This is a genomic window from Caulobacter segnis, from assembly GCF_023935105.1.
Taxonomy (GTDB): domain Bacteria; phylum Pseudomonadota; class Alphaproteobacteria; order Caulobacterales; family Caulobacteraceae; genus Caulobacter; species Caulobacter segnis_B.
The window spans coordinates 2,008,090-2,234,082 of sequence record NZ_CP096040.1; the positions used below are offsets into that span (position 1 = coordinate 2,008,090).

Consider the following 225,993-nt stretch of genomic DNA (forward strand, 5'->3'; position numbering starts at 1 on the left):
GCTGGGCTGGCCGATGGCCACCGTGCGGGTGACGTCTGTGGTGCCGTCCAGATACTGGCCGCCGCTGTCGACCAGCAGCAGCGAACCCATGGCGGCGCGTTCGTTGCTGCGCTCGGTGGGACGGTAGTGGGGCAGGGCGCCGTGGCCGTTGGCCGCGCCGATGGTGTCGAAGCTGAGGTCCTTCAGGACACCCGTGGCCTCGCGGAAAGCCTCCAGCTTGGCGACGGCTTCCTTCTCGTCCGGCGGATTGACCTGACCCTCGGTGGCCAGCCAGTGCAGGAAGCGGGTCAGGGCCGCCCCGTCGCGGCGGTGCGCCTCGCGCGTGCCATCCAGCTCGATGTCGTTCTTGCAGGCGCGCGGCAGGGTGCAGGGGTCCATGGCCCGCACCACCTTGGCGCCGGCGGCGGCCAGCATGTCGAAGTACCAGGCCGAGGATTGGGTCGGGTCGACCACGACGCTCTTGCCCGACAGGTCGCCCAGCGCCTCGGCCAGCTTGTCCGGGGTTTCCAGGGAGACTTGGTTGCCCAGCCAGGCGGGAAGATCCGTCGTGACCTTGGCCGGTTCGATGAACAGGCGGGCCGTGCCGTCGGCGTTTAGGATGGCCTGCGACAGCGGCAGGGGCGAGCGGATCACGTCGCCGCCGCGGATGTTGAACAGCCAGGCGATCGAGGCCGGGGCGGTGATCACCGTGGCGTCCGCGCCGAACGCCGCGACCGAGGCGCCGACGCGCGCGCGCTTGGAGCTCGATTCCTCACCCGCGTATTCGACGTGGTGTGGGACGATCGGGGCCATGGGCTGGGCGGGGCGCGCCTCGCCCCAGGCCTGGTCGACCGGGTTGGCGGCCACGGGCTTGAGCACCGCGCCGGCGCGGTGAGCGGCGGCCTTCAGCCCGTCCAGGGCGGCGGGGCTGTGCAGGCGGGCGTCGTAGCCGATCACCGCGCCCTTTTCGGCGGTTTCCAAATAGGCAGGGACGCCGCCCTCGACGAGGTCGCGGATTTCGAACACCCCCTGGTCGACCTGCTCGCGGACCTGCAGCGTGTAGCGACCGTCGACGAACACGGCGGCGCGGTCCTTGAGGATCACGCCCGCGCCGGCCGAACCGGTGAAGCCGCTGGCCCAGGCCAGGCGGTCGTTGGCGGCGGGCAGGTACTCGTTCTGGTGCTCGTCCTCGTGCGGCACGAGGAAGCCGTCCAGGCCTTGCGCGGCCATGGCGGCGCGGATCAGCGGAACGTGCTTGGGCCCGAACGACGGGTCGGTGGATTCATCGAAGGTCTGGCGCATGAGGACCGATTTAGGCTCCCATGCGCCGCGATGGAAGGTGCGACGTGCCGCCTAAGGCCGTTGCAGGACCAGCGTCGCCCAGGCGTCGCGGTGGATGCGCGTGACGACCTTGAAGCCGCGCGACAGATAGGCGGCCTTGACCATGCGTTCCTGGGTGCGCAGCAGGCCCGACAGGATGACCGTACCGCCGGGGACCAGGGCGTGCTTGATGTCCTGGACCAGGCTGACCAGCGGCCGGGCCAGGATGTTGGCGAACACCAGGTCGTAGGGCGCGTTCTGGGCGACCAGCTTGTTGGACAGGCCCGAGGCGTGGACGAAGCGGGCGTTGGCCTTGTTGACCTGGGCGTTTTCCTTGGCGATCCGCACGGACGGCTTGTCGATGTCGGTGCCGACGGCCAGCTTCGTCCCGGTTCGGGCGGCGGCGATGGCCAGTAGGCCCGTGCCGGCGCCGACATCCAGAACCTTGTTGAACTTGCGGGCCTTCAGCAGGCGGTCATAGGCCTGGAGGCAGCCGACGGTGGTGCCATGGTGGCCCGTGCCGAACGCCGCGCCGGCCTCGATGCGCAGGTTGACGGTGCTGGCCGGCAGGCGGCCGCGATCATGCATGCCATAGACGAAGAAGCGGCCAGCGCGCACCGGCGGCAGGCCGGACAACGCCATGGCCAGCCAGTCGGCGTCGGCCAGGGTGTCGCGCGTGACCTTCAGGTCGTATTCGCCCAGCAGGCCCATCAGGCCGTCGTCTTCCGCCTGGGTGGTGGGGAAGGCGTCGATGCGCCAGACGTTCTTGTCCTCGTCCTCTTCCAGGATCGAGTAGGTCGCGCCTTCGAGGCCCGGATGGTTGTCGATGGCGTCGGCGGCGGTCTCGGCGTCGGCGCGCGCGCCGCGGGCGACGATCTGCTGGGGCGTATAGTCGGTCATGCCGCTCCGTTAGCGGCAAAGGGCCAAAAAAGCGAGCCTTCAGCGCGTGGTCATGCCGGTGGCCGCCGCGTCGGCCAGCACCGTCGGGATCGGTCGGGCGGGGCGATCCTCGGGCAGGGACACGTCGAGGATGTCGCCGCTCTGGGACGCCCAGTGCGGCGCGTCCGCCGGTGGGGGCGGCGTCGCCGGGCCATGGTCGCCGGGAACATAGGACGGCACGTCGGGCGCCGGTGGCGGCGCATAGTCGGGCTCATACGAGACCATCTGGACGGGCGGCGGTCGCGTCGCCTCCAGGAAGTCGGTGCCGACCACATAGTCTGGGACCTTGCCGGCCGGCCAGGCGATCGGCTCGACTTGGTCCTGCTGGGCGACGCGCGTCGGCTCCATCTCCGGATTGTACGGCTCGAGCTGCGGGCCCGGGCGCATGGCCAGCCCGGCCATCAGGCCCACGACGGCGCAAATCGGCGCGCCATAGGCCACGGGGCGGGTGACCGCGAAGGTCTTTAAGGTGCGCAGGAATTGTTCGAGCCGCTGGTCCATGTCGCCATAGCGCGCAAAGACGGCAATTGGTTCGACGGGCGCGAAACACCTCGCGAGACTCGCCCTGGCGGCTCTAGGTTGCCGCCATGAGCAAGCCTAAGCCGCTGCTGCGCGAGCGCCACGCGCATGAACATGCCCGCGTCACCTACGTGGAGCTGTTCTTCGACCTGGTCTTCGTGTTCGCGGTCACGCAGCTGTCGCACAGCCTGATCGCCCATCCGACCGGCCTTGGCCTATTGCATACGGGGCTGCTGCTGCTGGCCGTCTGGTGGGCCTGGGTGTTCACGGCGTGGTTCACCAACTGGATGGATCCCGAGCGAGCGCCCGTGCGGATCATGCTGTTCGTGATGATGGCCGCGGCCCTGGTGCTGGCCGCGGCGATCCCGGAGGCTTTCGGCGCGCGCGGTCTGGTATTCGCCTGCGCCTATGTCTTCATCCAAGTGGGCCGCAGCCTGTTCTTCTTGGTCGGCGTCTGGCGCGAGCCCGCTCACCGCCTGAACTTCTCGCGGATCGTGGCCTGGTTGAGCTTTGCGGCCGTGTTCTGGATCGCGGGCGCCTTCCAGCACGGCGAGGTGCGGCTGCTGGTCTGGGGCGTCGCCATGGCCATCGAGTACGCGTCCCCGGCGATGGGCTTCTGGACACCTGGCCTGGGCCGTTCGAACGCCGCCGACTGGAGCGTCGAGGGCGGCCACCTGGCCGAGCGCTGCGCGCTGTTCACGATCATCGCCCTGGGCGAGTCGATCATCGTCACCGGCGCGACTGTCGTGGGCCTGCCGTGGACCGCCGAGGTCATCGCCGCCTTCGCCAGTGCGCTCATCTGCAGCATCGCCATGTGGTGGATCTACTTCTCTTCCACCGCCGAGGCGGCCAGCGAGGCCATTGCTCGGTCCGACAATCCCGGCGCCATCGCCCGCGTGGCCTATACCTATAGTCACCTGTTGCCGGTGGCCGGGATCATCGTGGCCGCGGTCGGTGACGAGTGGGTGATCCACCATCCAGCGGGCCATACGGACTTCAAGACCGCCGCCGCCGTGATCGGCGGGCCGGCGCTGTTCCTGTTCGGCCTGCTGATCTTCAAGCTGGCGGTGTTCCGGCGCTGGTCGGTGACGCGGCTGGCCGGGCTGGCGTTCCTGGGCGCCCTGATCGCGGCAGCAGGACACGTCAGTCCGTTGACGCTGTCGGCGCTTTCAACCCTGGCGCTGGTGCTGGTCGGCGCGGCGGAGACCTGGAGGACGGAGCGGCGCGGCGCGTGAGAACCGCCTGAAGGGGATCTGGGGCCGAAAAACCTGAATTCAAGAATTGGCGATCGGCGAATTATGCGCAGGGTGTAGCGCCTTCGCAGGGGACTGGGATCCCCGCCACGCAAGGGCTATCGATCGATGACCGCCACGCCATTCGCCCCGTCGTTCTTCCATGGCGCCAAGGCCGACCTGAAGGAGGACGACCTGATCGGGCCCGGCTTCGCCTCCAACTATGGGCAGCGCAGGGAAGCCGCGTTCGTCTATCTGACCGCCACCCTGGACGCCGCCGTCTGGGGCGCGGAACTGGCGGTCGGGGAGGGACCCGGCCGGATCTATGTCGTCGAACCGACCGGGCCGCTGGAGGACGATCCGAACCTGACCGACCAGAAGTTCCCGGGCAATCCGACCCGCTCCTATCGCTCGCGCGCGCCGCTGCGGATCCTTGGCGAGGTGGTGCGCTGGCGGGGCCACACGGCCGAACAGCTCAAGGCCATGCGAGACGGCCTGGCCGAGCTGGAGCGGCGGGGCGTCGGGGCGATCGAGGACTGAGCTGGAGAAGGGGAGGTGCTTGAAAAGCGTCTCAGGCCTTCTCGACGAAGCTGTCGATGACCTTCTTGTCGCCGGCCTTGTCGAAGGCGACGGTCAGTTTGTTGCCTTCGATGCCGGTGACCTTGCCGTAGCCGAACTTGACGTGGAACACGCGGTCGCCGCGCGAATAGGCGCTGTTGGTCGGGGCCGAGACGGCGACCAGACGGCCTTCGCCCTCGATCGGGGCCGAGCGGGCGGCCGAGCCGCCGCGCACGCCCTGGGCGCCGCGCCACGAGGACCCGCGTTCGGAAAAGCCAGACGTGCGTTCCTGGGCCCGCTTCCAGCCGGGGCTGTCATAGCTGCTGCCGGCCTGGAAAGCCGACGTGCCCGGATCGTCCCAGCGCGAGGCGGCCGTCGACTGCATGCCGGGGCCGCCGCCGTAGTAGCCCGTCTCCGACGCCGCATCGACGTGCGCGATCGGCAGTTCGTCGACGAAGCGGCTGGGCAGCTGCGACGTCCATCGCCCGTACACTTGGCGGTTGGCCACGAAGCTGATGCGGGCCTCTTCCCGGGCGCGGGTGATGCCGACATAGGCCAGGCGGCGCTCTTCCTCGAGACCCTTCTCGCCCTTGTCGTCCATGCTGCGCTGGCTGGGGAACACGCCTTCCTCCCAGCCGGGCAGGAAGACCAGCGGAAACTCCAGGCCCTTGGCCGAGTGCAGGGTCATGATCCAGACGGCGTCGCCGGTGGCCTCGCGGTCCAGGTCCATGACCAGCGACACGTGCTCCAGATAGGCCTCCAACGTGTCGAAGGCGCCCATCGACTGGACCAGTTCCTTCAGGTTCTCCAGCCGCGTCTGGCTGGTCGGGCCTTTGTCCAGGCGCAGGGCGTCGGTATAGCCGCTCTCCTCCAGCACCGTCTCCAGCAGGCGCTGGTGATGCGTCGCGCCGATCAGCGAGCGCCAGCGGTCCAGGTCGCGGATGAAGTTGCTGAGCGCCGTCCGCGTGCGGGCTGGCAGGTCGTCGCTGCCGATGATCTGGCGCGCCGCCTCGACGGTCGAGATTCCGTTCAGCCGGGCGATCTGCAGCAGCTTCTGCACCGAGGTGTCGCCGATGCCGCGCTTGGGGGTGTTGACGATGCGTTCGAAGGCCAGGTCGTCGTCGGGCGACTGGATCAGGCGCAGATAGGCGTGGGCGTCTCGGATCTCGGCGCGCTCGAAGAAGCGCGGGCCGCCGACCACCTTGTAGGGGATCTGCAGCAGCACGAACCGTTCTTCGAAGGCCCGCATCTGGAAGCTGGCGCGGACCAGGATGGCCATCTGGCTGTACTTGCGGCCGGCCTTCTTGGCCCGCTCGATCTCGTCGGCGATCAGGCGGCTCTCGGCCTCGCCGTCCCAGACGCCCGAAACCTTGACCTTCTCGCCGCCCTTGGCCTCGGTCCACAGGGTCTTGCCCAAGCGTCCCTTGTTGGTGGTGATCAGGCCCGAGGCGGCGGCCAGGATATGCTCGGTCGAGCGGTAGTTGCGTTCCAGCCGCACGACCTTGGCGCCGGGGAAGTCGCGTTCGAAGCGCAGGATGTTGTCGACCTCGGCCCCGCGCCAGCCGTAGATCGACTGGTCGTCGTCGCCCACGCAGCAGACGTTCTGCCGGCCTTGGGCCAAGAGGCGCAGCCACAGGTACTGGGCGACGTTGGTGTCCTGGTACTCGTCGACCATCACGTATTTGAAGCGGCGCTGGAACTCGTCCAGCACGTCGGGATGGCCGGTGAACAGGCTGATGTTGTGCAGCAGCAGGTCGCCGAAGTCGCAGGCGTTCAGGATGCGCAGGCGCTCCTGGTACTGGCGATAGAGGCTGATCCCCTTGCCGTTGGCGAACTCTCCGGCCTCGCTGGCCGGGACGCGGTCGGGCGTCCAGCCGCGGTTCTTCCAGCCGTCGATGATCTGCGACAGGATCCGCGGGGTCCAGCGCTTGGCGTCGATGTTCTCGGCCTCGATCAGCTGCTTCAGCAGCCGCTCGTTATCGTCGGTGTCGATGATCGTATAGTTCGACTTCAGGCCCACAAGCTCGGCATGGCGGCGCAGGATCTGGGCGGCCACCGAGTGAAAGGTGCCCAGCCAGCGCAGGCCCTCGGCTTCCGGACCGATGATGTGGGTGATCCGCTCGCGCATCTCGCGCGCGGCCTTGTTGGTGAAGGTGACGGCCAGCAGCTCCCATGGCCGGGCGCGGCCCGTCGCCAGAATGTGGGCCAGGCGGGTGGTCAACACGCGCGTCTTGCCGGTGCCGGCCCCGGCCAGGACCAGAAGCGGCCCCTCGGTCGTCTCGACCGCCTCGCGCTGTTCGGGGTTCAGGCCGTCCAGATAGTCGGGCGCGCCCATCGGGCCAGCCGGCGGCCGGGCGCGGGCGAGGTCGGAGATGCGGGGAGAGGGGAGGTCGCCCGGAAAGGCCGAGTCGTCATCGGGATACATGGAACATATGTAGCACAAAGCGCGCCGGGCTTAAGCCCCAACCGGCCACAAGCGGAACCTCCAGCGTCGCGTACCGTTGATCCGCCAACAGCAACGAAGCCGCTCGAAAGCGAGCCGGACAACGCGGAGACTCTCATGGCCGAAGGAACCAGCAACAGCGGCGGGGGCAACAGTGGCTTGGCGTTCATCGTGGGCGGGCTCGTCGTCATAGTCGCCGTGCTCGCCTTCTTCATGATGTCCGGTGGGTTCACCCACAAGAAGCAGGTCGACGTGAACATCTCGGCCTCGGCCCCGAAGCTGCCGGACGCGCCGAAGCTGCCTGACGCGCCCAAGGCGCCGGGCGGCTAACCATGGCCAGAACCCTCGCTCACGGCGCCCGTCCCGCCGCGCGATATGACGCCGGCGGCGTCTGGGCGGCCGTGCTGGTCGTGGCGCTGCTCGCCGCGGCGGTGTGGGGCGCTTGGCGGCTGGGCGTGATGGCCGGCGACAAGGTCGATTTGCGCCGGAGCATCACCGACATCCCCCCGGCCCTGCGCAAGGCGCCCAATCCCCAGCCGATGCCGATCCCGACGCAGCGTCGGCCGGCGGTGGAAGCCCAGCAGCGATAGGAGCGGTCGTCAGCCCGCCGTCCGCGCCAGGGCGAACACCCGACAAGCCGAGGCCAACGGACGCTCCCCGCGCTCCAGGTCGATCCTCTGGATCAGGCCGGCGAGGCTGATCGCCTCGCCGGCAGCCGCGCGTTCCAGCACCGCCCAGAACTCCGGCTCCAGGGCCAGCGACGTCGCGTGGCCGGCCAGGTTGACCGACCGCTTCTTCAATCCGGCCATCTGGCCAGCCATTTGACGTCCATCTGGACTCAATCCTCGCGCTTGGCGCCGTCGAGGTCGCGCTTCAGCTTGTCGGCGCGCGCGGCCTCCAGGGTCTTCTCGACCTTGGAACGGCCGAACTTGGCGCGGTTCTCGGCGGTGCGGGCCTTGTCGTCGGCCTTGGCCTTGGCCTTGCGGGCCTGGTTCAGATTGACGATGTCGGCCATGGATCTAGGGCTTCTTCCTCGAGACGGGGCGGATGACCACGGTTTCCTGCAGCCGTAGCGCCTCGCCCTTCTTCAGGACCAGCGGCGCGCGGCCGGGGAAGACGCAGTTCTGCATCGAGCGGTCACTATACAGCATCCAGCGCGTGATCGTCTGGCCGTTCGCCTTGCAGGCCAGGCCGACCGTCCAGGCGGGCGAGGTCTCGCCGCCGGTCCAGGCGAAGCCCATCGACGATCCCGCCGTGATCGCTGCGCCGTTCGGCGTGATCGTCTTGCCGCCCGAGGAAAAGGTCAGGTGCTCGGGATCCACCAGACGGATCGAGAAGCCGCCGAAGCCCCGGTCGTCCTCGCTGCCGCCCAGCCCCAGGGCGTCGAGGCGCGAGGTGATCGTGGTGTCGAACTCCACCCGCCGCGCGCCGGCCTTTAGCGGCCGCACCGTCACCTTGGTGGTCTCTGTGGCGACATAGACCAGTTCGGGTCCGGAATTGACCATCCAGTCGACATCGACCGTCAGGGTCCCGCCGCCCTCGGCGTCGCCCAGGAAGCGCTTCTCGCGGACGAAATAGCTGAGGCCCTTCATGTACCAGCCGTCGGCGACGGTCTTGCCGCCCGACTGCACCTTCATCCACGCCCACCAGACGCCGCGCTGATGCGGGTGGTCGCCAGGCCGGTCCTCGGTCAGGGCCGTCCCGTCCGGGGCGTAGAGCGCCCCGACATAGTTGGCGCGCCCCGGTTCGGCCGCCGGGTCCAGCGGCTTGGTCCGATAGACCAGCACGGTCTTGCCGGCCTCGGTCAGGGTCACCGCGTCATCGGCGAAGACAGCGTCGACCCGCTTGCCGATTGCGGGATCGGCCAGGGCGGGCGAAGCCAGGACCAGCCCAACGGCCAGTGCCGGCCAGGCGCGGCGGAAGCTCATGCGTCATCCTTGGCGAGAGCCCGCGCCAGGGCCGGGCGGGTGTTGGCGCGCGCCAGCCAGTCGTCATAGACCGCGTGCGGCGGCATCATCTGGCGAGCGAATTGCAACAGGCTAATAAACAGGATGTCGGCGGCCGAGAAGGTGTCGCCCAGCAGCCAGGGCGTCTTCTCCAGCGTGGTGCGAAGACGGTCGTCCAACAGCTGGTAGGTCTTCTTGTCTTCTTCGTCCTGGCGCTGCTTCCATAGATTGACGACCGACGGCTCCAGGACGCCGGCATAGTAGGCGAGCCACGACAGATAGGGGCCGCGCAGAGGGTCGCCGACCACGGGTCCGATCACGGCGGCGGGAAACTTGTCCGTCAGATAGAGGGCGATGGCGGCGGATTCGGTGATCAGCACGCCGTCGTCCAGCAGGGCTGGCACCTGGCCGTGCGGATGCGGATTGGCAGGGTCCCGCGCGCCGGTGTTCCCGAAGCTGCGGTAGATGTCGACCGTCTTGATCTCATATTCCGCTCCCAGCTCCTCCAGCAGCCACAGAAAGCGGGTCGAACGCGAGCGGGGCGCGTGGAAAAGGGTCAGCATGTCAGTCTTCCGAAGGTTGTGAACATATCAAGAACAATGTTCTCACAAACGCAAGCCGAAACTTGGCAGCAAGCGCAGCCGTTTGTTGTCGCGAGGGACCGCCATGGTCCCGCTCTCACACTGGAGATGACGGATGATCGACCTCTCGCAGATCAAGGAACACCACGAAGTCGTCGGTTCGGACGGCGGCCATGTCGGCCGCGTCGACCACATCGCCGGCGGCGAGATCGAGCTGGCCAAGCTGGACCTGGGCTCTGGCTTCAAGCACCACCTGATCCCGCTGTCGTGGGTGGAGTACATCGACGACGACAAGGTCCACCTCAGCGTCACCAAGGACGACGCCAAGGCCCAGTGGCGCGAGAAGCACTGAGCCTATCGACCGGCGATTTCGAAGGCCTCCGTCCGCAAGGGCGGGGGCCTTCTTCGCGCGCGCTTGACCCCTCGCCAGAAGCAGCCGCCTATCCGCGCCATCAACGCGGAGGGGTCTTGCATGTACACGCTCTACGGTTCGCCCAGCACGGCCGGCACGGCCATCCACTGGATGCTCTTGGAGCTGGGCGTCCCCTTCGACCTGAAGCTGCTGGATTTCGACAAGGGCGAGCACAAGACGCCGGAATACCTGGCGCTGAACCCCGACGGCGTGGTGCCGACCCTGATCGTCGACGGCGCGCCGATCACCCAGATGGCCGGCATCGCCACGCTGCTGGCGGAGCGTCACCCCGAGGCGGGCTTCGCGCCGCCACTGGGATCGCCGGAGCGGGCCGACTATCTGAGCTGGACCCTCTGGCTGGCCAACAGCTTCCAGCCGCACTTCCGGGCCTGGTTCTATCCCCATGAACCGGCGGGCGGGCAGGCGCAGGACGCGGTGAAGCAGGCCGCCCGCGAGCGGATAGAGGCTGGGCTGGCGCGGCTGGACGCTCGCCTGGCGGATCGCGACTACCTCGTCGGTGACCGCTTCACGACGGTCGACCTGCTGGCGAGCATCCTGTGCCGCTGGAGCCGCAACATGCCGAGGCCCGCGACCGCTTGGCCGAACCTGAAACGCTATCTGGACCGCGTCCGTCAGCGGCCGGCGCTGCGCGAGGTCCATGCCCGCGAGGGGCTGACCGACTGGATCGACGGCTGAGATAACAAAAAAGGCCCGGGTCACCCCGGGCCTTTTCTATTCAGAGGCTTGAGGCCGCCTACTTCACGCTGGCGCAGAAGCGCTGGATGCGGGCGCAAGCGTCTTCCAGCACGTCGTTGCTGGTGGCGTAGCTGATGCGGAAGAACGGCGACAGGCCGAAGGCCGCGCCGTGCACCACCGCCACGCCCTCGGCTTCCAGCAGTTCGCCGGCGAAGTCCTCGTCGCTCTCGATGACCTTGCCCGAGGGCGCGGTCTTGCCGATCAGGCCGGCGCACGAGGGGTAGACGTAGAAGGCGCCTTCCGGGGTCGGGCAGTGCAGGCCGGTGGCCTGGTTCAGCATCGACACGACCAGGTCGCGGCGTTCCTGGAACAGCTTGGCGTTCGGCTTGATGAAGTCCTGCGTGCCGTTCAGCGCTTCCAGCGCGGCCCACTGCGAGATCGAGCAGGGGTTCGACGTCGTCTGGCTGATCATCTTGCCCATGGCCTTGATCAGCGCCTCGGGACCCGCGGCGTAGCCGATGCGCCAGCCGGTCATCGAATAGCCCTTCGAGACGCCGTTCATCGTCAGGGTGCGGTCGTAGAGCTTGGGCTCGACCTGGGCGATGGTGGTGAACTCGAAGTCGTCGAACACCAGGTGCTCGTACATGTCGTCGGTCAGCACCCAGACCTGCGGATGGCGCAGCAGCACGTCGGCCAGGGCCTGCAGTTCGGCGCGGGTATAGGCGCCGCCCGACGGGTTCGAGGGGCTGTTGATGATCAGCCACTTGGTCTTCGGCGTGATCGCCGCTTCCAGCGCTTCCGGGGTGATCTTGAAGCCGCTTTCGGCCGTGGTCTCGACCGAGACGGGCGTGCCGCCGGCCAGCAGGGTCATGTCGGGATACGACACCCAGTACGGCGCGGGGATGATCACTTCGTCGCCCGGGTTCAGGGTGGCGACCAGGGCGTTGTAGATCACCGGCTTGCCGCCCGGGGCGACGTGGACCTGGCTCGGCTTGTATTCCAGGCCGTTCTCGCGCTTGAACTTGGCGCAGATGGCCGCCTTCAGCTCGGGCATGCCGTCGGGATCGGTGTACTTGGTCTTGCCCGCCTTGATCGCCTCGATCGCGGCGTTCTTGATATTGTCCGGCGTGTCGAAGTCCGGTTCACCCGCGGAAAGGGCGATCACGTCACGACCGGCGGCTTTCAGCGCGCGCGCCTTGGCGCTGATGGCGATGGTGGCCGACGGTGCGATGCGCCGCAGGGCGGCGGACTCAAGCGACATCTTGCAGGACTCCCCTGTGTTGACTTGGTCCGACGAAGGGACCGTTTCAGGATTGCGGCGGTCTTTACGCCCCCGTTCGCCGCGGTGCAACGCGGCAGGGCGCGTTTCATCCAGGTTTTGGCGACGCTTGCGCAGCGCGGCGTTCTTGCGCTCGGCCAGGCTCCCGGATACCGCTACCAGTCGCGCTATCGATCACCGGCAAGGTGACGAGACTCGCGGGGAAACGTCGGGCCGTTCGAGCGGCCTGTGGGGGAGGAAAGCCATCGTGAAGACGAAGATTCTGTACATTGCCCTGGCCGTTCTGGCGCTGGCGGTGGGCGCGGCCTCGCCGGGGCTCGCGCGCCAGTCGGGCGGCGGCGACATCATGCAGAAGGCGATCAACAAGCCTTCGGCCAACTGGTCGGTCTATGGGACGGGGCAGAAGACGACGCCGATCAAGGACAAGACCGTCCAGGGCGGCGGCGCGGTCAAGGTCGAGGTGCAGGCGGCCAGCGACAAGCCGTGGAGCGTGGGCGCCGCCCAGCCGATCTCGGGCAAGGTCACCAAGGGCGACATGCTGATGGTGGCGTTCTGGGCCAAGGCCGAAAGCGTCGACGGCGGTCCCGCCACGGCCGACATTTCGGCCGTGCGCGTGCAGCAATCGGCCGAGCCCTACGACGCGGCGATCCAAGGCGGGGTCAAGGTGGGCGACGCGTGGAAGATGTACACCGTGCGCGGGCGGGCGGCGATCGACATCCCTGAAGGCGGCGGCAGCGTCGGACTGCACCTGGCGTCCGCCAAGCAGACGGTCCTGCTCGGCGCCCTGTTCGTGCTGGATTTCGGCCCGGACGGCGACGCGAACAAGCCGGCCAGCTAGCCGCGCGTTCTCAGCGCCGCCGCGAAGCTCGTCAGATGACGCGCGATCGCCTGGCGGGTGCGCTCGTCGGTCAAAGCGCCATTCTCGAACTTCGTGTGGGCCTGGCCGACCAGGATGTCCGACAGCGGGGCCAGGTCGCAGCCGGCGCGCTTGAGGTTCAGGCGCAGGGCGTCCTGGGCGCGCACCGTGCCGGTGAGTCCGGGGCTGGCGCCCAGGGCGCAGGCCAGCTTGCCGTCCAGGGGCGCTGGCTTGCCGCGCGAGGCCCAGTCGATGGCGTTCTTCAGCACCGCTGTCAGGCCGCCGTTGTATTCCGGGCAGGCGATCAGCAGCCCGTCGGCGGCGCGGACGGCGTCCTTCCATGCGGCGACGGGCGCGGGGTCGCCCTGGTCCTCGACGTCCTGGTTGAAGAACGGCAGGTCGCCCAGGCCGAAGACCTGGATTTCCATCTCCTCCGGCGCGAGCTGGCGCGCGGCATGGAGGAGGGCGGTGTTGTAGGATGCGGCCCGCAGGCTGCCCGAGACGGCGAGAATCTTCATCCGGCCTAGTTAGCCGGGGCGCGCCGGGATGTCTCGCCACTGGACGGCCGCCGGAAAAACGCCTTTATCTCCAGCAGGTGTCCGCCCGTCGTTTCAGCGGCGCCGCTTGACCCTGGCCGGCGCCTGCGCGAGGAGGGGCCGTGATCCGCCGTATCATCGACTTCGTCACCAACATGGACGCCCGCGCCTGGCGCACGGTGGCGGTCTCGTTCGTGCTGTTCGGTGGGGTGGGCGTGGTCTTCCTGTTCGGCGCGCAGCTCCTGGGCGTCAACGGCGAGACCGCGGTCGAGCACTGGCTGGGCGCGGCTAGCGGGCCCTGGGCCTTGCCGATGGCCGTGGCGGCCTTCGCGGTCATGGCCTTCCTGGGCGTGCCGCAGTTCGTGCTGATCGCCGCGGCGGTGGTGGCCTTTGGGCCTTGGACCGGTTTCGCCTACAGCTGGATCGGCACCCTGGTCTCGTCCCTGGTCGGCTTCTGGCTGGGGCGGACCTACGGCGCGCGGATCCTGCGCGACTTCGCCGGCGAGGGCGTCAACAAGTTCATGCGGATGATCGGCAAGAACGGCTTCATGGCCAGCCTGATCGTGCGCCTGGTGCCCTCGGCGCCGTTCATCGTGGTCAATATGGCCGCCGGGGTGACGCCGATGAAGCTGCGCGACTTCGCCGCCGGCACCGCCATCGGCATCGTGCCCAAGATCGCTCTGACCGCCTTCGCCGGCAACTCGATCGTCCAGGCCATGAAGGGCGGCGGCAAGCAGCACATCGTCATGATCGTCCTGGCCGTCGTCATCTGGCTGGCCATGGGCCTGGTCAGCCGCGCCTGGCTCAAGAAGCGCGAGGCGGCGGAAGAAGGGCAGAGCTAAAAGGCGCCCGGCGAGGCCACGTCCCGCGAACGGAATGTCGGCCTTTGGCCTGTCTGTCGACCGAGCTGTCGCAGGTAAAAAGCTGATCTTGGACGAATTTTGCGCGGCCTGCGGCGGATCGCGCCGTCGGCGCAAATTGCTTGCTCGATTCTGGGGCGCTGTGTAGAAAGTCGGTCATGACTGTCGCGCGCAACCTGCTTTCGCTTCGGCTTATCAGCCCCTGGGCGCTCTAGGGGCCGCGCATTGTCGTGGCCGGGCGCACAGGGGACCTTTGACCCGCAGCCCGCACGCCACACACCCCATTCGACGAGTAGCTCAATGACCTCCGTATCGACCAGCGCTTCCGACAAGCGCGACAACGTCGTCATTTTCGACACCACCATGCGTGACGGCGAGCAATCGCCCGGCGCGTCGATGTCGCTGGAAGAGAAGCTGGAACTGGCCAAGATCCTCGAGGAGATGGGGGTCGACATCATCGAGGCCGGCTTCCCGATCGCCTCGAACGGCGACTTCGAGGCCGTCCGCGAAGTGGCCAAGATCGTCAAGAACTCGACCATCGCCGGCCTGTGCCGCGCTCACCAAGTCGACATCGACCGCTGCGCCGAGGCCCTGAAGCCCACCCAGCGCGGCCGGATCCACGTGGTGATCGCCACCTCCGACCTGCACATGAAGCACAAGCTGCAGATGGAGCCGGACGCCGTCATCGACGTGATCGCCCGCTCGGTCAGCCACGCCCGCAACCTGCGCGACGACGTCGAGTGGTCGGCCGAGGACGCCACCCGCAGCGACCGCCAGTTCCTGCGCCGCGCGGTCGAGACCGCCATCAAGGCCGGCGCCACGACGATCAACCTGCCCGACACGGTGGGCTACACCTACCCGTCGGAATACGCCGACCTGTTCAACTGGATGGTCAACAATGTCGAGGGCGCCGACAAGGTGATCTTCTCGACCCACTGCCACAACGACCTGGGCCTGGCCGTGGCCAACAGCCTGGCCGGCGTGCAGGGCGGGGCCCGCCAGGTGGAATGCGCCATCAACGGCCTGGGCGAGCGCGCCGGCAACGCCGCGCTGGAAGAGATCGTCATGGCCCTGAAGGTGCGCGGCGACCGCCTGCCGTTCCGCACGGGCATCGACACGACGCACATCACCCGCGCCAGCCGCTACGTCTCGGCCATCACCGGCTTCCCGGTGCAGTACAACAAGGCCATCGTCGGCAAGAACGCCTTCGCGCACGAGAGCGGCATCCACCAGGACGGCATGCTCAAGAACCGCGAGACCTACGAGATCATGACGCCGGAGTCGGTGGGCCAGGCTCCCTCCAGCCTGGTCATGGGCAAGCACTCGGGCAGCCACGCCTTCCGCGCCAAGCTGAAGGACCTGGGCTACGAGCTGGGCGAGAACGCGCTGAAGGAAGCCTTCGGCCGCTTCAAGGACCTGGCCGACCGCAAGAAGCACGTCTACGACGACGACATCATCGCCCTGGTCGACGACGCCCTGGCGCGCGGCTCGGAGAAGATCCGCGTGGCGCACCTGCGCGTCGTGGCCGGCACCGACGGCCAGTCGGCCGAGCTGACCCTGGATGTCGACGGCGTCTCCAGCACCGCCGAGGCCACCGGCGACGGTCCCGTCGACGCGGTGTTCAACGCCATCCACAAGATCGTGCCGCACAGCGCCGCCCTGCGCCTCTTCCAGGTGCACGCGGTGACCGAGGGCACGGACGCCCAGGCTCAGGTCTCGGTGCGTCTGGAAGAGGACGGCCGCATCGCCACCGGCGCGGCCGCCGACACCGACACGCTCACCGCCTCGGCCAAGGCGTATGTCAACGCGCTCAACAACCTCTTCGCCCGCAAGGAGAAGAGCCGGCCCGAAGCGGCGATCGCCAGCGGCTTTTAAGCCGCCCGCCGCGAGCTGAAAGGCCGCGTCGCGAGGATCTCGGCCCCCAGGTGCGCCTGGGGCTGAACCTCCAGGCCCAATTCCCGCAGACTGTCGGCGAGCGCCCTGCGGGGCGTCTCGTCCAGCAGCGCGCCCGCGTCCACGACCAGCATCCCACCGGGGCGCAGCATGGTGTAGGTCGCGGCGATGACCGCGCGTGCGTCCGGCAGGGTCTGGCAGTCCAGCACCAGCAGCAGGTCGCTGCGCTCGTCGGCGGCCCCGCAGGTGGCCCGCCGAGCGGCCTCGACCCGCTGATAGCCGCGTCGCCACAACTGGCACATGGCCTCGCCAGCTCCCGGGCCGGCGACGGCCACGAAGCACAGCGGCGTGGCCTGGGCCAGCTCGAGCATGCGGTCCAGGGCGGGATTGATCCCTTCGGTCGGCACGCCCAGCAGGAACTGGGCGGCTTGCCTGAATGGGTGGGGCGACATGGTCGATTAGCCTTCTTCTGACGCGGCCCGCCACGCGGCGGGCCCGCGTCCATGCTTCTGCGCGCACGGCCCGCAAGGGCTCCATTCGGAAACAGGTCCTTCCGCGTAAGGGCCGCGTAAGGAACAACGTGATGTTCGGCGACAATGAATACGCCGCCCCGGCCGCCTGGGCGACGATCCAGGCGCGCACGGCCGCGCTGGGCTTCGACATGCCGTCCGAGGCCAATACCGGCGCGCTGCTGCGTCTCCTGGCCGCATCCAAGCCGGGCGGGCGGATGCTGGAACTCGGGACGGGCACGGGCCTGGCCACGGCTTGGCTGCTGGACGGCCTGGACGCCGCCGCCAGCCTGGTCAGCGTCGACGTCGACCCTGTCGTCCAGGATGTGGCGCGCGACGCCCTGAAGGATGATCGGTTGCGCTTCGTGCTGGCCGACGGCCTAGACTATGTGCTGGCTCAGCCGCCGGAGTCGTTCGACCTGATCTTCGCCGACGCCTGGCCTGGCAAGTACGAGGCTTTCGACCAGGCGCTGGCGCTGTTGAAGCGGGGAGGGCTGTACGTGATCGACGACATGCTGCCCCAGCCCAACTGGCCGGAAGAGCACCAGGCGCGCGTGGATGCGCTTGTCGACCGGCTGGAGGCTCATCCCGACCTGGCCGTGACGCGGCTGGCCTGGGCGTCCGGCCTGATCGTCGCGGCGAGGCGCTGAGTCATGATCTGGATCCCGATCACCATCGCCGCCTCGTTCGCCCAAGTGCTGCGCAACGCCGCCCAGCGCTCGGTCATGGGCGATACGGGGCCGTGGGGCGCGACCCTGGTGCGCTTCCTGTTCGGCCTGCCGTTCACCGTGGTCTTCGTGACGGCCGCCCTTCTGCTGACCCATGGCGAGCAGCCGCGTTTCGGCCTGGCCTTCCTGGCGCCGGCGCTGCTGGGCGGCGCCAGCCAGATCGCGGCCACGGCCGCCCTTCTGGTCGCCATGCGCCGGGCCGGCTTCGCGGTCGCCACGGCCGTGCAGCAGAGCTCGATCCCACTGGCCGCGATCTTGGGGCTGATCGCCTATGGGGAGACCCTGAGTCGGATCGGCTGGGCGGGGGTTGCTTTGACCAGCGTCGCCCTGCTGGTCGTCACCTGGCCGCGCGTCGGGGCGACGGGCGAGAAGCCGGTGAGCGGCGGGTTGTTCGCCCTGGCCTCGGGCTTGGCCTTCGGCTTCTGCCTGAACGCCTTCCGCCAGGCCGGTCACGCCTTGGAGCCGCGCCATCCGATCTTCGCCGCGGTGGTCACCCTGCTGATCGTCCAGGCCGCCCAGACCCTGGCCCTGACGCTCTATCTGGCCTTGAAGGATCGCCGGGCCCTGGTCGCCGTCGCCAAGGCCTGGCGCCCGTCGCTGGGCGCGGGCTTCTGGGGCGCGGCGGCCTCGGCCGGCTGGTTCGTGGCCCTGGCCCTGGCGCCGGCGGGGCAGGTGAGGGCGGTCGGTGTGATCGAGGCGCCGATCGCGGCCCTGGCCGGGCGTCGTCTGTTCGCGGAACGTCTGACCGTCGTGCAGATGGTCTTCGGCGCCGTCGCCGCGGTCGGGGTCGCCATGGCCGCGCTCGGCTAGATTTCGCCACTTTGGGATGCTTGGCCAACTTGACCGCAAAAGCCTGGGAAAAGCCCGCGAATAGACCTTGAAATCAACGCCTTCGCAGTGCAAACGGGCGGCGTCGGCGCGCCTATCGGCCGTTTCGACGACGGCGCGGCCAGGTGGCGGCGCACCCGTCGGGCGGCGAAGTGTGCGGACTGGGGCGAAATCCCCTAAATGCGGGAATCATGTTGTCCTCGCATTAACTGAAGTGGGAGCCATTTCTTCTCCGCCGACCCCGTCCCCGGGACGGAAAAGGCTCCGCTTCATCTGATCTGCTACTTCGACCTGCTCGTCTGTAACGCCCCTCCTACCCTTCAGTCAGGGCCTTCAATGTTCTCTTCCCTCTTCGGCGTGATCTCGAACGACATCGCCATCGATCTCGGAACGGCCAACACCCTCATCTATCAAAAGGGTAAGGGGATCGTGCTGAATGAGCCGTCGGTCGTGGCGTTGCGCAATGTGGGCGGTCGCAAGGTCGTCCACGCCGTGGGCATCGAGGCCAAGCAGATGCTGGGCCGCACCCCTGGCCACATGGAAGCCATCCGCCCGATGCGCGACGGGGTCATCGCCGACTTCGAAGTCGCCGAGGAGATGATCAAGTACTTCATTCGCAAGGTTCACAACCGCAAGGGCTTCGTGAATCCGAAGGTGATCGTGTGCGTGCCGTCGGGCGCCACCGCCGTGGAGCGCCGCGCCATCAACGACAGCTGCCTGAACGCCGGCGCCCGCCGCGTCGGCCTGATCGACGAGCCGATGGCGGCGGCGATCGGCGCCGGCCTGCCGATTCACGAACCGACCGGCTCGATGGTCGTCGACATCGGCGGCGGCACCACCGAGGTGGCCGTGCTGTCGCTGTCGGGCATCGTCTACAGCCGCTCGGTCCGCGTCGGCGGCGACAAGATGGACGAGGCGATCATCAGCTACATGCGTCGCCACCATAACCTGCTGATCGGCGAGACGACCGCCGAGCGCATCAAGAAGGAAATCGGCACCGCTCGCGCGCCGGCCGACGGCGAGGGTCTGTCGATCGACGTCAAGGGCCGCGACCTGATGCAGGGCGTGCCGCGCGAAGTTCGCATCTCGGAAAAGCAGGCCGCCGACGCCCTGGCCGAACCGGTCGGGCAGATCGTCGAGGCCGTCAAGGTGGCCCTGGAAGCCACCCCGCCGGAACTGGCCTCGGACATCGCCGACAAGGGTATCATGCTGACCGGCGGCGGCGCGCTGCTGCGCGGCCTGGACGCCGAGATTCGTGACCACACCGGCCTGCCGGTGACGGTGGCCGACGATCCGCTGTCGTGCGTGGCCCTGGGCTGCGGCAAGGTGCTGGAGCATCCGAAGTGGATGAAGGGCGTCCTGGAATCGACCCTGGCGTAAGCTGAGTTTTGCTCTAGAGGCGCCTCGGGGGGCGCCGGGAGACAGAGTACGTGCCCTTTCGCGAAGGTCCCCTCGGCGACCTGAAGGTGCCGCTTACCTGGACGGCGGCGGTGGCCCTGATCGTGGCGGCCGTCATCGCCGTCGCCTTCCTGCTGGCCGATCGCCGCGAGACTCTTCAGGATCAGGCCTATGGCGTGACCCGGCAGACCGTGGACGTAGTGGCCAAGCCGGTCAGCGGCGCCATCGCCGCGCCGGGACGCTGGACGGGCCTGGGGCTGGACTACGTCCGCAGCTACTTCTTCACGGCCAGCGAGAACCGCCGCCTGAAGACCGAACTGGCCGAGATGCGTCAGTGGCGCGACCGCGCCCTGGCCCTGCAAGACCAGAACGAGCGCTTCAAGTCGCTGATGGGTCTGCGCACCGATCCGCCGATCCCGATGGCCGCCGCCCGGGTGGTCAGCGACAGCCGGGGGCCCTTCGCCAACACCCGCCTGGCCGACGCCGGTTCCGAGCGTGGCATCCAGGTCGGCAATCCGGCGCTGAATGAGCGCGGCCTGGTCGGCCGGGTGGTCGGCGTCTCGCGCGGCGCCAGCCGAATCCTGCTGCTGACCGACATCGCCTCGCGCACGCCGGTGATGATCGACCGCACCAACGCCCGCGCCATCCTGACCGGCGACGGCGGCCCCAACCCCAAGCTCGAATACCTGCGCGGCGTCGATCCGATCCAGCAGGGCGACCGTGTCGTCACCTCCGGCGACGGCGGCGTGGTGCCGCGCGGCCTGCCGGTGGGCGCGGCGGTGAAGGGCCTGGACGGCCGCTGGCGGGTGGTGCTGTTCGCCGACCAGTCGTCGATCGACTATGTCCGCATCCTGCTGTTCAGGGACTTCGCCCAGCTGGCCGACGAGAAAGAGCTGCAAGCCAAGATCTTGCCGCCGGTGACGACCGAGGATCCGCAAACCTCGATCCTGTCGGCGCCGCCTCCGCCCGCCGCCCCCTCGACCTCGAACCCAACCCCAACGCCGCCTCCGGCCGCGGCGACCGCGCAACCCAAGCCGCCGGCGCCGAAGCCCGCCGCGCCCACGGCCACGCCGACGCCCGCGCCGGCGGGAGCGCCCCGATGAGCGTGGGCGGCGCGCGGCCTCTCAATCCTGGCCGCTGGCTGGGCGTGCCGATGTTTCTATGCGTGGTGGCGACGGTTCTGTTCGCCGCGCCGATCCGCGTCTGGGGTCTGCAGCTGCCCGAGCCGGCGTTCGCCATGGTTCCGGCCTTCGCCTGGGCCATGATCCGGCCGTCGATCCTGGCGCCGTTCGCGCTGCTGCTGCTGGGCCTGTTCCTCGATATCTTCTGGGGTGGGCCGACCGGCCTGTGGGGCCTGTCGCTGCTGGTCGCCTACGCCGTGGTGCTGATCCTGCGCAACGCCGTGACCGGCCAGAGCTATCCGATCATGTGGGTCTGGTTCGCCGGCGTCACAGGCGTCGCCATGGCGGCCGGCTTCCTGTTCACCATGCTCGACAGCCTGGCCATGCCCAGCCTGCTGGCGGTATTCTGGCAGTTCCTGGTCACCGCGTTGCTGTTCCCGTTCGCCCACCGTCTGGTCGACCGCTTCGAGGACGCCGACGTGCGGTTCCGGTGAGGCCATGAGCGAACCGTCCATCTTCTTTTTCGAGGTCAACGAGCGCCAGGGTGTCTTCCACCGGCGCGCGTTCCTGCTGGGCGGATTCACGGGCGCGGGCCTTCTGGCCCTGGGCGGGCGTCTGGCCCAGCTGCAGCTGGTCGAGGCCCAGCGCTATCAGAAGCTTTCGGCCGGCAACCAGTTCAACTACCGCCTCGTCCCGCCGCCGCGCGGCCTGATTCTGGATCGCAACGGCGTGTCTCTGGCGTCCAATCGGCCGAACTTCCGGCTGATGATCAACAAGGACAAGGGGCTGGACGCCGAGGCCGTCATGGACGACCTGGCCAAGCTGGTCCCGATCGACGGAACGCGCCGCGCCCGCGTGCTGAAGGAGCTGGACCGCGCCCCGCGCAAGGCCCCGGTCGTGGTCATGGAAGACCTGTCGTGGGAAGAGTTCTCGCGCGTGAACATCCGCGCGCCCGAGCTGCCCAACGTCACCGCCGACATGGGTGAGGTGCGGGTCTATCCGTTCGGCGGCGCTTTCGCCCATGTGATCGGCTATGTCGCCAAGGTCTCGGACCGCGACCTCGAGGCGGCCAAGGACGACGCGACCCAGGACCAGGAACTGCTGCACCATCCCGGCTTCCGGATCGGCAAGCAGGGTGTCGAGAAAGCCTTCGACAAGGATCTGCGCGGTCGCGCCGGCGCCACCAAGGCCGAGGTCGACGCCCAGGGGCGGGTCGTGCGGCTGGACCCGGCCGGCGACATCCCGCCAGCGCCAGGCAAGGAGATCCGCCTCACCCTGGACGCCGACATCCAGAACCGCGCCCTGGAGGTGATGGGCGACGAGAGCGGCGCGATCGTCGTCATGGACGTGCGTAACGGCGACCTCCTGGCCATGGTCTCGGCCCCCAGCTTCGACGCCAACCGGTTCGTCAAGGGACTTTCGGGCGCGGAGTACAAGGCGCTGGCCGAATACGAGCGCAAGCCGCTGCTCGACAAGTCGATGACGGGCCTGTTCCCGCCGGGCTCGACCTTCAAGCCGACCGTGGCCCTGGCCGCGCTGACGGCGGGGGTCGACCCCGAGCTGCGGATCAACTGCCCCGGCAGCTGGTACTATGGCGGCCGGGTCTGGCGGTGCTGGGAGAAGGGCGGCCATGGCCCCCAGAACATGCACGACGCCATCAAGAACTCTTGCGACGTCTACTTCTACCAGACCTCGCTCAAGGTCGGGCCCGACGCCATCGCCGTCGCGGCGCGGGCCATGGGCTTTGGCCAGCTGTTCGACATCGGCATCCCCGGCCAGAAGAAGGGCAACGTTCCCGACCGGGAGTGGAAGAAGCGGGCCTTCAAGAAGAATCCGGCCAACCAGATCTGGTTTCCCGGCGAGACCCCCAGCTACGGGATCGGGCAGGGGGCCTTGACGGTCAACGCCCTGCAGCTGGCGGTGATGACCTCGCGCCTGGCCAACAGCAAGAAGGCCCTGACCCCGCGCCTGATCAAGTCGGTCGGCGGGGTCGAGCAGCCCAGCGGCGCGGCCGTGCCCGACCTGCCCTTCTCGCAGGAACACCTGAACTATGTGCGCGGCGGCATGGCGGCCGTGGCCAACGACGTGCGCGGCACGGCCTATCGCCAGAGCCAGCTGGGCCTGGGCGACGTGCAGATGGCCGGCAAGACCGGCACGGCCCAGGTGCGCAGCTATGACGGCGTCGCCAACCGCAAGGGCGCCGGGACCATCTGGCGCCTCAAGGACCACAACCTGTTCGTGGCTTTCGCGCCTTACGATGACCCGCGCTACGCCGTGGCGGTCATCGTCGAGCACGGGGGCATGGGCGGCGCCACCGCCGGCGCCCCGCGCGCCCGCGAGGTGATGCGCGTGGCCTTGCTGAAGGATCCGGAGATCCGCGCCCGTATCGAACGCCCCGCGCCTCTGCCCGAGGCCGCGCCCGAGGACGTGATGGAAGGCGCCGCGCCCGAGGATCCCATCGAAACCCCCCAATCCGGCGCCGCGCCGACGGCCGCGCCCACCACTCCGCAGGGAGGTCCCCAATGACCCTGAGCGGCGGCCTGACCCGTCCGGGCGAACGCGATCGCCCGATCATCAAGTTCATGGAAATCGACTGGACCTTCTGTCTGGTCCTCGCCCTGATCGCCGGCACGGGCGCGCTGATGCTGTTCTCGATCGCCGGGGCGTCCTGGGAGCCCTGGGCCGACAAGCATCTGCTGCGCTTCGGCGTCTATTTCATCATCATGATCATCCTGGCGCTGTGCGACCTGCGCTGGTGGTTCAACGCGGCCTATCCGGTCTATGTGATCGGGGTGCTGCTGCTGATCGCCGTCGACCTGGTCGGCGACATCTCGCTGGGCGCGCAGCGCTGGCTGCAGATCGGACCGCTGCGCTTCCAGCCGTCCGAGGTGATGAAGATCGGTCTCGTACTGGCCCTGGCCCGCTTCTACCACGGTCTCTCGGCCGATCGGGCCAGGCTGTCGTGGTGGCTGCTGATCCCGGCGGCGATGATCGGCGTGCCGTTCCTGCTGGTGGCCAAGCAGCCCGACCTGGGCACGGCCATCCTGTTGGGCGCGACGGGCGCGGCGATCATGGTCCTGGCCGGGCTGTCGTGGAAGATCATCGCGGCCATGGGCGCGGCCGCCGCCGTGGCCATCCCGCCCTTCATCATGTTCGGGCTGCACGACTATCAGCGCAACCGGATCCTGACCTTCCTGAACCCCGAGCAGGATCCGTCCGGCGACGGCTATCACATCCTGCAGTCCAAGATCGCCCTGGGCTCGGGTGGCCTGCTGGGCAAGGGCTTCGGCCTGGGTTCGCAGAGCCAGCTGAACTTCCTGCCCGAGAAGCAGACCGACTTCATCTTCGCCACCCTGGCCGAGGAGTTCGGCTTCGTCGGCTGCTTCGGCGTGCTGTTCCTGTACGGCGCGGTGATCTTCATGGCCCTGCGCATCGCCTCGATCAGCCACAGCCACTTCGGACGCCTGTCGGCGGCGGGAGTGACGGCGACCTTCTCGCTGTACGTGCTGATCAACGGCGCCATGGTCATGGGCCTGGCCCCGGTGGTGGGCGTGCCCATGCCGATGCTGTCGTACGGCGGCACCGTCATGCTGACGGTGATGGTCGGCTTCGGCCTCGTGCAGTCCGTGCGCGTGCACCGCTACACCGAAGTGACCAGCGGCAAGGGCTCGCTGGTCTAGTTAGCGCACCAGCGCCGCCTCTGTCGCCCGGACCAGGCCGTCGATGACGCCCGGCTCGGTCGAGGCGTGGCCGGCGTCCCAGACGATGTCGAACCGGGCCTCGGGCCAGGCCTTGTGCAGCCGCCAGGCGCTGTCCAGCGGGGTGACCACGTCGAAGCGGCCCTGGACGATCCAGCCGGGAATGTGGCGGATCTTGTCGATGTTCTTCAGAATCCAGTCGTCCTGGTCGAAGAAGCCCTTGTTGGTGAAGAAGTGGCATTCGATCCGCGCGAAGGCGATCGCGAAGTCCTCTTCATTGAACTTGGGCGGACGCGCTTCGGGACCGCGCAGCGAGATGGTGTCGCCCTCCCACTGGCTCCAGGCGGCGGCGGCCTCCAGCTGCACACGGCGATCGGGCGAGATCAGGCGGCGGTGATAGGCGGCCATCAGGTCGCCGCGCTCGTCCTCCGGGATCGGAGCCAGGAACCGCTCCCAGGCGTCCGGGAACAGCATCGAGGCGCCTTCCTGGTAGAACCAGCGCAGCTCGCGTTCGGTGAGCAAGAAGATGCCGCGCAGGACCAGGCCGTCGACGCGGTCGGGGTGGGCGATGGCGTAGGCCAGGGCCAGGGTGGAGCCCCAAGAGCCGCCGAATACGGTCCATTTCTCGACGCCCAGGTGCTCGCGCAGGCGCTCGATGTCCGCGATCAGGCTCCAGGTGGTGTTGTCGTCGAGGCTGGCGTTCGGGCGTGAACGACCGCAGCCGCGCTGGTCGAACAGGGTCATGCGCCACTTGGCCGGGTCGAAGAACCGCCTCATAGTCGGATTGACCGCGCCGCCCGGACCGCCGTGCAGGATCACGCAGGGCTTGCCGCGCGGGTTGCCGCATTCCTCGTAATAGATCTCGTGCGGGCCGTCGGCCCGCATCCAGCCGAACGAGAACGGCTCGACCTCGCGGAAGAGGCCGCGACGACCGACGGAACTCATGGCGGCGGCGGAGGCGTTACGATCCATGGAGAAACCCTAACTTGGTTTGCATCCGCCTGTGAACGGAGGATCGAGCCGCTTCATGCCTTTCGTCCGGTTCTGTATGTTGCCGCCCATGACTCAGCTACCGCCCGAAGACTATTCCGACGACGAACTGCTCGCGATGCTCAATCCCGTGCAACTGGCCGAGCTGGACCGCCAGATCGGCGAGATGTTCGGGGCCGAGGGTGTCGACCGGGTCGAGGCCCTGTTCGCCATGGCCAACGTCTACAGCCTGCGCGCCGCGGCGCGCGACGAGGTCTCGGCCCTGGCCATGCTGCAGCTGGCCGCCGCCATGCGCCGCCGCGCCGACGCGATGCTGGCGTCGCGGAACTAGCCGCGCCTAGAGCGGGAACTTCCGGTCCAACCAGTCCAGGATCGCCGCGTTCACTTCGGCGGGCTTCTCCTGCTGGGTCCAATGGCCGCTGCCCTCGATCAGCACCTTTTCCAAGTCCTGGATCTGTTCGCCCATGCGATCGGCCATGGCCGGCGGCAGGACGACGTCCAGCTCGGCCATGATCATCAGGCACGGAACGCCGTCGATCCGCCGGGGCAGGGCCTCGGCCCTCTCCCAGTTGCGCGTGAAGTTGCGGTACCAGTTGATGCCGCCGGTGAAGCCGGTGCGCTGGAAGGCCTGGACGAAGACGTCTAGCTCCTGGGGCGACAGGAACTGGTGCTGGTCGCTCGCCGGGTCGTAGCTGGCCAGGGCGTCCTGCAGGGCCAGGTTCCGGCGCTCGGCCGGCCGCGTCTCGAACTCGCCCAGGGCGCCCTTGGGCAGGCGCATGAAGAAGCGGATGGTCTTCTCGGCGTCGGCGCCCAGCTGGGCGTCGGCGACGCCGGGCTTCTGGAAGTGGACGATGTACATGTCCTCGCCATAGGCGTTGCGGAACATCTCGATCGGGTCCAGCGGCAGGCGCGGCGTGAACGGGGTGTTGAGGCCGATCACACCGGCCACGCGATCCGGATGCAGCAGCGGCATGGCCCAGACGACGATGCCACCCCAGTCGTGGCCGACGAAGATCGCCTTCTCGACGCCCAGATGGTCCAGCAGGCCGACGAGATCGCCGGTCAGGTGGTCCATGTCGTAGGCTTCCACTGCCTCGGGGCCAGGCGTGAGGCCATAGCCGCGCTGGTCCGGCGCGATGACCCAGCGGCCAGCGGCGGCCAGGGCGGCGATCTGGTGGCGCCAGGAAAAGGCCAGTTCGGGGAAGCCGTGGCAGAAGACGATCGGCGTCCCCTGGCGCGGACCGGCCTCGTAGTAGGCCAGGCGGATCCCGTTGACGTCCGCGAACTGGGGCTCCGGCAGGGGCGGGGCCTTCGGATGCTGCGCCGTCATGACCTCGTCCTCCCGTCGTTTATATGATTGACGATAACCTGAAGCCCGCCCGCCGGGCGGGCAAGCGTCATTTGAGGTTTCCGTAGGGTCGAACGGGCGTAAAAGGCGCCATGACCGACGTCACCCCGCCGCCCGCCGCCGTTCCATGGCGTCTCGTTCTGCTCCTGGGCGCGTTGACGGCCTTCGCGCCGATGTCGATCGACATGTACCTGTCCAGCCTGCCGTCGATCGGCCGGACCCTGAACGCGGGCCCCGATCAGACCCAGGCGACCCTGGCGGCCTTCTTCGCCGGCATGGCGATCGGCCAGTTCGTCTATGGTCCGGCGTCGGACCGCTTCGGCCGGCGTGGGCCGCTGCTGATCGGCATCGGGGTTTTCTTCGCCGCCTCGGTGGTCTGCGCCCTGGCTCCGAACATCGAGACCCTGATCGCCGCGCGCTTCGTCCAGGCATTGGGCGGTTGCGCGGGACCGGTGATCGCCCGCGCCGTCGTCCGCGACCGCTTCAGCCATGCCGACACCGCCCGAGTGCTGTCGCTGATGACGTTGATCATGGGCCTGGCCCCCGTGCTGGCCCCGCAGCTGGGCGGCGTCGTGCAATTCTTCGCCGGCTGGCGGGGCGTGTTCTGGAGCCTGGTGATCTTCGGCGCGCTGATCGGCCTGTGGGTGGTCGTCAGCTTGGCGGAATCCCGCTCGCCCGAGACCGAGGCCCAGGCCCGGGGAGAAAACCCGTTGCGGGCCTATGTGGCCCTCTTCGGCATGCGCCGGCTGATGGGCTACGCGCTTGCCGGGGCGCTGAACGGGGCGGTGCTGTTCACCTACATCTCGGGCGCGCCGGACCTGGTGATGGGGACCTATGGCCACACGCCGCTGGTCTTCAACATCATCTTCGCCTTCAACGCCGTCGGCATCATCGGGGCCAGCCAGGTCAATCGCTGGCTGTTGCGCCGCGCGACGCCGGACCAGGTGCTGAGCAAGGCCAGCATCGCCTCGATCGTGGCGGCGTTCGTGCTGACCCTCGCGGCCTGGACGGGCTGGGGCGGCCAGTGGACGGTGCTGCCGTTGCTGTTCGCGGCGCTGTCGATCTACGGCCTGATGGGCGGCAACACCATGGCCGGCGCGCTCAGCGTCGATCCGCGCCGGGCCGGCTCGATCTCCGCGCTGATGGGCTCGGCCTCATTCGGGGCGGGAGCCCTGGCGTCCTGGGCCGGCGGCCTGCTGCACGACGGCACGCCCAAGCCGGTGGCCGGCGTGATGTTCGCCTGTCTGGTCGGATCGGCGCTGGCGATCTTCTTTCTGGCCCTGCCAGGCGCGAAGAAGGTCTCCGCCTAGGACTTTGGGGCCTCGTCGCGCCAGCTGAACCCACGCCAGGCCAGCACGGCCCAGCCGATCATGAAGGACAGCCCGCCGATCGGCGTGATCGCGCCCAGGATGCGCGGCCCGCCCAGGGCCATGGCGTAGAGCGAGCCGCTGAAGACCAGGGTCCCGAACAGGAAGAGCCCGGCGACCAGCCCCATGCCCTTGAGCCCGATCCGGTGCAGGGCGACCGCGCCAATCACGGCCAGGGCGTGGACCATCTGGTAATGCGAGCCCTTGGTCAGCCACTCGACCGGCTTGGGCTCGGTGACCCCGTGCGCGGCGAAGGCCCCGAAGCCCACGGCCAGCAGGCCGCTGATCGCCGCCAGGCCCGTCCAGATGCGGGGAGTCCAGGCCTTCATTCGCTTTACGTCCCGTCACCGTTGCAATCGCGAGTCATGACCCTAACGTCGCTGGTCTGGACGTAAAGCGACGCCGCTTCCTTACGCACGACGAGCGCCGCATGAGCCAGGGGAGGACGGCATGGCGCTCACCTGGGGCGACGATTACCCGATCCATCAGACGCCCGAGCCGGTGGCCTACGCCGGGACGGATCGGAACTTCTACGATCGCTATTTCTTCAACGGCTACGCGCCGCGCGGCCCAAATTGGGGAGACGGGAGCGACCTGTTCTTCGCCGCCGCCTTCGGGGTCTATCCTCACCTCAACATCGCCGACGCGGCCTTCTGCGTGATGCGGGACGGCAAGCAGGTGAACCTGCACGCCAGCCGATGGCTGAAGATGGAGCGGATGGACCTGACGGTCGGGCCGATCGCCATCGCGGTGGTCGAGCCCCTGCAACGCCTGAAGCTGACCGTGACCGCGCCCGAACAGGGGATTGCCGCCGAGATCGTCTTCGAGGGTCGGTCGTTCCCGATCGAGGAGCCGCGCTTCGTCCGTCGCAACGGGCCGCGCACCTTGCTGGACTACACCCGTCTGACCCAGAACGGCCGCTACAGCGGCTGGATCGAAGTCGATGGCGTGCGGACCAGCGTCGACGGCTTCGTCGGCACGCGCGACCGCTCTTGGGGCGTGCGGCCGGTCGGCGCGCGCGATCCGCAGGAGCTGGCCCCGCCCGCCTTGCCGCAGTTCTTCTGGCTGTGGGCCCCGTGCAATTTCGACGACGGCAGCCTGTTCTTCCACACCAACGACGACGAACTGGGCCGGGCCTGGAACCGTCGCGCACTGTGGCTGGCCGATGGCGGGCGAGAGGACGACTTCGGCGGCTTCGCCGAGGCCTCCTGCGCCATCCAGTGGAAGAGCGGTACGCGCCACGCGGTTGGCGCGACCCTCGACCTCGGCGCGGACGGATCGGTGACCATCGCGCCCAGGACCGAGTTCTTCATGCTGGGCCTGGGCTACAGCCACCCGGTCTGGGGTCATGGCCTGAACCACGGCGAACTGAAGGTCGAGCGCGAGGACTTCGTCACGGCCGACCTCGACCGCAAGATGCCGCACCTGCTGCACGTCCAGGCGATCAGCGACGTCACCTATGTCGACGGCGCGGGCCGGATGCGAAAGGGCAGGGGCGTCTTCGAGCAACTGGCCATCGGCCCACACGCGCCCTCCGGATTCGCCTCGATCCTGGACATGGCCCCTTGAGCGGGCTCGCCACGATGAGCCTGGCAGAGCGCCTGGAGGCCTATCTCACCCGCATCTGGAAACAGCCGGTGACGGTCGCCGACCTCTCGCGCATCCCCGGCGGGGCCAGCCGCGAGACCTATCGCTTCGTCGCCAACGTCGGGGGCGAGGCCAGGCCCCTTATCCTGCGCCGCGACCCGCCCGGCAGCCTGATCGAGACCGACCGCAGCCTGGAATACCTGGCCCTGGAGAGCTTCCACGCCCTGGTCCCCGCGCCGCGTCCGGTGGCCATGGACGCCGAAGGGGCCGAGCTGGAGCGGCCGTTCTTCATCATGGAGCGGGTCGAAGGCGGGGCGGTGGCCTCGCCGTTCACGGTCATGCCGTATGGCGAGCACGCGCGAACCGTCGGCGAGGCCTTCTTCGACATCCTGGGGCGGATCGCCGGTGCGGATCCCGCCGGCCTGCCGCTAGCCAAGGCGGCCGAGATCCCCGCGCCGAAGGACTGCTGGCGCATCGCGGTCGATCACTGGGCCGCCGTCATCGAGGCCGACGAGCAGCATCCGCAGCCGATCGTGCGCGCCGCCATCCGGGCCCTGCGCCACCGCCCGCCGCCGCCGCCTCGCGCGGTGCGGGTGGTGCATGGCGACTATCGCGGCGGCAACTTCCTGCATGCGCCGGACGGCGCGATCCTGGCGGTGCTGGACTGGGAGATGGTCCACCTGGGCGATCCGCTGGAGGACCTGGCCTGGGCCATTGATCCGCTGTGGAACCCCTTCGATGCGAAGACCGTCGCCGCGATGATCCCGCGCGACGAGGCCCTGGCGATCTGGTCGCGGGCCAGCGGCTTGGCGGTCGACGAGGACGCCCTGGCCTGGTGGTCGCTGTTCGCGGCGGTGAAGGGTCAGGCCATCTGGACCTCGGCGGCCAAGGAATATCGCGACGGCGGCTTCAAGGAGCCGATCCTGGCGGTCTCGGGCTGGTACACCGCCCGGCGGCACGACGAGATCCTGGCCGCCGCCCTGCTGCGCCTGGAGGACATATCATGACCCCAAGCCTGCCCGACATCCTGGTCGGCAACTTCATGTGCATGGCCGATCCCGGCCCGCCCGAGCAGCAGGGCGAGTTCATGGCCGGCAAGGTCGGGCTGGTGGCGCTGCTGTCGCTGCTGGCCGCCCAGGAGGCCGAGCACGGGGTGGCGGCGCGGGTCGAGGAGAACGCCCTGATCCGGGCGACGCTGGACGCAGCGGCCGCCGACTACGGGCTGGAGGTGGCCGATCTTCCATCGACGGGGGCGTTGACGATCGCGGCCCTGGACCTGGTCAACGCCGCCCTTCGTCGAGCCTTGATCGGGCTGCACGAGGCGGTCGAGGCGCGGGGCGACACGACGCGCCACCACGCGATCCTGCGGCTCTACGCGAAGATGGCCGACCTGCGCCGGCTGGAGTTGCCGCCCCTGCCGGCGCGCTAGGCGCGCCGGTTGATGCTCGAAGGCGGCGCGCTAGGCGCGCCGGTTGATGCTCGAAGGCGGCGCGCTAGGCGCGCCGGTTGATGCTCGAAGGCGGCGCGCTAGGCGCGCCGGTTGATGCTCGAAGGCGGCGCGCTAGGCGCGCCGGCTACTTGTGCTTGTTGTGCTTGGCGATCTCGTCCGGCTGGATATCCAGCGGGGCCGGGGCGGCGGCGTTGTAGGCGGCCGTCTGGTGCAGGTCCATCACCACGCTGCGATGGCCTTCCCAGATCATGTGCAGGGCGACGTAGAGCACGATCGCCAGGCCCACGAAGCCGATCCAGCGGTGCTTGTGCAGCAGGTTGGCGATGGCGCTGGCGGCCAGACCCATCAGGGCGATCGACAGCAGCAGGCCGAAGACCAGGATGCCCGGATGCTCGCGGGCGGCGCCGGCCACGGCCAGGACGTTGTCCAGCGACATCGAGACGTCGGCGATCAGCACCTGGATGAAGGCCGTCTTGAAGCTCTTGGGCTGGCGCGTCCGCGGCTCAGTCGTCGGATCGTCGTCGATCGTGGCCATGGCGTCGGCGTGGGCCGCCTGTTCACGCAGCTCGCGCCACATCTTCCAGCACACCCACAGCAGCAGGAAGCCGCCGGCCAGCAGCAAGCCGATGACGCCCAGCAGCCAGGTGGTGATCAGGGCGAAGCTGATGCGCAACACGACCGCCGCGCCCAGGCCGTACAGGATGACCTTCTTGCGGTCCTTGGCCGGCAGGCCGCCGGCGGCCAGTCCCACGGCGACGGCGTTGTCGCCCGCCAGGACCAGGTCGATCATCAGGACTTGCAGCAGGGCCGTCAGCGGACCTTGCAGGCCGGCGAAGTTGGCGGTCAGAGCGTCGAACATGGGTCCTCAATGCGGTGACGCGCGCGGCGATGCAAGGCGCAATAGGCGCGGGCGGGGCGCAAAGGCAAGAACGCTTCGCGCCCACGCGGGCGATCAAATCATGCGCGGAAGAGACCTCACGATCCCGAGCTTTCCCGAAGGCGAACCCGCGAGGCCTCGTACAGCGCGACCGCGGCGGCCGCCGAGACGTTCAGGCTCTCGAAGCCGCCCGGCATCGGGATCTTGCCCAGGGCGTCGCAGTGCTCGGCGACCAGGCGGCGGACGCCTTCGCCCTCCGAGCCCAGGACCAGCACGGTGGGCTGGTGGTCGAGGACCTCCTCGAGGCTCTGCTCGGCCTCGCCGGCCAGGGCCACGGCGCGCCAGCCCATGTCGGCCAGCTCCTCCAGCGCGCGGGACAGGTTGACCACGCGTGCGTGGGCGACCTTGTCGACCGCGCCGACGGCGGTCTTGGCCAGCACGCCCGACAGCACCGGCGCATGGCGATCCTGCAGGATGATCCCCTTGGCGCCGAACGCGGCGGCCGAGCGGAAGATGGCGCCGATGTTCTGCGGGTCGGTGATCTGGTCCAGCATCACCAGCAGACCTTCGGCCGGAGCGGCCAACTCGGCGATCGACAGCGCCTCGGGCTCGTCGATCTTCAGGGCCAGGCCCTGATGCACGGCGCCCTGCGGCAGCTGCTTGGCGATCTCCTGGCCTTCGATCACCTGCAGGCAGGTCAGTTTCTGAAGATCGGGGCTGAGTCGCTTGGCCCGGTCCGGGGTGGCCAGAAGGCGCTTCGGGGCCGGTCGATGCGGGTTGGAAAGGGCCGCCTCGACGGCGTGAATCCCCCAGATCCAGTCCTTTGCGTCGCCCTGGCCACGCGAAAAGTCGTTCTGTTTCCGGGGCTTGGAACGAAAATCGCGTCCTTGTGCAGAAGGGCGTTTCCGGTCGTTGCGTTCGGAATGAGAGGACACTATAAGACGCGCTCCGATTTGGGGCCCCAAGGGTTTCTCGGGCCGGCCGGCGCTGCTCTTAGCACCGTCCGTCACCGGCCAAAGAAGCTTTTGTTTCGGTTCGAAGTTCTACGGCTTGCCGTGGTTCGTCGAAACGGATAAAGGCCGCCGGCTTCGGAACTCCGTCGCGTGCTTGGGGGAATGTCCCGAGTGGCAAAGGGGGGGGACTGTAAATCCCCTGGCGTAAGCCTTCGTAGGTTCGAGTCCTACTTCCCCCACCATGCGCGCGACGAGTTCTGGAAACGGGCGCTCTTTAGACTGGACGGGCGCCCCAGAGCCGAAAGACCGGGAGCCGATCGCGACCCCGCTAGCCCACCAGGGTGATTGGGCGGGTATAGCACAATGGTAGTGCAGCAGCCTTCCAAGCTGAGGATGCGGGTTCGATTCCCGCTACCCGCTCCAGCTCCCTCCGAGTTACTTCCCAACAACAGCCGCCGGCGCGAAGGTAGAGACGATGGCCAAGGAAAAGTTCGAACGCACTAAGCCGCACTGCAACATCGGCACGATTGGTCACGTTGACCATGGCAAGACGACGCTGACGGCCGCGATCACGATCACGCTGGCGAAGTCGGGCGGCGCGACCGCCAAGAACTACGCCGACATCGACGCGGCGCCGGAAGAAAAGGCCCGCGGCATCACGATCAACACCGCGCACGTCGAGTATGAGACGGCCAACCGTCACTACGCGCACGTCGACTGCCCCGGCCACGCCGACTACGTGAAGAACATGATCACGGGCGCGGCCCAGATGGACGGCGCGATCCTGGTCGTGTCGGCCGCCGACGGCCCGATGCCGCAGACCCGCGAGCACATCCTGCTGGCCCGTCAGGTCGGCGTGCCGGCCCTGGTCGTGTTCATGAACAAGGTCGACATGGTTGACGACGAAGAGCTGCTGGAGCTCGTCGAAATGGAAGTGCGCGAGCTGCTGAGCAGCTACCAGTTCCCGGGCGACGACATCCCGATCACCAAGGGTTCGGCCCTGGCCGCGGTCGAAGGCCGTGACGCCAAGATCGGCGAAGAAGCGATCCTGGCCCTGATGGCCTCGGTGGACGAGTACATCCCGCAGCCGGAACGCCCGATCGACCTGCCGTTCCTGATGCCGGTCGAAGACGTGTTCTCGATCTCGGGCCGCGGCACCGTGGTCACGGGTCGCGTCGAGCGCGGCATCGTGAAGGTCGGCGAAGAAGTCGAGATCGTCGGCATCCGTCCGGTCCAGAAGACGACCTGCACGGGCGTCGAAATGTTCCGCAAGCTGCTGGACCAAGGTCAAGCCGGCGACAACGTGGGCGTGCTGCTGCGCGGCACCAAGCGTGAAGACGTCGAGCGCGGCCAAGTGCTGTGCAAGCCCGGTTCGATCACGCCGCACACCAAGTTCGTGGCCGAAGCCTACATCCTGACCAAGGAAGAAGGCGGCCGTCACACCCCGTTCTTCACCAACTACCGTCCGCAGTTCTACTTCCGCACGACGGACGTCACCGGGATCATCAAGCTGCGCGAAGGCGTGGAAATGATCATGCCGGGCGACAACGCCGAGCTGGACGTCGAGCTGATCACCCCGATCGCCATGGAAGAGAAGCTGCGCTTCGCCATCCGTGAAGGCGGCCGCACCGTCGGCGCCGGCGTCGTCGCGAAAATCGTCGAGTAATCTCGACGGTCTTCAGCGACAGCTGATCTAAGCGAAGGCCCCGGAGAGCGATCTCCGGGGCCTTTTGCTTTGCTGCGTGAGGTCACGGTTGGGTCGCGGACATCAAGGGCATGGGCGTTACAGCGTTTTAACTGGCTCCCTGACGCCATCCGCTCCAGATCTCTCTTCAGCTTCGAGGGATCCATGCGCATCGGAACAAGCCTCATCGCGCTGGCCCTTCTGGTGTCGAGCCTTCCAGCGTCAGCCCAGCAATCAGCCCGCGTCGAGGACCTCGCCTATGCCCATGCGCAGCGCTTGGTCGAGGTCGAGCCTGGCCGCCGCCTGAATCTCTATTGCATCGGCTCTGGCGCGCCGACCGTGATTTTCGAGGCTGGACTGGGTGACGACACCAGCACCTGGGGCTTGGTCCAACCGGCGATCGCCAAGCGCACGACGACCTGCTCCTACGATCGCGCCGGCATCGGCTTCAGCGACCCGGCGAGGCGGGCCAGCTCGGCCAGCAACATCGCCGACGACCTGCATCGGCTGCTGGCGAAGGCCGGACTGAAGGGGCCGTACGTTCTGGTCGGTCACTCGTACGGCGGGCTGACCAGCCAGCTCTACGCCAGCCGCTATCCCAAGGACGTCGCCGCGTTCGTCGGCGTGGATCCGGCCAACGAGCGCCAGATCGACGCCGCCCGGCAGGCCTTCCCGAAGTTCGAGACCGAGCTCCTGCAACCGGCGCTGGCTCGCAAGCGCGCCTGCGTCCTCAAGGTCGAACAAGGATTGGCGGACGCCGCTTGCATCGACAAGCCCGATCCCCGCATGGGCGAGGCGCTCAACGCCGTCCACGCCGAGCTCCATCGCAAGCCGGCCTACCAGCGGGCGGCGGCTTCCGAATTCGAGAGCATGCGCAGCGGACTTAGCGGCTCGCAACTGGCCGCCGAGATCGGCTCGTTCGGGTCCATGCCGCTGATCGTGCTGACGCGGCCGAAGGACACGGTCCCGTTGGGCGCGAACGAGACGGAGCAGACCCGCGCCATCCTCTGGGCCAATTGGACGACGATGCACGACGCCCTCGCCGCGCGTTCGACACGCGGCGAGAACCGCAACGTGCCGGCGACCGGCCACTACATCCAGCTCGATCAGCCGCAGGCCGTCATCGACGCGATCGATGATGTGCTGGATCGGCTGAAGAGCGATCCGAGCCGGTTGCGGAAATGAGCACTGCGCCCCGCCCGTCGGGTGAGAGAAAGAAAAGGCGGGCTCAACGCGGAGCCCGCCCATGCAGTTTGGCTGAAAATCCCAGTCCCTAGAACTTCGCCTTCACCGCCAGGAAGAACCGACGGCCGAGCACGTCGTAGGTCGACGGATCGGTGTTGGCCTGGACGTAGGAGTAGAAGTAGGGCGGCTGCTTGTTGGTCAGGTTGGTGACGCCGCCGCGGATCGAATAGGTGTCGGTGATCTTCCACGTCGCGTTCAGGTCGTAGTAGTTCACCGCGCCGATCTTCTCGCTGGCGTCGGACGCGTCGACCATGTCGCCGATGTAGCGCCAGCGGGCGCCGACCTCCACCGGACCGATCAGATAGCTGACCGAGGTGGCGTACTTCCATTCCGGGTGCGAGACCGCGGTCGAGCTGATCTGGGTGTTGCCGATCGTGCCCTTCAGCTCCGCGAACGCCTCGCCCGGCAGGCTCTGGACCTTGAAGCTGTCGAGATAGGACCCGATCACATTGACCTTGATCGCGCCGTAACGGTCGTCCAGTCCCACCGCGCCAAGGCCGAAGCCCCAGTCGACCTGGAAGTCCACGCCCGAGGTCTTGTACTCGGCCAGGTTCAGGTTGGTCAGGGTCAGGGTGTCGATCTCGCCGGTCGAGCTGCTGCGCACGAACAGGCTGCAATAGTAGTTCGAGGCCGAACCCGAGGGGTTGCCCTCGGCCGAGTAGCACTTGTCCAGGGCGGTGCTGGCGTCGATCGTGCCGATCGCGTCCTTCACGTCGATCGAGTAGTAGTCGACCGACATCGACAGGCGTTCTAGCAGCGGGTGGTTGAACCGAGGCGTCCAGACCAGGCCGGCGTTGAAGGTGTTGGCCTTCTCTTCCTTCAGGTCGGGGTTGCCGCCGGTCAGCGCGTTCACCTGGGTGTTGGCGTAGGTGTAGCTGTCGATGATCGCGGTCGGCACGCCCTGGGCCAGGCACAGCGCCCGGACCGTGGCGGCGTTGGAGCCCGCCCGGTAGGTGCTATCATAGGCGCAGGGGTCCTCGCTGATCGACGGATAGTCCTGGTTCTGCGGCGAGTAGAGTTCGCCGATCGACGGGGCGCGCACGGCGCGCTGGTATCCGCCGCGCAGGCGCAGGCCTTCGACCACTTCCCAATTGCCGTCCAGCTTGTAGGCGCTGACCTTGCCGACGGTGTTGTAGTCCGACAGGCGGTAGCCGGCGTCCAGGTTCAGGGCCTTGATGAACGGCAGGTCCTTGAGCACCGGAACCGCCAGCTCGCCGTACAGCTCCTTGACGTTGGTCGAGGCGTCGATGGCGTCCTGGGCGTTGAAGCCGACCACGTCGCCGGTCGACAGCAGGCTGTCGGGCTCGAACAGATAGGTGTCGCGCTTGTAGCTGGCGCCGAAGGCGCCGCGCACTTCACCGGCCGGGAGGTTGAACAAGCCGCCCTGGAAGTTGGCTTCGACCACCTGCTGTTCGGCCACCGTGCGGTTCTTGGTCTGGCGCGAGATATACGACAGGCACGAGGCCGAGATCGCCTGCAGGCCGAACGGGTCATAGCCGCCGTCGCACAGGCTGGCGCCGCCGTCGGCCGCGTTGAGCAGCGTCTGGACGGCCGAGTGGCTGACATTGCCCGACTGGGTCTCGTTCTGCTCCGAGCGGCCGTAGGACGCGTAGACGTCGTACGTCCAGTCCTTAAAGCCGGTGTCGCCGCGCACGCCGCCGGCGATCTGGAACACGTTGAACGTGGTCTCCGAGACGCGCGGGCCGACGTCTGTGAAGCGCTTGCGCAGCAGGAAGTTGGCGGTCGGGTCGGCGCGGCTGGCCAACAGCGCGGCCAGGTCGTCGGAGATGAACGGGTTGGTCACCGGCACGCTGAAGCCGGTGCTGCTGGCGGCCGGGGCGGGCGCCAGGACCGTGCGCGAGTCATAGTGGGTGAAGTTGAACGAGCCGTAGAACTGGGCGTGTTCGTTGATCTGGTAGTCGGTGGCGGCGTAGGCGGTGTAGCGCGTCAGCGGCAGTTGCAGCAGGTTCAGAGCGCCGGTGTTGTAGGTGCCATTGACCGGGATCGTCGAATAGTCGATCGCCGTCGAGCCCTTGTAGTTGACCCCGTTGTAGAACAGCGTCCCGTCGTTGTTGAAGCCGAGGTTGGCGCTGGCCTTCACCGAGCCGGCCGTATAGCCGTACTTGGCGAAGACGGCGTCGACGGCGCTCTGGCTGGGCAGGTTGGTCCCGGTGGCGTCGTAGCGGCCATAGGGCGTCGTCGAGGACGCGCCCGAGATCTTCGAGAAGTCGCGCGAGGCGTTGAAGACCTCGCCGCGCTCGGAATAGCCCAGCGACAGGACCGCGTGGCCGCGCCCTTCCGCGTAGTGGCCGCCGGCCGTGACCGACAGGGCCTTTTCGCGACCATCGCCTTCCTCGGTGACGCCGTACTGAGCGTCCATCTGCAGGCCGTTGAAGGTGTTGTTGAGCTTGAAGTTCACCACCCCGGCCATGGCGTCCGAACCGTAGGTCGCCGAGGCGCCGCCGGTGATCACCTCGATGTTCTGGATCAGGGCCGAGGGGATGATGTTGATGTCGACCGTGCCGTTCGCATTGGACGGCACCACCCGGTGGCCGTCCAGCAGCACCATCGTCCGGGCGGTCCCCATGCCGCGCAGGTCGATATTGGCCTGGCCGCCGTTCGACGGATTGTTCGACGTGCTGCTCACCGACGGCACGAATTGCGGCATCTGGTTAAGCAGGGTGTCGACCGTCACCGAGCCCAGCTTTTCGATGTCGTCCTTGCCGACCGTCACGATCGGGCTGTTCGAAGCATAGTCACGACGAACGATGCGCGAGCCGGTGACGACGATCTCTTCGACCGCGGCGGAGGTGTCTTTATCAGTATTGTCGGTCTGCGCCTGTGCAACCGGCGGCGCGGCGCTCAGCAAAAGAATGAGGGCGGACGCGCTCCCCAAATAATGGATCTTTGGCATATAGACATTCCCCTTGGTCGCCACCCGTCGAAAGGTGACGAAAATTCAGCGAAACCGTGTTCGCGATGGGCAATGGCTATGAAGCGACTGTGGCCCGTTTGTGGGCCTTTATTCCCTGAAGATCTGTCTTTGTCCGGCGCTTTGTCGCGGATTGCTATGCAGCGTTATAATCAGCTAGAATTTATGCGGGCGGGAAGTCTTTCGATAGTTTGGCGCAAAAGTGGGGAATTTCCTTTCGTGCAATCGGCGATTTTGGGAATTTTAATCGTGGCCTATCAGCCACGGTCTGTCGTCGAATTGTCGTGAGATGAGACCGCGCGAACGACCACGCTTCGAAGCGTGGTCGTGAGTCTCATCGGCCGCTTGTTGGCGGAGTCGTCTAGCCCTCGACGAACTTCGGGATTGGCCCGACCTGCGGGGTCTGGTCCGGCAGTTCCACGAACACCTCGTCGACGAAGCACCAGCCCCAGCCTTCCGGCGGGTCATAGCCCTCGATGATCGGGTGCTTGGTCGCGCGGAAGTGGGCAGTGGCGTGCCGGCTGGGACTGTCGTCGCAGCAGCCGACGTGGCCGCAGGTCCGGCACAGGCGCAGGTGGACCCACCAGCCGCCGGACTTCAGGCATTCCTCGCAGCCCTTCGTGCCGGGCGTGACCAGGCGGATGGCGTCTCCGTGCATGCAGGTCATGTCGGTTTCCTTCAGGCTTCGGCCAGATAGGCATGGATGGCGGCGACCGCCTGGGCGCCTTCGCCGATGGCGGCGCCGACGCGCTTGACCGAGCCGGCCCGGACGTCGCCGATCGCGTATACGCCCTTGCGGCTGGTCTGCAGTAGCGGGTGGCCGGGAGCCAGATCCGTCCCGGTGCGGACGAAGCCGTGATTGTCAAGCTCGACATGGCAGTGGGTCAGCCACGCGGTGTTGGGTGCGGCGCCGATGAACAGGAAGAGGTGGCTGATCGCCTGGGTGGTCTCAACGCCGTTCGGGCCGCGCCAACGGATGGCCGACAGCTGGCCGCTCTTGCCTTCGGCGTCCTCGCCCTCCAGGTCGACGACCTGGCTCTTCACCACCACCTCGATGTTCGGCGTGCTCTCGATGCGGTCGATCAGGTAGCGCGACATGGTCGCCGCCAAGCTTTCGCCGCGCACGATCATCCAGACCTTCTTGACCTGGCTGGCCAGGTAGACGGCCGCTTGGCCCGCCGAATTGCCGGCGCCGACGAGGGCGACTTCCTGGCCGGCGCACAGCTTGGCCTCCAGCGGCGAGGCCCAGTAGTGGACGCAGGCGCCTTCGAAGCGGTCCAGGTTCTCGACCTCCAGCCGGCGATAGCGGGCGCCGCTGGCGATGACCACCGTCTTGGCCTGGGCCGTCTCGCCGCTGGCGAGGGCCAGGCGATAGCGATGCTTGCCGTCGTCCTCGCAGACCAGCGAGGCGACCTCGTCGGGAATGGCCAGCTCGGCCCCGAACTTCTGGGCCTGGCCGTAGGCGCGGCCCATCAGGGCCATGCCGGTGATCCCGGTCGGAAAGCCCAGATAGTTCTCGATCCGCGCCGAGGCGCCGGCCTGGCCGCCGAAGGCGCGCGTGTCCAGCACCAACACCGACAGGCCCTCGGACGCGGCGTAGACGGCGGTGGACAGGCCCGCCGGGCCCGCGCCGACGACGGCGACGTCATAGATGCGGTCGGAGTCGATCGGGCCGACCAGGCCGATGCAGCGGCCCAACTGATGATTGGTCGGCTGGCGCAGGATCTGGCCGTTCGGGCACAGCACGATCGGCAACTCGCTCTCGTCGACCTCGAAGCGCTGGATCAGCACCTTGGCGCAGTCCATCTGGTCGGGATCCAGCTGCTGGAAGGGGTGGCCGTTGCGAGCCAGGAAGCCGGACAGGCGGATGACCTCGGCGTCCGCCTCGCGCCCGACGATGATCGGACCGCCGGCGCCGGTCTCGATCAGGCTGACCCGGCGCAGAATCAGGGCGCGCATGATCCGCTCGCCGAGCTCGGCCTCGGCGACCAGCACGGCGCGCAGGCGCTCGGGAGCGATTAGCAGGGCCTCGACGGCGGTGATGGCGGTGACGTCGACCAGCGACGGGCGGCCCGACAGCTGGGCGATCTCGCCGATGAACTGGCCGGCGGCGTGCTCCACGATCGGCTGGCGATCGTCGTGAGCGTCGCGGCGGCTGATCGCCACCCGGCCGGCCAGGACCACGAACAGGCCGGGCGAGGGGACGCCGGCCGTGGCCAGGGCCGCGCCGGCCTCGGCGTGGATGACCTGGCCAAAGCGGCGCAGGCGGTCGATCTCGGCCGGTTCCAGCCGGGGAAACATCTGGGCGCGTCGGGTGTCGAAGGTTGTGCCTGCCATGACCGGAGATTGCGCCAGGATCGCGCGGCGGTCACCCGTTGAACGATGACGGTTTTGAACATTCCTGTCGTTACGTCACCGGCTGTACCGCTCGGCGCCTCGGGAGTAGGCTTCCGGCCATGTCGCGTTCCCCCTCAGAAAGACGTTCGGCCGTGCAATGGCGCGCCGGGCGCGCCCCGGAGACCCTCGCCCGCGACCTGCCGCGCGAGATCGCCGTGGGCCTGTCGTTCGACGGCCGTCCGCACACGGTGCTGATGGCCACGCCTCGGGATCTGGAGGAACTGGCCCTGGGCTTTGTGGTCACCGAGGCGGTGGCCCGGGCGTCCGACGTCCTCGAGATCACGACGAAGGAAGAAGAGCAGGGAATCCTGGTCGACGTCCGCCTCGCGCCAGGCGTGGTCGGCAAGAAGGCCCGACCGCGCAATCTGGAAGGCCGCTCCAGCTGCGGGCTGTGCGGCGTGCAGCGCCTGGCCGACGCGGTGCGGCCGCTGCCGGTGCTGGGCCAGGGCGTCCGGATCCGACACCAGGCGATCCCGCGCGCCCTCGCGGCGCTGGAGCAAGAACAGAGCCTGGGCCGCCTGACTCGCGCCACCCACGCCGCCGCCTTCTTCGACGCGGACGGGGCGCTGGTTCTGGTCCGCGAGGACGTCGGCCGCCACAACGCGCTGGACAAGCTGGCCGGCGCCATGGCCCGCGAGGGGCATGACGCGGCGGCCGGCTTCGTCGTGGTCACCAGCCGCTGCTCGTTCGAGATGGTCGAGAAGGCGGCGCGGATGGGCTGCCCGATCCTGGTCGCGGTCTCGGCCCCGACCGAGCTGGCCATCGCCAAGGCCGAAGAGGCCAACCTGACCCTGGTGGCCCTGGCCCGCGCCGATGGTCACGCGGTGTTCGCCGGCGGCGAGCGCCTTGTCGAATCTGAGCTGGAGCCGGCCTGATGTCCGATCCGAAGGTCCCGGGCGTCCGCCCGTATCACCAGCCGGCCGGTGGCTGGGGCGCGCTGAAGGCGGTGGCCGGCGCGCTGGTCGACCAGGAGACGGTTGTCGAAGGCGGCAAGACCCTGATGCGGGCCAATCAGCCCGAGGGCTTCGACTGCCCCGGCTGCGCCTGGCCCGATCCCAAGCACACCAGCTCGTTCGAGTTCTGCGAGAACGGCGCCAAGGCGGTGGCCTGGGAGGCGACGTCCAAGCGCGCCACGCCACAGGTCTTCGCCGAGCACACGGTCAGCGAACTGCTGACCTGGACCGACCACCAGATCGAGGACCTGGGCCGGTTGACCGAGCCGATGGCCTACGATCCGGCCGACGATCGCTACAAGCCGATCACCTGGGACGAGGCCTTCGCCCGGACGGCGGCGGGGCTTAAGGCCCTGAAGGATCCGAACGAGGCCGAGTTCTACGCCTCGGGCCGGGCCAGCAACGAGGCGGCCTTCCTCTACCAGCTGATGGCGCGGCGGTTCGGGACCAACAATTTCCCCGACTGCTCGAACATGTGCCACGAGCCGACCAGCGTCGGCCTGCCGGACTCGATCGGCCTGGGCAAAGGCTCGGTGACGCTGGAGGACTTCGACCACGCCGACCTGATCATGTGCTTCGGCCACAACCCAGGCACCAACCACCCGCGGATGATGGCCACCCTGCGCGAGGCCAGCCGGCGCGGGGCGACGATCCTGGCTTTCAACCCGCTGAAGGAGCGGGCGCTGGAGAAGTTCGCCTCGCCGCAGGATCCGGTCGAGATGGCGACCCTGTCCTCGACCCCGATCGCCTCGGCCTATTTCCAGGTGAAGATCGGCGGCGACGCCCTGCTGGTGCAGGGCATGATGAAGGCGCTGCTGGCCATGGAGACGCGCGACGGCGGCGTCCTGGATCACGACTTCATCTTGGAGCACACCGCCGGTTTCGAAGCGGTCGTCGCCAGCGTCGAGGCGCTGGACTGGGCGACGATCGAGGCTGGCAGCGGCCTGTCGCGCGCGCGGATCGAGGAGGCGGCGGCGGTCTATGCCAAGGCCAAGGCGGCGATCCTTTGCTACGGCATGGGCCTAACCCAGCACCGCGACAGCTCGGGCGCGGTGCAGCAGCTGGTCAACCTGCTGCTGCTGAAGGGCAATATCGGTCGGCCGGGGGCGGGGATCTGTCCGTTGCGGGGCCACTCCAACGTCCAGGGCAACCGCACGGTCGGTATCTGGGAGAAGCCGTCGACGGTGATGCTGGACTCGCTGCGGGACGTCTTCGGCTTCGAACCGCCGCGCCAGCATGGCCATACCGTGGTGGAGGCCATCGAGGCCATCGAGCGGGGTGATAGCAAGGTCTTCGTCGGCCTGGGCGGCAACTTCGCCGTGGCCGCGCCCGATCCGGTGCGGACCTTCGCGGCGATGCGCAAGCTGGACCTGGCCGTCCACGTCGCCACCAAGCCCAACCGCACGCACCTGCTGGTCGGCAAACACGCGATCCTTCTCCCGTGCCTGGGTCGCACCGAGATGGACGTGCGGGCCGGCGTGCGCCAGTCGGTGACGGTCGAGGACTCGATGTCTATGGTCCACGCCTCGCGGGGGCTGAACCCGCCGGCGTCCGAGCACCTGATGTCCGAGCCGGCCATCGTGGCGGGGATCGCGGCGGCGACGTTCGGCCAGGATCCGTTGGTCGACTGGCCGGGACTGGCCGACGACTACGACGCCATCCGCGACTTGATCGCCCGCGTCTTTCCCGGCGCGTTCGACGACTACAACGACAAGGTCCGTGTCCCCGGCGGCTTCCGCTTGCCGGTGGGGCCGACGAACCGGGTGTGGAAGACGGCGACGGGCAAGGCCAACTTCATCGTCCACGACCCCAAGGGCGGCGATCCGCGCCGGGGCGATCCGGACGTGATGATCCTGACCACCCTGCGCAGCCACGATCAGTACAACACCACGATCTACGGCAACGACGACCGCTATCGCGGCGTGTTCGGCCGGCGCGACGTGATCTTCGCCAATCCCGACGACCTGGCGCGGATGGGCCTGGCGCAAGGCGACCTGGTGGACCTGGGCGCGGCGTTCGACGAGACGGGCGAGCGGGTGGTGCGGGCGTTCACGGTGGTGGCCCGCGATATCCCGCCGGGCTGCCTGGCCGCCTATTATCCCGAGACCAATGTTGTGATCTCGCTGGACGACCATGACCAGCGTTCGGGCACGCCGGCCTACAAGTCGGCGCCGGTCCGGCTCCGCAAGCACCAGGCGCGCTGGCCGAACGGGGCGGCGGCCGCGACCGCCGTTCCATGACTTCGGGGTCATGACCTCGAATTAAGTCGAACCGGTGACGAACCGTCGCTAGCTTCCCCTTATCGAATTTCAACGCATCCGAGGGGACTGATCGATGCGCGCTCTGACCACCCTGGCCGTTCTGGCCGCCGCCGTTTCCGCCGCTGGCGTCGCTCAGGCCGCGCCTTCCGTGAAGATCAAGGACGCGGTCGCCCGCGTCGTGGTGATCCCCGAGAACCGCTCAGACGTGAAGGTCGAGGTCCTGACCACCAACGCCAGCCTGCCGCTGGATATCCGCAAGCAGGGTGACGAGACGGTCATCGACGGCGACCTGCGCATGAACAGGATCAACGGCTGCAACAACCGAAACGGCAAGATCTCGGTTCGGGTGCGCGGCGCGGGCGAGGTGTCCTACGACAACTTCCCGCAGATCGCGGTGCGCGTGCCCATGGACGCCAAGGTCAAGGCCGGCGGCGCGGTGTTCGGCGACATCGGCCGCTCCGGCAATGTCGACCTGGCCAACGCCGGCTGCGGCGACTGGACCGTGGCCAACACCAAGGGCGAGCTGAAGATCGGCCTGGCCGGCTCGGGCGACGTCAAGGCGGGCTCTGCCGCCTCGGCCGAGATCAGCCTGGCGGGCTCGGGCGACGTTCGCACCCAGGCCATCGACGGCGACCTCGAGGTCAATATCGCTGGCGCCGGTGACGTCACGGTCGCCAGCATCGCCGGCAAGCTGGAGGGCAACATCGCCGGCTCGGGCAACATCACCGTCGCCGGCGGTCGCAGCCGCGCGGTCGAGGTGAACGTGATGGGCTCGGGCGATGTGACCTTCAACGGCGAGGCCGGCTCGGTCGACGTCTCGGTGGCCGGCTCGGGCGACATCCGCATCGCCAAGGTCACAGGCCCGGTGAAGAAGCGGGTGGCCGGCTCGGGCGACGTGATCATCGGCCAGTAAGCGGCCTTTCTCTCACTCTATATATAGAGCGAAGGCCCCGGGATCGCTCCCGGGGCCTTCTTCATGCACGACGTGCGGTGTCCTTAGCGGACGCCGAAGCCGAACAGGTCGCTGGCCGTGGCCAGGTCGGCGCCGGCGCGGTCGCGGTCCTTCAGGCTGCCGCCGAAGGTGTAGCGGACGCCGACCCGGACGGCGTCCGAGTTCAGCTTGGCCAGGTCCTTCGATTCCGCGTGGGTGTACTTGGCGAACGTCGACCAGCCGCTGTTGGCGAACTTGTATTCGCCGCCGGCGTTCACGTCCCACAGGTCGGCGTTGACGTTGGTGTCGATGCGCGACCAGCCCGCGCCGGCGTTCAGGCGGAAGTTATCCGACACGAAGTAGCGGGCTTCGCCGCGGACCGAGTACAGGTCGGCGTCCAGGTCGTTGGACTGGCCGTAGGCGACCAGGCCGGTCAGGGTGACCTTGTCCAGATACTTCTGGGCTTCGGCGCCGACGGCCCACAGGGTGTCGTTCGACGGGCGCGACAGGGCGGTGAAGCCGCCGACGCGCACGGTGTCGCCGATCTTGGTCGTCAGGTGGACGGCGCCCGAGGCGACGGTTTCGTCCGACAGGTCGTTGTCCGAGATCGAGACGTCGCCGTTGGCGGTCACGGTCCAGGCGCCTTGCAGCGGGATGGCGACCGAGCCGTCGATCACGGCCGAGGTGCCGTCATTGCCGCCCAGGCGGGTGTTCAGGTCCGTGTAGTTCACGGCGGCGCCGACCGAGCCGATGTTCTGGGCGAAGGCCGGGGCCGAGATGGCGGCGGCGATCAGGGCGGCGGTGGCGAAAAGCTTGGTATTCATTTGGGTCTATCCCCTTACACAACAGTGGCTCCCCGGCTGGCTGGACGGTCGTTGTTGGGGGGAGGGCCGCCCAGTCCGTCGGGGAGGCCGGCATCTATGGAGCTTCGCCCCGGGCCTCAAGACGCATGGCGGCGCTTGCGGGCCGAATAATGCATTTTTGTGACACTTGCGGAGACGTACTTTTCGCCTACGCGCAAGCGGGCGCACGTTCCTGCTAGCTCTCGGGCGAAAGACGTTAAAAGCGGACCGACGTTATGTTTTGGCGGGCCTTGCGCCGGGCGGGCAGGGCGCCTATTCAGAACCCGCCCGACGACTCGAGTCCTTTTCGGAGGAGACGAACCGGACACAGCGCTTGACGAAACCGATTCCGGAACGTACAAGCGCGCCTCTGTTGGACCGGCTGTGAACTTTCGAGTTCAAACGCGGTTCGCGAGACGCCCGGACATAGCGCCCCACAAGGCGCAATTTCGGTCATCACCCCCGGCGGGAAACCGTTGGGGACATTTGTTTTGCGGACGCTGCGTACGAACTCCCTCGGGGGTTCGAGTTGGTCTTTGAAATGGTTCGAGACGCGGGCGCAGCCCACTAGGAAACCGAGCGATATGGATCGTCAGAACATCCGCATCCGGCTCAAGGCCTTCGATCACCGCGTGTTGGATCATTCCACGCGCGAGATCGTCAATACGGCCAAGCGCACGGGCGCGACGGTGCGGGGCCCCATCCCCCTGCCCACGCTTATCGAGAAATTCACCGTCAACCGTTCGCCGCACGTCGACAAGAAGTCGCGCGAGCAGTTCGAGATCCGTACGCACAAGCGCGTTCTCGACATCGTTGACCCGACTCCGCAGACCGTGGACGCGCTGATGAAGCTCGACCTGTCGGCCGGCGTTGACGTCGAAATCAAGCTGTAAGGAGGGCCGATCCATGACTCTCCCCACCCAACGCACCGGCGTCCTCGCCAAGAAGCTCGGCATGACCCGCTTCTTCGACGAAGCCGGTCAGCACGTGCCGGTCACCGTCCTGTCGCTCGACGGTTGCCAGGTCACGGGCCAGCGCACCGTTGACAAGGACGGCTACACCGCCCTGCAACTCGGCGCCGGCGCCAAGAAAGCCAAGAACACCTCGAAGGCCCTGCGCGGTCACTTCGCGAAGTCGGCCGTCGAGCCGAAGCGCGTCGTCGCCGAATTCCGCGTCGAAGAGGCCGCTCTGATCGAAGTCGGCGCCGAACTGACGGCCGACCACTTCGTCGCCGGCCAGAAGGTCGACATCCAGGGCCTCACCGTCGGTAAGGGTTTCGCCGGCGCCATGAAGCGCTGGAACTTCGGTGGTCTGCGCGCCACCCACGGTGTCTCGGTCTCGCACCGCTCGCACGGTTCGACCGGTAACCGCCAGGATCCGGGTCGTACGTTCCCGGGCAAGAAGATGGCGGGTCACCTGGGTCAAGAAACCGTCACCACGCTCAACGTCACCGTCTGGAAGGTCGACGTCGAGCGCGGCCTGATCCTGATCAAGGGCGCCGTCCCCGGTCATGAAGGCAGCTACGTGAAGGTTCGCGACGCCGTGAAGAAGGCTCTGCCCGCCGACGCTCCGCGTCCGGGCGCCTTCCGCAAGGCTGGCGAAGCTGCTCCGGCCGCCGCTGAGACCCCCGCTGAAGAGGCCCCCGCGGCTGCGACCGAAGAGGGCGAAGGCTAATGAAACTCGACGTCATCAAACTGGACGGCGGCAAGGCCGGTTCCGTTGATCTCGACGACGCCATCTTCGGCATCGACGACATCCGCGGCGACATCCTGCAGCGCGTCGTGACCTGGCAGCTGGCCAAGCGCCGCTCGGGCAACCACAAGATTCAAGTTCGTAACGAGGTCTCTCGTACGAGCAAGAAGATGTACAAGCAGAAGGGCACCGGCGGCGCTCGTCACGGTTCGCGCCGTGCGGCTCAGTTCGTCGGCGGCGCCAAGGCCCACGGCCCGGTCGTCCGCAGCCACGCCTTCGACCTGCCGAAGAAGATCCGGGCCCTGGCTCTGCGCCACGCCCTGTCCTCGAAGGCCAAGTCGGGTGCGCTGGTCGTTCTGGACAGCGCCGTTCTGACCGAAGCGAAGACGGCCGCCCTGCGCGCCAACTTCGACAAGATCGGTCTGAAGAACGCCCTGGTCATCGCCGGTCCGGAAGTGGACGCGAACTTCAAGCTCGCCGCCCGCAACATTCCGAACGTCGACGTCCTGCCGAACGCCGGCCTGAACGTCTACGACGTGCTGCGTCGCCAGACCCTCGTCCTGACCAAGGACGCGGTCGAAGCGATCTCGGCCCGTTTCGCTGAGAAGGAAGCCGCCTAATGGCCGCCACCGCTCGCCACTACGACACGATCCTGTCGCCGGTGATCACCGAAAAGACGACCCTGCTCTCGGAGCAGAACAAGGTTGTCTTCAAGGTGGCCAACGATGCGTCGAAGGACGAAATCGCCGCCGCCGTCGAAGAGCTGTTCAAGGTCAAGGTGACCAAGGTCAACACCATCGTGACCAAGGGCAAGACCAAGCGCTTCCGTGGCATCGTCGGGCGTCGCAACGACGTCAAAAAAGCGATCGTGACGCTGGCCGAAGGCCAGTCGATCGACATCACGACGGGGCTCTAAGCAGATGGCCTTGAAGCACTTTAACCCGACCAGCCCCGGCCAGCGCGGCCTGGTGCTGATCGACCGCAGCGAACTTCACAAGGGCAAGCCCGAGAAGAAGCTCGTTGAAGGCCTGACCAAGTCGGGCGGTCGCGGCGGCAATGGCCGTATCGCGGTCCGTTTCCGTGGCGGCGGCGCCAAGCGCCTGTACCGTCTGGTCGACTTCAAGCGTCGCAAGCAAGGCACGGCCACGGTCGTTCGTCTTGAGTACGACCCGAACCGCACCGCCTTCATCGCCCTGATCAAGTATCAGGTCGACGGCGAGCTGGCCTATATCCTGGCCCCGCAACGCCTGAAGGTTGGTGACGAAGTCGTCACCGGCGAGAAGGTCGACGTGAAGCCGGGCAACGCCTCGCCGCTGCGCACGCTGCCGATCGGCACGATCATCCACAACATCGAGCTGAAGCCCGCCAGGGGCGGTCAGATCGCCCGTTCGGCTGGCGCCTACGCCCAGCTGGTCGGTCGTGACGCCGGCTACGCCCAGATCCGCCTGAACTCGGGCGAGCTGCGCATGGTGCTCGATACGTGCATGGCCACCGTCGGCGCCGTGTCCAACCCCGACCACATGAACCAGAACCTCGGCAAGGCCGGTCGTTCTCGTCACATGGGCCGTCGCCCGCACGTCCGCGGTGTCGCCATGAACCCGGTCGACCACCCCCACGGTGGTGGTGAAGGTCGCACCTCGGGCGGTCGCCACCCGGTGACCCCGGCTGGTAAGCCGACCAAGGGCGCCAAGACCCGCGTCAACAAGGCGACGGACAAGTTCATCATCCGTTCGCGCCACAAAGCGAAGAAGGGCCGCTAAGCCATGACCCGCTCCGTCTGGAAAGGCCCGTTTGTCGACGGGTACCTCCTGAAGAAGGCCGACGCCGCTCTGTCGTCGGGCCGCAAGGACGTCATCAAGACCTGGTCGCGTCGTTCGACCATCATGCCGCAGTTCGTCGGCCTGGTGTTCGGCGTGCACAACGGCCACAAGCACATCCCGGTCTCCGTGTCGGAAGACATGGTCGGCATGAAGTTCGGCGAGTTCGCGCCCACGCGCAGCTTCCCCGGCCACGCTGCCGACAAGAAGGCCAAGAGGAAGTAATCATGGCCAAGCAGAAGCAAGAACGCCGCCTGCCGGCCGCCGAAGCGATGTGCAAGGTGCGCACTCTGCGCACCAGCCCGCGCAAGCTGAACCTGGTCGCTCAGTCCATCCGTGGCCTGAACGTCCAGCGCGCTCTCAACGAGCTCGAGTTCAGCCACAAGCGCATCGCCCAGGACGTCCGCAAGGCGCTGTACTCGGCGATCTCCAACGCCGAGAACAACCACAACCTCGACATCGACTCGCTGGTCGTCGCCGAGGCCTATGTGGGCAAGAACCTGATCATGAAGCGTTTCTCGCCCCGCGCCCGCGGTCGCGCGACGCGCGTCGAGAAGCCGTTCTCCGAGATCACGATCGTGGTCCGCGAACTGGGTGAGGCCGCCTAATGGGTCAGAAAGTCAATCCGGTCGGGCTGCGGCTCGGCGTAAACCGCACCTGGGACAGCCGTTGGTTCGCCGACGGCGCCCAGTACGGCAAGATGCTGCATCAGGATCTCGCGATCCGCGCCGCCCTGAAGAAGCGCCTGTACCAAGCCGGTGTCTCGCGCATCATCATCGAGCGTCCGCACAAGAAGTGCCGCATCACGATCTATGCCGCCCGTCCGGGCGTCATCATCGGCAAGAAGGGCGCTGACATCGACAAGCTCCGCAAGGACCTGTCGATCAAGACCGAGGGCGAAGTCCACCTGAACATCGTCGAGATCCGCAAGCCGGAAACCGACGCTCAGCTGGTGGCCGAGTCGATCGCTCAGCAACTCGAGCGCCGTATCGCTTTCCGTCGCGCCATGAAGCGTTCGATCCAGTCGGCCGTGCGTCTCGGCGCCAAGGGCATCCGGATCAACGTCTCGGGTCGCCTCGGCGGCGCTGAAATCGCTCGTATGGAGTGGTATCGCGAAGGCCGCGTGCCGCTGCACACCCTGCGCGCCGACATCGACTTCGGTTTCGCCGAAGCCAAGACCACCTACGGCATCATCGGCGTGAAGACCTGGATCTTCAAAGGCGAGGTGCTGGAGCATGATCCGATGGCGCTCGACAAGCGTCTGGCCACCGAGTCCGGTCCCGCCGGCGAAGGTGGCGGCCGTGAGCGCGGCGATCGTCCCGACCGGGGCGACCGTCGTGACCGTCGCGATCGCGCCTAAGGATTAGATCGCCATGCTGTCTCCGAAAAAGACCAAATTCCGCAAGCAGTTCAAGGGCCGCATCCACGGCACTTCGAAGGGCGGCACCCTGCTGAACTTCGGTTCGTACGGCCTGAAGGCCGTCGAGCCGGAGCGCATCACGGCTCGCCAGATCGAAGCCGCCCGTCGCGCCATCACCCGCCAGATGAAGCGTCAAGGCCGCGTCTGGATCCGTATCTTCCCCGACGTGCCGGTCACCGGCAAGCCGGCCGAAGTCCGGATGGGTAAGGGTAAGGGCGCCGTGGATTACTGGGCCGCTCGCGTGGCTCCGGGCCGCATCATGTTCGAAATCGACGGCGTGCCGGACGATATCGCGCGTGAAGCTCTCCGCCTGGGCGCCGCCAAGCTGCCGATCCGCACCCGTGTTGTCACCCGCATCGACGCGGGCGTGGCTCAGGAAGCATGATCATGAAAATCGCTGACATCCGGGGTCTCACCCCCGACCAGCTGGCCGACACCCTGATCAGCCTGAAGAAAGAGCAGTTCAACCTGCGCTTCCAGGCCGCGACGGGCCAGGTCGAGAAGACCCACCGCGTCAACGAGATCCGCAAGGATATCGCGCGGATCAAGACCGTGCTGCGCGCCAAGGCCGCGGCTTAAGGAGAACGATATGCCCAAGCGTATCCTCGAAGGGGTCGTCGTCTCCGACAAAGGCGATAAGACCGTCGTGGTGAAGGTCGAACGGACTATCGTTCACCCGATCCTGAAGAAGATCGTGCGTCAGTCGAAGAAGTACCACGCGCACGACGAATCCAACGCGTACAAGGCTGGCGAAGCAATTCGCATCGTCGAATGCGCTCCGAAGTCCAAGCTGAAGACCTGGGAAGTCCTTCCCAAGGCTTCGGCTTAATCTGGAAGGTTTAGACCATGATCCAGATGCAAACTAACCTGGAAGTCGCCGACAACTCTGGCGCTCGCCGGGTCATGTGCATCAAGGTGTTGGGCGGCGCAGGCCGTCGCTACGCCAGCGTGGGCGACGTCATCGTCGTCTCCGTCAAGGAAGCCATTCCGCGCGGTCGCGTGAAGAAGGGTGACGTGCTGCGCGCCGTCGTCGTTCGGGTGAATCAAAATCTGAAGCGCAAGGATGGCTCGGTCATCCGCTTCGATAAGAACGCCGCGGTGATCGTGAACAAGCAGAGCGAGCCGGTCGGCACGCGGATCTTCGGCCCGGTTCCCCGTGAACTGCGCGCCAAGAACCACATGAAGATCATCTCCCTCGCTCCGGAGGTGCTGTAATGGCCGCTAAGATCAAGAAGGGCGACCGCGTCGTCGTTCTGGCCGGCAAGGACAAGGGCAAGCAAGGCTCGGTCCTGCAAGTCCTGCCGAAGGATAGCCGGGTTGTCGTGGAAGGCGTGAACATGGTTTCGCGTCACACCAAGGCGACCCAAGCCGACCCGCAAGGCGGCATCAAGCAAAAGGAAGCCGCGCTGCACGTCTCGAACGTCGCCGTCGTGGACTCCAAGGGCAAGCCCACCCGCGTCGGCTTCAAGATCGAAGGCGACAAGAAGGTGCGCGTCGCCAAGACGACCGGCGAGGTGATCAATGGCTGATCAAGCTTACGAGCCCCGGCTGAAGACCGTTTATCGCGAGCGCATCCGCGCCGCGATGAAGGAGCAGTTCGGCTACACCAACGAGATGCAGATCCCCAAGCTGGACAAGATCGTCCTGAACATGGGTATCGGCGAGGCCGTGGCCGACTCCAAGAAGGTCCAGACCGCTCTGAAGGACCTGCAGGCGATCGCCGGCCAAAAGCCCGTCGCCACCAAGGCCCGCAAGTCGATCGCCGGCTTCAAGCTGCGCGAAGGCATGGTGGTCGGCGGCAAGGTCACCCTCCGCAAGGACCGGATGTACGAATTCCTGGACCGCCTGGTCACGATCGCGCTGCCGCGCGTGAAGGACTTCCGCGGCCTGAACGGCAAGAGCTTCGACGGCCGTGGCAACTACGCCATGGGCCTGAAGGAGCACCTGGTGTTCCCGGAAATCAACTATGACCAGATCGAACAGATCTGGGGCATGGACATCATCGTCTGCACCACTGCGAACTCCGACCAGGAAGCCAAGGCTCTCCTGAAGGAATTCCAGTTCCCGTTCGTGAACTAAGAGCGGGAAGGGAAAGAAACCATGGCCAAGAAAAGCGCCGTCAACCGCAACGAAGCCGTCAAGGCTCTCGTCAAGAAGTTCGCCGAGAAGCGCGCCGCGCTGAAGGCGATCGCCAACGACGAAAGCCTGCCGCTCGAGGAGCGCTTCGACGCTCGCCTCAAGCTCGCCAAGCTGCCGCGTAACAGCGCCGCGATCCGCATCCGCAATCGCTGCGAAGTCACGGGCCGTCCGCGCGCCTACTACCGCAAGCTGAAGATGAGCCGTATCGCGCTCCGCGAACTGGGTTCGCAGGGTCAGATCCCCGGCCTCGTCAAGTCGAGCTGGTAAGGACGATCAGATGTCGATGAACGATCCCCTGAGCGACCTGATCGCTCGCATCAAGAACGCCGCCACGCGCAAGCGCAACAAGGTCTCGACGCCGGCTTCCAAGCTGCGCGCCCGCGTCCTCGACGTGCTGGCCGACGAAGGCTACATCCGCGGCTACTCGCTGATCGAGAAGCCCGGTGCGTTCCCCGAATTCGAGATCGAGCTCAAGTACTTCGACGGTGAGCCCGTGATCGCCGAGATCAGCCGCGTGTCCAAGCCTGGCCGTCGCGTCTATTCGTCGATCAAGGACCTGAAGCCGATCAAGAACGGCCTGGGCATCTCGATCCTTTCGACGCCGAAGGGCGTCATGTCGGACACCGCTGCACGCGACGCTAACGTCGGCGGCGAAGTCCTCTGCCGCGTCTACTAGGCGCGGGAGGGAAAGAGCATGTCACGTATCGGTAAGAAAGCCGTCGCAATCCCCTCGGGCGTGCAAGTCACGCTCGCGGGTCAGACGGTCACGGTGAAGGGCCCCAAGGGTCAACTGTCGTGGACGATCGCCGACGAAGTCGAAGTCAAGCAAGAGGGCGCTGAGCTCCTGCTGGCTCCGCGCGTCGACACGAAGCGCGCCAAGGGCATGTGGGGTCTGTCCCGCACGCTGGTGGCCAACATGGTGCACGGTGTGACCGCCGGCTTCGAGGAAAACCTCGAACTGGTCGGCGTCGGTTACCGCGCGGCCATGAAGGGCACCGCCCTCAGCCTCCAACTCGGTTTCAGCCACGACGTGGACGTTCCGGCCCCGGCCGGCATCACGTTCGCGACGCCGAAGCAAACCGAAATCAAGATCGCCGGCATCGATAAGCAGGCGGTCGGCGAGATTGCCGCGAAGATCCGCCGCATTCGTCCGCCTGAGCCGTACAAGGGCAAGGGCGTGCGCTATGCTGGCGAGAAGGTTCGCCGCAAGGAAGGCAAGAAGAAGTAAGCCATGGCGCTCTCTCCTCGTGAATCGGCGGCCAAGCGCGCTCAGCGCGTTCGCACCCGCCTCAAGAGCCTCGCCAACGGTCGTCCGCGTCTGTCGGTCTTCCGTTCGTCGAAGAACATCTACGCCCAGATCATCGATGATGAACGCGGCGTGACCCTGGCGTCGGCTTCCACTCTGGAAGCCGAAGGCAAGGGCGCGGACAAGGATGCCGCCGCCGCTGTCGGCAAGCTCGTCGCCGAGCGCGCCATCGAAAAGGGCGTCAAGGACGTCGTCTTCGATCGTGGTGGTTACATCTTCCACGGCCGGGTGAAAGCCCTGGCCGACGCCGCGCGCGAAGCCGGCCTGAACTTCTAAGGGAAACAGAATGGCTCGTGGTGAACAACAGCGCGGTGAAGGCGGTCAACGCCGTGACCGTCGCGACCGCAACGCCCCCGAAGAGCGGGTCGACAGCGACATCGTCGAAAAGCTCGTCCACATCAACCGCGTCGCCGCCACCGTGAAGGGTGGCCGTCGCTTCAGCTTCGCCGCTCTGATGGTCGTTGGCGACCAAAAGGGCCGCGTCGGCTTCGGTCATGGCAAGGCGCGTGAAGTGCCGGAAGCCATCCGCAAGGCGACCGAAGAAGCCAAGAAGACGATGATCCGCGTTCCGCTGCGCGAATCCCGCACCCTGCACCACGACGGCGCTGGCCGTTGGGGCGCTGGCAAGGTGATGATGCGCGCGGCGCCTCCCGGCACCGGCGTCATCGCCGGCGGTCCGATGCGCGCGGTTCTCGAAACCCTGGGCGTCCAGGACGTCGTGGCCAAGTCGACGGGTTCCTCGAACCCGTACAACATGGTTCGCGCCACGTTCGAGGCCCTGAAGGTGCAGTCGTCGCCCCGCCAGATCGCCGCCAAGCGCGGCAAGAAGGTTGGCGACATCCTCGGCCGTCGCGCCGACGGCGCCTCGGCGCCGGAAGCCATCGAGGGCTAAGTCATGGCTGAAGCTAAGCAAGTCACGGTGCGCCAAACCGGCAGCCCGATCCGTCGTGAAAAGGACCAGCGCGCCACGCTCGCCGGTCTGGGTCTCAACAAGCTGGGCCGCACGTCCACGCTGGAAGACACCCCGTCGGTCCGCGGCATGATCCGCAAGGTCGCGCACCTGCTGGAAATCGTCGAGTAGTCCGCTACCCGACGACGAAAGATCGCCACCCCGGTGAAAGCCGGGGTGGTTTTCGTTTGAAATCTCACTTCAGCCTTGAGTTTCCTGGCGATTTGGGGTTTTAAGCGCGCTCTGATTTTCAAAAGCCGAGTCCAGCCGCTGGCTGGGCGCAGATCTCCAAGGAGAGGCACATATGACCAAGCTGAACGAACTGGCCCCGCAGGAAGGTTCGACCAAGAGCCGCATGCGCGTCGGCCGCGGCCCGGGTTCGGGCAAGGGCAAGACCGCCGGTCGCGGTGTGAAGGGTCAGAAGGCGCGCTCGGGCGTCGCCATCAACGGCTTCGAAGGCGGTCAAATGCCGCTGCACATGCGTATGCCGAAGCGCGGCTTCAACAACCCCTTCCGCCTCGAGTTCGCCGAAGTGAACCTGTGGCGCCTGGAACAGGCCGTCGCCGCTGGCAAGTTCAAGAAGGGCGCCGAGCTGGGCGCCGCTGAACTGGTCGCCGCCGGCGTGATCCGTCGCGAACTGGACGGCGTGAAGCTGCTGGGCAAGGGCGAGATCAAGACCGCCCTGAAGCTGACCGTCTACTCGGCCACCGAAGCCGCCATCAAGGCCGTGGAAGCGGCCGGTGGTTCGGTCACCGTGACCAAGAAGGCCAAGGCGCAAGCCGAAGCCTAATCCATAAAAACTGTCATCCCGGCCAAGCGCGTAGCGCGCCGAGCCGGGACCGCGGCAAGCGCCGACGTTTCCGGCGGTCCCGGCTCTACACTTCGTTCCGGCCGGGATGACAGTTCTTTTCGAGGCTCGCCGTGACAACGCGGCGAGCCTCACCTATTTGTGGCGCTCTCCTCGGATCAGCCTGGTCCGGGAAACCTAATTTCAGAGCGCGGTCGCCGCCGAAGCGGTATCAGCTTCGGCCATCGCGCTCCTGAGTCGTGGGGATCTGAATGGCCTCGGCCGCCGAACAACTCGCAGCCAACATGAATTTCTCGTCGTTCCAAAAGGCGACGGAACTTCACAAGCGTATCTGGTTCACGATCATCGCCCTGGTCGTCTACCGCCTTGGCACCTACGTTCCGATCCCCGGCATCGACCCGGCCGCGTTCGCGCGCCTGTTCAGCGGCAGCGCCGAGGGCATCCTCGGCATGTTCAACACGTTCTCGGGCGGCGCCGTGCAGCGCATGGCCATCTTCTCGCTGAACGTGATGCCCTACATCAGCGCCTCGATCATCGTGCAGCTGATGGGCACGGTGTATCCGCCGTGGGAGAAGCTGAAGAAGGAAGGCGGGGAGGCGGGCCGCAAGACCCTCAACCAATACACCCGCTACCTGGCCGTGGTGCTGGCCGTCGTGCAGTCGGCCTCGATCGCCATCGGCCTGCAAGCCCAGCCCGGCGTGGTCGCCGGCGGCGTGGGCTCGGCCTTCTTCGTCGTCTCGACCGTCGTCACCCTGACCGGCGGCACCCTGTTCCTGATGTGGCTGGGCGAGCAGATCACCAGCCGCGGCGTCGGCAACGGCGTCAGCTTGATCATTTTCGCCGGCATCGTGGCCCACCTGCCGACCAGCCTCGGCCAGCTGCTGGTCCAGGCCCAGACCTCGGGCAACTACACCCCGCTGTTCCTGATCCTGATCGGCGCCGTGGCCGCCATCCTGGCCATCGTCTTCATGGAGCGCTCGCAGCGCCGCCTGCTGGTCCACTATCCCAAGCGCCAGCAGGGCAACCGCATGATCGGCGGCGAGAGCTCGTTCATGCCGCTGAAGATCAACACCGCCGGCGTCATCCCGCCGATCTTCGCCTCCAGCCTGCTGCTGCTGCCGACGACGGCCCTGCAGTTCGTGCAGACCGCCAACCTGCCGTCCTGGGCCTCGTGGCTGCCGGGCGTGGTGGGCGCGCTGCAGCACGGCCACCCGGCGTTCCTGATCTTCTATTCGCTGCTGATCATCTTCTTCTCGTTCTTCTACACCTCGGTCGTGTTCAACCCCGAGGAAACGGCCGAGAACCTGCGCAAGTATGGCGGCTTCCTGCCGGGCATCCGCCCGGGCAAGCGCACCGCCGAGTACCTGGACTATGTGCTGACCCGCCTGACCGTGATCGGCGCGGCCTACATCACCGCCGTCTGCGTCATGCCGGAGCTGGTGATGATGGCGATCAAGTCGAACCAGTTCGCCCTGGGCGGCACCTCGATCCTGATCGTCGTGACGGTGACCATGGACACCGTGGCGCAGATCCAGTCGCACCTGCTGGCCCACCAGTACGAGGGCCTGATCAAGAAGTCGAAGCTGCGCGGCGGCCGCAACCGCTGAGCGGGGCTTCAATCCAATTAGAAGCGTCGGAAGCCGGTTTGTCACAAAACCGGCTTCCGTTTTCTTTCCCGGGGCTCTAGGTCTGCTTCGGGAGATCAGCCGGGCGCAGACCCGGCAGACGCGCGAAGGGGCTTAAATGAACTTGATCCTGTTCGGTCCGCCGGCGGCGGGGAAGGGCACCCAGGCCAAGCGCCTGGTCACCGAGCGTGGCATGGTCCAGCTGTCGACCGGCGACATGCTGCGCGCCGCCATCGCCTCGGGCTCGGACCTCGGCCAACGCGTCAAGGGCGTGCTGGACCGCGGCGAGCTGGTGACCGACGAGATCGTCATCGCCCTGATCGAGGAACGCCTGCCCGAGGCCGAGGCGGCCGGTGGCGCGATCTTCGACGGCTTCCCGCGCACGGTCGCCCAGGCCGAGGCTCTGGACAGGATGTTGGCGGCGCGGGGACAGAAGATCGACTCCGTTCTCCGACTCAAGGTAGACGAGCCCGCCCTGATCGAACGGATCAAGAAGCGGTTCGAAGACCAGGGACGGCCCGACGACAATCCCGAAGTGTTCGTGACCCGGTTGGCCGCCTACAATGCTCAGACCGCGCCGCTGCTGCCCTACTATGAAGGGCAGGGGAAGCTGACGGAGCTGGATGGGATGGGTTCGGTCGAAGCCGTCGCCAATTCCATCGACGCCGCTCTGTCGGTCGTCGCTTAAGAAAAGCCCGAATTCACTGGAACCCCGGTGGATTCAGTTGTTGACGGAAGCGAAACGATCCCTATAACGGGGCGCTTCCGCGAAAGGGCGCGATCCGTGCGCGCCGGTTTTGGTCTCTGGACCGGGCCGGGCGCGCCGTTCGCGTCTTTAGTGCGTGACTAGGAGAACATTAGACGTGGCCCGTATCGCAGGCGTCAACATCCCGACGAACAAGCGCGTTCTGATCGCGCTTCAGTACATTCACGGCATCGGCCAACGGTCCGCTCGTGAGATCATCACGAAGGTGGGCATCGAGGATGCGCGTCGGGTCAATCAACTGACCGACGCCGAAGTCCTGCAGATCCGCGAGACCATCGACCGCGACTACACCGTCGAGGGCGATCTGCGTCGCGAGAACTCGATGAACATCAAGCGTCTGATGGACCTGGCCTGCTATCGCGGCCTGCGTCACCGCAAGGGCCTACCGGTCCGCGGTCAGCGCACCCACACGAACGCTCGTACCCGCAAGGGTCCGGCCAAGCCGATCGCCGGCAAGAAGAAATAAGGTAGCCTGACGATGGCCAAGGAACCGGGTCGCGTTAAAAAGCGCGAACGCAAGAACATCACCTCGGGCGTGGCGCACGTGAACGCCTCGTTCAACAACACCATGATCACCATCACCGACGCCCAGGGCAACACGATCTCGTGGTCCTCGGCCGGCATGATGGGCTTCAAGGGCTCGCGCAAGTCGACCCCGTACGCCGCTCAGATGGCTGCGGAAGACGCGGGCAAGAAGGCCGCCGAGCACGGCGTGAAGACCCTGGAAGTCAACGTCTCGGGTCCGGGTTCTGGCCGTGAATCGGCCCTGCGTGCTCTGCAAGCCGCGGGCATGACCATCACGACCATCCGCGACGTCACGCCGATCCCGCACAACGGCTGCCGTCCGCCCAAGCGTCGTCGCGTCTAGTACTTTTTAGACCACTAATCTCCTTCGCCGGCTGCGCAAAACGCGGCCGGCGAGCCGCGTTCAAGGGACCCGACCACGTGATCGAAAGAAACTGGAACGAGCTGATCCGTCCTGAGAAGCCGCAGATCGAAACCGGCGCCGATGCGACCCGCAAGGCCCGTATCGTCGCCGAGCCGCTCGAGCGCGGTTTCGGTGTGACGCTCGGCAACGCCCTGCGTCGCGTTCTGCTCTCGTCGCTGCAAGGCGCCGCCGTCACCGCCATCCAGATCGATGGCGTGGTGCACGAATTCTCCTCGCTCGAGGGCGTCCGCGAAGACGTCGTCGACATCGTTCTGAACATCAAGCAACTGGCCGTTCGGATGCATGCCGAAGGCCCGAAGCGCATGACCCTGCGCGCCACGGGCCCCGGCCCGGTGACCGCTGGTCAGATCGAAACCCCGGCCGACATCGAAATCCTGAACCCCGACCACGTGCTCTGCACGCTGGACGACGGCGCTTCGGTGCGCATGGAGTTCACGGTCAACACCGGCAAGGGCTATGTCCCGGCCGACCGTAACCGTCCGGAAGACGCGCCGATCGGCCTGATCGCCGTCGACGCCCTGTACTCGCCGGTCAAGCGCGTCGCCTATCGCGTCGAGCCGACCCGTCAGGGCCAGTCGCTGGACTACGACAAGCTGATCCTGGAAGTGGAAACCAACGGCGCCGTCACTCCGGTGGACGCCGTGGCCTACGCCGCCCGGATCCTGCAGGACCAACTGCAGATCTTCATCACCTTCGAGGAACCGAAGGCCAAGTCGGCCGACGAATCCAAGCCGGAACTGCCGTTCAACCCGGCCCTGCTGAAGAAGGTCGATGAGCTGGAACTGTCGGTCCGTTCGGCCAACTGCCTGAAGAACGACAACATCGTCTACATCGGCGACCTTATCCAAAAGACCGAAGCCGAGATGCTCCGCACCCCGAACTTCGGCCGCAAGTCGCTGAACGAGATCAAGGAAGTGCTCGCCGGCATGGGTCTGCACCTCGGCATGGACGTGCCGAACTGGCCGCCGGAGAACATCGAAGACCTGGCCAAGAAGTTCGAAGACCAAATCTAAGAACCTCGAAGCCTAACGCGCTAAATCCGGGCCGCCTTTCCTTCCTCGGAAGGGAGGGCGGCCTGGGCCTTATGAAGCCGCAACAGCGGTGGAGGGCCCCGGCGCTTCGCTCTGACCCGGTCGGGACGGACCAGGATTGGTGACAATCAGGCGCTCATTCGTTTGCGCCGCTCGGGCTGATCGCCCAGGAGATAGAAAATGCGTCACGGTAAGGCTCACCGTAAACTCGGCCGCACCTCGGCTCACCGCACCGCCATGTTCGCCAACATGTCGGCCTCGCTGATCAAGCACGAGCAGATCGTCACCACCCTGCCGAAGGCCAAGGAACTGCGTCCGATCGTCGAAAAGCTGGTCACCCTGGCCAAGCGCGGCGACCTGCACGCCCGTCGTCAGGCCATCAGCTCGGTTCGCGACGTCGAACAAGTCGGCAAGCTCTTCGCGGTCCTCGGCCCGCGCTACAAGGACCGTCAGGGCGGCTACATCCGCGTCCTGAAGGCCGGCTTCCGCTACGGCGACAACGCCCCGCTGGCCGTCATCGAGTTCGTCGACCGCGACGTCTCGGAAAAGGGCAAGGACTCCGGTCCGGTCTACACGAACGAAGCCGAAGACTAAGATCTTTCAGGTTCGCCTGAACGCGAGGGCCCCGGAGAAATCCGGGGCCTTTTTCGTTGGCGACAAAGCTCTTCTCCGGAGACTGCGCTGATACCGTCGGGACCTTGCCAACAAGGTCTCGGTTTGTGGGCCGGGGCGTTCGCGTATTGACCTCAGGATCCCGCTGCGAGAGGGCTTGTAACGATGACGCACCGCGCTTTCGTCCTGATCGAAACATCTGCCGAGCGCTCGCCCGGCAAGGCTGTCCTGTCGGCGATCGCCTTGGCGATGGCCCTAACCGCCTGCGCCACGCCGTCCGCTTCGCCCACGGCGGCCGCCGAGCAGCAGCCTGGCGCATTCTCCGAGGCGCGCCTCGATGCTGACCGCTATCGCGTCATGCTCGTCGGGCAGCGCCAGGAGCCGCGCGAGACCGTCCAGCTGGCGCTGTTGAATCGCGCCGCCGAACTGACGGTGCGCGAGGGCTACGACTGGTTCGAGACCACCGATCAAGGCGCGCGCGTTCAGTCGCGATTGGTCGCCGGATCCAGCCCGATCATGCAGCCGGGTTTCATGTGGGGCGGCGGCGAGGGGTTTCTGCCTCGGTCTTGGCGCGACACCGGTCCGCGCTGGGGCAGCGGATGGCGAGACTGGGATCCGTTCCTGGGCGAACCGTCCTTCGCGAACCGCGGCCAAGTCCGGGCTACGGACCTAGTCGTCGCCGCGGCCGTGATCGTGCTCCACAAGGGTGTCAGGCCCGCGGATACTACGCAGGCCTACGACGCAAGAGCGCTTCTAGCGCGGAGCCGTCCGTCGGAACCCGTGCGCCCCTGATCCAAATCGTCGGACGGAAGAGCTCAGCCCTTCGGCTTCACCGGCCGCGCCGGATTGCCGACCACGGTCGCGCCCACCGGCACGTCGCGGGTCACCACCGCGCCCGCCCCGATCACCGCGTCGTCGCCGATCGTCACGCCGGGCAGGATGATCGCGCCGCCGCCGATCCAGACATTGGCGCCGATGTGGATCGGCTTGCCGGACTCCAGGCCCGCGCGGCGCTCGACCGGATCGCGCGGATGGTCGGCGGTCAGGATCTGCACACCCGGGCCGATGGCCGTGGCCGCCCCGATGGTGACTTCGACCACGTCCAGGATCACGCAGCCGAAGTTCATAAAGACGCCGTCGCCCAGCCTGATGTTGTAGCCATAGTCGACGTGGAAGGGCGCCCGGACGGCGACGTTCTCGCCGACCGCGCCAAGGCCCTCGACCAACAGGGCGGGGCGCTCGTCCAGCTTGGAGGCGTTGTAGCGGTCCATCCACGCCTGGGCGGCGCGCTGGTCGGCCTGGATCTCGGGATCGGCGGCGCTGTAAGGCTCGCCGGCCAGCATCCGCTGCTTCTGGGTCTTCACGCTCACTCCTTGGTCAGGTCCTGGCGGCGGAACAGCAACACCGCGCCCCCGGCCAGCACCGTCGTCCAGGCCAGCAGCGCGATGAGGGCGGCGCCCGCGGAATTGGACGCCTGGCCCAGTTGGGCGGGATCCAGCAGGGCCGCGCGCAGCAGGTCGGCGTCGAAGACGGGCAGGGCCAGCAGCTTCCAGCTGGGCTGGCCTTCCTCCATCAGCCGCAACGAACTGGCCAGCACGGTCTGGACGACGCGTACGCCAAGGCAGGCGATGACCACGCCCAGGGTCGAGCGTGACAGCACGCCCACGCAGGCCGCCAGGGCCGCCAGGGTCATGGCCTCCAGCCAGGTGATGGCCAGGACCCCGAGGATGTCGAACGGCCCGCGCTCGAACATCGAGAAGCTCAGGGTCTTGCCGTTGATGCCCGCGCCGATCACGCCGGCCGCCGCCGACAGCACGGCGGTCAGCACCAGGCTCCAGAACATCGCTTCGCCGACCACGATCAGCTTGGCCAGCAGCAGGTTCTGGCGGGTGTTGCGCGGGGTCAGCAGCCGCCAGGTCTCCCAGCGATAGTCGCCGGCCAGCACGGCCGCCGCGCCGATCATCAGGAACAGGGCGTCGAAGGTCGAAAAGCCCGTGGCCAGCGCCTTGATCACCTGGTCGACCAGGCCGATCCCGACGCCGGGCATCGGCTTCTTGATCACGTGGCGCATGAAGAGGTCGCCGCCCACACTGAGGACGAACCCCACCAGCGGCGCGAAGCAGAAGCCCCAGAACATCGTCGAGCGGTCGCGCAGCAGGCGGAAGCGTTCGGCGGCGATGGCGTCGGCGAGCATCAGGCGGCTCCTTCGCTCTGCAGGGTCTTGAGATACACGCCTTCCAGGTCGACCTCACGCCAGCGGGCTTCGACGATGTCGACTCCGGCCGTCACGAGACTCCGGATCAGCTCGGGAGCTTCCTCGCGGGCGATGTCGGCCAGGACCGCGTCGGGCCCGTCGGCCGCGCCCCGGCCGCCCAGCACCGCAAGCACCTGGGCGACGGGCGAGGAGACGGTGATGCGCAGGCGGGCCTCGCCGGCGGTCAGCTCGGCGACGCCGCCCTCGGCCACGACCTTGCCCTTGGACAGGATGGCGACCCGGTCACAGACCCGGCGCACCTCGTCCAGCTGGTGGCTGGCCAGGATGACGGTGACGCCCTCGCGCTTGGCCAGGTCGACGATCAGGGCGCGGATTTCCTGGATGCCGGCCGGGTCCATGCCGCTGGTCGGTTCGTCCAGGATCACCAGCTGGGGTTTGGTCAGGAACGCAGCCGCCAGGCCCAGGCGCTGCTTCATGCCCACCGAGAAGCCGCTGGTCGAGCGGTCGGCGGCGTGGGTCAGGCTGACCCGCTCCAGCCAGCCGGCGACGTCGGCGGTTTTAGCGCCGCTCTCCAGGGCCAGCATCGTCAGGGTGTCGCGGGCGGTCAGATAGGCGGGATAGCGCGGCGTCTCGATCATCGAGCCGACCTTGCGCAGGGCGGTGATGTCGCCGGCTGGGGCGCCAAAGAGGCTGGCCGAGCCGCTGGTCGGCCGCACCAGGCCCAGGGCGATGCGGAACAGGGTGCTCTTGCCGGCGCCGTTGGGGCCCAGGACCCCGAACACGCCACCGGCGGGAATGGCGAGCGAGAAGTCGTCGAGGGCGCGCACCGCCCCGTAGGTCTTGGTGAGGCGGTCGGCCTCGAGGGCGATCGACATGCGAGATTCCCGGGCGCCGAACGACTCGGCTCGACGCGGGGACTATGGCGAGGCGCCGGGCATGCGCCAAGTTAAGAGCCGGTCATGGGACGGGGCGCGATTGTCATATGCGCGCAATCTCGTGGCGTGATGAGGTCGGTTCAGTTTCGCCGCGTGAGTCTTTCCATGGTCGTTCGCCGTCTCGCACGCCTGGCCCTGGGCCTGGTTCTGGCCCTCGCGGCGGCGAGCGCTCCCGCCCTGGCGCGCGAGACGGCGCCGCACCTGACGATCCTGGTCTCGCTGGACGGCTTCCGCGCCGACTATCTGGATCGCGGCGTGACGCCGAACCTGAAGGCCCTGGCCGACGACGGCGCGCGGGGCGCCATGCGGCCTTCGTTCCCCAGCCTGACCTATCCGAACCATTACACCCTGGTGACCGGCAAGCGGCCGGATCACAGCGGCGTGGTCGGCAACGAGATGGAGGACACGGTGATCGGCGGGCCCAAGTTCAAGATGAACGGCCCGACCGCCAACGATCCGCGCTGGTGGAACCAGGCCAAGCCGTTTTGGGTCTCGGTCGAGCAGCAGGGCAAGAAGGCCGCGGCGATGTTCTGGCCCGGCTCGGAGGCCGAGATCGACGGCGTGCGGCCCACGCACTGGGTCAAGTACGACAGCAAATTCCCGTACGACGCCCGCATCGACCAGGTGCTGGCCTGGTTGGACGGCGCCGACGGCCCGCCGCTGGCCTTCACGACGCTGTATTTCGACGCCGCCGACACCGAGGGACATCACTACGGGCCGGACTCGCCGGAGCTGCGCGCCGCTCTGGTCGAGGTCGACCGGCAGGTCGGGCGCCTGATCGAGGGCCTGAAGGCGCGGGGGCGGTTCGAGGCGACGGACATCATCGTGGTCGCCGACCATGGCATGGCGCCGTTGCCGGCCGCCCACCGCGTGGTGCTGGACGACCTGGTCGACATGTCCAAGGTCCATCTGGTCACCAAGGGCGCGGTGACCAGCCTGTCGGCGGCGCCGGGTCACGAACGGGCCGTCGCCAAGGCGTTCCTGTTCAAGCCCCTGCCGCACATGACCTGCTGGAGGAAGGCGGCGATCCCGGCCCGCTTCCACTACGGCCGCAACAGACGCGTGCCGGCCATCGTCTGCCTGTCGCAGACGGGCTGGTACACCACCACCCTGGAAGCCAGGGCCAAGCCCGGCAAGTGGGACAATGTCGACGGCGGGGCGCATGGCTTCGATCCCTATGACCCGCTGATGCGCGCGGTGTTCGTGGCCCACGGGCCCTCGTTCAAGCCGGGCGTGGTCCTGCCGCTGTTCGACAATGTCGACGTCTATCCGCTGCTGGCCCGGATCACCGGGGTGACGCCCGAGAGGGGCGATGGTTCGCTGGCGATTGTTGGTCGAGCGCTGAGGTAGCCGAAACCTCGCCCTTCGACAGGCTCAGGGGGAGGTTTCTACTGAGGCGTCCGGGAGTAGTCCTCACCCTGAGCTCGTCGAAGGGCGAGGACGGCCCCGCTAGCCCGCCCGCATCGCATAAAGCGAGATCGACCCCGTCGGCGTGGCGATCCGGTCCAGCTCGCTCACGGCGGTGAGGCCGCTGGCGCGCATCAGGCCGGGCAGGGCGCCGGTGGCGTTGAACTCGGTCCGCTCGAAACCGTCCACGGCCTGGACCATCCGGAACAGCAGCCGCATCAGCCCGCGCTGGCGGCCGTAGTCGGCGATCAGCACCCGGCCGCCAGGGCGCGACAGTCGCGCCATGGCCCGCAGGATCGCGCCCTTCACCGGCGCGTCGCACTGGTGCAGCACCAGGCTGGAGATCACCGCATTGGCGACACCCTGGCCGAGCAGGACGTCGGCCTGGTCGCCCAGGCCCTGGATCCACTCGATCCGCGCGCCGGCGCGCTCGGCCTTGGCGCGGGCGATGGCCAGCACGGCGGGATCCGGATCGATCCCGACGACTCGCGCGAGCGGCCGGGCGCGCTTGATGGCGATGGCCTGTGAGCCGGTGCCGCAGCCAATGTCGACGATGGTTTCGCCGTCGGCGGGCGCCAGGGCCGCTAGCAGCGCGCCACGCCAGCGCCGCTCGCGGGTCGCCAGCGAGACGACGAGGTCGTAGGCGCCCGTCAGTTCGGGCCGGCCCAGGGCGGGCACATATTGGACTTGTCCGGTCATGCGAGGTCCTCCAGATCTTGAACATGGCGGACCTCGCGGCGGGGTCTTGGACCGAACGCTTGCGGGGAGGCTGCATGGGCGCGGCGGGATGGTCCGGACAGGTCTGGATCGGCCGAGACTGGTGGGGCTTCGAGGGCGTCGGCGGCGAGTCGCGGGCGCACGGCCATCTCTGCGCCCAGGTGGTGGCCGGACTGGACGCCCCCGTTCGGGTCGAGGCGCAGCATGGGATCATCGAGGCGTGGGCGGTCGTCATTCCACCTGGCGCGCGACATCGACTGCTGGATGCGGATGGTTCGATGCGCGCGATCTATCCGCGGCCCTTGGGACGCCTGGCCCGACGCTGGGGCGTGGCGCGCTGGTCCGGCGTCACCGCCGCTCCGGACGCGTGGAGGCCTCTGCTGGCGAGCGGTCGCTTGGCCGAGATGGTGGACGCCGAGGCAGCGCTGGGCGAGGCCACGGCGATCGATCCCCGCTTGAAACAGGTCCTGGACGAGCTTGGCGGCGATCTTGGCCTGGCGGATCTGGCCGCCCAGGTGGGGCTGTCGACGGCGCGGTTGCGGGCGCTGGCGCAGGCGGAGCTGGGCGCGCCGCTGGCGCACTGGCGGCTGTGGTTACGGCTGGAGACGGCGCTGTTACGCCTGCGCGCGGGGGAGGGGCTGGCGATCGCCGCCGCCGAGGCGGGCTTCGCCGACCAGTCGCACCTGAACCGGGCCATGGGCCGCTTCTTGGGTATTACGCCCCTGACCGTCGCGCGACTGCTGAACCCCTTGCCGAGATAGTTTCGATATGCGTTAAATATTGTCGTTCATTGGAAGGAATTCCGCCATGTCCGACTCTCGCCCCGGCCTGGTTTCGGCCCTCAGCTATCGCGATCCCAAGGCCGCCATCGCCTTCCTGGAAAAGGCGTTCGGGTTCGACCTGAGCCTGCTGATCGAGGACGCCGAGGGCAACCTGGCCCACTCGCAGATGGAATATGCCGGCCACCGCGTCATGATCGGCAACGAGTGGAGCGAGAACCACGCCAGCCCAGCCTCTGTGGGGCTCAAGAACACCCAGTCGGTGCACATCTACATCGCCGCCGACGTCGACGCCCATTGCGCGCGCGCCCAGGCGGCGGGCGCCGAGATCATCGCGCCGCCCGAGGCCCAGTTCTACGGCGCGCGCACCTATCGCTGCCGCGATCCCGAGGGACACATCTGGACGGTGTCGGCCGACGTCGAAGTGGTCTCAACCGACGAGATGGAAAAGCGCAGCGGCCTGACCATCGCCGTGGGCAAGGGATGATCTCGCACCATGATCACTGAAGGCGACTTCCGCCGGCTGGCCCTGTCGATGCCCCAGGCGATAGAGCGTTCGCACATGGGCACGGTCGATTTCCGATGCGGCCGGATCTTCGCGACCCTGGGCAATCCGGACGCCGCCTGGGCGATGGTCAAGCTGACGCCGGACCAGCAGGAGATGCGCGTGGCCGCCGAGCCGGACGTCTTCGTCCCGGTCCCGGGCGGCTGGGGCAGGAACGGGGCGACCCGCCTGCGTCTGGCGGCCTGCGACGAGGCGACGGCGCGCGGCGCGCTGCTGGACGCCTGGCGCAACGTCGCGCCCAACACGCTGCGGGACGCTCAAGGGTGAACGAGGCGCTCGATCGCACCTTGGCGGCCCTGGCCGACCCGCATCGCCGGCGAACGGTCGACCTGCTGCGCGAGCGGCCGCGCCGGGCCGGCGAGCTGGCCGAGAGTCTGGGCCTGACCCCGCCGGCCATGAGCCGGCACCTGCGGGCCCTGCGCCAGTCGGGCCTGGTCGAGGAAAGCCATCCCGAGTTCGACGCCCGCGTCCGCGTCTACCGCCTGCGGCCCGAGCCGATGGCGGCTTTGAAGGCCTGGCTGGAGGCGGCGGAGGATCACTGGGTCGACCAGCTGTCGGCCCTGAAGGCGCATGTGGAGAACCAGAACCGGTGAGCTCCAGGATCGTGGTCGCCCTGCGCATCGCCGCGCCGCCGGAGGTGGTGTTCGACGCCTTCACCGGCGATATCGCCCTGTGGTGGCGGCCCAACACGCTGTTCTCGTTCACCCCGCGCTCGCCTGGCGTCATGGCCTTCGAGGGCGGCCGCCTGGTCGAGCGTCTGGCCTCGGGCAAGGTGTTCGAGGTCGGCCAGGTCCGCGTCTGGGAGCGCGGGGCGCGACTCGTCTTCGGCTGGCGGCAGGCCAGCTTCGCCCCCGGCATGGACACCGAGGTCGAGGTCCGCTTCGAGCTGGTGGATGAGGGCACGCGCGTGACCGTCGAGCACCGCGGCTGGGACAGCGTGCCAGCCGAGAACGTGGCCCGGCACACCTTTCCGAACGCCGTCTTCCTGCAGCGCCACGCCGAGTGGTGGCGCGCCCTGCTGGTGGGGCTTGCGGCTCGGGCGAACCGTGTCCAACTAGAGCGCGCCGGGGAGGGCGAGCCATGAATCAACCGATCTCGGGAAACCGGCGCCAGGCCGCCCTGGGCTTCATCTTCGTCACCGCGACCATGGACGTGCTGTCCCTGGGCGTGATGATCCCCGTGCTGCCCAACTTGGTGAAGATGCTGGGCGGCGGCGATACCGCCGCGGCGGCCGACTGGGTCGTGCTGTTCGCCACCACCTGGGGCGTGATGCAGTTCTTCTGCTCGCCGATCCTGGGTCTGATGTCCGATCGCTTCGGTCGCCGACCGGTGATCCTGACCTCGATCTTCGGCCTGGGCGTCGATTTCCTGTTCATGGCCTTCGCGCCGAACCTGTGGTGGCTGTTCGTCGGGCGGATCTTCAACGGCATGACGGCGGCCAGCTTCTCGACCGCCTCGGCCTATGTCGCCGACGTCACCACCCCGGAGAACCGCGCCAAGGGGTTTGGCCTGATGGGCGCGGCGTTCGGCGTCGGCTTCACCTTCGGCCCGGCGCTGGGCGGGTGGCTATGGCAGTTCGACCATCGCGCGCCGTTTCTGGTCTGCGCGGCCCTGGCGCTGTGCAACTGGCTGTACGGCTTCTTCGTGCTGCCGGAGTCCCTGCCGCCCGAGCGCCGCCAGCCGCGCTTCGACTGGAAGAAGGCCAATCCGGTCGGTTCGCTGCATCTGCTGCAGCGCCATCCGGGCCTTCTGGGCCTGGCGGGCGTCGGCTTCCTGTTCCAGCTGGCCCACAACGTGCTGCCCAGCGTGTTCGTCCTCTATATGGGGTTCCGCTACGGCTGGTCGCCGGCCACCATCGGCCTGACCCTGATGGCCAGCGGCGTCTCGGGCATCATCGTCCAGGCGCTGGTCGTCGGGCGGGTGGTCAAGGCGGTGGGCGAGCGCGGCGCGCTACTGATCGGCCTGTTCTCGGGCTTCGCCGGCTTCATGATCTACGCCCTGGCGCCGACCGGCTTCCTCTATCTGTGCGGCCTGCCGCTCTTCGCCCTCTCGGGCCTGATCCAGCCGGGCCTGCAGGGGCTGATGACCCGTCGCGTGCTGCCCAACGAGCAGGGACAGCTGCAAGGCGCGAACTCGGCCATGATGGGCATCGCCTCGATCGTCGGACCGCCTCTGTTCCTCCTGCCGTTCGCCTTCGCCGTGCGCCACGACGCGGCCCTGCACCTGCCGGGGCTGCCCGTGCTGATCGCGGCGGCGTTGATGTTGGCCGCGACCGCCCTAGCTTATGCCAAGGCGCGCCCCGCGCCCGCCCCGGAACCGCAGGCGGCGTGAGGCCTTAAGCCCCCGTGAGGCCTTAAACCTAGACCGAAACGCCTTAGACTCGCCCGAAAGCTGGGCTGAGTTCGCGGGGAACCGTCAGGAGCTGTACTTGAAGACCATGCGCCCCCTTCGCGCCCTGTTGCCCGTCGTCGTCCTGCTGGCCGCCTGCTCGAACCCGACCGGCCAGACGCAAGCCCAATCCATCCCCGGCATGCCGGCCCCGACCAAGCGCGCTCCGGCCGACGCGACCACCATGAAGATGTCCTTCTCGCCCGTGGTGAAGAAGGCCGCTCCGGCCGTGGTCAACGTCGCCAGCCGCCGGATCGTACGCCAGCGCGTCGACCCGTTCTGGGACTTCTTCATGGGCGGCGGAGGCGGCGGCGCCCAGGTGCAGGGCTCGCTCGGTTCGGGCGCCATCGTCCGCGCCGACGGGGTGATCATCACCAACCACCACAACATCGAAGGCATCGTCGAGGGCAAGGGCGACATCACCGTCCAGCTGGCCGACCGACGCGAATTCCCGGCCACCGTGCTGCTGGACGACCCGCGCGCCGACTTGGCCGTGCTGAAGATCGACACCAAGGGCGAGAAGCTGCCGGTCATGGCCATCGACGACCAGGAGCAGCTGGAGGTCGGCGACCTGGTCCTCGCCATGGGCAACCCGTTCGGCGTCGGCCAGACCGTGACCAACGGCATCGTTTCGGCCCTGGCCCGCACCGACGTCGGCGCGGCCGACTTCGGCAGCTACATCCAGACCGACGCGGCCATCAATCCCGGCAATTCGGGCGGGCCGCTGGTCGACATGGACGGCGACCTGGTCGGCATCAACACCTTCATCATCTCGCGCTCGGGCTCGTCCTCCGGGGTCGGCTTCGCCATCCCCGCCGCCGTGGTGCGCCAGGTGGTGGCCACGGCCCTGGGCGGCGGCCACAGCGTCGTGCGGCCCTGGCTGGGCGTGGAGGGCAAGCCGGTGACCGGCGACATCGCCCGGGCCTTGGGCATGTCCATTCCGCGCGGCGTGCTGGTGGCCCAGGTCTATCCGGGCTCGTCGGCCGACCGCGCCGGCGTGAAGGAGGGCGACATCATCCTGTCGATCGACGGCCGAGCGGTGAACGACCAGGGCGGCGGCGCCTTCGCGATCGGCACTCACAAGGTTGGCGATCGCGTGCCGATGGTGATCCAGCGCAACGAGAAGGAGCAGACCATCACGGTCCGCGCCGAGGCCGCCCCCGAGATCCCGGCCCGCGACGAGCGCGCCATCGCCGGCAACAACCCGTTCAACGGCGCGACGGTGCTGAACCTCTCGCCCGCCGTGGCCCAGGACCTGGGCGTCGACCCGTTCGCGGGCAAGGGCGCGCTGGTGACCAAGATCGCCCCCGGCTACGCCCAGAACTGGATGCGCCCGGGCGATTTCGTCCGCTCGGTGAATGGCCGGCAGATCAACAGCGTCGCCGACCTGGCCGCCGCCGCGGCGACCAAGCCGCAGCGCTGGAACATCACGATCGAGCGCGGCGGCCAGCTGATCCAGGCGCAGTTCTAGGGTTTGGAGCCCATGCCGGCGGCCTGCTAGAAGGGACTCATGTCCGATCTCTTCCAGGCCGCCGGCCTGACGCCTCATGCGCCGGCCCCGCTGGCCGACCGGCTGCGGCCCCAGAGCCTCGACGAGGTGGTGGGCCAGCAGCATCTCCTGGGTCCCGAAGGCCCCATCGGCCGCATGGCCGCGGCCCATCGCTTGGCCTCGATGATCCTGTGGGGGCCGCCCGGCACCGGCAAGACCACCATCGCCCGCCTGCTGGCCAAGGCTGGGGGCTATGAATTCCAGCAGATCTCGGCGGTGTTCTCGGGCGTCGCCGACCTGAAGAAGGCGTTCGAGCAGGCCCGCGCGCGCCGCATGGCCGGCCAGTCGACCTTGCTGTTCGTCGATGAGATCCACCGCTTCAACCGCGCCCAGCAGGACGGTTTCCTGCCGTTCGTGGAGGAGGGTATCGTCACCCTGGTCGGCGCCACGACCGAGAACCCCTCGTTCGAGCTGAACGGCGCTCTGCTATCCCGCTGCCAGGTGTTCGTGCTCAAGCGCCTGACCGAGGAGGCGCTGGAGCAGCTTCTCCAGCGCGCCGAGACGGCGGAGAGCCGGCCGTTGCCGATCGATGCCGATGCGCGTGCGGTGCTGGTGTCGATGGCTGACGGCGACGGCCGCTACCTGCTGACCCTGGCCGAGACCCTGTTCTCGATCGGGACCGACAGCCCGCTGAACCCGACCCAGTTGGGCCAGTTCCTGCAAAAGCGCCGCCCGGCCTACGACAAGGACCGCGAGGAACACTACAACCTGATCTCGGCCCTGCATAAGTCGGTGCGCGGGTCCGATCCGGATGCGGCCCTCTACTGGCTGGCGCGGATGCTGGAGGGCGGCGAGGACCCGCTGTTCATCGCTCGCCGGCTGGTGCGCATGGCCAGCGAGGATATCGGCGCGGCCGATCCGCTGTCCCTGCTGCTGACCACGGCCGCCAAGGACGCCTACGACTTCCTGGGATCGCCCGAGGGCGAGCTGGCCTTGGCCCAGGCCGTGGTCCACATGGCCAGCGCGCCGAAGTCGAACGCCGTCTACAACGCCTACAAGGCCGCCCGCCGGGCCGCCAAGGAGACCGGTAGCCTGATGCCGCCGTCGCACATCCTCAACGCCCCGACCAAGCTGATGAAGTCGCTGGGATACGGCGATGGCTACGCCTACGACCACGATGTCGAGGGCGGTGTCTCGGGCCAGAACTACTTCCCGGACGGCATGGAGCGCCGGCGGTTCTATGAACCCAAACCGGTCGGCGCCGAGGCCAAGGTGCGAGAGCGCTTGGAAGCCTGGGGCAAGGTGCGTAAGGACGGCAAATGAGCAGTCCGAAATTCCGCCGTCCCCCCGGCGTCGCCAAGCCCAAGGCCGTCGAGTGCCCGATCACCCTGACGCCCGAGGAGGTCGAGGCGGCCAGGTCGTGGGTGTTGTACGAGGACGAGGCGATCATCGTGCTGGACAAGCCGGCGGGCCTCTCCAGCCAGGGGGGGCGGATCAAGGCCCATACGCTGGACGACCTGCTGTGGGCGTTCGCCAAGCCGGGCAAGGCTCGGCCTCGGCTGATCCACCGGCTGGACCGCGACACCTCGGGCGTGATCCTGACCGCCAAGACCAAGCCTGGGGCGGCCATGCTGGGCGAGGCCATGATGGCCAAGCGGTTCCGCAAGAGCTATCTGGCCATCGTCGCGCCGGGCGCGCCCGAGCCGAAGGGCGGGATGATCGACAGCCCACTGCGCCGAGAGTCCATTGGTCGCGAGGCCTATATGCGGGTCTGCGAACTCGACCATCCCGACGCCGAGACCGCCCGTAGCCGCTATCGCACCCTGGCCCACAACGCCACGGCCGCCCTGGTCGAGCTGTCGCCCGACACCGGGCGCATGCATCAGCTGCGCGTTCACATGGCCTCGATCGGTCGGCCACTGGCCGGCGACAGCCGCTATGGCGGGGCGCTGATGCTGGGCGGCGCGGCCGTCCCGCGCCTGATGCTGCATGCCGCACGCCTGACCTTCCCGCATCCGCTGGGCGGCGAGCGCAAGGTCACGGCCCCGCTTCCGTCCGATTTCAAGGCCATGCTCGAGGCCCTGGGCCTCGCGGTTCCGGAACAGCCAGGTTCCGAGACCGTTGATCAGGTCTGAAGAGGTTCGCCATGAAGATCTCGAAACCCCTGATCGCCGCCGCCCTGTCGGGCCTGCTGCTGACCGCCTGCGCGACGTCCGCCCCGACCACCTATCGCGCCCAGATGGGCTCGCCCAACGACGTCGGATACTCGGAGTACCGACTGGAGGCCGGCCGTTATCGCGTGACCTTCCAGGGCGGCCCCGGCGCGCCCGAGGCCCAGGTCGCCGACTACGCCCTGCTGCGCGCGGCCGAACTGGCCCTGCGCGACGGCTATGACTGGTTCCGGGTCGCCGATCGCTCGACCACCTCCAGTGGCTACGATCGCGGGCCGCGCATGTCGGTGGGGGGCGGCTCGGCCAGCTTCGGTCGCCGATCCAGCGTCGGCCTAGGCTTGGGCACCAGCTTCAACCTCGGCCCTGGCCCGTCCTTCTCGCGTTCGATCGAGGTGGTGTTCGGCAAGGGCGCGACGCCGCGCGATCGCGACGCCTATGACGCGCGGGACGTGATCAAGAACGTGGGCTACGGCCGCCAGCGGACGTGATCCGCTTCCCCGGCGAAAGCCGGGGCCCAGATGGAGAGCGCCGAAGTAGGCTCTAAGAGCTCAGCGCCAGTCCCCGCACCGCTATGAGATCTGGGTCCCGGCTTTCGCCGGGAAGGCGGGGTTCTAAGCCGCCGCCTGCTTGGCCAGCGGATAGTTGGCGCGCAGCGAGGCGTGCGTCAGGCCGGCCGTTTCGGCGGCGGCGAAATAGCCTTCCTGCGGCAGGCCCTGCAGGATGTTCATCGGCGCCAGGCCGCGGGCGTCGCGGCCGAAGGCCATGATGTCCATGGCGATCTTGGCGGCTTCGCCAGTCAGGTCCGAAGCGTCCAGGGCCAGGCCCGCCAGGCGGGCGTCGCGCAGCACGCGCAGGGCTTCCTTGTCCGGCGGCACGCGGGCGATGACGCCGCGGGTCAGGGCGCGCAGCAGACCCACCACTTCCAGCAAGCGGCCGGCGGGGGTGCCGCGGGTGACGTCCACGAGTTCGATCTGGATGCCGCCGCGCAGCAGCGCCAGCGACAGGCCGGCGGTGCCGGTCAGCAGGTCGCGGCCGCGCTGGGTGCCCAGCGTGCGGAACGAGGCCGGCAGGATCAGTTCGGGCGTGTTGGGGCCTTGCGCCGAGCGGGCGAAGACCGCCGCGTACTTCAGCGTCGACTCGTCGATGAAGGCGACGTCGCGATCCGACAGCTTGGTCAGGGCGCGGGCCGAGGCCTGGCGACCGGTGGCCAGGTGCGTGACCATCGGCTCGATGCGCACGGCGGTGGTGACGTTGCGGCGCAGGTTGACGACGTGTTCCAGCGTGAAGTCGACCCGCAGGGCCGCGCCGCCGGCCGTGGTGAAGGCCACGGGCGTCCGACGGCCTTCGTCGGCCGGGTCGACCGAGACGCGCACAGGCGAACGGACGTTGTCGCGGCGCGCGCGAGCGGCCAGGACTGTCGCCGCGTCGATCGGCCTGCAAACGGCTTCGCCGCCTTCGACGCCGATCACCGAACGGATGCCCAGATCCATCGGCGAGGCCGCGCCCAGCAGGTGGGTCAGCACGTCTTCCAGGATGCGGACGCTGGTCGCCTGGGCGGCCAGGCCCTGGTCGTTGTTCATGGCGATCAGGAATTCGCTGTCGGAGATGCGGGCGCGCATGTCCTGGCGATCCAGATGCTCGTTCAGCTTCAGCTCGACATAGGTCCAGACGTCGCCGCGCTTCTGGCTCCACCACTCGCCAGCCCACTGGCGGATGGCCTTGATGCTGATGACGTTGACCGAGCCGCGCGCCACCAGGTCGTTACCCGTCAGGCGCTGAAGCACCGGGGCCGGGAGAGCCACGCGTTCGGTCGCATCTGAGGGTTGAGTTTCTGGGGGCATGGTTCTGGCGCTGTTTTGACGCACCCAGAATGCCGTCAGCGCACTTAACCGGGGGTTTTGAAAGAAGGTTTACAACCCCGTTTACCTTTAAAGAAATCCGGGAAAAACAAGGGAACTCCGGTGGACGCTTGGCGTTAAGGCCGGCTCGGCGCATAAGGCGATCATGAACAAGCTGCTCCTCGTGGCCGCCGGCGGGGCCGTCGGCTCGGTCGCGCGCTATCTGGTGGGCGTAGGCGCCATGCGGGTCATGGGGCCGGGGTGGCCGTACGGCACCTTCAGCGTCAATGTCGTGGGTGGTTTCCTGATGGGCTGCTTGGCGTCGTGGCTGGCCCATCGCGGTAGCGCGTCCAGCGAACAGTGGCGCGTGCTGCTGGGCGTCGGCGCCCTGGGCGGCTTCACCACCTTCTCGTCCTTCTCCCTGGAAACCGCGCTGATGATCCAGAAGCGCGCCTATGGCCAGGCCTTCTCCTATTCGGCCGCGAGCGTTCTTCTGTCGATCGCGGCCCTGTTCGCGGGCCTTCTGGTCGCCCGCAAGGTTTTCGCATGAGCACCAAGGAAGTCCGCACCCTGTACGTCGACGCCGGCGAGGACGGGGTCCGTCTGGATCGCTGGTTCAAGCGCCGCTGGCCGCACCTGAACCACATCCAGCTGAACAAGCTGTTCCGCTCGGGCCAGGTCCGGGTCGACGGCTCGCGCGCCAAGGCCGACACCAAGCTGGCCGCCGGCAGCCAGATCCGCGTGCCGCCGCTGCCCGACGCGCCCGACCCGTCGGATAAGAACAAGCTGTCGGCGCGCGACGTCGCCTACGCCAAGTCCTTGGTTTTGTACGAGGACGAGGAGGTCCTGGCCCTCAACAAGCCCGCCGGCCTGGCCGTGCAGGGCGGCACCAAGACCACCAAGCATGTCGACAAGCTGCTCAGCGCCTGGGGCGAGGGCGTCGATCGTCCGCGCCTGGTCCACCGCCTGGACCGCGACACCTCCGGCGTGCTGCTGCTGGGCAAGACCCCAGCCGCTGCGGCGCGCCTGTCGGGCGCCTTCGCCAAGCGCAAGGCGCAGAAGACCTATTGGGCCATCGTGGCAGGCAACCCGCACCCGACCGAGGGCGTCATGGAGCTGCACCTGGCCAAGCGTGGCGTCGGCGACCGCGAGCTGGTCGTCCCCGCCCAGCCCAAGGACCCGGACGCCCAGCCGGCCGAGACCGAGTTCGTCACCATCAGCCGCGCTGGGCCGCGCGTCACCTGGATGGCCTTGCGTCCGCACACCGGCCGCACGCACCAGCTGCGCGCTCACATGAAGGCCATGGGACACCCGATCCTGGGCGACCCCAAGTACGGCGACGACAAGTCCGCGCCGCTGTCGGAAGGGCTGAAGCTGCAGCTGCACGCCCGCTCGATCCTGCTGCCGCACCCGTCGGCCGGCATGCTGCATATCGAGGCCCCGCTGAGCCCCGAGATGAAGGAAGGCTTCCGCAAGTTCGGCTTCTCGGAAGATGAGGCCGAATCCGAGCCGTTCGGCCGGCGCAGCGCCAAGATCCGTCGATAGGCTAGACCAGTCCCGTCACCGGCTTGGCGGCCGCGCTGTCGGGGAAGACCTTGGTCTCCAGGGCCGTGCGGTCGACGCCGATGTGGTCGGCCAGCACGCCCTTGAACAGGCCGCGCATGTCCAGCGTGGGCGCGGTGTCGCGGTTCTCGAACAGGGCGCTCTGCTTGAGGGTCGGCCAGTCGCCGACGATGCCGCCGCGCTTCAGGGCGCCGCCCAGGATCAGGCCGGTGGAGGCCGTGCCGTGATCGGTGCCGCCGGTGCCGTTGACGCGCGCGGTGCGGCCGAACTCGGTGACGGCGATGACCACGGTGTTCTTCCACTCCGCGCCCAGGCCGGTGTGCAGGCCATCCAGCACCGCGTCCATGTAGGACAGGCGGGTGGCGATCTGGCCGAGCTGGCCGGCGTGGGTGTCGAAGCCGTCCAGCGAGATGGCGGCGATCTGCGGGCCGCCGGGCTGGATCATGAAGCCGCCCAGGGTCGAGCCCAGCTTGCGGGCGGCCTCGCCGCCGGCGCGGTTCTGGCGGTCGTTGGCCATGGTCGGTGACATGCTGGCCGGCGCGCCCATCGACGGCGTCGAGGCGGCGGCGACGTTCATCGCCGGGGTCGCGGCCATGGCGGTCATGGCCTGCTGGGCCATGGTCTCGGTCTCCAGGCCCCGGGCGAAGGCCGGGCCCAGAAGCGGGTCGGTCTTATAGAGATCCTGCAGCAGGGTCGGCAGGCGGGCGGTCTCGTCGACGCCCTTGCCGGGTGACCAACTGGCGGCCTGCACCTTGCCGCGCAGGATCAGCGGCGCGGTGGCGCCGACCGACAGCCCCTCGACCTTGCGGACCGGAGCAAGGGCCTCCAGCGTGCGGTTCAGCCAGCCGGTCTCGGCCCCGTAGACGCCCGAGGCGCCGGTCTCCAGCACGTCCTGAGCCTCGAAGTGCGAGCGAGCGCGGTCGGGGCTGGCGATGGCGGGGGCGATGCGCGCCTCGCCCTTCAGGGCCAGGGCGTGGACGGTCTCCAGTTCGGGGTGCAGGCCGAAGGTGTCGTCCAGCTTCAGCACCTGGTCGGGCTTCAGGGCGATCGAGCCGCGCAGCGCCGCGTAGTCGGCGTCGCCGACCGGCGGCGAGACGGAGAGGCCGTCCATGCCGCCCCGACATATGACTACGACGAGCTTCTTCCGAGCCAGGTCGCCCTCGGAGGCGGCAAAGGCCTGGGTTCCCAGGAAGCTGATGGAGATGCCCAGGCCCGAGGCCAGGCCCAGCAGCGAGCGGCGGTTCATCTGAGCGGTCATCGGCGTTGGAACTCCGGGCTCATTACGAGAAGGGCGAAGGCTTCGCGGCGGGTCTCGGCCCGCGACACGGCCTTGGCGACGGGGGGCGTCAGGCGCTGGCCCAGGGCCGAGACGGCCAGGGCGTTGGGATCGGTGGTGTCGGCGACGGCGGCGGCCATGCCCTGGGCCCACTGCATGCGCTTGACCAGGCCGTCGGGCGAGGCCCAGGTCTGGGCGTCCTCGGCCCAGCCCTTGGGGGAGGGGGCCGAGAAGGGCTTCTGGCCCAGGCCCGTGAGGATCGGCGCCAGGCGCTCGATCGCCGACGGCTCGGCCCCGATCAGCCGCCAGGTCGAGAGGGTGAACTCGTAGGGCGTCTTGAACTTGGCCGGCGTTGGGTCCCAGGCCTCGGGGCTCTCGACCAGCGCCTTGGCGACCTGGGCCAGGTCGCCGCCGGTGTCCATCCAGCGCTTCTCAAGCCGCGCGGTCAGGGCGGGCGAGGGCGTGTCCGAGACGAAGTGGCGGGCGATCTTGGCGCAGCAGTGACGGGCGGTGCGCCGGTCGGCGGCCAGATCCTTCAGGACGGAAAGGCCCTGCTGGATGTCCTGTTCGCCGTAACGGCGGCCCAGGATCGTGCGGGCGCCGGGCTCGTGGGCGTTGTCGCGGAACACGAACTGGCCGGCTCGGTCCTCGTTGTCACGGCCGACCGAGAAGCCGGTCAGGGCGCGGGCGAACTCGGTGACGTCGGCCTGCTTGTAGCCGGCGTCCACCCCGACGGTGTGCAGTTCCAGGATCTCGCGGGCCAGGTTCTCGTTCAGGCCGACCTTGCTCTTCTGGCGGCGCGCGGCGTTACCGGCGGCGCGGCTGTCGGGGCCGATCGACTGGGCCTGATCCAGATAGGTCAGCATGGCCGGATGGGTCGAGGACGCCACCAGCAGGTTCTCGAAGCGGTCGAAGGCGTAGGGCCGGATCGCCTCGCGCTCGAACGGGCCGATCAGCACCGAGGTCAGCTGCTTGGTCGACGAGACCGTGAAGTGGTTGGCCCAGAACAGCGCCCAGCGCTCGCGGAAGGCGGCCGGCGTATTAGCGCCCAGGCGCGCGCGGGCCAGGAAATCGCCGTCGATCTTGTCGCGCAGCGCGCGCTGCGCGTCCTTCAGCGCGGGGTTCGGCGTGGCCGAGCCGGCGCCGTCCTTTTGCTGGCGCTCCATCTTTCGCTGTTCCTGGTAGTCGCGCATCCAGGCGAACCGCGTGGCGGCGTCCTCGCCGTCGTCCTGGGGCTTGTCCGCGCCGTCGCGACGGATCTGGGCGGTGAGAAACCCTTGCGGGTCGGACCTGGCGGCGTCGATCTCGCCCGGCCGGGCGCCTAGCCCGAAGCGGGTGGCGGCGATGGCGGCCATCATGTCCTTGGATGGTAAGCTCAAGCGGGGCTCTCCCTTGCGCCAACTCTCGACATTGACCATTCAACGCGGGTCGCCCGGAAATCCGTCGCGACCCTCCCGAAAGAGTTCTCGCCGTGTCCGACAAGTCCGAGCTGCTGCTGAAACCGAGGCGCTTCTACAAGGCCGCCGCCGCCGCCCCCCTGCTGGGAGAGAACGGTGAGGGCGGTTTCGCGGTCCAGCTGGACGGCCGCACGCCCAAGTCGCCCGCCAAGAAGCCGCTGGTGGCGCCGAACCGGCCGTTGGCCGACATGATCGCCGCCGAGTGGGAGGCCCAGGTCGAGTATATCGACAACAGCCTGATGCCGGCCACGCGCCTGGCCTTCACCGCCATCGACCGCATCGCCGAGACCCGCACCGAGGTCGCCCGTGAGGTCACCGCCTACGCCGCGTCCGACCACCTGTGCTATCGCGCCGAGCACCCGACGCCGCTGGTCGAGCGCCAGGATCGGGAGTGGGGCGCGATCCTCGACTGGGCCAAGGCCGAGCACGGCCTGGTGTTCACGCCCGTGGCCGGGATCATCCACCAGCCGCAGCCGCCGGCCACCCTGGCGGCGGTCGAGGCCCTGGCCCTGACCCTGGACGACTTCGCCCTGGCCGGCGTGGCGTTCGCCGCGGGCCTGTTCGGCTCGACCGTGTTGGCCCTGGCCGTGCGGGCCGGACGCCTGACCGGTCGCCGGGCCCTGGACCTGGCGCGGCTTGAAGAGATCTTCCAGGCCGAGCAGTGGGGCGAGGACGACGAGGCCAAGGCTCGCGCCGAGGCCCTGGCCGTCGAGGCCGAGATGATCGACCGCTGGTTCGCGGCCCTGCGCTGATGAGGGCGTTCGCGATCTACGCCCTGGCCGCCCTGGCCGAGATCGGCGGCTGCTACGCCTTCTGGGCCTGGCTGCGGCTGGGCAAGTCGCCGGCGTGGGCGGGGGCGGGGACCCTGTCGCTGATCGTTTTCGCCCTGCTGCTGACGCGGGTCGACGCCAGCGTCGCCGGCCGCGCCTTCGCCGCCTATGGCGGAATCTACATCGTCGCCTCGATCGCCTGGATGCAGCTGGTCGAGAACGCCCGGCCTGACCGCTGGGACCTGATCGGCGGCGCGGTGTGTCTGGCGGGCGCGGCGATCATCCTGCTTGGTCCGCGCACGGCCTAAGCGCCTGATGCCGCGCTGCCGCAAGGGCGGCCTTGTTCGCGCCCCCTGGCCTCGCTAGGCCTAGCTCCATAAGGTGGTCCAGCCGCCAGCATAGAGACCGGGCAGGGGAGTACGCGCGTGCAGCACATACTGGAGGAACTGGATCGCCGCCGCGAGCAGGCCAAGGCGGGGGGCGGGGCCAAGCGGGTCGAGGCCCAACACGCCAAGGGCAAGCTGACGGCGCGCGAGCGGATCGACCTGTTGCTGGACGAAGGCAGCTTCGAGGAGTTCGACATGTTCGTCGAGCACCGCTGCGCCGACTTCGGCATGGAGGCCCAGAAGGTCCCCGGCGACGGGGTGGTCACCGGCTGGGGCACGATCAATGGCAAGGTGGTCTACGTCTTCTCCAAGGACTTCACGGTGTTCGGCGGCAGCCTGTCGAACGCTCACGCCCAGAAGATCATCAAGGTCCAGCGCCAGGCCATGAAGGTCGGGGCCCCGGTCATCGGCCTGTTCGACGCCGGCGGGGCCCGCATCCAGGAGGGCGTGGATTCACTCGCCGGCTATGCCGACATCTTCCTGGAGAACGTCATGGCCTCGGGGGTGATCCCGCAGATCAGCGTGATCATGGGCCCCTGCGCCGGCGGCGATGTCTATTCGCCCGCCATGACCGACTTCATCTTCATGGTGAAGGACACCAGCTACATGTTCGTCACCGGGCCTGACGTGGTCCGGACCGTCACCAACGAGGTGGTCACCGCCGAGGAGCTGGGCGGAGCCCGGGTCCACGCGGCCAAGTCGGGCGTGGCCGAGGGCGCGTTCGAGAACGACCTGGAAGCCCTGACCCAGGTGCGCCGCCTGGTCGACTTCCTGCCGTCGTCCAACCGCGAGGCCGCGCCCGAGCGCGAGACCTTCGATGAGGCCTATCGCGAGGAAGCCAGCCTCGACACCCTGATCCCGGCCGACCCGACCAAGCCCTACGACATGAAGGAGCTGATCCTGAAGGTGGTCGACGAGGCCGACTTCTTCGAGATCTCCAGCGAATGGGCCAAGAACATCATCTGCGGCTTCGCGCGGATGGACGGCGAGACCGTCGGGGTGGTGGCCAACCAGCCCCAGGTGCTGGCCGGGGTGCTCGACATCGACAGCAGCCGCAAGGCCGCGCGCTTCGTGCGGTTCTGCGACGCCTTCAACATCCCGATCCTGACCTTCGTCGACGTGCCGGGCTTCATGCCGGGGACCAAGCAGGAGTACGGCGGGCTGATCAAGCACGGCGCCAAGCTCTTGTTCGCCTATGCCGAGGCGACGGTCCCGAAGATCACCGTCATCACCCGCAAGGCCTATGGCGGGGCCTATGACGTGATGAGCTCCAAGCACCTGCGCGGCGACCTCAACTATGCCTGGCCCACGGCCGAGATCGCGGTGATGGGGGCCAAGGGGGCGGTGGAGATCATCTTCCGCCAGGAGGCCAAGGACCCCGAAGCGCTCGCCGCCCGCGAGGCCGAGTACAAGGACCGCTTCGCCAACCCCTTCGTCGCCGCCCAGCGCGGCTACATCGACGACGTCATCATGCCCCACGGCACCCGACGCAGGATCGTGCGGGGCCTCAAGAGCCTCAAGGGCAAGGAACTGACGAACCCTTGGAAGAAGCACGACAATATTCCGCTGTAGGCGGCTCGTCGGGGACAGGGTGGAAGCCCTCTCTCATGGAGAAAGGGAGGGCGAGAGGCTACGAGGTTGGTCGGCCGACGCCACAGGCCCCCACCTGACCGCTTCGCGGTCGTCCGCCCCCGAAGGGGGCAGACGGTGATCCTTCTTCCCCCTCCGGGGGAGGAGCGCCGCAGGCGCGGAGGGGGCGAGTAAGGGGATTGGAGCGGCTCTATCCTCGGAATTCGCGAGATCGAAGTCAGCAAAATCAACGGCTTGTCGATTTTACGCGCCCCTGAATGATCCGCGTTGAAAACCACCCTCATACTGCTTGTCAACCGATGGTTCGGAAGGGACGTCCGGCCGGCGATCGAGACGGCTATCAGGGGTGGTCGAGCGGGAAGCGCTCGCCGGGTCTCTCTCGGGAGGCTCGTCTTCGCGACGGATCCAGATGCGGGCTCCCTGAAACATTGGGACGAAGCCCTGGCGGCGAGGATCAGGCGAACGCGGCAGGTCCGGGCTGAAATCGCCCGGGCGTTCCGGGACCGGGGTCGTCGCCCCGGCCCGCCCGTCGGGGGCCTCACGTGGGAGCGGGTTAAGACCCCGCCGCCTCGCGGGCTCACCGGATAACGAACCACGCGGAGCGTCCTGGCTTCGTCGAAACGGTATTCACTCTCCAAACCTCCGGATGGATGTCCGGCGCTCCGCGTCCCTTTCCATCCCTTCAGCGGCAAGCCGCGTGAAGCAGAGCGCGCTTGCGCCAGCCAAACCTTTCCCTCGCCGCCCGAGCCTTCTATATGCGGACGCTTCTTCGCGTTCCGCAGACTCCCCCGAAAGGCCGCGCCCGCATGGCTCGCATCCTGATCACCTCGGCCCTGCCGTACATCAACGGCATCAAGCACCTGGGCAACCTGGCGGGGTCGATGCTGCCGGCGGACGTCTATGCGCGCTTCAAGCGGGCCCAGGGCCACGAGACCCTCTACATCTGCGCCACCGACGAGCACGGCACCCCGGCCGAGCTGGCCGCGACCGCCGCCGGCCAGGATGTCGCCACCTATTGCGCCGAGCAGCACGTGCTGCAGCACGACGTGGGCCGCGCCTTCGGCCTGTCGTGGGACTGGTTCGGCCGCTCGTCGTCGCCGCAGAACCATCGCCTGACCCAGCACTTCTGCCAGGCCCTGGAGGATCACGGCCTGATCGAGGAACGCGTCGACCAGATGGTCTATTCGGTCGACGACAAGCGCTTCCTGCCCGACCGCTATGTCGAGGGCACGTGCCCGCACTGCGGCTTCGAGAAGGCGCGCGGCGACCAGTGCGACAACTGCGGCAACCTGCTGGATCCGACCGACCTGATCGACCCGTACTCGGTGATCTCGGGCTCGCGGAACATCGAGGTGCGCGACACCCGCCACCTGTACCTGCTGCAGACCAAGATGCAGGACAAGATCCGCGCCTGGGTCGACAGCCACGCCGACTGGCCGCAGCTGGCCCGCTCGATCGCCTACAAGCACCTGGACGAGGGCCTGATCGATCGCGGCATCACCCGCGACCTGGCCTGGGGCATCCCGGTGGCCAAGGACGGGATCCCGCGCCCCGGCTTCGAGGACAAGGTCTTCTACGTCTGGTTCGACGCGCCGATCGAGTACATCGCCGCGACCCAGGAATGGGCCGAGGGCGCGCCCGACCGGGACTGGAAGCGCTGGTGGCGCACCGACGAAGGCGCGCAGGACGTCCGCTACGTCCAGTTCATGGGCAAGGACAATGTCGCGTTCCACACGGTCAGCTTCCCGGCCACCATCCTCGGCTCGGAAGAGCCGTGGAAGAGCGTCGACATGCTCAAGGCCTTCAACTGGCTGAACTGGTACGGCGGCAAGTTCTCGACCTCCAACAAGCGCGGCGTGTTCATGGACGCGGCCCTGGAAATCCTGCCGCCCGACCTGTGGCGCTGGTACCTGACGGCCAACTCGCCGGAAGGCAGCGACACGGCCTTCACCTGGGAGCAGTTCGCCAGCGCCGTGAACCGCGACCTGGCCGACGTGCTGGGCAACTTCGTCAACCGCATCCTGAAGTTCAACGAGAGCAAGTTCGAGGGCGTGGTCCCGGCGGGCGGCGAGCCTGGTCCGCTGGAAGAGAAGCTGTTCGCCGATGTCTCCGCGCGTCTGGCGGATCTGGCCGAACAGATGGACGCCATCGAGATCCGCAAGAGCGCCCAGGCGCTGCGGGCCCTGTGGGTGGTCGGCAACGAGTACCTGCAGGAAGCCGCGCCGTGGACCGCGATCAAGACCGATCGCGACCGCGCCGCCGTCATCGTCCGCACGGCCCTGAACCTGGCGGCGCTGTACGCCAAGATCTCGGCTCCGTTCATCCCGTTCGCCGCCGAGAAGATCGGCGCGGCGTTCGACTTGCCGTTCCCGGCGGAATGGCCGTCGAACGACGCCCGCGTCGAGCTCGACAAGCTGCTAGTTGGCGAGCCGGTGACCGTGCCGGACGTGCTGTTCAAGAAGATCGAGGACGAGCAGATCGCCGAATGGACGGCCCGCTTCGGCGGCGCGGAGTAACTTGGAACCGGGGGCGGACAAGACGGAGGAGCCTCCTCTTACCAAAGGGGGTCTTCCGACCCTCGTCCGTCTCTGCCTGTTCTACGCCGCGATCTATCTGAGCTCGGGCGTCAGCCTGCCTTATATCGGCACCTATCTGCGGTCTCGCGGCCTGAGCGGCGGCGAGATCGGCCTTGTCTTGGCCGTTCCGTTGCTGCTCAAGCCCTTCACCGGCGCCTCGCTGGCGGTGTGGGCCGACGGCTTCACCCTGCGGCGCACGCCGATGGTGCTGCTGCTGGTCGGGGCGGGGCTGGGCTATGCGGGTCTTCTGGCCACCTCGAACCTGCTTTGGCTGATCCTGTTCTGGTTCATCGGCCAGACCCTGCTGTCGACGGTCTCGCCGCTGATCGACGTCATCACCCTGCGCCGGGCGCGGACCGAGAGCTTCAACTACGGCGTCCCGCGCGGCACCGGCTCGAGCACGTTCATCGCGGCCAATCTCACGATGGGCGTGATCCTGACCTTTGCCGCGCCCACGATCATCGCCATCTGGATCGCCGCGGCCTGCTTCGTCGGCGCCGTGGCGGCCGCCATCCTGGTGCCGCCCGAACGGGTTCACGCCGAGGGCTTCAAGCCCGATCGATCCGAGCGCTGGAAGGGGCTCTCGGATCTGCTGCGCAACCGCACCTTCGTGCTGGCGGTGGTCACGGCCGGCCTGATCCAGGGCGCGCACGCCTTCTACTACGGCTTCTCGGCCATCCTCTGGAGGAAGCAGGGGATCAGCGAACCCATGATCGGCGTCCTGTGGGGCGTGGGTGTCGCGGCCGAGGTCGGCTTCATGTGGTTCCTGGAGCCGCTGCGTCGCCGCTGGGGGCCGGAGCGGTTCCTGATCCTGGGCGCGCTGGCCGCCGTGCTGCGCTGGACGGCCTATGCGTTCGAGCCGCCGCTATGGGCGTTGTTTCCGCTGCAGATGCTGCATGCGATGACGTTCGCGGCCAGCTTCCTGGCCTCGTTGCGCCTGATCGAGAAGCTGGCTCCGGGGTCGGCCGCGTCGCCGGCCCAGGCGATCAACTCGGCGCTGTCGTCGGGCTTCACGCTGGGCGTCGCCACCCTGGCGTCGGGGCCATTGTTCGACGCCCTGGGCGCGAAGGGGTACCTGGCCACAGCCTTTATGGCCTTGCTGGGCCTGGGCGGCGCGATACTGCTATCGCGCCGCTCAAGACATCAGATCGTGTAGTCGATCTCTTGCCCCTCGAGCCACGCCACGATCCGCTCCGCCGCCTCGACCGGATCGATCGCTGTCGTATCGATCCGCAGCTCCGGCGTCTCGGGAGCCTCGTAGGGACTGTCGACGCCGGTGAAGTTCTTCAGCTGGCCCGAGCGGGCCTTCTTGTAGAGGCCCTTCACGTCCCGCGCCTCGGCCACGGCCAGGGGCGTGTCGACGAAGACCTCGATGAACTCGCCCGGCTCCAGGATGTCGCGGGCCAACTGTCGCTCGGCCCGGAACGGCGAGATGAAGGCGGTCAGCACGATCAGGCCGGCGTCGACCATCAGCTTGGCGACCTCGGCCACCCGGCGGATGTTCTCGACGCGGTCCTCCTCGGTGAAGCCGAGGTCCTTGTTGAGCCCGTGGCGGACATTGTCGCCGTCCAGCAGATAGGTGTGGCGACCCAGGGCGTGCAGGCGCTTCTCGACCAGGTTGGCGATGGTCGACTTGCCTGCGCCGGAAAGGCCGGTCAGCCAGACGACCTGGCCGCGCTGGCTCTTCAGCGCCGAGCGCGAGGCCTTGCTGACGTCGGTGTGCTGCCAGTGGATGTTGTCGGCCCGGCGCAGGGCGAAGTTGATCATGCCCGCGCCAACCGTGCGGTTGGACAGGCGATCGACCAGGATCAAGCCGCCCATCTGGCGGTTTTCGGCATAGGCCTCGAACGGGATGGCCTGATCGAGCGAGAGGTTGCAGACCCCGATCTCGTTCAGCTCCAGGCGCTTGGCCGCCGAGTGCTCCAGCGTGTTGACGTTCACGCGATGCTTGATGTCGGTGACGCTGGCGCTGACCGTTCTTGCACCCAGCTTAAGCAGATAGGTGCGGCCCGGGGGGAGGGGCTCGTCGTCCATCCAGACCAGCGTGGCCTCGAACTGGTTGGCGACCGGCGCGGGCGCGTCGGCGGCGGCGATCACGTCGCCGCGCGAGATGTCGATCTCGTCTTCCAGGGTCAGGGTCACGGACTGGCCGGCGACGGCTTGGTCGAGGTCGCCCGGCAGGGTGACGATGCGGGCCACGCGGCTCTCGCGACCCGAGGGCAGGGCGCGGATGCGGTCGCCCGGCTTGATCGTCCCCGAGGCGATCAGGCCCGAGAAGCCCCGAAAGTCGAGGTTCGGGCGGTTGACCCACTGCACCGGCATGCGGAACGGCTTGGCCTGCAGGTCGTCCTCGACCTCGACGCCTTCCAGCCAGTCCATCAGGATCGGGCCGTCGAACCAGGGCGTATGCTCGCTGCGCGCGGCCATGTTGTCGCCGCCCAGGCCCGAGATCGGGATGGGGGTGAAGACCTTGAGCCCGATCTGCTCGGCGAAGGCGCGGTAGTCGGCGACGATGGCGTCGAACACCGACTGGTCCCAGCCGACCAGGTCCATCTTGTTCACGGCCAGCACGACGTTGCGGATGCCGAGCAACGAGACGAGATAGCTGTGGCGGCGCGTCTGGGTCAGCACGCCCTTGCGCGCATCGATCAGGATCACGGCCGCGTCGGCGGTCGAGGCGCCGGTGACCATGTTGCGCGTGTACTGCTCGTGGCCGGGGGTGTCGGCGACGATGAACTTGCGCTTCTCGGTCGAGAAGAAGCGGTAGGCGACGTCGATGGTGATTCCTTGCTCGCGCTCGGCGGCCAGGCCGTCGACCAGGAGGGCGAAGTCGATCGCGCCGCCCTGGGTGCCGACCTTCTTGGAGTCGGCTTCGAGAGCAGCGAGCTGATCCTCGAAGATCATCTTGCTGTCGTACAGCAGGCGGCCGATCAGGGTGGACTTGCCGTCGTCGACGCTGCCGCAGGTGATGAAGCGCAGCAGCGACTTGTGCTGATGCTGGTGCAGATAGGCGTCGATATCTTCGGCGATCAGGGCGGACTGGTGCGTCATCTCAGAAGTACCCTTCCTGCTTCTTCTTCTCCATCGAGGCGGACTGGTCGTGGTCGATGACCCGGCCCTGGCGCTCCGACGTCGTGGTCAGCAGCATTTCCTGGATGACCTGGGGGAGGGTGGCCGCGGTGCTCTCGACCGCGCCGGTCAGCGGGTAGCAGCCCAGGGTGCGGAAGCGGACGCTCTTCATCTGCGGGACTTCGCCGTCACGCAGGCGGAAGCGTTCGTCGTCGACCATGATCAGCGCGCCGTCGCGCTCGACCACCGGCCGCTCGGCCGCGAAGTACAGCGGCACGATCGGGATGTTCTCCAGGTGGATGTACTGCCAGACGTCCAGCTCGGTCCAATTGGAGATCGGGAAGACGCGCAGGCTTTCGCCCGGGTGCTTGCGGGTGTTGTAGAGGTTCCAGAGCTCGGGGCGCTGGTTCTTCGGGTCCCAGCGGTGCTCGGACGAGCGGAACGAGAAGACGCGCTCCTTGGCCCGACTCTTTTCCTCGTCGCGGCGGGCGCCGCCGAAGGCCGCGTCGAAGCCGTACTTCGACAGGGCCTGCTTCAGGCCCTCGGTCTTCCAGAGATCGGTGTGCAGGGCGCTGCCGTGGTCGAACGGATTGACGCCGCGCGCTTCGGCGTCGGGGTTCTTGTGGACGATCAGGTCGAAGCCCAGCTCAGACGCCACCTTGTCGCGCAGGGCGTACATGTCCCGGAACTTCCAGGTCGTGTCGACGTGCAGCAGCGGGAAGGGCGGCTTGCTGGGATAGAAGGCTTTGGCGGCCAGGTGCAGCATCACCGCGCTGTCCTTGCCGATCGAGTACAGCATGACCGGGCGTTCGCACTCGGCCGCCACTTCCCGCAGGATGTGGATGCTCTCGGCCTCCAGGCGCTGGAGGTGCGTGAGGCGGGCCGGCGAGATCTGTGTCGTCGTCATCGGTTCCGGCGAGTACGCGGTGGATGCGAAACGGGTAAGGGCCAAGGCGAGGATCCGCAAAGGGAAATTGTCCGGGCTCGTCTCGTCGAGAAGGGCGCCGAATTTATGCTGCGACCTAGGCCCGACGGCGACCGACGACAACCGCCGGAAATCTGGGGGCGCTGTCAGTTGGCGTGGCGCCACATTCGGAAAGCTCAAGCCACACATGACCAAAAGTTCACTCGCATCACCCGCGAGTCTCTCGCATAACGGCGCTATCGGTTTCCGAGGTGGGCAATGGGCTTCCTGACCGAAATGCTGGCCGTGGCGGTCGTTTGGCTGTCCTCGTTCGCGCTGTGCCAGTTCGGCGTGGCGGTCGAGAGCGCGTGTCCGCACGCCAAGAGTCAACAGCACAAGACCGTCGCCCGCTCGCCGCGCGGCCTGGCCGCTCGCCCCGCACCGATCGCCGTCAACCTCCCCGCGACCGCCTCACGCGAGGCCTGAACGCGCGCCTTGGCGTCGCAACCCCTGCCCACGCAAGCAAAGTCGCTTTTCGCCAAGGCTTTTCGCCGTTAGGTTCATCTGACACGCGAAGGAGGGGTCCGGCGCGCGCAGGCTGTCTCCGTGTCCCCTCGCAGTCGCTCCTCTATGCCCCGTCTTGGGACCTTGGCTGTGTATGAAGCCTAAGAAGCGCCAACCGCTCGATTTCTCCGCGACGCCGCCGGAGCCGCCTTCTCAGGAAACAAGGGCCGAGGAAGCCGCGCCCGAAGACACCCCGGTCGCGCCCGAGCTCCCCCCCGAAGTTCCTGGACCGACGTCGTTTTCCGAGCCCGATGCGGAGATTCCGACCGCCGAGCCCCTGAGCCTGCGCGAGACCCTGGACGATGACCTGGCCGTGCCGCCGCCGTCGGCCGTGCGGTCGCGCCGCCGCCGTGAGCCGCCGCCCGAGCCGGTGACCAGCTTCGCCGAGCCCGAACTGAAACCGGCGACGTCGCTGGCCTTCGGCGCCCAGCCGCCCGCGCCGATCGTCGACAGCGAACGCGCCGCGCCGGCCAAGGCCGAGTCGCGCGAGCCGTCGCTGGACCTGCGCGGTCCGGTCGCCGAAGCGCCCGTGGCCCTGACCACCGAGACCGCGCCGCGTCGCATGTCCGGGGTCCTGTTCTGGACCATCGCCACCGCCGTCGCCGCCCTGTGGGCGTTGGCCCCGATCGCCTTCGCCCTGGGCTATGCGCGCGGCGTGCCGGCCTTCAAGGTCGAGAGCTTCGCGCTGATGGTGTTCGCCGGCCTGGCCCTGGGGCCGGCGCTGCTGACCCTGTTGGGCGCCTATCTGCTGCGCCAGGCGACGGGAGTCGCCGACGAACTGCGCCGCACTCGCACCCTCACCGACCGGATCGTGACCCCGGCGGCCCTGGCCGCCGTCGGCGCGTCCAGCGCCGCCGACGCCATGCGTCAGGGCGTCGAGGACGCCGCCAACGCCGCCGAGCGGGCCCGCGAGCACATCATCTCGCTGCGCCAGGCCCTGGCGGAAGAGACCGCGCGCCTGGCCGAGGCCGCCGCCGAGTCGGCCAAGATGGCCAACCAGCTGGCCCAAGGCCTCTCTCACGAACGCACCGCGATGGAGACCCTGTCGCAGTCGCTGGACGCTCGCTCCACGGCGGTGGTCGACGCGATCGGCAGCCAGGCCCGCATGGTCGCCGAAGCTTCCGACCTGGCCGAGACCCAGCTGCGGGAGGCCGAGGCCGCCCTGGCCGCCCGCGCCGCCGACCTGGCCGCCGCCGCCGCCGAAGCCTCGGACGCCGCTCGCGTCGGGGCCGAGGACCTGTCGCGCCAGATCGCTCGCCTGGAGACGGCCGGGACTGGCGTTGGCGACCAGGTGTCGGCGGTGGAAAAGACCCTGGCCGCCCAGCGCGCAGCCCTGGTCGAGATCAGCCAGGCCCTGCGCTCGGAGCAAGAGGACTTCGCCGCCGAGGCCGAGACCCGCACCGCCCAACTCACCGAGTTCGTCGCCTATACCCGTGTCGGCGCGACCGAGCTTTCGGACACAGCGTCCATGGGCGCGGAGATCCTGCGCGGCCTGATCAGCGCGGCGGCCGAGCAGTTCCGCGAGATGGGCGACACCGCAGAGGCCCAGCGCGAAGCCTATGCCGAGAACGCCAAGAAGACGCTGGAAGCCATCGGCGACGCCGCCGAGCAGCAGCGGACCCTCCTCGAGGAGGAACTGAAGGCGGCCATGGAGGCGATGGGCGAGGCGGCGCTGAAGGCCAGCCAAAGCGTCGAGGCCCGTGTCGAGGCGGCTCGCAGCCGCGTCGACCAGCTGAACGAGATCGCCTTCGCCGCCGGCCAGAAGGCCGACGCCGTCTTCGAATCCCGCATGGAAGAGGCGCGCGACATCATCGAGCACTCTGCTCAGATGGTCGAGCAGGCCGGCGCCCGAACGTCGCAGAAGCTGGCCGACTCCGTCCAGGCCGCGCGCGGCACGCTGGACGAGTTGGAAGGCATGCTGGCCGAGATCGGCAAGCGCACCGCCGAGTTGCCGTCCGAGGCCCTGCGCAAGGCCGCCGAGGTCCGGATCTCGATCGAGCAGGGCGTCGAGCAGTTGATGAACGCCGTCCGCCGCACCGCCGAGGAGACGGCCGCGATCGACCAGGCCTTCCAGGAGCGCGTGCGCCGCAACTACGAGATGCTCAGCGAGGCGGCCGGCGCCGTCACCGCGTCCAGCGCCTCGATCGTCGCCGCCCGCGCAGCCTCGACGACCGCGCCGGCCCGTTCACGCGCGGCCCCGCCGCCTGCCCAACCGTCTCAGGGTCTGCCGACGATCGACTTCGACGATGAGGACGAACCGCCGACCGACCGCCGCCGTCTGCGCCTGACCCCGACCGCGACTGACGAGGAATTCCGTTCGGTGTTCGAACAGGCCTCGTCGCGCAAGCAATCGTCGTCACCGCCGCCGGAGCCGGACGGCGAGGGCGGCTGGAGCTGGCGCAACCTGCTGGCCGGCATCGAAAGCAGCACGCCGGGCGACGCGGGCCTGGGCGAAAAGCTGGCCGCCGAGATCACCGCCATGGGCATCGATCCGCACGCCCTGCTGCCGCGCGGCCGGATCGACGAGATCGCCGCCGCCCTGCAGACCCGTGATGCGGGCGGCGCACGCGAGGTGGTCAAGCGCCTGGCGCCGGCCGCCATTCGTCGCCTGGTCCGCCGGCTGTTCTCGGACTCCACGCTGAGGGGCAACACCGAGCGCTTCCTGAAGCGCTATGCGGGCATGATCGAGGAAGCGGCCGGTCAGGATCGCGAGGGCTTCCTGCTGGCGGCCCTGCTGTCGTCGGACGCCGGCCGGGTCTATCTGCTGCTCGACGCGGCTAGCGGCGATCTCGGCTAGGCGCTTCAGGTGAAGCGCGCCTTCGACTTCCTGGCGGCGGCGGTCGGGCTGATCGTGCTGGCCCTGCCGCTGGCGGGGCTATGGCTGCTGGTGCGCCTGACCTCGCCGGGACCGGGGCTCTACTGGTCGCGGCGCGTGGGGAAGGGCTCGGCGCTGTTTCCGATGCCGAAGTTCCGCACCATGCGCATCGACACGCCCGAGGTCGCCACGCACCTTCTGGACGATCCGGATCGCTGGCTGACGCCGGTCGGGCCGCTGATGCGCAAGCTCAGCCTGGATGAGTTGCCGCAGCTGTGGAGCGTGCTGCTCGGCCATATGAGCCTGGTGGGACCGCGCCCGGCCCTGTTCAATCAGGACGACCTGATCGCGGCGCGCAAGGTGGCGGGCGTCGATGTCCTGCGCCCCGGCGTCACGGGTTGGGCCCAGATCAACGGCCGTGACGAGCTGGCCATTCCAGACAAGGTGGCGCTGGACGCCGAATACCTGCGTCGGCGCTCGTTCCTGTTCGACCTGAAGATCCTGGTCAGCACCGTCGTGCCGGTGCTGACCGCTAGAGGCGTGACCCGCTAGCCGAGATTGGCGTAGGCCTTCTCGACCGCGTCCACGAACGTCGGATTGCCGGTCAATGTCGTCGGGAACACGCTGTCCAGGGCCAGGAAGGCCGCGACATCGGTCTTGGCGTCGCCGGTGGCGGCGGCGCCGATCGCCGACAGCCTGTCGGCCAGCGGGTCGGTGATGGCTTCGCCGGCCTTGGCGCGCAGGGCGACGAACCGCATCCAGGCCGCCAGAGGGATCGCCAGGCGTTCGATCGAGCGGCCGGCGTCCAGAGTCTCGGTCAGGGTGCCGAGGATACGGAAGGGCAGCTTGGCCGAACCGTCCCAGGCGATCTGAGACAGGTAGTGGCGGATCTCGGGGTTGCGGAACCGGGCCAGGATCGCCTCGGCGTATTCGGTAAGGTCCAGGCCCCGCGGCGCGGTCAGGGTCGGGATGATGTCCTTGGCCATCAGGTCGCGGGCCAGGGCTTCCAGCGCCGGATCGCTGACCGCCTCGAACACGGTCTCGTGACCGCGCAGGATGCCGGCGTAGGCGAGGGTGGAGTGCACCCCGTTCAGCAGGCGCAGCTTGGCGCGCTCGAAGCCCCGGACGTCGTCGGTCAGGATGACGCCGACGCTGGCCAGGTCCGGGCCATCGGCCGGAAGCACGTCCTCGACCACCCATTGGGTGAAGGCTTCGCGCTGGATCGGCCAGGCGTCCTCCAGGCCGGTGGCGGTCAGGACGCGGGCCCGCAGGGCGTCGTCGGTGGCCGGCGTGATGCTGTCGACCATGGTGCGGGGGAAGCTACCCTCGCGTTCGATCCAGGCCGCCAGGTCGACGTCGACCTTGGTCGCGAAGGCCACGACGGCCGCCTTCAGGCGCCAGCCGTTGTCGGCGAGGTTGTCACACGCCACGACGGCGTAGGGCGACAGGCCAGCGGTAAACCGGCGGCGCAGGCCCTCGACGATATAGCCGACGGCGCTCTTGGGCTCGCGCGGATTGGCCAGGTCGTGGACGATGTCGGGGTGCGTCTCATCGAGACCGCCCTCGGCCGAGAGGGTGTAGCCCTTCTCGGTGACGGTCAGGGTGACGATGCGGGTGGTGGGGGCGGCCAGGCGCGCGAAGACCGACGGCGGATCCTCGGGCGCGACCAGCACCTCCTGGATCGAGCCGATCACGCGGAAGGTGGTCTCTGCGTCCAGCTGGGCCAGGGTGTAGAGGCCGTCCTGCGGCTCCAAGGCGTCGCGGACGCCAGGGCTCTTCAGCGAGACGGCGCAAATGCCCCAGCGTGGGTCGCTGGTCAGCAGCTGGTCGAAATAGAAGGCCTGGTGGGCGCGGTGGAAGGCGCCGGGGCCGAAGTGGACGACGCCGACCTGGACCTTGTCTCGGTCATAGGCCGGCAGGGCCGTGCCGGGGATCGCGCCGGGATAGCTGGTCGCGCTCAGACGCAGGGCGGGGGAGGTCGCGGAGGAAGCCGTCAAGGGAGCACGCCTGGGGTTTCATAGCGGAAGGATCGGCCGCCTACATGCTGTAGTCCGACCTTGGTGGCAATTGGCCTGACCATCTTTCTGGCCAGGCTGCTCCTAGAGCGTCACGCCCGACTTCCAGATCGCGATCTCGCGCTCGCCGTTCAGCTCGGCCTTGGTGGCCTTGCCCGAGGCGGTGTCGACCACGAGGTCCATCAGGCGATCGGCCGCGTCCTCCATCGAGACGCCGTCCAGCACCTGACCGGCGTCGAAATCGATCCAGCCGGGCTTGCGCTGGGCCAGGCCCGAGTTGGAGGCGATCTTCAGGGTCGGGGCGGGGAAGCCCAAGGGGGTGCCGCGACCGGTGGTGAACAGGATCACCGTAGCCCCGGCGGCGGTCAGCGCCGTCGACGAGACCGCGTCGTTGCCCGGCGCCTCCAGCAGGGTCAGGCCGTGCGGGCCGACCTTTTCGCCATAGCGCAGCACTTCGACGAGCTGAGCCCGTCCGCCCTTCTGCACCGCGCCCAGGGACTTCTCCTCCAGCGTGGTGATGCCGCCGGCGATGTTGCCGGGCGAGGGGTTCTCGTAGATCGGCTGGTTGTTGTCGATGAAGTAGCGCTTGAAGTCGTCGATCACCCCGACGGCCTCGTCGAAGATCTCGCGGCTGGCGGCGCGCTGCAGCAGCACGTTCTCGGCGCCGAAGACCTCCGGGATTTCGGTCAGGACCGGCGTGCCGCCGGCGTCGGCGACCTTGTCGGCGATGCGGCCGACCAGCGGATTGGCGGTGACGCCCGAAAAGCCGTCCGAGCCGCCGCACTTCAGGCCCACCACCAGTTCCGAGACCGGGATCGGCTCGCGCCTGTCCCGCTCGGCGATCTCCACGAGCGCCTCGACGGCGGCCAGACCGTCTTCCAGTTCGTCCTCGACCATCTGGGTGGTGAAGCTTCTCAGGCGGTCGCGGTCGATCTCCGGAGCGCTGTCCAGCAGGGCTTTCAGCTGGTTGTTCTCGCAACCCAAGCCCAGCAGCAAGACGCCGCCAGCGTTGGGGTGGCTGGCCAGGGCGGCGATCAGCTTGCGGGTGTGGGAGAGGTCATCGCCCAGCTGCGAGCAGCCGAACGGATGCGGAAAGGCGAAGACCCCGTCGACCCGGCCCGCGAAGCGCTGGTTGGCCTTCTCTGCGATGCGGCGGGCGGTGTTGGCCACACAGCCGACGGTGCACAGCACCCAGATCTCGTTGCGGGTGCCAGCGCGGCCGTTCTTGCGGCGATAGCCGTCGAAGGCGCGGGCCGGGACCTCCCCGTGGGGCTCAGGGGCGGTCGGGGCGAAGCTGTAGCCCTCGACGCCTTCCAGGCGGGTGTGGACGTTGTGGACGTGGACATGGTCGCCGACGGCGATGTCGACGACCGCCCGGCCGATCGGCCAGCCGTATTTCAGGACGTCTTCGCCAGCGCTGGCAAAGCGAATAGCGATCTTGTGGCCCTTGGGGATGTCGACGCGCGCCGTGATCGGCTGACCGTGCAGGTCCAGAATTTCACCCGCGACGAGGTCGCGCAGGGCGGTCGCCACGTGGTCGCGAGGGTCCACCGGGTGGATCGATTCGCGCTGGGCCAGGGTCGTTTCGGTCATCTTGGATCGTCGTCGCTGGAAGGAGTGTCGCCAATTTAGACGTTCGGTGACATGGTAACCGGTGTCAGCGTAGTCGCAAGCAGACGTTTCGTCCTAGGTTGGCGGTGCTTGCGCGGCTAGAGTATGACAAAAGAAAATGACTTAGGCTGCTGGAAACGCCGTGAACTCTTCGAAGACGCCTTCCTCGTCCCCGGAAGCCTCGAGTCCCGAGAGCAGTGAGAACGGCGTGGAGGGCGGCCGCCGCCGCGCCACGATCAACGACATCGCGCGCTTGGCGGGCGTTTCGAAGAAGACCGTTTCTCGAGTCATCAACCAGTCGCCGTTCGTCCGCGACGAAACGCGCGAGCGGATCGAGGCGGTGATCGCCGAGTGGGGCTACGCCCCCGACCCCCAGGCGCGGGGCCTGGCGTTCCGCCGCTCGTTCCTGATCGGCATGATCTACGACAACCCCAACCCACAGTACGTCGTGAACATGCAGCTGGGCCTGCTGGACGGCATGCGCGGCTCGGGCTTCGAGCTGGTCGTGCATCCGTGCAACCGCGCCAGCCCGACCTTCCTGCAGGACGTCCGCTCGTTCGTGGAGCGCCAGAAACTGTTCGGCGTCGTGTTGCCGCCGTCGGTGTCGGAGGACGAGCGCGTCGCCAAGCTGCTGAACGAGATCGGCTGCTCTTACATTCGCATCGCCTCGGTCGAACTGGACAAGCCCGAGCACATGATCGTCGGCCACGACCGCATGGGCGCCGCCGCGGCGGCGCAGCATATCGTCGGGCTGGGTCACAAGCGCATCGCCTTCATCTCGGGCCCCGAGAGCTTCCGTTCGTCGCACGAGCGGCGAGGGGGCTTCGAGGATGGACTGGCCGAGTCCGGGCTTAAGCTGACCGAGAACGACATCGTCCAAGGCGCCTACACCTTCGAGTCCGGCGTGGCGTGCGGCGACGTGTTGTTGGCCCGGACCCCGCGTCCGACGGCGATCTTCTGCGGCAACGACGAAATGGCGGCGGGCGTCCTGCAGTCGGCGCGAAAGGCCGGCCTGTCGGTGCCGCAGGACGTTTCGGTCGTCGGCTTTGACGACTTCCAGATCGCCCAGGCCGTCTGGCCGCCGCTGACCACGGTCCACACCCCGACCCGCGAGATCGGCAAGATGGCGGCCGAGAAGCTGATCGGCGTCGAACGGCGCGAGCCGCGCGACATGACCAAGACCGAGCCGAGCCTGGTGGTGCGCGAGTCCTCCGGGCCGGTTCCCGTCTAGAGCCTTCGCGGCCCATTCGGGTTGCCACGAACCATGACACCGGTTACCAAGCGGGCCGCAGCGGCCGCCGGTGAGATAGGGAGCAGACGCACAGCCATGCCCAGGCCACTGAATTTCCATGAAGATCGGCTGTTCCCGGCGGATGCGACGACGCGGTCGTACGCGCGGGGGCTTTATGGGCTGGTCAAGGACCTGCCGATCATCAGCCCGCACGGCCACACCGATCCTTCCTGGTTCGCGACCAACGAACCGTTCCAGGACGCCACCGACCTGCTGCTGGCTCCGGACCACTATCTCTTCCGCATGCTCTACAGCCAGGGGATCGCCCTGGACGCCCTGAAGGTGCGCTCCAAGGCCGGGGTTCCGGCCACCGATCCCCGCGCGGCCTGGAGGCTGCTGGCCGCCAACTTCCACCTCTTCCGCGGCACGCCCTCGTGGATCTGGCTGAACCACGTGTTCTCCAAGGTGTTCGGCTTCACCGAGTTCCTCGACGAAACCACGGCCGACGCCTATTTCGACCGCATCAACGAAGCGCTCGCCACCGACGCCTATCGGCCCCGGGCCCTGTTCGACCGCTTCAACATCGAGACCCTGGCCACCACCGAGGGGCCGCACGAGAGTCTCAAGCACCATCAGGCCATCCGCGAGAGCGGCTGGGGCGGCCATGTGATCACCGCCTACCGCCCCGACGCGGTCATCGACTTCGAGGACGAGCGCAGCCCGCGCGCCTTCGAGCGCTTCGCCGAGGTCTCGGGCCAGGACGTCTATAGCTGGAAGTCCTACCTGGAGGCTCACCGCCTGCGCCGGGCGGCCTTCATCGAGGCCGGGGCGACGTCTTCGGACCACGGCCACCCGACGGCGGCCACCGCCGACCTCTCCGACGTCGAAGCCGAGGCCCTGTTCCAGGATCTGGTGAAGGGCAATGTGACGCCGCAGAAGGCCGAGCTCTTCCGCGCCCAGATGCTGACCGAGATGGCCAAGATGAGCCTGGACGATGGGCTGGTCATGCAGATCCACCCCGGCTCGCACCGCAACCACAATGTCGGCCTGCTGGGCACTCACGGCCGCGACAAGGGCGCCGACATCCCGATGCGCACCGAATATGTCGATGCGCTGAAGCCCCTGCTGACCCGGCTGGGCAACGATCCGCGCCTGTCGGTGATCCTGTTCACCCTGGACGAGACCACCTACAGCCGCGAACTGGCCCCGCTGGCCGGCCACTATCCAGTGCTGAAGCTGGGCCCATCCTGGTGGTTCCACGACAGCCCCGAAGGCATGATGCGCTTCCGCGAGCAGGTCACCGAGACCGCCGGCTTCTACAACACCGTCGGCTTCAACGACGACACCCGCGCCTTCCTCTCCATCCCGGCCCGCCACGACGTCGCCCGACGCGTCGACAGCGCCTTCCTGGCCCGCATGGTCGCCGAGCACCGCATGGACCTCAACGAAGCCGAGGACCTCATCGTCGACCTGACGTACAACCTGCCTAAGAAAGCCTACAAGCTGGATCAGCGTCCCGACTGGGCTCGTCCCACCTCGGTGCTGCCCGCCGCCGCCGAATAAGAACACCCTTCCGGAGACTTCCCGATGTTTTCCAAGACCTATCACGCCACCCATCCGGACATGATGTTCGCGGTCAGCAACGACGACCTGCGCGACCGCTACCTGATGCAGGGCCTGTTCCAGGACGGCGAGATCGTCCTGACCTACAACCACGCCGAACGCTTCGTCGTCGGCGGCGTCGTGGCCACCTCGGCCGTCAAGCTGCCCGACCAGACCGAGCCCGCCTCGGCCGCCGGCCACCCGTTCCTGGAGCGCCGCGAGCTGGGCGTGATCAATGTCGGCGAGACCACCGGCAAGATCACCGTCGACGGTGTCGCCTACGAGATCGTTCCGCGTGACGGCCTGTACGTCACCATGGGCGCCAAGGACGTGACGTTCGAAGGCCTCAACGGCGAAGCCGCGCGCTTCTACCTGGTCAGCCTGCCGGCTCACGCCGCGTTCGAAACCAAGAAGCTGGCCTTCGCCGACGCCGTCGCCCTGGAGCGCGGCGCGCTGGAGACCAGCAACGAGCGCACGATCTACCAGTACATCGTCCCGACCACCTGCAAGTCGGCCCAGCTGCTGCTGGGCATGACCGTGCTGAAGCCGGGCAGCGTCTGGAACACCATGCCGCCCCACCTGCACGACCGTCGCTCGGAAGCCTATTTCTACTTCGGCCTGGGCGAGAACGACCGCGTGTTCCACTACATGGGCGAGCCGGACGAGATGCGTCACATCGTGATCGCCAACGAAGAGGCCGTCATGAGCCCGCCGTGGTCGATCCACATGGGTTCGGGCACCGCCAACTACACCTTCATCTGGGCGATGGGCGGCGAGAACCTCGACTACACCGACATGAACGTGCTGGACATCTGCCAGCTGAAGTAGGGGCTTTGGCCCACGTCCGTTTTGGCTGTCATCCCGGCCGAAGCGAAGCGTAGAGCCGGGACTCAGGGACCACCGCCCTAAGCGTGGTGCCTGGGTCCCGGATAGCCTCTTCGAGGCTTCCGGGATGACACGAATTTTGGACAGGAACTGAAAATGGCCAATCCGTTCAGCCTCGAAGGCAAGGTCGCGCTCGTCACCGGCGCCAACACCGGGATCGGGCAGGGGATCGCCATCGCCCTGGCCGCCGCCGGCGCGGACATCGCCGCCGCGGGCCGCAGCGAGCCGACCGAAACCCAGAAGGCCGTCGAGGCCCTGGGCCGCAAGTTCCTGTCGATCAAGGCCGACTTCGGCTCGATCGAGCCCGTCCAGCGCGTGGTCGACGAGACCGTCGCCGCGTTCGGCAAGGTCGACATCCTGGTCAACAATGCCGGCATCATCCGTCGCGCCGACTCGATCGAGTTCAGCGAAGCCGATTGGGACGCGGTGATGGACACCAACCTGAAGGTGGTCTTCTTCCTGACCCAGGCCTTCGCCAAGCAGGCGCTGAAGCAGGGGGGCGGCAAGGTGATCAATATCGCCAGCCTGCTCTCGTTCCAGGGCGGTATCCGCGTCCCATCGTACACGGCCGCCAAGTCGGGCCTGGCTGGCCTGACCAAGATCCTGGCCAACGAGTGGGCGACCAAGGGGATCAACGTCAACGCTATCGCCCCCGGCTATTTCGACACCAACAACACCGAGGCCCTGCGCGCCGACCAGGACCGCAACGCGGCCATCCTGGCCCGCATCCCGGCCGGCCGCTGGGGCCGCCCGGAGGACATCGGCGGCGCCGCCGTGTTCCTGGCTTCGTCGGCCGCGGACTATGTCCAGGGCATTACCTTGCCCGTCGATGGTGGCTGGCTGGCCCGCTAGCGAAAAGAAAACGCGCAAAAATTGGATGGTAGCGCAACCATCGTGCCGGGCGGGTTTTCCCGTCCGGTGAAGCGCGCTAGAGGGCGCCGCAGCGTTAGCGCCCCGGAACGATACTGGAGCGTGGACGCCTTCTCGTGATCCATTCCAGTACGGGGCGATCGCTGTCGTCGCCCCTGGAGTCCGCGCATGCGCAATCCGGCCCTGTCGATCGACGTCGACCGTCCGACCAGCCGCCACGTCCGCCAGAACGCCAATCTGCTCAGTGACCTGCTGATCGAGGCGATTACCTATCTGGAAGGCGAGGAGGCGGCCGCCTTGGTGGCCAAGGCGCGCATGGCGGCGTCGCGCGAGGACGTGGCCAACGGCGACGCGCCGGTGCTGGACCACCTGTTCGCCAACCTCTCGACCGACCAGGCCGTGTTCCTGGCCCGCGCCTTCGCCAGCCACTCGCTGCTGGCCAATATCGGCGAGGACGTCGCCGGCCGCCGCCGCCACGCCGAGGTCGACGCCCAGCCGGGCGACGAGCGCCCCCGCACCCTGGTCGACGCCGTCCGCGTCCTGAAGGACCACGGCAAGACCGACGCCGAGCTGGCCAAGATCTTCGCGGCCATGAACGTCGTGCCGGTGCTGACCGCCCACCCCACCGAGGTGCGTCGCCGCAGCATGGTCGATCGCGAGACTGAGATCTCGCGCCTGATGGCGCTGCGCCGTCACCATCTGCCGCCGGACCTGGACGCCGAGATCCGCGAGGGTCTGTTCCGCGAGATCGCCCTGATGTGGCGGACGCGCCTGTACCGTCCCGAGCGGATCACCGTGAAGGACGAGATCCGCAACGCCCTGTCGATCGTCCGCACCTCGATCCTGCCGGCGATCATCGACCTGTATGGCGACTGGACCGGGAAGATCGGGCAACACGGCCATCTGGCGCCGCTGCTCAAGATGGGCTCGTGGCTGGGCGGCGACCGCGACGGCCACCCCGGCGTCAACGGCGACACCCTCAAGCTGGCTTTCGCCAGCCAGTCGCGGGTGATCCTGGACTGGTACGCCGGCGAGGTGCGCAAGCTGTGGTCGAACCTGGCCGTTTCGACGGCCTATACGCCGGTCTCCGAGGAACTGCTGGCCCTGGCCGCCCAGACCAAGGACCCTTCGGTCCACCGCCTGGACGAACCGTATCGCCTGGCCCTGGAGCTGATCTTCGACCGGCTGACGGCCGTGTCCCAGAAGCTGACCGGCCAGCCGGTCGCCTTCGCCAACGGCGACACCGACGTCGAGCCCTACGGCCATCCGGACGCCTTCGTCGCCGATCTGGGCGTCATTATCGACAGCCTGGAGCGCAACGGCGGCGAGCGCCTGGTCGGCTCGGCCCTGCGCACCCTGGTCGAGGTGGCCAAGGCCTGCGGCTTCCACCTGATGAGCCTGGACCTGCGCCAGAACGCCGACGTCCACGAGCGGACCCTGGACGAGCTGTTCCGGCGGGCCGGCACGGGCGCGGCGTACCTGAAGCTGGACGAGGACGCCCGCTGCAAGGTGCTGATCGAGGAGCTGTCGCACCAGCGCCCCCTGGTCTCGCCGTTCACCGCCTACAGCGAGGAGACCGCCAAGGAGCTGGCCACCATGGAGGCGGCCGCCCAGGCGGTGCGCGACTACGGCCATGGCTGCATCGGCGCGTACATCATTTCGAAGTCGGCGACCCTGTCCGACATCCTCGAGCCGCTGGTGCTGCTCAAGCAGGTCGGCCTGGTCTGGGGCGGGGCCGCGCCGCGCGCCTCGGTCAAGATCGCGCCGCTGTTCGAGACCATCGGCGACCTGGAGAACGGCCCGGCCGTGCTGCGCCAGTGGCTGGAGCTGCCGCTGGCCCGGACCATCCTGGGCGATCGGCCGGTGCAGGAAATCATGCTCGGCTACTCGGACAGCAACAAGGACGGCGGCTATGTCGCCAGCCGGCGGGGCGTGGCGCGGGGCGCCTCGGCCCTGGCGTTCGAGGCCGACCGAATGGGCGTGGGCCTGCAGCTGTTCCACGGCCGCGGCGGCAGCGTCGGACGCGGCGGCGGTCCGGCCGCCGAGGCCGTGCTGGCCCAGCCGGCCGGCACCGTCCAGGGCCGCATCCGCATGACCGAGCAGGGCGAGATGATCGCCCGCCGCTTCGGCGACCAGCCCACCGCCCGCCGCAACCTCGACGGCCTGGCCGCCGCCGTGCTGATGTCCAGCGAGCGCCCGGTCAATCAGCTCGACCCCAAGGTCGAGGCGGCCATGACCGCCCTGGCCGAGGCCTCGTTCCACGGCTTCCGGGCCCTGGTCTATGACGACCCGGCCTTCGAGGACTTCTTCTGGTCGGTCACCCCGATCAGCGAGATCGTGGGCCTCAACATCGGCAGCCGTCCGGCCAGCCGCACCGCCAGCCGCAAGATCGAGGACCTGCGGGCCATCCCGTGGGTGTTCAGCTGGTCGCAGGCCCGCTTCATGCTGCCGGGCTGGTACGGCTTCGCCTCGGGCGTCGAGCGGGCCGGCCTGTCGGTCGAGCAGCTGCGCGACTTGGCCGGGAACTTCGACTTCTTCGCGTCCCTGCTGTCCAACATGGAGCTGGCCCTGGCCCAGAGCCACATGGGCATCGCCGCCCGCTACGTCGGCCTGTCGCCCGATAAGGTCGACGCCGCGCGGATCTTCGCGACCATCCAGCGTGAGCACGAGGCCGCCTCGGGCCTGGCCCTGGCCATCCGGGGCGGTTCGGCCTTGCTGGACAACCAGCCCGATCTGGCCGAGTCGGTGGCCCTGGCCGGCCGCTCGGTCGATCCGCTGAACCACCTGCAGCTGGAGCTGTTGTCGCGCCGCCGGGCAGGGGACCAGGACGAGGAACTGCGCCTGGCCATCCAGCTGACCGTGGCGGGCATCGCGGCGGGCCTGCGGAATACGGGCTGATCGGGCCCTGACCTTCTAACCGTCTCCCCGGCGAAAGCCGGGGTCCAGATCGAACCCGGAGCTTTTGACACGCTGGCGGGGGCGCATCTCGGATCGCTCAAAACCGATCCGGATGAATCCGGGCCCCGGCTTTCGCCGGGGAAACGGGGAGGGGTGCTGGGGCGGAAATATCCAAACCTGATGAATTTCAAAGTCTTGCTGGCCGCCAAAACCAGGCGCCACGGCGCTTGCGTGAGGCGGCGGTTTCTGATTATCTGCGCATGACACCGGTGGCGAAGTGGCTTGGCCACTTTCCCGGTTTCCGGTGACACCGGTGTCATAACGTTTCGGATTCAGCGTTGTGGTTGGTCCGTCTCGTTTGCGGCTCTTTGAGCTCGCTCCTGCGCAAACTTTTGGGGCGTCGGGGAAATCCGACGCCCTCAATTTTGCGCTCCGGGGCGTACCCGAAGCGCCGACGGAAAGAGGTTCGGGGAAGGAAGCGACGACCAGAGACTTCGCGCGACGGGCCGGCGACCGGCCGTGACGCGCGCGCCCGCGGAACGCTTAGTTTGACGTTGCGGCAAGCCCGGTATGGCGCCGGCGCGCAACGCGGTCTAAGGGAACGCCCTGAGCCACTACCGGCGAAATATTGCGCGCGCGGCGGCCCCAAAAGCCATCCGCGCAAGAACGATCCTTCGGGAAGGAGTTTAAGATGGTGAAAGACCGTATGGCGGTGCTGACCGCCCTGATGGACCAGGGCGTGATCCCGGTGTTCTACCACCCGGACGTCGAGGTCTGTAAGGCCGTGATCCAGGCCTGCGCCGACGGCGGCGCGCCCTGCATCGAGTTCACCAACCGCGGCGACTTCGCCAGCCACGTCTTCTACGAAGTGACCCGCTATTTCGCCGAGGCGGATCCGCGCGTGATCATGGGCGTGGGCTCGATCGTCGACGCCCCGACCGCCGGCATCTACATCGCCAACGGCGCCAAGTTCGTCGTCGGCCCGATCCTGAACGCCGACGTCGCCAAGGTCTGCAACCGCCGCAAGATCCCGTACTCGCCGGGCTGCGGTTCGGCCTCGGAAATCTCGTACGCCGAAGAACTGGGCTGCGAGATCGTCAAGGTGTTCCCGGGTTCGTCGGTCGGCGGCCCCGATTTCGTCAAGGCGGTGCTGGGCCCGATGCCCTGGACCCGCATCATGCCGACGGGCGGCGTCGATCCGGACGAAGCCTCGGTCAAGAAGTGGTTCGGCGCGGGCATCGTCGCCGCCGGCATGGGCTCCAAGCTGATCACGCAAGAGCTGCTGGACGCCAAGGACTACGCGGGCATCACCAAGAAGGTCCGCGAGACGGTAGACCTGATCAAGAAGGTTCGTGGGAAGGCCTAAGACCAAATGACCGACAACATCCTCAACATCCGCCCGGCTTCGGAAACCAAGTGGGACTGCGCGTCCTTCGGTGAAGTGATGCTGCGCTTCGACCCGGGCTTCGGCCGGGTCCGCAACGCCCGTCAGTTCCAGGTCTGGGAAGGCGGCGGCGAGTACAACGTCGCCCGCGCCTTCAAGAAGTGCTGGGGCAAGCGCTCGACGGCCGTGACGGCCCTGCCGGTCAACGACCTGGGCTGGCTGGTCGAGGACCTGATGATGCAGGGTGGCGTCGACACCTCGCACGTCATCTGGCGCGACTTCGACGGCCTGGGCCGCAACACCCGCGTCGGCCTGAACTTCACCGAGAAGGGCTTCGGCGTTCGTCCGGCTCTGGGCTGCTCGGACCGTGGTCACTCGGCCGCCTCGCAGATCCGCCCCGGTGAAGTGAACTGGGAAAAGCTGTTCGGCGAAGAAGGCGTGCGCTGGTTCCACACCGGCGGCATCTTCGCGGCCCTGGCCTCGAACACGGCCGAAGCCGTGATCGAAGCCGTCGAAGTGGCCCGCAAGTACGGCACCGTGATCTCCTACGACCTGAACTACCGCGCCTCGCTGTGGAAGTCTCAGGGCGGCAAGGAAGGCGCCCAGAAGGTCAACCGTCACATCGCCCAGTACGTCGACGTGATGATCGGCAACGAAGAAGACTTCACCGCCTGCCTGGGCTTTGAAGTCGAAGGCCTGGACGAGCACATCAGCGCGATCGACCCGGCCAACTTCAAGAAGATGATCCAGACGGCCGTGAAGGAGTTCCCGAACTTCAAGGTCGCCGCGACCACGCTGCGCAACGCCAAGACCGCCTCGGTCAACGACTGGTCGGCGATCCTGTACGCCGGCGGCGAGTTCTACGCCTCGATGATGCGTGAGAACCTCGAGATCTATGACCGCGTCGGCGGCGGCGATGGCTTCGCCTCGGGCCTGGCCTTCGGCTTCATGGAAGGCAAGGGCCCCCAGGCCGCCGTCGAGTACGGCGCGGCTCACGGCGCCCTGGCCATGACCACCCCGGGCGACACCTCGATGGTGCGCCAGGCGGAAGTCGAGGCCGTGATGAAGGGCAAGGGCGCGCGGGTCATCCGCTAACCTCCTTTTCCCGGAAGAATGAGGAAAAGCCCTCGGTCGCAAGACCGGGGGCTTTTTCTTGGCCGAGGTTCTCGAGTGGCGGGCGGTAGGTCCCGTTGGTGATGTCCTGCTGGCGCTTCTGTTCGAGCAGTTCGGCGTAGCGCACGAACCGCCCAATGATCTTGTCCGCGAGCCAGCGCTTTGCGTGCTTGCGACGGCGGCTGGAGCGTGATTGGCCAGGGCGGTGCTTGGGGCGGGGATTTCGGGGCAGGGGCATGGCATCTTCCAAATCCTCCCCCAGCGGGGGAGGTGGCGCGAAGCGCCGGAGGGGGAAGTCCGCCGAACTTGCCGCTTCCCCCTCCGTCGCCCGTTCGGGTCGACACCTCCCCCGCTGGGGGGAGGATTGAGGAGGGCGTGCCGAAGCGACCCGACGGCGGACCGTGGGAAGTGGGGAGGGATGCGGAGCGCCGGGCCACGCCCGGAGTTCTGTGTGTGTTGATACCGTTTCGACGCAGATCGACGCTCCGCGCGGTCGTTTTCCGTCAGCGTCCCGTCAGGTGGCCCTGTTCAGGCCTTACCGGGACCCGGGCCTCCGAGTTTCCTCGGAAGTCCGAAGGTCGAAGAGGGCGGATCAATACTGATCAGGACAGACCCTTTTACCTCCAACCACGCCGACGGCGGGCGGGTCTGGCCAGCAACCAGATCCCCGGACCGTTCGAGTATCCCCCTCGAACCTGTCCCCGCTCGACCGCCCCCCAAAGCCGCGAAGGTCGCTGGCCGCGCGCCCTCCCCAGTGCTTCGAGGTGAGAGCAGGATAGGGCGGGTTCTAGGGCGGGGGACAAAGAGCGGTGAATGCTCGTGCCGTCCATCTCCCTCTCCCTTGGGAGAGGGCGGGGCCCATGCGCAGCGGTGGGAGGGTGAGGGGAAAAGCCCCGACCGATAAAATCTCAGAGCGTTCAGCGGCTTGCGCGGCCTGGAAGACCGGCTTCGCTTAAGCCCTCACCCTTCCACCGCTGCGCGGCGGGCCCCGCCCTCTCTCAAAGAGAGAGGGATTTATGCCCGTCCTCCGACGAGTATATCCCCGCTACTTCGTCGAGAAGCTCAGCCCCGACGGCATCGCCGGGACCCCGTCGGTCGAAGCGAAGTTCCTGTGGTTGGCGCTGTTGAAGCCGATCCAGTAGGCGCGGCCGGGCGCCAGCCGGCAGGTCATCGAGAAGCTGCGGCGGTCGGCCGACTGGACCGGCTTGCCGTCACAGGGCGGGGTGCTGGCCGCGTCGCGGTTCACGAAGGACCAACTGGCCCGCATTGGCCGGTCGAAGGTGACCTTCAGGGTCAGCGGTCCGGACGGCGCGACCGCGCCGGCGGAGGGATAGGTCTCGACCACGCGCGGCGGCCCTTGTGGCGCGGCTTGGCCCGACAGGGCTAGGGCGGTAAAGCCGCCGATCAGGGACGCCAGGACGATCATCGCGAGAACTCCAAGGAGGACGGGCCAGCCCAGCCGGACGGCCTGGGGCATGACGGCCATGTTTCGGATCCGGGTCGCCCCGGCCACCCCGATTTTCTCGTCACGATTTTCTTGGGCGACCCGCCGCGCCAGCTCGCGGCTGCTGCCCACGCCGGTCTTGCGACGGGCCTCGCGCAGTCGCTCATTGACCGCGCCCTCGGTGGTCCCCAAGGCGTTGGCGGCGCTCTTGGCCGTGTGGCCTTCCGCCAGCAACAACAGGGCCTGGCGCTCAGCGTCGGACAGCCGCGAGAGGTCCGGCATCAGGCCTCGCCGCGCAGCGTCTTGTTCAGCGCCACGCTGGCCTCCATCCGGGCCAGTTGCTCGGGCGTGGCCGGGGTCTGGTGCTTGGCCTTCCACTCGGCCTGCGGCATGCCGTAGATCGCCTCGCGGGCCTGGTCCTTGGTCAGGGCGCCGTCCGAGGCCTCCTCGACCCAGTCGGCCAGGCAGTTGCGGCAGAAGCCGGCCAGGCCCATCAGGTCGACGTTCTGGGCGTCGGCGCGCATCCGCAGGTGCTGGACCAGGCGGCGGAAAGCGGCGGCGGCGTGGCGGTCTTCGATGTCGATGGTCATGGCGTTTCGCTCGGGGCTTCACTCGGATTGGGGCCGTATTTCCTCTAGAGACTAAGGCGACGCGGCGCGAGAGTGCGCGGCCTCACCCGACAGGATTCGATCATGGACTTCTCGCGGCTTCGCACGACCAGCAAGGTCACCAACGAGTGGACCTATCCGCAAGGGGCGCCCCTTCGCACCGGCTGGCTGCGGGTCGATACGGCGCCCGACCACGAGCTCTACTGGGAGGAATACGGCCGCGCCGACGGCGAGCCGGTGATGTTCCTGCACGGCGGTCCCGGCGGGGCCTGCGCGCCGGTGATGTCGCGCTTCTTCGATCCAGACCGCTACCGCGTGATCCTGTTCGACCAGCGCGGCTGCGGCAAGAGCCGCCCGACCGTCGCCGCCGACGGTCCGGAAAAGGCCCTGGCCCACAACACCACCGACCACCTGGTCTCCGACATCAACGCCCTGCGCGACGCGCTGGGCATCGGCGGCAAGATGCATGTGTTCGGCGGCAGCTGGGGCAGCACGCTGGCGCTGGTCTATGCGATCCGGAACCCCGAAAAGGTGGCCTCGCTGATCCTGCGCGGCATCTTCCTGGGGTCCAAGGAAGACCTGCTCTACATGTACCAGGGCAACGCCGCGACGTTCGCCGAGCAGCCCTACGCCTTGACCGAGCCGGGCGCCTACATCGCCTATCCCGATGAATGGAAGGCCTTCGTCGAGGTCATCGACCCGGCCCGGCGCAGCGACATGATGGGGGCCTACAAGGCGATCTTCGACATGGTCCCGGCCTCCGACGCCGAGCGCGCCCGCCAGCTGGAGGCGGCCCTGGCCTGGTCGGTCTGGGAGGGGACGATCTCGAACATGATCCCGGCCGACGAGGACGCGGGCAAGTTCGGCGAGGCCGAGTTCGCCCTGTGCTTCGCCCAGATCGAGGCGCACTTCTTCGCCAACGACCTGTTCCTGAAGGCCAACGAGATCACCGACGGGGTCGGGGCGCTGAAGGGCGTTCCAGTCCACATCGTCCATGGCCGCTTCGACCAGGTCTGCCCGCTGACGCAGGCCTCGCGGCTGGTCCAGGCCCTGGAGGCCGCGGGCATGCCGCCGGCGACCTACGTCCGCACAGACGCCGGCCACAGCGCCATGGAGGCCCAGACGGTCCTGGCGCTGACGGCGATCATGGACGGGCTGCCCCCGATCTAGCGGCGTCTCCGAACCGGGCATCACGATCGCGCGCCTGACGGAACGGCCCGGGCCAGTCCCGGGTTGAACCGTCATGGATCAATCGTGCGAGGTCACGAAGATGTCGTCGCCAGTTCAAAGGCTGTCCGTGGCCGTGCTGGCGCTGTGCGTGGGAATGGGGACGGCCGACGCGGCGCTGGCGGGGAAGCAGCAGAAGGACGCGCCCACGAAGGAGGCGCCCAAGGTTCCCCAGACCTCGGCCGAGGCCAATACCGACAATCTGGGCTCGGCCGTCGTCGCGCCGCTGCGCGACATCAACGTCGTGCGCTCGCAGATCCCCGACCTGCTGAAGCAGGCCGTGGCGGACCCCTATACGCCCCCCAAGCCGGGCTGCGAGCCTCTGAAGGCCGAGATCGACAATCTCGACGCCGTGTTGGGCGACGACTACGACGACCCCAAGGACGACAACAAGGGCGAGAGCCTCTCCAAGCCGGTCCTGGGCGTGGTGGCCAGCACCATCACCGATGTCATCCCCATGCGCGGCTGGGTCCGCCGCCTGACCGGGGCCGAGCGCCACGACCAGCAGGTGCGCGACGCGATCAAGGCCGGCTTCGTGCGGCGCGGCTATCTGAAGGGCCTCTACAACGCCGGCACCTGCAAGGGGAACCGCACGGTGTTCGTGGCCGCAAAGCCCGTGCCCAAGCCGGTGTTCGTGGCCGCCGAGCCGGCCCCGCCGGTCCTGGTGGCGGCGACCGCCGCGCAAGCGCAAGCGCCCGTGCCCGTCGCCGCGCCGCTGGCGCCGTTCACCACCTTGCACGTCGCGACGTCGGACACGGCGGGCGTGCCGTAGGTCGCGGCGTTCTAGCCCCGCACGAAGATGTTGCGCAGCCACTGGCTGCCGGCCCTGGCGGCCTGGCCCCAGTCTTCCTCGTCGTCCAGGGCTTCGGGCTTGTAGCCGATCGGGTTGAACACCTTCAGGCGCGGGACCTTGGCGAAGGCGGCCGTGTCGCGGGTGGCCAAGGTCAGGCCGTGCTCCAAGGCAGTGGCGGCCAGCAGGGCGTCGCGGCTGTCGGCCAGGGGCACGTGGGCTCGGCGGCGCACGACGGCGGCGTCGATCGCCAGGATCCGCCCTTCGAAGGCGGGGATGACGCGGTTGTCCAGCCAGTCGCGCAGGGCCAGGCCGCCATTGCGGTCCTTGGGGGCTCTGTCCTTGCGATCGGCGCGGGCGACGGCGGTCTCCAGCTCCAGCAGGGTCAGGGCCGAGACGAACAGGCTCGAGCGCGTGGCCTTGGCGGCCCAGGCCGCCAGCCCCGCGTCCGCGCCACCGGCCTTGGCGTTGCGCAGCTCGAAGACGATGTCGGTGTCCAGAAGGTGCATCAGGGCTGGCTCCGGCGGTCCCATGTGTCGGCCTGGCGGGAGGCGTCCAGGTCCACGGCGGGCAGGCCGGGCATGGCCAGCAGGTCGACGATTGTTTCGGTCTGGCCGATCAGCCGGCGATAGGTCTCCACGCTCATCAGCACGTGGGTCGGGCGGCCGCGGTCGGTGACGAACACCGGCTCGATTCTGGCCGCGCGTTTGGCCTGGCTGACATCCTGGTTGAACTCGCGACTGGTGACGATCTTCATCCGCGTCTTCTCCGGCCGCCCGAAAGCGAGCTCCTGCAGCCTACGCTGACAGGGCTGTCTTGTAGGTACGTTACTACATAGTGTCGTTCCGGCAACAGATAATTGGCCAACGAAAACAATCGACTGACAAGGTTGTCAAAAACGCGTTCGACGCATTGCGCTCGCATCGTTTTCCTGCGCGGCATGGGGGCAAGGCGCAAAGCCAAGACGACATCATTAGGGGGCTCAAGACAGTGTCAGACCTACTCGCGCAGACGATGGCCGTAGCGAGCGACCTGCTGAACAAGCACGGGCCGGCCACGCAGGCTGCCGCGAAAAGCTTCTCGCCGACCGACTTTTCCGTGCACTTCTTCCTGCAGCTGGCCGTGATCGTGCTGGCTTGCCGCGTGGTCGGCTGGCTGGGCCAGAAGCTGCTGAAGCAGCCCCAGGTGGTCGGCGAGATGATCGCCGGCGTGGTGCTGGGCCCGTCGCTGCTGGGCCTGCTGTGGCCCGACCTGCAGGCCGCGATCTTCCCCAAGGAGACCAAGAACATGCTGTATGTCGGCGCCCAGTTGGGCGTGGGCCTCTACATGTTCATGGTCGGCACCAGCTTCCAGGCGGGCCACTTCAAGGCCAAGGCCAAGAGCGCCATGAGCGTGTCGTTCGCCGGCATCGCCGCGCCGTTCGTCATCGCCGCCATCATCACCCCGTTCCTGCTGAAGGTTCCGGGCCTGTTCGCCCCGAGTATCACCCAGGCCAACGCGACCCTGTTCATGGGCGCCTGCATCGCCCTGACCGCCTTCCCGATGCTGGCCCGGATCATCAACGAGCGCGGCCTGGCCAAGACCTCGCTGGGCACGCTGTCCCTGACCGCCGGCGCCTTCGATGACGCGGTGTCGTGGTGCGTGCTGGCCCTGGTGCTGGCGACGTTCGGCGGTGGCCCCGGCGTTGCGGGCCTGGCCATCGGCGGCGGCCTGCTGTGGGTGCTGTTCGTCACCACGATGGGCCCGAAGATCCTGGCCCCGCTGGGCCGCATGGTCGAGCGCGACGGCGAGATGACCACCTCGACCCTGGCCCTGGTGATCCTGGCCTTCTGCGTCTCGGCCTTCCTGATGGACGCCGTGGGCATCCACGCCATCTTCGGCGGCTTCATCCTGGGCGTGGTCATGCCGCGTGGCCTGCTGGTCGAGGAACTGAAGAAGAAGGTCGAGCCGATCGCGGTGGTCCTGCTGCTGCCGATGTTCTTCACCTATTCGGGCCTCCACACCCGCATGGACATGGTCAATTCGCCCCAGCTGCTGCTGATCGCCCTGGGCGTGCTGGCGGCCTCGGTCCTGGCCAAGTGGGGCGCCTGCTACGTCGCCGCCCGCTTCACCGGCGAGAACCACCACACCGCCATGGGCATCGGCGCGCTGATGAACTCGCGCGGCCTGATGGAGCTGATCATCATCAATATCGGCCTGCAGAAGGGCATCATCGGCCCGACCCTGTTCTCGATGCTGGTGCTGATGGCGATCGTCACCACGGTGATGGCCAGCCCGCTGTTCGAGGTGGTCTACGGCAAGAAGGCCCGCGAGAGCGGCGAACTGGGCGCGGTCCCGGACGGCGCCCGAGCCTAGGATCCTCTTCAAGAGTCGCTTCCCTGGGCCCGCTTCGGCGGGTCCTTTTCTTTGCGAGAGCGTCCGTTTCGGCGCGGTCCGGAAAAACCAAGATCCCATAGTGAAGTCAGTGGCTTAGCTCCGGATCGGAGTCGCCTTTCCGACACAGGAACGTAAAGCCGTCGGCCCCCGTTTGCACCTCGCTCCGCCGCTTCGGCGAGGCCAATCACAGGGACGCAGACGACCATGAACGAGAACCGCGACAACCAGGGCCTGCAGCAGCAACCGAACGACGCCCAGCGTCAGCAAGCCGGTCAGCAGAACCAGCAAGGCGAAACCCGCCAGCCGCAACAGCAGCCCTCCAACCCGCAGCAGGCCCAGCCGGGTCAGCAGAACCAGCAAGCCGACCGTCGCCAAGGCGAAGGCGTCGAAGGCACGGACCAGGAGGGTCTGAACGACGGTGGCGTCACCGGTGGCAACGGCGACATCCGCCCGGACCGCACGGGCGACGGCGGCGCCGAGCGTTGATCCAGGAAGGGGCCGCCATAGAGCGGCCCTTTCTCTTTCACGAAGCCGGCCTTTTCGCCTTACGCCCAGCCACTGGTCGACGCGGCGATAGCAAAAGCCAGACTTCGGGACCGCCGCATCGGCCCGCCGTTCTTCCGCAATCAAGCATGGCCGCGCTCGGCGGTCGGGCTCTTCGCCAATCAGGGATGCTCAAGCGATGCGATCGATCCTTCTGATGCTTCTCGGGGTGCCGCTTCCCCTCGTCCTGCTTCTCGCCTTCTGCACGCATCACTTCTAAGGCGGATCCAGTCATGTCCAACGGATCCGATTTCATGAGCCCCGACGTCGCGCCGGACGAGACGCGGTCGGCGGTCAGCTGGGAGGCGATCCTGGCCGGCGCGGCGGCGACCGTCGCCGTGCTCTTCGTCCTGCTGTCGCTCTGCGCCGGGTTCGGCCTGAAGATGACCCCCCGCTGGCCGGGTGGCGTTTCGGCCGAGGACTTCACGCCGATCCTGGGCGCGGCCTTCGTGGCCTGCCAGATCCTGGCCAGCATGCTGGGCGGCTATCTGGCCGGCCGCCTGCGGACCAAGTGGCTGCACGTTCACGACCACGAGGTCCATTTCCGCGACACCGCCCATGGTCTTCTGGCCTGGGCCGCGAGCGTCGTGGGCCTTCTGCTTCTGGGCGCCCTGGCGGCCCCGACCGGGCCCGCCGCCACGCCGGCTCCGGCGGACATGGTCCGGGCCGCTCATATTGGCGCGCAGCTCTCGCTGTTCCTGGGCATCGGCGCCCTGGCCAGCGCCTTCTCGGCCAGCGTCGCCGCGGCGATCGGCGGGATGCGGCGCGACGACATGCACAAGCTGTATCGCACGCCGTCCTAGGCGGCGATCGCGCGAGGGCCTTACGCGCCCTCCAACGCCGTGTCGAAGCCGAACTGGTTGATCTGGGCGATCAGGTCGCGATGGCTGGGCAGGTCCTGGGTCGCCCGGTCGGCGAAGCCGCGGATCTTGGCGAACAGCCTGGCCGCCTCGGCCACGTCGGGAAACTCGCCGGCGCCGTCCGTCAGGTCGGTGCGAAAGCCCATGCCGTACAGAATGTACTGGTAGTTGAAGAAGGCGAAGGTCTCGAGATCGAGGATGAAGTCGAACCGCGCGGGCGGGCGATGGCGCCATTGCTCCAGGAGGTCGACCAGCCGTTCCGGGATCGAGGCCGGATCGGTGTTCTCGCGCCAGAACCGCTCGGGGCGCCGGCTGAGCGCGTAGTGCAGCTTCAGAAAGACGATGATGTTATCGTAGCGGGCCGTCATCAGCTCGTTGAAACGGCGCGCGGGGGCGCTGACCGGGCCCGAGTGCGGGAACAGCTCGGCGATCATCGCCACCGCCGCCTCGATCAGTACGACGCCCGTCGACTCCAGCGGCTCCAGGAAACCAGCTGACAGGCCCACGGCCACGCAGTTCTTGATCCACTGCTTTTCGCGATAGCCGGCGTCGAAGGTGATCTTGCGCGTCTCGATCTCGGCGCCGCCGACATAGTCGCGCAGGATCGCCTCGGCGCGGTCGTCGTCGATGTGGTCGCTGGAATAGACGCAGCCGACGCCGCGGCCGTGGGCCAGGGCGATGTCCCAGGTCCAGCCGGCCTCGTGGGCGGTGGCGACCGTGTAGCTCTGGATCGGCGCGTCCGGCCGCTCGTAGGGCGCGCGGCAGGCCACGGCGCGGTCGGCGAACAGCACGCCGCGCGCCGACTTGAACGGTGAGCCCAGGGCCTTGCCGATCAGCTCGGCGCGGAAGCCGGTGCAATCGACATAGAGGTCGGCCGAGAGGTCGCCGTGTTCGGGAGAGACGACGTGGGCGATGGCGCCGGTCTCGTCCAGCACGGCTTCCGAGAGATTGCCGCGCAGATGCTTCACGCCCAGCTCGCGCGCCCGTTCGGCCAGCACCCCGGCCAGCTTGGCGGCGTCGAAGTGGTAGGCGTAGTTCAGCGGGCCGGCGAAATCGCTCTCGTGCGGGCGCTTTGGCGCGCGCTGGGCGTCGGCGACACGGGCCTGGATGGTGACGGCCTCAGCGAACGGCGCGCGGCCGGCCTCGTCCTGCAGCAGCCAGTAGGGGGCCAGGCTGGTCCCCTCGGTCGAGAACGGCGCCTCGAACGGGTGAAAGAAGCTGTGGCGGCGACCGTCATCGGGCGCGCGCGCCCAGTCGACGAACCGGATGCCCTGCTTGAAGGTCGCCGAGGTCTGGCGGATGAACGCCGCCTCGTCGATCCCCAGGAAGCGCAGGGTGTTGCGGATGGTGGGGAAGGTGGCCTCGCCGACGCCGATAATCCCGATCTCGGGCGACTCCAGCAGGGTGATCTCCAGATGCGCCTGCTCGGCCACGCGCAGGGCCTTGGCCAGATAGGCGGCCGTCAGCCATCCGGCCGTGCCGCCGCCCACGATCAGGATGCTTCGCCTGCGTTGCATGGGGGTTAGATAGCAGGGTTCGGCGAGGCGGTGGCTCTACTTCTTCGGCGTGATCTTGATCAGCTTGCCGTCGTCCTCGTCGGTGACGACGTAGATAGCGCCGTCCGGGCCGGCCACGACGTCGCGGACGCGGCCGCCGATGTCGGTGAACAGGCGCTCCTCGCCGACCACCTTGCCGTCCTTGAGCACCAGGCGGTCGACGTGCTGCTCCTTCAGCGAGCCGATCAGCAGGCTATGCTTGAGGCCCGGGAAAAGGTCACTTTCGTAGAAGGCCATGCCCGAGGGCGCGATCACCGGATCCCAATAGTAGACCGGCTGCTCCAGGCCGTCCTTCTGGGTGATGCCGTCGCCGATCGGCTTGCCGGAATATTCCTCGCCATAGGTGATGGTGGCCCAGCCGTAGTTCTTGCCCGCCTCGGGATGGTTCAGCTCGTCGCCGCCCTTGGCGCCGTGCTCGACGGTCCACAGCTTGCCGTTGGGATCCAGGGCGGCGGCCTGCAGGTTGCGGTGGCCGTAGGACCAGATCTCGGGCTTGGCGCCGGGCGTGCTGACGAAGGGATTGTCGGACGGGATCGAGCCATCGGCGTTGGTCCGCACGACCTTGCCGAGGGTGGCGTCCAGCTTCTGGGCCTGGACGCGGCCTTCCGGGATCGAGCGCTCGCCGGTGGTGATGAATAGCTTGCCGTCCGGCGCGAAGACCAGGCGGCCGCCGAAGTGCAGGGCGCTGTCCATCTTGGGCGCCTGGCGCCAGATGACCTGGACGTTCTCCAGCTTCGGGTTCGGACCCAGGACCAGCTTGCCGCGCGCGGCGGCCGTGCCGTTCACCCCGCCTTCGGCCTCGGAGAAGGTCCAGTAGACGAGGCCGTTGCTGGCGTAGTTCGGATCGATGGCCACGCCCAGCAGGCCGCCCTGGCCCTCGGCGAACACGGCGGGCAGGCCGGCGACGGCTGGCGACAGCTTGCCGTCCTTGCCCAGCACCCGCAGGCGGCCGGCGCGCTCGGTGACCAGGATCTCACCCGAGGGCAGGAAGGCCAGGCCCCAAGGATGGTCGAGGCCGCTGGCCAGGGTCGTGTACTGGCCGACGGTGTGGGAGTTCAGGCCCGGGGCGCGGGTCTGGTTGGCGAAGGCGGGCTTCTGCTCGGGCGCGTTGGGCGGGCGGCTCTCGACGGGCGCGCCGGCCTGGCCGGGTTGGGCGCCAGGCTGGGCTGGGGCGGGACCACAGGCGACCAGGGCGGCGGCGAGGGCGGCGGAAGCGGCGAGCAGGGAGGGACGCATGGCCACGACCTTAAGCCGGTTTCCGTGACGGCGGCTACCCGGATTTAGGTCGCTAAATCGGCAGCTCGCGCCGCTCGTCGCTGGCCCGCCGGGCCAGTTCCAGCAGCGCCATCACCCGCAGCGCCTGCTCGACGGGCACCGGGGAGGGGCGCCGTCGCGGATGGCGTCGCGGACGCCGGCGTAGAAGGTCCGATAGCCGGTGATCTCGGGGCGGACGTCGGTATGGACCTGGACGTCGTTCTCGACCGTGGTCAGCACGCCATGGCGGCTGTCGCGGCCCCAGCCGGGCGCGCCGGGGGTCATGCCCGCCTTCAGCTGGGCCTCCTGCGGGTCGAGGCCGTGCTTGACGTAGCTGGCCTTGGTCCCGTGCACCGCCAGGCGCAGGTCGCTGGCGGCGGTCAGCAGGCTGCCGTGCAGGATCACCCGCAAGGTCGGGTAGCGCAGCAGGACGTGGAAATAGTCGTCGGCTTGCGCGCCCTCGCGCTGAATCCCGATGTCGGCGGCGATGGCCAGGGGCTCGCCGAACAGCACCAGGGCCTGGTCCAGCAGGTGAGGGCCCAGGTCCATCCAGGCGCCGGCGCCCGGTCCGGCCCGCTCGCGCCAGCGGTCGCGGACCTGCGGGCGGAAGCGGTCGAAATGACTCTCGTACTGCACGACCTGGCCCAGGGTCCCGTCGGCGATCAGGCGCTGGAGCGTCTGGAAGTCGCTGTCCCAGCGGCGGTTGTGGAACACGGCCAACAGCTTGCCGGCGGTCTTGGCCGTTTCGGCCATTTCGCGCGCCTGCGCGAGGTCGAGGGCGAAGGGCTTGTCGACCACGACGGGCTTGCCCGCCCGCAAGGCGGCGATGGCCTGGGGCGCGTGCAGGGCGTTGGGCGTGGCGATGACGACCAGGTCGATGGCGGGATCGGCCAGCAAGGTCTCGAACGCGGCGACGACGCGGACCTGGGGCCAGTCGGCCGCCACCTTGGCCGGATCGCTGGAGACGACCGTATGCAGCGCCAGACCCGGCGTCGCGGCGATCAGCGGGGCGTGGAAGGTCTTGCCGACATAGCCATAGCCGACAAGAGCGACGTTCAGATCAGGAGCCGTGGTCATGACCCCGTTCTATACGAAAAAGGCCGGGGATTTCGCCCCGGCCTTCGTCGTCTGGAAGATCGATCGTCCTAGATCGTCACCGGCTCCATCTTGGGCGTGAGCAGGTGGATGACCAGCAGGGCGATCAGATAGGCGCTGCCGGCGACGATGAAGATCGGGGTGTAGGTGCCGATCTGCTCCAGCACCTGGCCGATGTACTTCGAGAAGGCCATGCCGCCGAAGGCGCCCAGCATGCCGCCGATGCCGACGACCGACCCGACCGCGCCGCGCGGGAAGACGTCCGACGGCAGGGTGTAGAGGTTGGCCGAGAAGCCCTGGTGGGCGGCGGTGGCGATACCGATGATCAGCACGGCCAGCCAGACGCTGTCTGCCTTGGCGGCGAACATCACCGGCACGGCCAGCAGGGCGCAGACCAGCATGGTCAGCTTGCGGGCCTTGTTGATGGTCGCGCCGTTCTTCATCAGGGTCGAGGACATCCAGCCGCCGGCGACCGAACCGACGTCTGACAGCAGGTAGATGGCGATCAGCGGCGGGCCGAACGACTTCAGGTCCAGGCCGTAGCGCTTGCCCAGGAAGTCCGGCAGCCAGAACAGGAACATCCACCAGATCGGGTCGATCAGGAACTTGCCCAGGGCGAAGGCCCAGGTCTCGCGCTTGGTCAGCAGCTTGGCCCAGCCGATCTTCTCGACGGGGTCGGCCGGATCCTGTTCGATATAGGCCAGTTCGGCCGCCGACAGGTTCTTGGCTTCACGCGGGCGGCGATAGACCAGCAGCCAGATCGGCAGCCAGACCAGGCCGGCGACGCCGGTGACGATGAAGGCCATCTGCCAGCCGAAGGCCAGCACGATGCCCGGCACGACCAGCGGGGTGACGATGGCGCCGATGTTGGTGCCGGCGTTGAACAGGCCGGTGGCGAAGGCGCGTTCCTTCTTGGGGAACCACTCGGCCACGGCCTTGATGCCGCCGGGGAAGCCGCCGGCCTCACCGATGCCCAGGCCCATGCGGGCGAAGACGAAGCCGCCGAAGCCGCGCGCGGCGGCGTGGGCGATGTGGGCGATCTGCCAGATCGCGAACGCGATGCCGAAGCCCCAGCGGGCCCCGATCTTGTCCATGATCTTGCCCCAGGCCAGGTACGCCACGGCGTAGGCCAGCTGGAAGTAGAACACGAGGTCGGCGTAGTGAGTCTCGTTCCAGCCGAATTCCTTCGACAGGTCCGCCTTCAGGAGGCCGATCGTCTGGCGATCGACGTAGTTGATGACCATCGCCGCGAACAGCAGCGTGACGACCACCCAACGATACCGTCCTACTTTTTCGGACGGGGCGGGCGCTTTCGAAAAATCCATGGACGCCTTCCTTCCCCCTATTAGCGGGTCTTTTCTTATTTCGCCGGGACGGCGACGCAGTCCACGGTTCCGAACGGGCCGAAATCGACGTGGGCCACGTCTCCGGCGACCACGTCGTGAATACCCGTGGTCGCGCCGGTGGTGACGATCTGACCCTTCTTCAGCGGCTTGCCGCGCGCGGCGACGGTTCCGAGCAGGAAGGCCAGGGCGGCCAGCGGAGAGCCCGGAATCGTGGCGGCGGTGGCCTTACCGACCGACTTGCCGTTGATGAAGGTCTCGACGGGCATATCCTCCCAGGCGACATCGCGCCAGTTGGAAATGGCCTGACCAATGATCTGACCATCGTTGTTGCCGAAGTCCGACGCCACGACGGTGGGGCCCAGGGCGTTGATGGTGGCCAGCGGGCTGCCGGCGATCTCGACGCCGACCAGGAGGTCGCCGACGTATTCGGCGGCTTCCTCGGCGGTCCATTGGGTCTTGTCGGCCGGGGCGTCCTTGCCCAGGCGGATGATGAACTCGGCCTCGACGGCGCAGAAGCCGCCCGCGATGGCGCGGAATTCGTTCGGCGCGCCGACTTTGGCGTCCTGGACCTTGGTCTTGAAGATGCAGCCGGCCAGGCGATCGGCGCTCAGGCGCTCACGGTGCTGCGGCGGCACCAGGCCGACCTTCCAGCCGACCAGTTCGTCTGGCCACAGGTCGATGGCGATATCCTGCACCGAATAGCCTTCGGCCATGCTCGAGGGAATCACGCCGCCCGGATAGCCGGGGACCGAAACACCCTCTTGGCGGGCCTTGACGAACTGGGGGGCGATGGCCGCGGGGGTGAAAACCACGCTGTCGGCCTCAGAAACGGTCACGCCGTGGATCCTCCCTCGAAATTCGGCACGGGTCCCGCTTGGCGGGGGTTGCCACGTCTCTAGTGGAAACCGGTGTCATTGACAATGAGCCCGTGAAGTCTGCGCGCGACGCGGCGAGCGGTCCGTATGGCTTGACACCTGTAATAGCGGGTATAGCGTCCCCGTTGAATTACGGACGTAAGCGTCATGCACATCACCGCCGCCGAAGCCCACGTCATGGAAGCGCTCTGGCGCCGTCAGCCGCTGTCGGCCGACGATCTGGTCGCCGAGGTGGGCGCGTCCCAGCAATGGGGCGAGGCCACGGTCAAGACGCTGATCAATCGCCTCTTGAAGAAGAAGGCGATCAAGTCCGAGCGGGCCGAGGGCAAGCACGGCTATCGTCCGCTGATCGACCGCAGCGCCTATGTCCAGGCCGAGAGCCAGGGCCTGCTGGACCGCCTGTTCGACGGCCAACTGGCTCCGCTGATCAGCCACTTCGCCCAGCATCGCCCGCTGAAGGCCGACGAGGTGGCGCGGCTGAAGAAGCTGATCGACGAGATGGGCGAGTAGCTGAGGGTTATTCCTCAAAGCCAATAAATCGGTGTCATCCCGGCCGCACTGCGCCGGCCCCTGGGCCCCAGATAGCGCCGCGCGCTTCCGGGATGACACGGCTTTGCCCTTCTAGGAAAGGCCCTAAGCGCGCATCGCCTTGGCCTCGGGGGTCTTGGTCCGCAGGGCCTTGGCGGCCACGTCCAGGCTCTGGATGACCGCCGGCTTTTCCAGGGTCTCGCCGTCCTGGCCCGGACCCGGCCGCGCGCGCAGGGCCGCCACGAAGTCGTCGCGCCAGGCGGTGACGTCCTCGCGGGTGACGTTGTTGAACAGCGCCTCCCAGCGGCGCTTGCGTTCCTTGACGTCCATCGACAGCGCCCGCTCCAACGCGTCCGAGATCTCCTCGGGGCTGTTGGGATTGATGATCAGGGCGTCCTTCATCTGGCGCGCGGCGCCAGCGAAGCGCGACAGGATCAGCACGCCCGGATCCTCGGGCTCCTGGGCCGCGACGTACTCCTTGGCCACCAGGTTCATGCCGTCGCGCAGCGGCGTGACCAGCGCGGCCTTGCTGGCCCGGTAGACCCCGGCCAACTCGTCGCGCCGGTACGAGCGGTTGACGTAGCGGATCGGCGTGAAGTCCATCTCGGCATAGGCGCCGTTGATGCGGCCGATCAGGCCGTCCAGCCGTCCGCGCAGGTCCTGATAGGCCTCGACCTCGTCGCGCGAGATCGGGGCGATCTGCAGCAGCATGACCTCGCGGCGCAGGTTCGGGTGGTCGTGCAGGAAGCGCTCGAAGCCGATCAGCCGCTCCTCCAGGCCCTTGGAATAGTCCAGGCGGTCTACGCCCACGACCATCTTGCGGAACACGCTGTGGGCCATCATCCGGTCGTAGACCTTCCGCGCGGTGTCGCCCGTGACGATCTTCGTGAAGTCCTCGACGTCGATGCCGATCGGGAAGGCCGAGGCGTGCAGCTTGTGGCCGAACGCCTGCAGCTCGCCCAGCTCGTTCTTGGAGCCATGCACCTCGTTGAAGACGTAGCCCTCGAAGGCGTGCAGCGATTCCTCGGTCTGGAAGCCCAGCAGATCGTAGTGGAACAGCGCCTCCACCAGCTGCCGGTGACGGGGCAGGGTGACCACCAGTTGGTGGGCCGGCCACGGGATGTGCAGGAAAAACCCGATCCGGTTGGTCACGCCCATCCGCCGCAGCTCGCGCGCCAGCGGGATCAGGTGGTAGTCGTGCACCCAGATGATGTCGTCCGGCTCGATCAGGGGCAGCAGGGTCTCGGCGAAGCGCTTGTTGACCCGGTCATAGCCCTCGCCGAACGAGCGGTCGTAGGCGGTCAGGTCAACGCGATAGTGGAACAGCGGCCACAGCGTCTTGTTGGCGTAGCCGTTGTAGTACTCCTGATAGTCGGTCTCCTCGAGATCGACGGTGGCGACCGTCACGCCCTCGATCCGCTGCATGTTCAGCTGGCCGGTGAACTCGGCGGTGGTCTTGCCGCTCCAGCCGAACCAGATGCCCGAATACTCGCGCAGCGCCGCGGCCAGGGCCATGGCCAGGCCGCCGACGCTGCCTTCGCCGTCGGCCGCCGGGTTCGGCGGATTGACGCGGTTGGAGACGACGATCAACCGGCTCATGCGCGCACCTTGGCCATGGGGGTGATCGAGGGCGCGCAGAGGTCTTCCAGCCAGCGGGCGACCGCGTCGGTGTCGGCCAGGTGATAGCGGGCCTGCGTCGGGCGGAGCTCGCCGACCAGCACGCCGAACCCACCCAGGCGGCGGGCGGCGACGAAGCCGTCCTCGTCGGTCAGGTCATCGCCGATGAATACCGGCGTCGCGCCCACGAACGGGGCCTCGCGCAGGAACGCCGTCACCGCCGCGCCCTTGTCGGCGCCCGGCGTGCGCAGCTCGGCCACCATGTCGCCCAGCTGCAGCACCAGCCCGGTGGCCTGGGACAGGCGCTCAGCCGCCTCGATCACCGCCTCGGCGCAGGCCGGCGCGTTGCGATAATGCAGGGCGACGGACAGGCCCTTGTCCTCGAACAGCAGGCCGCGCTCGCAATGGGCCAGCTCGACCAGGATGCGGCGGGCGTCGATCAGGCCCGGGTGAGGCTCGCGCGCGATCACCGCGCCGTCGGCCGTCCGGCGCACCAGGCCATGCACCGCGCCGATCGCGCGCACGCCGCCGTCCAGGATGTAGTCGAGATTGGGCAGGTCGCGGCCGCTGACCACGGCGACGCGGTTCTCGAAGGTCTCGCGCAGGCGGGCCAGCAGACGGGCCCGGCGTGGATCGGGACCCACGTCGTCCGGGCGCGGCATGATCGGGGCCAGGGTGCCGTCCAGGTCGAGAAACAGCGCCGCGCGACGCGGCAGGTCGAGGGGCGGGGGCGGGAAATCGACAGATTCCAGGCGCGCGACCGGCTGAGCCACGGTCATGGCGAGAACCCCCTCATCAATAAGCAACATGCGCCAAGAACGCCGAACGGCCGGGTTCGATCCCGCGATCAACTCAGGCTCACGGGTTTTTGCGCGGATGCCCAAGGGGCAGGCAGGGCGTCCAGTTCGCCGTCACCCCGCCGTCCCGGCTTTCGCCGGGGAGGCGGAGGCGGTTGGCTAAAACAAGAGCTTCCGCACGCTGAACTGCAGCACCCGTCCGCGCGGATCCAGGTAGTCCGGCTGATAGTTGACCGGAGTCACGCCGGTGGCGTCGCGCACCGTCTGCTGCTGGTCGAACAGGTTGTTGACCGACAGGGTCAGGCGCGTGCCCCGCAGGATGGGGTGCTTCTGGACAAGCTCACGCCGCACGCCCAGGTCGGCGAACAGGCGCAGGTTGACCGTCGCCAGGCTGGAGAAGTCCAGATCCGTCGACGCGCCGCCGGTCCCCGCCGCCACGTGCGTGCCGCTGGTCCAGTTGGCCGACAGGCGCGCGCCCAGGCCGTAGCGCGTGATCCCCGCCTGGGCTTCGACCTCGTTGCGGGCCTGGCCGCCGCCCGAGCCGATCACGTCGCCGTTCAGCAGGTCCAGGGTCGGGACGCCGTCGGCGATGGTGACCTTTTCCTTCAGGTGGATGGTGTGGAACAGCGCGAGCTGCAGGCGCGTGGCGCGAGGATTGCCGCCGCCGCCTCGACCCCCGAAGCCGCCGCCGAAGCCGCGTCCGCCGCCGCCGGGACCGCCGAAGCCCTGGCCGCCGCCACGCGGGCCGTCGCCGCCGAAACCGGGCGAGGGACGTGGAGCGTCGTCGCCCGCGGCCGGCGTCTGGTTCTGGGCCTGCTGCTGGGTATTGGGATCGGTGCTGGTCTCGGTAGGCGGTTGCGGCGCGCGGTTGTCGTCGCCGCCGCGGTTGTCGCCAGAAGACGAAGACGAGGGCGCGCGGCGCAGCAGCTCGGCGCCGGGCGGCTGGTCGCCACCTTGGCGTCCGCGCCAGCCGCCGGCCGGTGGGGGCGGGGTCTTGCCGATCTGGCGCGAGAAGTTGAAGCCCCAGCGGATCTGCTCGCTCTCGCGCTTGGCGAAATTGACCGCGCGGGTGTCTATGCGGGTCAGGTTGCCGTCCGCGTCGCGGGTGAAGCGGTCGGGGAAGGCCGCCTCGACCGCCGCCGTGGCGGCCGGGAAGCCGGCGACCGGATTGTCGATCCGCACCCGGCTGTAGTTGGCGGTCAGCGACAGGCCCTGGACCTTCTCGGGCTTCCAGGTTGCGCCGAAGCGCAGGACGTTGCGGGTTTCGCCCTTCAGGTCGGCATTGCCGCCGCTGATCCGCGTGACGTCCACGGTCTGGCCGCGCACATAGTCGAAGATCTGGGCGTTCGGGGTGGTGATCAGCGGATTGCCCAGCTGGGCCAGGCTGGGGGCGTTCTCCTGGCGGGTGGCCGAGACGATGAAGCTGACCGGCTTGACCGGCGACCAGTTCACGCCGCCGCCGATCGTGGTCAGGGTCCCGAAGTCCGAAACCTGGCGCACGGCCAGGTTCAGGTTGGTCGAGAGGTCGCCGATCCCGGCCCGCACGCCCTTGCGGCGGCTGGCCAGGGGCAGGTCGAAGCTGACCTGGGCGGTGGCGTCGCCACGCGACTGCTCGCTGTCGCTCTCGACGCCCGAGCGGATCGAGGTCCCGTCCAGGCGCGAGCCGCTGACGCCCAGCTTGAGGGTCGAGGAGAGATCGCCGGCACGGAACTTGGCCAGGGCGCCGTTGGCGACGAACTGCAGGTCGGCGCTGTCGGTGGTCGAGCGCGCCCGATCGGTGTTGAGAGAAAGACCGGTCAGCGGCGAGAACGGGTTCAGCGTCGGGTCCAGCGCGGTGAGGCGGCTCTGGACGGCCGTGAGGTCGACACCCCGATCGGTCTCCGTCTTGTTGATCGCGTGGTCGTAGTTTCCGGTCAGCGACAGCCGCAGATCCTCGGTGTCGCGGTTCAGGGTGAAGCCCAGGTGGCCCGACAGATTGCGCGAGGTCTGGCCCAGGGCGTCTCGGTCGCCCAGATAGCGGAAGAGCGCCACGTCCTGGCCGAACGGCGAATAAGGGTCGGCGGCCGGGATGATCAGGCGCGCGCGGGCCGGGCCCAGCAGCGAGTCGCTCTGCGACGCTGTCGCGCCCAGGTTCAGCGTCGCCGAGACGTTGTCGAGGATGTAGCGGTTGGTGACGCTGTTGATCGACACCTGCCGGCTGCGGGGCAGCAGGGTGCGGTAGTCGGTGATGTCGCTGGCGTTGGCCTGGTTCGCGCTCGGCAGGAAGGCGGAAAGGCCGGGCGCGCCGCTGGCCGCCGAGGCCGGGACGCCCGCGACCGTCACCGGCGCGCCGGCCAGGGCGCTGAGCGCGGTCAGGTCGCCGCCGAGCGGGGCGATGTTGCCGGTGAAGTCGTAGAGGCCGCTGTTGGTGCGGCTGACCAGGTCGCGGTCGCTTTCCAGCAGCTGGTCGCTGTTCTGGACCTTGATCGCCAGGTTGCTGCGGCCCTGACGGTTCAGGCGCAGCTGGCTCCAGTTCAACTGCTCGCTTGTCTGGCCGCCCTCCATGGGGCCACCGACCGAGGCGTCCACGGTCCGGGCGCGGAAGCGCTGGCGCAGCACGATGTTCACGACCTTCTGGTCGGCCGAGTAGCCGTACTTCAGGGCCACTTCCTCGGGCAGGATCTCGACCCGCTGGATGGCCTCGGTCGGGATGTCGCGGATCTCGCCCTGGCCCGAGATGCGCCGGCCGTTCAACAGCACCACGGGATCGCCGCCCAGGCCGCTGGTGGTCTGGGGCGTCAATTCGGTGAGCAGGTCGTCGATCGACGAGACGCCGAACGAGCGGACGTCGGCGGCGCTGAAGGTCTCTTCCGGCGGGATGTCGCCCAGCACCGCGCCGAACGGCTTGCCGCTGGCCGTGATGGTGACGGCCTCGACCTCGGTGTCGAGGTCCTCGGGCGTCACGGGCTTGGGAGCGGCTGGCGGGGTCGCCGGCTTGGTGGCGGCCTTCGTCGCGGGCTGGGGCGTGACCTGCGCGGGGGCTTGAGGCGCCGTCGGGACGGTCGGCCTGGTCTCCTGCGCATGGGCGGCGCCGGTCGCGACGCAGCCGAGAACACCGACCAAGGCCAGTTTGCGGCTCACCAAAGAGCTTCTCCGATTTCGAAATGTCCCAAGGGCGCTGTTGCCCGCGCGTTGTAACGCGGAGATTTCACAATTTGCCCAGTTCGCAACATCGGTGGCGCGCGTGGCCTAACGCACCGAGGTCCACGGACGACTCAGCAGCACCGCGCAGTTGATCAGCCCGACCAGGGAGTAGGTCTGCGGATAGTTACCCCACAGCTCCCCGTCGGCGAAGCCGATGTCCTCGGACAGCAGGCCCGCGCCGGTGCGGCGCGACAGCATGTCCTCGAACAGCTCGCGGGCTTCCTCGGTGCGGCCCGACAGGTGCAAGGCCTCGATCAGCCAGAAGGTGCAGATGTTGAACGCCGTCTGCGGCGAGCCGAAGTCGTCGGGAATGGCGTAGCGCAGCAGGTACGCGCCGCGCCGCAGGCCATCCTCGATCGCCTTGAGGGTGGCGACGTTGCGCGGATCGTCGGGCTTGTGGAAGCGCAGGTCGACCAGCTGCAGCAGGGACGCGTCCAGCTCGTCACCCTCGAAGGTGGCGGCGAAGCGGCCCAGCTCCGCGTTCCAGGCGCGGTCCTCGATGACCTTGCGGACCTGGGCGGCGCGACCGTTCCACAGCGCGGCCTTGTCGGTCAGGCCCAGCTTCTCGGCGGCGTTGCCCAGGCGGTCGCAGGCCGCCCAGCACATGGCCGAGGAATAGGTGTGGACATTGGCGCGGCCGCGGAACTCCCACAGGCTGGCGTCGGGCTGGTCGTGCAGCTGGAAGGCCCGCTCGCCCACCGGCTCCAGAGCCTCGAAGTCCTCGACCGTGGCCGGACGCAGCAGGCGCTCGTCGAAGAAGGCCTGCACCGTCGACAGGATGATCTGGCCGTAGACGTCGTTCTGGATGTGCTCGAACGCCTGGTTGCCGACCCGCACCGGCCCCATGCCGCGATAGCCAGGCAGGTCGGGGGCGAAGCGCTCGGTCAGCACCTCCTCGAAGCCCACCCCGAACAGCGGCTGGATGTGACCGCCGCCGGCCCGATCGACGATGTTGCGCAGATAGCCCAGATAGTTCTCCAGGATGTCGACCGCGCCCAGCCGGTTCAGGGCCTGGACCACGTAATAGGCGTCGCGCAGCCAGCAGTAGCGGTAGTCCCAGTTGCGGCCGCTGTCGGCGTGCTCGGGGATCGAGGTGGTCAAGGCCGCGACGATGGCCCCGGTCTCCTCGTGCATGCACAGCTTCAGAGTGATGGCCGCGCGGATCACCGCCGTCTGATAGTCCAGCGGCACGGCCAGGCCGCGCACCCAGTGCTTCCAGTAGCCTTCCGTCTCGCGCAGCATCCGCTCGCAGGTGGCGCCGATATTGGCGTCGAAGCCCTCGTCCGCGCCCAGGAACATGGCGATCGGCCGCTCCAGCCGAAACGGGCGCTCCTCCAGGATGTGCGAGACCGGCGCGTCTGTGGAGAGGCGCAGGGTCATGTCCGAGCACAGGTAGCGGATGTGGTTCGAGCCCGAGGTGTGCTCGGCGACCTTGGCCCCCCAGCCGGCCGTGGGGCGCAGGCGCAGGGTCACACGCGCCACCCCGGTGATCGGCCGGATCAGGCGGATGAAGGCGGTGGGCCGGAAGGTGCGGCCGAACTGCAGGTAGCGTGGGGCGAAGTCGATGATCTCGATCCGGGCGCCGTCCTCGTCGGCGATCTCGGTGCGCAGGATCGGCGTGTTGCGGATGTAGCCCTGGCGCACCTCGGCGCGGCGGTCTACCTGGACCTCCCAAAGGCCCTTGGCCGCGTCGCCCTGGGGATCGGCGTCGTCCAGCAGGGCGCTGAACACCGGATCGGAATCGACGCGCGGCGCGCAGCCCCAGACGAACCGGCCTTCGGTGTCGATCAGGGCGCTGACCGCGCAATTGCCGATCGGGAACAGATCGAGCGTTTTCTTGTGCAAGCTTTCACCCATGGAGATGCGGCGTGCGAGCGCTGGAGCGCGCTCCTCGTTTTGAGTGAAACCGACACTGTGGCTCGCGGGTTCCTGTTCTTGAAAAACGTCTTCGCGAGGCGAGGGTAGGGCTCGCCCCTTCCGTTGTCCGCGTTGACGCGAGCGGCCTCAACGGCCATCTGGAATCCTTGACGCGGCCGGCGCCGCGCGTGTGTGGCGGGCTTTTCGACGGTGATGCGAGTTACGAGACCCTGCGGCGTCCTGGCGGCGGCGATCAGCCTTCTGTCCCTGGTTCCCGCGCAGGCCCAGTCGCAGCGTCCGCCCGTGGCCGCCAAAACCACCCCGCAACAGGCGGTCCCCGTCGTGCCGGCGGCGCCCGCGCCCGTTCAGCCGGACCTTTCCGCCGTCCAACTGCGCGCCGACCAGACCGAGCTTCTGCGCCGCGTGCTGGGCGAGGCCTCGACCCACGGCTTCGACACCAAGACCTTCGCGCCGGAAAAGGCGACCACGCAGGCTCAGCTGATCAGCCTGACCCTGGCCTACGCCAAGGCCGTGCACAGCGGCCGCCTGCCCGTCAGTGCGTTCATGACCGAATGGGGCCTGCGCCCCGCGCCCTACGATCCGGCGGTCGACTTCGTCGCCGCCGTCCAGCAGGACCGTCTGGCCGCCTGGCTGGACAGCCTGCCGCCGCCCTATACCGGTTACCAGACCCTGCGCACGGGCCTGGCGACCTACCGCGCCATCGCCGCCAAGGGTGGTTGGAAGCCGCTGGTCCCGACAGGGGAGGCTCCGAAGGAGGGCGAGACGGGCCCCCGCATCGCGGCGCTGGCCGCGCGCCTGGCGGCCGAGGATCCGACGGTCGTTGTCGGCTCCGCGCCGGTCTTCGACGCGACCCTTATCCAGGCCGTGCAGCGGGCCCAGAAGCGCTTTGGCCTCAATCCGGACGGCGTCGTCGGCCGGGGGACGCTCGAGGCGCTGAACACGCCCGTCGAGCAGCGCATCGACCAGATCGTCGCCAACATGGAGCGCTGGCGCTGGCTGCCCCAGACCCTGCCGGCCGAGCGGATCCAGGTGAACGTGGCCGCGGCCATCCTGTCGGTATTCCATCAGGATACCCCGACCCTGACCATGCGCGCGGTCACAGGTCGTCCCGGCGACGAGACGCCGATGCTGTCGTCTATGATCCATTCGATCGTGCTGAACCCGCCGTGGAACGTGCCGTCCTCGATCGCCACCAAGGAGCTGTGGCCCAAGGAGAAGGCCAGCCCGGGCTATCTGAGCCGCAACGACTTCATCGTCATCCCGACCGGCGACGGCGGCTCGCGTCTTCAGCAGAAGGCCGGCCCCAAGGCGGCCCTGGGGCAGGTGAAGTTCGACTTCAACAATCCCTATGGCGTCTATCTGCACGACACGCCCAGCCGCTCGAAGTTCGACAGCTTCAGCCGGCTGGCCAGCCACGGCTGCGTGCGGCTGCAAAAGCCGATCGAGCTGGCCAAGGCGCTGATGGAGGGTGATCCGACCTGGACGCCCGAAAAGATCGACGAAACCCTGGCCTCGGGCGACACCGTGCGGGCCAAGCTGCCCCAGCAGATCGCGGTCTTCTTGCTGTATTGGACGGCCTATGTGACCCCAGACGGGCAGGTCAACTTCCGCCAGGATCCGTATGGCTGGGATCGTGAGCTCGTGCAGCGGATTGCCGCACTTTGACCCGGCTCAGCTTGCTTTCTTAACGTCTATGGGGTGTCCTGCCGCCACTTCAGTGTCGGGTAAGGCGTACTCATGCATCGACGTAAGCTGCTTCAGTGGGGGCTGAGCGCTGTTGGGGCCGGACTTGTTCCGCTGGCCGCCGCACGCGCCGACGATGACATCATCGGCGCTATTCTGCAGGGAAAACATCCGAACGCGCCGGTGGTTCCCGCCGCGCCGCCGGTCGGTCTGAGACCGACTCCAGTCGAGACCTTCGCCGCCCAGCCGGCGGTCGAGCCGAAGTGGGTCAAGCTGCGCAACATCCACACGGACGAGAAGCTGGAAGCCGTCTACTGGGAGAACGGCGAGTACGTTCCCGACGCGGTCACGGCCCTGAACCACGTGCTGCGCGACTATCGCAACGACGAGGTCCACCCGATCGACCCAGGCCTCTACGACATCCTGGGCAAGATCGCCGAGAAGACCCAGACCAAGGCGCACTTCCAGGTGATCTCCGGCTATCGTTCGCCCGCGACCAACCGGATGCTGTCCGAACGCAGCGGCGAGGTCGCCCGGCACAGCCTGCACATGGACGGCAAGGCCATGGACATCTACTTGGAAGACATCTCCCTGCAGGAGATCCGGGCCGAGGCTCTGGGGCTGCAGCTGGGCGGCGTCGGCTACTATCCCAAGAGCCGCTTCGTCCATGTCGACGTCGGTCGCGTCCGCGCGTGGTCCGGGACCTGACCTTTTCCGTTGGCGCGCGTAACCAAGCGCCCGTCGCGACGTTTAGACCCTGAGAGCCGGCGCGATCGGTCTTCGCGTCGCAGGGAGGTTGGTCATATGAGCGAGCGTCGTCGAAATCCGTTCGGCTGGATCGTGCTGGGCTTCGTCGTCGGCGTGCTGTCGGCGTTCGGCGCCATGGCGTTCCTCACCCCCAGCCAGGACGAGTACGAAAGCCATCCGATCGCGATCGCGACCGCCGCCGATGACGCGGCGATCGAGGCCATGGACGCCGCGCCGGCCGCCCCTCGGCCCGCCCCGCGCAAGATCGAGATCTCCGCGCCGGCGCCCGCCGATCCCGTGGCCGCGCCCAAGCCCGAACCGGCCGTGGCGACGTCCAAGGACCTGGATCCCCAGGTCGCCGACGACGCGGCCGCGGCGGGGATGACCTCGCGGGCGCAGTAAAGTCTTCCCTTCTCCCGCAAGGGGAGAAGGAGAGGGCGCGAGCATCCATCCACAGCCTGCTGCCACCAAGCTGGCGGCAGGGCGGGCGCAGTTTCCTTGGAGGTTCAAGGAGCTGCGTATTGACGATCAAGGGAAGCTGTTGCTGCGGCGGCGTGCGGTTCGAGCTGTTCGAGCCGCCGCTGATGATGGGAACCTGCCACTGCTCGCGCTGCCGCAAGGCCGGATCCGGCGTCTACGCCTATGTCCGGGCCGAGGCGTTTCACTGGCTGGCGGGCAGGGACCTCGTGGTTCGCTACCAGCCCAGGCCGCCCATGCGGTTCAACCGCAGCTTCTGCCGACGCTGCGGCACGTCGCTGGGCGATCCGGACAGCGGCCGCATCCTGGCCATCGCTGCCAGCTGCCTGGACGATGACCCTGGCGTCCGCGTGGCCTTCGAGGAGTACGGGCCCGACGCGCCGCCCTGGGAGAAACCGGCATAGAAAAAGGCGGTGGTCGAGACCACCGCCTTCTCCGAACTCAAAGCGCGGAAGGGTCTCTTATTCCTTCGGCGCGGGCATGGCCGGCAGGGCGCCCGCCTTGCCCTTCATCGCCTGGTGCTGGGCCGGGGGCAGCGGGATCAGGCCGCGGCCTTGCAGGTAGCCGCCACGACCCGTCGCGGCGTCCGAGACGAACTCGGTGACGAATTCCTTCAGGCCCGGCGTCACGCCGACCTGGGACTTCTTCACGTAGATGTACAGCGAGCGCGACAGCGGATACTGGCCGCTGGCGATGGTCGCCGGGGTCGGCTTCACGCCGTTGACCGAGGCGCCCTTGATGCGCGAGGCGTTCTCTTCCAGGAACGAGAAGCCGAACACGCCCAGGGCGTTCGGGGTCTTCTCGATCGTGCCGACGATGGCGTTGTCGTTCTCGCCGGCGTCGACCCAGCCGCCGTCGGTGCGCATCGGCGAGACGGTGGCCTTGAACTTCTTCTCGTCGTCGGCCTTCAGCTTGGCCAGGGTCGGCAGCTTGGCGGCGCCGCCTTCCATGGCCAGTTCGACGAAGGCGTCACGGGTGCCCGAGGTGGGCGGCGGGCCGTAGGCCAGGATGCGGGCCTTGGGCAGGCCTTGGCCGACCTCGTTCCAGTTCTTGTAGGGTTGCTTGACGATCTGGCCGCCGCGCAGGCTCTGGTCGGCCAGGCCCAGGTACAGCTGCTCGAGCTTGAAGTTGAAGTCCGGGCCCTGCTTGTCGACCGCCACGACGATGCCGTCGAAGCCGATCTTGAGCTCGACGATGTCCTTCACGCCGGCCTTCTGGCAGGCCTGGAATTCGGACTTCTTCATCGGGCGCGAGGCGTTGGCGATGTCGGGGAACTTCTCGCCCGTGCCGCCGCAGAACATCTTGATGCCGCCGCCCGTGCCCAGGCTTTCCACCTTCGGCGACTTCTTGCCGGTCTTCTTCGAGAAGTTCTCGGCGACGCGGGTCGAGAAGGGGAACACGGTCGAGGAGCCAGCGGCCCAGACATAGTCGCGGGCCGCGTGAGCCTGGTCGGCGACGGCGAGCAAGGCGACGGTGGCGACCGCGCCGATGAGCTTGTTCATGTCGTCAAAATCCTGTGTCGTCCGGTGACGGGGGCAACATGCCGGACCGATGCCCGGGCTTTTGTCACAGATCGAAGACAGTTTTACGACAGCATCCGTGGGCGGATGAATGTCGGTTAGGCGACGGTCAGAGCCTTTTCGATCGGCCGCGCCAGGACCACGCCCTTCGGACCGTCGACGATCGGGCGATTGACCAGGATCGGATGCGCGACCATCGCCGCCAGGATCGCCCCCTCGGTGGCGTCCGGCTTCAGCAGGCCCAGGTCCTCGGCGGGCGTGCCGCGCTCGCGAAGCAGGCCCCTCAGGTCGGTGTCGGAGCGCTTGACCAGGTCCAGCAACTGCTCGCGGGTCCATCCGGTCTTCAGGTACTCGACCACCACCGGGTTCAGCCCCGCCTCCTGCAGCAGGGCGACCGTCTTGGCCGAGGTGGTGCATTTGGGGTTGTGATAGACGGTGACGGCCATGGCGGAGCTCCTGGACAGGCGGCCGGTTTAGGCGGGCCCGCGCCGGGCGTCGATGCGTCCCGCCGAAAAATCTTCGTCTCGATGGTGTGCGTGACGGGGCGATGTGCGTCATGACTGTCGAGAGCAGTCATGAGGAAAGCCGTGGGGCAGCAGAAGCCACACGATCTGCGAGGTCTGGATCGGCGCTACAGGCCAGCGCTGATGGCCTTCTTCATGCGCCGGGCGGCCAGCCACGGCGACGCCGAGGACATGACCCAGGAGCTGTTCGCCAAGCTGGCGCGGGTCGAGGACCCGGGCATGGCCAACGCCGACGCCTACATCTTTCAGATGGCCGCCAACCTGTTGCGCGATCGCCAGCGGCGTGAGCGGGTGCGGGCCAATTACCGCGCCACGCTGGCGGCCGGCGATCCCGTCGACCTGGAGCCGCTGGATCCGGCCCGCATCCTGCAGGCGCGCGAAGATCTGGGCGAGGTGTCGCGGATTCTGCGCGAACTGCCCGAGCGCACGCGGGCGATCTTCCTGCTCTATCGCCTGGAAGGCATGAAGCAGGCCGAGCTCGCCACGCTGTACGGCATGACGACCAGCGGCGTGCAAAAACACATCCTCAAGGCCATGGGCCACCTGACGCGACGCCTGAGGGCGAGCCCATGAGCGACCCAATGGACGAGATGTTCGACAACAAGCTGGATCTCGCCGCGGACGCCGCCGCCGAATGGTGCGTGCGCCTGTCGGAGGGAGATCTGTCGCCCGCCGAGCAGCAGGCCCTGGACGCCTGGTTCGCCGCCGATCCGGTCCATCGCGAACTGCTGGACGACGCCGTCGCCGCCTGGCGGGCGGTGGACCAGCAAGCGTCGCTGCCCGGCATGATTGCCTTGCGCGGCGAGGCGCTGAACGACCTGCGCCGCGCTCAGCACCGACAATGGAGCCGCAAGCCCGGCCGTCGCCTGGCCGTCTGGAGCGCCGCCGCGGCGGTGGTCGCGGCCGTGGCCCTGGGCGGTGTCCTGACCTGGCGTGCCAGCCTGCCGGACGTCTATCGCACCACCGAGGGCGAGCGGCGGATCGTCGAGTTGGCCGACGGCTCGCGCGCCTCGCTGGACGCCGACACCGTGCTGAAGGTCCGCTACGACGGCGACCGGCGGCGGCTGTGGCTGGAGCAGGGGCGCGCCAAGTTCGCCGTGGCAAAGGATCCGCTACGGCCGTTCTCTGTCGCGGCCGGGGGCAAGCTGGTGGTGGCCACCGGCACGACCTTCAGTGTCGAGCGCGTCGCCGACCAGATGCGGGTCGTGCTGTACGAGGGCCATGTCGCCGTGCTGGACGGGGAGGGCGCCAAGGGGCGTCCGCCGCCGCTGCTGCGCGTGAACGGCGCGCCGACCGAGAAGGCGCTGACGCCCGATCACGAGCTGGTCGCCCAGATCCATTCCGAGGCGGCCTCGGTCGCCCCCACCGATTCCGCCCGCGCCGGCGCCTGGGAGACCGGGCAGCTGGTGTTCCAGGACGAGCCCATGAGCCTGGCCGTCGAGCGGGTCAACCGCTACGCCCGCGACAAGCTGCGGATCGGCGATCCGACGGTGGCCAATCTGCGGATCAGCGGCGTCTTCACATCGGGCGACACCCGCGCCTTCATCGACGGCGTCACGGCGGTGTTGCCCGTCCGCGCCGTCAGCGGGCAGGGCGGCGAGACCGTCCTGCGCGCGTTCCAGCGCCAGCCAAAAAACTTGACCGACGGTGGTGTGTCCTCGGGAGAGTGAGGCGTCTCACTTACCGAAAAGCGCCGAGACGACAGAACAAGCGGCGCGAGGGAGGGACGTATGAGCAAGTCTTCCAAGCAACCCTGGCTGCTGGGCGCCTCGGCGGCCGTGCTGGTGGCTCTGGCCGCGCCGGGCGTTGTCCAGGCGCAGGCGCGCGGCGAGCAGAGCTTCGATATTCCGGCCCAGGACCTGGCCGGCGCCCTGCGCGCCTTCGGCCAGGCCTCGGGCAGGCAACTGGCCTTTGACGAGAGTCTGGCGCGAGGTAAGCGCGCGCCGCGGCTGAAGGGCGCGTTCACGGCGGACGAGGGTCTCTCGCGCCTGCTGGCCGGTTCGAACCTGATGGTCCAGCCCACCGCCAGCGGCGTCTACGCCATCCGCGAGCGCCCTCTGCTGGTCAGCGCCAGCGCCGCCGGCCAGGCCGCCGCGCCCGCCACGGCCGTAGAGCAAAGTCGTCCGGAAGAACCCGCGCAGGTCGAGGAAGTGATCGTCGTCGGCACCCCCGGCGGCGCGGGCATCGACAAGCTGTCGGCCAGCTTCGCGGTCACCACCGTCAACGCACAGGACATCCTGAAGGCCTCGCCCAAGAGCAGCGCCGAGCTGCTGAGCCTGGTCCCCGGCGTCTGGGTCGAGACCTCGGGCGGGGTGGCCGGCGCCAACGTCTTCGTGCGCGGCTTTCCAGCCACCGGCGACGCCGAGTTCCTGACCATCCAGCTGCAGGGCTCGCCGATCTATCCGCCCTCGACCCTGTCGTTCCTGGAGAACTCGTCGATCTTCCGCGTCGACGAGACGATCTCGCGGATGGAGGCCCTGCGCGGCGGGCCCAACCCGATCTTCTCGAACGGCCAGCCGGGCCTGACGACCAACTTCATGCTCAAGGAGGGCGGCGAGGAGACCAAGGGCCTGGTCAAGGCCACCACCTCCGACTACGGCCTGCGCCGGGTCGACGGCGTGGTCAGCGGCAAGCTGGCCGACGACCTCTTCTTCATGGCTGGCGGCTACGTGACCCGCTCGCCCGGGATCCGCGACACCCAGTTCGACAGCGAGAAGGGCCAGCAGTTCACGGTTAACCTGACCAAGCGGCTGGAGCGCGGCAAGGTCAACTTCTACGCCCGCTTCACCGACGACCACGGGGCCTGGTACCTGCCGTTCGCGATCAATGTGCCGGGCGTCGACAAGGGCGAGTACACCCAGCTGGGCGAGCTGTCGCGCCAGCAGACCCTGCAGGTCAACGCCGATGGCCGCACTCGCGACTTCGACCTGGCCCATGGTCGGGGCTGGAAGGGTTATGTGGCGGGCGGCAGCTTCGAGCACGAGTTCGGCGACGGTTGGACGGTGCGCGACCGCTTCAGCTTCACCAAGGGCGACGCCGACACCTACGGCCTGGTGCCCGACGGCGGCGCGGTGACGGCCAGCTCGGTCGCCTCGGTGATCGGCGGGCCGGTCCGCACGCGCGGCGGGACGACCCTGGGCAGCGGCGACTACGTCCAGAACTGGGGCGCGTGGATCGTCGAGAAGGACATCGAGGCCTTCGTCAACGACTTCAGCGTCAACAAGACGATCGGCGGCCACTCGATCTCGGCCGGCTATTACGCCTCCAGCTTCTCGTCGGACGACTTCTGGACCATCGGCAACTTCAAGCCCATGCAGGTCAAGGCCAACGGCGACTACCTGGCGGCCAATGTCAGCTGCGCCAACCTGGCGACGGCGGGCAGCGGCTCGGGCTGCTGGGCCTACGGCTTGACCTCGAACGGCGACGGCAAGGTCAACGCCTTCTACCTGGCCGACTCCTGGCAGATCATCGAGCCGCTGCGCCTGGACGTCGGCGTGCGCCGCGAGAAGTTCGAGACCGACTACGTGGTCGACGACGGCAATGGCTATCCGGACGGCCTTGCGCTGAGGACGACCGACTACAGTCAGTCAAAGACCTCGTACACGGTCGGCCTGAACTATGACCTGAACGAGATGTCCGGCGTGTTCGCCCGCTATTCCAAGGGCTTCAAGTTCCCCAGCTTCGACAACTTCCGCGAAAACCTGACCGACACCCTCAGCGTCAAGCAGTACGAGCTGGGCTACAAACTGCGCTCGGGGCCGTTCGAGCTGTACGCCACCGGCTTCGCCAACAGCTTCGACGGGGCCAAGTTCGCCGACGTCGGCGGCACGCTGGAGACCAATTCCAACAAGGCGCGCGGCATCGAGCTGGACGGCCGCTGGCGCTCGGACTTCGGCTTGTCGCTGTCCCTGAACGGCACGCTGCAGAAGACCGAGATCAAGACGTCCTCGATCGCGGCCAACAAGGGCAACAGCGCCCAGCGCCAGCCCAACTGGCAGATCCGCTTCACGCCCAGCTACGACGTGCGGCTGGGCCAGGTGGCGACCACCCTCTATGGCACGGTCAGCGCCGTCGACGATCGCTGGGGCGACAACGCCAACACCCAGAAACTCAACGGCTACACCAAGGTGGATCTGGGGGCGATCTTCAACGTCGGCGACTTCAGCGTCCAGGTCGCGGCCGACAATCTGACGAACAGCCATGGGCTGACCGAGGGGGATCCGCGTTCCACCAGCGGCGCCAACGCTCGCCCGATCCTGGGCCGGTCAGTGCGGTTGTCGGTGGGTTACAACTTTTAGTATATAGCTCAATATTCCGATCTCCCCGGCGCCACGGTCACGCTTCGCGCGTAAACGTTGGCCGGGGAGACGGTTGATGAAGCTTGGTTGAGTTTGAGGTGTCCCATGGTCCGCCTGTTCGCCGCGACGCTCGCCGCCCTGACCCTGGCTTCGGCCGCTCGGGCGGAGGACGCGGCGAAGGTCCCGACGCCGGCGGACACCTATCAGGAGCTGTTCCACCAGGTTCAGACCCGGCGGATCTTCCCGGACGGCAAGACCTTCGTCGACGCGGTTCCCCGACGCGCGCCGGCCAAGATCATGGCCGACTACCGCGCCCACGCCCGGTTCAGCGACGCCGAACTGAAGCGCTTCGTGCGCGCCAACTTCATCGTGCCGCAGGCGGGCGCGGCGCCGAAGCCGACAGCCAAGCGTACGGCGCTCAAGGCTCACATCGCCGGCCTGTGGCCGCACCTGACCCGGCCGCCCGTAAAGCCCGTGGCCGGCGGTTCGGCCCTGGCCATGGCCAAGCCCTTCGTCGTGCCCGGCGGGCGCTTCCGCGAAATCTACTATTGGGACAGCTACTTCACGATGCTGGGCCTGAAGGCCGACGGACGCGACGATCTCGTGGACAACATGATCGACGATTTCGGCGGCCTGATCGAGACCTACGGCCATATCCCCAACGGCGCCCGTACCTACTATCTCAGCCGCTCGCAGCCGCCGTTCTTTTACGCCATGGTCGGTCTGTCCGCCGCCACCGATCCCAAGACGATCAAGGCGCGGGTCGACCTCATGCGCCGCGAGCACGCCTTCTGGATGGACGGGAGCGACGACCTCAAGCCGGGCGAGGCTCATCGCCGCGTGGTGGCCATGGCCGACGGCGGCGTGCTGAACCGCTATTGGGACGACCGCGCCACGCCGCGCGACGAGTCGTATCGCGAAGACCTCGAGACGGCGGCCAAGAGCCAGCGGTCGCCGGCCGAGGTGTTCCGCGACCTGCGGGCCGGGGCCGAGAGCGGCTGGGACTTCTCGTCGCGCTGGATGGCCGACGGGCGGAGCCTGGCCACGATCCAGACCACCTCGATCGTCCCCGTGGACCTCAACAGCCTGATGTTCGGCCTGGAAAAGGCGATTTCGGCCGGCTGCGCCCAGCTGGCCGACGCCGACTGCGTGCGCGAGTTCGAAGGCCGGGCCACCGCGCGGGCCGAGGCGATCGACTTCTATCTCTGGGACGCGGCCAAGGGCGCCTATCTGGACTACCAGTGGACGACGGGGCAGCGCCTGGACCATCTCAGCGCGGCGACCTTCTATCCATTGTTCGTCGGCGCGACCGACGAGCACAAGGCCCATGTCGTGGCCCAGAAGGCCTGGGACGAACTGCTGGCCCCCGGCGGCCTGCGCACCACCACGGTCCGCACCGGCCAGCAGTGGGACACGCCCAACGGCTGGGCGCCCTTGCAGTGGGTGGCCGTGTCGGGCCTGCGCCGCTATGGCGAGGACGCCCTGGCGGCCGAGATCGCCAAGCGTTGGCTGGCCACGGTGACGCGTGAATACAAGGCCAGCGGCAAGATGCTTGAGAAATACGACGTCGAGGAAGCAAAGGCCGGCGGAGGCGGGGAGTATCCCACCCAGGACGGCTTCGGCTGGACCAACGGCGTCACGCGGGCGCTGATGGAGATGAAGTAGGAACGCCCCTCACATGTCATCCCGGAAGCCTCGAAGAGGCTATCCGGGGCCCAGGGGCCAAGCGCAGTGCGGCCGCCCCTGGGTCCCGGCTCTCCGCTGCGCTACGGCCGGGATGACACGTGATTTGGACGCCTAGAACTCGAAGCTGAGCGTGCCGAACACCTGGCGCGGGGCCGAGGCGTGGAACACCAGGATGCTCCCGGTGGCGTCGTCCGGCGCGAAGACGCTGCTGTCGAAGTTCGAGGCGTAGCGCTTGTTGGTCAGGTTGGTGACGTTCAGCGACGCCTTGGCGCCCTTCATGAAGCTGGCGCTGTCAAAGCGGTAGGCCAGGCCCAGGTCGAACAGGGTGACGCCGGCGAAGCTCTGGTCGTTGGTGTAGGTGTAGTAGCGGCGGCCCGTATACTTGCCCTGCAGCGAGGCAGAGAAGCCGCCCTGTTTCAGGGTCAGCACGCTGGCGAACATCTGCTTGGGCGTGTCGACCTGCTGCTTGCCCTTGGTCTGCTTGATCACGCAGGTGGTCGTGCACCAGTTCAGGTCTTCATCGTAGGTCGACTTGTTGTACGAGGCCGAATTGTACCAGTTCAGCCACGACAGCGGCTTCCACAGCACGCCGATCTCGGCGCCCTTGCTGGTGACGCTGCCGGCGTTGTGGAAGGAGTTGCCGCAGCCGGGGTTCTGCTGCTGGTTGGTCGGGCAGGGGTTGTACTGCAGCAGGCGGTTGTTGAAGTCGACCTCGTAGGCCGAGACCGACAGCTGCACCTTGTCGCCGACATAGCGGTAGCCGGCGTCGAAGCTCTTGGAGGTCTCGGGCTTCAGGTATCGGCCTTGGGCGTCCCAGACGGCCTGCGACACCGATTGCGGGCCCAGTTTGAAGCCGCCCTGGAACATGGCCATGTTCTCGGCGTAGCTGGCGAACACCTCGTGGCCCTGGGCGATCCGCCAGCGCACGCCGGCTTCCGGCAGGAAGCTGTCCGAGGCCTTCAGCGAGCCGGTGGCGAACTGGGTGGACGCCGCCGCGGCGGCCTTGGCGATGCCGGGCAGGGCGCGGGCGTTCGACTTGGCGTTGGTGCTCTTGAAGCCGAAGTCGATGCTCAGCGCATCGTTCAGCAGGGTGATGGTGTCCTGCACGTAGAACTGCTGGGTGTTCCAGTCGGTCTTTTGCACCCACTGGGCGGTGTTCGGCTGGCCGTCCAGATATTGGGCCAGGCTGAAGGGGCCGGTGACGTTGGTCCAGATGTAGCGCGCGGCGCTGCTGGTGTTCTGCTCCAGCCACAGGCCGGCCTGGATGTGGTTGAAGCCCACGGTCCAGGCGACGCTGGCGACCACGCCGTCGCGCTCGATCGTGTAGCGGGTGTCGCGGATCTGGACGGGCAGGTCGTCCGAGGTGTCGGTCGTGCCCTGGTTCGACAGGCCGGTGATGAAGTTGTTGCCCGCGCCCTTGTCGGTGTGGCGATAGACCTGCAGGTGGGTCTTCAACGTCGACGTCACGTCGAAATCGCCGGCGATGTAGAACAGGTCGTCGTTACGCAGGATCTGGCCGTTGGTGAAGGTGACGTCGGCCAGCTTCTCGGGCGCGGTCGAGGTCACGCACTTGGAGGCCAGCGACGCCACCGAGCAGGCCGCGCGGCTGACATAGGCGTCCCAATTCGGCGCGTAGCCGCCCCAGTCCCAGCCCAGGCGGTTCAGCATGTCCTTGGACAGATAGGCGTCATCGGCCTGGTTGGTGCGCGACAGATCGACGAAGGCGGTCAGCTGGCCGCGCTCGCCCTTGTAGGTGACCTTGCCGTTGAACTGCTTGCCGGTCGACTTGTTGTAGGCCGGCTGGTTCACGAACAGGTCCTGTTGGGCGTAGTGGCCCGACAGATAGGCCGACCAGCCGTTGTGCTCGCCGGTGTCGAAACGCAGGAACGTGCGGTAGGTGTCCTCGCTGCCGAAGCTTTGGCTGACCGACAGGCCCATGTCCTTCTTCGGGTCGCTGGACACATAGATCAGCGCGCCGCCCAGGTTGCTGGTCGAGGGGATGCCCAGGCCCGCGATGCCGGTCGCCAGGTCGGCGCGGCCCAGGTTCTCGGAGATCAGCGCGCGGCTGATCGTCAGGCCGTTGTAGTTGTTGTAGGCGCCGTCACCCAGCGGCATGCCGTCCAGGCTGTAGCCCAGGTGGGTGGTGTTGAAGCCGCGCACCTGCAGCGACAGCGACTGTTCGTTGACGCCCAGGGCGTCGATCGACTGGGCGCTGACGCCCGGTAGGAAGTTCAGGGCCTTCTGCACGCTGGTCCCCGGCGGCAGGGTTTCCAGGCTGGACGGGACGAGGGTCGAGACCGACCGGGTCTGGCCGCTGCCGACGATGACGACGGCGTCCAGTTCGGTGTTGTCGGCCGGCGCCGGCGCGTCGGCGGCCTGGGCTTGGCCGGCGAGCATGAGGCAGGCGGCGATGGCCACCGCGCTGGCGGATCTGAGCAGCATGCGGATATCCCCCGATATCGAGCGCCTCGCAGATTCGCGTCAGGGCGCCGTTCGTTTGTGAGCGCCGCGTCTATTCCACATGTCGATGACAGTTCCGCTTCATTCACATGACGCTGAATGTCACGAAACCTACGCAGTCCCTCCCTATGAGCCGCGAAGTCCAAGGAACACTCAGCATCCTTCAAGGAGCCTACATGCCGCGCCGTCGCCTCGCCGGAATCGTCGCGGGTCTCGCCGCCCTGGCCCTGGCGGCCGGAGCTTCCGCCCAGAGCGCGACCTACACGACGCCGCACTGGGACAAGACGCCGGGCGATGTCACGGTCCAGTTTGGCGGCAAGACCTATGTCAACCACGGCCTGGTCGCCGTGGGCTGGGTGCCGGCGGCGACGCGCGACTTCGCGGGCGAGACCCTGGGCTCGTTCTCGAGCATGGCGCTGTCGGACTGGAAGCGGAACGCCGATGGCTCATACGCCGGGACCCTGCGCACCCTGCCGGACCGCGGGCCCAACAATGTCGGGCCGTTCAAGAGCACGACCGACTACGCCAACCGCGTCCACCAGCACGCCATCCGGCTGGTTCCCGGCAAGGGCCTGACGATCACCCCGACCGGCGGCTTCCTGCTGAAGGACCAGACCGGCCAGCCGTTCACCGGCATGGACCCGGGCGCGAACGTCGTCGAGCGCGGCGGGGTCCGCTATCCGTCGCCCGTGAGCGGCGAGGGGGCGGGCAAGCTCAGCCTGGACAGCGAGGCGATCGCCTATCTTTCTGACGGGCGCTTCTATGTCTCGGACGAGTACGCGGCGGGGATCTACCTGTTCGACCGGATGGGCAAGCTGACGGGCGCGATCCAGACCGTTCCGGCATTGCTGCCGATGAAGAAGGGCGTCCTGAACTTCGGGGCCGAGAAGGCGCCGGACCAGGGCCGCCGCAACAACCAGGGCCTGGAGGCGCTGACCATCAGCCCGGACGGCAAACGCCTGATCGCCGTGCTGCAGAGCGCGACCATGCAGGACCAGGGCGCCAGCGCCGCCACCCGCAACAACACCCGCGTGCTGGTCTATGACATCAGCCAAACCAAGCTGCCCAAGGCCCCGATCGGCCACTATGTCCTGCAGCTGCCCACCGTGCGCGAAGCCGGCGACGGCCAGCCGGCCGATGTCGCCGCCGCCCAGTCCGAAGCCGTGGCGCTGAGCGACACGCGCCTGCTGGTCCTGGCCCGCGACGGCAATGGGCGTGGCAAGGGCACGGCCAACGCCCCGGTCTACAAGAGCATCCTGCTGGTCGATCTGGCGGGCGCCACCAACCTGGCCGGCACGCCGTACGAGCAGGCCGCCAAGCCGATCGCCAAGGACGGCCTCCTGAACCCCGACATCAAGCCGGCCGCCCAGGCCGAGCTGGTCAACATCCTCAATCCCGTCCAACTGGGTCGGTTCGGGATCGACCTGTCGGTCGAGCCGTCGACCCCGACCAGCCTGCCCGAGAAGATCGAGGCCATGGCCATCGGCTCGGCCTTCGACAAGACCGGCGACGTCTTCCTGCTGGTGGGCTCGGACAACGACTTCGCCACGGGCAAGGGCCACGTCAACGGCCAGGACTTCGACGCCTCGCTGCATGGCGAGACCGGGACCGGCGACAACGACAATCTGGTGCTGGTCTACCGGCTCTCCCTGCCGAAGTAAGCTTGACTCCCGGAGCGGACGCCGCCTACCGGCGGGGCATGTATTCAGGGAGTTTCTCTTGACCGTCCTGCGCGAGGCCGACGACGCGGCGGCGGTGGTCGTCTGCAACACCTGCCGCTTCTCCGCCGAGGAGCGCGAGACGCCGGACGGCGTGCGCGGCGGGTCGCTGCTGGCGGCGGCGCTGCGCGAGATCGCGCCCGGAACCGGCGTGGCGATCCAGGAGATGCCCTGTCTGTTCAACTGCACCCAGCACTGCTCGATACACCTGCGGGCTCCGGGCAAGATCGGCTATGTGCTGGGCCGGTTCGAGCCGACGCCGGAGGCCGCGCGAGCCATATTGGACTACGCGGTCGCCTACGCCGCCAGCGCCGAGGGCGTGGTGCCCTACCGCCAGTGGCCCGAGGGCGTGAAGGGCCACTTCATCGTCCGCGTGCCGCCGGCGGGGAAGCTGGTCGCGGACTAGGCCAGGGTCGGCATCTTCTCCAGCAGCTTGTCCAGCGTGACCGGATAGTCGCGCACCCGCACGCCGGTGGCGTTGTAGATGGCGTTGGCCACCGCCGCGCCAACCCCGCAGATGCCCAGCTCGCCCACGCCCTTGGCCTTCATCGGCGAGGACATCGGGTCGGTCTCGTCCAGGAAGATCACCTCCTGGTGCGGGATGTCGGCGTGGACCGGCACCTCGTAGCCGGCCAGGTCGTGGTTGACGAAGAAACCCAGCCGCTTGTCGACGACCAGTTCCTCCATCAGGGCCGCGCCGACCCCCATGGTCATCGCCCCGATCACCTGGCTGCGGGCGGACTTCGGGTTGAGGATCCGGCCGGCCGCGCAGACCGCCAGCATCCGGCGGATGCGGATTTCGGCGGTGGCGCTGTCGACCGCCACCTCGACGAAATGGCCGCCGAAGGTCGACTGCTGATGGGTCCTGGCGAGGTCGCCATACTCCATGATGTCCTCGGCGACGACCGGTCCGGCGGACGCGGCCTGGGCCAGGGGCAGGCTCTGGTTGCCGACCTTGACGCGGCCGTCCGAGAACGCGGCGGTCGCCGGATCTAGGCCCAGCTTCGTCGCCACCGCCTCGCGCAGCTTGACGCAGGCCGCGTAGACGCCGGCCGTCGCGCTGTTGGCGCCCCACTGACCGCCCGAGCCGGCCGAGACCGGGAAGGTCGAGTCGCCCAGCTTCACCGTCACCTGGCGCAGCGGCACGCCCATCATCTCGGCGGCGGTCTGGGCGATGATCGTGTAGCTGCCGGTGCCGATGTCGGTCATGTCGGTCTCGACCACGATCTGGCCGGTGGTCTCCAGCCGCACGCGAGCGGCCGACTTCATGACCAGGTTGTTGCGGAACGCCGCCGCCACGCCCAGGCCGACCAGCCAGCGGCCGTCACGGACCTGGCCCGGACGCGGGTCGCGCTGGGCCCAGCCGAACCGGTCGGCGCCGGTGCGCAGGCATTCGACCAGCTGGCGCTGCGAGAAGGGGCGGCCGGGCTTTTCCGGATCGACCTGGGTGTCGTTGAGGACGCGAAGCTCGATCGGATCCATGGCCAGCGTCTCGGCCAGTTCGTCGATCGCCACCTCCAGCGCCATCAGGCCCGGCGCCTCGCCCGGCGCGCGCATGGCGTTGCCTTCGGGCAGGTCCAGCGTCGCCAGCTTCATCTTCATCATGCGGTTGGCGCCGGCGTAGAGCAGCCGCGTCTGCTGGGTGGCCGTCTCGGGGCCGCCGCCGGGCAGGTCGCCCGACCAGCTCTCATGGCCGATGGCGGTGATCCTGCCCTCGCGCGTCGCGCCGATCCGGATGCGCTGGATGGTGGCCGGACGGTGGGTGGTGTTGTTGAACATCAGCGGCCGCTGCAGGGCGACCTTGACCGGACGCCCGGCGGCCTTGGCCCCCAGGGCGGCCATGATCGCGTCGGCCCGCACGAACAGCTTCCCGCCGAAGCCGCCGCCGATATAGGGCGAAACCAGGCGGACCTTGTCCTTCGGGATCCCCAGGGTCTTGGCGACGTCGCCACGACCCCAGGCGACCATCTGGTTGGCGGTCCAGACCGTCAGCTTGTCGCCCTGCCAGGCGGCGATGGTCGCGTGCGGCTCCATCATGGCGTGGGCCTGGTCGGGGGTCGTGTAGGTCTGGTCCAGCTTGACCGGCGCCTCGGCGAAGGCCTTGTCGAAGTCGCCGATCGCGGTGTCGGGATTGCTCTTGCCGACGGGCGGCGCGCCGTCCTTGGCCGAGGCCAGGTCGAAGGCGCCTGGCGCGCGGGCGTAGTCGACCTTGATCAGGGCGGCGGCCGCGCGGGCCTGCTCGAAGGTCTCGGCGACCACGACTGCGACGGCCTGGTGGTAGTGCTGGATCTCCGGCCCGCCCAACAGGTCGGCGGTGTTGAAGTCGCCCTTGGTCAGCTTTCCGGCGTTCTGCGCCGTAACGATGGCCAACACCCCGGGCGCGGCCTTGGCGCGGCTGAGGTCCATGGCCGTGATCCGGCCCTTGGCGATCGCCGAGCCCAGGATGTAGCCGTAGGCGACGCCGGTCAGGGCGTCGTGGCGCTCATAGGCGTAGGGCGCGGTCCCGGTGGTCTTCAGCGGACCGTCGATGCGGTCGGTGGGCTTGCCGACCACCTTCAGCTGGTCGATCGGATTGGTCGTGGCGGGCGTGTCGAACTTCATCGGATCAGCTCCGCGCCTCTGCCATCGCCGCGCCCAGGGCGCGTTCGGCCAGGGTCAGCTTGAAGGCGTTCTGGGGCGTCGTCTTGGCGCCGGCCAGCAGGGTCTCGGCGACGGCCTTGGCGCCGCGCGGCAGGGCGCTCTCAGCCGCTTCGACCCGCCAGGGCTTGTGGGCCACGCCGCCCAGGGCCACGCGGCCCGAGCCATCCTCGTGCAGGACGGTCGCCACCGAGACGAGGGCGAAGGCGTACGAGGCCCGGTCGCGGACCTTGTGATAGGCGTGCCGGCCGCCGACCGGCTTTGGCAGGGTGACGGCGGTGATCAGCTCGCCGGGCGCGAGCGCCGTTTCGAGGTGCGGGGTGTTCCCCGGCAGGCGGTGGAACTCGGCGATCGGGATGGTCCGCGTCGCGCCGTCAGGACGGACGGTCTCGACGCCGGCGTCCAGCACCCGCATGGCCACGGCCATGTCGCTGGGGTGAGTGGCGATGCAGGCCTCGCTGGTCCCCAGCACCGCGTGCGAGCGGGTGAAGCCGCCGATCGCCGAGCAGCCCGCGCCGGGGGTGCGCTTATTGCAGGGCATGTTGGTGTCGTAGAAGTACGGGCAGCGGGTCCGTTGCAGCAGGTTGCCGGCGGTGGTGGCCTTGTTGCGCAGCTGGCCCGAGGCGCCGGCCAGCAGGGCGCGCGAGAGGACGCCGTAGTCCTTGCGCACCCGCTTGTCGGCGGCCAGGTCGGTGTTGCGCACCAGCGCCCCGATGCGCAGGCCACCGTCCTTGGTCGGCGCGATCTGGTCCAGCTTCAGGCCGTTGACGTCGACGAGGCGGCGCGGCGTCTCGATCTCCAACTTCATCAAATCGAGCAGGTTGGTGCCGCCGGCGATGAACTTGGCGTTCGGATCGCGAGCGACGGCCGCGGCCGCCTCGGCCGGCGTGCGGGCGCGTTCGTAGGCGAAGGCCTTCATGCGCGGTTCCCCTTCGCCCGCTCTCCCTTGGCCAGGCCGCCCGCGACCTCGGCGATCGCCTCGACGATGTTGGAATAGGCTCCGCAGCGACAGATGTTGCCGCTCATCCGCTCCCGGAGTTCGGCCTCGGTCAGCTTGGGATCGTCGGTCAGGTCGGCGGTGACGTGGCTGGGGACGCCGGCCTTGATCTCTTCCAGGACCGCCTTGGCCGAGCAGATCTGGCCCGGCGTGCAGTAGCCGCACTGATAGCCGTCGTGCTTGACGAAGGCGGCCTGCAGCGGGTGCAGCCTGTCCGGCGTGCCCAGGCCCTCGATCGTGGTGACCGCGTCGCCCTCGTGCATCACCGCCAGGGTCAGGCACGAATTGATCCGCCGGCCGTCGACGATGACCGTGCAGGCGCCGCACTGGCCGTGGTCGCAGCCCTTCTTGACGCCGGTCAGCTTCAGGTGCTCGCGCAGGGCGTCCAGCAGGGTGGTGCGGGTGTCGAGCTCCAGGCTGCGTTTCTGGCCGTTCACGGTGAAGGCCACCCGCGCCAGGTGCGGCGCATCGGTCGGGACGGCGCCGGCCGGACTGGGCGCGCTGGCGACCGCCGCCGACGCCGCGCCGGCGGCCATCAGATCGCGCCTCGACAGACTGAGGTGTTGTTGGTCGGCCATGCCATCCTCTTCGTCCTCCGGCTTCGCGCCGGCTATTAAGCGGCCTAGCGTTCCGGTGGTTGCGCCGCGCGCATCGGCCAACAGGGTAGGCGGCGAGCGTGGGGGTCGATTAGGGGGCGTTTGTTTCATGACCTGATGAGCGCAGCTCATCAATTAGACCCTATCGCGTTCCATGGCGGGGTCTTGCCTTTAAGATTTGATATCGATATCAAATATAAGGTTCGAGATCCGGGGGCGCCTCTCACAGGGGGCGGCGAACCGGGCGGGGAAGGGCGATCGGCGACGCGTCGCGCCCGGTTGGAGGAAGCCGCCGATGGGCCATGTCACGCCAAGAACGCTATGGCCGAGCCTGGCTCTCGCCTTGGCCTTGGGCGGCGCCCATGAGGCGTCGGCCGGGACGTTGGACGTCTATCCGACCCCGCCGGGCGTGCTGCAATACGCCATGCACAACGACACCTTCACGGTGCGGGTGCGCCAGCCGGGCGGGCCCTGGCGCGACCTCTTCGAGTATGACGTCAAGATCGACGCCGACGGCCCCAGCAACGCCTCGGTCGTGCAGTTCGACTTCGAGGGGCCGGTCGAGATCGGCGTCCGCAAGAACAACGGCGACTTCCACCGTGTCGAGGTCCGTCCCGCCCACAACGCGATCAAGCCCACGGTCCGCGATGACATCGTCACCTTCATCCTCGACAAGCCACAGAACCTGTCGGTCGAGTTCGACGGCGACCGGCTGCACAACCTGCACATCTTCGCCGGCGCGCCGATCCCCCGGCCCGCGCCGGGCCCCGACGTGGTGATCTACGAGGCCGGCCTGCACAAGCCGCCGGCCGGCGAGCAGTACTTCCCGGTCGCCTCGGGCCAGACGATCTGGCTGGCGCCCGGCGCCATCCTGCAGGGCCTGTTCAAGCCCGAGAAGGTCGAGAATGTTCGCATCATCGGCCGGGGCATCATTGACCGACCAGCCGACCAGCTGGTCGTCCAGGACTCGCGGAACGTGCTGGTCGAGGGGCTGACCTTCCTGACGCCCAAGCACGGCACGATCGCCTGCGCCTCGTCCAGCCAGGTGAAGTTCCGGGACATCAAGACGCTGAGCAACGGGGCCTGGTCGGACGGGATCAACGTCTTCGCCTGCCAGGACGTCACCGTCGAACGGGCCTTCATCCGTACCTCGGACGACAGCGTGGCGATCTACGCCACCCGCAAGTCCGGGACTGGCGACACGCGCGCGGTGTGGGTGCGCCAGTCGGTGTTCTGGCCGGACGTGGCCCATGCCGTGTTCATCGGCCTGCATGGCGACACCGACAAGCGCAACCTGGTCGAGGACATCCGCTTCGAGGACATCGACGTCCTGGGTCTGGACGAGGACGATCCCGAGTACCAGGGCGTCCTGGCGATCAGCGCCGGCGACAGCAACACGGTGCGGAACATCGTCTTCGACGGCGTGCGGGTCGAGCAGATCGAGGAGGGCAAGCTGTTCAACGTGCGGACCGTGTTCAACGCCAAGTACGGCACGAGCCCCGGCCTGCTGGTCGACGGCGTCCATTTCCGAAACATCAGCTTCACCGGCGCCGGCTGGGCCAGTCCCTCGACGATCTCGGGCTACGCCCCCGACCGGCCGGTGCGCAATGTCTCGTTCGAGAACGTGACGATCGCCGGGCGACGGCTGAAGGGCCCCGATCCGGCGGTGATCGAGATCGGGCCCAATGTCGACGGCGTGACCTTCAAATAGTTCGATATCACACGTATATCGCTGAAATACATGGGGAAAATCGTACTGGCGCGAATCTCGTTGACAGATTTTGAAAGTGACTGGTATCGATAACAACAAGGCGCTCGAACCTTGTTCGAGGGCTCAAAACGACAATGCGGTCGGCAAGCAGGCTCGACGCTGGTCGAGACCGGACCGAAGTCCGAAGGGGAGGTTTAGGATGGGTGCTCACAGCCCGCGGCGCGGCCGCATCCGCGCTTTGCAAGTTTCTCACATGGCCCTGGTCCTGGCCGCCGGCGCGCTGACGGCGACCGCCGCGCACGCCCAGACGGCTCCGGCGGCGACTGCCCCGGCAGAAACCGAAACGACCGCCGTCGACACGGTCATCGTCACCGGCGTCATGGCGGGCACGGTCGCCAAGAAGGCCAATGTCTCGTTCTCGGTGATCACCGAGGACGACATGTCCAAGTTCACCCCGATCAGCGCCGACGACATGCTGCGCGACATGCCCGGCGTGGTGGTCGAGTCCAATGACGGTGTCGCCCGCAACGAGGTCTTCACGCGCGGCATGACCATCGGCACCGGCGCGAACACCTCGGGCTACTTCTGGTCCACGATCCTGGAGGACGGCCTGCCGGTCGTGCCGTTCAAGTTCAGCGGCTTCCAGGACGGCTATTTCTATCGCGCCGATATCTCGACCAGCCGGGTGGAGTCGGTGCGCGGCGGTTCGTCGGCCACCGGCGTGACCACCTCGGTGGGCGCGACCTTCAACTACATCACCGGTCCGGTGAGGCCGGGCGGCGTCATCCAGACCCGGATCGGTTTCGAGGGCGACGACCTGCACCTGTCGTGGAAGCAGGTCGATGGCGCCTATGGCTGGGTCAACAAGGCGGGCGACTTCGGCGTCGGTCTCAGCGGCTTCTACCGCCGGTCCAACGGCCAGGTGAAGCCGGGCTGGGACCTGAACCACGGCGGCCAGTTCAAGGTGAACCTGTACAAGGACTACACCGGCGCCAACGGCTCCGGCTCGTTCAATGTCGTCCTCAAGCATCTGGACGACACCAACGCCGAACTGACCACGTTCCAGCAGCCGACCTACGGCTACGAGAATCCGCAGGAGATCCCCGGCTTCGGCCGCGACGTGAACCTGTTCATGAACGGCGGCAAGCAGACCGTGCCGAACTACTTCAAGGACGGCACGCACACGCTCGATCCGTCGGACGGCTATCGCTACAAGCAGGACGCCGTCTCGCTGAGCTGGCGCCACGACACCGACGGGCCCTGGAGCTTCACCGGCGCGGCGCGCATCCAGAAGTCGACCTATCGCGGCCAGTCCTACAAGCCGCAGGGCCTGGCCTCGCTGGCCTCGGCGGCGGCGACGCGCGAGCGCTTCGGCCTGAATATCAACAACCTGGACCGCACGCCGGGCTACTACCAGTTCTACAACGCCGCCGGCCAGATGGTCGCCAGCGTGGCCAACAACATCAACGGCTCGCAGCTGGGCGCCAACTACCGCACTGGCGCGGCCTGCCCGAAGGTGACGGCGACGACCTTCCAGGCCGCCGGCCTGTGCATCGTCTCCAACACCCTGCCCAACCGCGACATCGACATGCGCGGCGGCGTGGTCACGGCCACCATCCCCAGCGCGGACGGGACCTACAACTCCGGCACGGTCCCGGTCGACTCCGCCTCGAAGGACCTGATCCTGCTGACCCGCGCCGAGGACAACTACCGCGCCTCCGACGACTACATGGGCAACTTCACGGCCACCTATCGCGGCGCGAACTACAGCTTCAACGCCGGCCTCTACGTTTCGCGCTCCAGCCAGAAGAACGACAACTGGGCCAACGGCCTGGGCGTCTCCGCCTGGGCCGACGGCCAGGTCCAGAACCTGGACGTCAAGTACGTGACCAGCACTGGGACGAGCTATCAGCTGACCGACGCCGGCGGCTGGGGCTCGTACGGTTCGGGCCTGTTCACCACCGTCTCGCAGCGGGCCAAGATCCGCGAGATCTCGCCCTATGTCGGGGCCAGCTGGTCGCCAGGCAAATGGGACTTCAACGGCAGCGCCAAGTACCAGCGCTTCGACGCCAAGACCTATTCGGAGACCTGGGACACCCGCAATGCCGGCGCGGCCTCGTTGACCAATGGCGGCCTGGATGGCGATCCGCTGACCGTCTACGACAACGTCTACATGACCAAGACCGCGGCCAAGGTGATCACGGCCGACAAGCACGTGAACAAACTCGATTACAGTGTCGCCGTCGGCTACAATTTCAGCGACAAGCACAAGGTCTATTACCGCTGGACCGACGCCAAGCAGCCGGCGGCCGGCGTGATCAACCGCTACTCGACCGCGGCGACCCTGGTGCGCCCGCTGGGCCCGACCGCCTTCATCAAAGGCCACGAGCTGGCCTATACGTTCGGCGATCGCAAGTTCAACGGCCAGATCACCTACTTCTACCAGAACTTCGCCGTGAACGATTACCCGACGGCGGTCGACAAGGACAACGTCTCGACCTACCTGCTGCCCGAGAACTTCAACAAGTACTTCACGCGCGGCGTCGAGGCCTGGGCCAAGTGGCGGGTCACCAAGGACCTGGAATGGAGCCCGTCGGTCACCTACCTGAACGGCAAGACGACCGAGGCCTACACCTGGCTGAACACCGGCGCGAACGGCCTGGGCGCGGACGATGACGTGTTGCGCGTCGACGCCGGCATCCTGGCCCGCTCGCCGCAGTGGACCATCAGCAACACGCTGTCCTACCGCTGGGGGAACTTCCGCTTCAACGCCCGTCACCGCTGGATGGACGTGCGCAAGCTGAACAGCAACGCCCTCGATAAGCGCTATCTGCCCAAGCAGGACAACCTGGACATCTCGGGCCAGTACTCGGGCTTCTCGAAGACCCAGATCACCCTGGATGTCCGCAACGTCCTGAACAAGCAGTACATCTCGGCCTACGATCCGATGATCAGCAGCAACCTGCCGACCAACGTCCAAGTCTACGACATCGTCGCCCAGCTGCCGGAGTCGGGCTACCTGCTCAAGCGCAACGCCCCGCGTTCGGTCTGGCTGACCGTCCGCAAGGAGTTCTAGAGCGCGGGAAGGGGGCGGCGATGAGCAACGATCATGATCTGCGGCTCGTCGCGCCCTTCAGTCCGACGATCATCAAGGCGACCATGCCGCCCGCGGTGGTCGAGGCCCTCAACGCGCGGGCCGACGCCATCGTGGCCCGTCAGGACGAGGTCGCGGCCCGCGACTGGTCCAGTCACCTGGCCGGCGCGGTCAGCACCGAGATCCGCTTCACCGACGTGATCGGTGAAATGCCGGACCTGACCGACTTCCTCTACGACGTGGCGCGGACCTACAGCTATCGCTGCGAGAACGCCTTGATGCACTTCAGCGACTACCAGCGGACCGAGGAGCTGGCCGACAAGACGCTGCGCATCGAGATCAAGGAAGGCTGGGTGAACGACATGGTCGCCGGCGACTACAACCCGGCCCACTTCCACCAGGGCTGCCTCTACAGCAGCGTTGGTTTTCTAAGAATACCAGAGGGTTACGAGCGGGAATTCCGGGCCGACAAGGCCCGCCAGAACACCGCCGGCTGCCTGCAGTTCATCGACAGCCGCAGCGCCGTGGGGGTCAAGAACCTGTTCACGGTCAAGCCCGTGGTCGGGGACTTCTACCTGTGGCCGTCGTGGATGCTGCACTGCGTCTACCCGTTCAAGAGCCCCGGCGTGCGCCGGTCGATCGCCGTCAACCTGGCCTTGGCCTGAAGAAGAGTTCGGAGAAGACGCGTGAAGAGCCTCGCCAAGGTTTCCTGCCTCGCCCTGATGGCCGCCGTCCTGCTGGGCGGCGCGGCTCAAGCCCAGACCCTGCGCGGGGGGCATCCCTACCTGACCTTCAGCGACCGGCACGTCGCTCAGTTCAAGCAGCGGGTGGCCGAGGATCCCAAGGCCCGCGACGCCTGGACCAAGACGCGCGCCGAGGCCGATGCGGTGCTCGTGAAAAAGCCCGCCAACGACCGCGAGCTGAACGCGGCCCTAATGCGCCTGGCGCTGACCTACCGCATGACCGGCGAGCGCAAGTACGCCGACCGGGCCAAGGCGCTGCTGGACATCTATGCGGGGCGCGCCAACTGGGTGACCGACAAGCCGCTGCTGGCCCGCTCGCCGGTCTGGAACTCGGATCTCGGCATGGGGACCAGCGCCTACGTCTTCGGCCTGACCTACGACGCCATCCACGACGCCCTGACCCCGGCCGAGCGCGACCGCCTGGCTCAGGGGCTGGTCAAGGGCGCGATCAAGCCGATCCTGAACGACTGGGTCGACGGCGAGCAGCGGATCCACAGCCTGGACACCATGGGCCACAACTGGTTCAGCCACATCGTGTTCGGAGCCGGCGTAGCGGCCATCGCGGTCAAGACCGACGTTCCCCAGGCCGACGCCTGGGTGCGCCGGATCGACGAGGCGGCCGAGGAATGGGCCAACTACGACGGCAGCGCCATCGAGACCAAGCCCCAGCACTTCGCCGCCAACGGGGCCTTCGTCGAGAGCATCAACTACGCCGATTTCGCGGCCGAGGGCTATCTGCGCTTCCGCCGCGCCTGGCTGGACGCCTTCAAGGAAAAGCCGGCCGCGACGCCGCGCCTGGCGGGCCTTGCCGACTACTTCATCCAGAACCTCTACCCGACCGAGACGGGGGCGCTGTCGACCAATTTCGGCGACGGTAATCCCACCGCCAGCGGGGCCAGCGCCATTGCCCAGCTGTGGGCGGACGGCGAGCAGCCGGCGCGTAACCTCTGGTACCTCGACACCGTCCGGACCAATCCCAACCAGGACGTCTTCGCCGAGCCAGAGAACCTGGTGCAGTGGCCGTCGGCCAAAGCGCGGGCGGGCGTCGGGAAGGGGCCCGGCCTCCCGATCAGCTGGATCGACAAGGACCTCGGCGCGGCGACCCTGCGCTCGTCCTGGGCCCCGAACGCCACCTTCCTGGCGCTGCGCTCGGGCTTCACCTGGAACCACAACCACGCCGACGCGGGCAGCTTCATCCTTTGGCACAAGGGCAAGCAGTTGCTGATCGACTCCGGCAACAGCAGCTACGCCCGGCCGGAATACGACGGCTACTACCGCCAGAGCGTGGCCCACAACGTCGTCACCCTGAACGGCCAGGCCGAGCCCGCTTCGAACACCTACAACGGCTCGCACTTCGTCGGGCGGGTGGACCACTTGGTCGACGCCGGCGACCTGCGGTTCGTGTGGGCCGACGCCACGGGGCCGAACGCCAGGACCTTCGAGCGCAAGTACCGCAGCTTCCTGTGGATCGGCGACACCATACTGGTCATCGACGATCTCAAGGGCTGGGAGCCCGGGCAGTTCGAATGGCTGCTGCACTACGAGGGCGAGGCCAAGCGCCAGGGGCAGGTGATCACCGTCAAGAACGGCGACGCCGAGGTCGCCGTGCGGCCGCTGTTCCCGCAGACCCTGCCGGATGGCGGCCTGTTCACCGACTATCCCGAGCTGCTGCGCATGGCCGAGGGCCGGGGCCTGAAGGACCACGCGCCCGACGAAGCCCAGCCCTATCTGCGCCTGCAGGCGCCGGGCGTGACCGACCGCACCAAGTTCGTGGTCGCCCTGACGCCCAACGGTGGGACGCCGGCGCCGCGCATCGAACGGGTCGAGACCCAGGACTACCTGCTGGTCCGCATTCACCAGAAGGGTGAGGTCACCGAGGTCTATTTCAACCTGCTGGCCGATGGCCGCATCCGCCATCGCAACGCCAACGCCGTGCTGGGCGGCTGGGAGACCGACGCCTACATCCTGGTCCTGACCTATCCCGAAGGCGGAAGCGCCCAGAAGCCCCGGCGCTGGTTCGTGGCCGACGGCAGCTATCTGCGCCGCGACGGCAAGGTCGAGCTGGACTCGCTGTCCAAGGCCTTCGTGGTCAAGCAAGGGGGCGAGGCCAGCATCGAGGGCCAGCCGACCTATGCGGTCCGGCTGGCCTGCGACGGGGCGCGGTCGATCAAGGTCGACGGCGCGGCCAAGGCCTGCGAGCGCGACGTGGCGCTGGTCAGGCGGTCGCCGCCGCCGCGCTAGCGGATCGCCGCGGCTTGCTGATCGGCAGCACCAGGGCCAGGTTCGCGCCGCGCGCCGACGGCTCCCACAGGATGGCGCCGCCGATCGCCTCGGCGCGGCGCAGCTGATTGGTCAGGCCCCGGCCGCCACGGGCGGGCAGGGTCGGATCGAAGCCTCGGCCGTCGTCCTGCACCCGCACCAGCACCTGGTCGCCCTCGGCGCGGACCGAGACGGTGACCTGGCGGGCCCCGGAGTGCTTGAGGATATTGGCGAAGGCCTCCTGCAGGATGCGCAGGATGTGCAGGGCGTGGCGCTGATCCAGCCACTCCAGGGGCGGGGCCTCGCCGGCGTCCCACGACAGCTTGACGCCCGCCGCTTCCAGGCGCGGCTGCAGGCGGAAGCGCAGGGTGGCCAGCAGCAGCACCAGGTCGGTCTCGACCGGCTCCATCGAGTCGATCGTCAGCTTCAGGTCGTCGATGCAGCCGCGCAGGATGCCGACGGCGTCCAGGTCGGCGGCGCGGTCGCCCTCGAAGGCCCGCAGGGCGCCGACCAGGGTCGAGCCCAGGCCGTCGTGCATGTCCTGCATCAGCCGCTGGCGCTCCTGGTGCAGCAGCTCGCGGCGTTCGACCTCGCGCAGCTTGGCGTGGCTGGCGGTCAGCTCGGCCTCGCGCTGGGCCAGGCGCTGGGCCAGGTCGGCCTTGGCCCGGGTCGCCACCTCCAGCGCCTCGAGGTAGTGGCTGAGCATGATGTACCAGAACAGCAGGGTGAACCCGACGCCGGTGAAGTTGGTCAGGTACACGCTCTCGATGTTGACCAGGTTCTGCTGCAGGGACAGGTCATAGACCCCGACCACGATCGTGATCAGGCACCAGGTCGACAGCATCAGCGCCAGGCGCGACTGGGCTTTCAGCGCCTCGCGGATGCCGTTCAGCGACACCACCAGCCCCAGGACCAGCATGTTGGCGTAGATCGGTCCGGCGATCAGCGTGGGGTCCAGCAGGCCCGGCAGGGTGGCTATGGTCCATCCGCCCCCCACGATCAGGATCGCGCCGGTCAGTCGCGGCTGCCGCGCGCGATGCAGCTCGGCGCCGAACAGGTGCAGCGTCAGGATCATCCAGAAGGTCGAGTCGACGGTGATCCAGCCGAACCAGGCGTCGGAGATGAACAGCGGCTCGACCCCGACGAAGGTGTGCAGCATGCGCAGGAAGCACGCCGCCGAGGTCAGGAAATAAAGGCCGTAGATCCGCTCGGCCCGCCGGCTGAACCAGACGAACAGCGCAAACACCCCCGTGACCAGGAACGCCAGGGCCGAGAAGGCCGGCAGGCGCACCTGGAAGAAGTCGCGGACGTAGTAGCGCGGGGCCAGTTGCAGGTAGTCGCCGATCCAGACCGACGAGAAAGCGCCGCCGATGCCGCGCACGTGCTGCAACCGCAGGTCCAGCCGCGCGGGCGGGTGCGAGGCGGTCGTGCGGGGCAGGGCGATCCACAAGGGCTGGTTGGTGCCGTTCCACTGCAGGTTGGCGTGCGACTGGTAGACCATTCGGCCGTCGGCATAGATCGCGAGCGTGCCGTCCGACTTCCAGCGCGGGATGTAGAGATACAGCTGCCGGCCGTCGTCGGGCAGCGGCGAGACCTTCAGCGCGTACCAGGTGACCTGGGTCGCGATGTGCTCGGGCGCCTTCTGGGCGCTGGGCGCCCACAGCGGCGCGGTGCTGTACGGCAGCTGGACGCTGGCGCCCGCCGGGACGCCGGCGCTGGTCGGCGGCGGCGGCTGGTAGCCGACCGTGGCGAAGGTGATCCGTGTCGCGGCCGTGATCCGCTCGCCGCCGCCAAGCCCCTGGATGATGAACGCCAGGACGACGGTGATCAGCGCCGCCGCGACCCAGGCCGCCCTGACGGCCCAGGCGCGCCTAGAGGAGGCCATAGGCGCGCGCCTCGAACACGGCCTCGGTCTTCGAGCGGACTTCCAGCTTGGCGTAGATGCGCCGCACGAAGGTCAGCACCGTGTTGCGCGACACGCCCATCAATTCGGCGATTTCCTCGAACGAGAAGCCGCGGGTGATCAGCTGCAGCGTCTCCTTCTCGCGCTCGGAGAGGCTGGGAACGCCGGACTTGTCGATCGCCTCGCCGTTGGCGGCGCCGTCCACGGCGGGCTTCTCGTCGGGACGGAAGCGCATCAGCACCTGGCGGGCGATGCGGGGACTGATCGGGCTGCCGCCACCGTGCAGGACGCGGATGTCCTGGGCGATGGTCGGCAAGGGGCTGTCCTTGAGCAGATAGCCACTGGCCCCGGCCTCGATCGAGGCGATCACGTGCCGCTCGTCGGCGAAGGTGGTGGCGACCATGATCGCGCAGCCCGGCCAGCGGGCGTTGGCCTCGCCGATGATCTCGATGCCCGAGCCGTCGGGCAGGCCCAGGTCCACCACCAGCACGTCGGCCGGCGGACCGGCCAGCATGGCCCGCGCCTCGGCGGCCGTGGCCGCGACGCCGACCATCAGGAGGTCCGGCGCGGCGGCCAGGGCGGTCCGGAAGGCCTCCTGGAACGCGGCGTCGTCCTCGACCAAGACCACCTTCAGCGGCGTCGACGACGCGGCCTCGCTGCTCATTTCACTTCCCCGTCCCCCGACGAAACCCTTGCGCCGAAAGGCATCGCAGACCTTGCCAGGGTCGGCGTCATCACATCTTGCGACAGGCCCGACATTGCTCCGCCGTCCCGCTCGCGGCAACTAGACCGTGTCGCGGACCGAAGAGCAACGGTTCGCGGAGGGCTCACGCAGGTGGGGCGTAACAAGGGGAAGGGGCGTCGAACCAGTACGGCGCTCCTTCCTCTGGCTCGCCTGTTCGAGCAGGGCCGATACACGGGGAACGTCATGGGGACCGAATTCAGCGCGGACACGAACGTCCGACCGCTGTCGTCCATCCGGGATTCCGAACCCCGCGCCCGTCGCCAGGACCACGCGGGCCCCGCCACCGTCACGCGGCTCGCCGAGCACCGGACGGTCGGCCTCGCGCCGCCACCGGTCTTCTTCGCCTCGCGCATGGTCGCCGAGGGACGCGGGACCAGGGTCGTCGAATACTGCGTGGTCGACATCCTCGGGGCCGTGAAGCTGATGGTCACCGTGACGTGGAACGCCGAGCCCTCGCGCCCCGGAACGTGGACGCCGACCAGTCCGGCCCTGGCCGCCGTGCTGCTGATCGGCCAGCTCTTCAGGCGCTGCCGGGTGGTCGTCGCGCGCCATCTCGAGGACGAGACCCTGCAACCGCTGCAGACGGGCGCGCTCGATCTGGACCTGATCGAAATGGGCGACATCCTAGACCGTCATGACGCGGGCCAGGCGGCGAGCGGCCTGGACGGACAGATCGAGCGGCTGCGCGCCGACGCCGCGCGGCCCGACAACGCCCATGGCGACGCGCTGCTGCTGAAGGCCTGCTGGAGCCTTGTCGATGCGCATCTGCGCGGTCGCCGTCAGATCCCCACGGGGTTCAGGCCCTTGCCGCGAACCGACATTCCCTTCCAGCCCATCGGCTGGATCCGGACCGACGCGCGCGCCCTCGTCTGGTGGCTGGGCGCGGCGCTGCTGATCCAGATCTGCGTCTCCAGCGCGCTGTGGCTGCTTCCGGGCGGCTGAGGCCTAGGGGCGAGGCTCTGGCGGCGGCGGGGCCTGCGGTACGCCGCTGTTCGGGGCGGGCGGTTCGGTCGGCGCGGGCGCCGGCGTCAGCGGAGCCACGGGCAGGCCGTCGGGGCCGATCTCGCCTTCCAGCGGCAGGCCCAGGTCGTCCAGCGGATCCTCCTCGATCACCGGGGCGACCTGGCGGTTCAGGGCGGCCAGCATGAAGGCCTTCCAGATCTTGGCGGGTTCGCCGCCGCCGACCACGCCGTTCATCGAGCTGTTGTCGTCGTTGCCGACCCAGACGCCCACCACCAGGTCGTCAACGTAACCGACGAACAGGGCGTCGTGATAGTCCTGGGTAGTGCCGGTCTTGCCGTAAGCGCCCTGAATGGCCGCCTCCAGGCCCGTGCCGCGATGGGTGGCCGAGCGCAGCAGGTCGCGCATGCCGGCCAGGACCTTGGGGTCGTAGGCGGTGGTCTTGGGCTTCTGGAAGCTGTCCAGAGCGTGCGGCGTGATCGGGTATTCCCCGGCCGCGATCGAGGCGTAGGCCGCCGTCAGGCGGGTCAGGCTCATCGAGCCGGTGCCCAGCGCCATGGTCAGGTCGTCGGGGATCTTCTCGGTGACGCCCAGCTGACGGGCGACCTTGATCACCTTGGCGGGCCCCAGGTCGTGGGCCAGGCGCACGGCCGCTACGTTCGACGAGGCGGCGAAGGCGCTGATCAGCGGGATCTCGCGGTCGCGATACTTGCCCTCGTGGTTCTTGGGCGTGTAGCCGCTGACCTGCACGGGCGTGTCGAGGATCGGGCTGGTGGTGGTCATGCCCGACTGCAGGGCCGCCAGATAGACGAACAGCTTGAACGACGACCCCGGCTGGCGTTCGCCGTCGGCGCGGTTGAACTGGCTGGTCTTGTAGTCGCGGCCGCCGACCATGGCGACGACGCTGCCGTCCTTGCGCATGGCCACCAGGGCGCCCTGGGTGATGTTCAGGACCTTGCCGTCGCGTTCGATGAAGTCGTTGAGGATCCGCTCGGCCTTTTCCTGCATCTCGGGATCCAGCGTCGTCTTGACGATGGTCTCGCCGTAACGGGCCCCGATGGAGGCGCGGGCCTGGGGCAGGGCCCAGTCGGCGAAGTACGAGCCGGTGGGCAGCTTGTCGGGATTTTCGATCGCCGAGACGTCGCCGACGGCGTCGGCCTGGGCCTGGGTGATGGTCTTGGTCTCGACCATGGCGCCCAGCACCACGCGCATGCGCTCGCGGGCGCCGTCGATGTTGCTGGTCGGGGCCAGGCGCGAGGGCGCCTTGACCAGACCGGCCAGCATGGCGGCCTCGCCGATCGACAGCTGTTCGGGCTGCTTGCCGAAATAGTGCCGGGCCGCGGCGCGCAGGCCGAAGGCGCCGTCGCCGAAATAGACCGACGACAGGTAGCGCGACAGGATCTCGGTCTTGGTCAGCCGGGCTTCCAGATAGACCGCGATCATCGCCTCCTGCGCCTTGCGGCGCAGATTGCGGTCGCTGCTGAGGAAGGCGTTCTTGGCCAGCTGTTGGGTGATGGTGGAGCCACCTTCCGAGACGCCGCCGGCCTGGGCGTTCTTGCCCAGAGCCCGGGCGATCGCCTTGGGGTCGACGCCCATGTGGCTGTAGAAGCGGCGGTCCTCGATCGCGACGAAGGCGCCGGGCACATAGGCCGGCAGCTTGGCCACATCGATCGGGGCCTCCTTGTACGAGCCCCGGCGGGCGATCGGGGAGCCGTCGTTGGCGACCAGCACGATGGCCGAGTTGTTCAGCGGCTCCAGGGCGCGGCTCAGCGGCAACGACCAGAAGAGCGAGGCGAAGGCGACGATCACCAGCACCACGGCGACGGCGGCGCCGATCAGCCAGGCCGGCCGCTTCCAGATCGGCGGCTTTTTCGGCCGCTCGGGCTCGGCCGGCGAGAGGGCGGCTTCCGGGACGGTCTCGACGGCCTCGGGCAGGTCGGTCTCGGCGGGTTCGGGCGGGGCGTCTTCCGGCAGGGTCTCGGGTTCCGGCGTCGTTTCCGGCAGGCCGGCGGCGTCCGTCATCGCCGCCCTGGCGCGCGGCTTGCGAGGCTTGGGTTCCGCCGGTGTTTCTGGGGCGGTGTCTTTCGGATCGTTGGGATCGGACATGAAACTCGGCGCTCGCTTCGGGCGCACGCCCTCAACCGTCGTCGGGCTCATACCACAGGCCCGGAGCAAGCCAAGCGCGCCAAAAGGGAAGTTTTTCTCGCCGGACCCCTTGAACGCGATTTGTACGATCATAGATAGCCCGTCGTGAGGCCGGATGGCCTCTGCCCTTCCTGGGCGTTTCCTCCCTAACTTCTCGAGCCCGGACGGTTTCGCCCGGGCTTTCTTTTTGCGCGTCTACTCGGCCGCGACCGAGACGCCGCCGAAACGCTGGGCGCGGGCGGCGCTTGAGCGCAGGTCCGAGAAGCTCTGGGCGACCAGGGGATAGTCGACGGGCAGGCCCCACTTGGCGCGGTATTGGTCGTCGGTGAGGCCCAGTTGGTTCAGGTGCCGGCGCAGCGAGCGATAGCGGCGGCCGTTCTCGAAGCTGATGATGGCGTCGGGCGTGACGCTGGCGGCGATCTCGGCGGCCGTCGGCGCGGAGACCGGCGTCGGCGTGGCGGCCGGGCCCGCGAAAACCGCCTCTAGCGCGGCGTAGGTGCGAGCGGCGAGGGCGGGCAGGTCATCGGACGAGACCGTGTTGTTGCTGAGATAGGCGCTCAAAACCTGGGCGGCGATCTCGGCGGCGCGTTCCTGAGCCTTGTTCATCGGGTTTCTCGGTGGGGTCGGAAAAAAGGCGCCCAGGAACGGCCGGGGAAGGGGCGTTCCTGGGCAGTGGCGGTGGGATCAGTGCGCGCCGGCGGCTCGGAGGCGATCGCCGAAGGCGCAGGACGGGGGCAGCTCGACCTCGACCCCGGCCCTGGCCTTGCCCTTCAGCCAATCGCTGAGCGCCTCGGCGACGGTGTGGTCCAGGCTGGTCAGGCCGCGGGTGTCCAGGGTCACGCGACCGTTGTTCGGCGCGCTGTCCAGGACCTTGGCGATCTTGGGCAGCTGGACGAACGTGGCCGCGCCTTCCAGGCGGATCTCGCTCTCGTCGGGGCCCAGCTCGCGCTGGAACACGTTGAGGCGCATCTTCTTGAGGTTGGGGACCAGCTCCAGCAGCGTCAGGGCCATGCCGACCAGCACGCCGGTCAGAAGGTCCGTGGCCACCACCATCACGAAGGTCGCGCCCCAGATCAGGGCGGGGAGCAGACCGTAGCGGGCGAACAGGTGACGCACGTGCTGCAGGCTGACCAGCTTCCAGCCCGTGACGACCAGGACGCCGGCCAGGGCCGCGCTGGGCACCATGCGCAGCAGCCAGGGCAGCAGGGCCACGAAGCCCAGGATCCAGACGCCATGCAGGATCGCCGACATGCGGCTCATGGCGCCGGCCTGGACGTTGGCCGAGCTGCGCACGATCACGCCGGTCATCGGCAGGGCGCCGACCAGGCCGCACAGCATGTTGCCGACGCCCTGGGCGCCAAGCTCCTTGTTGTACTTGGTGCGCTCGCCGTCATGCATGCGGTCGACGGCGGCCGCCGACAGCAGGGTCTCGGCCGAGGCGATGAAGGCCACCGCGATGGCGGTCACCAGCAGCATCGGATCCGACATCCGCGCGAAGTCGGCGACACCGGGGATGGCGATGGCGGCGGTGATCGATTCCGGCACCACGATCTTCTTGACGTCCAGCGCCAGGACGGTGGCCAAGACGGTGCCGGCGACAACCCCCAAGAGCGCCCCGGGGACCAGTTTCAAGGCCTTGGGACGGAACTTCTCCCACAGCAGGATCGAGCCGATCGTGACCACGCCGACGGCCAGGGCGGCCTCGACCTGGGTGAGGGTCGCGAACTGCACGCCAGCCAGGGCGCCGGGGATGGCGGCCAGGTTCTGAAGGCCGTGGGCCTTGGGCGAGTCACCGAACAGGACGTGGAACTGGCCCGCCACGATCAGCACGCCGATGCCGGCCAGCATGCCGTGCACGACGGCCGGCGAGATGGCGCGGAACCAGTTGCCCAGCTTGGCGGCGCCGGCGATCAGTTGGATCAGGCCGGCGACGACCAGGATCGGGCCCAGCATGGACAGGCCGTGCTTGGCGACGATCTCGAAGACGATGACCGCCAGGCCGGCGGCGGGGCCGCTGACCTGCAGGGGCGAACCGGCCAGGGCGCCGACGATGACGCCGCCGATGATGCCGGTGACCAGGCCGCGTTCGGCCGGCACGCCGGAGGCGACGGCGATGCCCATGCAGAGGGGCATCGCCACGAGGAAGACGACGATCGAGGCGATGAAGTCGCGCGGCAGGATCGTCGAGAACCCCGGCTTTTCGCCGGGGGCGGTGGAAGCGGCGGCCTGGGTCATTCGGCGGCGATGCCCAGGTGATCGGCGGCGACCATGCGGCGGGCCGGACGCTGGGCGACCGGCAGCGGCGCGCCTTCGTAGACCTGCTCGAACTGGCCGGTGTCGCCGTTATAGGCCTGGATCTGGCCGGTCTCGATCTCGAAGAACCAGCCGTGCAGGGTCAGTTCGCCCCGGGCCATGGCCGACGCCACCGACGGGTGGGTGCGCAGATGATTGATCTGGACCACCACGTTTTCCAGCGACAGGGCGCGGGTGCGGCCGTGGTCGTCGAGGTGTCCGTAGCACGAGCACACCACGCTGTGGGCGGCGTGGGCGTGGCGCAGCCAGGCGGCGACGTTGGGCATCTTCTCCAGCGCCTCGGGATGCGAGAAGGCCTTCATGGCCCCGCAGTCCGAGTGGCCGCAGACGACGATGTCGCGCACGCCCAGCGCCATCACTGCGTACTCCACGGCCGACGACACGCCGCCGTTGGCTTGGCTGAACGGCGGCACGATGTTGCCGGCGTTGCGGCAGACGAACAGGTCGCCGGGGTTGGCCTGGGTGATGAGCTCGGGGACGACGCGGCTGTCGGCGCACGAGATCATCAACGCCTTGGGGCTCTGGCCGTGGCTGGCGAGGCGTTCGTAGAGGGCGCTCTGGGCGGGGAAGACTTGGCCGCGGAACAGCGCGGCGCGTTCGAGAAACTGTTCCAAAGGGACCTCCATGAGGATGGCCGCCGCGACGCCAGGAAAAGGGGAGACGAACGTCGCGGCGGGCGTTTCGGCGGGTGAGGGCCTGACGCACCTTGGAAGGTCGGTTTCTGGTTTTGCTGCGATGCAGCGGCTTTGTGACAAAGCGTGTCGGCTCGGTCAGAGCGCCGGCAGCCTCAGCTCCACGCGCAGGCCGCCTTGCGGGCGGTTCTTCAACACCAGGGCGCCGCCTTCGCGCTGCATGATCTGTTGGACGATGGTCAGGCCTAGGCCGAGGCCCGCGGTGTTGCGGGCCCTAGCGCTGTCCAGCCGGTGGAAGGGCTGCAGCACCTCGGCCAATTCGGTCTCGGGAATGCCGGGGCCGTTGTCCTCGATGGCCAACACGGCCGTGCGGCCTTCGCGGGCGAGGGTCAGGGTCGCGTCGCCGCCGTAGTGCAGCGCGTTCTCGACCACATTGCTGATCGCCCGCTTCAGGGACACGGGGCGGACCTGGACCGGCAGGTGGTCGAGGCCGGCATAGGTCGCGGCGTGCTCGGCGTCGGTGGCGTCGTCGACCACGGTCATGGCGATCGCGGCAAGGTCCGTGCGGCGGCGGGGTTCGGGATCCTCCTGGCCGCCCAGATAGGCCAGCAGCGAGTCGAGCATGGCCGTCATCTCGTCGACGTCGGCCTCCAGGGCCTCGCGGGCCTCGGCGTCCTTGACGAAGCCGGCCCGCAGGCGCAGGCGGGCCAATGGCGTTCTCAGGTCATGGCCGACGGCCGCCAGCGCCTCGGTGCGGGCGCGCAACAATCCGGAAATGCGATCCTGCATGGCGTTGAACGCCTTGGCCACCAGCTTGAGGTCGCCAGCGCCGCTCTCGGCGATGCGGACCTGCGCGCCCTTGCCGACCTTGTCGGCGGCCTCGGCCAGGGCGCGGAGGGGGCGGCTGAGATTGCGTAGCACCAGGGCTGCGGCGGCGATGACCCCCAGGCCCAGGATGAAGGCCGAACCGACGCTGCTGAGCAGCACGGCCCAGGGCGCGGCGCGGATCTTGGTCTTGAGGGTCAGCCACGAGCCGTCGCGCAGTTGCAGCGCCACTTTCACGCGCGTGTCGCGCGGCAGGGCGCGGTCGATGTCGGCGTTCAGGCGCAGCTCGCGGCCCCGCAGGCTGGGTTCGGCGTCGCGGAAACGCTCTTTGAGCTCGTGCTCGGTCGTCCGGTTTCGGTCGACGAGGACGGGCAGGGGCGACCAGGTCAGCTCTGTCGCGCGCGATGAGATCATCACCGCCTGGGTCTTGCGGTCCTGGGCAGAGGTCGAGTCCAGCAAGGTCTCTGCCGTGACCAGCTGCTCGGCGGCGCGGCGCAACTGGTTGTCGCGATTGGGATAGAGGCGACTGTTCTCGAACAGGATCGAGCTGCCGACGAATTCCAGGGCCACGGCCAGCATCAGCACCAGGGTGACCTGGCCGACCAGACGCTGCGGCCATAGCCGCAGAAGCTTCATCGGCGCTCCCAGTTCATCGACGTTCCCAATTCACCGGCGCTCAACGGCCACGGTGAAGATGTAGCCGACGCCGCGCACGGTGCGTAGCAGCGACTCGGCCTGGTTGGTGACGGCCAGTTTCCGGCGCAGGCGGCTGACCAGCACGTCGATGCTGCGGTCCGAGGCGTCCGAGAAGCGGGCGCGGGACATCTCCAGCAGGCGCTCACGGCCGATGACCCGCTGGGGCGAACTGACGAAGGCCAGCAGCAGGTCGAACTCGGCGCCGGACAGGTCGACGAAGGCGCCATCGGGCGACAGCAGCTCGCGACGACCGGGATCCAGGCTCCAGCCGGCGAACGTCATCTGCTGGTGGCCGCGCGGCTGGCTGGCCTGCTGGCCGTTCTGGGTGCGGCGCAGGATCGCGCGGATGCGGGCGATCAGCTCCTTCTTGCTGAAGGGCTTGCCGATATAGTCGTCGGCGCCGAGCTCCAGGCCGATCAGGCGGTCGGTCTCGTCGTCGCGGGCGCTGAGCATGACGATCGGCACGTCGCTCTCGCGCCGGATGCTGCGGCACAGATCGAAGCCGTTGCTGCCCGGCAGCATCACGTCCAGCAGGATCAGGTCGACGGTGTTGGTCTCCAGCACCCGGGCCATCTCGGCCCCGTGGCCGGCGCTGAGGGGCTGGAAGCCTTCCTCGCGCAGCAGGCGCATCAGGAGGGTGCGCAGGGCTGGATCGTCCTCGACAATGAGGATGGTCGGCGCGAGCGGCGCTGTCGCCATCTCGCGCGGCAGGGCGATCGTTCCGTGACCTGAAGAATCCATACGCTTGGGCTACTTAAGCGCGGCAAAGCCGCAGGCAAGGGCGAAGTCGACGATTTCAGTACGGCTTCACCCGAAAAGGGGGAAGGCGCCCTCGCGCGCATTGCAGGTATGGGGACGCGCGAGGGCTGACCGCCGGGCTCTGCTCTGGAGCCCGTCCGGTCGTTCCGGGGCCGAACCTAGCTGGCGCGGCACGTATCGGAGGAAGCGCCGTCCGACTTGGCGTCGGCCTTGGCGGCCTCGGCGGTCTTGGGGGCGGGGCAGTCGGACGAAGCCTGCAGTTTGGCCGCTTCGCGCTTCTTCTTTTCGAGGTTCTTCTTGGCGACCTCCTCGGTGAAGGTCAGGCCGGTGCCTTGCGGGCCCGCGAGGGCTAGGGCGGGGGAGGCGACCAGGCAGGCGGCCGCCAGGCCGAGGGACGCGAGGATTTTCATACGGAACACCAACTCTGGGAAAGCAAAAGGCAGGGTGGAGATCAGCCGCCCGACGTGGTGTCGGCGGCCGCCTGAACGGCGGGCAGGGCGCGGCGGTAACCGTCGACGGCCTTCAGCAGGCCTTCGATCTCGGCGTGGGTGATGGCGGTGCGATGCTCGTAGCCGCGATCGGACTTGAACTTGAAGCTCCAGGCGCCCGGCGTGGCGGCGGCGCGGCGCAGCTCGCTTTCGGAGACGTCGAAGGAGACTTCCTCGCGGCACACTTCCGGGGCTTCGAACAGGAAGCACTGGCCGGCGTTGTCCCGGATCTTGGTCACCGGCGCGGCGACCGGCCATTTGCCCGTCTGGTACGAGACCTCGCCGTAGCCGCGGATCGAGCCCGGATACATCAGGGTCTGGCGGACCTCGAAGCGGGTGGCACCCGAGCGCTTGTCGACGATGGCCCGCAGGTGGTTGTCGTTGTAGGGCGACTTGAACAGGCCCCTGCCGCTGTGGAAGCCGCGCTCGGAGCTGATCACGGTCTCGACGTCCAGGGGATCGTCGATGACCTGGGTCTTGGCGTGGAAATGGTCGGCGGTCAGGGCGGTCTGCTTGGCGGGCAGCTTGTGGGTCTCGGCGGCGGCCGCGCCGGCCCAGGCCACGCCGCCGACCAGGGCCAACGCCATCAAAGTATTACGGGTCTTGTTCATCCTGGTTCTCCCGAGCGGGGCCGGCTCCGGGGGACGAGTGGCCCTGCTACGGGTCCGAGATTGGCGAGGCCGCCTTTCGGCTCTGCATCGCGTTTGTGACAAAGGATGACAGGCGGCGTTTCGTTCGCGGTTGCTTAAAGTTTCAGCTTCGCCGCGATCGCCGACCACGGAACCAGCTTGAAGTTCTGGTGCTCGGGCGGGGCGATGTTGCGGCCGTCCTGGGCGACGAAGGCGCCGCCTTCTAGGCCCGCGCCCAGCGCGGCGCTGGTGACGTCCAGGCCGTCGGTCTCGGAGATCCCGTCGACGCCGTTGTCGCCGTTGGCGGTGACCGCGAAGCTGCCGACATAGGCGTTGTCGCCTTCGCGGCGGAACACCGCGTAGCTGTTGTTGCCTTGGCTGGACAGCACCAGGAAGCCCTTGCCGCCCGCTTGCGCGTAGAGGCCGATCCCTTCCAGGTCGTCCTTCAGGGCTGGATTGTCGGCGACGCGGGTGACGGCTTTCCTGGCGGAGCCCGCCTTCGCGTTAGCCCCCAGCTTCCAGAGCGCGACGTCTTCCTCCGCCACATAGAGCGCGCCGGTTTCGTCATCGGCGACACAGCCCTCGGTCTGGGAGCCGAAGCGAATGTCGCGGACCGGCTGGGTCCCGACCTTGCCGGCGGGCGTGGCGGTCAGCTTCCACTGGCGCACCAGGCCGTCGGGATCGCCGACGAAGACGAAGGTCTGGCCCCGGCGGTCGCGGTACATGCACAGGCCGTAAGGATCGGAAAGGTCCGTGGGCTGAAGGCCGTCGGCGACATTGCTCAACAGGCGGGTCTCGGGATCGATCGTATAGAGCGCGATGGACTTGTGGGTGCGGTCGCTGGCGGCGATCAGGGTCACGGTCTTGCCGCCCAGTTTGAAGCCGCCGCGCAGGTCGACATTGTTCATCTTGCCGTCGGGCAGGAACTGCAGACGCTTGCCGGAGAGGTCGTAGACCGCCAGCCCGCCCTTCTTGTCCGTACCGATGATGGCGCTCTTCGCAGGATCGGTCGGGTGGACCCAGATGGCCGGGTCGTCGGCGGCGTCACCGTCGTGGTCGACCGGCTCGGTCTCCATGGTCGCGTGGACCAGGGCCAGCTTGCTGGGAGCGACCGGCGGGACGTCGACGCCGACCGGTAGCTTGAGGGCGGCGGCGACATCGGCCCAGGACAGCATCTTGCTGTGAGCGCCCTGCTTGCGGTCGTCGGCGATCAGCAGGCCGCCGGACGGCAGGCCCGGCCCCACCGGCGCGCGCAGGCCGAACAGGGCCGCGGGGTTCTCGACCGTCCCGGCGCTGAAGCTGCCCAGGAAACTGTCGTCGGCGCTTCGGTCATAGACGTTGAACGCCGCCGCGTCGGTGTTGGCGGCCACCAGATAGTCGGCGCCCTTGCCGCCGTTGACGATGGCCAGACCGCCGACCTCGCCGGCGATGTGGCCCAGGCGATTGATGTCGACGATGACCGGGACCGGCTCGGCCTCGGGATCGGCGTCGTAGCGCCAGATCCCGACCGCGGCCTGGGCGACATAGAGCGCGCCGCTGGCGTCGTCGGCGACGCAGTACTTGGCCTCGGACGACAGGCGTAGTCGGCGCACGACGCGGCCGTCCATCTTGCCGTCGGCCGTCGGAAACAGCAGCCACTGGTCCAGCTGGCCGTCGCGGCCCATGGTGAAGGCGTATAGCGACCCGTCGCGGGCGCCGCGGTGCAGGCAGAGCCCTTCGCCGGAATAGCCCAGCATCAGCGGCTTGGCGTCGATGGCCGCGACCTGGCCGCCGGCCCAGTCGCGGGCCAACAGGCGCAGGCGGCCGCCCTGGCTGTCCAATACGGCCAGGATGGCGCGGGAGCCGTCGTCGCGGGCGTCGACCGCCTCGACTTCGCCGCCGGGGATCGAGGCGATGCGCTGGCCGTCCAGGCCGTAGAGCTCCAGGCCGGCCAGTTCGGCGCTGGCGGCGATCACGCTCTTGCCCGGCTCGGTCGGATGACGCAGCAACACCACGCCGTTGGCGCCGCCCTGGGCGGTGGGCGCGGTGGCTCCGATCGCCTGGACGACTGGCAGGGGGACGACTGGCAAAGGGACCTGCGCCAGGGCCGGCGCGGCGGCGGTCAGGGTCAGCAGGCTGGCGGCGAGTTTTAGGTGGTTCACGTCGAGCGCCCCTCTTGTCACGTTTGCGTCTTGTCCGTCGCCTAGACGCGGCTGGCTGACGTCCGGCTGACGAAGTCCGTCATCTGAAGAAAAATTCCATTCGTATTGTAAAATGGAAAATCTGTTCGTATCGTGTGGGCAAATGAAACGGCCCCGGAAAAACAGGTGGCCCACAGGGGAGGTTTGAATGGTGAGGCTTCGCTACGCATTGATGACGGCCGCGCTGGTTCCGCTGCTGGCGGGAACGGCGCACGCGGGGACAGGCGGTCCCGCCGGCGACCTGAAGCTGGAACGGATGGTCATGGTCATGCGTCACAGCGTGCGGCCGCCGACCAAGGCGCCCGCCACGCCGGCGGGTACGACCGCCCAGCCTTGGGGGACCTGGACCACGCCCTATGGCGAGCTGACCCCGCACGGCGGCGAGGGCGCGCGACTGATGGGCTCCTATTACCGCACCTTCCTGGGCGCGCGGGGCCTGTTGCCGCGCGAGGGCTGCGCGGCGTCGGGCGATATCGTCGCCTGGGCCAGCGGCAAGCAAAGGGCGATCAAGACCGCCGAGATGTTCGTCGAGGGCCTGCAGCCCGGCTGTGGCCTGACGGTCGCCCATCCCGATATCGAGGACAACGATCCGATCTTCCACCCCGCTGAGGGCATCGACGGCGACCTCGCCCTGAAGGCCGCCCAGCGCCAGAAGCCCGGCGTCGCGGCCGAGGCCAAGGTTCACGCCAAGGACTTCGCGGTGCTGCAGCGGGTGCTGGGCTGCGATCCGGCCACCAAGGCCGGCTGCGGCATCGCCGGCAAGCCCTCGCACCTGACCGCCAATAAGGGTGACACGCCCGACCTGGGCGGGGCGCTGTCGATCGCCTCGACGGCCGGCCAGACGGTCCTGCTGGAATATGTCGAGGGCAAGCCGATGGCCGAGGTCGGCTGGGGCCGCGCCTCCAAGGCCGACATCCAGGCCATGCTGCGCTTCCACCCGGTGAAGTTCCACTACGAGGTCGGCGCGCCCTACATCGCCGAGCGTTACGCCGCGCCGGTCGCCAAGGAAGTGCTGAACGCGCTGAAGGGCGAGGCCGGGACAGGCGGCAAGCTGACCATGCTGGTCGGCCACGACACCAACATCGCCGCCCTACGCGGTTTCCTGGGCGCGCACTTCACCGCCGCCGACTATCCTCAGGATGACCCGCCGCCCGGAGGGGCCATGGGCTTCGAGCTGCTGAAAGACGGGACGGGCCAGCGCTTCGTTCGGGCCTTCTACACCGCCCAGAGCATGGATCAGCTGCGCGAGCTGCAGCCGCTGACCGCCATCAACCCGCCGGCCTACGCCTATTTCCCGGTCCCGGGCTGCGGCGTGAAGGGCGAGCCGACCCTGTGCCCGCTCGAGACCTTCCAGAAGATCGTCGGCGGCAAGCTGGCCCGTCCGGCGAAGAACTAGATCGATCCATCCGGCGACACCTCTGGCGGCGGCTCTCCTGCGGAGCCGCCGTTTCTTTGTGTCTCCTTCTCCCGCAAGGGGAGAAGGGCGTTCAGAGCTTCACCACCTGCCCGGTCTTCGCCGACTGGCCGGCCGCCTCGGCCAAGGCCAGGGCCTCGACGCCGTCGACATAGCCGACCGAGGGCAGGGCCTCGCCGCGGATGATTTCGGCGAAGTGCGCCATCTCGCGGCGGTAGGCCTCGGCGTAGCGGTCGAGGAAGAAGTTCTGGAAGGCGTCGCTGGACGCGCCGGCCTCGCCCCAGACGCTGACCGTGCTCTCCATGACGTTGTCGGCGCGGACCAGGCCCTTGGCGCCGAAAGCCTCGATGCGCTGGTCGTAGCCATAGCCGCTGCGGCGGCTGTTGCTGATCATGCAGATCTTGCCCGAGGCGGTGCGCAGGATGATCTTGGCGGTGTCGACGTCACCGGCCTCGCCGATCGCCGGATCGACCAGGCAGCTGGCGGCCGCGTAGACCTCGCTCACCGGCTCGTCCAGCAACCAGCGGGCCATGTCGAAGTCGTGGATGGCCATGTCCTTGAACAGGCCGCCCGAGACCTTGACGTAGCTGACCGGCGGCGGGGCCGGATCGTGGCTGGTGATGTGCACCGTCTCCAGCGCGCCGACGACGCCAGCCGAGAGCCTGGCTTTGAGCCCCTGGAAGTTCGGGTCGAAGCGGCGGTTGAAGCCCAGGAACAGCTTCACGCCCTTGCCGCCCAGTTCGCCCTGCGCCGAGCGGGCTCGAGCCAGGTCCTGGTCGATCGGTTTCTCGCAGAACACCGCCTTGCCGGCCGCGATGGCCTTCAGGGAATAGTCCAGGTGGGTGTCGGTCGAACTGGCGACGATGACCCCGGCCACCGACGGATCGTTCAGCGCCGTGTCGAGGTCGACGACATTCGCGCCGGTCTCGGCGGCCAAGCCGTCGGCGGCCGCGGCCACCGGATCGACCACATATTTCAGGCGCAGGCCCGGCTGGCCGGCGACGTTCTTGGCGTGGATGCGGCCGATGCGGCCGGCGCCCAAAATGGCGATGTCGTGCATGGGAACCCTAATGCGTTTGCCGCGCCGCTACTCGGTGGTCGCGCTTGGCTCCTCTCTAGTATGGAATAAAAATTCCTTCCATATGAAAAGTGGAATGGGTGCGCGAGCCCGCGAGCGTTTGTGTTCGGCCGCGGAACGGATATTCTATTTCTGAAGCGATCATATCGGGGCGGAAATGACCGAAGAGACCACGGCGACCACGGCGCCGGCCACGGCCGAGGAGCTCAGGGCGGCGATCCTCGAGCGCTACGATTCGCTGAGCAAGCGGCTGCAGCAGATCGCCCGCTACGTGCTGGACGAGCCCAACGAGCTGGCGCTGGAGACTCTGGCGGTGATCTCCGAGCGGTGCGGCGTGCAGCCCTCGGCCATCGTCCGCTTCGCCAAGACCTTCGGTTATCCTGGCGCCAGCCAGATGCAGCGCCTGTTCCGCGACGGCCTGCTGTCGGGCCATGCCGGCTTGGGCTACGGCGAGCGCGTGCGCCATTTCAACGAGGCGGTGGCGCGCAAGTCCGACGGCGGGGCCGATGTCCTGAGCGAGTTCGTCGAGGGCAACACCCTGGCCCTGCAGAACCTGACCCAGACGGTCAGCGAAGCCGACATGAAGGACGCCGTCGCCCTGATCGACCGGGCCGAGACGGTATATGTCGTAGGCTTTCGCCGCTCGTTCCCGGTGGCCTCGTACCTGGCCTATTCGCTGCAGCAGGTGAACAAGCGCACTCTGTTCATCGACGGTGTGGCCGGCCTGACCAAGCAGCAGGTCCAGACCATCGGCCCGCGCGACCTGCTGATCGCCGTCAGCTACCACCCGTACGCCGAAGAGACGGTGCAGGCCGTCGACATGGCCACCCAGCGCGGCGCGCGGATTCTTTCCATCAGCGATAGTCTGGTCAGCCCGATCGCCAAGCCGGCCGAACTGGTGCTGCACGTGCGCGAATCGGAGGTGCGGACCTTCCGCTCGCTGGCCGCCTCGATCTGTCTGGCCCAGGCCCTGGTGATCGGCTTCGCCTTCGAGTCCAGCAAGGAAAAGAAGAAGCTGAAGAAGGGCGGTTGATCGGCTTGGCGGACCGTCCGTTCCATTCCAAATCAAAAATGAAATGGATGTTGCAAGTGTTCTATCTTTGGAATATGCGTTACATATCGCCGGCGGGGAGGCTGGCTCGGAGTGACGTGGAACCGGCATGGCGCAGGACGCAAAGACCCTTGATCTGATCGCCATCGGCCGGTCCTCCGTCGACCTCTACGGACAACAGGTGGGCGGGCGGCTGGAGGACATGTCCTCCTTCGCCAAGTATCTGGGCGGCAGCCCGACCAACACCGCCGCCGGCGGGGCGCGCCTGGGGCTGAAGACGGGCCTCCTGACCCGCGTCGGCGCCGACCACATGGGCCGCTTCATCCGCGAGCAGCTTGAGCGCGAGGGCGTCAATGTCGCCGGCGTGCTGTCGGATCCCGACCGCCTGACGGCCCTGGTGATCCTGGGCATCCGCGACCGGGTGAACTTTCCGCTGATCTTCTACCGCGAGAACTGCGCCGACATGGCGTTGCAGCCGTCGGACGTCGACGAGACCTGGTTCGCCCAGGCTGGGGCGGTGCTGATCAACGGCACCCACCTGTCGCAGCCGAACGTCTACGAGACCAGCCTGAAGGCCGCCCGCGCGGTGAAGGCTGCCGGAGGGCGCGTGGCCTTCGACATCGACTATCGCCCCGTGCTGTGGGGCCTGACCGGCAAGGACGCCGGCGAGAACCGCTTCGTCGAGAACCAGGACGTCACCGCCAAGCTGCAGGAGGTCGTGGCCTTGTGCGACCTGATCGTCGGCACCGAGGAAGAGATCCACATCTTGGGCGGCACGACCGACACCATCGCGGCCTTGCGGGCGATCCGCAAAGGCGCGCCGGACGCGCTGCTGGTCTGCAAGCGCGGGCCGGACGGCTGCGTCGCTTTCCCGGACGCCATTCCCGACACCTTGGACGAAGGCGTCAGCGCCAGGGGTTTCAAGGTCGAGGTGTTCAACGTGCTGGGGGCGGGCGACGCCTTCATGGCCGGCTTTCTGCGCGGCTGGCTGCGTAACGAGACCGTCGAGACCTGCTGCGAGTGGGGCAACGCCTGCGGGGCCATCGTCGTCTCGCGCCATGGCTGCACGCCGGCCATGCCGACCTGGGTCGAGCTGGAGGCCTTCCTGTCGGAGCGGGAACGTCCGTTCCGCCTGCGCGAGGACGTCGAGCTGGAACACATCCACTGGGCCAGCACCCGCGACCGCGTCTATGACGAGCTGACGGTCCTGGCCGTCGATCACCGCAGCCAGTTCCTGGACCTGATCGCCGAGACCGGCGGCGACCCCGAGCGGATCCCGCACTTCAAGACCCTGGCTCTGCGCGCTGTGCGGCAGGTGGCCGGTCGCGACGAAGCCCGGTTCGGTATGCTGCTGGACGGCCGTTTCGGCTTGGACGCCCTGGCCCAGGCCGCCGACCACGACTACTGGATCGCCCGCCCGATCGAGCTGCCCAAGTCGCGGCCGCTGGAGTTCGAGAGCTCTGCCGACGTCGCCACCGAGCTGACGGAGTGGCCGGCGGGGCAGGTGGTCAAGTGCCTGTGCTTCTATCACCCCGACGACGAGATCGCGTTGCGCGAGCGGCAGGAACGCCAGCTGCTGCGCCTGTTCGACGCCTGTCGGAAGACCCGCCATGAGCTGCTGCTGGAACTGATCCTGCCGGCCGGCATGGACAGCGACAGCCGCACCGTGGCCCGCGCCATTCGTCGCCTCTATTCCCTGGGCATCCGCCCGGACTGGTGGAAGCTGGAGCCGCTGCAGGACGCGGTGGCCTGGCGCGAGACCGAGATGGCCATCAACGAGAACGACCCGCTGTGCCGTGGCGTGGTGCTGTTGGGGCTGTCGGCGCCGGAGGCCGAGCTGCTGGCTTCGTTCGAGGTCGTCGCCCCGTTCCCGATCGTGAAGGGCTTCGCCGTCGGCCGTACCATCTTCTACGATGTCGCCCGCGATTGGCTGGCGGGTCGTATCGACGACGAGGCGGCGGTCGCCGCGCTCGCCTCCAAGTTCAAGGTGCTGGTCGACGCCTGGCGGCGTCTGCGCGGCGCTGCCGAGAAGGCCGCGTAACATGGCGACTGTCCGTCTCACCGCCGCCCAGGCGACCGTCCGCTGGCTCTCGCAGCAATATGTCGAAACCGGGAAGGGGGAGGTCCCGTACTTCGCCGGGGTCTGGGCGATCTTCGGCCACGGCAATGTCGCCGGCCTGGGCGAAGCCCTGCACGGCGTCCGTGACGTGCTGCCGACCTATCGGGCGCACAACGAACAGGGCATGGCCCACGCGGCCATCGCCTTCGCCAAGCAGTCGCGCCGCGAGCGGGCCATGGTCTGCACCACCTCGATCGGCCCCGGCGCGACCAACATGGTCACCGCGGCCGCCCTGGCCCATGTGAACCGCTTGCCGGTGCTGTTTCTGCCCGGCGACGTCTATGCCAGCCGCCGTCCCGATCCCGTTCTCCAGCAGATCGAGGACTTCGGCGACGGCACGATCAGCGCCAACGACGCCTTCAAGCCGGTCTCGCGCTATTTCGACCGCATCGTGCGTCCCGAGCAGATCCTGGACGCCCTGCCGCGGGCCCTGGCGACCATGCTGGACCCGGCCACCTGCGGCCCCGCGACCCTGGCCTTCTGCCAGGACGTCCAGGCCGAGGCGTTCGACTATCCGGAAGCCTTCTTCGCCAAGAAGGTCTGGCGCATCCGCGCGCCGCGTCCCGATCCGCGCGAACTGGCGGATCTCGTCTCGCTGATCAAGGCGGCCAAGCGGCCGCTGGTCGTGGCTGGGGGCGGGGTGCTGTACGCCCGCGCCGAGGCCGCCCTGGCCAACCTCGTCTCCCGCGCCGGCCTGCCGGTCGCCGAGACGCAAGGAGGGAAGGGGAGCCTGGCCTGGGATCACCCGTTGAACCTGGGCGCCGTCGGTGTCACCGGCACGACCGCCTCGGTGGCGGCGTCGGAAGAGGCCGACCTGATCATCGGCGTTGGCACCCGCTTGCAGGACTTCACCACCGGCTCGCGCGCCCTGTTCGGCGCCGACGGCCGCAAGCTGGTGCAGATCAACGTCGCCCCGCACGACGCCCACAAGCACGGCGCGGCCAGCGTCGTCGGAGACGCCCTGGCGGTGGTCGAGGCCCTTTCCGAGGCGCTGGACGGCTGGCAGGCTCCGAAGGCCTGGACCGACAAGGCCACAGGCGGCGTTTCCGGCTGGAACGCCATCTTCGACGCGGCGACCAAGCCCGACAATCGCGAGCTGCCGACCGACGCCCAGGTGCTGGGCGCGGTATGGCGAGCCTCGTCCGACGACAGCGTGGTGGTCTGCGCCGCCGGCGGCCTGCCGGGCGAGTTGCACAAGCTGTGGCGCACGCGTCGGCCCGGCGGCTACCACGTCGAGTACGGCTTCTCGTGCATGGGCTACGAGATCGCCGGCGCCGTCGGCGTGAAGATGGCCGCGCCGGACCGCGAGGTCCACGTGATGGTCGGCGACGGCAGCTATCTGATGATGAACTCCGAGCTGGCCACCTCGGTGATGCTGGGGACCAAGCTGATCGTCACCGTCCTCGACAACCGAGGCTTTGGCTGCATCAACCGCCTGCAGGCGGCGACGGGCGGGGCGGCGTTCAACAACCTGCTGGCCGACGCGCGCCACGAAACCCTGCCGGACATCGACTTCGCCGCCCACGCCGCCAGCCTGGGCGCCCGCTCGGAAAAGGTGGCCAGCCTGGCCGAGCTGGAGGCGGCGCTGCAACGCGCCAAGGCCAGCGACTGCAGCTACGTCGTGGTCATCGACACCGACCCGATGCCGGCCACCGAAGGCGGCGCCTGGTGGGATGTGACCGTGCCGGAAGTCTCGGTGCGCCCGACCGTCAACGCCGCGCGCGCCGACTACGAAACCAAGATCAAGCAACAGCGTACGGGGGACTAACCCATGACCATCCGTTTCGGCGTGAGCCCCATCGCCTGGATCAATGACGACATGCCCGAGCTGGGCGGCGACACCCCGCTGGAAAGCGTGCTGGCCGACTGCCAGGCCATCGGCTTCTCCGGCGTCGAGCTGGGCGGCGTCTTCCCGCGCGACCCGGCGGTGCTGAAGCCGCTGCTGGACCGCTACGGCCTCTCGCTGGTCGGCGGCTGGTACAGCGGCAATCTCTTGGTCCACTCGGCCGACGATGAGATCGCCGCCCTGCAACCGCATCTGGCCTTGCTGAAGGCGATGGGCTGTTCGGTGTTCATCCACGCCGAGACCAGCAACGCCATCCACGGTGACCGCTCCAAGACGCTGTCGGCGACCCCGCGCCTCGACGCCGAGGGCTGGAAGGAATTCGGCGCGCGCCTGACCAAGGTGGCCGACTACATCGCCAGCCAGGGCCTGAAGTTCGCCTATCACCATCACCTGGGCACCGTGGTCGAGCGGCCTGAGGACCTGGAGGCCTTTCTGGCCAACACGGGACCCTCGGTCGGCCTGACCGTCGACACCGGCCATGCGGCCCTGGGCGGCCTGGACCCGGTGCAGGTGATCCGCAGCTATCCGCACCGCGTCGCCCACGTGCACTGCAAGGACATCCGCAGCGAGGTCTTTCACAAGGTGGTCTCGCGCGGCGGCGGCAGCTTCCTGGAAGGCGTGCTGGCCGGCATGTTCACCGTGCCCGGCGACGGTTATCTGGACTACGCGGCGGTCATGCAGGCGCTGGCCGAGATCAATTACTCGGGCTGGATCATCGTCGAGGCCGAACAGGACCCCGCCATCGCCAATCCCCGCCAGTACGGCGAGATGGGCCTGGCGACCCTGAAGAAGGAAGCCGCCGCAGCGGGCTTGAGGGCCGCGTGATGAGCAAGCTGCTGGTTCGCTCGCACGCGCCCGACGCGTCCGGTTCTGTCCTGGAAGTCACGCCCGCCTCGGCAGGCTGGACCCATGTCGGCTTCCAGGTCGTCAAGTTGGCGGCCGGCGACACCTTTGACGGCTCCGAGCCCAACCGCGAGACTTGCGTCGTCGTGATGAGCGGGACCGCCGAGGTCTCGGCCGAGGGCGTTTCGTTCGGCAAGGTCGGCGGCCGCGCCAGCGTGTTCGAGGATCGGGCCCCTGGCGCGGTCTATGTCCCCGCCGCGACGCCCTATGTCGTCACCGCCGTCACAGACGTCGAGTTGGCTCTCTGCACAGCCCCGGGCAAGCCAGGCGGCGAGGCCCGCCTCATCGCCGAGGGCGACATGCCGCGCGAGACGCGAGGCCAGGGGACGAACACGCGCCTCGTCCGCAACATCCTGCCCGAGACGGCCCCGGCCGACGGTCTGCTGGTGGTCGAGGTGATCACGCCCGGCGGCCACTGGTCCAGCTATCCACCGCACAAGCACGACACCGCCGCGGAGGGCGAGGAGACGGCGCTGGAAGAGACCTACTATCACCGCCTGAACCCGCCGCAGGGCTTCGCCTTCCAGCGCGTCTACACCGACGACCGCAGCCTGGACGAGACCGTCTGCGTGCAGGACGGCGACGTGGTCATGGTCCCGCGCGGCTACCACCCGGTCGGGGCCCCGCACGGTTACGACCTCTACTACCTCAACGTCATGGCCGGACCGCACCGGAAGTGGATCTTCCGCAACGACCCGGCCCACGACTGGATCATGCGCAAGGCCTGATCGAACGACATGGCTCATCCCGTCGCCACGTAGCGGCGGGAGGGCAGGGGGAAACGAAGATGCTGACCTTCTTCGCGCGCGGGCCCGACGCGCCGCCGCTGAGCGATCCGGCGACGATCGACACGCTGTACCGGCGCCATCGCTTCCGGATCATGCTGGCCATCACCCTGGGCTACGGCATGTCCTATACCTGCCGCCTGGCGCTGGGCATGGTGAAGAAGCCGCTGATCGATGCGGGCATCTTCACGCCCACCGAGCTGGGCCTGATCGGCTCGGCCCTGTTCTACGCCTACGCCTTCGGCAAGCTGACCAACGGCGTCCTGGCCGACCACGCCAACATGAAGCGGTTCTTCGCCTTCAGCGTGCTGATCTCGGGCCTGGCCAATGTCGGCATGGGGTTCTCGACCACCGTGGCCCTGTCGGCGGCGCTGTGGGGGATCAACGGCTGGTTCCAGAGCTTCGGCGCGCCGGCCGGGGTGGTGTCGATGAGCCAGTGGTTCAGCAACCGCGAGCGCGGCCGCTACTACGGCGTCTGGAGCACCGCCCACTCGATCGGCGAGGGCCTGACCTTCGCCGCGGTCGGCGGCGTCGTCGCGGCGTTCGGCTGGCGCTACGGCTTCTGGGGACCGGCGGCGATCGGCGTGCTGGTGGCCATCGCCGGCTACTTCCTGATCCAGGATCGCCCGCAGACCCTGGGCCTGCCCGCCGTCGCCGACTGGCGTAACGACCACTGGCAGGGCGACAAGCCCCAATCGGGGCCGAAGCCGGAGCCCGCCAGCGTCTTTCGGACCCAGCTGCAGATCCTCAAGATCCCCGCCGTCTGGGCCTTGGCCCTGTCGTCGGCCCTGATCTACGTGACCCGCTACGCCATCAATAGCTGGGGTGTCCTCTATCTGCAGGAGGCGCGTGGCTACAGCCTGGCGGCGGCCGGCTCGATGCTGATGATCTCGACCCTGGCCGGCATCGTCGGCGCGATCAGCTTCGGGTTCGTGTCCGACAAGGTGTTCGGCGCGCGGCGTCCGCCCGCCAACCTGCTGTTCGGCTTGCTGGAACTGGCGGGTCTGGCCTTGATCCTCTACGGCCCCAACACCGCGCCGGTCATGATCATCGGCATGATCCTGTTCGGCCTGGGCATGACGGCCCTGGTCACCTCGCTGGGCGGGCTGTTCGCCACCGACATCTGTCCTAAGCGCGTGGCCGGCGCGGCCGTTGGCCTGATCGGGGTGTTCAGCTATCTGGGCGCGGCCATCCAGGAACATGTCAGCGGCGTGCTGATCGAGCGTGGCATGCGTGTCATCGACGGCGTGCGACACTACGACTTCGGGCCCGCCATGATCTTCTGGATGGGCGCGTCCGTCGCTTCCCTGACCCTGGCCGCCGGCCTGTGGCGCACCAAGCTGAGAGACTGATCCCGTGACCGAGCCTTCCCCGCTGCTGCAGACGATGATCCGCGCGGCGCGCGCCGCCGGCGACCGTCTCAAGCAGGACTTCGCCGAGATCGCCACCCTGGAGATCCAGCACAAGAACGGTCCGGCCGACCCCTTCACCATCGCCGACGTGCGCGCCGAGCAGACGGTGAAGTCGATCCTGTCGGAGGCCTATCCAGACTACGGCTTCCTGGGCGAGGAGGGGGGACTGGTCGAGGGCGCGGACCCCGCCAACACCTGGATCTGCGACCCGCTGGACGGCACCGCCAACTTCCTGATCGGCCTGCCGATCTGGGCGGTGAACATCGGCCTGCAGTGCGACGGCGAGATCGTGGCCGGGGTGACCTACGTCCCCATGCAGGGCGAGCTGTTCCGGGCCGAGGCGGGCAAGGGCGCCTATCTCAACGATGTCCGCATCCACGTGTCGGAGCGCCAGGGCCTGGAACAGGCCATCCTCAGCGTCGGCGTGCCGTTCATGGGCAAGCTGAGGCAGGAGCAGTTCCACGCCGAGATGCAGCGCCTGACTCCCAAGGTCGGCGGCGTGCGCCGTCTGGGCGCCGGGGCCGTGGACATGGCCTATGTCGCCTGCGGCCGTTTCGACGCCTATTGGGAGCAGTCGGTCAGCGCCTGGGACATGGCCGCCGGCGCGGTAATCGTGCGCGAGGCCGGCGGGGTGGTCACCGACACCCTGGGCCGCGACCTCGACGTCCAGAACGGCACCGTCCTGGCGACCACGCCGCAACTTCTCGACACGTTGCTGCACGAACTGCGACCCGTAGACGCAATCTAGCGCCGTAATATTGCTATAAAATTCAATGAGGATGCGCTCTTGGAGGGCGCGCCGCCGTTCTCATGCGCGCCGAAGGACGCTGCCGCCATGCTGAATCTCGTGACCGTGACGCCCGAGGAATTCGCCGATCTGCGCATGAGCCTGCCGGCCATCACCGACCGTTATCTGTTCGACGTGTTCGGCATCAGCGAGACCACCTGGGTCAAGCTGCGCAAGGGCTTGCCGATCAAGCGCGTCACCCTGGAACGCGCCCTGGCCAAGCGCGAGCGCTGGCGAGCGATGGGCGGCGGCGGGCGCTTTGCCGCCTAGGCCATAACATAAGCCCCGGCCTAGGTTCCCCGTCAGGGGCGTGTCAGGATGGGTGTGGAATCGTCCCGTCCATGATCCTTTCCCGATATCCTTTCCGGACCCTCCTGATCGCCGCGGCGGTCGTCTCGGCGCTGGCGGCTGGCGGCGCGAGCGCCGACGATCACAAGAAGCAGAGCCACGAAGCCGCGCGCCAGGCCCTGCTGCGCAAGGAGGTCCTGCCGCTGACCCGGATCCTGGCCATCGCCGCCCAGCGCGCGCCCGGCGAGGTGATCGAGGTCGAGTTGGAGCAGGGCGACCACGGTCGCCTGAAGTACGACCTGAAGATCCTGGCCAAGACCGGCCGTATCCGTGAACTGGAACTCGACGCCAAGACCGGCGCGACCCTGAAGCTCGAGGACGACTGAGTGCGGGCCCTGGTCGTCGAGGACGATCCCGTCGTCGGTCCGGACCTGGCCAAGGCGCTGGCCGCCTCGGGCTTCGTCGTGGACTTGGCGCGCGACGGCGAGGACGCCTCGTTCAAGGGCGGGGTCGAGGACTACGCCGTCGTCGTCCTGGACTTGGGGTTGCCGCGCCTGGACGGCCTGTCGGTACTGAGGCGCTGGCGCAAGGACGGCCGGGGCTTTCCGGTGCTGATCCTTTCGGCGCGCGGCGACTGGACCGAGAAGGTCGAGGGCATCGAGGCTGGCGCCGACGACTACCTGGCCAAGCCTTTCGAGATGGGCGAGCTGCTGGCCCGCGCCCGGGGGCTGGTCCGCAGGGCCGCCGGGCGCGTCTCGCCGGTGATCGAGGCTGGACGCCTGTCGCTCGACACCCGCCGGATGTCGGCGACCTTGGACGGCGCGCCGGTCAGGCTGTCGCCGCTGGAGTTCCGGCTGCTGGACTGCCTGGCGCACAATCCGGGCCGGGCCGTCTCGGCCGGCGAGCTGGCCGAGCAGCTGTACGGCGTCGCCGACACCGCCGACGCCAACGCCATCGAGGCCCTGGTCACCCGCCTGCGTCGCAAGGTCGGCTCGGACGTGATCGAGACCCGGCGGGGCTTTGGCTACCTGCTGGCCGGGCTCGCGGCGTGAAGGGGCGTTCGCTCAGAGGTCGGCTGATCGCCGGCGGCATGCTGGCGATCCTGGCGGCTTTGGCCGTGTCGTGGCTGGCCATGACCTGGCTGTTCGAGCGCCACATCGAGCGGCGCGAGATCGCCGACCTGACCCGCACCGGCCAGGCGCTGGCCGCCGCCGTGCGGCTGCAACCGAACGGCGCGCCTGTCGCCGATGTCGTGCTGAACGATCCACGCCTGCTGCACGCCATGGGCGGCCTTTATTGGCAGGTCTCGACGCCGGCGGGGACCAAGACCTCGCTGTCGCTGTGGGACCAGACCCTCAAGCCGCCGGCGACTGCGCCGTCCGACGCCTGGGCCTCTCGGATCGTCGCCGGGCCGTTCGATGACCGCATCCTGCTGGTCGAGCGCTCGGTGCGTCCTGACCGCAACGGGCCCGCCGTGCTGATCCAGGTGGCCAGCGACGAGAAGGTCCTGCGCGCGGCCCGCCGCGAATTCGGCCGCGACCTGGCCCTGTTCCTGGCCGGGCTGTGGGTAGTGCTGTCGGCCGCCGCGGCCGTGCAGGTGGCCCTGGGCCTGGCGCCCCTGGCCCGCGTGCGCCAGGATCTGTCGCGTCTGCGCAAGAGCCCTTCGGCCCGGATGTCCGACGATCATCCCCGCGAGATCGCCCCGCTGGCCGAGGCGATCAACGCCCTGGCCGAGGCGCGTGAAGGGGACCTCGCCCGCGCTCGCCGCCGGGCCGGCGACCTGGCCCACAGCCTGAAGACCCCGCTGTCGGCGCTCTCGGCTCAAAGCCGCCGGGCGCGCGAGGCCGGCGCCATCGAGGCCGCCGATGGTCTGGACGACGCCATCGCCGCCGTCGCCGCCGCTCTGGAGGCCGAGTTGGCTCGGGCTCGCGCCGCCGCCGCCCGCGAGGCCGCCTTCGCCAGCGAGACCGCGCCCCTGGCCGTGGCCGAGCGGCTGGTGGCGGTGCTGGAGCGCACGGCCGAGGGCGAGCGGCTGATGTTCGACGTCGAGATCCCGGCGGACCTGCGGGTTCCGGTTTCCGAGGACGCCGTCACCGAGATGCTGGGCGCCCTGATCGAGAACGCCGCCCGCTTCGCCCGCCGCCAAGTGCGTGTCTCGGGTCGTCCGTTGGCGGATGGACCGGTGCTGTTCGTCGAGGATGACGGGACCGGCATGGACGACGGGCGGACCGAGGCGGCCCTGGCGCGCGGCGCGCGTCTGGACGAGGCGGGGCCCGGCCACGGCCTGGGCCTAGCGATCGTCCGCGACCTGGCCGAATCCTCCGGCGCGGTCCTGCGGATGGATCGCTCGGACCTGGGCGGATTGCGCGCGGCGATCGCCTGGAGATCGTCCGTGTCCTGAAAACCTTTTCCAGCAACACTTTGCACGAAATTTTCCATTCTATTTGCAAAATAGAATTTTTGTTCGTATCTTCTTCCCAGCGACCCAGAGCGCCAAATGGCGCCGTGGCGGAGTCGTCGACAGGGAAAGGGGAGGATGATGAACGCATCCAAACGCGTGGGCGCGCTGCTGCTCACGTCATGCATCGTGGCGCCCGGCATGGCCGCCGCTCAGTCCAATCAGGTTACGACGGTCGAGGAAGTCGTCGTCACCGGCCAGCGCGCCTCGGACCGGGACTCGCTGCTGAAGAAGCGCGACGCCGTCAGCGCCGTCGAAGTCGTCTCGGCCAACGACGTGGGCAAGCTGCCCGACCAGAACGTCGCCGAGTCCGTCCGCCGCCTGACCGGGGTGTCGGTGGCCACCGACAAGGGCGAAGGCCGCTATCTGATCATCCGCGGCATCGAGCCGAACCTGGCCAATGTCACGATCAACAATCAGACCGCCTCGGCCCCGGAGCCGGAGTCGCGCAACGTCAAGCTGGACGACATCCCCTCGGCCCTGATCGGCTCGGTGACGGTGGTCAAGTCGCTGACCGCCGACCTCGACGCCAACGCCATCGCCGGCCAGGTCGACATCAACACCCTGACCGCCTTCGACCGGAAGAAGAACATCCTCAGCGCCCGCTACGTGCGCGGCGTCTACGAGAACAGCGACCGCAAGGCCAACGAGGGCGACCTGTCGGTCGGGGGCAAGTTCGGGCCCGAGAAGCAGTTCGGCCTGGTGTTGGCCGTGAACTATTCCAAGCGTCCGTCCTATTCCGAGGACATCCTGGCGACCAGCCGCCAGGTCGTGAACGGCGTCGACCTGCCGGCCGAGATGGACCAGCGGATCTACGATCCGGCCTGGCGCACGCGGAAGGGCGCGGTGGCCAATTTCGACTGGCGTCCGAACGACAGCGTCAAGCTCTACGCCCGGGTCATGTATTCGGAGTTCGGCGACAGCGAGAGCCGCAACCGCTTCCGGTTCTTCTTCCCGGGCTCGGCCAGCAGCTACACCAACCTGACGGCCGACGGCGGCGACATCAATGTCGGCGCGACCACGGCCCGCCGCCTGTTCCGCCAGCGCAGCGAGACTACCGACACCACCACCTTCTCGGTCGGCGGCGACGTCTACTGGGGCCCGGGCATGCTGACCGTCCAGGCCACCCACGCGGAGTCCAACAAGAAGGACCCGATCCGCGACGAGGTCGAGTTCCGGGCCTCGGCGTCGACGGGCCTGGGCGCCAGCTTCCGGCTGGGCGACGAGATGCCCGACAGCTTCACGGTCAACGCCGCGGGTCTGAACCCGGCCAACTACCGGCTGAACAACTACAAGCGCGTCTCGCGCAAGGCCGGCGAGGAACTGAACCAGCTCCGCGTCGACTACAAGCTGCCGATGTCCGACTGGGGCGAGGGCAGCTATCTGAAGTTCGGGGCCAAGTATCTGAAGCGCGATCGCTTCCAGGACCAGACCGGCCGCACCTTCACCGCCACCGGCGCGGCGGCGGCCCAGACCCTGGCCTCGTTCGTGGCCGACACCTTCCCGACCATCTCGGACGGCAAGTACAGCTTCGGCCCGACCATCAACTTCAAGGCCGCCCGCGACTATGTCGATGGCAACCAGAGCCTGTTCACGGTCAACGCCACCGACCAGATCTCGCAGTCGGTGACCTCGGATTACAAGGTCGTCGAGACGGTCACCGCCGCCTATGTGATGGCCAGCATCCAGCGAGGCGATCTGACCATCATCCCCGGCGTTCGCGCCGAGCGCACCGAGGGCGACACCAAGGCCATCGCCTTCACCTCGGCCACGACCCTGACCAGCGGCTACAACTCGTTCGGCGGGTACAACTATACGAACTACTTCCCGAGCCTGAACCTGAAGTACCAGTTCAGCGCGAACCTCCTGGCGCGCGGGGCGATCACCACGGCCCTGGGCCGGCCGCCGTTCGTGGACCTGGCGCCAACGGTCACCGTCGACGTGGCCAGCAACACCGTCAGCATGGGCAATCCGAACCTGAAGGCCCAGAAGGCGACCAATTTCGACTTCTCGCTGGAATACTATTTCCCCAGCGAAGGCGGCATCTCGATCGGTCTGTTCCACAAGGACATCGAGAACCCGATCTTCAACTCGACCTCGACCGGCCAGAACGGGACCTATGGCGGCGTCGCCCTGACCAACGCCATCGTCAACTCTTACGCCAACGGGACCAAGGCCAAGGTGACCGGCCTGGAGTTCAACATCCAGAAGCCGCTGACCTTCCTGCCGTCGCCGCTGGACGGCTTCGGGGTCAACTTCAACATGACCTTCACCGACGGCTCGCTGAAGGTCCCTGGGCGCACGGTGAAGACCCCGTTGATCGGCCAGGCCGACCGGATCGCCAGCGCCCAAGTCTATTACGAGAAGTACGGCTTCTCGGGGCGCGTGGCCTACACCTACCACTCGGCGTATCTGGACACCGACGGCGGCCTGAACGTCAGCGACGCCACCGGCAAGTCGGACGGCTATTTCGGGGCGCTCAGCACCCTGGACGCCAAGGTCGCCTACAAGGTCACCAAGCAGTTCGAGATCTTCGCCGAAGCCAACAACCTCAACGACGCCTCGGACTATTACTACTTCAGGACCAGCAACCGCTTCCGCGAAGGCGAAAGCTACGGCCGCTCGTACCGCTTCGGCCTGTCCTACACCTACTGATCCTCACCTTTGGCCGGCCGCTGGCGAACGCCGTGGCCGGCCTTTTCATGTCCGGAGGACCGTATGGCTCCGAACCCTTCGGCGCGCCTGATCGTCGGAAACTGGAAGATGAACGGCGGCCTGGGCCTGCTGGGTGGGCTGGCCGCCGCGCTGAAAGGCGGCGGCTGGACGGGCAGGGCGGTGGTCTGCCCGCCTGCCACCCTGCTGGGCGAGGCCCATCGCCTTCTCGGGCCGCTGGGTGTCGAGGTCGGCGGTCAGGACTGCCACGTCGCCGAGCGCGGCGCCCACACCGGCGACCTTTCGGCCGCCTTGCTGGCGGCGGCCGGGGCGCGGCACGTGATCGTCGGCCATTCCGAACGCCGAGCGGCCTATGGCGAGGCCGACGCCTGGGTACGGGACAAGGCGGTGGCGGCCGTGGAGGCCGGTCTCTCGCCGATCGTCTGCGTGGGCGACACCGCCGAGATGAGGGCTGCCGGCTTGGCGGTCGAAACCGTGACACGCCAGGCGCGGGCCGTGCTGGACGCCCGCCTGGCGGGGCGCGCCTGGGCCCTGGCCTACGAGCCCGTCTGGGCGATCGGCTCGGGCCGGGCGGCCAGCCGCGACGAGATCATCGAGATGCACGCCGCCCTCCGGACCGTGGTCGGACGCGGGACTCTGATCCTCTATGGGGGCTCGGTGACACCGGGCAACGCCGGCGAGATCCTGGCCTGTCCCGAGGTGGACGGCCTGCTGATCGGCGGCGCGTCGCTGCGCCCCGACCAGTTCGCGGCGATCCTGCGGACCTAGAGCCTCATCGACAGCTCGACGTCCTCGGCGAACGGCACGGACAGGTAGCCGGCCATCGGCGAGCGCACCCGACCCATGTAGTCGGGAGCGTAGTCGGCATTGTCGGCGACGATCAGCGCGCCGGGGCGCAGGCGGCTTTCCAGCAGGGCCAGGATCTCGGGATAGAGGGCCTTGGCGCCATCCAGCAGGACCAAGTCGATCGTCTCGGGCAGGTCACGGGCCAGGGTCTGAAGCGCGTCGCCCTGGCGGATCTCGATCAGGTCGGCGACGCCGGCGGCCTCGAAGCTGGCCTGGGCCCGCGCGGCCTTGGACGGTTCGAACTCGGTGGTGATCAGCTGGCCGCCGCCGTTGTCGCGCAGGGCCGCGGCCAGATGCAGGGTCGAGAGGCCGAACGAGGTCCCGAACTCGACGATGGCCGCCGCTCGAATGCTGCGCGCCAGCATGTAGAGCAGGGCGCCGGTCTCGCGCGAGACGGCCAGGGGATAGTCCTTCAGGCGGCTGTAGAGTTCGACGTATTCGGTCTTGCTCCGCATCAGCCGCTGTTGCTCCTCGGGGGTCACGTCCGAGAAGGCGGGATCGTTGCGGGGCGAGGCTTCGTCGGCCTCGGTGAACAGGCGCTCCAGCAGGGGCGCGAGTGGGGCGGCGGTCAGGGTGGTCATGGTCGTTTGGATCCGGAAGGGCGCGTCCTTGCGCCCCGTTGAAAATACGAATAATTCGTCAGGTTCTGGTATTCGCGTTGCGAGCCCCGTCGATGAACGACCGCCCAAGTCCCCGGATTTCCTCGCGAAAGTCGCCCAAGCAAGCCCGCTCGGCCGAGTTGGTGGCGACCATCCTGGAGGCGGCTGTTCAGGTTCTGGCCAAGGAGGGCGCGCAGCGTTTCACGACCGCGCGGGTGGCCGAGAAGGCGGGCGTCAGCGTCGGCTCGATCTACCAGTACTTCCCCAACAAGGCAGCCATCCTGTTCCGCCTGCAGAGCGACGAGTGGCGCCAGACCAGCGACCTGCTGCGCGGCATTCTGGAAGAGAAGGATCGGCCGCCGCTGGATCGCCTGCGCGCCTTGGTCCATGCCTTCGTCCGTTCGGAGTGCGAGGAAGCCGAGGTCCGGGGCGCGCTGGACGACGCCGCGCCGCTCTATCGCGACGCGCCGGAGGCCCAGGAAGCCCGGCTGTCTGGGACGCAAACCTTGCAGGTCTTCATGACCGAGCTGATGCCCGACGTTTCGGCGGCGGTGCGCGACCTGGCCGGGGACCTGATGACCAGCACCCTGAAGCAGGTCGGCAAGGCGTTCTCGGAAACGCCTCGCACCCCGGCCGAGATCACGGCCTACGCCGACGCCATGGCCGACATGTTCGGCGCCTATCTGGCCTCGCTGGCCGACCCGCGGCAAACCGGCGCGAGCGGTTCTTGGATTACAAACCCCTAAGTTGACGAGGCTCGGCCGTGTGACGGTAATCCCTGGCGTACAAGGGGATTGCGCATGAACACGACCTGGCTTGGCCTGTGCCTGACCACCGCTCTGCTCGCCTCGACCTCGGCGCACGCGCAGACGCCCGAGGTCGAGCAGCGCATTCAGGCGGTGACCTCGGGCCTGAGACCAGCGGTGACGATCAAGGGGCAGGCCTCGACCCGCGCCCTGGCCGACGAGATGAAGGCCCTGCGCGTGCCTGGCGTCAGCATCGCCGTGATCAAGGCCGGCAAGGTCGAGTGGGCGCGCGGTTTCGGCGTGACGCGCGAGGGCGGAGCGGCGGTCACCGCCGACACGCTGTTCCAGGCCGGCTCGGTCAGCAAGCCGGTCGCGGCCGCCGCCGCCTTGCGCCTCGCACAGGAGGGCAAGCTGGCGCTGGACGCCGACGTCAACGCCAGTCTCAAGAGCTGGAAACTGCCCGCCAGCCCCTTCACTGCCTCGACGCCGATGACGCTGCGGGCGCTGCTGTCGCATACGGCCGGGACCACGGTGCACGGCTTCGCGGGCTACGCGGCCGGTCAGCCGGTCCCGACCCTGCCGCAGGTGCTGTCGGGCGCGCCGCCGGCCAATTCCAAGCCCGTCGTCGTCGACCAGCCCGTGGGCCAGGCCTATCGCTATTCCGGCGGCGGCTATTCGATCGCCCAGCAGATGATGGTCGACGTCACGGGCCAGGCCTTCCCGACGGTGGTGCGCCGGACGGTGTTCGCGCCGCTGGGTATGGACCACAGCACCGAGGACCAACCGCTGGACGCCGCCCGCCTGGCCAAGGTCGCCTGGCCGCACGATGCGGCTGGCGCGCCGATCCCCGGCGGTCCGCACACCTATCCCGAGATGGCGGCGGCTGGCCTGTGGACCACGCCCGGCGACCTGGCCCGGTTCGTCATCGCCATCCAGCGCTCGGCCAAGGGCCAGGCCGGCGGCGTACTGTCGCCCGAGATGACCAGGACGATGCTGACTCCGGTCAAGGGCGACTATGGCCTGGGCTTCAACATCACCGCCAGCGGCGGCGAGACCGCCTTCAGTCACGACGGCTCCAACGCCGGCTACAAGGCGACGCTGGTCGGCTACGTCCAGTCGGGCGACGGCGTCGTGGTGATGACCAACGGCGATCAAGGCTATCAGTTGGGCGAGGAGATCGTGCGGGCCGTCGCCGCCGTCTATGGCTGGCCCGACCACAAGCCGGTCGAGCGCGAGGTCGCGGCGGTCCCGATCGCCGACCAGACACGTTACGCCGGCGTGTTCAGTCTGGACGGTCAGGGCGACTTCACCATCCGCCGCGACGGCGAGCGGCTGGTGGCCGACATCTGGAAGGGCGTGGTCGACCCTCTGTACCCGGCCTCGGACCGGGCGTTCTTCATCACGTCGCAGGACCTGCGGATCGTGTTCGCCTCGCCCGAGGATCCCGACCACGGGACGCTGAGCCTTGGAGGCTTCAGCGCCACATTCAAGCGGAAGGCGGAGTAGGGGGCGCCTAGGCCTTGGGCCCGAACGCGGCCATGAATGTGCTGACCGCGATCGCGACCTCGGCGTCGACGTCCTCGGGCGTGGGCGCGCCGATATAGTTGACCAGCCGCGCCTTCAGCATGCGGTTCTGGCACAGGCCGATGAACAAGTGGCCGCCGGCGATCGGGTCGTCGATCTGGATCCGGCCCTCCAGCTTCATCCGCGCCAGGAAGCCGCCTAGCAGCCGGGCGCCGCGCAGGGGTCCCGCCTCGTAGAAGGCCCGGCCGATGTCCGGCGAGCGTTCGGACGCCGCGGCGATCAGCCGGAAATGGCGCATGTTGCGGTCGGACATGACGTTGGTGATGTAGCGCCGGCCCAGGCGCGTCAGGGCGGCGCGCACGTCGTCGCCCTCGTCGTCCAGCAGGGCGAACATCTCCGCGCCCTGCCATGAGCAGTAGCGCTCGACATGGGCCTGGAAGAGCTCTTCCTTGCTCTTGAAGTAGTTGTAGAGCGTGCTTTTGGAGCCGCCGACCTTGGCCGCGATGGTCGACATCGAGGCGGCGTCGAAGCCTTCCTCCAGGAACACCTCGGCGGCGACGTCGAGAATGGCCTCGCGGCGGGCGTCACGGTCGGAGCGGAACTTGGCGTCGATCATCGAATTTCTTTCCGACCGTACGGTACGGTCGCCTTGACTATAGCGGAATACGGGCCTACTTGCACCCCAGCATATGACTATACCGTACGGTCACATCAAGGCGCCTCTCATGCCGACCTCCTCAATCACCTTCCTTCGTCGTAGCGGCCCCTATCTCGCGGCGGCCAGCGCCCTGGTCGTGGGCGCCTGCGCCAGCCTGCCGCCGGCCCAGGCCGCGCGGGTCGCCAAGGCGCCCCAGGCCTACGAGAGCACCCAAGCCCTGGCCGCGCCCGTCGCCGACTGGCCCGCCGACGCCTGGTGGACGGGTTATGGCGACACCCAGCTGAACGCCTTGGAGGATGAGGCCCTGAAGGGCTCGCCGACCCTGGCCGCCGCCGAGGCCCGCCTGCGCCGCGCCCAGAGCCTGGTCGCCCAGGCCACGGCCGCCGACCTGCCGCGCGTGGGCCTGGGCGCCGACGTCGCCGAGAACAAGCAGAGCTACAATGCCGGCATCCCGCCGGCCTTCGTGCCGCACGGTTACAACGACACCGGCCGTATCGCCCTCGACTTCAGCTGGGAGCTGGACTTCTGGGGCAAGAACCGCGCCGCCGTCGCGGCCGCCACGTCAGAGGCCAAGGCCGCCCAGGCTGACGCGGCCCAGGCCCGCCTGACCCTGTCGACCGCCGTCGCCTCGACCTATGCCGAGCTGTCGCGCCTCTACGCCCAGCGCGACGTCGCCGAGCAGGCGGTGCGTCTGCGCCAGGAGACCTCGAACCTGGTCGCCAAGCGCGTCGCCAATGGTCTCGACACCCGGGCCGAGAGTGAACAGGCCGCGGCGGGGCCGCCGGCCTCGAAGGCCGAGCTGTCGGCCTTGGACGAACAGATCGCCCTGACTCGCAACGCCCTGGCCGCCCTTTTGGGCGCCGGCCCGGATCGGGGCCTGGCCATCGCCCGCCCGGCCAGCGCGACGATCAAGCCGTTCGGTCTGCCGGCCAACCTGCCGGCCAACCTGATCGGCCGCCGTCCCGACGTGGTCGCCGCCAAGTGGCGCGCCGAAGCGGCCACGGCTCGCACCAAGCAGGCCAAGGCCGCCTTCTATCCGGACATCAACCTGACCGGTTTCGTGGGCGTGCAGTCCCTCTATCTCGACAAGCTGTTCTCCAGCGGTTCGGACATCGGCCAGGTCGGGCCGGCCCTGCGCCTGCCGATCTTCGAAGGCGGCCGCCTGCGCGCCGGCCTGCGCGGCGCCGAGGCCGATCGCGACGCGGCCGTGGCCGCCTATGACGGCGCCCTGACCCAGGCCTTGCGCGATGTCGCCGACGTCACCGCCAGCGAGAAGGCGCTTGCCAGTCGTCTGGCCGACGCCCGCCTGGCTTTGACCGCCAACGAGAACGCCTACCGCATCGCTCGCCTGCGCTACGAGGGTCAGCTGTCGACCTATCAGTCGGTGCTGCTGGCCGAGCAATCGGTCCTGGCCCAGCGCCGGGTCGTCGCCGACCTGGAAAGCCGCGCCTTCGCCCTCGACATCGCCCTGATCCGCGCCCTCGGCGGCGGCTTCACCGGCGCCTGAACCCCATCACCACGACACCCGCTCCCTAGGACTTGCACCTATGTCCGATCAACAACCCGCTGACACCCAAGTCGCCGCCGCCCAAAACGAGGCCAATGGCAAGCGCCGCCGCCAGCTGACCCTTCTCGCCGGCGCGGTCGCCGTCGGCGTTGTCGGCTATGGCGCCTGGTGGCTGGTCTTTGACAGCCACTTCGTCGAGACCGACGACGCCTATGTCGGGGCCGAGACCGCCCAGGTCACGGCCCTGTCGCCCGGTCCGGTCGCCAAGATCTTCGTCTCCGAGACGCAAGGCGTGAAGAAGGGCGACCCGCTGGTCGTCATCGATGACGCCGACGCCCGCATCGCCGTCGCCCAGGCCGAGGCCGCTCTGGGCCAGGCCGAGCGCAAGGTGAAGGGCTACTTCGCCAGCGACACCGCCCTGGCCGGCCAGTTCGAGGCCCGCCAGGCCGACGTGACCCGCGCCGACGCCCAGATCACCGCCGCGCGCGCCGATGTCGAGCGCGCCCGTGTCGACCTCTCGCGCCGCCAGGCGCTCGTGGGGAGGGGGCGGTTTCCGGTGATGAGCTGACGACCGCCCAGAACCGCCTGGCCAACGCCCAGGCCGCCCTGAACGCCGCCCTGGCCGGCCGGGCTCAGGCCCTGGCCAGCCGCGACGCCGCCATCGGCACGCGCGAGGTCAACACCGTCCTGATCTCCGGCGCCTCGGTCACCGAGAACCCCGAAGTCAAGGCCGCTCAGGCCCGCCTGGACGCCGCCCGCCTGAGCCTGGCCCGCACCGTGGTCCGCGCCCCGACCGACGGCGTGGTGGCCCGCAAGTCGGTGCAGGTCGGCCAGCAGGTCGCCGTGGGCGCGCCGCTGATGGCCGTGGTCCCGACCCGCGAGGCCTATGTCGACGCCAACTTCAAGGAAGTGCAGCTGGACAAGGTGGTCCCCGGCCAGCCGGTGATCCTGATCTCCGACCTCTACGGCGGCGGTGTGAAGTTCCACGGCAAGGTCAAGGGCCTGGCCGGCGGCACCGGTTCGGCGTTCTCGCTGATCCCGGCCCAGAACGCGTCGGGCAACTGGATCAAGGTGGTCCAGCGCGTGCCCGTCCGCATCACGCTGGACCCGGCCGAACTGGCCGAGCACCCGCTGCGCGTGGGCCTGTCGATGAAGGCCAAGATCGACGTCGCGAAGTAACTCAGGCCTGCCTGTAAGGAGCCGCCTCATGGCGTCCGAACCATCCCAGGCGGCCGGTCCGCCGCCGATGACCGGGATCCTCCTGGCCGTCACCTCGATCGCCCTGGCGCTGGGCACCTTCATGCAGGTGCTGGACAGCACCATCGCCAACGTCTCGATCCCGACCATCGCCGGCAACCTCGGCGTCAGTTCAAGCCAGGGCACGTGGGTGATCACCGCCTTCGCCGTGGCTAACGGCGTCTCGGTGCCGCTGACCGGCTGGCTGATGGGCCGCTATGGCGTGGTGAAGACCTTCGTGGCCTCGGTGATCCTGTTCACGATCGCCTCGTTCCTGTGCGGCATCTCGTGGAACCTCAGCTCGCTGATCTTCTTCCGGATCCTACAGGGCGCGGTGTCGGGGCCGATGATCCCGGGCTCGCAGGCCTTGCTGATCATGATCTTCCCGCCCAACAAGCGCGGCACGGCCCTGGCCATCTGGTCGATGACCACCCTGGTGGCCCCGATCTGCGGGCCGATCCTGGGCGGCTACATCTCCGACAACATTTCCTGGCCGTGGATCTTCCTGATCAACGTGCCCGTCGGGATCCTGTGCGCCGTCGTCTGCTGGCGCAACATGGCCAGCCGCGAGACTCCGACCCGCAAGCTGCCGATCGACCGCACCGGCTTCATGCTGCTGCTGGTCTGGGTCGGCGCGCTGCAGGTCATGCTGGACACCGGCAAGGAAGCCGACTGGTTCTCCTCGCCCGCCATCGTCGTCGAGATGTGGATCGCCATCATCGGCTTCATCGCCTGGGTGATCTGGGAGCTGAACGAGAAGCACCCGATCGTCGACCTGTCGCTGTTCCGCTCCAGCAACTTCGCCATCGGCACCATCGCCTTCTGCCTGGGCTACGCGGTGTTCTTCGGCAACAACCTGCTGCTGCCGCTGTGGCTGCAGACCCGCATGGGCTACATCGCCACCTGGGCGGGCCTGGTCGCCGCGCCTAGCGGGGTGGTGGCCGTGTTCCTGACCCCGTTCACCGCGCGCCTGATGACCAAGATCGACGCCCGCTGGCTGGCGACAATCTCGCTGGCGGCGTTCGGCCTGTCGTTCTTCATGCGCTCGGGCTACACGCCGGACGCCAACTTCTGGGCGCTGGTCATGCCGATGCTGGTCCAGGGCGTGGCGATGAGCACCTTCTTCATCTCGATGGTGACCATCTCGCTGAACGGCATCCCGCCCCAGCAGACGCCGCAGGCCTCGGGCCTGTCGAACTTCTCGCGGATCACCGCCGGCAGCTTCGCGGCTTCGCTGGCCACGACGATCTGGGACCGCGGCGAGGCCGTGCACCAGACCCGCCTAGCCGAGACCATGAGTTCGGGCAGCCCCGCGTGGGTCGACGCGGTCAACAAGCTGCAGGCGACAGGCATGACCCACCTGCAGGCCGTCGGGGCGATCACCAATCAGGTGATCAACCAGGCCTACCTGCTGGCGGCGCTGGACTTCTTCCGGGTGTCGGCCTGGCTGTGCGTGATCCTGATCCCGTTGATCTGGCTGACCAAGAAAGCGGTCAGCGGCGGCGGCGCCCACGCGGCGGCGGACTAGACCTTCCGCGTATCGACGAACGGCGCGGCCGGCCAGCGACGCTGGGCCGGCCGCAGTCGTTCCCAGGCCCGCGACAAGGCCAGCACGCCCCGGTCGTCGAAGCGCCGCCCCACGATCTGCAGGCCGATCGGCAGGCCCTGGGCCGTGTAGCCGCAATTGATCGAGGCCGCGGGCTGCTCGGTCATGTTGAAGGCGACGGTGAAGCCGATGTGCTCGAACGGCCGGGCCGGATCGTTGGTGGGCGAAGGCAGCTCCGCGTCGAAGGCCGGCATCGGCGCGGTCGGCGAGATCACGAAATCGAACGGCTGGAAGGCCTTCGCCCCCGCCTCGCGCATCCGCTGGATCTGGTTGAAGCCGCGATAGACCGCGATCCCGTCCGCGCCCCGCGCCGCGCGGGCCCATTCCAGAATGTAGGGCAGGGCGCGCTCGGCCCGTTCCGGCGGCAGGGCGTCCAGGTCGTTCAGCGAGCGGGTGCGCCAGAAGAGGTCCAGGCCGTTCAGCATCTCGCGGGTCAGGTAGGGCGCGAACGGCTCGACGATCGCCCCGGCGGCTTCGAACGCCTTGGCGGCGGCGGTCACGGCCTCCGCCACCTCGGGCTCGACCGGCAGGCCGGCGCCGGCGTCCAGCATCAGGCCGATCCGCAGGCCCTTCAGGTCGATCTCGAGATCGTCCCAGGCGATCGTCTCTGGCGGCAAGCTCATGTAGTCGCGCCAGTCCGGCTTGGAGAGCACGGTCATGGCTAGGGCGGCGTCCTCGACCGTGCGGGTCATCGGCCCGGCGCAGCGGCCGATGTAGGGCGGGTCGATCGGGATGCGGCCGTTGCTGGGCTTCAGGCCATAGATGCCGCACCAGCCGGCCGGCAGGCGGATCGAGCCGCCGATGTCGGTGCCCAGGTGCAGTGGCCCATAGCCGGCCGCGGCCGCCGATCCCGCGCCAGCGCTGGAACCGCCGGGCGTCTTGGCCAAATCCCAGGGATTGCGCGACAGCGCGTGGAAGCTGGAAAGGCCTGACGACAGCATGCCGAAGTCAGGGTTGGTGGTCTTGGCCAGGATCACCGCGCCTGCCTCGCGCAGCCGTGCGGCCGGCGGGGCGTCGATGGGCTCGGGCGCCAGGTCGGAGGCGGCCGAGCCCAGCGGCTTGGCGACGCCGCGCGTGGCGATCAGCTCCTTGATGGTGACGGGGACGCCGTCCAGCGGGCCCAGCGCCTCGCCCTTTCGCCAACGGGCCTCCGAAGCGCGAGCCGCCGCCAGGGCCGCCTTCGCGTCCAAGGCCCAGGTGGCGGCGAGATCGGGCTCCCAGGCCTCGATCCGCGCCAGCACGGCCGATGTGACCTCGACGGGCGAGAGGTCGCCGACGGCGTACAGCCGGGATAGTTCGGTCGCCGTCAGGTCGGGAAGCGCGCTCATGGATCGAGACTAGGACGCTCGCGGGCGGCTTCGCTAGAGTGCGCCGACTCTTCGGAAGGACTTCGCCTTGCTTCGACCCGGTCCGCTCAACCTGCTGACAGACGTGCCCGGCCTCTCGGTCGGCAACGCCACGGACGAGGCGGCGCGAACGGGCGTGACCGTCGTGCGCTTTCCCGGCGGCTGGACGGCGGCCGTCGACGTGCGCGGCGGTGGGCCCGGCGTGCGCGAGACCGCGGCCCTGTCGCCCGAGAACGGCTACGCCAAGCTGCACGCCCTGACCTTCAGCGGGGGCTCGGTGTTCGGCCTGGCCGCCGCCGACGGCGTCACCGCCGCCTTGTCGCAGGCGGGCGAAGGCTTCCTGGTGCGGCCCGACACGCCCCGGACCCCGATCGTCGGCGGGGCGGTGCTTTATGACCTCGCCAACGGTGGCGACAAGGCCTGGGGCCTGGATCCGCCCTATCGCGCCCTGGGCCAGGCGGCGTTCGCGGCGGCCGGAACGGCCTTTGATCTCGGCGCGGTCGGAGCCGGGCGCGGCGCGCGGGCGGGCCTGGTGCAAGGCGGCCTGGGCTCGGCCTCGCTGGACTTGGGCGACGGGCTGGTCGTCGCGGCCCTGGTCGCGGTCAATCCCGTCGGCTCAGTGTTCATGCCGGACGGCGAGACCTTCTGGGCCTGGCCGTTCGAGATCGACGGCGAGTTCGGCGGCCGCGTCCCGAGCGGTCCGGCGAGGGCGATCGAGCCGATGCCCGACGACTCCCGTCTCGCGGGCCAAGGACGCCTGACCGAGGGCGCCAACACGACCCTGGCCCTGGTCGCCACCAACGCCGGGCTTGGCGCGGGCGAGTGTCAGCGCCTGGCGATGATGGCCCAGGACGGCCTCTCGCGCGCCATCCGTCCGGCCCATACGCCGTTCGACGGTGACGTGGTCTTCGCCGCCGCCTCGGGGGCGGTGGATCTCGGGCAGGACGGTCGGGCGCATCGCCTGGCTAGACTGGGCTCGGCCGCTGGTGACTGCCTGGCGCGGGCTATCGCGCGCGGCGTGCACGCGGCGCAGGGCTAGCCTCTCGCGGCCAGCGCGCGGGCGAGGTCCGGCGTCGCGGCGATCAGTTGCGCCGTGTACGGATGCTGGGGATTGGCGAAGACCTCGGCGGTCGGGCCGCTCTCGACGATCTGGCCCTTCCGCATGACCAGCACCCGGTCGGTCAGGCCGCGCACCACGCCCATGTCGTGGGTCACGAACAGATAGGCCACGCCCAGGTCGTCGGAGAGTTTCGCCAGAAGGTCCAGCACCTCGGCGCGGACCGTGACGTCCAGGGCCGAGACGGCTTCATCCAGGGCGATGACCTCAGGCTCGACGATCAGGGCGCGGGCGATGGCGATGCGCTGGCGCTGGCCGCCGCTGAACTGGTGCGGATATCGGTCGGCGACCTCGGGCGGCAGGCCGACCTTGGCGAGGACGGCCTCGACCTGTGCGCGACGTTCGGCGGCGGAGAGCTTCTCGTCCAGCAGGTGCAGCGGCTCGGCGACCAGACGCTCGACCGTCCAGCGCGGGTTCAGGCTGCCCTGAGGATCCTGGAAGACCAGCTGGATGGCCCGGCGGTCGCGGCGTGGCGAGGTCGGCGTGAACGGCGCGCCCGCCAGGCGCACCTCGCCGCCCTGGACCGGATCCAGGGCCAGCAGGGCCCGCAGCAGGGTGGACTTGCCGCTGCCGGACTCGCCGACCAGGCCGACGATCTCGCCAGGGCGGATCGCCAGCGAGACGCCCGGCAGGACGCGGACCGGCGGACCGGCGCGCAGGAACCCGCGCGCACCCGGATAGTCGCGGACCACGTCGCGCGCCTCCAGCACCGGGACGGCCTCGACGTCGGGCTTGCGCGTCCGAACCGGCATGCGTTCGGCGTCCGCGGCCAGGGCGCGGGTGTAGGGATGAGCGAGGGTCTTGAAGAGGACGCCGGTCTCGCCCTGCTCGACGATCTCGCCGTCCTTCATCACCGCCACGCGGTCGGCGGCCTGGGCGACCAGGGCCAGGTCGTGGCTGATCAGGATCAGGGCCGCGCCGTCCTCGCGGACCAGGCGCAGCAGCAGATTTAGAATCTGCGCCTGGGTCGTGACGTCCAGCGCCGTGGTCGGCTCGTCGGCGATCAGCAGGCGTGGCGACAGCACGACGGCGATGGCGATCGCGACCCGCTGGCGCTGGCCGCCCGACAGCTCGTGCGGATAGCGGGTCAGCGGGATGTCTTCCAGGCCTACGCGATCCAGCGCCTGGCGGGCGGCGGCCCTGGCCTCGGCACGGGAAGCCTTGCGGTGCAGGCGCACGACCTCGGCCACCTGGGCGCCGATGGTCATGACCGGGTTCAGGGCCGTCATGGGCTCCTGGAAGACCATGCCGATGCGGTCGCCGCGCAGGCGGGCGATCGCGGCGTCCGGCAGGCCGACGAGGTCCTGGCCCTCGAAGCCGATCGTCCCCCCGAGCGTCGCGCCGCGCGGCGGCAGGCCCAGGATCGAGAGCGCGGTCATCGACTTGCCCGAGCCGGACTCGCCGACGATCCCCAGCACCTGGCCGGCTTCCAGCGAGAGCGTCAGGCCCTTGAGGATCGGCTTGTCGCCGAGAGCCAGCTTCAGATCCCGGATATCCAGCAGGGCCATGTCAGCGGTCCTCCTGCAGGCGCGGGTCCAGCCGGTCGCGCAGACCGTCGCCCAGCAGGTTTAGGCCCAGCACGGTGATCACGATCGCCAGGCCCGGGAAGATCGCCTGAAGCGGCGCGATGGCGACCAGGGTCTGGGCGTCGGCCAGCATCTTGCCCCAACTGGCGGCCGGCGGCTGGGCCCCGAGACCGACATAGGACAGGCCCGCCTCGGCGATGACGCCCAGCGAGAACTGCAAGGTGGCCTGGACGATCAGCACGCTGGCCAGGCCCGGGGCGATGTGCTCGATCGAAATCCGCGTCGCCCCCTTGCCGGCCGCGCGGGCCGCCAGGACGTAGTCGCGGGTCCAGAGGCTCAGCGCTGAACCTCGGGTCAGGCGCGCGAACACCGGGATGTTGAAGACGCCGATGGCGATCACGGCGTTGATCGCGCCCGGACCCAGCACGGCGGTGATCAGGATCGCCAGGATCAGGGCCGGGAAGGCGAAGACCACGTCCGAGCCGCGCATGACCAGCTCGTCACCCCAGCCTCGGCGGGCGGCGGCCAGCAGGCCCAGGGGGACGCCGATCCCGGCCCCCAGCAGCACCGCCACCAGCGACACCGACAGAGCGTTGCGGGCGCCCAGCAGGATCATCGAGGCGACGTCGCGCCCGAAATGGTCCAGGCCCAGCCAGTGCGCGGCGGTGGGCCCTTGCAGGCGGTGGTCGATGTCGAAGGCGGTGACGTCGTAGGGCGTCCAGACCAGGGAGACCAAGGCGAAGGCCACGAAGGCCAAGCTGATCGCGGCGCCGACGACGAGCGTAGGGGGGAGGCGCGAGCGGTTCATGATCCGCGCCTTCGCAGGCGGGGATCGACCAGCACATAGGCCACGTCGACCAGGAAGTTGGTGGCGACCACGGCGAAGACCAGCAGCATCACCACGCCCTGCACCACGATCAGGTCGCGCTGGGTGATGGCCTGCAGCACGAGCCGTCCCAGGCCCGGCAGGAAGAAGACGTTCTCGATGATCACCCCGCCGGCCAGCAGGAACGGGAACTGCAGGCCCAGGATGGTCAGGATCGGGATCAGGGCGTTGGGAAGGCCGTGCCGCCACAAGGCCTGGCTGGCGGTCAGCCCCTTGGCGCGTGCGGTGCGCATCCAGTCCTCGGCCAGGGTGTCGATGAGGGCCGAGCGGGTGACGCGGGCGATGATCGCCGCTTGCGGCGCGGCCAGGGCGACGGCTGGCAGGGCGAGGGCCTTCAGGGCCGGGATCAGGCCCGCCTCCCAGCCCGGGAAGCCGCCGGCCGAGACCCAGCGCAGTCCGATCGAGAAGACCATGACCAGGAGGACCGCGAACCAGAAGTTCGGGATGGCGACGCCGACCTGGGTCAGCCCCATGACTACGGTGTCGGTGGCCTTGCCGCGCCGCGCGGCGGCCAGGGCGCCGATGGGCGCGCCAATGACGATCGACAGCCCCACGGCGAGGAGGGCCAAGGGTAGCGAGACGCCAACCCGCTCGGCGACGAGGGCCGCGACCGGGGTCTGGTAGGTGTAGCTGACACCCAGGTCACCGTGCAGCATGCCGACGAGCCAGGCGAGGTAGCGTTGCGCCGCCGGACCTTCGAGGCCCATCTGCTGGCGCAGGTTGGCGACGGCTTCCGGGCTGGCGTTCAGGCCCAGCATGTAGGCGGCTGGGTCTCCCGGCACGATCTGGATGATGGCGAAGACCATGAGGCTGGCCGCCAGCAACGTCAGCACCATCACGGCCGCCCGGCCGCCCAGCCAAGCCACGCCGAAGCGGGCGGCGAGCAACGTCAGGCCGCCTAAGACCGCCAGGACCAGCACGCCGCCGAGGATGGCGCTGACCGACCCGTTCTTCGCCTTGCCCGCGGCCTCGGCGGCGCCGTCTCCGTCGAACGATGCCACGTGCAGGTCGATGGTCTGGGTCTGGGAATTGACCCAGAAATCCTTCAGTCGCGCATCGAACACGCCCAGGCGCGGGAACTGGAACAGGAAGCCGTTGACCGCGTCGTCGGCGATGCGACGCTGGATCTGGTCCAGGATCGCCGTGCGCTGGCCTTCGTCGGTCGCGCCCTTCAGAGCCTGCATCAGGGTGTGGAAGGCGTCGCTGTGGTAGCCGAAATAGTAGTCGGCCTTATCGTAGATGGCGTAGTCCATCGGCTCGGCGTGGCTGACGATGGTCAGGTCGAAGGCGTGGCGGCCATAGACCTGGTCCAGCCACTGGGCCCACTCGATGTTCTCGATCTTCACGCGCACGCCGGCCTGGGCCAGCTGGGCGGCGACGATCTCGCCGCTGCGTCGGGCGTAGTTGGGCGGCGGTAGTTTCAGGGTCAGGTCCAGGCCGTTCGGATAGCCCGCTTGCGCCAGCAGCGCCTTGGCCTTGGCCAGGTCGTGCGGATAGAGGCCGGTCAGGTCCACATAGGCGGCGTTCTGCGGGGGGAAGTGGCTGCCGATTGGCGTGCCGTAGCCGTACATCGCCCCGTCGATGATCGCCCGACGATCCAGGGCGTGTTGGAGCGCGCGGCGCACCCGCACGTCTGCCAGCGGACCGGTGCGCTCGTTCATGGCCAGGATCACCTCGCCCTCGCTGGAGGCGGTGACCACCTTCAGGGCCGGATCGGCGCGCAGCTGGGCCAGGTTTTCCGGCGCGGGATAGTCGGGGAAGGCGTCGACCTCGTGGGTCTTGATCGCCGCGAAGGCCGCCGCCGGATCGGCGATGAACTTGAACCGCACCGTCTTCAGCTTGGCGGGCGCTCCCCAATAACTGTCGTTGCGGGCCAGGGTCACCGTATCGCCGCGTCGCCAGCCGGCGAACCTGAACGGGCCGGTGCCGACCGGGGCGGTGGCCAGGCTGCCCGCCGACTTGGGCGAAACCATCACGCTGTCGCCCCAGGCCAGGGTGTAGAGCAGGTTGCTGTCAGGACTGGCCAGATGCAGGCGCACGGTGCGCGGATCGACGACCTCGACCTGGCGGATGACGCTGAGCGCCTGCTTCTGGACGTTGGTCGAGTTGGGCGCGATCGCCCGCTCAAGGCTGAACTTGACGATGCTGGCGTCGAAGGGCGTCCCGTCCTGGAAACTCGCGCCGTCGCGCAGGTGGAAGGTGTAGATCAGGCCGTCGGGCGAAACCTCCCACCAGGTCGCCAGCAGCGGCTTCACCGTCCCCTGGGCGTCCAGGCGCACCAGGCCCTCGAACACGGTGGCGTAGACCACCTCGTCGGTCGCCACGGCGGCGCCCGAGGTCGGGTCCAGGTTCGGCGGCTCCAGTTGCAGGGCGACGGTCAGATCGTCCTTGGGCGCGGCCTGGGCCAGGGGGCGAGCGCCAGCAGGAAAGCCGCCAGGCCGCCGAGAAACGCTTTCAGTCTCACGCCAGGGCCGCCAGGCGCCGTTCGACGCGGGCCCGCGCCTTGGCCGCCTCGCCTGGCAGGCCGAGCCGGTCGTAGACTGCGGCCAGGGTCCGGTTCAGCGGGACGCCGTCGGGATCGAAGCCGCGCCGCAGCTCCAGGGTCTGCTGGGCTTCCGACAGGCGGTCGGCGCGGATCAGGGCGTCCAGGATCAGTTGCTCGAAGAGGTCGCGCTGGGCGTGGCTGCCGCCGATTTCGGACAGGCGGGGCAGGGCGGCCCGCAGGCCGCGCAGGGCGCTTGGATAGTCGCCGCGCGCGTGGGCGACCAGGCCCTCGGCGGCGGGCAGGGCGACCTCGCTCCAGGTCTGGCGGACATGGGCGGGGGCCTCCAGCGCCGCACGCCGCACGGCGGCCAGCAGCGTGTCGGCCTGCGGCCGGCCGGCGCGGGCCAGGCCATAGAGATACTGCAGGGTCAGGAACGGCTGGACCACATCGTCGGCGCGAGCGGCGAGGTGGTCGGCGACGTCGGTCCACCGATCGCCCACGTCTACGCTTGCCATCTCCAGTCGGGCCAGCAGCGAGACCGCCCCGACCTGGTCCTGCGAGTAGTCCTTCTCCTGGGTCCAGCAGTGGTCGTCATAGGCGGCGAGGGCCGCGTCAGCCTTGCCCTGGCTGAGGTAGAATAGCGCCAGGTGCCACCACAGGTGCGTGTCCATGAACGAGTTCAGGCCCGTCCAGGTGTCGCGGACGCCTTCCAGGAACGCCGCGCCCTCGTCGATGCGACCCTGGGTCAGCATCACGTGGGCCAGGGCGTGCTGGGCCCACGGCTCCTTGCGCTTGAGCTCGAGGGCGCGGCGAGCGGCGGTCTCGGCCTCGTCCAGCAGGTGGCACTGCTCGTAGGCGAAGGCCAGCATGCCATGCAGGTAGGCGACGTCCGCGGCGGCGGGTAAGGCGGCGCTGGCCGTGCGCAGCATGGCCGGGAAGTCGCCGTGGTTGAAATCGTGATAGTGCCGCAGCTTCAGCGTCAGCAGGTCGCGCGGCCAGCTCTTCTGGATGACCTCGGCGATGGCGAGCGCGCCGGGAATGTCGTCGGCCGACCAGGCGGCGACGAAATCGACGAAGGCCCGTTCGCGCGGATGGGCGTCGCGCGCCAGCTCTCGAGCGCGGGCCAGATAGGGCGCGGCGCGTTCGGCCGCCTCGGGGGCTTCCAGCAGCAGCCACAGCACGGCGGCATAGGCGTTCAGCAGGATGCTGTCCGGATGCGCCTCGGCGGCGCCGATCACCTCGGCCGCCCGGGTCTCGTAGCTGAGAAAGCCGTCGATGAACCCGTCGACCGCCGCCAGGGCGGCGTCGGACGTCGGGCTCACCGGATTGCCGAGATAGTCGGTACGCATGGGGTTACTCTAGAGGGGCCGCGCCGCCGCGCCACCTATTGGATGCCGGCGGCGGTCAGGAAAGCGGCCACGTCATCGGCTGTGCGCTGGGGGATCTCGACCTGGGGCAGGTGGCCGACCTTGGGATAGATGATCAGCTTGGCGCCCGGGATGGCCTCGGCGAACTTGTGGGCGCCGGCGACCTCGATCAGCGGGTCGATCTCGCCCCACAGGACCAGGGTCGGAGCCTTGATCGTCGAGAGGACTTCCTTGGTCGCCTGGCTGTGCTTGCCGGGCTGGATCGACATCAGGATGGCGCGGTGGCCTGGGGCGCGCTGCAGCTCGGCCCAGCGGTCGATGAAGGCGTCGGTGATCACGGCGGGATCCCCGACCTCGCCGCGCAGGCCCGAGCGGATCAGCGGCGTGTTGTCGATCGAGCGCAGGAAGGCGCGGCCCCAAGAATATTTCAGCAGTTTGAAGGCCAGCGGCGGCTTCTTCAGCGTCGTGGCCGGCCAGCCGGCGGCGTCGGCCAGGATCAGGCCGTTGACGCGGTTCGGATGGCGCACGGCGACCTGCCAGGCCACGCCGCCGCCCATCGAATTGCCGGCGATGGCGAATTTGGGCAGGTTTTCCTTGGCCGCCAGGGCGTCGATCAGGTCGGCGAAACCGTCGGCCGAGGCGACATAGCCTTCCGGCGCGCGGGTCAGGCCGTGACCGGGCAGGTCGACCGTGATGATCCGGTAGCGATCGCCGAGCCGCGCGACCCAGCCCTCCCAGGAGAAGTGGGAGTCGCCGAAGCCGTGGACGAGGACCAGCAGCGGACCGTCGGCCTTGCCCTCGTCCTTGTAGTGCAGCCGCACGCCGCCGGGCAGGTCGGCATAGTGCGAGGCCTTGGTGGCGTACTTGGCTTCCAGTTTCTCGTACGGGATGTCGGGGCCGCGCAGCAGCAGCCAGCCGACGAGGCCGGCCAGGACCACGACGGCCACCAGGCCGCCCACGATCAGCAACAGGGTCTTCAACATGGGCGGTCCTCCCCGGCGGTCCGACTAGAAGCGATACTGGGCGCGAACGCCATAGGTGGCCGGCTGGCCCGGCGCGGCGATGTCGATCAGCGGCAGGAAGAAGTTCCGCGTCAGGTCGTACTTGGTGTTGAAGACGTTGCGGGCGAACACCGTCAGCTCCCACGGGCCCTTGGCCGGCGACACCGTCACGCTGGCGTTGGCTAGCCAATAGCTGTCGACGTCGTAGCGCGAACCCAGCAGCAGCGGCTTGGTCTTGTCGTGGAAGGCCCAATTGCCCTGCGCCTGGACCTCGTAGTCGCCGACGCCCCAGGTGTAGGACACGTCGCCGCCGTAGCTGAGCGGCGGGAAGCCGACCTTGGCCCCGGTGCGCGAGATGTAGACGGCGCGACCCGCGGCGACGCTGGCCGGGATGTCGAGGTCGTTGGTGTACTTGTCGAACTTGCCGGTCTTGTAGCCCAGCGACTGCCCGATCCGCAGGGCGGGGACCGGACGCCAGGTCAGCTCCAGCTCGCCGCCGTAGATGTGCGACTTCTGGGCGTTGACGATGGCCCCGATCGGGCCGTTGTTGATGTCGTAGATCGCCGACTGAACCTGCTGGTCCTTGTAGTCATAGTAGAAGACCGAGCCGTTCAGCTGGACGGTGTTGTCGGCGAAGCTGGACTTGAAGCCCGTCTCATAGGCCCACAGCGTTTCGGGGCGGAAGCCGTCGACGGCCGAGGCGTCGCCGACATTGTACGAGGTGAAACCGCCGGACTTCGTGCCCTTGCTGGCGCTGGCGTAGATCAGCACCCCGGCGATCGGACGGTATTCCAAGGCCAGCTTGCCGGTCAGGGTCTTGTTGTGCAGCGCTTTGTCGGCGGTCGGGCTGAAGTTGGTCGCCGGGGCGCCGGGGGCGAAGACGCCAGCGGTGACGAAGTTGTCCTGGTTGCGCTTCTCGTTCTCGCCGCGCAGGCCGCCGATCAGCTTGACCTTGTCGGTCAGCGCGTATTCCAGCTGGCCGAACAGCGAGGCCGAGCGGACCTTTTGGCTATAGGTCGTGCGGGTGTCGAACAGCAGCGACTGGTAGAAGTCCGAATAGAAGGCCTCGTCGATCGTCTCACGCGAATAGTAGCCGCCGACCAGCCACTGCAGCGGACCCTCGGTCTTTGACGAGGCGCGAAGTTCCTGCGAGAAGACCTTGGCGTCGGTGTCGAAATAGGTCCCGGCATAGGCGTAGGCCGAGGCGTCCCAGTCGTTGTATTCCTTGCGGTGCAGGGTCTCGTAGGACGTGATCGAGACCAGGTCGACGCCGTCGGTCTCGGTGTGGGCGCGCAACGAGACGCCGCTGCTCTTGGTGTCGTGGAACGGCTTGGCGTCGGTCGCGATGCCGGTCAGGGCGGCGAAGGCCGCCGAGCCGCCCCAGCCGGTGTTCTTGCGGCTGCCGTCGGCGGCGATGGTCGGCAGGCTGGCGTTGTAGCCCAGCGGGTTGAAGAGGTAGAGGCCCGTCGGCTCGGACTTGTCATAGCCGGCATGAACGCTGAGCAGGAAGTCGGTCCTGTCGGTCGGCGTCCAGGCCAGCTGGCCGCGCACGGAGGTCGTGTCCTTGTCGCCCAGCTTCTGGCCGGTCGTGCGGTTCTTCTGCCAGGCCCCGCCCTGGTCGGTGACGAAGGCCAGGCGGCCGCTCAGCGTGTCGCTGATCGGGCCCGAGACGAAGCCCTCGGCCTTGAATTCCTCGTTGCTGTCGTATTCGGCGGTGACACCGGCGCTCAGCGAACGGGTCGGACGGTTGGTGATGAAGTTGATCGCGCCGCCGGTGGTGTTGCGGCCGTAGAGCGTGCCTTGCGGGCCGCGCAGGACCTCCACGCGGGCGATGTCGAACAGCAGGCCCTGGGTCTGGGCCTGGATAGGATAGGCCACCTCGTCGACGCTGACGCCGACGGTCGAGGAGTTGTTCGAGGCGTAGTCGTCGAAGCCGACGCCGCGCAGGCGGAAGCTGGGCTGGCCGCTGCCGAACTGCGGGGTGATCTCCAGGCTGGGCGTGGCGAACTGCAGCTGGTTGACCGTGGCGACACCGCGCGCGGCCAGCTGGTCGCCCGAGATCACCGACAAAGCGACGCCGACGTCCTGGGCCGACTGTTCGCGGCGCTGGGCGGTGACGATCACCTGCTCGACGGCGGTGTCGCCGGGGGCTTCCGGACTGGCTTCGGCGAAGGCGGCGCCGGCGAAGGTCGCGCCGATGGCGCCGGCCGCGGTTCCGATGAGAAGACGCTTGATCACTGCAGATCCCCGTTTTCGGCGCGCATGCGTATCGCGAGAGGCGCCGGTTTTTGTTCGTGAGATAATTCCTATTTGTTCAGTGGGAATTGAAACCGAGATTTCCTCCGGCGAGGCGAAGCTTCTCTAATCGGCGTTCAGTCTGGACGGAAAACGCCGTGACATGGAGTCGTCATCGCGCGCTACAGCGATGCGGCGTGCTGGGTGACCAGGTCGGCCAGGAAGTCCAGCACGGCGCGGACGCGGGGCAGGGGCGCCAGGTCGGCGTGGGCCGAGACCCAATAGCTGCGCTGCAGGTCCAACTGCTCGGGCAGCACGCGTTGCAGGCGCGGATCGCCTTCGGCCGAGAACCGGTGCAGCACCCCGAACCCCAGCCCCGACGCGACGGCGGCTTGCTGGGCGGCGATCGAGTTGGAGCGGAACACCGTCGTCGCGCCCGCCGCCACCTGGTCCAGATAGCGCAGCTCGGGCACGTCCAGCATCTCGTCGATGTACCAGACCAGCGGCCGCTCCAGCAGTTGGGCCAGGTCCTCCAGCGGCGGCGTCCGGGCCAGGTATGTGCGCGCGGCGTAGAGGCCCAGACTGTAGTCGGCGAGCTTGCGGGTAACGATGCGACCCTGGGTGGGGCGGCTGAGGCTGATGGCGATGTCGGCCTCGCGGCGCATCAGGTTGACGCTGCGCGACAGCGGCGCCAGTTCCAGCTGCAGGCCCGGGAAGCGCTGGTGAAACTGGTGGGCGGCCGGCGCGACCAGATGGGCGCCGAACGCTTCCGGCGTCGACAGGCGCACCGTGCCCGACAGGGTTTGTCCCACCGCGCCCAGCCGCTCGCTGGCGCTCATCAGCTCGGCCTCGATGCGCTCGGCGTGTTCCAGCAGGGTCAGGCCCTGGCTGGTCAGGCTGACGCCACGCGGCGAGCGGTCGATCAGCTTGACGCCCAGATCGGTCTCCAGGGCGGTGACGCGGCGGGCGACCGTCGTCTGGTCCAGACCCAGCCGCCGGCCGGCGGCCATCAGCCCGCCAGCCCGCGCCACATGCAGCAGGACGCGGAGGTCGTTCCAGTTTGGCGTATGCAAATTTGCAGGCATGGTTGCAAAAATTCCAGCTCCCCATGCAAGAATGCCAGGAGTAAGCCAGGGGGACAATTAGGGAGCTTCGGCATGCGCACCATTTCCCACTTCGTCGGCGGCAGCGTCGTCGAGGGAACCTCCGGCCGGTTCGGCGACGTCTTCGATCCCAACACCGGCAAGGTCCAGGCCCGCGTGGCCCTGGCTTCGGCCTCGGAACTGGACGCCGCCGTCGCCAACGCCAAGGCCGCCCAGCTGGCCTGGGCCGCGACCAACCCGCAGCGCCGCGCTCGGGTGATGTTCGAGTTCAAGCGCCTGCTGGAAGTCCACATGGACGAGCTGGCCGAACTCCTGTCGTCCGAACACGGCAAGGTTATCGCCGACAGCAAGGGTGACATTCAGCGCGGCCTGGAAGTCATTGAGTTCGCTTGCGGAATTCCGCACCTGCTGAAGGGCGAATACACGCAAGGCGCCGGCCCTGGCATCGACGTCTATTCGATGCGCCAGGCCCTGGGCGTTGTCGCCGGCATCACCCCGTTCAACTTCCCGGCCATGATCCCGATGTGGATGTTCGGTCCCGCCATCGCTTGCGGCAACGCCTTCATCCTCAAGCCCTCGGAGCGTGATCCGTCGGTGCCGGTGCGTCTGGCCCAGCTGATGATGGAAGCCGGCCTGCCGCCGGGCATCCTTAATGTCGTCCACGGCGACAAGGACTGCGTCGAGGGCATCCTCGACCACAAGGACATCAAGGCCGTCAGCTTCGTGGGCAGCTCGGACATCGCCCAGGCGGTGTTCCAGCGCGCCGGCGCCGCCGGCAAGCGTGTTCAGGCCATGGGTGGGGCCAAGAACCACGGCCTCGTCCTGCCCGACGCCGACCTGGACCAGGCGACGGCCGACATCATCGGCGCGGCCTATGGCTCGGCGGGCGAGCGCTGCATGGCCCTGCCGGTCGTCGTGCCGGTCGGCGCCAAGACCGCCGACGCCTTGCGCGAGCGATTGGTCGATGCCATCGGCGGTCTGCGGATCGGGGTCAGCACCGACCAGGACGCCCACTACGGCCCAGTGGTCAGCGCCGCCCACAAGGCGCGGATCGAGAGCTACATCCAGATGGGAGTCGACGAGGGCGCCGAGCTGGTCGTCGACGGTCGCGGCTTTGCTTTGCAAGGCCACGAGGATGGCTTCTTCGTCGGTCCGACCCTGTTCGACCGCGTCAAGCCGACCAGCCGCTCGTACCAGGACGAGATCTTCGGCCCGGTGCTGCAGATGGTCCGCGCCGAGACCCTGGAGGAGGGCATCGGTCTGGCGTCGCGCCACCAGTACGGCAACGGCGTGGCGATCTTCACCCGCAACGGCGACGCCGCCCGCGAGTTCGCCGACCAGGTCGAGGTCGGTATGGTCGGCATCAACGTGCCGATCCCGGTGCCGGTCGCCTATCACAGCTTCGGCGGCTGGAAGCGCTCGGGCTTCGGCGACCTCAACCAGTACGGCATGGACGGGGTGAAGTTCTATACGCGGACCAAGACCGTGACCCAGCGGTGGCCCAAGGGCGGGGCGGTGCTGGACCAGAGCTTCGTCATTCCGACGATGCGGTGAGACGAGCGGGGCGGGCCGAAAGGCTCGCCCCGACGCGCACGGCTTAGGCAATTGGGTCGAAGATCGCGCGAAGCTCGACTGGAGGCTTTCGTTCGGCCGTCCGTTGACTCACACAGGCGGCCTGCGCTGCATCCGCGTCAAACGAAGTCGAGCGTCCCGACCATGACCAAAGCCCACCTATTCCTCGCCGCAGCCCTGATGGCCGCGCCGACCCTCGCCACGGCCCAGGCCGCCAAGAGCACGGTCCCCAAGATCAGTCCCGCCGCGCGCGCCGTCCATGACGCCGCCATCGTGCTGGACACCCACTTCGACACGCCGGCCCTGTTCTCGCGGCCCGGCTGGGATTTCGCCGACCGGCACGCGGTGACGAAGGATGGCAGCCAGGTCGACCTGCCGCGCATGGTCGACGGCGGCGTCGATGGCGGTTTCTTCGCGATCTACACGGCCCAGGGGCCGCGCACCAAGGCCGGCGACGACGCGGCCCGCGCCGCCGCCCTGGTCCGGGCGGTCGAGATCCACGAGATGCTGGTCAAGCACGCCGACAAGATCGAGATCGCCCTGACGGCTGACGACGCCGCCCGCATCGTCGCCAAGGGCAAGCGCTTCGCCTATCTCAGCATGGAGAACGCCTATCCGCTGGCCGGCGACCCCGGCATGCTGGACGCCTTCTACGCGCTGGGCGTGCGGATGGTCGGATTCGCCCACTTCAAGGACAACGACTTCGCCGACAGCGCCACCGACAAGCCCGAGTGGGGCGGGCTCAGCCCCAAGGGCAAGGCGCTGCTGGACGAGATGAACCGCCTGGGCGTGATCCCCGATCCCAGCCACTCGTCCGACGCGGTGCTGGCCCAGGTGATCGAGCAGTCCAAGACGCCGGTGGTGCTGTCGCACAGCGGCGTGCGGGCGGTGTTCGACCATCCGCGCAACGTGCCCGACGACCTGCTCAAGAAGCTGGCCGAGAAGGGCGGGGTCATCCAGATCAACGCCTTCTCGTCCTACATGCTGCCGCCGCCGCCGCCCAATGCGGAGCGGGACAAGGCCATGGCCGCCCTGATGGCCAAGTTCGGCGCGCGCAACAAGATGACCGAGGATCAGGTGGTCCAGCTGATGGCCGAGCGGCGCGCGCTCCTGGCCCAGTATCCGATGCCGCGCGCCAATCTCGAGGACCTGATGGCGCACCTGCTGTACGCTCTGAAGCTGGTTGGGCCCGACCATGTGGGCCTCAGCGGCGACTTCGATGGCGGCGGCGGGGTGGACGGCTACGACAGCGTCGCCGACCTGCCGATCGTCACCGAGCGGCTGCTCAAGGCCGGCTATTCCAAGGACGACATCGCCAAGATCTGGGGCGGCAACGTCCTGCGGGTGCTCCGCGAGACCGAGGCCTACGTCGCCAGCCACAAGGGCGGATGAGCTGAAATGGAAAAGGGCGCCGGCCGCGAGGCCAGCGCCCTTTTTGCTTGATCCTCCCCTCGGCGGGGGAGGCGGCCGAAGGCCGGAGGGGAAGCGCGGCCGAGTCGGTGTCTTCCTCTCCGTCGTCTCTTCGAGCCGACACCTCTCCCCTGGGGAGAGGATCAGCCCTCGTTTCCGTCGATCCAGGTGGCGGTGACGTTGAGGTCGTCGTCGAGCAGGCAGAGGTCCGCCGCGTAGCCCGGCGCGATGCGGCCGCGCTGGTCGGCCAGGCCCAGGAACGCCGCCGGGGCGGCCGAGGCCATCATCACCGCGTCGTCGATGGAGAGGTCCAGCATCCGGACGGCGTTGCGCACCGCCCCGGCCATGTCGAGATCCGAGCCAGCCAGGGTGCCGCCTTCGCCGACGCAGACCCCGTCGCGCACGACGATCTCCTGGCCCTGCAGGGTGAAGCGCTTGTCGGTCATGCCCACGGTGGGCATGGCGTCGGTGACCAGCATGAAGCGGTCCAGCGGCCGGGCGCGCAGGGCGATCTTCAGCGTGACAGGATCGACGTGGCGGCCGTCGACGATGATCCCGGCCCAGGCGTCCTGGTTCTCCAGCACCGCCCCGACCACGCCCGGCTCGCGGCTGGTCAGCGGCGACATGGCGTTGAACAGGTGGGTGACACCGGTCAGGCCGTGGTCGAGAGCCTGGCGCAGGGTGGCGTAGCTGGCGTTGGTGTGGCCGGCGGCGACATGGACGCCGGCGTCGGCCAGGCGCTGGATCGTCTCCGGCGTGGTCCGCTCGGGGGCCAGGGTCACCAGGGTTCGGCCGACCTTCAGCGACGAGAGCAGGGCGATGGCCGCCTCGTCGAGGATCCGGAACTTGCCCGCGTCGTGGATGCCCTTGCGCTTGGGATTGAGGAACGGGCCCTCGATGTGGACACCCAGGACGCCAGGGACGCCCGCGGCGATCGCCGCCTCGGTCGCCCGCAGGGCCTGGTCGACGACGGAAAGGTCGTCGCTGATCAGGGTCGGCAGGAAGCCGGTCGTGCCGAACTTGCGGTGGGCCGCGCCGATGGCGGCGATGGTCTCCACCGTCGGGGCGTCGTTGAACAGCACCCCGCCGCCGCCATTGACCTGGGTGTCGATATAGCCGGGGACCAGCAGGCCGCCGGCCAGGTCGCGACGCGCGGCCGAGGCCGGAACCTCAGCCAGAGGGACCACGCCGGCGATCCGGCCGCCTTCGATCAGGACGGCCTGGCCGTCCAGGATGCCGGCGGCCGTCAGGACGCGGCCGTTGACGAGAGCAGCCAGCATCAGACGGTTTCGGTGACCTTGTTGAGGTGGGGCGGGCTGTCGGGATCGTAGCCGCGGGCGACCGACAGGGCGTTGGCCATGCGGTAGAAGCTCTGGATCATCAGGATCGGCTCCAGCACCGGATGGGCCGCCACGGTCGGCAGGGTGGGAGCGTCTTCCTCGCCCATCCCTGTTTCTTGGGGCGCGGCCAGCAACACGTCGGCGCCGCGTTCGGCCAGGCCTCGGGCCATCGCGTCGACGCTGTCGCGGCTCTCGTCGTTCTGGGCGAAGACCAGGGCCGGGAAACCGTCCTTCACCAGGGCCATGGGACCGTGCAGCACCTCGGCGGCGCTGAAGGCCTCGGCGTGCAGGCCGCAGGTCTCCTTGAACTTCAGGGCCGCTTCCAAGGCCACGGCGAAGCCGACGCCCCGGCCCAGGACGTAGAGGTTGCTGGCCGAGGTCAGGCGCTCGACGGCCGGGGACCAGTCCAGGCTCCAGGCCTGCGCGAGCGCGGCGGGCAGGGCGGTCAGGGCCGAGGTCAGCTCGGCGTCCTCGGTCCAGGCGGCGATCAGCTGGGTGATGGCCACCAGGGCGGCGATATAGGACTTGGTGGCCGCGACGCTGAGCTCGGGGCCGGCGTGCAGCGGGATCACCGCGTCGGCCAGCTGGGCCAGGGGCGAATCCTCGACATTGACCAGGGCCACGGCGTAGCCGCCGGCGGCCTTGGCCGCCTTCACCGCCGCCAGTAGGTCAGGGCTCTTGCCCGACTGCGAGATGGCCAGGACCAGTGCGCCGTCCAGGTTGGGCGAGGCGTCGTAGACCGAGCTGACCGACAGGCCGGCCGACGAGGTCAGAACCCCGGCCTTGGTCTCGATCAGGTAGCGGGCGAAGGTGGCGGCGTGGTCGCTGCTGCCGCGTGCGATGGTGACCACCACGCGCGGCGGATGGGCCCGCAGCCGTTCGGCCAGGGTCGCGATCTTCTCGGCGTTGGCCGCCAGCAGCTTCGCCGCCACCGACGAGGCCTCGCCCGCCTCCAGGAACATCCGCGTGGACTCCGGCGACAGGCGGGCGGGCGAGGACGATGATGACGCCGTCAAGGGTGAGCTCCGGGATACGAGAAAGAGAATGGCCGGCTAGACCGGGTCGTTCAGTTCGGCGACGAAGTCGTAGGCGTCGCCGCGATAATAGGATTGCGAGACCTCGACTGCCCGGCCGTCCCGCAGGAAGCCGCGCCGTTCGACCAGCAGGCCGGCGTCCTTGGCCTTCACGCCCAGCAGGGACGCATGCTGGGCCGAGATCAGCACGCCGCGCAGGCGTTGCAGCGCGCGGGCCGGTCGGTGGCCGGTGGCCGCCATGGCCTCGTAGAGCGAGCTCTTGACCGCCTCGACCGAGGGCAGGGCGAAGGCGGCGATCGTGGTGTACTCCACCGCCATCGGCGCGCCGTCGGCGTAGCGGACGCGATGGAAGCGATAGACCGGCGCGCCCGGCGACAGGCCCAGGGTCAGCGACTCCTCGGGCGTCACGGCACCTTCCATGCGCGCGATCCATTCACTGTGCGGCGTGCGGCCGCGCGCGATCATGTCTTCGGTGAAGCAGGTCAGCTTGGAGAAGTTCTTCTCGACCCGCGCGGCGACGAAGGTGCCTGCGCCCTGGCGACGCGTCAGCAGGCCTTCGCTGACCAGCCCGTCCAGCGCCTTGCGGATCGTGATTCGCGAGACATTGAACTCGTCGGCCATGTCGCGTTCGGGCGGCAGGGCGTCGTCGGGCGACAGGATCTTGCCCTGGATCGCCTCGCGCAGCGCGCGCTGCAGCTGCTTGTAGAGCGGGGCGGCGTCCCCGACTCCCAAGGGGCCGATCTGCGTGGCCAGCGACATTAAGAGCGCTCCTGAAGCCGACTCGCTTCCCCGTGAAGCGCGTTGAGGCGGTGGTTGACTAGAAACATACCAATCTAAGTCCTTTTGCAACCGGCCTCATTGTCGCTGGTTCCCAAAACCGCCCTAACGGCCTTGTTGTCAAACGTAATTTACGTGGCCTGACAAAAAGTGGTGTTCAAAGTGGTATTGAAATGGCATGCATGCCTGGCGCGGCGGCACGGCTTTCGCGCTGAAGGTGTAGCGCTCGCCAAGAGCGTGCCGGGGGAGGTTCGATGAGTACGGTGGTCCTGACCGCCCCGCTGCAGGGCTGGGTAGCGCCGTTGGATGAGACGCCGGACGCGGTGTTCGCCGAGCGGATGCTGGGGGACGGGCTGGCGATCGATCCTTTGGGCTCGACCTTGCATGCGCCTTGCGACGCGGTGGTGACGAGCGTGCACCGGGCGCGGCACGCGGTGGCCCTGCGGGCGGCCAATGGGGCCGAGATCCTGATGCATGTCGGGCTGGAGACGGTGGCGCTGGACGGCGAGGGCTTCTCGGTGTTCGTCGCCGAAGGCCAGAGCGTGAAGGCCGGCGAGCCGCTGCTGGGCTTTGATCTGGATCTGCTGGCCCAGCGGGCCAAGAGCCTGATCACCCCGGTGGTCATCACCAATCCGGACGCCTTCTCGATCGTGCGCCGCGACCAGGACCGGGCCGTGGGCGTGGGCGACTTCCTGATGGCGCTGTCGCCGGTCGGCGAGACGGCGGCTGTCACTTCCGCTCCCGCCCTTGAAATCTCCCGCGAGGTGATCGTGCCGCTGGCGCACGGGATCCACGCGCGGCCGGCGGCGCGGATCGCCGAGACGGCGCGGGGCTTCACGGCCGAGACGGCGCTGAGCGTGACCGGCCGCCGGGCCAGCGCCAAGAGCCCGGTGGGGCTGATGGCCCTGGCCATCCGCCATGGCGATGCGATCCAGGTGGTGGCGTCCGGTTCCGACGCCGAGGCGGCGATGGCCGCCATCGCCGACCTGATCGAGAGCGGCATGGGCGAGGGCGCGCCGGTGGCGGCGAAGGCCGCCACGCCAGTCGTGGCGCCCGCCGAGCTGCCGCGCGACGGGATGCTGAAGGGCGTGCTGGCCGCGCCGGGTCTGTCGATCGGCAAGGCGGTGCGGCTGGCGTCGTCGGACATCGCCGTGCGCGAAGCCGGCGAGGGCGCAGCCCACGAGGAGGCGGCGCTGACCGCCGCCATCGCCAAGGTCCGCGCCAGGATCGAAGCCAACGCCCTGACTGGCGACAAGGCCCGCAAGGCGATCCTGGGCGCGCACCTGGCGTTCCTGGAAGACCCTGAACTGTTCGCCGGGGCGCGCCGGCTGATCGGCGCGGGCAAGAGCGCCGGCTTTGCCTGGCGCGCGGCGGTCGGTGGCTATGTCGAGGCCCTGCGGGGCCTGGGCGATCGCCGCCTGGCCGAGCGCGTCGACGACCTGATCGACCTGGAGCGCCAGGTGCTCAGGGCCCTGACTGGCGAGGAGGACGACACCACCGTCCTGGCGCCGGGCTCGATCCTGCTGGCCGACGAGCTCCTGCCTTCGCAGCTGATGGGCGTCGACCCCGGCGTCGTCGCCGGCTTCGCCACCGCCCGCGGCGGCCCGACCTCGCACGTGGCCATCCTGGCCGCGGCCATGGGCATTCCGGCCCTGGTGGCGCTGGGCGGGGCGGTCTTGAGCGTCGAGGACGGCGCGGCCCTGATCCTGGACGCCGATGGCGGGGCCCTGCGGGTGGCCCCCGACGCCCCGGCCCTGGCGGCGGCCCAGACCCAGCTGGCTCATCGCCAGGCGCGCAAGGCTCAGGCGCAAGCCGCTGCCCATGATCCGGCCGTGACCCGCGACGGGACCCGCATCGAGGTGTTCGCCAACACCGGCGCGGTCAAGGACGCGGTGGCCGCCGTCGAGAACGGGGCGGAAGGCAGCGGCCTGCTGCGCACCGAGTTCCTGTTCCTGGACCGCGAGACCCCGCCCGACGAGGACGAGCAGGCCCGCCAGTACCAGGCCATCGCCGACGCGCTTGCCGGCCGGCCGCTGATCATCCGCACCCTGGACGTCGGCGGCGACAAGGCCGCGCCCTACCTGCCGATCCCGGCCGAGGAGAACCCGGCCCTGGGCCTGCGCGGCGTGCGCGTCAGCCTGTGGCGGCCGCATCTCCTGAAGACCCAGCTGCGCGCCATCCTGCGGGTCCAGCCTTTCGGCCAGTGCAAGATCATGGTCCCGATGATCGGGAGCCTGGACGAGCTGCGCGCCGTGCGCGCGGTGCTCGACGAGGCCCAGCGCGAGCTGGGGATCACCGAGCGCGTCGCGCTGGGGGTGATGATCGAGACCCCGGCCGCGGCCGTCACCGCCGACCTGATCGCCGCCGAGGCCGACTTCCTGTCGATCGGCACCAACGACCTGACCCAGTACGTCCTGGCCATGGACCGGGGCAATCCGGAACTGGCCGCGCGGATCGACGCCCTGCATCCGGCCGTGCTGCGAATGATCGACCTGACCTGCCGTGGGGCCGAAAAGCACGGCCGCTGGGTCGGGGTCTGCGGCGGCCTGGCCTCGGACCTGGCCGCCACCGCCATCCTGCTGGGCCTGGGCGTCACCGAGCTGTCGACCACGGCCAGCATCGCGCCGGAGGTCAAGGCACGGGTCCGCGAACTCGACCTGGCCGCCTGCCGCGACCTGGCCCGCCAGGCCCTGAACCAGACGTCCCCCGAGGCCGTGCGCGACCTCGCCAAAGCTTTCGGAAGCTAAGCCCCATGAAGCTTCAGATGAAGTCTCCGCTCGAAATCCTCCAGCCGCTGGGCCGAGCCCTGATGCTGCCGATCGCGGTGCTGCCGGTGGCGGGGCTGCTGCTGCGCCTGGGCCAGCCGGATCTCCTGAACATCGGCTTCATCGCCGCGGCCGGTGACGCGATCTTCTCCAACCTCGGCCTCCTCTTCGCCATCGGCGTGGCCGTGGGCCTGGCGCGTGAGAACAACGGCGCGGCCGGCCTGGCCGGGGTGGTCTGCTTCCTGATCGCCAGCGAAGGGGCCAAGGCCCTGCTGCACGTCCCGGCCGAGGTCACCGCCCATCTCGTCAAGGATCATGCCGACCTGGCGGGCGCGGCCTACAAGGCCAAGGCGCTGGCCAAGCTCAGCGTGCCGATCGGCATCCTGTCGGGGGTGATCGCGGGGCTGTTCTATAACCGCTTTTCCGGCTTCAAGCTGCCCGAGTACCTGGCCTTCTTCAGCGGCCGGCGCTTCGTGCCGATCGTCTCGGGCCTGGCGGGCCTTGTCATGGCCGTGCTGATCGGCTGGGGCTATGACGGCATCAACGGCGGCGTCGACGCGGCCAGCCGCGCCATCGTCGGCTCGGGCGAGCTGGGCCTGCTGGTCTACGGCTTCCTCAACCGCATCCTGATCGTCACCGGCCTGCACCACATCCTCAACAACATCGCCTGGTTCGTGGTGGGCGACTTCCACGGCGCCACCGGCGATCTGCGCCGCTTCTTCGCGGGCGATCCCGCCGCCGGCGGGTTCATGAGCGGCTTCTTCCCGGTGATGATGTTCGGCCTGCCGGCCGCGTGCCTGGCCATGTACCACACCGCCAAGCCCGACAGGCGCAAGGCCGTGGGCGGCATGCTGGTCTCCCTGGCCCTGACCTCGTTCCTGACCGGGGTGACCGAGCCGATCGAGTTCTCGTTCATGTTCCTGGCCCCGGCGCTCTACGCCGTGCACGCGGTGCTGACCGGGGTGTCGATGGCCCTGATGAACGCCCTGTCCGTCAAGCTGGGCTTCACCTTCTCGGCGGGGCTGTTCGACTATGTGCTCAACTTCGGCAAGGCCACCCGTCCGCTGTGGCTGCTGCCGATCGGGGCGGTCTATGCGGCGGTCTATTACGGCCTCTTCCGGGTCTTCATCACCCGCTTCGACCTGAAGACCCCCGGCCGCGAGGACGACGACGTCGTCGCGCCGCAAGCGGTGGCCACCGGCGGCGGGCGCGGGGCCGACTTCGTCCAGGCCCTGGGCGGGGCGGCCAACCTCGTCAGCGTCGACGCCTGCACCACCCGCCTGCGCCTGATCGTCGCCGACCAGGGTGTCGTCAGCGAGCCGGCGCTCAAGGCCCTGGGCGCGCGCGGCGTCGTCAAGCCCTCCGACAAGGCGCTGCAGGTGGTGCTGGGCCCCATCGCCGACGCCGTCGCCGGCGAGATCCGCGCGGCCATGGGCGTCACGCCGGCCCCGGCGGCCAGGCCCGCCGCCACCACGGTCGTCATGCCGGCCAAGCCCGCGCCGTCCATCCTGCCCACAGTCGAGGACGACCAAAAGGCCCAGGCCCTGGTCGCCGCCCTCGGCGGCCCGGCCAACCTGCGCCAGGTGGGGACCTGCTCCAGCCGCCTGCGCATCGTCGTCGCCGACCCCGCCGCCGTCGATGAACCGGCCCTCCACGCCGCCGGCCTGCGCGGCCTCGTCCGCGTCGGCGGCCATGCCCTCCACATCGTCCTGGGCCCCAGCGCCGAACGCGTCGCCGAAGCCATCAAGGGGATCGGGTAGGGCGAGCGCTCACCCTTGGGGAGAGGGGCGTCGCGCACGCTCTCGCCCTGGCTGCGATCGGCTTGGATCGAGGGGCGAGGTGGTCGCAAAAAAGGCATTAAATTGGTATTACAATCGGGATTGACGGGAGGCGCGAAATGGGCGCTAAATAATTAAAACAACATAATAAATCCGACCTTCGGAAAACAAGGGTCGGGTTAGCCCGAATCCTGAGCTGCCTAAGGATCAGACGCCTTATAAAAGTTCAGAGAAATAAGCGACTTAGAGTGTTCGTTGGCTTGGTCCAACGCCTTATACGTCTCTCCGTATGCAGTCCGGAGAGGTACTTGAATGGTCTGCTTCATGCTTATCGGCGAGGCGTTGCAGCGTCCTCGCGCCTAAAGGTTCAAAAAAGGGGGATAACAAGATGATCGAACAGAAGAATCCGGCTTCCGCCACGCGCGGTCGCCACAAGGCTTTCGCCCTGGCCCTGTTGGCCGGCGCCTGCTTCGCCGACGCCGCCCTGGCCCAGACCGCTCCGGCTCCCGCGGCCGAGTCGGTCGACGAGGTCGTGGTCACCGCCTTCCGCAAGAGCCTGGCGACCGCCCTCGAGACCAAGCGCAAGGACATCCGCGTTTCGGACGGCATCTCGTCCGAGGACATCGGCAAGTTCCCGTCGGAAAACATCGCCGAAGCCATCCAGCGCATTCCGGGCGTCCAGATCTCGAACATCAACGGCCGGGGCTCGACGATCAGCATCCGGGGCCTGGGCCCGCAATACGCCCTGACCACGGTCAACGGCCAGGCGTTCAAGAGCTCGAACTTCACCGACGGCTTCCGCTACGACGTCATCCAGACCGAGCTGGCCTCGGGCATCCAGGTCTACAAGTCGCCCACCGCCGACATGGACGCCGGCGGCCTGGCCGGCACGGTCAATATCGACACCGTCCATCCGTTCGACGTGAAGGGCCGCCAGCTGATCCTGGCCGGCAAGCTGCAGAAGCAGGACCTGATCGGCGGCGACCCGACCGGCAAGTACGGCCTGACCTATGTCGACCACTTCTTCGACGGCAAGCTCGGCGTGTTCCTGGGCGGCGGCTATCAGGAGCTGAAGGACCGCGGCGACTATCTGTGGATGGACCGCTGGACCGTCGCCAATGGCACCTACACCCCGGCTCGCCTGCGCTATCGCCGCATCGATCGCGAGACCAAGCGCTCGATGATCAACGGCGCGCTGCAGTTCAAGCCGACCAGCGACCTGCAGGTCGACGTGATCGCGACCTACGCCAAGGACAAGACGACCCAGGACATCCACCAGCAGGTCTTCCTGTTCACGACGCCGTCGGCCTCGAACGTCGTGCCGATCACGGTGACCAACGGCACCGCGACCAAGGTGCAGGTGAACAACTTCCGGCTGGAGAACAACCACCAGTTCGAGAACCGGCCGCAGTCGACCGGCGCCCTGACGGGCAACATCCACTACACCGGCCTCGAGAACTGGGACTTCAAGGCGGTCGGCCACTATTCGCGCGGCAGCGCGCAGCATAACGAAGAGGCCGCGATCCTGGGGATCAACATCCCCAGCGCCACGGTCGACATCAGCAACCCGAAGAACATCGTCTTCACGACGTCGACGGCGCTGACCGATACGGCCCAGTACAATACGGCTACCCTGATCCGGAACACCTATCCGAACGGCGCCTATCGCACGATCGACTCCTACGAGGACGCCGGCCAGTTCGACGCCAAGCGCTACACCGACTTCGGGATCCTCGAGTCCGTCGCCGTCGGCGCCAAGATCCGCAAGGAAGTGCTCAAGCGCTACGTGGTCCGCAAGGACGGCCAGAACACCATTCCGGCCTCGTACTCGCCGACCATGGCCGCCACCGGCATCGCCATCACCAACTTCCTGGACGGCGACATGACCTTGCCGGCCGCCTGGGTGTCGCCGAACCTCGACGTCTATCGCGCCGCGCTGAAGGCCCAGGGCGTTTCGATCTACGAAGCCTTCGACCCGGCCGGCAGCTTCCGCGTCGAGCGTGAGCTGACCTCGTTCTACGCCATGGCCAATCTGAAGGGCGAGGTGCTGTCCAAGACCTTCCGCGGCAATGTCGGCGTGCGCAGCGAAAGCACCGACCAGACCGTGAAGGGCTATATAGGCGGCGCCGCCAACCCGCAGAACACTGAAGTGAAGCTGGTCGCCGGCAACTACACGACCAAGAAGTCCTACGACAACATCCTGCCGTCGGCGAACTTCAGCGTCGACCTGACCGACAACCTGCTGCTGCGCGTCGCCGCGGCCAAGGTGCTGGTGCGTCCGATCATCGACTCCAACAACCAGCTGGCCACCACGGTGACCACCTCGACGGACACCACCGGCCACAAGGTCAACACGATCTCGATCGGTCAGGGCGACCTGAACCCGATGACCGCCAACCAGCTGGATGTCAGCCTGGAGTGGTACTACGGTCAGGGCAACGGCCTGTCGGCGGGCTTCTTCTCGAAGAAGGTCAAGAACGGCGTCTTCACCCAACTGGTCTGCCCGACCGCGTACGAGGGCACGGCGCTGAGCAAGGACGCCAGCGGCGTCTGCGTCTCGGCCGCGGGTGACACCTATTCGATCACCCAGAGCTTCAACGACGCCCGCACGGTCGACATCCACGGCTACGAGCTGAACTGGCAACAGTCGTTCGACGCCTGGCTGCCGATCAACGGTTTCGGCCTGATCGCCAACTACACCCACGTGAACCCGGCGACCTCGACGACCGGCTTCCGTCTGGCGAACCTGTCGGAGCATACCGCCAACGGCACGGTGTACTGGGAAAACCAGACTTTCAGCGCCCGCCTGTCCGCCAACTACCGCAGCGCCTATGACCAGACCTCGGTGGAGAGCTTCTTCTCCGGGCCGCTTGGCCACACGGTCGCCGCGCGGACCCAGTTCGACCTGAACCTGGGCTACAACTTCAACGAACACCTGAGCTTCGCATTCGCGGCGATGAACATCAACAACGCGCAGGAGAAGGCCTACCTCGGCAACTCCAGCCGCTGGCAGATGTCGTCGGCCACGGGCCCCAGCTACTACCTCTCGTTCCAATACAAGATGTAGCGACTTCGGCGCGGCGCCCGCGTCCTCCCTTTGGCGCCGTGTCCTCCCCGGGTCCCGCCGCCGCTCCACCGGAGCGCGCGGGACCTTTTCTCCTGGCGCCCGCCGCTCCATTCTCCTGAGCGGCGGGCGTCCTTTTCGCAAGATTCCTTCCTGAGACCTCGAGGCCGATGACCGCAGACCTGAACCGACGCCAGGCGCTGGTCGCCGCGATCGCCGCCGCCGCCGCGCCGTCCGCCTTCGCCGCCAGCCCGGCCAGCGGAACCGCCGCCGCGAAGGCCAGCCTGGATCGTCTGTTCGGCAAGCGTCTGGCCGGCGCGGCCCTGACCCTCAAGTCTGGCGCGGGGCAGCCCTGGTATTCGGTGACCGGCAAGGGCGGCCAGGTCGCGATCGCCGGCGACAGTCCCGTGGCCTTGGTTCGCGGGGCCTATGCCTATCTGCGCCAGGCGGGTCTGGCCCATGTCAGCTGGGAAGGCGACCGGGTCGCCCAGGGCGGCGTCTTGCCCGCCGTCGCCACCGGAAAGGTCGAGACCCCGTTCCGCCACCGCGCCTATCTCAACACCTGCACCTACGGCTACACGACCCCCTGGTGGGGTTGGAAGCGCTGGACGCGCGAGATCGACTGGATGGCGGCGCACGGCGTCGACATGCCGCTGGCCATGGAAGGCCAGGAATATGTCTGGCGGGCCCTGTGGCGCGAGTTCGGCCTGAGCGAGGCCGAGCTGGCCGACTATTTCTCCGGTCCCGCTTTCACGCCCTGGCACCGCATGGGCAATATCGAGGGCTATCGCGCGCCGCTGCCCACCAACTGGATCGACAAGAAGAAGACCCTGCAGACCCAGATCCTGGGCCGCATGCGGTCGCTGGGCATGACCCCGATCCTGCCGGCGTTCGGCGGCTACGTGCCCAAGGCCTTCGCCCAGAAGAACCCCAAGGCCCGCATCTACCGCATGCGGCCGTGGGAGGGCTTCCACGAGACCTACTGGCTGGATCCGGCCGACCCGCTGTTCGCCAGGATCGCGGGCCGGTTCCTGGCGCTGTACACCCAGACCTACGGGACCGGGACCTACTACCTGGCCGACTCGTTCAACGAGATGCTGCCGCCGATCAACGCCGACGGGGCCGACGCCCGCGACGCGGCCTATGGCGACGGGACGGCCAACACGGCGGCGACCAAGACCAAGGTCGAGGTCGATCCGGCCCTGAAGGCCCAGCGCCTGGCGGCCTACGGCAAGGCGATCTACGACTCGATCCGCCAGGCGCGGCCTGACGCGGTGTGGGTGATGCAGGGCTGGCTGTTCGGCGCCGACAGCCACTTCTGGGACCCGGCGGCGATCTCGGCCTATCTGAGCCGGGTTCCCGACGACAAGCTGATGATCCTGGACATCGGCAACGACCGCTATCCGGCGGTGTGGAAGAACGCCAAGGCCTTCGGCGGCAAGCCTTGGATCTATGGCTATGTCCATAACTACGGCGGCAGCAATCCGGTCTATGGCGACCTAGACTACTACCGCCAGGACATTCCGGGCATCGCGGCCAATCCCGACAAGGGCAAGCTGGCCGGGTTCGGCATGTTCCCCGAGGGGCTGCACAACAACTCGATCGTCTACGAGGCGGTCTACGACCTGGCCTGGGGCGCGGGGCAGGATAGCACGGCGGCCTGGCTGTCGACCTACGCCCGCTCGCGCTATGGCGAGACGACGCCGCAGCTGGACGCGGCCATGGGCCTGCTGGTCCAGGGCGCCTATTCGACCCGCTACTGGTCGCCGCGCTGGTGGAAGAGCAAGGCCGGGGCCTATCTGTTCTTCAAGCGGCCGACGGCCGGCGTCGCCGACTTCCCGGCCCATCCGGGCGACCGCGCCAAGCTGGACGCGGCCGTGCGGGCGTTGACGGCCCAGGCCGACGCCTATGCCGACCAGCCGCTGTTCGTGCTGGATTTGGTCGACGCGACGCGGCATCTGGCCAGCCTGGAGATCGATGACCAACTGCAAATCGCCGTGGCCGCCTATCGCGCTGGCGATGTCGCCGCCGGCGATCGCGCGCGGGCGCGGATCGAGGCGTTGGCGCTGCGGATCGACGCGCTGCTGGGCGTCCAGCCCGAGACCCTGGCGACCTGGATCGACGACGCCAAGGCGTATGGCGACACCCCGGCCGACGCGGCCGCCTATGTCGCCAACGCCAAGGCCCAGGTCACGGTGTGGGGTGGGGAGGGCAACCTCAACGACTACGCCTCCAAGGCCTGGCAGGGGCTGTATCGCGACTTCTACCTGCCGCGCTGGTCGCGGTTCCTCGACGCGCTGAAGGCGGCCGGGACGGGGGCGTTCGACGAGGCGGCGGTCACCAAGGACGGCATCGCCTGGGAACGCGCCTGGGTCGCCGCCGACAGCGTCTATCGGCGCGAGCCGCCCGCCGATCCCGTCGCCGGGGTCAGGGGGCTGATCGCGCGCCTGGACCAAGCCCACTAGAAGAACACCAAAGGGGGGGAATGAATGACCAAACCCGCGCGCTTCCTGTCCCTGGATGTCTTCCGGGGACTGACGGTCTGCCTGATGATCGTCGTCAATACGATGGGGCCGGGCGCCAAGGCCTACACCCAGTTGGTGCATGCGCCATGGTTCGGGTTCACGGCGGCGGACGCGGTGTTTCCGTCGTTCCTGTTCGCGGTCGGCTGCTCGATGGCCTTCGCCTTCTCGCGGGCGATCCCGTTGGGCGAGTTCGCGGCCAAGGTGCTGCGGCGCGGGGCGCTGATCTTCTTGCTGGGTTTCCTGATGTACTGGTTCCCGTTCGTCCACAAGGTCGACGGGCACTGGGTCGGCAACCCGCTCTCAGAGACGCGGGTGTTGGGCGTGCTGCAGCGGATCGCGATCTGCTACGTGCTGGCCGCCTTCGCCGTTCGGTGGCTGTCGCCACGCTGGATCGTCGTGCTGTCGGCCGTGCTGCTGCTGGGCTACTGGGCGATCCTGATGGCCTTCGGCGATCCGGCCGCGCCGCTGTCCAAGCTGGGCAACGCCGGCACCCATCTGGACCTGTTGCTGATCGGCCAGAACCATCTCTATCGCAAGGATGGCGGCTTCGATCCCGAAGGCCTGCTGGGCGCGCTGCCGGCGACGGTCAACGTCCTGGCCGGCTACCTGGCAGCGCGCGTCCTGAAAGAGAATGTCGGCGACCGCAAGGCCGTGATCCGGATGGCCCTGGCCGGCGTCGTTCTGATCGCCGCCGCCCTGGCCTGGAACCCGGCGTTCCCGATCGCCAAGAAGCTGTGGACCGGCAGCTTCGTGCTGCTGACGGTCGGCATTGATCTGATCGTTCTGGCCGGGTTGACCGTGCTGCTCGAGGGCAAGTCGCCGAACCCGGCGACGCGCTTCTTCCAGGTGTTCGGCCTCAATCCACTGGTGATCTACCTGTTCTCGGAACTGTTCGTCGTCGTCCTGAACATGATCGAGGTCGCGCCGGGCATGGGCGTCTATGGCTGGATCGGGATCCATGTCTTCCAGGCCCTGACGCCGGGCGCGCTGGGCTCGCTGCTGTGCGCGATCGCCTACATGCTGGTCTGTTGGCTGCTGGGCTATGTCATGGACCGTCGCGGCATCGTGGTGAAGCTGTGAGCATGCGCTTGTCCATACGGCTCGCCGCTCTCGCGGCCGCCTTGCTGTCGGCGACGTCGGCGCTGGCCGCGCCCTCGGGCGATCGCCTGGAAAAGGTGGTCATCCTCAGCCGCCATGGCGTGCGCGCGGCGATGTCGACGCCCGAGCGGCTGGGCGAGGCTTCGGCCAGGCCGTGGCCGCGCTTCGATGTTCCGCCGGGGCACCTGACCGTACGGGGCGGCCGGATGGTCACGCTGATGGGCGACTACTATCGCCAGCTCTACGCGGCCGAAGGCCTGCTGAAGGCCGGTGACTGTGGC

The 225,993-nt window shown here is 68.4% G+C and carries 209 protein-coding genes, 2 tRNA genes and 2 pseudogenes (2 of these 213 cut by a window edge); 136 read left to right on the forward strand and 77 right to left on the reverse strand.

All coding sequences use genetic code 11. From position 1 onward, the window contains the following. The 3 genes in view from MZV50_RS09795 to MZV50_RS09805 are tightly spaced (at most 51 nt apart) and all read right to left on the reverse strand, a layout consistent with a single transcriptional unit that may run on beyond the window. Window positions 1-1,281: the 5' portion of an aminopeptidase P family protein gene (locus MZV50_RS09795; protein ID WP_252634311.1), read on the reverse strand. The gene continues 531 nt to the left of window position 1, outside the view; only the first 1,281 of its 1,812 coding nucleotides appear in the window; it begins with the start codon at window positions 1,279-1,281; its stop codon lies off the left edge, out of view. 51 nt (window positions 1,282-1,332) lie between these two features. Next, window positions 1,333-2,199 (reverse strand): 50S ribosomal protein L11 methyltransferase, encoded by an 867-nt coding sequence (locus tag MZV50_RS09800; RefSeq protein WP_252634313.1) that lies wholly within the window; start codon window positions 2,197-2,199, stop codon window positions 1,333-1,335. Between the two features lie 39 nt (window positions 2,200-2,238). Further along, window positions 2,239-2,739 carry a hypothetical protein gene (locus MZV50_RS09805; protein WP_252634314.1) on the reverse strand — a complete coding sequence of 167 codons (501 nt, stop codon included), beginning with the start codon at window positions 2,737-2,739 and terminating at the stop codon, window positions 2,239-2,241. Between the two features lie 86 nt (window positions 2,740-2,825). Between MZV50_RS09805 and MZV50_RS09810 the strand changes: the two genes are divergently transcribed. Beyond that, window positions 2,826-3,992 (forward strand): low temperature requirement protein A, encoded by a 1,167-nt coding sequence (locus tag MZV50_RS09810; RefSeq protein WP_252634316.1) that lies wholly within the window; start codon window positions 2,826-2,828, stop codon window positions 3,990-3,992. Window positions 3,993-4,118: 126 nt separating this feature from the next. After that, complete coding sequence (arr, locus tag MZV50_RS09815; protein ID WP_252634318.1) at window positions 4,119-4,529, forward strand: NAD(+)--rifampin ADP-ribosyltransferase; 411 nt, start codon at window positions 4,119-4,121, stop codon at window positions 4,527-4,529. A gap of 31 nt (window positions 4,530-4,560) precedes the next feature. Here arr and MZV50_RS09820 read toward each other — a convergent pair whose 3' ends face one another. Next, the gene (locus tag MZV50_RS09820) at window positions 4,561-6,972 is read right to left on the reverse strand and encodes an ATP-dependent helicase (protein WP_252634320.1); all 2,412 of its coding nucleotides are present in this window, start codon (window positions 6,970-6,972) and stop codon (window positions 4,561-4,563) included. A 135-nt stretch (window positions 6,973-7,107) separates the two neighbouring features. Between MZV50_RS09820 and MZV50_RS09825 the strand changes: the two genes are divergently transcribed. Beyond that, complete coding sequence (locus MZV50_RS09825) at window positions 7,108-7,320, forward strand: hypothetical protein (RefSeq protein WP_252634322.1); 213 nt, start codon at window positions 7,108-7,110, stop codon at window positions 7,318-7,320. Window positions 7,321-7,322: 2 nt separating this feature from the next. Continuing rightward, window positions 7,323-7,580, forward strand: a complete 258-nt coding sequence (locus tag MZV50_RS09830) for a hypothetical protein (RefSeq protein WP_252634324.1) — start codon at window positions 7,323-7,325, stop codon at window positions 7,578-7,580. Between the two features lie 9 nt (window positions 7,581-7,589). Here the strand turns inward: MZV50_RS09830 and MZV50_RS09835 are convergent, their stop codons facing one another. Genes MZV50_RS09835 through MZV50_RS09850 form a run of 4 tightly spaced genes read right to left on the reverse strand, consistent with a single transcriptional unit; the run spans window position 7,590 to window position 9,499 of the window. Continuing rightward, window positions 7,590-7,799 (reverse strand): ribbon-helix-helix domain-containing protein, encoded by a 210-nt coding sequence (locus MZV50_RS09835; protein WP_252635217.1) that lies wholly within the window; start codon window positions 7,797-7,799, stop codon window positions 7,590-7,592. 29 nt (window positions 7,800-7,828) lie between these two features. Further along, a complete protein-coding gene (locus tag MZV50_RS09840) occupies window positions 7,829-8,005 on the reverse strand; it encodes a DUF4169 family protein (protein ID WP_252634326.1) in 177 nt (58 codons plus the stop codon). Between the two features lie 4 nt (window positions 8,006-8,009). Next, window positions 8,010-8,918 (reverse strand): DUF6807 family protein, encoded by a 909-nt coding sequence (locus MZV50_RS09845; protein ID WP_252634328.1) that lies wholly within the window; start codon window positions 8,916-8,918, stop codon window positions 8,010-8,012. Next, the gene (locus MZV50_RS09850; RefSeq protein ID WP_252634330.1) at window positions 8,915-9,499 is read right to left on the reverse strand and encodes a glutathione S-transferase family protein; all 585 of its coding nucleotides are present in this window, start codon (window positions 9,497-9,499) and stop codon (window positions 8,915-8,917) included. The genes MZV50_RS09845 and MZV50_RS09850 overlap by 4 nt, the downstream gene beginning before the upstream one ends. Window positions 9,500-9,632: 133 nt before the next feature. Here MZV50_RS09850 and MZV50_RS09855 point away from each other — a divergent pair, with 133 nt between their 5' ends. Continuing rightward, window positions 9,633-9,869 (forward strand): DUF2171 domain-containing protein, encoded by a 237-nt coding sequence (locus MZV50_RS09855; protein WP_252634332.1) that lies wholly within the window; start codon window positions 9,633-9,635, stop codon window positions 9,867-9,869. A 120-nt stretch (window positions 9,870-9,989) separates the two neighbouring features. Then, complete coding sequence (locus MZV50_RS09860) at window positions 9,990-10,625, forward strand: glutathione S-transferase family protein (RefSeq protein ID WP_252634333.1); 636 nt, start codon at window positions 9,990-9,992, stop codon at window positions 10,623-10,625. A 58-nt stretch (window positions 10,626-10,683) separates the two neighbouring features. On the opposite strand, the gene MZV50_RS09865 is transcribed toward MZV50_RS09860, so the two are convergent. Then, window positions 10,684-11,886 carry a pyridoxal phosphate-dependent aminotransferase gene (locus MZV50_RS09865; RefSeq protein WP_252634335.1) on the reverse strand — a complete coding sequence of 401 codons (1,203 nt, stop codon included), beginning with the start codon at window positions 11,884-11,886 and terminating at the stop codon, window positions 10,684-10,686. Window positions 11,887-12,151: 265 nt separating this feature from the next. On the opposite strand from MZV50_RS09865, the gene MZV50_RS09870 reads away from it, so the two are divergent. After that, entirely contained in the window at window positions 12,152-12,742 is a 591-nt protein-coding gene (locus tag MZV50_RS09870; RefSeq protein ID WP_252634336.1) for a carbohydrate binding domain-containing protein, read from the forward strand. On the opposite strand, the gene MZV50_RS09875 is transcribed toward MZV50_RS09870, so the two are convergent. Continuing rightward, window positions 12,739-13,278 carry an NADPH-dependent FMN reductase gene (locus tag MZV50_RS09875; protein WP_252634338.1) on the reverse strand — a complete coding sequence of 180 codons (540 nt, stop codon included), beginning with the start codon at window positions 13,276-13,278 and terminating at the stop codon, window positions 12,739-12,741. The genes MZV50_RS09870 and MZV50_RS09875 overlap by 4 nt on opposite strands. Before the next feature lie 140 nt (window positions 13,279-13,418). On the opposite strand from MZV50_RS09875, the gene MZV50_RS09880 reads away from it, so the two are divergent. The 3 genes from MZV50_RS09880 to MZV50_RS09890 all read left to right on the forward strand — a co-directional run bounded on the left by MZV50_RS09880 (window position 13,419) and on the right by MZV50_RS09890 (window position 16,031). Beyond that, window positions 13,419-14,138 carry a TVP38/TMEM64 family protein gene (locus MZV50_RS09880; RefSeq protein ID WP_252634340.1) on the forward strand — a complete coding sequence of 240 codons (720 nt, stop codon included), beginning with the start codon at window positions 13,419-13,421 and terminating at the stop codon, window positions 14,136-14,138. 176 nt (window positions 14,139-14,314) lie between these two features. Next, complete coding sequence (locus MZV50_RS09885) at window positions 14,315-14,371, forward strand: hypothetical protein (RefSeq protein ID WP_252635218.1); 57 nt, start codon at window positions 14,315-14,317, stop codon at window positions 14,369-14,371. An 85-nt stretch (window positions 14,372-14,456) separates the two neighbouring features. Beyond that, window positions 14,457-16,031, forward strand: coding sequence for a 2-isopropylmalate synthase (locus MZV50_RS09890; protein WP_252634342.1), 1,575 nt, complete (start codon window positions 14,457-14,459; stop codon window positions 16,029-16,031). Here MZV50_RS09890 and MZV50_RS09895 read toward each other — a convergent pair. Continuing rightward, window positions 16,028-16,501 (reverse strand): hypothetical protein, encoded by a 474-nt coding sequence (locus MZV50_RS09895; RefSeq protein ID WP_252634344.1) that lies wholly within the window; start codon window positions 16,499-16,501, stop codon window positions 16,028-16,030. The genes MZV50_RS09890 and MZV50_RS09895 overlap by 4 nt on opposite strands. 131 nt (window positions 16,502-16,632) lie before the next feature. Between MZV50_RS09895 and MZV50_RS09900 the strand changes: the two genes are divergently transcribed. From MZV50_RS09900 to rodA, 7 genes are all read left to right on the forward strand, one after another. Next, window positions 16,633-17,208 (forward strand): O-methyltransferase, encoded by a 576-nt coding sequence (locus MZV50_RS09900; protein WP_252634345.1) that lies wholly within the window; start codon window positions 16,633-16,635, stop codon window positions 17,206-17,208. A gap of 3 nt (window positions 17,209-17,211) precedes the next feature. After that, window positions 17,212-18,096: an EamA/RhaT family transporter gene (locus tag MZV50_RS09905; RefSeq protein ID WP_252634347.1), complete on the forward strand. Its 885-nt coding sequence runs from the start codon at window positions 17,212-17,214 to the stop codon at window positions 18,094-18,096. A gap of 354 nt (window positions 18,097-18,450) precedes the next feature. Next, window positions 18,451-19,494 (forward strand): rod shape-determining protein, encoded by a 1,044-nt coding sequence (locus MZV50_RS09910; protein WP_010919417.1) that lies wholly within the window; start codon window positions 18,451-18,453, stop codon window positions 19,492-19,494. 50 nt (window positions 19,495-19,544) lie between these two features. Beyond that, window positions 19,545-20,615 carry a rod shape-determining protein MreC gene (mreC, locus tag MZV50_RS09915; protein WP_252634349.1) on the forward strand — a complete coding sequence of 357 codons (1,071 nt, stop codon included), beginning with the start codon at window positions 19,545-19,547 and terminating at the stop codon, window positions 20,613-20,615. Further along, window positions 20,612-21,127 (forward strand): hypothetical protein, encoded by a 516-nt coding sequence (locus tag MZV50_RS09920; protein WP_252634351.1) that lies wholly within the window; start codon window positions 20,612-20,614, stop codon window positions 21,125-21,127. The genes mreC and MZV50_RS09920 overlap by 4 nt, the downstream gene beginning before the upstream one ends. A gap of 4 nt (window positions 21,128-21,131) precedes the next feature. Then, complete coding sequence (gene mrdA, locus MZV50_RS09925) at window positions 21,132-23,159, forward strand: penicillin-binding protein 2 (protein WP_252634353.1); 2,028 nt, start codon at window positions 21,132-21,134, stop codon at window positions 23,157-23,159. Then, on the forward strand, window positions 23,156-24,313 hold the full coding sequence (rodA, locus tag MZV50_RS09930) for a rod shape-determining protein RodA (protein ID WP_252634355.1): 1,158 nt from the start codon (window positions 23,156-23,158) through the stop codon (window positions 24,311-24,313). Before mrdA ends, rodA begins: the two co-directional genes overlap by 4 nt. Here rodA and pip (MZV50_RS09935) read toward each other — a convergent pair whose 3' ends face one another. Next, complete coding sequence (pip, locus tag MZV50_RS09935; protein WP_252634357.1) at window positions 24,314-25,303, reverse strand: prolyl aminopeptidase; 990 nt, start codon at window positions 25,301-25,303, stop codon at window positions 24,314-24,316. Between the two features lie 88 nt (window positions 25,304-25,391). Between pip (MZV50_RS09935) and MZV50_RS09940 the strand changes: the two genes are divergently transcribed. Then, window positions 25,392-25,652, forward strand: a complete 261-nt coding sequence (locus tag MZV50_RS09940) for a low temperature requirement protein A (RefSeq protein ID WP_252634358.1) — start codon at window positions 25,392-25,394, stop codon at window positions 25,650-25,652. Between the two features lie 6 nt (window positions 25,653-25,658). On the opposite strand, the gene MZV50_RS09945 is transcribed toward MZV50_RS09940, so the two are convergent. After that, entirely contained in the window at window positions 25,659-26,651 is a 993-nt protein-coding gene (locus tag MZV50_RS09945; protein ID WP_252634360.1) for an alpha/beta fold hydrolase, read from the reverse strand. Window positions 26,652-26,761: 110 nt separating this feature from the next. Here MZV50_RS09945 and MZV50_RS09950 point away from each other — a divergent pair, with 110 nt between their 5' ends. After that, a complete protein-coding gene (locus MZV50_RS09950) occupies window positions 26,762-27,979 on the forward strand; it encodes a multidrug effflux MFS transporter (protein WP_252634362.1) in 1,218 nt (405 codons plus the stop codon). On the opposite strand, the gene MZV50_RS09955 is transcribed toward MZV50_RS09950, so the two are convergent. Continuing rightward, a complete protein-coding gene (locus MZV50_RS09955) occupies window positions 27,976-28,365 on the reverse strand; it encodes a DUF423 domain-containing protein (RefSeq protein WP_252634364.1) in 390 nt (129 codons plus the stop codon). The genes MZV50_RS09950 and MZV50_RS09955 overlap by 4 nt on opposite strands. A gap of 121 nt (window positions 28,366-28,486) precedes the next feature. On the opposite strand from MZV50_RS09955, the gene MZV50_RS09960 reads away from it, so the two are divergent. Genes MZV50_RS09960 through MZV50_RS09970 form a run of 3 tightly spaced genes read left to right on the forward strand, consistent with a single transcriptional unit; the run spans window position 28,487 to window position 31,052 of the window. Then, window positions 28,487-29,605, forward strand: a complete 1,119-nt coding sequence (locus MZV50_RS09960; protein ID WP_252634365.1) for a hypothetical protein — start codon at window positions 28,487-28,489, stop codon at window positions 29,603-29,605. 14 nt (window positions 29,606-29,619) lie between these two features. Then, window positions 29,620-30,630 (forward strand): phosphotransferase family protein, encoded by a 1,011-nt coding sequence (locus MZV50_RS09965; protein WP_252635219.1) that lies wholly within the window; start codon window positions 29,620-29,622, stop codon window positions 30,628-30,630. After that, entirely contained in the window at window positions 30,627-31,052 is a 426-nt protein-coding gene (locus tag MZV50_RS09970; RefSeq protein WP_252634367.1) for a hypothetical protein, read from the forward strand. The genes MZV50_RS09965 and MZV50_RS09970 overlap by 4 nt, the downstream gene beginning before the upstream one ends. A gap of 145 nt (window positions 31,053-31,197) precedes the next feature. On the opposite strand, the gene MZV50_RS09975 is transcribed toward MZV50_RS09970, so the two are convergent. Further along, a complete protein-coding gene (locus MZV50_RS09975) occupies window positions 31,198-31,932 on the reverse strand; it encodes a TerC family protein (RefSeq protein ID WP_252634368.1) in 735 nt (244 codons plus the stop codon). A gap of 116 nt (window positions 31,933-32,048) precedes the next feature. Then, entirely contained in the window at window positions 32,049-32,885 is an 837-nt protein-coding gene (gene rlmB / locus MZV50_RS09980) for a 23S rRNA (guanosine(2251)-2'-O)-methyltransferase RlmB (protein WP_252634369.1), read from the reverse strand. A gap of 174 nt (window positions 32,886-33,059) precedes the next feature. Between rlmB and MZV50_RS09985 the strand changes: the two genes are divergently transcribed. The 4 genes from MZV50_RS09985 (at window position 33,060) to MZV50_RS10000 (ending at window position 35,772) form a co-directional block, all read left to right on the forward strand. Further along, window positions 33,060-33,145: transfer RNA gene (locus tag MZV50_RS09985), tRNA-Tyr, on the forward strand. A gap of 107 nt (window positions 33,146-33,252) precedes the next feature. Further along, window positions 33,253-33,326: transfer RNA gene (locus MZV50_RS09990), tRNA-Gly, on the forward strand. 52 nt (window positions 33,327-33,378) lie between these two features. Next, window positions 33,379-34,569 (forward strand): elongation factor Tu, encoded by a 1,191-nt coding sequence (gene tuf, locus MZV50_RS09995; RefSeq protein ID WP_252633318.1) that lies wholly within the window; start codon window positions 33,379-33,381, stop codon window positions 34,567-34,569. A 183-nt stretch (window positions 34,570-34,752) separates the two neighbouring features. Further along, the gene (locus tag MZV50_RS10000) at window positions 34,753-35,772 is read left to right on the forward strand and encodes an alpha/beta fold hydrolase (protein ID WP_252634370.1); all 1,020 of its coding nucleotides are present in this window, start codon (window positions 34,753-34,755) and stop codon (window positions 35,770-35,772) included. An 88-nt stretch (window positions 35,773-35,860) separates the two neighbouring features. On the opposite strand, the gene MZV50_RS10005 is transcribed toward MZV50_RS10000, so the two are convergent. The 3 genes from MZV50_RS10005 to MZV50_RS10015 all read right to left on the reverse strand — a co-directional run bounded on the left by MZV50_RS10005 (window position 35,861) and on the right by MZV50_RS10015 (window position 41,101). After that, window positions 35,861-38,746, reverse strand: coding sequence for a TonB-dependent receptor domain-containing protein (locus MZV50_RS10005; protein ID WP_252634372.1), 2,886 nt, complete (start codon window positions 38,744-38,746; stop codon window positions 35,861-35,863). Window positions 38,747-39,125: 379 nt separating this feature from the next. Continuing rightward, entirely contained in the window at window positions 39,126-39,431 is a 306-nt protein-coding gene (locus MZV50_RS10010; protein ID WP_252634374.1) for a UBP-type zinc finger domain-containing protein, read from the reverse strand. A gap of 11 nt (window positions 39,432-39,442) precedes the next feature. After that, on the reverse strand, window positions 39,443-41,101 hold the full coding sequence (locus MZV50_RS10015) for an FAD-dependent oxidoreductase (protein WP_252634376.1): 1,659 nt from the start codon (window positions 41,099-41,101) through the stop codon (window positions 39,443-39,445). Window positions 41,102-41,220: 119 nt separating this feature from the next. Here MZV50_RS10015 and fdhD point away from each other — a divergent pair, with 119 nt between their 5' ends. The 3 genes from fdhD to MZV50_RS10030 all read left to right on the forward strand — a co-directional run bounded on the left by fdhD (window position 41,221) and on the right by MZV50_RS10030 (window position 45,288). Further along, window positions 41,221-42,036, forward strand: a complete 816-nt coding sequence (fdhD, locus tag MZV50_RS10020; protein ID WP_252634378.1) for a formate dehydrogenase accessory sulfurtransferase FdhD — start codon at window positions 41,221-41,223, stop codon at window positions 42,034-42,036. Further along, entirely contained in the window at window positions 42,036-44,354 is a 2,319-nt protein-coding gene (locus tag MZV50_RS10025; RefSeq protein ID WP_252634380.1) for an FdhF/YdeP family oxidoreductase, read from the forward strand. Before fdhD ends, MZV50_RS10025 begins: the two co-directional genes overlap by 1 nt. A gap of 94 nt (window positions 44,355-44,448) precedes the next feature. Then, window positions 44,449-45,288 carry a GIN domain-containing protein gene (locus tag MZV50_RS10030; RefSeq protein WP_252634381.1) on the forward strand — a complete coding sequence of 280 codons (840 nt, stop codon included), beginning with the start codon at window positions 44,449-44,451 and terminating at the stop codon, window positions 45,286-45,288. A gap of 83 nt (window positions 45,289-45,371) precedes the next feature. On the opposite strand, the gene MZV50_RS10035 is transcribed toward MZV50_RS10030, so the two are convergent. Further along, a complete protein-coding gene (locus MZV50_RS10035; protein ID WP_252634382.1) occupies window positions 45,372-46,130 on the reverse strand; it encodes an outer membrane protein in 759 nt (252 codons plus the stop codon). A 602-nt stretch (window positions 46,131-46,732) separates the two neighbouring features. Here MZV50_RS10035 and rpsJ point away from each other — a divergent pair. The 28 genes from rpsJ (at window position 46,733) to MZV50_RS10175 (ending at window position 62,054) form a co-directional block, all read left to right on the forward strand. Further along, complete coding sequence (gene rpsJ / locus MZV50_RS10040) at window positions 46,733-47,041, forward strand: 30S ribosomal protein S10 (RefSeq protein ID WP_004616952.1); 309 nt, start codon at window positions 46,733-46,735, stop codon at window positions 47,039-47,041. A gap of 13 nt (window positions 47,042-47,054) precedes the next feature. Then, window positions 47,055-47,822 (forward strand): 50S ribosomal protein L3, encoded by a 768-nt coding sequence (gene rplC / locus MZV50_RS10045; protein WP_252634384.1) that lies wholly within the window; start codon window positions 47,055-47,057, stop codon window positions 47,820-47,822. Continuing rightward, window positions 47,822-48,460 (forward strand): 50S ribosomal protein L4, encoded by a 639-nt coding sequence (gene rplD, locus MZV50_RS10050; protein WP_223394541.1) that lies wholly within the window; start codon window positions 47,822-47,824, stop codon window positions 48,458-48,460. Before rplC ends, rplD begins: the two co-directional genes overlap by 1 nt. Then, window positions 48,460-48,756, forward strand: coding sequence for a 50S ribosomal protein L23 (locus MZV50_RS10055; protein ID WP_172265586.1), 297 nt, complete (start codon window positions 48,460-48,462; stop codon window positions 48,754-48,756). The genes rplD and MZV50_RS10055 overlap by 1 nt, the downstream gene beginning before the upstream one ends. Window positions 48,757-48,760: 4 nt before the next feature. Further along, entirely contained in the window at window positions 48,761-49,600 is an 840-nt protein-coding gene (gene rplB / locus MZV50_RS10060) for a 50S ribosomal protein L2 (protein ID WP_252634385.1), read from the forward strand. A 3-nt stretch (window positions 49,601-49,603) separates the two neighbouring features. Continuing rightward, window positions 49,604-49,882, forward strand: a complete 279-nt coding sequence (rpsS, locus tag MZV50_RS10065) for a 30S ribosomal protein S19 (RefSeq protein ID WP_252634387.1) — start codon at window positions 49,604-49,606, stop codon at window positions 49,880-49,882. Between the two features lie 2 nt (window positions 49,883-49,884). Next, a complete protein-coding gene (rplV, locus tag MZV50_RS10070; protein WP_010919132.1) occupies window positions 49,885-50,265 on the forward strand; it encodes a 50S ribosomal protein L22 in 381 nt (126 codons plus the stop codon). Beyond that, on the forward strand, window positions 50,265-51,017 hold the full coding sequence (rpsC, locus tag MZV50_RS10075) for a 30S ribosomal protein S3 (protein ID WP_223394543.1): 753 nt from the start codon (window positions 50,265-50,267) through the stop codon (window positions 51,015-51,017). The genes rplV and rpsC overlap by 1 nt, the downstream gene beginning before the upstream one ends. Window positions 51,018-51,030: 13 nt before the next feature. Continuing rightward, entirely contained in the window at window positions 51,031-51,462 is a 432-nt protein-coding gene (gene rplP, locus MZV50_RS10080) for a 50S ribosomal protein L16 (RefSeq protein ID WP_010919134.1), read from the forward strand. Window positions 51,463-51,464: 2 nt separating this feature from the next. After that, on the forward strand, window positions 51,465-51,656 hold the full coding sequence (gene rpmC / locus MZV50_RS10085) for a 50S ribosomal protein L29 (RefSeq protein ID WP_047413099.1): 192 nt from the start codon (window positions 51,465-51,467) through the stop codon (window positions 51,654-51,656). A gap of 10 nt (window positions 51,657-51,666) precedes the next feature. After that, window positions 51,667-51,906, forward strand: a complete 240-nt coding sequence (gene rpsQ, locus MZV50_RS10090) for a 30S ribosomal protein S17 (RefSeq protein WP_172265576.1) — start codon at window positions 51,667-51,669, stop codon at window positions 51,904-51,906. 17 nt (window positions 51,907-51,923) lie between these two features. Further along, entirely contained in the window at window positions 51,924-52,292 is a 369-nt protein-coding gene (gene rplN, locus MZV50_RS10095) for a 50S ribosomal protein L14 (RefSeq protein ID WP_010919137.1), read from the forward strand. After that, the gene (rplX, locus tag MZV50_RS10100; protein WP_252634388.1) at window positions 52,292-52,606 is read left to right on the forward strand and encodes a 50S ribosomal protein L24; all 315 of its coding nucleotides are present in this window, start codon (window positions 52,292-52,294) and stop codon (window positions 52,604-52,606) included. Before rplN ends, rplX begins: the two co-directional genes overlap by 1 nt. Then, window positions 52,599-53,156, forward strand: coding sequence for a 50S ribosomal protein L5 (rplE, locus tag MZV50_RS10105; RefSeq protein WP_252634389.1), 558 nt, complete (start codon window positions 52,599-52,601; stop codon window positions 53,154-53,156). Before rplX ends, rplE begins: the two co-directional genes overlap by 8 nt. 21 nt (window positions 53,157-53,177) lie before the next feature. After that, a complete protein-coding gene (gene rpsN, locus MZV50_RS10110) occupies window positions 53,178-53,483 on the forward strand; it encodes a 30S ribosomal protein S14 (protein ID WP_223394549.1) in 306 nt (101 codons plus the stop codon). A gap of 10 nt (window positions 53,484-53,493) precedes the next feature. Beyond that, entirely contained in the window at window positions 53,494-53,892 is a 399-nt protein-coding gene (gene rpsH / locus MZV50_RS10115) for a 30S ribosomal protein S8 (protein ID WP_099579526.1), read from the forward strand. A gap of 18 nt (window positions 53,893-53,910) precedes the next feature. Then, window positions 53,911-54,444 (forward strand): 50S ribosomal protein L6, encoded by a 534-nt coding sequence (gene rplF, locus MZV50_RS10120; protein ID WP_252634390.1) that lies wholly within the window; start codon window positions 53,911-53,913, stop codon window positions 54,442-54,444. A 3-nt stretch (window positions 54,445-54,447) separates the two neighbouring features. After that, complete coding sequence (gene rplR, locus MZV50_RS10125) at window positions 54,448-54,798, forward strand: 50S ribosomal protein L18 (RefSeq protein WP_252634392.1); 351 nt, start codon at window positions 54,448-54,450, stop codon at window positions 54,796-54,798. A gap of 10 nt (window positions 54,799-54,808) precedes the next feature. Then, entirely contained in the window at window positions 54,809-55,414 is a 606-nt protein-coding gene (rpsE, locus tag MZV50_RS10130) for a 30S ribosomal protein S5 (protein ID WP_010919144.1), read from the forward strand. Between the two features lie 3 nt (window positions 55,415-55,417). Beyond that, window positions 55,418-55,603, forward strand: coding sequence for a 50S ribosomal protein L30 (gene rpmD / locus MZV50_RS10135; RefSeq protein ID WP_099579521.1), 186 nt, complete (start codon window positions 55,418-55,420; stop codon window positions 55,601-55,603). 172 nt (window positions 55,604-55,775) lie between these two features. Further along, window positions 55,776-56,261: a 50S ribosomal protein L15 gene (gene rplO, locus MZV50_RS10140; RefSeq protein WP_252634394.1), complete on the forward strand. Its 486-nt coding sequence runs from the start codon at window positions 55,776-55,778 to the stop codon at window positions 56,259-56,261. 269 nt (window positions 56,262-56,530) lie between these two features. After that, window positions 56,531-57,886, forward strand: a complete 1,356-nt coding sequence (gene secY, locus MZV50_RS10145; RefSeq protein ID WP_252634396.1) for a preprotein translocase subunit SecY — start codon at window positions 56,531-56,533, stop codon at window positions 57,884-57,886. A gap of 136 nt (window positions 57,887-58,022) precedes the next feature. Further along, window positions 58,023-58,592 carry an adenylate kinase gene (locus MZV50_RS10150; RefSeq protein ID WP_252634397.1) on the forward strand — a complete coding sequence of 190 codons (570 nt, stop codon included), beginning with the start codon at window positions 58,023-58,025 and terminating at the stop codon, window positions 58,590-58,592. A gap of 175 nt (window positions 58,593-58,767) precedes the next feature. Next, a complete protein-coding gene (gene rpsM, locus MZV50_RS10155; protein ID WP_252634399.1) occupies window positions 58,768-59,136 on the forward strand; it encodes a 30S ribosomal protein S13 in 369 nt (122 codons plus the stop codon). A gap of 12 nt (window positions 59,137-59,148) precedes the next feature. Further along, on the forward strand, window positions 59,149-59,538 hold the full coding sequence (rpsK, locus tag MZV50_RS10160) for a 30S ribosomal protein S11 (RefSeq protein ID WP_004616890.1): 390 nt from the start codon (window positions 59,149-59,151) through the stop codon (window positions 59,536-59,538). Window positions 59,539-59,615: 77 nt separating this feature from the next. Next, window positions 59,616-60,632, forward strand: coding sequence for a DNA-directed RNA polymerase subunit alpha (locus MZV50_RS10165; protein WP_184720769.1), 1,017 nt, complete (start codon window positions 59,616-59,618; stop codon window positions 60,630-60,632). 198 nt (window positions 60,633-60,830) lie between these two features. Continuing rightward, window positions 60,831-61,244, forward strand: coding sequence for a 50S ribosomal protein L17 (gene rplQ / locus MZV50_RS10170; RefSeq protein ID WP_066684384.1), 414 nt, complete (start codon window positions 60,831-60,833; stop codon window positions 61,242-61,244). A 183-nt stretch (window positions 61,245-61,427) separates the two neighbouring features. Next, on the forward strand, window positions 61,428-62,054 hold the full coding sequence (locus tag MZV50_RS10175) for a CC0125/CC1285 family lipoprotein (protein ID WP_252634401.1): 627 nt from the start codon (window positions 61,428-61,430) through the stop codon (window positions 62,052-62,054). A 23-nt stretch (window positions 62,055-62,077) separates the two neighbouring features. Here the strand turns inward: MZV50_RS10175 and MZV50_RS10180 are convergent, their stop codons facing one another. The 3 genes from MZV50_RS10180 to MZV50_RS10190 are packed head-to-tail and all read right to left on the reverse strand — an operon-like array spanning window position 62,078 to window position 64,352. After that, window positions 62,078-62,626, reverse strand: a complete 549-nt coding sequence (locus MZV50_RS10180; RefSeq protein ID WP_289781914.1) for a sugar O-acetyltransferase — start codon at window positions 62,624-62,626, stop codon at window positions 62,078-62,080. A 2-nt stretch (window positions 62,627-62,628) separates the two neighbouring features. Next, window positions 62,629-63,456 (reverse strand): ABC transporter permease, encoded by an 828-nt coding sequence (locus MZV50_RS10185; protein WP_252634402.1) that lies wholly within the window; start codon window positions 63,454-63,456, stop codon window positions 62,629-62,631. After that, on the reverse strand, window positions 63,456-64,352 hold the full coding sequence (locus MZV50_RS10190) for an ABC transporter ATP-binding protein (RefSeq protein WP_252634404.1): 897 nt from the start codon (window positions 64,350-64,352) through the stop codon (window positions 63,456-63,458). Before MZV50_RS10190 ends, MZV50_RS10185 begins: the two co-directional genes overlap by 1 nt. A 165-nt stretch (window positions 64,353-64,517) precedes the next feature. On the opposite strand from MZV50_RS10190, the gene MZV50_RS10195 reads away from it, so the two are divergent. After that, window positions 64,518-65,762, forward strand: a complete 1,245-nt coding sequence (locus MZV50_RS10195; protein ID WP_252634405.1) for an alkaline phosphatase family protein — start codon at window positions 64,518-64,520, stop codon at window positions 65,760-65,762. A gap of 7 nt (window positions 65,763-65,769) precedes the next feature. Further along, window positions 65,770-65,856, forward strand: a pseudogene (locus tag MZV50_RS26700) (hypothetical protein); the annotation flags it as partial. Between the two features lie 5 nt (window positions 65,857-65,861). On the opposite strand, the gene MZV50_RS10200 reads toward MZV50_RS26700, so the two are convergent. Then, window positions 65,862-66,518 (reverse strand): class I SAM-dependent methyltransferase, encoded by a 657-nt coding sequence (locus MZV50_RS10200; RefSeq protein WP_252634407.1) that lies wholly within the window; start codon window positions 66,516-66,518, stop codon window positions 65,862-65,864. Between the two features lie 74 nt (window positions 66,519-66,592). Here MZV50_RS10200 and MZV50_RS10205 point away from each other — a divergent pair, with 74 nt between their 5' ends. From MZV50_RS10205 to MZV50_RS10250, 10 genes are all read left to right on the forward strand, one after another. Beyond that, on the forward strand, window positions 66,593-67,297 hold the full coding sequence (locus MZV50_RS10205; protein WP_252634409.1) for a helix-turn-helix domain-containing protein: 705 nt from the start codon (window positions 66,593-66,595) through the stop codon (window positions 67,295-67,297). A gap of 46 nt (window positions 67,298-67,343) precedes the next feature. Further along, complete coding sequence (locus MZV50_RS10210; RefSeq protein ID WP_252634411.1) at window positions 67,344-67,802, forward strand: VOC family protein; 459 nt, start codon at window positions 67,344-67,346, stop codon at window positions 67,800-67,802. Between the two features lie 9 nt (window positions 67,803-67,811). Further along, on the forward strand, window positions 67,812-68,147 hold the full coding sequence (locus MZV50_RS10215; RefSeq protein WP_252634412.1) for an MmcQ/YjbR family DNA-binding protein: 336 nt from the start codon (window positions 67,812-67,814) through the stop codon (window positions 68,145-68,147). After that, complete coding sequence (locus tag MZV50_RS10220; RefSeq protein WP_252634414.1) at window positions 68,144-68,473, forward strand: ArsR/SmtB family transcription factor; 330 nt, start codon at window positions 68,144-68,146, stop codon at window positions 68,471-68,473. Before MZV50_RS10215 ends, MZV50_RS10220 begins: the two co-directional genes overlap by 4 nt. Then, the gene (locus MZV50_RS10225) at window positions 68,470-68,964 is read left to right on the forward strand and encodes an SRPBCC domain-containing protein (RefSeq protein WP_252634415.1); all 495 of its coding nucleotides are present in this window, start codon (window positions 68,470-68,472) and stop codon (window positions 68,962-68,964) included. Before MZV50_RS10220 ends, MZV50_RS10225 begins: the two co-directional genes overlap by 4 nt. After that, window positions 68,961-70,211, forward strand: a complete 1,251-nt coding sequence (locus MZV50_RS10230; protein ID WP_252634416.1) for a TCR/Tet family MFS transporter — start codon at window positions 68,961-68,963, stop codon at window positions 70,209-70,211. The genes MZV50_RS10225 and MZV50_RS10230 overlap by 4 nt, the downstream gene beginning before the upstream one ends. A 97-nt stretch (window positions 70,212-70,308) precedes the next feature. Beyond that, a complete protein-coding gene (locus MZV50_RS10235) occupies window positions 70,309-71,739 on the forward strand; it encodes a Do family serine endopeptidase (protein ID WP_252634418.1) in 1,431 nt (476 codons plus the stop codon). Window positions 71,740-71,778: 39 nt separating this feature from the next. Further along, window positions 71,779-73,080, forward strand: coding sequence for a replication-associated recombination protein A (locus MZV50_RS10240; protein ID WP_252634420.1), 1,302 nt, complete (start codon window positions 71,779-71,781; stop codon window positions 73,078-73,080). Beyond that, window positions 73,077-73,892, forward strand: coding sequence for an RluA family pseudouridine synthase (locus tag MZV50_RS10245; protein ID WP_252634421.1), 816 nt, complete (start codon window positions 73,077-73,079; stop codon window positions 73,890-73,892). Before MZV50_RS10240 ends, MZV50_RS10245 begins: the two co-directional genes overlap by 4 nt. 11 nt (window positions 73,893-73,903) lie before the next feature. Continuing rightward, window positions 73,904-74,416 carry a CC0125/CC1285 family lipoprotein gene (locus MZV50_RS10250; protein ID WP_252634423.1) on the forward strand — a complete coding sequence of 171 codons (513 nt, stop codon included), beginning with the start codon at window positions 73,904-73,906 and terminating at the stop codon, window positions 74,414-74,416. A 123-nt stretch (window positions 74,417-74,539) separates the two neighbouring features. Here MZV50_RS10250 and MZV50_RS10255 read toward each other — a convergent pair whose 3' ends face one another. Then, complete coding sequence (locus tag MZV50_RS10255; protein WP_252634425.1) at window positions 74,540-75,769, reverse strand: hypothetical protein; 1,230 nt, start codon at window positions 75,767-75,769, stop codon at window positions 74,540-74,542. 163 nt (window positions 75,770-75,932) lie between these two features. Between MZV50_RS10255 and crcB the strand changes: the two genes are divergently transcribed. Both crcB and MZV50_RS10265 read left to right on the forward strand, forming a co-directional pair. Further along, a complete protein-coding gene (gene crcB / locus MZV50_RS10260) occupies window positions 75,933-76,316 on the forward strand; it encodes a fluoride efflux transporter CrcB (protein ID WP_252634427.1) in 384 nt (127 codons plus the stop codon). Next, complete coding sequence (locus MZV50_RS10265; protein WP_252634429.1) at window positions 76,313-77,311, forward strand: RluA family pseudouridine synthase; 999 nt, start codon at window positions 76,313-76,315, stop codon at window positions 77,309-77,311. Before crcB ends, MZV50_RS10265 begins: the two co-directional genes overlap by 4 nt. Window position 77,312: 1 nt before the next feature. Here the strand turns inward: MZV50_RS10265 and MZV50_RS10270 are convergent, their stop codons facing one another. Both MZV50_RS10270 and MZV50_RS10275 read right to left on the reverse strand, forming a co-directional pair. Further along, on the reverse strand, window positions 77,313-78,587 hold the full coding sequence (locus tag MZV50_RS10270) for a DUF1501 domain-containing protein (protein ID WP_252634431.1): 1,275 nt from the start codon (window positions 78,585-78,587) through the stop codon (window positions 77,313-77,315). Continuing rightward, entirely contained in the window at window positions 78,584-80,023 is a 1,440-nt protein-coding gene (locus MZV50_RS10275; RefSeq protein ID WP_252634433.1) for a DUF1800 domain-containing protein, read from the reverse strand. The genes MZV50_RS10270 and MZV50_RS10275 overlap by 4 nt, the downstream gene beginning before the upstream one ends. A 53-nt stretch (window positions 80,024-80,076) precedes the next feature. Here MZV50_RS10275 and MZV50_RS10280 point away from each other — a divergent pair, with 53 nt between their 5' ends. From MZV50_RS10280 to MZV50_RS10300, 5 genes are all read left to right on the forward strand, one after another. Then, complete coding sequence (locus tag MZV50_RS10280) at window positions 80,077-80,814, forward strand: ATP12 family chaperone protein (RefSeq protein ID WP_252634434.1); 738 nt, start codon at window positions 80,077-80,079, stop codon at window positions 80,812-80,814. Beyond that, window positions 80,814-81,140, forward strand: coding sequence for a YnfA family protein (locus MZV50_RS10285; RefSeq protein ID WP_252634436.1), 327 nt, complete (start codon window positions 80,814-80,816; stop codon window positions 81,138-81,140). Before MZV50_RS10280 ends, MZV50_RS10285 begins: the two co-directional genes overlap by 1 nt. 117 nt (window positions 81,141-81,257) lie before the next feature. Then, window positions 81,258-82,790 carry an acyl-CoA carboxylase subunit beta gene (locus tag MZV50_RS10290; protein ID WP_252634438.1) on the forward strand — a complete coding sequence of 511 codons (1,533 nt, stop codon included), beginning with the start codon at window positions 81,258-81,260 and terminating at the stop codon, window positions 82,788-82,790. 824 nt (window positions 82,791-83,614) lie between these two features. Continuing rightward, window positions 83,615-85,324, forward strand: coding sequence for a methionine--tRNA ligase (gene metG, locus MZV50_RS10295; protein WP_252634439.1), 1,710 nt, complete (start codon window positions 83,615-83,617; stop codon window positions 85,322-85,324). 1 nt (window position 85,325) lies between these two features. Next, a complete protein-coding gene (locus MZV50_RS10300) occupies window positions 85,326-86,540 on the forward strand; it encodes an MFS transporter (protein ID WP_252634441.1) in 1,215 nt (404 codons plus the stop codon). On the opposite strand, the gene cysN is transcribed toward MZV50_RS10300, so the two are convergent. Together cysN and cysD are read right to left on the reverse strand one after the other, a co-directional pair. Next, entirely contained in the window at window positions 86,528-88,435 is a 1,908-nt protein-coding gene (cysN, locus tag MZV50_RS10305; RefSeq protein WP_252634442.1) for a sulfate adenylyltransferase subunit CysN, read from the reverse strand. The two genes, MZV50_RS10300 and cysN, sit on opposite strands and share 13 nt — an antisense overlap. 1 nt (window position 88,436) lies before the next feature. After that, window positions 88,437-89,405, reverse strand: a complete 969-nt coding sequence (cysD, locus tag MZV50_RS10310; RefSeq protein ID WP_252634444.1) for a sulfate adenylyltransferase subunit CysD — start codon at window positions 89,403-89,405, stop codon at window positions 88,437-88,439. A gap of 231 nt (window positions 89,406-89,636) precedes the next feature. On the opposite strand from cysD, the gene MZV50_RS10315 reads away from it, so the two are divergent. From MZV50_RS10315 to MZV50_RS10325, 3 genes are all read left to right on the forward strand, one after another. After that, entirely contained in the window at window positions 89,637-89,843 is a 207-nt protein-coding gene (locus MZV50_RS10315) for a hypothetical protein (protein ID WP_252634446.1), read from the forward strand. 172 nt (window positions 89,844-90,015) lie between these two features. Next, window positions 90,016-92,718, forward strand: a complete 2,703-nt coding sequence (locus MZV50_RS10320) for a polar localization protein TipN (RefSeq protein ID WP_252634447.1) — start codon at window positions 90,016-90,018, stop codon at window positions 92,716-92,718. Window positions 92,719-92,727: 9 nt separating this feature from the next. Beyond that, window positions 92,728-93,288: a sugar transferase gene (locus MZV50_RS10325; RefSeq protein WP_252634449.1), complete on the forward strand. Its 561-nt coding sequence runs from the start codon at window positions 92,728-92,730 to the stop codon at window positions 93,286-93,288. Here MZV50_RS10325 and MZV50_RS10330 read toward each other — a convergent pair. Then, complete coding sequence (locus tag MZV50_RS10330) at window positions 93,285-94,733, reverse strand: mannitol dehydrogenase family protein (RefSeq protein ID WP_252634451.1); 1,449 nt, start codon at window positions 94,731-94,733, stop codon at window positions 93,285-93,287. The two genes, MZV50_RS10325 and MZV50_RS10330, sit on opposite strands and share 4 nt — an antisense overlap. A 102-nt stretch (window positions 94,734-94,835) precedes the next feature. Continuing rightward, window positions 94,836-96,344 carry a UxaA family hydrolase gene (locus MZV50_RS10335; RefSeq protein ID WP_252634453.1) on the reverse strand — a complete coding sequence of 503 codons (1,509 nt, stop codon included), beginning with the start codon at window positions 96,342-96,344 and terminating at the stop codon, window positions 94,836-94,838. 160 nt (window positions 96,345-96,504) lie between these two features. Between MZV50_RS10335 and MZV50_RS10340 the strand changes: the two genes are divergently transcribed. The 7 genes from MZV50_RS10340 (at window position 96,505) to MZV50_RS10370 (ending at window position 106,327) form a co-directional block, all read left to right on the forward strand. Continuing rightward, on the forward strand, window positions 96,505-97,593 hold the full coding sequence (locus MZV50_RS10340) for a LacI family DNA-binding transcriptional regulator (protein ID WP_252634454.1): 1,089 nt from the start codon (window positions 96,505-96,507) through the stop codon (window positions 97,591-97,593). Window positions 97,594-97,689: 96 nt separating this feature from the next. Further along, complete coding sequence (gene uxaC, locus MZV50_RS10345) at window positions 97,690-99,156, forward strand: glucuronate isomerase (RefSeq protein ID WP_252634455.1); 1,467 nt, start codon at window positions 97,690-97,692, stop codon at window positions 99,154-99,156. Window positions 99,157-99,180: 24 nt separating this feature from the next. Next, window positions 99,181-100,023: a 5-dehydro-4-deoxy-D-glucuronate isomerase gene (kduI, locus tag MZV50_RS10350; protein ID WP_252634456.1), complete on the forward strand. Its 843-nt coding sequence runs from the start codon at window positions 99,181-99,183 to the stop codon at window positions 100,021-100,023. A 153-nt stretch (window positions 100,024-100,176) separates the two neighbouring features. Next, window positions 100,177-100,932, forward strand: a complete 756-nt coding sequence (kduD, locus tag MZV50_RS10355; protein ID WP_252634458.1) for a 2-dehydro-3-deoxy-D-gluconate 5-dehydrogenase KduD — start codon at window positions 100,177-100,179, stop codon at window positions 100,930-100,932. A gap of 186 nt (window positions 100,933-101,118) precedes the next feature. Continuing rightward, on the forward strand, window positions 101,119-103,848 hold the full coding sequence (ppc, locus tag MZV50_RS10360) for a phosphoenolpyruvate carboxylase (RefSeq protein WP_252634459.1): 2,730 nt from the start codon (window positions 101,119-101,121) through the stop codon (window positions 103,846-103,848). 691 nt (window positions 103,849-104,539) lie between these two features. Beyond that, window positions 104,540-105,214, forward strand: a complete 675-nt coding sequence (locus MZV50_RS10365) for a bifunctional 4-hydroxy-2-oxoglutarate aldolase/2-dehydro-3-deoxy-phosphogluconate aldolase (RefSeq protein ID WP_125157944.1) — start codon at window positions 104,540-104,542, stop codon at window positions 105,212-105,214. Between the two features lie 6 nt (window positions 105,215-105,220). Beyond that, entirely contained in the window at window positions 105,221-106,327 is a 1,107-nt protein-coding gene (locus MZV50_RS10370) for a sugar kinase (protein ID WP_252634461.1), read from the forward strand. Here MZV50_RS10370 and MZV50_RS10375 read toward each other — a convergent pair. The 3 genes from MZV50_RS10375 to MZV50_RS10390 form a co-directional block, all read right to left on the reverse strand. Further along, the gene (locus MZV50_RS10375; RefSeq protein ID WP_252634462.1) at window positions 106,317-106,583 is read right to left on the reverse strand and encodes a hypothetical protein; all 267 of its coding nucleotides are present in this window, start codon (window positions 106,581-106,583) and stop codon (window positions 106,317-106,319) included. The two genes, MZV50_RS10370 and MZV50_RS10375, sit on opposite strands and share 11 nt — an antisense overlap. Before the next feature lie 807 nt (window positions 106,584-107,390). Next, window positions 107,391-108,071 carry a hypothetical protein gene (locus MZV50_RS10385; RefSeq protein WP_252634463.1) on the reverse strand — a complete coding sequence of 227 codons (681 nt, stop codon included), beginning with the start codon at window positions 108,069-108,071 and terminating at the stop codon, window positions 107,391-107,393. Beyond that, window positions 108,071-108,379 (reverse strand): DUF1244 domain-containing protein, encoded by a 309-nt coding sequence (locus MZV50_RS10390; protein WP_252634465.1) that lies wholly within the window; start codon window positions 108,377-108,379, stop codon window positions 108,071-108,073. The genes MZV50_RS10385 and MZV50_RS10390 overlap by 1 nt, the downstream gene beginning before the upstream one ends. A gap of 102 nt (window positions 108,380-108,481) precedes the next feature. Between MZV50_RS10390 and pip (MZV50_RS10395) the strand changes: the two genes are divergently transcribed. Continuing rightward, on the forward strand, window positions 108,482-109,567 hold the full coding sequence (pip, locus tag MZV50_RS10395; RefSeq protein WP_252634467.1) for a prolyl aminopeptidase: 1,086 nt from the start codon (window positions 108,482-108,484) through the stop codon (window positions 109,565-109,567). Window positions 109,568-109,667: 100 nt separating this feature from the next. Beyond that, entirely contained in the window at window positions 109,668-110,396 is a 729-nt protein-coding gene (locus MZV50_RS10400) for a hypothetical protein (RefSeq protein WP_252634468.1), read from the forward strand. Window positions 110,397-110,407: 11 nt separating this feature from the next. On the opposite strand, the gene MZV50_RS10405 is transcribed toward MZV50_RS10400, so the two are convergent. Continuing rightward, the gene (locus tag MZV50_RS10405) at window positions 110,408-110,923 is read right to left on the reverse strand and encodes a PIN domain-containing protein (protein ID WP_252634470.1); all 516 of its coding nucleotides are present in this window, start codon (window positions 110,921-110,923) and stop codon (window positions 110,408-110,410) included. After that, window positions 110,923-111,171, reverse strand: coding sequence for a type II toxin-antitoxin system Phd/YefM family antitoxin (locus MZV50_RS10410; protein ID WP_252634471.1), 249 nt, complete (start codon window positions 111,169-111,171; stop codon window positions 110,923-110,925). Before MZV50_RS10410 ends, MZV50_RS10405 begins: the two co-directional genes overlap by 1 nt. Window positions 111,172-111,404: 233 nt before the next feature. Here MZV50_RS10410 and MZV50_RS10415 point away from each other — a divergent pair, with 233 nt between their 5' ends. The 3 genes from MZV50_RS10415 to MZV50_RS10425 all read left to right on the forward strand — a co-directional run bounded on the left by MZV50_RS10415 (window position 111,405) and on the right by MZV50_RS10425 (window position 114,136). Next, a complete protein-coding gene (locus tag MZV50_RS10415; protein WP_252634473.1) occupies window positions 111,405-112,769 on the forward strand; it encodes a cation:proton antiporter in 1,365 nt (454 codons plus the stop codon). A 225-nt stretch (window positions 112,770-112,994) separates the two neighbouring features. Beyond that, window positions 112,995-113,276 (forward strand): hypothetical protein, encoded by a 282-nt coding sequence (locus MZV50_RS10420; protein WP_252634474.1) that lies wholly within the window; start codon window positions 112,995-112,997, stop codon window positions 113,274-113,276. Between the two features lie 290 nt (window positions 113,277-113,566). Then, a complete protein-coding gene (locus MZV50_RS10425; protein WP_252634476.1) occupies window positions 113,567-114,136 on the forward strand; it encodes a hypothetical protein in 570 nt (189 codons plus the stop codon). Window positions 114,137-114,156: 20 nt separating this feature from the next. Here MZV50_RS10425 and MZV50_RS10430 read toward each other — a convergent pair whose 3' ends face one another. The 5 genes from MZV50_RS10430 to MZV50_RS10450 all read right to left on the reverse strand — a co-directional run bounded on the left by MZV50_RS10430 (window position 114,157) and on the right by MZV50_RS10450 (window position 120,280). Further along, window positions 114,157-115,710: a tryptophan halogenase family protein gene (locus MZV50_RS10430; protein ID WP_252634478.1), complete on the reverse strand. Its 1,554-nt coding sequence runs from the start codon at window positions 115,708-115,710 to the stop codon at window positions 114,157-114,159. A 36-nt stretch (window positions 115,711-115,746) separates the two neighbouring features. After that, a complete protein-coding gene (locus MZV50_RS10435) occupies window positions 115,747-116,985 on the reverse strand; it encodes a PQQ-dependent sugar dehydrogenase (protein ID WP_252634480.1) in 1,239 nt (412 codons plus the stop codon). A 111-nt stretch (window positions 116,986-117,096) separates the two neighbouring features. Next, entirely contained in the window at window positions 117,097-118,080 is a 984-nt protein-coding gene (locus MZV50_RS10440; RefSeq protein WP_354668931.1) for an oxidoreductase, read from the reverse strand. Window positions 118,081-118,148: 68 nt separating this feature from the next. Then, window positions 118,149-119,423, reverse strand: coding sequence for an MFS transporter (locus MZV50_RS10445; protein WP_252634482.1), 1,275 nt, complete (start codon window positions 119,421-119,423; stop codon window positions 118,149-118,151). A gap of 35 nt (window positions 119,424-119,458) precedes the next feature. Further along, window positions 119,459-120,280, reverse strand: a complete 822-nt coding sequence (locus MZV50_RS10450) for a 2-keto-4-pentenoate hydratase (RefSeq protein WP_252634484.1) — start codon at window positions 120,278-120,280, stop codon at window positions 119,459-119,461. A gap of 186 nt (window positions 120,281-120,466) precedes the next feature. On the opposite strand from MZV50_RS10450, the gene MZV50_RS10455 reads away from it, so the two are divergent. Next, window positions 120,467-120,829, forward strand: coding sequence for a BlaI/MecI/CopY family transcriptional regulator (locus MZV50_RS10455; protein WP_252634486.1), 363 nt, complete (start codon window positions 120,467-120,469; stop codon window positions 120,827-120,829). Window positions 120,830-120,952: 123 nt separating this feature from the next. Here MZV50_RS10455 and MZV50_RS10460 read toward each other — a convergent pair whose 3' ends face one another. From MZV50_RS10460 to MZV50_RS10475, 4 genes are all read right to left on the reverse strand, one after another. Further along, entirely contained in the window at window positions 120,953-122,446 is a 1,494-nt protein-coding gene (locus tag MZV50_RS10460) for an alpha,alpha-trehalose-phosphate synthase (UDP-forming) (RefSeq protein WP_252634488.1), read from the reverse strand. After that, window positions 122,443-123,243, reverse strand: coding sequence for a trehalose-phosphatase (gene otsB, locus MZV50_RS10465; RefSeq protein WP_252634489.1), 801 nt, complete (start codon window positions 123,241-123,243; stop codon window positions 122,443-122,445). The genes MZV50_RS10460 and otsB overlap by 4 nt, the downstream gene beginning before the upstream one ends. Before the next feature lie 177 nt (window positions 123,244-123,420). Continuing rightward, window positions 123,421-126,381, reverse strand: a complete 2,961-nt coding sequence (locus tag MZV50_RS10470; protein WP_252634492.1) for a TonB-dependent receptor — start codon at window positions 126,379-126,381, stop codon at window positions 123,421-123,423. Window positions 126,382-126,489: 108 nt separating this feature from the next. Continuing rightward, window positions 126,490-128,301 carry a glycoside hydrolase family 15 protein gene (locus MZV50_RS10475; RefSeq protein ID WP_252634494.1) on the reverse strand — a complete coding sequence of 604 codons (1,812 nt, stop codon included), beginning with the start codon at window positions 128,299-128,301 and terminating at the stop codon, window positions 126,490-126,492. Between the two features lie 210 nt (window positions 128,302-128,511). Here MZV50_RS10475 and MZV50_RS10480 point away from each other — a divergent pair, with 210 nt between their 5' ends. From MZV50_RS10480 to MZV50_RS10495, 4 genes are all read left to right on the forward strand, one after another. Further along, window positions 128,512-129,987 carry a L,D-transpeptidase family protein gene (locus MZV50_RS10480; protein WP_252635221.1) on the forward strand — a complete coding sequence of 492 codons (1,476 nt, stop codon included), beginning with the start codon at window positions 128,512-128,514 and terminating at the stop codon, window positions 129,985-129,987. 72 nt (window positions 129,988-130,059) lie between these two features. Then, window positions 130,060-130,713, forward strand: a complete 654-nt coding sequence (locus tag MZV50_RS10485; protein ID WP_252634496.1) for a DUF882 domain-containing protein — start codon at window positions 130,060-130,062, stop codon at window positions 130,711-130,713. Window positions 130,714-130,809: 96 nt separating this feature from the next. Next, a complete protein-coding gene (locus MZV50_RS10490) occupies window positions 130,810-131,154 on the forward strand; it encodes a hypothetical protein (RefSeq protein WP_252634497.1) in 345 nt (114 codons plus the stop codon). A gap of 119 nt (window positions 131,155-131,273) precedes the next feature. Then, on the forward strand, window positions 131,274-131,633 hold the full coding sequence (locus MZV50_RS10495; protein ID WP_252634499.1) for a GFA family protein: 360 nt from the start codon (window positions 131,274-131,276) through the stop codon (window positions 131,631-131,633). Between the two features lie 57 nt (window positions 131,634-131,690). On the opposite strand, the gene MZV50_RS10500 is transcribed toward MZV50_RS10495, so the two are convergent. Further along, a complete protein-coding gene (locus MZV50_RS10500; protein ID WP_252634500.1) occupies window positions 131,691-132,731 on the reverse strand; it encodes a substrate-binding domain-containing protein in 1,041 nt (346 codons plus the stop codon). Between the two features lie 116 nt (window positions 132,732-132,847). Further along, complete coding sequence (locus MZV50_RS10505) at window positions 132,848-133,195, reverse strand: arsenate reductase family protein (RefSeq protein WP_252634502.1); 348 nt, start codon at window positions 133,193-133,195, stop codon at window positions 132,848-132,850. A gap of 129 nt (window positions 133,196-133,324) precedes the next feature. Here MZV50_RS10505 and MZV50_RS10510 point away from each other — a divergent pair, with 129 nt between their 5' ends. From MZV50_RS10510 to treF, 4 genes are all read left to right on the forward strand, one after another. Then, a complete protein-coding gene (locus MZV50_RS10510; protein WP_252634504.1) occupies window positions 133,325-133,846 on the forward strand; it encodes an RNA polymerase sigma factor in 522 nt (173 codons plus the stop codon). Then, entirely contained in the window at window positions 133,843-134,943 is a 1,101-nt protein-coding gene (locus tag MZV50_RS10515; RefSeq protein ID WP_252634505.1) for a FecR family protein, read from the forward strand. The genes MZV50_RS10510 and MZV50_RS10515 overlap by 4 nt, the downstream gene beginning before the upstream one ends. 60 nt (window positions 134,944-135,003) lie before the next feature. Beyond that, the gene (locus tag MZV50_RS10520; protein ID WP_252634506.1) at window positions 135,004-137,571 is read left to right on the forward strand and encodes a TonB-dependent receptor domain-containing protein; all 2,568 of its coding nucleotides are present in this window, start codon (window positions 135,004-135,006) and stop codon (window positions 137,569-137,571) included. 105 nt (window positions 137,572-137,676) lie between these two features. Further along, on the forward strand, window positions 137,677-139,236 hold the full coding sequence (treF, locus tag MZV50_RS10525) for an alpha,alpha-trehalase TreF (RefSeq protein WP_252634508.1): 1,560 nt from the start codon (window positions 137,677-137,679) through the stop codon (window positions 139,234-139,236). Window positions 139,237-139,245: 9 nt separating this feature from the next. On the opposite strand, the pseudogene MZV50_RS10530 reads toward treF, so the two are convergent. Then, window positions 139,246-139,360 (reverse strand): annotated as a pseudogene (locus tag MZV50_RS10530) (hypothetical protein). Between the two features lie 8 nt (window positions 139,361-139,368). Further along, window positions 139,369-141,699, reverse strand: coding sequence for a TonB-dependent receptor (locus MZV50_RS10535; RefSeq protein WP_252634510.1), 2,331 nt, complete (start codon window positions 141,697-141,699; stop codon window positions 139,369-139,371). 194 nt (window positions 141,700-141,893) lie between these two features. On the opposite strand from MZV50_RS10535, the gene MZV50_RS10540 reads away from it, so the two are divergent. After that, window positions 141,894-143,378: an esterase-like activity of phytase family protein gene (locus MZV50_RS10540; RefSeq protein WP_252634512.1), complete on the forward strand. Its 1,485-nt coding sequence runs from the start codon at window positions 141,894-141,896 to the stop codon at window positions 143,376-143,378. 58 nt (window positions 143,379-143,436) lie between these two features. Next, window positions 143,437-143,841: a DUF1636 domain-containing protein gene (locus MZV50_RS10545; RefSeq protein ID WP_252634514.1), complete on the forward strand. Its 405-nt coding sequence runs from the start codon at window positions 143,437-143,439 to the stop codon at window positions 143,839-143,841. On the opposite strand, the gene paoC is transcribed toward MZV50_RS10545, so the two are convergent. From paoC to paoA, 3 genes are read right to left on the reverse strand one after another with little or no spacing between them, the layout of a single operon-like run. After that, window positions 143,838-146,036: an aldehyde oxidoreductase molybdenum-binding subunit PaoC gene (paoC, locus tag MZV50_RS10550; RefSeq protein WP_252634515.1), complete on the reverse strand. Its 2,199-nt coding sequence runs from the start codon at window positions 146,034-146,036 to the stop codon at window positions 143,838-143,840. The two genes, MZV50_RS10545 and paoC, sit on opposite strands and share 4 nt — an antisense overlap. A 4-nt stretch (window positions 146,037-146,040) precedes the next feature. Further along, a complete protein-coding gene (locus MZV50_RS10555; protein WP_252634516.1) occupies window positions 146,041-146,991 on the reverse strand; it encodes an FAD binding domain-containing protein in 951 nt (316 codons plus the stop codon). Then, window positions 146,988-147,647, reverse strand: coding sequence for an aldehyde dehydrogenase iron-sulfur subunit PaoA (gene paoA / locus MZV50_RS10560; RefSeq protein WP_252634517.1), 660 nt, complete (start codon window positions 147,645-147,647; stop codon window positions 146,988-146,990). Before paoA ends, MZV50_RS10555 begins: the two co-directional genes overlap by 4 nt. Window positions 147,648-147,960: 313 nt before the next feature. On the opposite strand from paoA, the gene MZV50_RS10565 reads away from it, so the two are divergent. The 4 genes from MZV50_RS10565 (at window position 147,961) to MZV50_RS10580 (ending at window position 155,454) form a co-directional block, all read left to right on the forward strand. Then, window positions 147,961-149,376: a glycosyl hydrolase family 28 protein gene (locus MZV50_RS10565; RefSeq protein WP_252634519.1), complete on the forward strand. Its 1,416-nt coding sequence runs from the start codon at window positions 147,961-147,963 to the stop codon at window positions 149,374-149,376. Between the two features lie 253 nt (window positions 149,377-149,629). Then, window positions 149,630-152,452 (forward strand): TonB-dependent receptor plug domain-containing protein, encoded by a 2,823-nt coding sequence (locus MZV50_RS10570; RefSeq protein WP_252634521.1) that lies wholly within the window; start codon window positions 149,630-149,632, stop codon window positions 152,450-152,452. 20 nt (window positions 152,453-152,472) lie between these two features. After that, entirely contained in the window at window positions 152,473-153,135 is a 663-nt protein-coding gene (locus MZV50_RS10575; RefSeq protein WP_252634523.1) for a putative 2OG-Fe(II) oxygenase, read from the forward strand. Window positions 153,136-153,156: 21 nt separating this feature from the next. Further along, complete coding sequence (locus MZV50_RS10580; RefSeq protein WP_252634524.1) at window positions 153,157-155,454, forward strand: heparinase II/III domain-containing protein; 2,298 nt, start codon at window positions 153,157-153,159, stop codon at window positions 155,452-155,454. Here the strand turns inward: MZV50_RS10580 and MZV50_RS10585 are convergent. Both MZV50_RS10585 and MZV50_RS10590 read right to left on the reverse strand, forming a co-directional pair. After that, window positions 155,429-157,357 (reverse strand): sensor histidine kinase, encoded by a 1,929-nt coding sequence (locus tag MZV50_RS10585; protein ID WP_252634526.1) that lies wholly within the window; start codon window positions 157,355-157,357, stop codon window positions 155,429-155,431. The genes MZV50_RS10580 and MZV50_RS10585 overlap by 26 nt on opposite strands. Further along, on the reverse strand, window positions 157,344-158,039 hold the full coding sequence (locus MZV50_RS10590; protein WP_252634528.1) for a response regulator: 696 nt from the start codon (window positions 158,037-158,039) through the stop codon (window positions 157,344-157,346). Before MZV50_RS10590 ends, MZV50_RS10585 begins: the two co-directional genes overlap by 14 nt. A gap of 264 nt (window positions 158,040-158,303) precedes the next feature. On the opposite strand from MZV50_RS10590, the gene MZV50_RS10595 reads away from it, so the two are divergent. Next, a complete protein-coding gene (locus tag MZV50_RS10595; protein WP_252634530.1) occupies window positions 158,304-159,062 on the forward strand; it encodes a hypothetical protein in 759 nt (252 codons plus the stop codon). A 3-nt stretch (window positions 159,063-159,065) separates the two neighbouring features. Here the strand turns inward: MZV50_RS10595 and MZV50_RS10600 are convergent, their stop codons facing one another. The 9 genes from MZV50_RS10600 to MZV50_RS10640 all read right to left on the reverse strand — a co-directional run bounded on the left by MZV50_RS10600 (window position 159,066) and on the right by MZV50_RS10640 (window position 169,708). Continuing rightward, window positions 159,066-161,186 carry a transglycosylase domain-containing protein gene (locus MZV50_RS10600; protein ID WP_252634532.1) on the reverse strand — a complete coding sequence of 707 codons (2,121 nt, stop codon included), beginning with the start codon at window positions 161,184-161,186 and terminating at the stop codon, window positions 159,066-159,068. A 234-nt stretch (window positions 161,187-161,420) separates the two neighbouring features. Further along, window positions 161,421-161,831 carry a MucR family transcriptional regulator gene (locus MZV50_RS10605; protein WP_252634534.1) on the reverse strand — a complete coding sequence of 137 codons (411 nt, stop codon included), beginning with the start codon at window positions 161,829-161,831 and terminating at the stop codon, window positions 161,421-161,423. 78 nt (window positions 161,832-161,909) lie between these two features. Next, on the reverse strand, window positions 161,910-163,460 hold the full coding sequence (locus tag MZV50_RS10610; RefSeq protein ID WP_252634536.1) for a SulP family inorganic anion transporter: 1,551 nt from the start codon (window positions 163,458-163,460) through the stop codon (window positions 161,910-161,912). Next, window positions 163,457-164,152, reverse strand: coding sequence for a carbonic anhydrase (locus MZV50_RS10615; RefSeq protein ID WP_252634538.1), 696 nt, complete (start codon window positions 164,150-164,152; stop codon window positions 163,457-163,459). The genes MZV50_RS10610 and MZV50_RS10615 overlap by 4 nt, the downstream gene beginning before the upstream one ends. A 156-nt stretch (window positions 164,153-164,308) precedes the next feature. Next, window positions 164,309-165,631: an ATP-binding protein gene (locus MZV50_RS10620; protein ID WP_252634540.1), complete on the reverse strand. Its 1,323-nt coding sequence runs from the start codon at window positions 165,629-165,631 to the stop codon at window positions 164,309-164,311. Window positions 165,632-165,661: 30 nt separating this feature from the next. Then, window positions 165,662-166,432: a response regulator transcription factor gene (locus MZV50_RS10625; RefSeq protein ID WP_252634542.1), complete on the reverse strand. Its 771-nt coding sequence runs from the start codon at window positions 166,430-166,432 to the stop codon at window positions 165,662-165,664. 176 nt (window positions 166,433-166,608) lie between these two features. Further along, a complete protein-coding gene (locus MZV50_RS10630) occupies window positions 166,609-166,860 on the reverse strand; it encodes a hypothetical protein (protein ID WP_252634544.1) in 252 nt (83 codons plus the stop codon). 41 nt (window positions 166,861-166,901) lie between these two features. After that, window positions 166,902-167,549, reverse strand: a complete 648-nt coding sequence (locus MZV50_RS10635; protein ID WP_252634545.1) for a hypothetical protein — start codon at window positions 167,547-167,549, stop codon at window positions 166,902-166,904. Between the two features lie 134 nt (window positions 167,550-167,683). Further along, the gene (locus tag MZV50_RS10640) at window positions 167,684-169,708 is read right to left on the reverse strand and encodes a phytase (protein WP_252634546.1); all 2,025 of its coding nucleotides are present in this window, start codon (window positions 169,706-169,708) and stop codon (window positions 167,684-167,686) included. 187 nt (window positions 169,709-169,895) lie between these two features. Between MZV50_RS10640 and MZV50_RS10645 the strand changes: the two genes are divergently transcribed. Then, window positions 169,896-171,143: a histidine-type phosphatase gene (locus tag MZV50_RS10645; protein ID WP_252634547.1), complete on the forward strand. Its 1,248-nt coding sequence runs from the start codon at window positions 169,896-169,898 to the stop codon at window positions 171,141-171,143. 91 nt (window positions 171,144-171,234) lie between these two features. Here MZV50_RS10645 and iolG read toward each other — a convergent pair whose 3' ends face one another. After that, on the reverse strand, window positions 171,235-172,221 hold the full coding sequence (iolG, locus tag MZV50_RS10650; RefSeq protein ID WP_252634548.1) for an inositol 2-dehydrogenase: 987 nt from the start codon (window positions 172,219-172,221) through the stop codon (window positions 171,235-171,237). A 175-nt stretch (window positions 172,222-172,396) separates the two neighbouring features. Between iolG and MZV50_RS10655 the strand changes: the two genes are divergently transcribed. The 13 genes from MZV50_RS10655 (at window position 172,397) to tpiA (ending at window position 187,329) form a co-directional block, all read left to right on the forward strand. After that, window positions 172,397-173,272: a MurR/RpiR family transcriptional regulator gene (locus MZV50_RS10655; protein WP_252634549.1), complete on the forward strand. Its 876-nt coding sequence runs from the start codon at window positions 172,397-172,399 to the stop codon at window positions 173,270-173,272. Window positions 173,273-173,399: 127 nt separating this feature from the next. Further along, window positions 173,400-175,331 carry a bifunctional 5-dehydro-2-deoxygluconokinase/5-dehydro-2-deoxyphosphogluconate aldolase gene (locus tag MZV50_RS10660; protein ID WP_252634550.1) on the forward strand — a complete coding sequence of 644 codons (1,932 nt, stop codon included), beginning with the start codon at window positions 173,400-173,402 and terminating at the stop codon, window positions 175,329-175,331. 1 nt (window position 175,332) lies between these two features. Next, on the forward strand, window positions 175,333-177,177 hold the full coding sequence (gene iolD, locus MZV50_RS10665; protein WP_252634551.1) for a 3D-(3,5/4)-trihydroxycyclohexane-1,2-dione acylhydrolase (decyclizing): 1,845 nt from the start codon (window positions 175,333-175,335) through the stop codon (window positions 177,175-177,177). A 3-nt stretch (window positions 177,178-177,180) separates the two neighbouring features. Then, window positions 177,181-178,080 (forward strand): myo-inosose-2 dehydratase, encoded by a 900-nt coding sequence (iolE, locus tag MZV50_RS10670; protein ID WP_252634552.1) that lies wholly within the window; start codon window positions 177,181-177,183, stop codon window positions 178,078-178,080. Next, the gene (iolB, locus tag MZV50_RS10675; RefSeq protein ID WP_252634553.1) at window positions 178,077-178,886 is read left to right on the forward strand and encodes a 5-deoxy-glucuronate isomerase; all 810 of its coding nucleotides are present in this window, start codon (window positions 178,077-178,079) and stop codon (window positions 178,884-178,886) included. The genes iolE and iolB overlap by 4 nt, the downstream gene beginning before the upstream one ends. A gap of 59 nt (window positions 178,887-178,945) precedes the next feature. Further along, window positions 178,946-180,295 carry an MFS transporter gene (locus MZV50_RS10680; protein ID WP_252634554.1) on the forward strand — a complete coding sequence of 450 codons (1,350 nt, stop codon included), beginning with the start codon at window positions 178,946-178,948 and terminating at the stop codon, window positions 180,293-180,295. A 4-nt stretch (window positions 180,296-180,299) separates the two neighbouring features. Continuing rightward, window positions 180,300-181,103 (forward strand): inositol monophosphatase family protein, encoded by an 804-nt coding sequence (locus MZV50_RS10685; protein ID WP_252634555.1) that lies wholly within the window; start codon window positions 180,300-180,302, stop codon window positions 181,101-181,103. 87 nt (window positions 181,104-181,190) lie between these two features. Continuing rightward, a complete protein-coding gene (locus MZV50_RS10690; protein WP_252634556.1) occupies window positions 181,191-181,412 on the forward strand; it encodes a hypothetical protein in 222 nt (73 codons plus the stop codon). 71 nt (window positions 181,413-181,483) lie between these two features. Then, window positions 181,484-181,816, forward strand: coding sequence for a PepSY domain-containing protein (locus tag MZV50_RS10695; RefSeq protein WP_252634557.1), 333 nt, complete (start codon window positions 181,484-181,486; stop codon window positions 181,814-181,816). Next, on the forward strand, window positions 181,817-182,482 hold the full coding sequence (locus MZV50_RS10700; RefSeq protein WP_252634558.1) for a response regulator transcription factor: 666 nt from the start codon (window positions 181,817-181,819) through the stop codon (window positions 182,480-182,482). Further along, entirely contained in the window at window positions 182,479-183,831 is a 1,353-nt protein-coding gene (locus tag MZV50_RS10705; protein WP_252634559.1) for a sensor histidine kinase, read from the forward strand. Before MZV50_RS10700 ends, MZV50_RS10705 begins: the two co-directional genes overlap by 4 nt. Before the next feature lie 138 nt (window positions 183,832-183,969). Continuing rightward, window positions 183,970-186,543 carry a TonB-dependent receptor gene (locus tag MZV50_RS10710; RefSeq protein WP_252634560.1) on the forward strand — a complete coding sequence of 858 codons (2,574 nt, stop codon included), beginning with the start codon at window positions 183,970-183,972 and terminating at the stop codon, window positions 186,541-186,543. Between the two features lie 63 nt (window positions 186,544-186,606). Then, window positions 186,607-187,329 (forward strand): triose-phosphate isomerase, encoded by a 723-nt coding sequence (gene tpiA / locus MZV50_RS10715; protein WP_289781915.1) that lies wholly within the window; start codon window positions 186,607-186,609, stop codon window positions 187,327-187,329. Here the strand turns inward: tpiA and MZV50_RS10720 are convergent. Next, window positions 187,326-187,988, reverse strand: coding sequence for an O-methyltransferase (locus MZV50_RS10720; protein ID WP_252634561.1), 663 nt, complete (start codon window positions 187,986-187,988; stop codon window positions 187,326-187,328). The genes tpiA and MZV50_RS10720 overlap by 4 nt on opposite strands. A 92-nt stretch (window positions 187,989-188,080) precedes the next feature. On the opposite strand from MZV50_RS10720, the gene MZV50_RS10725 reads away from it, so the two are divergent. Together MZV50_RS10725 and MZV50_RS10730 are read left to right on the forward strand one after the other, a co-directional pair. Next, on the forward strand, window positions 188,081-188,752 hold the full coding sequence (locus MZV50_RS10725; protein ID WP_252634562.1) for a TetR family transcriptional regulator: 672 nt from the start codon (window positions 188,081-188,083) through the stop codon (window positions 188,750-188,752). 54 nt (window positions 188,753-188,806) lie between these two features. After that, window positions 188,807-190,258 (forward strand): serine hydrolase domain-containing protein, encoded by a 1,452-nt coding sequence (locus MZV50_RS10730; protein ID WP_252634563.1) that lies wholly within the window; start codon window positions 188,807-188,809, stop codon window positions 190,256-190,258. Window positions 190,259-190,265: 7 nt separating this feature from the next. Here the strand turns inward: MZV50_RS10730 and MZV50_RS10735 are convergent, their stop codons facing one another. Continuing rightward, a complete protein-coding gene (locus MZV50_RS10735) occupies window positions 190,266-190,892 on the reverse strand; it encodes a TetR/AcrR family transcriptional regulator (RefSeq protein ID WP_252634564.1) in 627 nt (208 codons plus the stop codon). Window positions 190,893-191,001: 109 nt separating this feature from the next. Here MZV50_RS10735 and MZV50_RS10740 point away from each other — a divergent pair, with 109 nt between their 5' ends. The 4 genes from MZV50_RS10740 (at window position 191,002) to MZV50_RS10755 (ending at window position 195,205) form a co-directional block, all read left to right on the forward strand. Beyond that, on the forward strand, window positions 191,002-192,441 hold the full coding sequence (locus MZV50_RS10740; RefSeq protein ID WP_252634565.1) for an efflux transporter outer membrane subunit: 1,440 nt from the start codon (window positions 191,002-191,004) through the stop codon (window positions 192,439-192,441). 40 nt (window positions 192,442-192,481) lie between these two features. Next, window positions 192,482-193,009 carry a biotin/lipoyl-binding protein gene (locus tag MZV50_RS26570; RefSeq protein WP_252634566.1) on the forward strand — a complete coding sequence of 176 codons (528 nt, stop codon included), beginning with the start codon at window positions 192,482-192,484 and terminating at the stop codon, window positions 193,007-193,009. Window positions 193,010-193,080: 71 nt separating this feature from the next. Next, window positions 193,081-193,620 (forward strand): HlyD family secretion protein, encoded by a 540-nt coding sequence (locus tag MZV50_RS26575; protein ID WP_354668949.1) that lies wholly within the window; start codon window positions 193,081-193,083, stop codon window positions 193,618-193,620. Between the two features lie 28 nt (window positions 193,621-193,648). After that, complete coding sequence (locus MZV50_RS10755; RefSeq protein ID WP_252634567.1) at window positions 193,649-195,205, forward strand: DHA2 family efflux MFS transporter permease subunit; 1,557 nt, start codon at window positions 193,649-193,651, stop codon at window positions 195,203-195,205. On the opposite strand, the gene MZV50_RS10760 is transcribed toward MZV50_RS10755, so the two are convergent. Next, on the reverse strand, window positions 195,202-196,611 hold the full coding sequence (locus MZV50_RS10760) for an amidase (RefSeq protein ID WP_252634568.1): 1,410 nt from the start codon (window positions 196,609-196,611) through the stop codon (window positions 195,202-195,204). The two genes, MZV50_RS10755 and MZV50_RS10760, sit on opposite strands and share 4 nt — an antisense overlap. A gap of 67 nt (window positions 196,612-196,678) precedes the next feature. On the opposite strand from MZV50_RS10760, the gene MZV50_RS10765 reads away from it, so the two are divergent. Next, window positions 196,679-197,668: a P1 family peptidase gene (locus MZV50_RS10765; protein ID WP_252634569.1), complete on the forward strand. Its 990-nt coding sequence runs from the start codon at window positions 196,679-196,681 to the stop codon at window positions 197,666-197,668. On the opposite strand, the gene MZV50_RS10770 is transcribed toward MZV50_RS10765, so the two are convergent. The 7 genes from MZV50_RS10770 to MZV50_RS10800 all read right to left on the reverse strand — a co-directional run bounded on the left by MZV50_RS10770 (window position 197,665) and on the right by MZV50_RS10800 (window position 208,331). Beyond that, a complete protein-coding gene (locus MZV50_RS10770) occupies window positions 197,665-199,254 on the reverse strand; it encodes a dipeptide ABC transporter ATP-binding protein (protein ID WP_252634570.1) in 1,590 nt (529 codons plus the stop codon). The two genes, MZV50_RS10765 and MZV50_RS10770, sit on opposite strands and share 4 nt — an antisense overlap. Window position 199,255: 1 nt before the next feature. Next, window positions 199,256-200,080, reverse strand: a complete 825-nt coding sequence (locus MZV50_RS10775; RefSeq protein ID WP_252634571.1) for an ABC transporter permease — start codon at window positions 200,078-200,080, stop codon at window positions 199,256-199,258. Further along, entirely contained in the window at window positions 200,077-202,482 is a 2,406-nt protein-coding gene (locus MZV50_RS10780) for an ABC transporter substrate-binding protein (protein ID WP_252634572.1), read from the reverse strand. The genes MZV50_RS10775 and MZV50_RS10780 overlap by 4 nt, the downstream gene beginning before the upstream one ends. A 136-nt stretch (window positions 202,483-202,618) precedes the next feature. Beyond that, window positions 202,619-203,992 carry a tetratricopeptide repeat protein gene (locus MZV50_RS10785; protein ID WP_252634573.1) on the reverse strand — a complete coding sequence of 458 codons (1,374 nt, stop codon included), beginning with the start codon at window positions 203,990-203,992 and terminating at the stop codon, window positions 202,619-202,621. A 35-nt stretch (window positions 203,993-204,027) separates the two neighbouring features. Beyond that, the gene (locus MZV50_RS10790; protein WP_252634574.1) at window positions 204,028-204,993 is read right to left on the reverse strand and encodes an alpha/beta fold hydrolase; all 966 of its coding nucleotides are present in this window, start codon (window positions 204,991-204,993) and stop codon (window positions 204,028-204,030) included. Window positions 204,994-205,017: 24 nt separating this feature from the next. After that, on the reverse strand, window positions 205,018-207,249 hold the full coding sequence (locus MZV50_RS10795) for a TonB-dependent receptor (RefSeq protein WP_252634575.1): 2,232 nt from the start codon (window positions 207,247-207,249) through the stop codon (window positions 205,018-205,020). Window positions 207,250-207,428: 179 nt separating this feature from the next. Further along, window positions 207,429-208,331 (reverse strand): LysR family transcriptional regulator, encoded by a 903-nt coding sequence (locus tag MZV50_RS10800; protein WP_252634576.1) that lies wholly within the window; start codon window positions 208,329-208,331, stop codon window positions 207,429-207,431. Between the two features lie 72 nt (window positions 208,332-208,403). On the opposite strand from MZV50_RS10800, the gene MZV50_RS10805 reads away from it, so the two are divergent. Further along, the gene (locus MZV50_RS10805; RefSeq protein ID WP_252634577.1) at window positions 208,404-209,903 is read left to right on the forward strand and encodes a CoA-acylating methylmalonate-semialdehyde dehydrogenase; all 1,500 of its coding nucleotides are present in this window, start codon (window positions 208,404-208,406) and stop codon (window positions 209,901-209,903) included. Between the two features lie 162 nt (window positions 209,904-210,065). Then, window positions 210,066-211,313: a dipeptidase gene (locus MZV50_RS10810; RefSeq protein ID WP_252634578.1), complete on the forward strand. Its 1,248-nt coding sequence runs from the start codon at window positions 210,066-210,068 to the stop codon at window positions 211,311-211,313. 161 nt (window positions 211,314-211,474) lie between these two features. On the opposite strand, the gene nagA is transcribed toward MZV50_RS10810, so the two are convergent. The 3 genes from nagA to MZV50_RS10825 all read right to left on the reverse strand — a co-directional run bounded on the left by nagA (window position 211,475) and on the right by MZV50_RS10825 (window position 214,464). Then, window positions 211,475-212,611 (reverse strand): N-acetylglucosamine-6-phosphate deacetylase, encoded by a 1,137-nt coding sequence (gene nagA / locus MZV50_RS10815; protein WP_252634579.1) that lies wholly within the window; start codon window positions 212,609-212,611, stop codon window positions 211,475-211,477. After that, entirely contained in the window at window positions 212,611-213,633 is a 1,023-nt protein-coding gene (locus MZV50_RS10820; RefSeq protein ID WP_252635223.1) for an SIS domain-containing protein, read from the reverse strand. The genes nagA and MZV50_RS10820 overlap by 1 nt, the downstream gene beginning before the upstream one ends. A 90-nt stretch (window positions 213,634-213,723) precedes the next feature. After that, entirely contained in the window at window positions 213,724-214,464 is a 741-nt protein-coding gene (locus MZV50_RS10825) for a GntR family transcriptional regulator (RefSeq protein ID WP_252634580.1), read from the reverse strand. Between the two features lie 272 nt (window positions 214,465-214,736). Here MZV50_RS10825 and ptsP point away from each other — a divergent pair, with 272 nt between their 5' ends. The 6 genes from ptsP to MZV50_RS10855 all read left to right on the forward strand — a co-directional run. Beyond that, the gene (gene ptsP, locus MZV50_RS10830) at window positions 214,737-217,229 is read left to right on the forward strand and encodes a phosphoenolpyruvate--protein phosphotransferase (RefSeq protein WP_436792216.1); all 2,493 of its coding nucleotides are present in this window, start codon (window positions 214,737-214,739) and stop codon (window positions 217,227-217,229) included. A 17-nt stretch (window positions 217,230-217,246) separates the two neighbouring features. Then, a complete protein-coding gene (nagE, locus tag MZV50_RS10835) occupies window positions 217,247-219,007 on the forward strand; it encodes an N-acetylglucosamine-specific PTS transporter subunit IIBC (protein WP_252634581.1) in 1,761 nt (586 codons plus the stop codon). Window positions 219,008-219,314: 307 nt separating this feature from the next. Then, on the forward strand, window positions 219,315-222,092 hold the full coding sequence (locus MZV50_RS10840) for a TonB-dependent receptor (protein WP_252634582.1): 2,778 nt from the start codon (window positions 219,315-219,317) through the stop codon (window positions 222,090-222,092). A gap of 167 nt (window positions 222,093-222,259) precedes the next feature. Beyond that, entirely contained in the window at window positions 222,260-224,554 is a 2,295-nt protein-coding gene (locus tag MZV50_RS10845) for an alpha-N-acetylglucosaminidase (protein ID WP_252634583.1), read from the forward strand. Window positions 224,555-224,578: 24 nt separating this feature from the next. Then, complete coding sequence (locus MZV50_RS10850) at window positions 224,579-225,694, forward strand: acyltransferase family protein (RefSeq protein ID WP_252634584.1); 1,116 nt, start codon at window positions 224,579-224,581, stop codon at window positions 225,692-225,694. A gap of 2 nt (window positions 225,695-225,696) precedes the next feature. Next, on the forward strand, window positions 225,697-225,993 hold the beginning of the coding sequence (locus MZV50_RS10855; protein WP_252634585.1) for a histidine-type phosphatase. It continues 930 nt past the right edge of the window; only the first 297 of its 1,227 coding nucleotides appear in the window; its start codon is at window positions 225,697-225,699; its stop codon lies beyond the right edge, outside the window.

Bases quoted from the DNA above. Each gene is read 5' to 3' on its own strand.
- MZV50_RS09800 (WP_252634313.1), bottom strand. From the start codon at position 2,199: ATGACCGACTATACGCCCCAGCAGATCGTCGCCCGCGGCGCGCGCGCC.
- MZV50_RS09805 (WP_252634314.1), bottom strand. From the start codon at position 2,739: ATGGACCAGCGGCTCGAACAATTCCTGCGCACCTTAAAGACCTTCGCG.
- MZV50_RS09810 (WP_252634316.1), top strand. From the start codon at position 2,826: ATGAGCAAGCCTAAGCCGCTGCTGCGCGAGCGCCACGCGCATGAACAT.
- arr (WP_252634318.1), top strand. From the start codon at position 4,119: ATGACCGCCACGCCATTCGCCCCGTCGTTCTTCCATGGCGCCAAGGCC.
- MZV50_RS09820 (WP_252634320.1), bottom strand. From the start codon at position 6,972: ATGTATCCCGATGACGACTCGGCCTTTCCGGGCGACCTCCCCTCTCCC.
- MZV50_RS09825 (WP_252634322.1), top strand. From the start codon at position 7,108: ATGGCCGAAGGAACCAGCAACAGCGGCGGGGGCAACAGTGGCTTGGCG.
- MZV50_RS09830 (WP_252634324.1), top strand. From the start codon at position 7,323: ATGGCCAGAACCCTCGCTCACGGCGCCCGTCCCGCCGCGCGATATGAC.
- MZV50_RS09835 (WP_252635217.1), bottom strand. From the start codon at position 7,799: ATGGCCGGATTGAAGAAGCGGTCGGTCAACCTGGCCGGCCACGCGACG.
- MZV50_RS09840 (WP_252634326.1), bottom strand. From the start codon at position 8,005: ATGGCCGACATCGTCAATCTGAACCAGGCCCGCAAGGCCAAGGCCAAG.
- MZV50_RS09845 (WP_252634328.1), bottom strand. From the start codon at position 8,918: ATGAGCTTCCGCCGCGCCTGGCCGGCACTGGCCGTTGGGCTGGTCCTG.
- MZV50_RS09850 (WP_252634330.1), bottom strand. From the start codon at position 9,499: ATGCTGACCCTTTTCCACGCGCCCCGCTCGCGTTCGACCCGCTTTCTG.
- MZV50_RS09855 (WP_252634332.1), top strand. From the start codon at position 9,633: ATGATCGACCTCTCGCAGATCAAGGAACACCACGAAGTCGTCGGTTCG.
- MZV50_RS09860 (WP_252634333.1), top strand. From the start codon at position 9,990: ATGTACACGCTCTACGGTTCGCCCAGCACGGCCGGCACGGCCATCCAC.
- MZV50_RS09865 (WP_252634335.1), bottom strand. From the start codon at position 11,886: ATGTCGCTTGAGTCCGCCGCCCTGCGGCGCATCGCACCGTCGGCCACC.
- MZV50_RS09875 (WP_252634338.1), bottom strand. From the start codon at position 13,278: ATGAAGATTCTCGCCGTCTCGGGCAGCCTGCGGGCCGCATCCTACAAC.
- MZV50_RS09890 (WP_252634342.1), top strand. From the start codon at position 14,457: ATGACCTCCGTATCGACCAGCGCTTCCGACAAGCGCGACAACGTCGTC.
- MZV50_RS09895 (WP_252634344.1), bottom strand. From the start codon at position 16,501: ATGTCGCCCCACCCATTCAGGCAAGCCGCCCAGTTCCTGCTGGGCGTG.
- MZV50_RS09900 (WP_252634345.1), top strand. From the start codon at position 16,633: ATGTTCGGCGACAATGAATACGCCGCCCCGGCCGCCTGGGCGACGATC.
- MZV50_RS09905 (WP_252634347.1), top strand. From the start codon at position 17,212: ATGATCTGGATCCCGATCACCATCGCCGCCTCGTTCGCCCAAGTGCTG.
- MZV50_RS09910 (WP_010919417.1), top strand. From the start codon at position 18,451: ATGTTCTCTTCCCTCTTCGGCGTGATCTCGAACGACATCGCCATCGAT.
- MZV50_RS09920 (WP_252634351.1), top strand. From the start codon at position 20,612: ATGAGCGTGGGCGGCGCGCGGCCTCTCAATCCTGGCCGCTGGCTGGGC.
- mrdA (WP_252634353.1), top strand. From the start codon at position 21,132: ATGAGCGAACCGTCCATCTTCTTTTTCGAGGTCAACGAGCGCCAGGGT.
- rodA (WP_252634355.1), top strand. From the start codon at position 23,156: ATGACCCTGAGCGGCGGCCTGACCCGTCCGGGCGAACGCGATCGCCCG.
- pip (WP_252634357.1), bottom strand. From the start codon at position 25,303: ATGGATCGTAACGCCTCCGCCGCCGCCATGAGTTCCGTCGGTCGTCGC.
- MZV50_RS09940 (WP_252634358.1), top strand. From the start codon at position 25,392: ATGACTCAGCTACCGCCCGAAGACTATTCCGACGACGAACTGCTCGCG.
- MZV50_RS09945 (WP_252634360.1), bottom strand. From the start codon at position 26,651: ATGACGGCGCAGCATCCGAAGGCCCCGCCCCTGCCGGAGCCCCAGTTC.
- MZV50_RS09950 (WP_252634362.1), top strand. From the start codon at position 26,762: ATGACCGACGTCACCCCGCCGCCCGCCGCCGTTCCATGGCGTCTCGTT.
- MZV50_RS09955 (WP_252634364.1), bottom strand. From the start codon at position 28,365: ATGAAGGCCTGGACTCCCCGCATCTGGACGGGCCTGGCGGCGATCAGC.
- MZV50_RS09960 (WP_252634365.1), top strand. From the start codon at position 28,487: ATGGCGCTCACCTGGGGCGACGATTACCCGATCCATCAGACGCCCGAG.
- MZV50_RS09965 (WP_252635219.1), top strand. From the start codon at position 29,620: ATGAGCCTGGCAGAGCGCCTGGAGGCCTATCTCACCCGCATCTGGAAA.
- MZV50_RS09970 (WP_252634367.1), top strand. From the start codon at position 30,627: ATGACCCCAAGCCTGCCCGACATCCTGGTCGGCAACTTCATGTGCATG.
- MZV50_RS09975 (WP_252634368.1), bottom strand. From the start codon at position 31,932: ATGTTCGACGCTCTGACCGCCAACTTCGCCGGCCTGCAAGGTCCGCTG.
- tuf (WP_252633318.1), top strand. From the start codon at position 33,379: ATGGCCAAGGAAAAGTTCGAACGCACTAAGCCGCACTGCAACATCGGC.
- MZV50_RS10000 (WP_252634370.1), top strand. From the start codon at position 34,753: ATGCGCATCGGAACAAGCCTCATCGCGCTGGCCCTTCTGGTGTCGAGC.
- MZV50_RS10005 (WP_252634372.1), bottom strand. From the start codon at position 38,746: ATGCCAAAGATCCATTATTTGGGGAGCGCGTCCGCCCTCATTCTTTTG.
- MZV50_RS10010 (WP_252634374.1), bottom strand. From the start codon at position 39,431: ATGACCTGCATGCACGGAGACGCCATCCGCCTGGTCACGCCCGGCACG.
- MZV50_RS10015 (WP_252634376.1), bottom strand. From the start codon at position 41,101: ATGGCAGGCACAACCTTCGACACCCGACGCGCCCAGATGTTTCCCCGG.
- fdhD (WP_252634378.1), top strand. From the start codon at position 41,221: ATGTCGCGTTCCCCCTCAGAAAGACGTTCGGCCGTGCAATGGCGCGCC.
- MZV50_RS10025 (WP_252634380.1), top strand. From the start codon at position 42,036: ATGTCCGATCCGAAGGTCCCGGGCGTCCGCCCGTATCACCAGCCGGCC.
- MZV50_RS10030 (WP_252634381.1), top strand. From the start codon at position 44,449: ATGCGCGCTCTGACCACCCTGGCCGTTCTGGCCGCCGCCGTTTCCGCC.
- MZV50_RS10035 (WP_252634382.1), bottom strand. From the start codon at position 46,130: ATGAATACCAAGCTTTTCGCCACCGCCGCCCTGATCGCCGCCGCCATC.
- rpsJ (WP_004616952.1), top strand. From the start codon at position 46,733: ATGGATCGTCAGAACATCCGCATCCGGCTCAAGGCCTTCGATCACCGC.
- rplC (WP_252634384.1), top strand. From the start codon at position 47,055: ATGACTCTCCCCACCCAACGCACCGGCGTCCTCGCCAAGAAGCTCGGC.
- rplD (WP_223394541.1), top strand. From the start codon at position 47,822: ATGAAACTCGACGTCATCAAACTGGACGGCGGCAAGGCCGGTTCCGTT.
- MZV50_RS10055 (WP_172265586.1), top strand. From the start codon at position 48,460: ATGGCCGCCACCGCTCGCCACTACGACACGATCCTGTCGCCGGTGATC.
- rplB (WP_252634385.1), top strand. From the start codon at position 48,761: ATGGCCTTGAAGCACTTTAACCCGACCAGCCCCGGCCAGCGCGGCCTG.
- rpsS (WP_252634387.1), top strand. From the start codon at position 49,604: ATGACCCGCTCCGTCTGGAAAGGCCCGTTTGTCGACGGGTACCTCCTG.
- rplV (WP_010919132.1), top strand. From the start codon at position 49,885: ATGGCCAAGCAGAAGCAAGAACGCCGCCTGCCGGCCGCCGAAGCGATG.
- rpsC (WP_223394543.1), top strand. From the start codon at position 50,265: ATGGGTCAGAAAGTCAATCCGGTCGGGCTGCGGCTCGGCGTAAACCGC.
- rplP (WP_010919134.1), top strand. From the start codon at position 51,031: ATGCTGTCTCCGAAAAAGACCAAATTCCGCAAGCAGTTCAAGGGCCGC.
- rpmC (WP_047413099.1), top strand. From the start codon at position 51,465: ATGAAAATCGCTGACATCCGGGGTCTCACCCCCGACCAGCTGGCCGAC.
- rpsQ (WP_172265576.1), top strand. From the start codon at position 51,667: ATGCCCAAGCGTATCCTCGAAGGGGTCGTCGTCTCCGACAAAGGCGAT.
- rplN (WP_010919137.1), top strand. From the start codon at position 51,924: ATGATCCAGATGCAAACTAACCTGGAAGTCGCCGACAACTCTGGCGCT.
- rplX (WP_252634388.1), top strand. From the start codon at position 52,292: ATGGCCGCTAAGATCAAGAAGGGCGACCGCGTCGTCGTTCTGGCCGGC.
- rplE (WP_252634389.1), top strand. From the start codon at position 52,599: ATGGCTGATCAAGCTTACGAGCCCCGGCTGAAGACCGTTTATCGCGAG.
- rpsN (WP_223394549.1), top strand. From the start codon at position 53,178: ATGGCCAAGAAAAGCGCCGTCAACCGCAACGAAGCCGTCAAGGCTCTC.
- rpsH (WP_099579526.1), top strand. From the start codon at position 53,494: ATGTCGATGAACGATCCCCTGAGCGACCTGATCGCTCGCATCAAGAAC.
- rplF (WP_252634390.1), top strand. From the start codon at position 53,911: ATGTCACGTATCGGTAAGAAAGCCGTCGCAATCCCCTCGGGCGTGCAA.
- rplR (WP_252634392.1), top strand. From the start codon at position 54,448: ATGGCGCTCTCTCCTCGTGAATCGGCGGCCAAGCGCGCTCAGCGCGTT.
- rpsE (WP_010919144.1), top strand. From the start codon at position 54,809: ATGGCTCGTGGTGAACAACAGCGCGGTGAAGGCGGTCAACGCCGTGAC.
- rpmD (WP_099579521.1), top strand. From the start codon at position 55,418: ATGGCTGAAGCTAAGCAAGTCACGGTGCGCCAAACCGGCAGCCCGATC.
- rplO (WP_252634394.1), top strand. From the start codon at position 55,776: ATGACCAAGCTGAACGAACTGGCCCCGCAGGAAGGTTCGACCAAGAGC.
- secY (WP_252634396.1), top strand. From the start codon at position 56,531: ATGGCCTCGGCCGCCGAACAACTCGCAGCCAACATGAATTTCTCGTCG.
- MZV50_RS10150 (WP_252634397.1), top strand. From the start codon at position 58,023: ATGAACTTGATCCTGTTCGGTCCGCCGGCGGCGGGGAAGGGCACCCAG.
- rpsK (WP_004616890.1), top strand. From the start codon at position 59,149: ATGGCCAAGGAACCGGGTCGCGTTAAAAAGCGCGAACGCAAGAACATC.
- rplQ (WP_066684384.1), top strand. From the start codon at position 60,831: ATGCGTCACGGTAAGGCTCACCGTAAACTCGGCCGCACCTCGGCTCAC.
- MZV50_RS10175 (WP_252634401.1), top strand. From the start codon at position 61,428: ATGACGCACCGCGCTTTCGTCCTGATCGAAACATCTGCCGAGCGCTCG.
- MZV50_RS10185 (WP_252634402.1), bottom strand. From the start codon at position 63,456: ATGCTCGCCGACGCCATCGCCGCCGAACGCTTCCGCCTGCTGCGCGAC.
- MZV50_RS10190 (WP_252634404.1), bottom strand. From the start codon at position 64,352: ATGTCGATCGCCCTCGAGGCCGACCGCCTCACCAAGACCTACGGGGCG.
- MZV50_RS10195 (WP_252634405.1), top strand. From the start codon at position 64,518: ATGGTCGTTCGCCGTCTCGCACGCCTGGCCCTGGGCCTGGTTCTGGCC.
- MZV50_RS10200 (WP_252634407.1), bottom strand. From the start codon at position 66,518: ATGACCGGACAAGTCCAATATGTGCCCGCCCTGGGCCGGCCCGAACTG.
- MZV50_RS10205 (WP_252634409.1), top strand. From the start codon at position 66,593: ATGGGCGCGGCGGGATGGTCCGGACAGGTCTGGATCGGCCGAGACTGG.
- MZV50_RS10210 (WP_252634411.1), top strand. From the start codon at position 67,344: ATGTCCGACTCTCGCCCCGGCCTGGTTTCGGCCCTCAGCTATCGCGAT.
- MZV50_RS10215 (WP_252634412.1), top strand. From the start codon at position 67,812: ATGATCACTGAAGGCGACTTCCGCCGGCTGGCCCTGTCGATGCCCCAG.
- MZV50_RS10230 (WP_252634416.1), top strand. From the start codon at position 68,961: ATGAATCAACCGATCTCGGGAAACCGGCGCCAGGCCGCCCTGGGCTTC.
- MZV50_RS10240 (WP_252634420.1), top strand. From the start codon at position 71,779: ATGTCCGATCTCTTCCAGGCCGCCGGCCTGACGCCTCATGCGCCGGCC.
- MZV50_RS10245 (WP_252634421.1), top strand. From the start codon at position 73,077: ATGAGCAGTCCGAAATTCCGCCGTCCCCCCGGCGTCGCCAAGCCCAAG.
- MZV50_RS10250 (WP_252634423.1), top strand. From the start codon at position 73,904: ATGAAGATCTCGAAACCCCTGATCGCCGCCGCCCTGTCGGGCCTGCTG.
- MZV50_RS10255 (WP_252634425.1), bottom strand. From the start codon at position 75,769: ATGCCCCCAGAAACTCAACCCTCAGATGCGACCGAACGCGTGGCTCTC.
- crcB (WP_252634427.1), top strand. From the start codon at position 75,933: ATGAACAAGCTGCTCCTCGTGGCCGCCGGCGGGGCCGTCGGCTCGGTC.
- MZV50_RS10265 (WP_252634429.1), top strand. From the start codon at position 76,313: ATGAGCACCAAGGAAGTCCGCACCCTGTACGTCGACGCCGGCGAGGAC.
- MZV50_RS10270 (WP_252634431.1), bottom strand. From the start codon at position 78,587: ATGACCGCTCAGATGAACCGCCGCTCGCTGCTGGGCCTGGCCTCGGGC.
- MZV50_RS10275 (WP_252634433.1), bottom strand. From the start codon at position 80,023: ATGGTCAATGTCGAGAGTTGGCGCAAGGGAGAGCCCCGCTTGAGCTTA.
- MZV50_RS10285 (WP_252634436.1), top strand. From the start codon at position 80,814: ATGAGGGCGTTCGCGATCTACGCCCTGGCCGCCCTGGCCGAGATCGGC.
- metG (WP_252634439.1), top strand. From the start codon at position 83,615: ATGGCTCGCATCCTGATCACCTCGGCCCTGCCGTACATCAACGGCATC.
- cysN (WP_252634442.1), bottom strand. From the start codon at position 88,435: ATGACGCACCAGTCCGCCCTGATCGCCGAAGATATCGACGCCTATCTG.
- MZV50_RS10315 (WP_252634446.1), top strand. From the start codon at position 89,637: ATGGGCTTCCTGACCGAAATGCTGGCCGTGGCGGTCGTTTGGCTGTCC.
- MZV50_RS10320 (WP_252634447.1), top strand. From the start codon at position 90,016: ATGAAGCCTAAGAAGCGCCAACCGCTCGATTTCTCCGCGACGCCGCCG.
- MZV50_RS10335 (WP_252634453.1), bottom strand. From the start codon at position 96,344: ATGACCGAAACGACCCTGGCCCAGCGCGAATCGATCCACCCGGTGGAC.
- uxaC (WP_252634455.1), top strand. From the start codon at position 97,690: ATGCCCAGGCCACTGAATTTCCATGAAGATCGGCTGTTCCCGGCGGAT.
- kduI (WP_252634456.1), top strand. From the start codon at position 99,181: ATGTTTTCCAAGACCTATCACGCCACCCATCCGGACATGATGTTCGCG.
- kduD (WP_252634458.1), top strand. From the start codon at position 100,177: ATGGCCAATCCGTTCAGCCTCGAAGGCAAGGTCGCGCTCGTCACCGGC.
- ppc (WP_252634459.1), top strand. From the start codon at position 101,119: ATGCGCAATCCGGCCCTGTCGATCGACGTCGACCGTCCGACCAGCCGC.
- MZV50_RS10365 (WP_125157944.1), top strand. From the start codon at position 104,540: ATGGTGAAAGACCGTATGGCGGTGCTGACCGCCCTGATGGACCAGGGC.
- MZV50_RS10370 (WP_252634461.1), top strand. From the start codon at position 105,221: ATGACCGACAACATCCTCAACATCCGCCCGGCTTCGGAAACCAAGTGG.
- MZV50_RS10375 (WP_252634462.1), bottom strand. From the start codon at position 106,583: ATGCCCCTGCCCCGAAATCCCCGCCCCAAGCACCGCCCTGGCCAATCA.
- MZV50_RS10385 (WP_252634463.1), bottom strand. From the start codon at position 108,071: ATGCCGGACCTCTCGCGGCTGTCCGACGCTGAGCGCCAGGCCCTGTTG.
- MZV50_RS10390 (WP_252634465.1), bottom strand. From the start codon at position 108,379: ATGACCATCGACATCGAAGACCGCCACGCCGCCGCCGCTTTCCGCCGC.
- pip (WP_252634467.1), top strand. From the start codon at position 108,482: ATGGACTTCTCGCGGCTTCGCACGACCAGCAAGGTCACCAACGAGTGG.
- MZV50_RS10400 (WP_252634468.1), top strand. From the start codon at position 109,668: ATGTCGTCGCCAGTTCAAAGGCTGTCCGTGGCCGTGCTGGCGCTGTGC.
- MZV50_RS10405 (WP_252634470.1), bottom strand. From the start codon at position 110,923: ATGCACCTTCTGGACACCGACATCGTCTTCGAGCTGCGCAACGCCAAG.
- MZV50_RS10410 (WP_252634471.1), bottom strand. From the start codon at position 111,171: ATGAAGATCGTCACCAGTCGCGAGTTCAACCAGGATGTCAGCCAGGCC.
- MZV50_RS10420 (WP_252634474.1), top strand. From the start codon at position 112,995: ATGAACGAGAACCGCGACAACCAGGGCCTGCAGCAGCAACCGAACGAC.
- MZV50_RS10425 (WP_252634476.1), top strand. From the start codon at position 113,567: ATGTCCAACGGATCCGATTTCATGAGCCCCGACGTCGCGCCGGACGAG.
- MZV50_RS10430 (WP_252634478.1), bottom strand. From the start codon at position 115,710: ATGCAACGCAGGCGAAGCATCCTGATCGTGGGCGGCGGCACGGCCGGA.
- MZV50_RS10435 (WP_252634480.1), bottom strand. From the start codon at position 116,985: ATGCGTCCCTCCCTGCTCGCCGCTTCCGCCGCCCTCGCCGCCGCCCTG.
- MZV50_RS10440 (WP_354668931.1), bottom strand. From the start codon at position 118,080: ATGACCACGGCTCCTGATCTGAACGTCGCTCTTGTCGGCTATGGCTAT.
- MZV50_RS10445 (WP_252634482.1), bottom strand. From the start codon at position 119,423: ATGGATTTTTCGAAAGCGCCCGCCCCGTCCGAAAAAGTAGGACGGTAT.
- MZV50_RS10455 (WP_252634486.1), top strand. From the start codon at position 120,467: ATGCACATCACCGCCGCCGAAGCCCACGTCATGGAAGCGCTCTGGCGC.
- MZV50_RS10460 (WP_252634488.1), bottom strand. From the start codon at position 122,446: ATGAGCCGGTTGATCGTCGTCTCCAACCGCGTCAATCCGCCGAACCCG.
- otsB (WP_252634489.1), bottom strand. From the start codon at position 123,243: ATGACCGTGGCTCAGCCGGTCGCGCGCCTGGAATCTGTCGATTTCCCG.
- MZV50_RS10475 (WP_252634494.1), bottom strand. From the start codon at position 128,301: ATGGGTGAAAGCTTGCACAAGAAAACGCTCGATCTGTTCCCGATCGGC.
- MZV50_RS10485 (WP_252634496.1), top strand. From the start codon at position 130,060: ATGCATCGACGTAAGCTGCTTCAGTGGGGGCTGAGCGCTGTTGGGGCC.
- MZV50_RS10490 (WP_252634497.1), top strand. From the start codon at position 130,810: ATGAGCGAGCGTCGTCGAAATCCGTTCGGCTGGATCGTGCTGGGCTTC.
- MZV50_RS10500 (WP_252634500.1), bottom strand. From the start codon at position 132,731: ATGAACAAGCTCATCGGCGCGGTCGCCACCGTCGCCTTGCTCGCCGTC.
- MZV50_RS10505 (WP_252634502.1), bottom strand. From the start codon at position 133,195: ATGGCCGTCACCGTCTATCACAACCCCAAATGCACCACCTCGGCCAAG.
- MZV50_RS10510 (WP_252634504.1), top strand. From the start codon at position 133,325: ATGAGGAAAGCCGTGGGGCAGCAGAAGCCACACGATCTGCGAGGTCTG.
- MZV50_RS10515 (WP_252634505.1), top strand. From the start codon at position 133,843: ATGAGCGACCCAATGGACGAGATGTTCGACAACAAGCTGGATCTCGCC.
- MZV50_RS10520 (WP_252634506.1), top strand. From the start codon at position 135,004: ATGAGCAAGTCTTCCAAGCAACCCTGGCTGCTGGGCGCCTCGGCGGCC.
- treF (WP_252634508.1), top strand. From the start codon at position 137,677: ATGGTCCGCCTGTTCGCCGCGACGCTCGCCGCCCTGACCCTGGCTTCG.
- MZV50_RS10535 (WP_252634510.1), bottom strand. From the start codon at position 141,699: ATGCTGCTCAGATCCGCCAGCGCGGTGGCCATCGCCGCCTGCCTCATG.
- MZV50_RS10540 (WP_252634512.1), top strand. From the start codon at position 141,894: ATGCCGCGCCGTCGCCTCGCCGGAATCGTCGCGGGTCTCGCCGCCCTG.
- paoC (WP_252634515.1), bottom strand. From the start codon at position 146,036: ATGAAGTTCGACACGCCCGCCACGACCAATCCGATCGACCAGCTGAAG.
- MZV50_RS10555 (WP_252634516.1), bottom strand. From the start codon at position 146,991: ATGAAGGCCTTCGCCTACGAACGCGCCCGCACGCCGGCCGAGGCGGCC.
- paoA (WP_252634517.1), bottom strand. From the start codon at position 147,647: ATGGCCGACCAACAACACCTCAGTCTGTCGAGGCGCGATCTGATGGCC.
- MZV50_RS10565 (WP_252634519.1), top strand. From the start codon at position 147,961: ATGGGCCATGTCACGCCAAGAACGCTATGGCCGAGCCTGGCTCTCGCC.
- MZV50_RS10570 (WP_252634521.1), top strand. From the start codon at position 149,630: ATGGCCCTGGTCCTGGCCGCCGGCGCGCTGACGGCGACCGCCGCGCAC.
- MZV50_RS10575 (WP_252634523.1), top strand. From the start codon at position 152,473: ATGAGCAACGATCATGATCTGCGGCTCGTCGCGCCCTTCAGTCCGACG.
- MZV50_RS10585 (WP_252634526.1), bottom strand. From the start codon at position 157,357: ATGGCCTCCTCTAGGCGCGCCTGGGCCGTCAGGGCGGCCTGGGTCGCG.
- MZV50_RS10590 (WP_252634528.1), bottom strand. From the start codon at position 158,039: ATGAGCAGCGAGGCCGCGTCGTCGACGCCGCTGAAGGTGGTCTTGGTC.
- MZV50_RS10595 (WP_252634530.1), top strand. From the start codon at position 158,304: ATGGGGACCGAATTCAGCGCGGACACGAACGTCCGACCGCTGTCGTCC.
- MZV50_RS10600 (WP_252634532.1), bottom strand. From the start codon at position 161,186: ATGTCCGATCCCAACGATCCGAAAGACACCGCCCCAGAAACACCGGCG.
- MZV50_RS10605 (WP_252634534.1), bottom strand. From the start codon at position 161,831: ATGAACAAGGCTCAGGAACGCGCCGCCGAGATCGCCGCCCAGGTTTTG.
- MZV50_RS10610 (WP_252634536.1), bottom strand. From the start codon at position 163,460: ATGACCCAGGCCGCCGCTTCCACCGCCCCCGGCGAAAAGCCGGGGTTC.
- MZV50_RS10620 (WP_252634540.1), bottom strand. From the start codon at position 165,631: ATGAAGCTTCTGCGGCTATGGCCGCAGCGTCTGGTCGGCCAGGTCACC.
- MZV50_RS10625 (WP_252634542.1), bottom strand. From the start codon at position 166,432: ATGGATTCTTCAGGTCACGGAACGATCGCCCTGCCGCGCGAGATGGCG.
- MZV50_RS10630 (WP_252634544.1), bottom strand. From the start codon at position 166,860: ATGAAAATCCTCGCGTCCCTCGGCCTGGCGGCCGCCTGCCTGGTCGCC.
- MZV50_RS10635 (WP_252634545.1), bottom strand. From the start codon at position 167,549: ATGAACAAGACCCGTAATACTTTGATGGCGTTGGCCCTGGTCGGCGGC.
- MZV50_RS10645 (WP_252634547.1), top strand. From the start codon at position 169,896: ATGGTGAGGCTTCGCTACGCATTGATGACGGCCGCGCTGGTTCCGCTG.
- iolG (WP_252634548.1), bottom strand. From the start codon at position 172,221: ATGCACGACATCGCCATTTTGGGCGCCGGCCGCATCGGCCGCATCCAC.
- MZV50_RS10655 (WP_252634549.1), top strand. From the start codon at position 172,397: ATGACCGAAGAGACCACGGCGACCACGGCGCCGGCCACGGCCGAGGAG.
- MZV50_RS10660 (WP_252634550.1), top strand. From the start codon at position 173,400: ATGGCGCAGGACGCAAAGACCCTTGATCTGATCGCCATCGGCCGGTCC.
- iolD (WP_252634551.1), top strand. From the start codon at position 175,333: ATGGCGACTGTCCGTCTCACCGCCGCCCAGGCGACCGTCCGCTGGCTC.
- iolE (WP_252634552.1), top strand. From the start codon at position 177,181: ATGACCATCCGTTTCGGCGTGAGCCCCATCGCCTGGATCAATGACGAC.
- MZV50_RS10680 (WP_252634554.1), top strand. From the start codon at position 178,946: ATGCTGACCTTCTTCGCGCGCGGGCCCGACGCGCCGCCGCTGAGCGAT.
- MZV50_RS10690 (WP_252634556.1), top strand. From the start codon at position 181,191: ATGCTGAATCTCGTGACCGTGACGCCCGAGGAATTCGCCGATCTGCGC.
- MZV50_RS10695 (WP_252634557.1), top strand. From the start codon at position 181,484: ATGATCCTTTCCCGATATCCTTTCCGGACCCTCCTGATCGCCGCGGCG.
- MZV50_RS10710 (WP_252634560.1), top strand. From the start codon at position 183,970: ATGAACGCATCCAAACGCGTGGGCGCGCTGCTGCTCACGTCATGCATC.
- tpiA (WP_289781915.1), top strand. From the start codon at position 186,607: ATGGCTCCGAACCCTTCGGCGCGCCTGATCGTCGGAAACTGGAAGATG.
- MZV50_RS10720 (WP_252634561.1), bottom strand. From the start codon at position 187,988: ATGACCACCCTGACCGCCGCCCCACTCGCGCCCCTGCTGGAGCGCCTG.
- MZV50_RS10725 (WP_252634562.1), top strand. From the start codon at position 188,081: ATGAACGACCGCCCAAGTCCCCGGATTTCCTCGCGAAAGTCGCCCAAG.
- MZV50_RS10730 (WP_252634563.1), top strand. From the start codon at position 188,807: ATGAACACGACCTGGCTTGGCCTGTGCCTGACCACCGCTCTGCTCGCC.
- MZV50_RS10735 (WP_252634564.1), bottom strand. From the start codon at position 190,892: ATGATCGACGCCAAGTTCCGCTCCGACCGTGACGCCCGCCGCGAGGCC.
- MZV50_RS10740 (WP_252634565.1), top strand. From the start codon at position 191,002: ATGCCGACCTCCTCAATCACCTTCCTTCGTCGTAGCGGCCCCTATCTC.
- MZV50_RS26570 (WP_252634566.1), top strand. From the start codon at position 192,482: ATGTCCGATCAACAACCCGCTGACACCCAAGTCGCCGCCGCCCAAAAC.
- MZV50_RS10755 (WP_252634567.1), top strand. From the start codon at position 193,649: ATGGCGTCCGAACCATCCCAGGCGGCCGGTCCGCCGCCGATGACCGGG.
- MZV50_RS10760 (WP_252634568.1), bottom strand. From the start codon at position 196,611: ATGAGCGCGCTTCCCGACCTGACGGCGACCGAACTATCCCGGCTGTAC.
- MZV50_RS10770 (WP_252634570.1), bottom strand. From the start codon at position 199,254: ATGGCCCTGCTGGATATCCGGGATCTGAAGCTGGCTCTCGGCGACAAG.
- MZV50_RS10775 (WP_252634571.1), bottom strand. From the start codon at position 200,080: ATGAACCGCTCGCGCCTCCCCCCTACGCTCGTCGTCGGCGCCGCGATC.
- MZV50_RS10785 (WP_252634573.1), bottom strand. From the start codon at position 203,992: ATGCGTACCGACTATCTCGGCAATCCGGTGAGCCCGACGTCCGACGCC.
- MZV50_RS10790 (WP_252634574.1), bottom strand. From the start codon at position 204,993: ATGTTGAAGACCCTGTTGCTGATCGTGGGCGGCCTGGTGGCCGTCGTG.
- MZV50_RS10800 (WP_252634576.1), bottom strand. From the start codon at position 208,331: ATGCCTGCAAATTTGCATACGCCAAACTGGAACGACCTCCGCGTCCTG.
- MZV50_RS10805 (WP_252634577.1), top strand. From the start codon at position 208,404: ATGCGCACCATTTCCCACTTCGTCGGCGGCAGCGTCGTCGAGGGAACC.
- MZV50_RS10810 (WP_252634578.1), top strand. From the start codon at position 210,066: ATGACCAAAGCCCACCTATTCCTCGCCGCAGCCCTGATGGCCGCGCCG.
- nagA (WP_252634579.1), bottom strand. From the start codon at position 212,611: ATGCTGGCTGCTCTCGTCAACGGCCGCGTCCTGACGGCCGCCGGCATC.
- MZV50_RS10820 (WP_252635223.1), bottom strand. From the start codon at position 213,633: ATGTTCCTGGAGGCGGGCGAGGCCTCGTCGGTGGCGGCGAAGCTGCTG.
- MZV50_RS10825 (WP_252634580.1), bottom strand. From the start codon at position 214,464: ATGTCGCTGGCCACGCAGATCGGCCCCTTGGGAGTCGGGGACGCCGCC.
- ptsP (WP_436792216.1), top strand. From the start codon at position 214,737: ATGAGTACGGTGGTCCTGACCGCCCCGCTGCAGGGCTGGGTAGCGCCG.
- nagE (WP_252634581.1), top strand. From the start codon at position 217,247: ATGAAGTCTCCGCTCGAAATCCTCCAGCCGCTGGGCCGAGCCCTGATG.
- MZV50_RS10840 (WP_252634582.1), top strand. From the start codon at position 219,315: ATGCAGTCCGGAGAGGTACTTGAATGGTCTGCTTCATGCTTATCGGCG.
- MZV50_RS10845 (WP_252634583.1), top strand. From the start codon at position 222,260: ATGACCGCAGACCTGAACCGACGCCAGGCGCTGGTCGCCGCGATCGCC.
- MZV50_RS10850 (WP_252634584.1), top strand. From the start codon at position 224,579: ATGACCAAACCCGCGCGCTTCCTGTCCCTGGATGTCTTCCGGGGACTG.